This window comes from Neolewinella maritima (assembly GCF_923081025.1).
Classification (GTDB): Bacteria; Bacteroidota; Bacteroidia; order Chitinophagales; family Saprospiraceae; genus Neolewinella; species Neolewinella maritima.
In genome coordinates this window covers 57494-288179 of the sequence record NZ_CAKLPZ010000002.1, presented here as the reverse complement: position 1 = coordinate 288179, position 230686 = coordinate 57494, and the positions used below count along the sequence as shown (strand labels likewise).

At 61.7% G+C, this 230686-nt stretch carries 180 protein-coding genes and 3 pseudogenes (2 of these 183 cut by a window edge); 84 read left to right on the top strand and 99 right to left on the bottom strand.

The genetic code is table 11. The features are described 5' to 3' along the window. Nucleotides 1-301, top strand: partial view of an SDR family oxidoreductase gene (locus MJQ68_RS09555; protein WP_238750841.1) — the end only. Its footprint begins 713 nt before the window's first position; 301 of the gene's 1014 nt are visible here — the last part of the coding sequence; its start codon lies beyond the left edge, outside the window; the stop codon is at nt 299-301. A gap of 74 nt (nt 302-375) precedes the next feature. Here the strand turns inward: MJQ68_RS09555 and MJQ68_RS09550 are convergent, their stop codons facing one another. Together MJQ68_RS09550 and MJQ68_RS09545 are read right to left on the bottom strand one after the other, a co-directional pair. After that, on the bottom strand, nt 376-1218 hold the full coding sequence (locus MJQ68_RS09550) for a DUF2911 domain-containing protein (RefSeq protein WP_238750839.1): 843 nt from the start codon (nt 1216-1218) through the stop codon (nt 376-378). 60 nt (nt 1219-1278) lie between these two features. Continuing rightward, nucleotides 1279-2475 carry an ATP-grasp domain-containing protein gene (locus MJQ68_RS09545; protein WP_238750838.1) on the bottom strand — a complete coding sequence of 399 codons (1197 nt, stop codon included), beginning with the start codon at nt 2473-2475 and terminating at the stop codon, nt 1279-1281. A gap of 229 nt (nt 2476-2704) precedes the next feature. Between MJQ68_RS09545 and MJQ68_RS09540 the strand changes: the two genes are divergently transcribed. Further along, nucleotides 2705-3262 (top strand): thioredoxin family protein, encoded by a 558-nt coding sequence (locus tag MJQ68_RS09540; protein WP_238750837.1) that lies wholly within the window; start codon nt 2705-2707, stop codon nt 3260-3262. Nucleotides 3263-3278: 16 nt separating this feature from the next. On the opposite strand, the gene MJQ68_RS09535 is transcribed toward MJQ68_RS09540, so the two are convergent. The 9 genes from MJQ68_RS09535 to MJQ68_RS09495 form a co-directional block, all read right to left on the bottom strand. Then, complete coding sequence (locus tag MJQ68_RS09535) at nt 3279-3818, bottom strand: PepSY-associated TM helix domain-containing protein (protein ID WP_238750836.1); 540 nt, start codon at nt 3816-3818, stop codon at nt 3279-3281. 35 nt (nt 3819-3853) lie between these two features. Beyond that, entirely contained in the window at nt 3854-4957 is a 1104-nt protein-coding gene (locus MJQ68_RS09530) for a glycosyltransferase (RefSeq protein ID WP_238750835.1), read from the bottom strand. A gap of 6 nt (nt 4958-4963) precedes the next feature. Beyond that, on the bottom strand, nt 4964-5257 hold the full coding sequence (locus tag MJQ68_RS09525; RefSeq protein ID WP_238750833.1) for a GNAT family N-acetyltransferase: 294 nt from the start codon (nt 5255-5257) through the stop codon (nt 4964-4966). 54 nt (nt 5258-5311) lie between these two features. Then, nucleotides 5312-6796, bottom strand: a complete 1485-nt coding sequence (rpoN, locus tag MJQ68_RS09520) for an RNA polymerase factor sigma-54 (protein ID WP_238750832.1) — start codon at nt 6794-6796, stop codon at nt 5312-5314. Nucleotides 6797-6855: 59 nt separating this feature from the next. Continuing rightward, entirely contained in the window at nt 6856-8340 is a 1485-nt protein-coding gene (locus MJQ68_RS09515; RefSeq protein WP_238750831.1) for an amidohydrolase family protein, read from the bottom strand. 82 nt (nt 8341-8422) lie between these two features. After that, nucleotides 8423-8971: a 2'-5' RNA ligase family protein gene (locus MJQ68_RS09510; protein ID WP_238750830.1), complete on the bottom strand. Its 549-nt coding sequence runs from the start codon at nt 8969-8971 to the stop codon at nt 8423-8425. A gap of 47 nt (nt 8972-9018) precedes the next feature. Further along, nucleotides 9019-9591, bottom strand: a complete 573-nt coding sequence (locus MJQ68_RS09505) for a VanZ family protein (RefSeq protein ID WP_238750828.1) — start codon at nt 9589-9591, stop codon at nt 9019-9021. A 172-nt stretch (nt 9592-9763) separates the two neighbouring features. Then, a complete protein-coding gene (locus MJQ68_RS09500) occupies nt 9764-10822 on the bottom strand; it encodes a Fic family protein (RefSeq protein ID WP_238750827.1) in 1059 nt (352 codons plus the stop codon). Between the two features lie 191 nt (nt 10823-11013). Further along, entirely contained in the window at nt 11014-11835 is an 822-nt protein-coding gene (locus MJQ68_RS09495) for an FkbM family methyltransferase (RefSeq protein WP_238750826.1), read from the bottom strand. A 549-nt stretch (nt 11836-12384) separates the two neighbouring features. On the opposite strand from MJQ68_RS09495, the gene MJQ68_RS09490 reads away from it, so the two are divergent. Next, nucleotides 12385-14070, top strand: a complete 1686-nt coding sequence (locus MJQ68_RS09490) for a M3 family oligoendopeptidase (RefSeq protein WP_238750825.1) — start codon at nt 12385-12387, stop codon at nt 14068-14070. A gap of 110 nt (nt 14071-14180) precedes the next feature. After that, nucleotides 14181-15437, top strand: a pseudogene (locus tag MJQ68_RS09485) (MFS transporter); the annotation flags it as partial. A gap of 28 nt (nt 15438-15465) precedes the next feature. Here MJQ68_RS09485 and MJQ68_RS09480 read toward each other — a convergent pair. The 3 genes from MJQ68_RS09480 to MJQ68_RS09470 form a co-directional block, all read right to left on the bottom strand. After that, nucleotides 15466-15867 (bottom strand): helix-turn-helix transcriptional regulator, encoded by a 402-nt coding sequence (locus MJQ68_RS09480; RefSeq protein WP_238750824.1) that lies wholly within the window; start codon nt 15865-15867, stop codon nt 15466-15468. Nucleotides 15868-16049: 182 nt separating this feature from the next. After that, complete coding sequence (locus MJQ68_RS09475; protein WP_238750823.1) at nt 16050-17162, bottom strand: helix-turn-helix domain-containing protein; 1113 nt, start codon at nt 17160-17162, stop codon at nt 16050-16052. Between the two features lie 69 nt (nt 17163-17231). Then, the gene (locus tag MJQ68_RS09470) at nt 17232-19775 is read right to left on the bottom strand and encodes a TonB-dependent receptor (protein WP_238750822.1); all 2544 of its coding nucleotides are present in this window, start codon (nt 19773-19775) and stop codon (nt 17232-17234) included. 219 nt (nt 19776-19994) lie between these two features. Between MJQ68_RS09470 and MJQ68_RS09465 the strand changes: the two genes are divergently transcribed. The 3 genes from MJQ68_RS09465 to MJQ68_RS09455 are packed head-to-tail and all read left to right on the top strand — an operon-like array spanning nt 19995 to nt 24974. After that, nucleotides 19995-20789 carry a ParA family protein gene (locus MJQ68_RS09465; RefSeq protein ID WP_238750821.1) on the top strand — a complete coding sequence of 265 codons (795 nt, stop codon included), beginning with the start codon at nt 19995-19997 and terminating at the stop codon, nt 20787-20789. 57 nt (nt 20790-20846) lie between these two features. Then, on the top strand, nt 20847-21278 hold the full coding sequence (locus MJQ68_RS09460) for a hypothetical protein (protein ID WP_238750820.1): 432 nt from the start codon (nt 20847-20849) through the stop codon (nt 21276-21278). 60 nt (nt 21279-21338) lie between these two features. Continuing rightward, on the top strand, nt 21339-24974 hold the full coding sequence (locus MJQ68_RS09455) for a hypothetical protein (protein ID WP_238750818.1): 3636 nt from the start codon (nt 21339-21341) through the stop codon (nt 24972-24974). 151 nt (nt 24975-25125) lie between these two features. Here the strand turns inward: MJQ68_RS09455 and queA are convergent, their stop codons facing one another. Beyond that, nucleotides 25126-26190, bottom strand: a complete 1065-nt coding sequence (gene queA, locus MJQ68_RS09450; protein WP_238750817.1) for a tRNA preQ1(34) S-adenosylmethionine ribosyltransferase-isomerase QueA — start codon at nt 26188-26190, stop codon at nt 25126-25128. A 300-nt stretch (nt 26191-26490) separates the two neighbouring features. Between queA and MJQ68_RS09445 the strand changes: the two genes are divergently transcribed. Then, on the top strand, nt 26491-27741 hold the full coding sequence (locus MJQ68_RS09445) for an ABC transporter permease (RefSeq protein WP_238750816.1): 1251 nt from the start codon (nt 26491-26493) through the stop codon (nt 27739-27741). A 13-nt stretch (nt 27742-27754) separates the two neighbouring features. Here MJQ68_RS09445 and MJQ68_RS09440 read toward each other — a convergent pair whose 3' ends face one another. Further along, nucleotides 27755-28570, bottom strand: a complete 816-nt coding sequence (locus MJQ68_RS09440; protein WP_238750815.1) for a septal ring lytic transglycosylase RlpA family protein — start codon at nt 28568-28570, stop codon at nt 27755-27757. Nucleotides 28571-28718: 148 nt separating this feature from the next. Between MJQ68_RS09440 and MJQ68_RS09435 the strand changes: the two genes are divergently transcribed. The 5 genes from MJQ68_RS09435 to ypfJ all read left to right on the top strand — a co-directional run bounded on the left by MJQ68_RS09435 (nt 28719) and on the right by ypfJ (nt 32300). After that, nucleotides 28719-29312, top strand: a complete 594-nt coding sequence (locus tag MJQ68_RS09435; RefSeq protein ID WP_238750814.1) for an RNA polymerase sigma factor — start codon at nt 28719-28721, stop codon at nt 29310-29312. A gap of 5 nt (nt 29313-29317) precedes the next feature. Further along, a complete protein-coding gene (locus MJQ68_RS09430; RefSeq protein WP_238750813.1) occupies nt 29318-30085 on the top strand; it encodes a hypothetical protein in 768 nt (255 codons plus the stop codon). A 4-nt stretch (nt 30086-30089) separates the two neighbouring features. Continuing rightward, entirely contained in the window at nt 30090-30578 is a 489-nt protein-coding gene (gene folB / locus MJQ68_RS09425; RefSeq protein WP_238750812.1) for a dihydroneopterin aldolase, read from the top strand. 72 nt (nt 30579-30650) lie between these two features. Continuing rightward, nucleotides 30651-31373, top strand: coding sequence for a DUF4197 domain-containing protein (locus MJQ68_RS09420; protein WP_238750811.1), 723 nt, complete (start codon nt 30651-30653; stop codon nt 31371-31373). Between the two features lie 21 nt (nt 31374-31394). Beyond that, entirely contained in the window at nt 31395-32300 is a 906-nt protein-coding gene (ypfJ, locus tag MJQ68_RS09415; protein WP_238750810.1) for a KPN_02809 family neutral zinc metallopeptidase, read from the top strand. 3 nt (nt 32301-32303) lie between these two features. Here ypfJ and dusB read toward each other — a convergent pair whose 3' ends face one another. Next, nucleotides 32304-33293, bottom strand: coding sequence for a tRNA dihydrouridine synthase DusB (gene dusB / locus MJQ68_RS09410; RefSeq protein WP_238750809.1), 990 nt, complete (start codon nt 33291-33293; stop codon nt 32304-32306). A gap of 109 nt (nt 33294-33402) precedes the next feature. Between dusB and MJQ68_RS09405 the strand changes: the two genes are divergently transcribed. From MJQ68_RS09405 to MJQ68_RS09380, 6 genes are all read left to right on the top strand, one after another. Further along, a complete protein-coding gene (locus MJQ68_RS09405; RefSeq protein WP_238750807.1) occupies nt 33403-34458 on the top strand; it encodes a serine hydrolase domain-containing protein in 1056 nt (351 codons plus the stop codon). A gap of 78 nt (nt 34459-34536) precedes the next feature. After that, entirely contained in the window at nt 34537-35289 is a 753-nt protein-coding gene (locus MJQ68_RS09400) for an enoyl-CoA hydratase/isomerase family protein (protein ID WP_238750805.1), read from the top strand. Nucleotides 35290-35301: 12 nt separating this feature from the next. Further along, on the top strand, nt 35302-35997 hold the full coding sequence (locus tag MJQ68_RS09395) for an SIR2 family NAD-dependent protein deacylase (RefSeq protein ID WP_238750804.1): 696 nt from the start codon (nt 35302-35304) through the stop codon (nt 35995-35997). A gap of 29 nt (nt 35998-36026) precedes the next feature. Beyond that, complete coding sequence (purQ, locus tag MJQ68_RS09390) at nt 36027-36734, top strand: phosphoribosylformylglycinamidine synthase subunit PurQ (protein ID WP_238750803.1); 708 nt, start codon at nt 36027-36029, stop codon at nt 36732-36734. A gap of 205 nt (nt 36735-36939) precedes the next feature. After that, nucleotides 36940-37416: a T9SS type A sorting domain-containing protein gene (locus tag MJQ68_RS09385; RefSeq protein ID WP_238750802.1), complete on the top strand. Its 477-nt coding sequence runs from the start codon at nt 36940-36942 to the stop codon at nt 37414-37416. Nucleotides 37417-37446: 30 nt separating this feature from the next. After that, nucleotides 37447-39147 (top strand): tail fiber domain-containing protein, encoded by a 1701-nt coding sequence (locus MJQ68_RS09380; protein ID WP_238750801.1) that lies wholly within the window; start codon nt 37447-37449, stop codon nt 39145-39147. A 13-nt stretch (nt 39148-39160) separates the two neighbouring features. On the opposite strand, the gene MJQ68_RS09375 is transcribed toward MJQ68_RS09380, so the two are convergent. From MJQ68_RS09375 to lysS, 3 genes are all read right to left on the bottom strand, one after another. Then, a complete protein-coding gene (locus MJQ68_RS09375; RefSeq protein ID WP_238750800.1) occupies nt 39161-39763 on the bottom strand; it encodes an HAD family hydrolase in 603 nt (200 codons plus the stop codon). A 242-nt stretch (nt 39764-40005) separates the two neighbouring features. Continuing rightward, complete coding sequence (gene lgt, locus MJQ68_RS09370; RefSeq protein WP_238750799.1) at nt 40006-40806, bottom strand: prolipoprotein diacylglyceryl transferase; 801 nt, start codon at nt 40804-40806, stop codon at nt 40006-40008. 169 nt (nt 40807-40975) lie between these two features. Further along, nucleotides 40976-42499 (bottom strand): lysine--tRNA ligase, encoded by a 1524-nt coding sequence (gene lysS, locus MJQ68_RS09365; RefSeq protein WP_238750798.1) that lies wholly within the window; start codon nt 42497-42499, stop codon nt 40976-40978. A 195-nt stretch (nt 42500-42694) separates the two neighbouring features. Between lysS and MJQ68_RS09360 the strand changes: the two genes are divergently transcribed. Then, nucleotides 42695-43780 (top strand): serine hydrolase domain-containing protein, encoded by a 1086-nt coding sequence (locus MJQ68_RS09360; RefSeq protein WP_238750797.1) that lies wholly within the window; start codon nt 42695-42697, stop codon nt 43778-43780. Between the two features lie 99 nt (nt 43781-43879). On the opposite strand, the gene MJQ68_RS09355 is transcribed toward MJQ68_RS09360, so the two are convergent. Continuing rightward, entirely contained in the window at nt 43880-44167 is a 288-nt protein-coding gene (locus MJQ68_RS09355) for a Sec-independent protein translocase subunit TatA/TatB (RefSeq protein WP_238750795.1), read from the bottom strand. Nucleotides 44168-44305: 138 nt separating this feature from the next. On the opposite strand from MJQ68_RS09355, the gene MJQ68_RS09350 reads away from it, so the two are divergent. The 4 genes from MJQ68_RS09350 to MJQ68_RS09335 all read left to right on the top strand — a co-directional run bounded on the left by MJQ68_RS09350 (nt 44306) and on the right by MJQ68_RS09335 (nt 49522). Continuing rightward, nucleotides 44306-45142 carry a metallophosphoesterase gene (locus MJQ68_RS09350; RefSeq protein WP_238750793.1) on the top strand — a complete coding sequence of 279 codons (837 nt, stop codon included), beginning with the start codon at nt 44306-44308 and terminating at the stop codon, nt 45140-45142. 82 nt (nt 45143-45224) lie between these two features. Beyond that, nucleotides 45225-46595 (top strand): Gfo/Idh/MocA family protein, encoded by a 1371-nt coding sequence (locus tag MJQ68_RS09345; protein ID WP_238750792.1) that lies wholly within the window; start codon nt 45225-45227, stop codon nt 46593-46595. Between the two features lie 107 nt (nt 46596-46702). Then, nucleotides 46703-47131, top strand: a complete 429-nt coding sequence (locus MJQ68_RS09340) for a hypothetical protein (RefSeq protein WP_238750790.1) — start codon at nt 46703-46705, stop codon at nt 47129-47131. A gap of 96 nt (nt 47132-47227) precedes the next feature. Next, complete coding sequence (locus MJQ68_RS09335; protein ID WP_238750789.1) at nt 47228-49522, top strand: GH92 family glycosyl hydrolase; 2295 nt, start codon at nt 47228-47230, stop codon at nt 49520-49522. A gap of 48 nt (nt 49523-49570) precedes the next feature. Here the strand turns inward: MJQ68_RS09335 and MJQ68_RS09330 are convergent, their stop codons facing one another. Together MJQ68_RS09330 and MJQ68_RS09325 are read right to left on the bottom strand one after the other, a co-directional pair. Beyond that, on the bottom strand, nt 49571-50530 hold the full coding sequence (locus MJQ68_RS09330) for an isopenicillin N synthase family dioxygenase (RefSeq protein ID WP_238750788.1): 960 nt from the start codon (nt 50528-50530) through the stop codon (nt 49571-49573). A 41-nt stretch (nt 50531-50571) separates the two neighbouring features. Then, entirely contained in the window at nt 50572-51657 is a 1086-nt protein-coding gene (locus MJQ68_RS09325; RefSeq protein WP_238750787.1) for a gliding motility protein GldB-related protein, read from the bottom strand. A 61-nt stretch (nt 51658-51718) separates the two neighbouring features. Here MJQ68_RS09325 and MJQ68_RS09320 point away from each other — a divergent pair, with 61 nt between their 5' ends. The 3 genes and pseudogenes from MJQ68_RS09320 to MJQ68_RS09315 all read left to right on the top strand — a co-directional run bounded on the left by MJQ68_RS09320 (nt 51719) and on the right by MJQ68_RS09315 (nt 56988). After that, nucleotides 51719-52471 carry a porin family protein gene (locus tag MJQ68_RS09320; protein ID WP_238750786.1) on the top strand — a complete coding sequence of 251 codons (753 nt, stop codon included), beginning with the start codon at nt 51719-51721 and terminating at the stop codon, nt 52469-52471. Nucleotides 52472-52587: 116 nt separating this feature from the next. Next, nucleotides 52588-54213, top strand: a pseudogene (locus tag MJQ68_RS18020) (SprB repeat-containing protein); the annotation flags it as partial. A 354-nt stretch (nt 54214-54567) separates the two neighbouring features. After that, nucleotides 54568-56988: a T9SS type B sorting domain-containing protein gene (locus tag MJQ68_RS09315; RefSeq protein ID WP_238750785.1), complete on the top strand. Its 2421-nt coding sequence runs from the start codon at nt 54568-54570 to the stop codon at nt 56986-56988. A 1-nt stretch (nt 56989) separates the two neighbouring features. Here the strand turns inward: MJQ68_RS09315 and MJQ68_RS09310 are convergent, their stop codons facing one another. The 6 genes from MJQ68_RS09310 to MJQ68_RS09285 form a co-directional block, all read right to left on the bottom strand. Then, nucleotides 56990-57859, bottom strand: a complete 870-nt coding sequence (locus tag MJQ68_RS09310) for a hypothetical protein (RefSeq protein ID WP_238750784.1) — start codon at nt 57857-57859, stop codon at nt 56990-56992. A 117-nt stretch (nt 57860-57976) separates the two neighbouring features. Further along, on the bottom strand, nt 57977-60862 hold the full coding sequence (locus MJQ68_RS09305) for a replicative DNA helicase (RefSeq protein WP_238750783.1): 2886 nt from the start codon (nt 60860-60862) through the stop codon (nt 57977-57979). Nucleotides 60863-61045: 183 nt separating this feature from the next. Beyond that, a complete protein-coding gene (locus MJQ68_RS09300) occupies nt 61046-62248 on the bottom strand; it encodes a hypothetical protein (protein WP_238750782.1) in 1203 nt (400 codons plus the stop codon). Nucleotides 62249-62263: 15 nt separating this feature from the next. Beyond that, nucleotides 62264-62785: a DUF421 domain-containing protein gene (locus MJQ68_RS09295; protein ID WP_238750781.1), complete on the bottom strand. Its 522-nt coding sequence runs from the start codon at nt 62783-62785 to the stop codon at nt 62264-62266. A gap of 56 nt (nt 62786-62841) precedes the next feature. Continuing rightward, the gene (locus tag MJQ68_RS09290; RefSeq protein WP_238750780.1) at nt 62842-63204 is read right to left on the bottom strand and encodes a rhodanese-like domain-containing protein; all 363 of its coding nucleotides are present in this window, start codon (nt 63202-63204) and stop codon (nt 62842-62844) included. Further along, a complete protein-coding gene (locus MJQ68_RS09285; protein WP_238750778.1) occupies nt 63201-63554 on the bottom strand; it encodes a rhodanese-like domain-containing protein in 354 nt (117 codons plus the stop codon). Before MJQ68_RS09285 ends, MJQ68_RS09290 begins: the two co-directional genes overlap by 4 nt. 181 nt (nt 63555-63735) lie before the next feature. Here MJQ68_RS09285 and MJQ68_RS09280 point away from each other — a divergent pair, with 181 nt between their 5' ends. Continuing rightward, on the top strand, nt 63736-65037 hold the full coding sequence (locus MJQ68_RS09280) for a sensor histidine kinase (protein WP_238750777.1): 1302 nt from the start codon (nt 63736-63738) through the stop codon (nt 65035-65037). Continuing rightward, on the top strand, nt 65034-65747 hold the full coding sequence (locus MJQ68_RS09275; RefSeq protein ID WP_238750776.1) for a response regulator transcription factor: 714 nt from the start codon (nt 65034-65036) through the stop codon (nt 65745-65747). The genes MJQ68_RS09280 and MJQ68_RS09275 overlap by 4 nt, the downstream gene beginning before the upstream one ends. Here the strand turns inward: MJQ68_RS09275 and MJQ68_RS09270 are convergent, their stop codons facing one another. Next, complete coding sequence (locus MJQ68_RS09270; RefSeq protein ID WP_238750774.1) at nt 65748-66050, bottom strand: hypothetical protein; 303 nt, start codon at nt 66048-66050, stop codon at nt 65748-65750. It abuts the gene before it with no gap. A gap of 216 nt (nt 66051-66266) precedes the next feature. Between MJQ68_RS09270 and MJQ68_RS09265 the strand changes: the two genes are divergently transcribed. Beyond that, nucleotides 66267-68930, top strand: a complete 2664-nt coding sequence (locus tag MJQ68_RS09265; protein WP_238750773.1) for a choice-of-anchor L domain-containing protein — start codon at nt 66267-66269, stop codon at nt 68928-68930. Here MJQ68_RS09265 and MJQ68_RS09260 read toward each other — a convergent pair. Continuing rightward, a complete protein-coding gene (locus MJQ68_RS09260; protein ID WP_238750772.1) occupies nt 68908-70158 on the bottom strand; it encodes a M16 family metallopeptidase in 1251 nt (416 codons plus the stop codon). The two genes, MJQ68_RS09265 and MJQ68_RS09260, sit on opposite strands and share 23 nt — an antisense overlap. 38 nt (nt 70159-70196) lie before the next feature. Here MJQ68_RS09260 and MJQ68_RS09255 point away from each other — a divergent pair, with 38 nt between their 5' ends. Then, nucleotides 70197-70646 carry a hypothetical protein gene (locus MJQ68_RS09255; RefSeq protein ID WP_238750771.1) on the top strand — a complete coding sequence of 150 codons (450 nt, stop codon included), beginning with the start codon at nt 70197-70199 and terminating at the stop codon, nt 70644-70646. 11 nt (nt 70647-70657) lie between these two features. On the opposite strand, the gene MJQ68_RS09250 is transcribed toward MJQ68_RS09255, so the two are convergent. From MJQ68_RS09250 to trkA, 3 genes are read right to left on the bottom strand one after another with little or no spacing between them, the layout of a single operon-like run. Then, nucleotides 70658-71191: a hypothetical protein gene (locus MJQ68_RS09250; protein ID WP_238750770.1), complete on the bottom strand. Its 534-nt coding sequence runs from the start codon at nt 71189-71191 to the stop codon at nt 70658-70660. Between the two features lie 57 nt (nt 71192-71248). After that, nucleotides 71249-72721: a TrkH family potassium uptake protein gene (locus MJQ68_RS09245; RefSeq protein WP_406612898.1), complete on the bottom strand. Its 1473-nt coding sequence runs from the start codon at nt 72719-72721 to the stop codon at nt 71249-71251. A 14-nt stretch (nt 72722-72735) separates the two neighbouring features. Beyond that, nucleotides 72736-74076 (bottom strand): Trk system potassium transporter TrkA, encoded by a 1341-nt coding sequence (gene trkA, locus MJQ68_RS09240; protein WP_238750768.1) that lies wholly within the window; start codon nt 74074-74076, stop codon nt 72736-72738. Between the two features lie 137 nt (nt 74077-74213). On the opposite strand from trkA, the gene MJQ68_RS09235 reads away from it, so the two are divergent. Further along, nucleotides 74214-75431 (top strand): HD domain-containing protein, encoded by a 1218-nt coding sequence (locus MJQ68_RS09235; protein WP_238750767.1) that lies wholly within the window; start codon nt 74214-74216, stop codon nt 75429-75431. 17 nt (nt 75432-75448) lie between these two features. Here MJQ68_RS09235 and gltX read toward each other — a convergent pair whose 3' ends face one another. Further along, nucleotides 75449-76984 carry a glutamate--tRNA ligase gene (gene gltX / locus MJQ68_RS09230; protein WP_238750766.1) on the bottom strand — a complete coding sequence of 512 codons (1536 nt, stop codon included), beginning with the start codon at nt 76982-76984 and terminating at the stop codon, nt 75449-75451. A 167-nt stretch (nt 76985-77151) separates the two neighbouring features. Between gltX and MJQ68_RS09225 the strand changes: the two genes are divergently transcribed. Beyond that, nucleotides 77152-77823 (top strand): polysaccharide deacetylase family protein, encoded by a 672-nt coding sequence (locus tag MJQ68_RS09225; RefSeq protein WP_238750765.1) that lies wholly within the window; start codon nt 77152-77154, stop codon nt 77821-77823. Here MJQ68_RS09225 and MJQ68_RS09220 read toward each other — a convergent pair. The 3 genes from MJQ68_RS09220 to MJQ68_RS09210 all read right to left on the bottom strand — a co-directional run bounded on the left by MJQ68_RS09220 (nt 77820) and on the right by MJQ68_RS09210 (nt 82380). Beyond that, entirely contained in the window at nt 77820-79298 is a 1479-nt protein-coding gene (locus tag MJQ68_RS09220) for a tetratricopeptide repeat protein (RefSeq protein WP_238750764.1), read from the bottom strand. The genes MJQ68_RS09225 and MJQ68_RS09220 overlap by 4 nt on opposite strands. Continuing rightward, nucleotides 79291-79536, bottom strand: coding sequence for a 4a-hydroxytetrahydrobiopterin dehydratase (locus tag MJQ68_RS09215; protein WP_238750763.1), 246 nt, complete (start codon nt 79534-79536; stop codon nt 79291-79293). The genes MJQ68_RS09220 and MJQ68_RS09215 overlap by 8 nt, the downstream gene beginning before the upstream one ends. A gap of 66 nt (nt 79537-79602) precedes the next feature. Next, nucleotides 79603-82380: a DUF7619 domain-containing protein gene (locus tag MJQ68_RS09210; protein ID WP_238750762.1), complete on the bottom strand. Its 2778-nt coding sequence runs from the start codon at nt 82378-82380 to the stop codon at nt 79603-79605. A gap of 248 nt (nt 82381-82628) precedes the next feature. On the opposite strand from MJQ68_RS09210, the gene MJQ68_RS09205 reads away from it, so the two are divergent. Together MJQ68_RS09205 and MJQ68_RS09200 are read left to right on the top strand one after the other, a co-directional pair. Next, a complete protein-coding gene (locus MJQ68_RS09205) occupies nt 82629-85916 on the top strand; it encodes a VPS10 domain-containing protein (RefSeq protein WP_238750761.1) in 3288 nt (1095 codons plus the stop codon). A gap of 101 nt (nt 85917-86017) precedes the next feature. Beyond that, on the top strand, nt 86018-87229 hold the full coding sequence (locus tag MJQ68_RS09200; protein WP_238750760.1) for an MFS transporter: 1212 nt from the start codon (nt 86018-86020) through the stop codon (nt 87227-87229). Between the two features lie 9 nt (nt 87230-87238). Here MJQ68_RS09200 and MJQ68_RS09195 read toward each other — a convergent pair whose 3' ends face one another. Next, the gene (locus MJQ68_RS09195) at nt 87239-88336 is read right to left on the bottom strand and encodes a Fic family protein (protein ID WP_264758998.1); all 1098 of its coding nucleotides are present in this window, start codon (nt 88334-88336) and stop codon (nt 87239-87241) included. 150 nt (nt 88337-88486) lie between these two features. On the opposite strand from MJQ68_RS09195, the gene MJQ68_RS09190 reads away from it, so the two are divergent. The 10 genes from MJQ68_RS09190 (at nt 88487) to MJQ68_RS09145 (ending at nt 105885) form a co-directional block, all read left to right on the top strand. Beyond that, nucleotides 88487-90025: a M20/M25/M40 family metallo-hydrolase gene (locus tag MJQ68_RS09190; protein WP_238750758.1), complete on the top strand. Its 1539-nt coding sequence runs from the start codon at nt 88487-88489 to the stop codon at nt 90023-90025. A gap of 248 nt (nt 90026-90273) precedes the next feature. Continuing rightward, nucleotides 90274-93327, top strand: coding sequence for a SusC/RagA family TonB-linked outer membrane protein (locus tag MJQ68_RS09185; RefSeq protein ID WP_238750757.1), 3054 nt, complete (start codon nt 90274-90276; stop codon nt 93325-93327). A 12-nt stretch (nt 93328-93339) separates the two neighbouring features. Further along, the gene (locus tag MJQ68_RS09180; protein WP_238750756.1) at nt 93340-94944 is read left to right on the top strand and encodes a RagB/SusD family nutrient uptake outer membrane protein; all 1605 of its coding nucleotides are present in this window, start codon (nt 93340-93342) and stop codon (nt 94942-94944) included. A 399-nt stretch (nt 94945-95343) separates the two neighbouring features. After that, nucleotides 95344-98727, top strand: coding sequence for a glucoamylase family protein (locus MJQ68_RS09175; RefSeq protein WP_238750755.1), 3384 nt, complete (start codon nt 95344-95346; stop codon nt 98725-98727). A gap of 92 nt (nt 98728-98819) precedes the next feature. Beyond that, entirely contained in the window at nt 98820-101516 is a 2697-nt protein-coding gene (locus MJQ68_RS09170; RefSeq protein WP_238750754.1) for a two-component regulator propeller domain-containing protein, read from the top strand. A 49-nt stretch (nt 101517-101565) separates the two neighbouring features. Continuing rightward, the gene (locus MJQ68_RS09165) at nt 101566-102438 is read left to right on the top strand and encodes a S1/P1 nuclease (RefSeq protein ID WP_238750753.1); all 873 of its coding nucleotides are present in this window, start codon (nt 101566-101568) and stop codon (nt 102436-102438) included. A 131-nt stretch (nt 102439-102569) separates the two neighbouring features. Further along, nucleotides 102570-103436 carry a universal stress protein gene (locus MJQ68_RS09160; RefSeq protein ID WP_238750752.1) on the top strand — a complete coding sequence of 289 codons (867 nt, stop codon included), beginning with the start codon at nt 102570-102572 and terminating at the stop codon, nt 103434-103436. Nucleotides 103437-103440: 4 nt separating this feature from the next. Beyond that, a complete protein-coding gene (locus MJQ68_RS09155; RefSeq protein ID WP_238750750.1) occupies nt 103441-104250 on the top strand; it encodes a universal stress protein in 810 nt (269 codons plus the stop codon). A 12-nt stretch (nt 104251-104262) separates the two neighbouring features. Then, nucleotides 104263-105012, top strand: a complete 750-nt coding sequence (locus MJQ68_RS09150) for a hypothetical protein (RefSeq protein ID WP_238750749.1) — start codon at nt 104263-104265, stop codon at nt 105010-105012. Nucleotides 105013-105024: 12 nt separating this feature from the next. After that, entirely contained in the window at nt 105025-105885 is an 861-nt protein-coding gene (locus MJQ68_RS09145; protein ID WP_238750747.1) for a universal stress protein, read from the top strand. Between the two features lie 50 nt (nt 105886-105935). On the opposite strand, the gene MJQ68_RS09140 is transcribed toward MJQ68_RS09145, so the two are convergent. The 4 genes from MJQ68_RS09140 to MJQ68_RS09125 form a co-directional block, all read right to left on the bottom strand. Then, nucleotides 105936-108611: a cation-translocating P-type ATPase gene (locus MJQ68_RS09140; RefSeq protein WP_238750746.1), complete on the bottom strand. Its 2676-nt coding sequence runs from the start codon at nt 108609-108611 to the stop codon at nt 105936-105938. Between the two features lie 61 nt (nt 108612-108672). Then, nucleotides 108673-109242 carry a hypothetical protein gene (locus tag MJQ68_RS09135; RefSeq protein ID WP_238750745.1) on the bottom strand — a complete coding sequence of 190 codons (570 nt, stop codon included), beginning with the start codon at nt 109240-109242 and terminating at the stop codon, nt 108673-108675. Beyond that, a complete protein-coding gene (locus MJQ68_RS09130) occupies nt 109239-111614 on the bottom strand; it encodes a phosphoketolase family protein (protein ID WP_238750744.1) in 2376 nt (791 codons plus the stop codon). Before MJQ68_RS09130 ends, MJQ68_RS09135 begins: the two co-directional genes overlap by 4 nt. Nucleotides 111615-111619: 5 nt before the next feature. Beyond that, a complete protein-coding gene (locus MJQ68_RS09125; protein ID WP_238750743.1) occupies nt 111620-112528 on the bottom strand; it encodes a universal stress protein in 909 nt (302 codons plus the stop codon). Nucleotides 112529-112674: 146 nt separating this feature from the next. Here MJQ68_RS09125 and MJQ68_RS09120 point away from each other — a divergent pair, with 146 nt between their 5' ends. Both MJQ68_RS09120 and MJQ68_RS09115 read left to right on the top strand, forming a co-directional pair. Continuing rightward, nucleotides 112675-113583, top strand: a complete 909-nt coding sequence (locus MJQ68_RS09120) for a universal stress protein (protein WP_238750742.1) — start codon at nt 112675-112677, stop codon at nt 113581-113583. Beyond that, a complete protein-coding gene (locus MJQ68_RS09115) occupies nt 113580-114350 on the top strand; it encodes a hypothetical protein (RefSeq protein WP_238750741.1) in 771 nt (256 codons plus the stop codon). The genes MJQ68_RS09120 and MJQ68_RS09115 overlap by 4 nt, the downstream gene beginning before the upstream one ends. An 11-nt stretch (nt 114351-114361) precedes the next feature. Here the strand turns inward: MJQ68_RS09115 and MJQ68_RS09110 are convergent, their stop codons facing one another. The 3 genes from MJQ68_RS09110 to MJQ68_RS09100 all read right to left on the bottom strand — a co-directional run bounded on the left by MJQ68_RS09110 (nt 114362) and on the right by MJQ68_RS09100 (nt 118137). Further along, nucleotides 114362-115435 (bottom strand): response regulator, encoded by a 1074-nt coding sequence (locus MJQ68_RS09110; RefSeq protein ID WP_238750739.1) that lies wholly within the window; start codon nt 115433-115435, stop codon nt 114362-114364. A gap of 3 nt (nt 115436-115438) precedes the next feature. Beyond that, a complete protein-coding gene (locus MJQ68_RS09105) occupies nt 115439-116644 on the bottom strand; it encodes a PAS domain-containing sensor histidine kinase (protein ID WP_238750738.1) in 1206 nt (401 codons plus the stop codon). A gap of 248 nt (nt 116645-116892) precedes the next feature. Then, the gene (locus MJQ68_RS09100; RefSeq protein ID WP_238750737.1) at nt 116893-118137 is read right to left on the bottom strand and encodes an oxygen-independent coproporphyrinogen III oxidase; all 1245 of its coding nucleotides are present in this window, start codon (nt 118135-118137) and stop codon (nt 116893-116895) included. A gap of 137 nt (nt 118138-118274) precedes the next feature. Here MJQ68_RS09100 and MJQ68_RS09095 point away from each other — a divergent pair, with 137 nt between their 5' ends. Genes MJQ68_RS09095 through MJQ68_RS09085 form a run of 3 tightly spaced genes read left to right on the top strand, consistent with a single transcriptional unit; the run spans nt 118275 to nt 119804 of the window. Next, nucleotides 118275-118781, top strand: coding sequence for a universal stress protein (locus MJQ68_RS09095; RefSeq protein ID WP_238750736.1), 507 nt, complete (start codon nt 118275-118277; stop codon nt 118779-118781). Continuing rightward, complete coding sequence (locus MJQ68_RS09090) at nt 118781-119266, top strand: hypothetical protein (RefSeq protein ID WP_238750735.1); 486 nt, start codon at nt 118781-118783, stop codon at nt 119264-119266. Before MJQ68_RS09095 ends, MJQ68_RS09090 begins: the two co-directional genes overlap by 1 nt. 19 nt (nt 119267-119285) lie before the next feature. Continuing rightward, nucleotides 119286-119804 carry an AAA family ATPase gene (locus MJQ68_RS09085; protein WP_238750734.1) on the top strand — a complete coding sequence of 173 codons (519 nt, stop codon included), beginning with the start codon at nt 119286-119288 and terminating at the stop codon, nt 119802-119804. Between the two features lie 37 nt (nt 119805-119841). On the opposite strand, the gene MJQ68_RS09080 is transcribed toward MJQ68_RS09085, so the two are convergent. From MJQ68_RS09080 to MJQ68_RS09055, 6 genes are all read right to left on the bottom strand, one after another. Continuing rightward, nucleotides 119842-120603, bottom strand: a complete 762-nt coding sequence (locus MJQ68_RS09080; RefSeq protein WP_238750733.1) for an SDR family NAD(P)-dependent oxidoreductase — start codon at nt 120601-120603, stop codon at nt 119842-119844. 41 nt (nt 120604-120644) lie between these two features. Further along, on the bottom strand, nt 120645-121709 hold the full coding sequence (locus MJQ68_RS09075) for a phosphotransferase (RefSeq protein ID WP_238750732.1): 1065 nt from the start codon (nt 121707-121709) through the stop codon (nt 120645-120647). A 151-nt stretch (nt 121710-121860) separates the two neighbouring features. Then, on the bottom strand, nt 121861-122883 hold the full coding sequence (locus tag MJQ68_RS09070; RefSeq protein ID WP_238750731.1) for an MlaD family protein: 1023 nt from the start codon (nt 122881-122883) through the stop codon (nt 121861-121863). Next, nucleotides 122876-123655: an ABC transporter ATP-binding protein gene (locus MJQ68_RS09065; protein ID WP_238750730.1), complete on the bottom strand. Its 780-nt coding sequence runs from the start codon at nt 123653-123655 to the stop codon at nt 122876-122878. The genes MJQ68_RS09070 and MJQ68_RS09065 overlap by 8 nt, the downstream gene beginning before the upstream one ends. Then, a complete protein-coding gene (locus MJQ68_RS09060) occupies nt 123652-124425 on the bottom strand; it encodes an MlaE family ABC transporter permease (protein ID WP_238750729.1) in 774 nt (257 codons plus the stop codon). The genes MJQ68_RS09065 and MJQ68_RS09060 overlap by 4 nt, the downstream gene beginning before the upstream one ends. Nucleotides 124426-124464: 39 nt before the next feature. Continuing rightward, entirely contained in the window at nt 124465-125367 is a 903-nt protein-coding gene (locus MJQ68_RS09055; protein ID WP_238750728.1) for a universal stress protein, read from the bottom strand. Between the two features lie 67 nt (nt 125368-125434). On the opposite strand from MJQ68_RS09055, the gene MJQ68_RS09050 reads away from it, so the two are divergent. From MJQ68_RS09050 to MJQ68_RS09040, 3 genes are all read left to right on the top strand, one after another. After that, a complete protein-coding gene (locus tag MJQ68_RS09050; RefSeq protein ID WP_238750727.1) occupies nt 125435-127630 on the top strand; it encodes a heavy metal translocating P-type ATPase in 2196 nt (731 codons plus the stop codon). Between the two features lie 85 nt (nt 127631-127715). Continuing rightward, nucleotides 127716-128624, top strand: coding sequence for a universal stress protein (locus MJQ68_RS09045; protein WP_238750726.1), 909 nt, complete (start codon nt 127716-127718; stop codon nt 128622-128624). A 28-nt stretch (nt 128625-128652) separates the two neighbouring features. Beyond that, complete coding sequence (locus MJQ68_RS09040; protein ID WP_238750725.1) at nt 128653-129486, top strand: DUF6920 family protein; 834 nt, start codon at nt 128653-128655, stop codon at nt 129484-129486. Between the two features lie 18 nt (nt 129487-129504). Here MJQ68_RS09040 and MJQ68_RS09035 read toward each other — a convergent pair whose 3' ends face one another. Next, entirely contained in the window at nt 129505-131907 is a 2403-nt protein-coding gene (locus MJQ68_RS09035) for a TonB-dependent receptor domain-containing protein (RefSeq protein ID WP_238750724.1), read from the bottom strand. A gap of 212 nt (nt 131908-132119) precedes the next feature. On the opposite strand from MJQ68_RS09035, the gene MJQ68_RS09030 reads away from it, so the two are divergent. The 8 genes from MJQ68_RS09030 (at nt 132120) to MJQ68_RS08995 (ending at nt 147282) form a co-directional block, all read left to right on the top strand. Next, nucleotides 132120-133178, top strand: a complete 1059-nt coding sequence (locus MJQ68_RS09030; protein WP_238750723.1) for a sensor histidine kinase — start codon at nt 132120-132122, stop codon at nt 133176-133178. Then, nucleotides 133175-133903: a LytR/AlgR family response regulator transcription factor gene (locus tag MJQ68_RS09025; protein WP_238750722.1), complete on the top strand. Its 729-nt coding sequence runs from the start codon at nt 133175-133177 to the stop codon at nt 133901-133903. The genes MJQ68_RS09030 and MJQ68_RS09025 overlap by 4 nt, the downstream gene beginning before the upstream one ends. A gap of 72 nt (nt 133904-133975) precedes the next feature. Beyond that, nucleotides 133976-136642, top strand: a complete 2667-nt coding sequence (locus MJQ68_RS09020) for a triple tyrosine motif-containing protein (protein WP_238750720.1) — start codon at nt 133976-133978, stop codon at nt 136640-136642. Nucleotides 136643-136743: 101 nt separating this feature from the next. Next, nucleotides 136744-138621, top strand: coding sequence for a glucoamylase family protein (locus tag MJQ68_RS09015; RefSeq protein ID WP_238750719.1), 1878 nt, complete (start codon nt 136744-136746; stop codon nt 138619-138621). A 16-nt stretch (nt 138622-138637) separates the two neighbouring features. Continuing rightward, nucleotides 138638-141349, top strand: coding sequence for a T9SS type A sorting domain-containing protein (locus MJQ68_RS09010; protein ID WP_238750718.1), 2712 nt, complete (start codon nt 138638-138640; stop codon nt 141347-141349). A gap of 3 nt (nt 141350-141352) precedes the next feature. Further along, complete coding sequence (locus MJQ68_RS09005; protein ID WP_238750717.1) at nt 141353-142753, top strand: glucoamylase family protein; 1401 nt, start codon at nt 141353-141355, stop codon at nt 142751-142753. A 44-nt stretch (nt 142754-142797) separates the two neighbouring features. Further along, entirely contained in the window at nt 142798-145785 is a 2988-nt protein-coding gene (locus MJQ68_RS09000; RefSeq protein ID WP_238750715.1) for a SusC/RagA family TonB-linked outer membrane protein, read from the top strand. A gap of 39 nt (nt 145786-145824) precedes the next feature. Continuing rightward, on the top strand, nt 145825-147282 hold the full coding sequence (locus tag MJQ68_RS08995) for a RagB/SusD family nutrient uptake outer membrane protein (RefSeq protein ID WP_238750714.1): 1458 nt from the start codon (nt 145825-145827) through the stop codon (nt 147280-147282). Nucleotides 147283-147292: 10 nt separating this feature from the next. Here MJQ68_RS08995 and MJQ68_RS08990 read toward each other — a convergent pair whose 3' ends face one another. Both MJQ68_RS08990 and MJQ68_RS08985 read right to left on the bottom strand, forming a co-directional pair. Then, nucleotides 147293-147931, bottom strand: a complete 639-nt coding sequence (locus MJQ68_RS08990) for a LysE family transporter (RefSeq protein ID WP_238750713.1) — start codon at nt 147929-147931, stop codon at nt 147293-147295. A gap of 120 nt (nt 147932-148051) precedes the next feature. Continuing rightward, nucleotides 148052-149389: a M24 family metallopeptidase gene (locus MJQ68_RS08985; RefSeq protein WP_238750711.1), complete on the bottom strand. Its 1338-nt coding sequence runs from the start codon at nt 149387-149389 to the stop codon at nt 148052-148054. Nucleotides 149390-149501: 112 nt separating this feature from the next. On the opposite strand from MJQ68_RS08985, the gene MJQ68_RS08980 reads away from it, so the two are divergent. The 5 genes from MJQ68_RS08980 (at nt 149502) to hisF (ending at nt 155221) form a co-directional block, all read left to right on the top strand. Beyond that, nucleotides 149502-151199, top strand: coding sequence for a GMC oxidoreductase (locus tag MJQ68_RS08980; RefSeq protein WP_238750709.1), 1698 nt, complete (start codon nt 149502-149504; stop codon nt 151197-151199). After that, nucleotides 151199-151801, top strand: a complete 603-nt coding sequence (locus MJQ68_RS08975; RefSeq protein WP_238750708.1) for a gluconate 2-dehydrogenase subunit 3 family protein — start codon at nt 151199-151201, stop codon at nt 151799-151801. The genes MJQ68_RS08980 and MJQ68_RS08975 overlap by 1 nt, the downstream gene beginning before the upstream one ends. 67 nt (nt 151802-151868) lie before the next feature. Next, the gene (locus MJQ68_RS08970; RefSeq protein ID WP_238750707.1) at nt 151869-153026 is read left to right on the top strand and encodes an aldose epimerase family protein; all 1158 of its coding nucleotides are present in this window, start codon (nt 151869-151871) and stop codon (nt 153024-153026) included. A 27-nt stretch (nt 153027-153053) separates the two neighbouring features. Next, nucleotides 153054-154442, top strand: coding sequence for a sulfatase family protein (locus MJQ68_RS08965; protein WP_238750706.1), 1389 nt, complete (start codon nt 153054-153056; stop codon nt 154440-154442). 20 nt (nt 154443-154462) lie between these two features. Continuing rightward, nucleotides 154463-155221 (top strand): imidazole glycerol phosphate synthase subunit HisF, encoded by a 759-nt coding sequence (gene hisF, locus MJQ68_RS08960; RefSeq protein WP_238750705.1) that lies wholly within the window; start codon nt 154463-154465, stop codon nt 155219-155221. On the opposite strand, the gene MJQ68_RS08955 is transcribed toward hisF, so the two are convergent. Then, nucleotides 155218-155691, bottom strand: a complete 474-nt coding sequence (locus tag MJQ68_RS08955) for a hypothetical protein (RefSeq protein ID WP_238750704.1) — start codon at nt 155689-155691, stop codon at nt 155218-155220. The genes hisF and MJQ68_RS08955 overlap by 4 nt on opposite strands. 36 nt (nt 155692-155727) lie before the next feature. Here MJQ68_RS08955 and hisIE point away from each other — a divergent pair, with 36 nt between their 5' ends. From hisIE to MJQ68_RS08935, 4 genes are all read left to right on the top strand, one after another. After that, nucleotides 155728-156342, top strand: a complete 615-nt coding sequence (gene hisIE, locus MJQ68_RS08950) for a bifunctional phosphoribosyl-AMP cyclohydrolase/phosphoribosyl-ATP diphosphatase HisIE (protein ID WP_238750703.1) — start codon at nt 155728-155730, stop codon at nt 156340-156342. Between the two features lie 70 nt (nt 156343-156412). After that, nucleotides 156413-156862: a GatB/YqeY domain-containing protein gene (locus tag MJQ68_RS08945; RefSeq protein WP_238750702.1), complete on the top strand. Its 450-nt coding sequence runs from the start codon at nt 156413-156415 to the stop codon at nt 156860-156862. Nucleotides 156863-156924: 62 nt separating this feature from the next. Then, nucleotides 156925-158016, top strand: a complete 1092-nt coding sequence (locus tag MJQ68_RS08940; protein WP_238750701.1) for an LptF/LptG family permease — start codon at nt 156925-156927, stop codon at nt 158014-158016. Nucleotides 158017-158143: 127 nt separating this feature from the next. Continuing rightward, entirely contained in the window at nt 158144-158968 is an 825-nt protein-coding gene (locus MJQ68_RS08935; protein ID WP_238750700.1) for a prohibitin family protein, read from the top strand. Here MJQ68_RS08935 and MJQ68_RS08930 read toward each other — a convergent pair. The 17 genes from MJQ68_RS08930 to MJQ68_RS08850 form a co-directional block, all read right to left on the bottom strand. Then, a complete protein-coding gene (locus MJQ68_RS08930) occupies nt 158965-163020 on the bottom strand; it encodes a tetratricopeptide repeat protein (protein WP_238750699.1) in 4056 nt (1351 codons plus the stop codon). The genes MJQ68_RS08935 and MJQ68_RS08930 overlap by 4 nt on opposite strands. A 344-nt stretch (nt 163021-163364) precedes the next feature. Continuing rightward, a complete protein-coding gene (locus tag MJQ68_RS08925) occupies nt 163365-164150 on the bottom strand; it encodes a hypothetical protein (protein ID WP_238750698.1) in 786 nt (261 codons plus the stop codon). Between the two features lie 97 nt (nt 164151-164247). After that, nucleotides 164248-165252: a beta-ketoacyl-ACP synthase III gene (locus MJQ68_RS08920; RefSeq protein ID WP_238750697.1), complete on the bottom strand. Its 1005-nt coding sequence runs from the start codon at nt 165250-165252 to the stop codon at nt 164248-164250. A gap of 107 nt (nt 165253-165359) precedes the next feature. Then, on the bottom strand, nt 165360-166913 hold the full coding sequence (locus tag MJQ68_RS08915) for a sodium:solute symporter (protein WP_238750696.1): 1554 nt from the start codon (nt 166911-166913) through the stop codon (nt 165360-165362). Nucleotides 166914-167051: 138 nt separating this feature from the next. Continuing rightward, nucleotides 167052-167354 carry a thioredoxin gene (trxA, locus tag MJQ68_RS08910; RefSeq protein WP_238750695.1) on the bottom strand — a complete coding sequence of 101 codons (303 nt, stop codon included), beginning with the start codon at nt 167352-167354 and terminating at the stop codon, nt 167052-167054. A 133-nt stretch (nt 167355-167487) separates the two neighbouring features. Continuing rightward, on the bottom strand, nt 167488-169620 hold the full coding sequence (gene ligA / locus MJQ68_RS08905) for an NAD-dependent DNA ligase LigA (RefSeq protein ID WP_238750694.1): 2133 nt from the start codon (nt 169618-169620) through the stop codon (nt 167488-167490). A gap of 14 nt (nt 169621-169634) precedes the next feature. Next, on the bottom strand, nt 169635-171047 hold the full coding sequence (gene gldE, locus MJQ68_RS08900; protein ID WP_238750693.1) for a gliding motility-associated protein GldE: 1413 nt from the start codon (nt 171045-171047) through the stop codon (nt 169635-169637). Between the two features lie 78 nt (nt 171048-171125). Then, the gene (locus MJQ68_RS08895) at nt 171126-171524 is read right to left on the bottom strand and encodes a single-stranded DNA-binding protein (RefSeq protein ID WP_238750692.1); all 399 of its coding nucleotides are present in this window, start codon (nt 171522-171524) and stop codon (nt 171126-171128) included. Nucleotides 171525-171563: 39 nt separating this feature from the next. Next, the gene (gene mutY, locus MJQ68_RS08890) at nt 171564-172655 is read right to left on the bottom strand and encodes an A/G-specific adenine glycosylase (RefSeq protein WP_238750691.1); all 1092 of its coding nucleotides are present in this window, start codon (nt 172653-172655) and stop codon (nt 171564-171566) included. A 131-nt stretch (nt 172656-172786) separates the two neighbouring features. Then, on the bottom strand, nt 172787-173308 hold the full coding sequence (locus tag MJQ68_RS08885; protein ID WP_238751295.1) for an RNA polymerase sigma factor: 522 nt from the start codon (nt 173306-173308) through the stop codon (nt 172787-172789). Between the two features lie 290 nt (nt 173309-173598). Further along, nucleotides 173599-174849 carry a transcription termination factor NusA gene (gene nusA, locus MJQ68_RS08880; RefSeq protein ID WP_238751294.1) on the bottom strand — a complete coding sequence of 417 codons (1251 nt, stop codon included), beginning with the start codon at nt 174847-174849 and terminating at the stop codon, nt 173599-173601. Beyond that, a complete protein-coding gene (locus tag MJQ68_RS08875) occupies nt 174849-175325 on the bottom strand; it encodes an LSm family protein (RefSeq protein WP_238750690.1) in 477 nt (158 codons plus the stop codon). The genes nusA and MJQ68_RS08875 overlap by 1 nt, the downstream gene beginning before the upstream one ends. A 144-nt stretch (nt 175326-175469) precedes the next feature. Continuing rightward, complete coding sequence (locus MJQ68_RS08870; protein ID WP_238750689.1) at nt 175470-176840, bottom strand: fasciclin domain-containing protein; 1371 nt, start codon at nt 176838-176840, stop codon at nt 175470-175472. A 184-nt stretch (nt 176841-177024) separates the two neighbouring features. Further along, entirely contained in the window at nt 177025-178740 is a 1716-nt protein-coding gene (locus MJQ68_RS08865; protein ID WP_238750688.1) for a SulP family inorganic anion transporter, read from the bottom strand. Between the two features lie 6 nt (nt 178741-178746). Further along, the gene (locus MJQ68_RS08860) at nt 178747-180123 is read right to left on the bottom strand and encodes an MBL fold metallo-hydrolase (RefSeq protein ID WP_238750687.1); all 1377 of its coding nucleotides are present in this window, start codon (nt 180121-180123) and stop codon (nt 178747-178749) included. A gap of 76 nt (nt 180124-180199) precedes the next feature. Continuing rightward, a complete protein-coding gene (locus MJQ68_RS08855) occupies nt 180200-181729 on the bottom strand; it encodes a sulfatase family protein (protein WP_238750686.1) in 1530 nt (509 codons plus the stop codon). A 69-nt stretch (nt 181730-181798) separates the two neighbouring features. Beyond that, the gene (locus tag MJQ68_RS08850; protein WP_238750685.1) at nt 181799-182791 is read right to left on the bottom strand and encodes an AAA family ATPase; all 993 of its coding nucleotides are present in this window, start codon (nt 182789-182791) and stop codon (nt 181799-181801) included. A 111-nt stretch (nt 182792-182902) separates the two neighbouring features. On the opposite strand from MJQ68_RS08850, the gene thiL reads away from it, so the two are divergent. Next, the gene (gene thiL / locus MJQ68_RS08845) at nt 182903-183931 is read left to right on the top strand and encodes a thiamine-phosphate kinase (protein ID WP_238750684.1); all 1029 of its coding nucleotides are present in this window, start codon (nt 182903-182905) and stop codon (nt 183929-183931) included. A gap of 16 nt (nt 183932-183947) precedes the next feature. Here thiL and MJQ68_RS08840 read toward each other — a convergent pair whose 3' ends face one another. The 3 genes from MJQ68_RS08840 to MJQ68_RS08830 form a co-directional block, all read right to left on the bottom strand. Then, nucleotides 183948-184049 carry a YceI family protein gene (locus MJQ68_RS08840; protein ID WP_238750683.1) on the bottom strand — a complete coding sequence of 34 codons (102 nt, stop codon included), beginning with the start codon at nt 184047-184049 and terminating at the stop codon, nt 183948-183950. Then, a complete protein-coding gene (locus tag MJQ68_RS08835) occupies nt 184046-184483 on the bottom strand; it encodes a YceI family protein (RefSeq protein ID WP_238750682.1) in 438 nt (145 codons plus the stop codon). The genes MJQ68_RS08840 and MJQ68_RS08835 overlap by 4 nt, the downstream gene beginning before the upstream one ends. A gap of 69 nt (nt 184484-184552) precedes the next feature. Next, nucleotides 184553-185821 carry an adenylosuccinate synthase gene (locus tag MJQ68_RS08830; RefSeq protein WP_238750681.1) on the bottom strand — a complete coding sequence of 423 codons (1269 nt, stop codon included), beginning with the start codon at nt 185819-185821 and terminating at the stop codon, nt 184553-184555. A 130-nt stretch (nt 185822-185951) separates the two neighbouring features. Here MJQ68_RS08830 and MJQ68_RS08825 point away from each other — a divergent pair, with 130 nt between their 5' ends. Next, a complete protein-coding gene (locus tag MJQ68_RS08825) occupies nt 185952-186743 on the top strand; it encodes a DUF1206 domain-containing protein (RefSeq protein WP_238750680.1) in 792 nt (263 codons plus the stop codon). On the opposite strand, the gene MJQ68_RS08820 is transcribed toward MJQ68_RS08825, so the two are convergent. From MJQ68_RS08820 to infB, 3 genes are all read right to left on the bottom strand, one after another. Further along, nucleotides 186740-187285 (bottom strand): GNAT family N-acetyltransferase, encoded by a 546-nt coding sequence (locus MJQ68_RS08820; RefSeq protein WP_238750679.1) that lies wholly within the window; start codon nt 187283-187285, stop codon nt 186740-186742. The genes MJQ68_RS08825 and MJQ68_RS08820 overlap by 4 nt on opposite strands. A gap of 3 nt (nt 187286-187288) precedes the next feature. Further along, a complete protein-coding gene (locus tag MJQ68_RS08815) occupies nt 187289-187969 on the bottom strand; it encodes an SOS response-associated peptidase (RefSeq protein ID WP_238750678.1) in 681 nt (226 codons plus the stop codon). 83 nt (nt 187970-188052) lie between these two features. Then, on the bottom strand, nt 188053-190899 hold the full coding sequence (gene infB, locus MJQ68_RS08810) for a translation initiation factor IF-2 (protein WP_238750677.1): 2847 nt from the start codon (nt 190897-190899) through the stop codon (nt 188053-188055). 364 nt (nt 190900-191263) lie between these two features. Here infB and MJQ68_RS08805 point away from each other — a divergent pair, with 364 nt between their 5' ends. The 3 genes from MJQ68_RS08805 to MJQ68_RS08795 all read left to right on the top strand — a co-directional run bounded on the left by MJQ68_RS08805 (nt 191264) and on the right by MJQ68_RS08795 (nt 198374). Next, nucleotides 191264-194236, top strand: a complete 2973-nt coding sequence (locus tag MJQ68_RS08805; RefSeq protein WP_238750676.1) for an amidohydrolase family protein — start codon at nt 191264-191266, stop codon at nt 194234-194236. A 45-nt stretch (nt 194237-194281) separates the two neighbouring features. Beyond that, a complete protein-coding gene (locus MJQ68_RS08800; protein WP_238750675.1) occupies nt 194282-195574 on the top strand; it encodes an amidohydrolase family protein in 1293 nt (430 codons plus the stop codon). A 172-nt stretch (nt 195575-195746) separates the two neighbouring features. Beyond that, nucleotides 195747-198374: a DUF5686 and carboxypeptidase regulatory-like domain-containing protein gene (locus MJQ68_RS08795; RefSeq protein ID WP_238750674.1), complete on the top strand. Its 2628-nt coding sequence runs from the start codon at nt 195747-195749 to the stop codon at nt 198372-198374. Here the strand turns inward: MJQ68_RS08795 and hisH are convergent. Then, the gene (hisH, locus tag MJQ68_RS08790) at nt 198371-198961 is read right to left on the bottom strand and encodes an imidazole glycerol phosphate synthase subunit HisH (RefSeq protein WP_238750673.1); all 591 of its coding nucleotides are present in this window, start codon (nt 198959-198961) and stop codon (nt 198371-198373) included. The genes MJQ68_RS08795 and hisH overlap by 4 nt on opposite strands. Before the next feature lie 36 nt (nt 198962-198997). Then, nucleotides 198998-199375, bottom strand: coding sequence for a hypothetical protein (locus MJQ68_RS08785; RefSeq protein WP_238750672.1), 378 nt, complete (start codon nt 199373-199375; stop codon nt 198998-199000). A 143-nt stretch (nt 199376-199518) separates the two neighbouring features. Between MJQ68_RS08785 and MJQ68_RS08780 the strand changes: the two genes are divergently transcribed. Then, nucleotides 199519-199785, top strand: coding sequence for a DoxX family protein (locus MJQ68_RS08780; protein WP_238750671.1), 267 nt, complete (start codon nt 199519-199521; stop codon nt 199783-199785). On the opposite strand, the gene MJQ68_RS08775 is transcribed toward MJQ68_RS08780, so the two are convergent. The 6 genes and pseudogenes from MJQ68_RS08775 to MJQ68_RS08755 all read right to left on the bottom strand — a co-directional run bounded on the left by MJQ68_RS08775 (nt 199780) and on the right by MJQ68_RS08755 (nt 206382). Then, complete coding sequence (locus MJQ68_RS08775) at nt 199780-200157, bottom strand: DoxX family protein (protein WP_238750670.1); 378 nt, start codon at nt 200155-200157, stop codon at nt 199780-199782. The two genes, MJQ68_RS08780 and MJQ68_RS08775, sit on opposite strands and share 6 nt — an antisense overlap. Before the next feature lie 149 nt (nt 200158-200306). Further along, nucleotides 200307-202181: a glycoside hydrolase family 3 protein gene (locus MJQ68_RS08770; RefSeq protein ID WP_238750669.1), complete on the bottom strand. Its 1875-nt coding sequence runs from the start codon at nt 202179-202181 to the stop codon at nt 200307-200309. Nucleotides 202182-202228: 47 nt separating this feature from the next. Continuing rightward, nucleotides 202229-203725 (bottom strand): DUF1593 domain-containing protein, encoded by a 1497-nt coding sequence (locus MJQ68_RS08765; protein WP_238750668.1) that lies wholly within the window; start codon nt 203723-203725, stop codon nt 202229-202231. A gap of 279 nt (nt 203726-204004) precedes the next feature. Continuing rightward, nucleotides 204005-204445: a nuclear transport factor 2 family protein gene (locus MJQ68_RS18015; RefSeq protein ID WP_406612896.1), complete on the bottom strand. Its 441-nt coding sequence runs from the start codon at nt 204443-204445 to the stop codon at nt 204005-204007. 687 nt (nt 204446-205132) lie between these two features. Further along, nucleotides 205133-205336, bottom strand: a pseudogene (locus MJQ68_RS18010) (cupin domain-containing protein); the annotation flags it as partial. 233 nt (nt 205337-205569) lie between these two features. Further along, nucleotides 205570-206382 (bottom strand): hypothetical protein, encoded by an 813-nt coding sequence (locus tag MJQ68_RS08755; protein ID WP_238750666.1) that lies wholly within the window; start codon nt 206380-206382, stop codon nt 205570-205572. 147 nt (nt 206383-206529) lie between these two features. Between MJQ68_RS08755 and MJQ68_RS08750 the strand changes: the two genes are divergently transcribed. Beyond that, complete coding sequence (locus MJQ68_RS08750; protein ID WP_238750665.1) at nt 206530-207129, top strand: hypothetical protein; 600 nt, start codon at nt 206530-206532, stop codon at nt 207127-207129. Nucleotides 207130-207142: 13 nt separating this feature from the next. Here the strand turns inward: MJQ68_RS08750 and MJQ68_RS08745 are convergent, their stop codons facing one another. Both MJQ68_RS08745 and MJQ68_RS08740 read right to left on the bottom strand, forming a co-directional pair. Next, complete coding sequence (locus tag MJQ68_RS08745; protein ID WP_238750664.1) at nt 207143-207961, bottom strand: DUF4440 domain-containing protein; 819 nt, start codon at nt 207959-207961, stop codon at nt 207143-207145. 36 nt (nt 207962-207997) lie between these two features. Next, nucleotides 207998-209095 (bottom strand): alpha/beta hydrolase, encoded by a 1098-nt coding sequence (locus MJQ68_RS08740; RefSeq protein WP_238750663.1) that lies wholly within the window; start codon nt 209093-209095, stop codon nt 207998-208000. Between the two features lie 293 nt (nt 209096-209388). On the opposite strand from MJQ68_RS08740, the gene MJQ68_RS18005 reads away from it, so the two are divergent. Further along, nucleotides 209389-209637 carry an AAA family ATPase gene (locus tag MJQ68_RS18005; protein ID WP_406612771.1) on the top strand — a complete coding sequence of 83 codons (249 nt, stop codon included), beginning with the start codon at nt 209389-209391 and terminating at the stop codon, nt 209635-209637. A gap of 118 nt (nt 209638-209755) precedes the next feature. On the opposite strand, the gene MJQ68_RS08735 is transcribed toward MJQ68_RS18005, so the two are convergent. The 7 genes from MJQ68_RS08735 to MJQ68_RS08705 all read right to left on the bottom strand — a co-directional run bounded on the left by MJQ68_RS08735 (nt 209756) and on the right by MJQ68_RS08705 (nt 219308). Continuing rightward, nucleotides 209756-211924: a xanthine dehydrogenase family protein molybdopterin-binding subunit gene (locus MJQ68_RS08735; protein WP_238750662.1), complete on the bottom strand. Its 2169-nt coding sequence runs from the start codon at nt 211922-211924 to the stop codon at nt 209756-209758. Between the two features lie 74 nt (nt 211925-211998). Continuing rightward, nucleotides 211999-212991 (bottom strand): FAD binding domain-containing protein, encoded by a 993-nt coding sequence (locus tag MJQ68_RS08730; RefSeq protein WP_238750661.1) that lies wholly within the window; start codon nt 212989-212991, stop codon nt 211999-212001. A gap of 1 nt (nt 212992) precedes the next feature. Beyond that, nucleotides 212993-213799, bottom strand: a complete 807-nt coding sequence (locus tag MJQ68_RS08725) for a 2Fe-2S iron-sulfur cluster-binding protein (protein WP_238750660.1) — start codon at nt 213797-213799, stop codon at nt 212993-212995. 176 nt (nt 213800-213975) lie between these two features. Next, on the bottom strand, nt 213976-215022 hold the full coding sequence (locus tag MJQ68_RS08720; RefSeq protein WP_238750659.1) for a glutathione synthetase: 1047 nt from the start codon (nt 215020-215022) through the stop codon (nt 213976-213978). Nucleotides 215023-215068: 46 nt separating this feature from the next. Then, the gene (locus tag MJQ68_RS08715) at nt 215069-216919 is read right to left on the bottom strand and encodes a flavohemoglobin expression-modulating QEGLA motif protein (protein WP_238750658.1); all 1851 of its coding nucleotides are present in this window, start codon (nt 216917-216919) and stop codon (nt 215069-215071) included. A gap of 6 nt (nt 216920-216925) precedes the next feature. After that, nucleotides 216926-217732 (bottom strand): N-formylglutamate amidohydrolase, encoded by an 807-nt coding sequence (locus MJQ68_RS08710; RefSeq protein WP_238750657.1) that lies wholly within the window; start codon nt 217730-217732, stop codon nt 216926-216928. A 97-nt stretch (nt 217733-217829) separates the two neighbouring features. Then, a complete protein-coding gene (locus MJQ68_RS08705) occupies nt 217830-219308 on the bottom strand; it encodes a T9SS type A sorting domain-containing protein (RefSeq protein ID WP_238750656.1) in 1479 nt (492 codons plus the stop codon). 282 nt (nt 219309-219590) lie between these two features. On the opposite strand from MJQ68_RS08705, the gene MJQ68_RS08700 reads away from it, so the two are divergent. After that, complete coding sequence (locus MJQ68_RS08700; RefSeq protein ID WP_238750655.1) at nt 219591-220502, top strand: sugar phosphate isomerase/epimerase family protein; 912 nt, start codon at nt 219591-219593, stop codon at nt 220500-220502. 63 nt (nt 220503-220565) lie between these two features. After that, the gene (locus tag MJQ68_RS08695; protein ID WP_238750654.1) at nt 220566-221588 is read left to right on the top strand and encodes an alpha/beta hydrolase; all 1023 of its coding nucleotides are present in this window, start codon (nt 220566-220568) and stop codon (nt 221586-221588) included. On the opposite strand, the gene MJQ68_RS08690 is transcribed toward MJQ68_RS08695, so the two are convergent. Further along, on the bottom strand, nt 221589-223958 hold the full coding sequence (locus tag MJQ68_RS08690; RefSeq protein ID WP_238750653.1) for an outer membrane beta-barrel family protein: 2370 nt from the start codon (nt 223956-223958) through the stop codon (nt 221589-221591). Between the two features lie 165 nt (nt 223959-224123). Here MJQ68_RS08690 and MJQ68_RS08685 point away from each other — a divergent pair, with 165 nt between their 5' ends. Next, nucleotides 224124-225092: a DUF4198 domain-containing protein gene (locus MJQ68_RS08685; protein ID WP_238750652.1), complete on the top strand. Its 969-nt coding sequence runs from the start codon at nt 224124-224126 to the stop codon at nt 225090-225092. Then, nucleotides 225093-225773: a HupE/UreJ family protein gene (locus MJQ68_RS08680; RefSeq protein ID WP_238750651.1), complete on the top strand. Its 681-nt coding sequence runs from the start codon at nt 225093-225095 to the stop codon at nt 225771-225773. 169 nt (nt 225774-225942) lie between these two features. On the opposite strand, the gene MJQ68_RS08675 is transcribed toward MJQ68_RS08680, so the two are convergent. After that, a complete protein-coding gene (locus tag MJQ68_RS08675; protein ID WP_238750650.1) occupies nt 225943-226443 on the bottom strand; it encodes a hypothetical protein in 501 nt (166 codons plus the stop codon). 755 nt (nt 226444-227198) lie between these two features. On the opposite strand from MJQ68_RS08675, the gene MJQ68_RS08670 reads away from it, so the two are divergent. Then, on the top strand, nt 227199-228467 hold the full coding sequence (locus tag MJQ68_RS08670) for a parallel beta-helix domain-containing protein (RefSeq protein ID WP_238750649.1): 1269 nt from the start codon (nt 227199-227201) through the stop codon (nt 228465-228467). A gap of 8 nt (nt 228468-228475) precedes the next feature. Next, a complete protein-coding gene (locus MJQ68_RS08665; RefSeq protein ID WP_238750648.1) occupies nt 228476-229588 on the top strand; it encodes an SO2930 family diheme c-type cytochrome in 1113 nt (370 codons plus the stop codon). A 19-nt stretch (nt 229589-229607) separates the two neighbouring features. On the opposite strand, the gene mnmG is transcribed toward MJQ68_RS08665, so the two are convergent. Beyond that, nucleotides 229608-230686 carry the 3' portion of a tRNA uridine-5-carboxymethylaminomethyl(34) synthesis enzyme MnmG gene (gene mnmG / locus MJQ68_RS08660; RefSeq protein ID WP_238750647.1) on the bottom strand. 787 nt of this gene lie beyond the right edge of the window, so the window shows 1079 of its 1866 coding nt (coding positions 788-1866); the start codon falls outside the window, past its right edge; its stop codon occupies nt 229608-229610.

The following is a 230686-nucleotide window of genomic DNA, read 5'->3' as shown; positions in this document are numbered from 1 at the left end:
GGGTCTGCCCGCCGTACAGACCATCATCGGCAGCAAGCTATTCCCCGGCCTGATGGACGTATTTCTCGGTAAGACGGCCGTCAGCGGCCAGAAGACCGATCAGCCGGCTACCCACGGTAAGGATTACCTCTTCGAGGCCGTACCCGGCGATCATGGCAGCCACGGTGACTTCGACGATAAAGCCAAGTCTAGCGGCATCGTCGTGAAGGGATCGACCGTACGCGCGCTGTCGCACGCCCTGGTGTTCGGCACCGTGATCGCCCTGACCAGTGTGATCACCAGTTCGCTGATGCGCCGCTAGGCTCCGACTACCAATAGCAAGGGCGCGGTGGATCATTCCACCGCGCCCTTTTGCGTTTGAGTAGCTCAGCTACCCTACTTCATCCACTCTTCGAGGGACTTCTCATTCATGCGTACGTAGTCCATGTTGCCGGCCTCCTGGGCTAGTTCCATAGACTTCTTGGCTGCTTCGATGGCCTCGTCGGTGCGACCCAGCGCATCCAGGATGAGGGCCTCGCGGCGGACCATCCAGAAGCGGGCATCGCCCATGCTGTTGGCCTTCTGGATGTACTCCAGGGCCTTCTCGTTGTCCTGCCCCGACTCGTTCAGGAAGGTAGCGGCCTGGAAGTAGTCGTTGGCGCTGGGACCGGCCATGACGCGCTCGATCGAGGCCATGACGTCTTCCTTGGCGTTGCTCATGATGGGGAGTACGACCATGGTCTCGCCCCAGGCCATGACCATGTCGGCACCGTCCATGCTGTAGTTCATAAGCTCGATGGTGAAGGTCTCTACCTCCATATCGGCCTCCATGGGCTCGGCGGTGACGGTGACGGCGGGCGTCTTCTCGACGTAGCTGGTCCAGTTGCTGGACTCGTAGGGGAAGAACATCACTTCCCACTGCTCCTCACCGGGCTTGCTGAGGATAGCGTAGCTGCCGGCGGGTACTTCCTGGCCCGCTACGCGGACGGCGGCGCTAAAGGTGATTTTGGTAGCCTGGTTGGCGCCCGTACGCCAGATCTCGCCGTAGGGGACCAGTCCGTCTTCGGCAAAGAGCTCGCGGCCCTTCATGCCGGGGCGGCTGTACTCCAGCATCACGTCGGTGAGGCCTACGGTGGTTTCCATCTTCACGGTGGGGGATGGCGGGGGAGAGCTGATCTGGGCCTGAGCCAGGGTGGTGCACAGGGCCAGACAGAGGGTAAATAGCATGCTACGGATCATAGTCTTGTTGGTTGGTTAGCCCACAAAGGTACGCCCGCCGGGGGCAGCGATGGCTATACCTTAGTGCGCCGACTTAGCGGGGGCCGGGGCCGAGGCGTGGAAGTCCCGCCCGATCCGTCCGGCGTAGTCGTCGAGGAGCTCTACGATCCGCTCGGTAGACTCCGAGGCTACGATGAGGCCGATATGCTGCGGCTTGTCCATACGCCAGACGATCTCGGCGTCCGTGAACGAGGAGGTATCCGGACGCGCGAAGCGCGACAGGCTCACCACGATACCCGACTGATCGTAGCGCCGCGTAGGCAGTTGGTACTTGCTGCCCGTAGCCATGGCGGTCTCCAGCTTAGCCCATTCCGCCCACAGGCTGATGCCGGTAGCCGCCTCCACCATCTCGGCCAGGTTCGCCCCGCCTACCCGGCTGGAGGTTTCCAGGAAGACGAAGCCGTCGGCCGTCTTGATGAACTCCGTATGCGAGGCACTGAACTGCATCCCGAAGACGTGCATCACGCTCTCCGTCATTCGCCGCAAGGTCACCGCGTCGGGGTCGTTGTAGGGTACGCTGACCGAGCGGAAGATGCCGCCCCCGTGGGCCACCTCGAAGGGCGTACTCAGGTAGCGCGACACCTGGCAGAAAACCACCTCACCGTCCACCGAGATCGCATCCACGTGGTACACCGCCCCGGGCCGGAACTGCTCGACCAGGTAGTCCTTGCGCCGCTCGCCGAGGCCGTGGATCGTGTCCCAGAGCTCCTGGGCCGAGTGCACCTTAGAGATCCCGGTGGCACTGGCCTCCCCGCGCGGCTTCACCAGACAGGGGTATTCGATCCGGTTGGCGAACTCGGTGACGGCCACATCATTGAACAGACTGGAAAACTGCGGCACGGCAATCCCGTGGTCCCGCGCCTGGATCCGCATTGCCAGCTTGTCGCGGAAGTAGCGCGCCGTGGTCTGGCCCATACCCGGTAGGCGGAATTCCTCCCGCAGGTAGGCGGCCTTCTCTACGTCGAAGTCGTCCATGGCTACGATGCGGTCGATCTGCCGCGACTGCATCATCCAGGCCATCCCCTTGCCGATATTGGCCAGGTTGGCGGCCGTATTGCTATCGTCTTCCAGGTAGAAGAACTCATCGACCGCCTCCCGCGGCCAAGCCTCGTGCTCCAGGCGTTTGGCGGTCAGCAGGTACACCGTGTTACCGGCCGCCTTACAGGCACGCAGAAAGGGCATACCCTTGAAGTAGCAGGAGATACAGAGGAAGGTCATGGGGGGTGAAGGGGTTAGGGGGTTAAGGTTGGAAGGGGGTTAAGGGGTTAAGGTTGGAAGGAGTAAAGGGGTTAAGGCGGATATTACGTAAATTAGGTAGGCGCAACAAGCTACGTAATAAGCCCTAAGTTGCTCCCACAAAAATGAACTTCCACTCCCTCACCCCCTTACGAGCGAAGCGAGCAATCCCCACTACCCTAACCCCCTAACCCCTTACTCCCCTCCCCCCATGGCACTAACAGAATCCACGATGGTCGACATCGGCACCCAGGCCCCCGACTTCAACCTGCTCGATACGCTGTCCGGCTTCAAGCTCTCGTACAAGGAGGTAAGGGGCGAGAACGGCACGCTGGTCCTGTTCATCTGCAACCACTGCCCCTACGTGATCCACACCATCGATGCGCTGGTCGACGTAGCTAATGAGTACGAGCCGAAGGGCATCTGTACGGTAGCTATCAGCAGCAACGACGTGGTCAACTACCCCGTCGACAGCCCCGACAATATGGAGGCCTTTGCCCTGAATAATCTGTTCACCTTTCCCTACCTGTACGACGAGACCCAGGAAGTAGCCCGCGCCTACGCCGCCGCCTGCACCCCCGATATCTACCTCTTCGACGCCAACGACAAACTCTACTACCGCGGCCGGCTCGACGATAGTCGCCCCAACTCCGGCAAGCAGGTAACCGGCCATGACCTACGCGCCGCCATGGACCTGCTGCTACAGGGCAAATCCAGTCCGGAGCCGCAGTACCCCAGCGCGGGCTGTGGGATCAAGTGGAAGAAGTAGCACTACAACTCCCCCCTTACCCCCTCCGCATCCGCTTAGGACCGTACCACAGCCAGAAGCCCGATACCGTGAAGACCACCGTAGCCAGGCCCATCACCGTAGAGTAGATCAGTTTGAAGGTATCGCCGAGGATGGAGCCGTCGTGGATGCTTTCGATGAGGTCCGCCCGGCGGGCACCGATACTGAGCACCCGGCCGGTGGCGCCGTCTAGCTGTACTTCCTGTAAGTGGTCGTCGAAGAGAAACTTGACCGAGCCCCTGGCCGGCCGGTAGTCGATGCGGTCGATCTGCGTGGAGTAGGTAGCGCCCAGGGAATCCCGGAGTGCCGATTGCGCGCGCACCAGTAGCTGATCCGTGGGGAGCCAGGCGGCGAGCTCGGTGTCGCTGCCCCGTCCGGTAGGCGGCATGAGGTAGTCGCTGTCCTTCTTCCAGCCCAGCAGGACGCTGGTGATGCCCACCACGAAGAAGAAAACGAACAGACTGATGCCCGACCAGCGGTGGATCCGCCGCGTACGCCGGAGTACTTTCGCCTGCCGCTGCCGTCGGGTCTTTGCCATGCTGCAAAGAAACGGCGCATTGCCCTATACCACTGCTACCACCTCCGGTTGGGAAGGAAGGTCGCCAAGAGGAGGAATACGGAGAAGGGTGCCAGCAGTGCATCCGCCAGCAGGATCCTCGCCCCCTGCGCTACGTCCATCGCACCAGCGGACGCGCCCAGGAAATGGGAGACGGGAGACTGGCGGAAGGCGTACAGTACTGCCGTAGCCCGCAGCGCGTACGCCAGCAGTGCCCCGCCCGCCGCCGGCGTGAACAGCAGCAGGAAGCCGCAGAGGAAGAACAGCCCGTGACTAGCCGCCAGAGTCATAAGCAGCAGCTGGTGGCGCAGACGGTATACCCGGCCCACCGACTGATGCCGCAATTTTTGACGGAGGTACGCCCGCCAGGACACGGTGGGCTCGGAGTACGTCCAGGCCTCCGGCCGGGTGACGCGGGCGGTGAGGGAGGGCGTGGCGTGGGCATTGACCAGCAGGTCGTCATCGCCACCGAGGTGATCGGCGTGACCGCTGAAGCCGCCGGCACTGGTGAAGAAACTGCGGTAGTAGGCCAGGTTGCGGCCCACGCCCATATAGGGATGGCCGAGCCGCGCCAGCCCCTGGTACTGCAGGGCGGTATGGGTAGCTTCGAAGCGCTGCCAGAAGGCTAGTGTACCCGGCCGGTAGCGGTAGGGGGAGCAGCCCAGCACGAGCTGATCGCCGCGGGTGAGGGGAGCCACCATGTACCGTAGCCACTGGTCGGTGGCGGGGGTGCAGTCGGCGTCGGTCAGGACAAGAAGCTCGTGGCTAGCGGCCTCAATACCGGCGGTCAGGGCGTCCTTCTTGCCTGGGCGGGTGGGCCCCGGCTGGAGGAGGCGGAGCCGGGGGAAGCGGTTCTGCAGGTAGCGCACGATGGCTACGGAGGCATCGGTAGACTGATCGTCGACGGCGACCAGCTCGAAATTCGGATAGTTCTGGCTCAGGATGCCGCGCAGGCTAGCCTCCAGGTGGGTGGCCTCGTTGCGGAAGCAGACGATGACCGAGACCGGCGGAAAGTCAATGGGGCCCGGTAGAGCGGGGTCCGGAGCGAGTGCGCGGCGGTACACCCACCCCCAGAGCAGCAGCCGGGTAGCCGTGGCCAGGAGGAGCAGGGCGACCAGCACGGGGGCTTACGCTTCAGTGACCACCTCGTCCCACTCGGGGTGGCGCTGTACGTAGCTGGCCACGAAGGGGCAGGAGGGGATGGCCATGAGGCCGTTTTCGCGGGCGTACTGCAGGGCGGCTACGACCATGGAGGTACCGATGCCCTGTCCGGCTAGGTCTTCGGGCACTTCGGTATGCACCAGGTCGATCATGTCCTCGCCGCGCATCTGGTAGACGAGTTTGGAGGTCTGGGAGCCGTTGAGGACTTCAAATTGATGCTTCTCTTTATTGTTGACGACGGACTCGCTCGGATCGGACATGCGTACTTGCTTTGTAACGAGGCAATAGTACGCACTTTAAACCGGGATGTTTGCTCAGAGCTCCTTGCGCAGGCGGGCTACGGGCAGACCAAGCTGCTCGCGGTACTTCGCTACCGTGCGGCGGGCAATATCGTAGCCGGCCTCCTTGAGCGCGGTTTGCAGCTTGGAGTCGTTGAGGGGCTTGCGCTTGTCCTCGGCGGCGATGATCTCGCCCAAGGTCTTCTTGACCTGGGTAGTGCTCACCTCCTCGCCCTCCTCATTGGTCATGCCTTCGCTGAAGAAGCGGCGCAGGGAGTAGGTGCCGAAGTCGGTCTGCACGAACTTGGAGTTCACTACCCGGCTCACGGTACTGATGTCGAGCTCGGTGGGTCCGGCGATATCCTTGAGGATCATGGGCCGCAGCGTCTTCAGGTCGCCGGTGCGGAAGAAGCCCTCCTGGTAGCGCACGATGGCCCACATCACGCTGTACAGCGTCTGCTGCCGCTGCTGGATGGCCTCGATGAACCAGCTGGCCGAGTCGATATTCTGACGGATGAAGCCGGCGGCCTGCTTCTGGGCGGTGGTGAGCTTGCCGGATTCTTTCTGCTTGCGGCGGTATTCGGCCAGCTGCTGCTGGTAGTAGTCGTTAATCTTGAGGTCGGGCGCGTTGCGGGCGGTGAGGCTAAGCTTGAGCTCGTCGTCGACCACGGTGACCAGGAAGTCGGGCACCACGACGCGGGCCGCTCTGCCCCCGGCGCGACCGGTAAGGCCGGAGGCGGGCTTAGGGTTGAGTTTGAGGATCTCGCCGAGGGCGTCCCGCAGCTCGTCCTGGTCTACTTCCAGCCGCTCCTGCAGCTTATCGTAGTGCTTCTTGCTGAACAGCTCGAAGTGATCGCGGATCACGGTCTGGGCCAGTACCAGGTCGGCAAAGGTGTGGTCGTCGATCAGCTCGCCGTCGTCGATCTTGCTGTTGAGCTGTAGCAGCAGGCACTCGCGCAGGTTGCGGGCGGCCAATCCGGGTGGCTCCAGCGATTGCACGATGCGCAGCACGTCCTTGATCTGTCGGGTGCTGACGTCGAGGTTGTAGTTGATCAGCAGGTCGTCGGCAATGGCCGAGGGCATGCGCTGCAGGTAGCCGTCGTCGTCGAGGTTACCGATGATCTGCAGGGAGATGGTGCGCTCCAGGGGGGACTCGAATTCCAGGTTCGCCAGCTGCCCCTCGAGGTACTCGAAGAAGGTGTTTTCGTCGGCCGTGTAGCTGCCGGGTGCGTCGTAGGTATCGTCGCCGCTGGATTGCTGGTAGTTCGTCGGGTCGTCGTCGATGTACTGCTGGAACAGCTCGTCCATTTCGAAGGGGTCGTCGCCGGCGGTGTCCACCTCCTGGGTATCGGTATCCGGGGCGGGCTCGGGGGCGGCTTCCTCCAGGGTGGGGTTGCGTTCCAGCTCCTCCTTCACCCGTTGTTCCAACTCGTACAGCGGCAGCTGCATCAGCTGCATGAGCTGAATCTGCCGGGGGCTGAGCTTCTGGAGCTGCGACTGTTTGAGAGATTGGCCTAACATGGGGGTGTAAGGTAGGTAATCGGCATAGAGTAGGGGGGCGCGCTCGCGGGTGCGGATGCTTAATTGCGGTTTAAGTTTGCTACCATACGCAGCATCCCGGCCAGTGCATCAGGGTCGTAGTACCGCCCGTTTGCAACCACCCCGTCGATCTCGTCGGAATTGCCGATGTCCTGCAGTGGATCGGCGCGTAGGATCACCAGATCGGCCCGGTAACCGGGCTCGATGCTACCACAGGCCTGCTGCATCATCTCACAGGGTAGTCGCGTACTACTCCGGATGATGTCAGGGGTGCGCATGCCCAGCCGGTGCATCAGTTGGAGCTCCTTGTGCAGGGTGAACCCCGGTACGGCGACCGGGATGTTGGCGTCGGTACCCGCCAGCAGCTTGACCCCATTTGCTACCAGGGACTTAAATACCAGTGCATGGAAATGAATGTAATCCTTCGTTCCCTGTATCCTTTCCTCCGTTTCTTCGGCGGTCTCGCCCGCGGGGAACCGGTAGGGGTTGACGGCTGGGTACCATCCAACGGCTCTCGAGGTCAGGACAGTCCCGCCCAGTAGCCCTGGATTCACATACGCTAGCTCTAGGTTCGACAGGGTCGAATCCAGCCGCACCTGCTGGTCGATAAAACTATGGGATAGCCAGAGCGTGGTGGTCACGTAGGTTCCGTCCCGATGCAGTTTTTTCGCTACCTGGTCGGCGGTGGCCTGTACGTACTCCTCCAGGCTCCCAGCCTGAGTAGGATTGCGTTCCTTTTCTCTGTCGTACGACCGGATGAGGAGTTTTACGATCTCCTCGATGTGAGCGATATCGTACTGACGATGGTTAAGGAAGTCAGCCAGGTATATTCCCAGCGGTATGTGACCGACTACCGGTATACGCTCGTCCCGTGCCGCTGCGAGTAGATGGACATACTCGGTGGAATCCAGCATACTACCGATCTTGACGAAGTCATATCCCCGCTCCTCAATGAAGTCAAAGAGTTCGTATGTCGGACTATAGTCATAGCTATTGATGTGGCCCTGGGACAGCCTGGTAAACAGCGCATTGAACGTTCCGTACGACTGCACCTTGTTGCTGCCGATCAGCATAGTCGGCCGGTTGACCGTGCTTTGCCGCCAGTCCAGGTGATCGGGGTTGCCCATCATCTCGCGGATACTGGTCACCCCCTGGGATAGGTACAGCAGCAGATCGTTTTTACTGCCCCATAGGTGGACGTGAGAATCGACAAAGCCCGGCAGTAAATACTTACCCGTTCCGTCGATCCGCTGGAAGTCCGCAGACGGTGGAGCGGTCGAGTCTACCGAGACGATCACCCCTTCCCTGATCCGCACGGTCTGATGGGGGATATAGCTACCGGAGTCTACCCGATAGACGGAGATATTGTCGATCTGTATAGCGTCGTCCACGAAGGAGACCTCCGCATCGGTGAATCTCGGAGTCAGCGCGCCGTACATCTTATCTAGCTCCCGGCCTGCCCAGAAGAATACGGCAACGAGTAGGACGCTGACTAGGAGAAACGCCCGGAGGAGGGTAGACTTCATCTGCTACTGTGTTGAGTCTGGACTGTCGCACTGGGGGACAAGGGTGCGCTGTGCAAGGGAATTAAGGTAAGAAATCGACGGGTCAGTGGCCGCTCTTACCGTCTCCTACGCGGACCCTTCGGTTGATGATCCACCCATTTCCTTCCCCCAGGTAGTAAAATAAGCCCAGTTCTCTGGCCTGAAAGGTGTAGCTCGGTTGGTATGGAGTTAGCAGGTCCCGTGCCTGCTGGAACCCTTCGCTAGTATCGAAGCCCGCGATGCTGGTGTGGAACTTTATGTTCGGTCCCTCGAATGCATGGGGGGACAGTCCGAACCTGGTCTTCACGTCCCGGAGGATCCCGTGGTGTAGGTCAAGGAGGGTCGGACTTTCCTTGACGTCGAGGAACAGGACCTTATCCCCGAACGACCCGAACCCGTTAAAGGCTAGCTCGAAGGGAGCTATGCGAGCGGCCAAATCCTCCAGGTAGCTGATGTGTCCTTCGATAGTATCTGTCTCGAAGGGTGACTTAATGGTGATATGGGGCGTCTGTCTGGCCAGCCGTACGCCCAGGGCCTGGTGCAGTTCCAATTGCACCGCCCGGACGAAGTTATGGACCGTGTGATCTAGTAGTATGGCGTATCCCAGGGTCATATCGAGCTATTTAGCTTGGGTGATGATCGGTCAGGCGGCCGCACTACTCACTTTGTGCTGGACCTACCGTATCGTCTGCGGGCCCACCCCAACACTAAGCTTGCGGTGATCGCCAGAAGTACCGCTAGTCCATTGAAAATTATGTCCTGCGGATCAAACACCCGGTTCGGCACGACAAGTTGCAGGCCCTCGTCCAGCAGTCCGACGAAGCAGGCCAGCACCGAGGCGAGTAGAGCGGGCTGGAGCGGCAACTTGCGCTGACTGGATCGCTCGAGCAGCGCCTTATGCAGAAAGATCGCCAGCACGCTGTACTCGATCAGGTGGCTGCGCTCCGGAGCGCCCAGGCGGAAGATTAGCATGACGTACACCGCGATAATGCCTAGCAGGATGGACAGTTCGACCCTGCCGGGTTTCGCGGTCAGTCCGTGCGCCAGCACCGCTGCCGTCACCAGGAGCAAACCAGACCCAAAGAAGATGGCCTGCACGTTCTGCTCCCTCAACTGACTGGCCAGCGGTCGTCCGATGAACAGCGTAGCGAAGATAGCTATCACTACGGCTGTGGTCCAGCCCCAGAGGCGCTTTTCCCGTATGGAGACGAATGGGGGGGTGGCGTGGCTCATAGGTAGGTTACCGAGACCGTTTCATAAAGTATATCAGGATAGATAGAAGGTACTGACTTTTTTACCTTGACGTATGCATAGTGAAAAATTATGGACTTGATGTAGCGGCCATGCCATGAGAAAATGAGCACAAAGCACGTTGCCGCAAGGGCACTAGTAGGTATTACTCACTTCATTGTATCGAGTAGTAAAGAGTAGCCTTACCCTGACCGACTTTCCTAACTACATTTTCTCTCCTCAGGTAGGCTATGTCTTTACGAAGAGTGTGTATCGATTCGTCGGGGAAGGCAACCGTCAAATCGACCATTTTAATCGGCTCGTTATTGTTGATATATTCCAGTACTGACGATTGCCGTTGGCTAAAGTATGACTTGCTGTTCCGAATTTCTTCAAATCTAGCCTCTAGTATGTCTATCGCCTCTCTCAGTGTTTTTAGAAAATAGAGAAGCCATTCACTGATATTTTCCTGGTCGCTGTATCTGTCCTTCTGGCATAGCATCAGAACCCGGTAATATTCCGCTTTGCGTTTTTCTATCTCCGTCTCCATCGAAGCATACTGCATAAAATCATACCCCTGCCGGAGGAGTAATAAGGTAGTCAACAGCCTCGATAGTCTACCGTTGCCATCTTGATAGGGGTGTATGGACAAGAACTCGTAAACAAAACTTCCAATCACTATCAAAGGATGATAGTCTTCGTTGCTGAGATGATCTACGGTCCAGGTGACGACGGTGTTCATCTCAGAAGCTACCCGTGCAGGTTCCGTCGTGTTAAAGATCACCTTCTGTCTTCCACCGGGATAATTTGCTACTACCTTGTTAGTTATCCGCTTGAATTGCCCGCGGTGGTACTCGTCTTTACTACTCGCCCGAAGAAGGGCCTTGTGTAAGTGATGTATATTATTAATGGTCAGATCGATGTCCCGGTAGGATGCTAGAATCAATTCCAGAACTTCATAATAACCAAAAACTTCCTGCTCTTCTCTTTCTTTGAGTCGACTCATCGAAATGTTCTGCAGCAGAGTTCTTACCTCATCGTTCGTCAGGGTAGATCCTTCTATCCTGGTTGATGAACCGATGCTAGCGATTGTAGCTATCTGTTTGAGTTCTTTCAGTAAAGTGGATTCACTGAGCGCTAGCCCCTGCCACTTACCCTTGAATGAATCGATGTAGGCAATATCCTTGATCAAGGTCTGAGATACCTTAAAACTAGCGCTTAGCTTGTTTTCCATGCTCCGACGTTTCTTGCGAAGTTAGCGCTCCTTTGATTGTTTTCCTAGTATCGTATTAGTAAATTACTAGAAAGAAGTACACATGGTTTTTCCTGGAATGGGTCGCGGCTTTATGACTTGCTCTACTTATCCGGGGTGACCCTATCGTGGATAGTATACAAAATTAATTCTGACCTATTCCCACTTCAAATTTAATTTCTCCTTATCCCAGAAATACTAGACCAATGATCATCATGTCGATACACCTCGAATCCCTGACAGGTAAGTATATCGATAAACTCTGACATATCATCTTCAATTGTATGAAACTCTATATTGATATTTTTAACTAACCTCATCCAGGATAGATCTTTGGCTCTGAGAATATCTACCTCGGTTCCTTCTATGTCAATTTTCACGTAATTAATAGTTGTTATATTATATTCCGAAATGACATCGTTGATCGATAGACTTTCTATTTTTACGTCTCCGCAATTATCCATAGGGTCCAAAATCACATAGCCGTCTTCTCTTCCAGATTTATTATAGCTCACAATGGAACTCCTATCGCTTATGGCTTTGTTGTGAATTGTTACATTCTCTAGTCCTCTAGTATTATAAATAGCAAGGTTATAATTATCCTGGTCCAGCTCAAATGCAATTATCTTTGCGTCAGGATACCAGTGCTTATACATTAATACACTAAACCCAATATTGGCACCAAAATCTAAAATAAGAGGAGCACTTCCGATATTGACCTGCGAGATTGGTTTATGAAATTGATCGTAAAATGTATATTTAAATACTTCACTGTCAATAGAGTTCTTCCGTAATTTTAGCTCGCGATTATATGTGTCCAAATTGAAAATTATATACTTGCCAAGTGATATAAATGGATATTTTATTTTTATGTAAGCCTCCAGTCCAACATGATTTATTAATCCACTTATTTTATTAGCTCTTTGGAAAGTTCCACCAAGATTCGCTAAAACAGGCACAACAATTTTTGAAAAAAATTTCCAGATCGTCATCATATAATGTATTAGGTGTTTGGCGAAATATAGAGGCTTACTGAATAATCCATGTTATGAATCGGAATTGTAATCCCACAATTGATTATTATTATCAGGCTAAATATATATAATATTGTTTCAATGCACTGCGTAGGTCCAACTTTGTTCAATATTTAGTTTCAACGTGTCGATTGCCGTAAACAGTGAGTCCGGTAGCCATTTCCTATATGGCGGGTACACCGATCTGTTGAACGAAGTCCGGTACGACATTTGCACCACGCACTACGTAAAATGTAGTTGCACATGACCCCCATTTGTCGAAACGCCTACCCCACACCGTACCCTGGAGGTAGCTTTCGTAGCACCGCCTAAAATAGTACGGCCGGATCCATATAGTCCTACTGATGGGACAGACTACGTGTGGCCCGAGGTAGTCCCTGCGGTATGCGCTCATGCAAATTGGATAGTCAACGATTCAATTTGCATATGCACCGCACCAGCGGCCCCGCCCCCCCACAAAACATCCCACCCCCCCGGCGTGTCCTACTCAGGCAACGCGATCTACCTCCTATGTCCCAACTGACCTTCCCTGATTTTGAATACGCCCGGCCCGACCTCGACCGGCTCGAAACCGCCTTTCACGCCGTGCTCGAAGCGCTCAAGACCGCCGATAGCCTGAATGATGCCAGCGCCGCCGTGGAGCAGATCGATAGCATCCGCGCTAGCGTGGCTACGGCCTATAATATCGGCTACATCCGCTACTCGATCGATACGCGGGATGAATTTTACCGGACCGAGAAGGACTGGTTCGACCAGCACCTGCCGCGGACCGAGCAGTGGCGGGTCGATTACTACCGCGCCCTGCTGGATAGTCCGCACCGGGAGGCGCTGGAGCAGCACTTTGGTAGTCAGTTGTTCGACTCGGCGAAGGTGAGCATCAATACCTTCCGGCCGGAGATCCTGGACGAGTTGCAGCAGGTCAATAAACTCAGCAGTGAATTTACTCAGCTACGGGGTGGGGCGGCCATTGAGCTCGACGGCACGACCTACAACCTCAGCAGCATCGCCCCCCTAGAGCAGGTGCCCGACCGCGACAAGCGCAAGAAAGCTAGTACCGCTAAATGGGACTGGTTCGCGCAGAACCGCCAGCGCTTCGAGGACGTGTACGGGGAAATGGTGACCCTACGCACCGAGATGGCCCGTAAGCTGGAGTACGACTCCTTCGTGGAGCTGGGCTATGCGAATATGAACCGTACGGACTACGGTCCGGCGGAGGTGGCCAACTTTCGCCGGCAGATCCAGGAGTTCATCGTGCCCATTGCGCAGAAGCTGTACGACAAGCAGCGCGAGCGCATCGGGGTAGACCGCCTGCGCTACTACGACCTGGGGTTCCGCTTTCCCGACGGCAACGCCAAGCCGCAGGGCGACCCGGCCGCGATCGTAGCTCACGCCGACAAGATGTACCGCGAGTTGAGCACCGAGACCGGTGAGTTTTTCCAGTACCTGCAGGACGCCAAGCTCATGGACCTGGAGGCCAAGGATGGCAAGGCCCCCGGCGGCTACTGCACCTTCATCAACGAGTACCAGGCCCCCTACATCTTTTCCAACTTCAACGGGACGAGCCACGACATCGACGTACTGACCCACGAGTTCGGTCACGCCTTCCAGGTGTACTCGAGCCGGGATCAGCGGCCCATGGAGTACAACTGGCCTACCTTCGACGCGGCCGAGATCCACTCCATGAGCATGGAGTTTTTCACCTACCCCTGGATGGAGGGCTTCTTCGGCCCCGATACCGAGAAGTACTACTTCAGTCACGTGGCCGGCGCCTTCCGCTTTCTGCCCTACGGCTGCGCGGTCGATGAGTTTCAGCACCGGGTGTACGACAACCCTACCCTCGACAACGACGGGCGCAACGCCATATGGAAGGAGATGGAGGCCAAGTACCTGCCCCACCTCGACTACTCCGACCACCCCCACCTGGCCGACGGTACCTTCTGGCAGAGCCAGGGCCACATCTTCTCGGTACCCTTCTACTACATCGACTACTGCCTGGCGCAGATCTGCGCCTTCCAGTTCTTCCTCCGCGACGAGCAGGACCACACCGGTGCCTGGGCCGACTACGTGAAGCTCTGCCGGGCCGGCGGCTCGAAGTCCTTCCTGCAGCTCGTCGAACTGGCCGGGCTCGAAAACCCCTTCGAGGACGGCGTCGTGGAGCGGATCGCTAACCGGATGCGGGAGCGGCTAGGGGTGTGATTCCTCGCTGATGACCCTTTTTCCTCTCCCCCAACCCCTCTCCAAGGGAGAGGGGAGGTTAGCCGCGGTAGTTACACAGACCAGTAGTTCTACTTACTCCCCCTCACAAAACGCCCACTACCATCAACCACCGGGGTCAGGACCAACAGCGGCAGGCGCATCTCCCCTCCCCACTGGGGAGGGGTTGGGGGAGAGGAATTCGCTTCCGCCTCTCCCTGCTTCTGTTCCTCCAGTTTGCCGTCTGGTCGAGCTGGCTCATCAATCTGGGCACCTACCTGCTGCAGTCGCTGGACTTCACTGGCCTGCAGGTAGGCATGATCTACGCCACCAATGCCGTGGCCGCTACCGTCACGCCGCCGCTGATGGGCTGGCTGGCGGATCGCCGCTTTCCCTCCGAGCGCCTCATGGGCGTGCTCAATACCGTGGGCGGCGGGGCGCTCATCGCCTGCTACTTCACCACCACCTTCCCCTGGTTCTACGGCTGGATGCTGCTGTTCAACCTGTGCTTCATTCCTACCTTCAGTCTCGCCGCGGCCATGTGCTTTCACCACCTGGAGCGGCCCGAGCGGGAGTATCCACGCATCCGCGTCTGGGGCACGGTGTCGTTCATGCTGGTGGGGGTGGCCCTGAGCGTGTTTCAGGTGGAGAATTCGCCACTGCCGATCCTGGCCGGCGGCATTACCTCTCTGCTGCTGGCGGCCTACTCCTTGTTGCTGCCGCATACGCCGCCACAGTCGGGCTTCGAGTGGTCGGCCTTCCGGGGGGAGGAGCTGCGCAAGGTATTCCGGCAGCGGGGCATGATCGTGCTGCTCATCGCGCTCATTGCCAGCTGCATCCCGTCGTCGTTCTACTACAGCTTCCTCAATCCTTTCCTCAACGAGGTAGGCTGGCCGGCCGCGGCGGCCAAGATGGCCGTGGGGCAGCTCTTCGAGATCGGGGTGGTGCTGGCCATGCCCTTCGTATTTCGCCGCTTCCGCTTTCGTAGCATCATCTTCTGGGGTCTCATGGCCTGGGGGCTGCGCTACTTCGCCTTTGCGGTGGGCCGGCCGGGGGAGCACGAGTGGCTACTCTACGCCGGTATTATCGTGCAGGGGGTGGCCTTCGCCTGGATCATCATCGCCGCCCAGATCTACATCGACAAGCGGGTACCCACGACGCTGCGCAATACGGCCCAGGGGCTGGTCTCCTTTGCCGATCTCGGGGTGGGCATCTTCCTGGGCAGTTGGATCGCCGGCGAGGTGGTCAGCGCGCATACGCTGCCATCGGGGGCGCACGACTGGTGGTCCATCTGGTTGGTGCCCGGGGTGGTGGGCGTGGTGGCGGCCGTCTTCTTCCTGCTGGCTTTCCCCAAGCGGGAGCAGCTGTAAGGTTCGGGCGGGGACGCAGGTGCGCTGTTTAGCCCTTCCGGTACGCTGCAGGACTCCTACCCTCTGACTGCTTAAAGGCGCGGTAGAAGGTGCCGCGGGAGTTGAAGCCGGCCAGGGTGGCGATGGCATCCACGCTCTGGCTGGCGTATTGGGGGTCGCGCAGCAGGCGCTTGGCTTCGCGCAGGCGGTAGTCGTTTACCAGGCCGTTGAAGTTGTGGTAGGACTGTTCACCGATCAGGCGGCTGAGGGTGCGGCAGCTGACGGACAGCCGGTCGGCGATCTCCTGCTGCATAAGTTGGGTGTCCAGGTAGGGGCGTTCACGCTCCATGAGCGTGATGAGTTGTTGCCAGCGGGTGGCGGCGGCGCTACGGTTAGCCTTGCCTCCGACGGACTCATTAAAGTGAATATCAGACTGAAAAACGGAAGACATACCAATAATTTGCTGTGTGCATGATTGCTAGGGCAAAGGTCTTGCATAGGTCACGACGGAACGTTCTGAAATCCGCCAAACGTAGTGAAAGGGCGGTGTTTAGGACAAATGTGGCGGGAATAGCTACACCTCACCGCTACTACACCATGCCCATCACCGGTATTTATGCTCAAATTTGGGATCTATCCATTCACCTCACCAGTAGTACGCCGCCGCCGGTAGGCCGCCGGACTGAGTTCGTGATCTTGTTTGAACGCCTTGTAGAAGGTGCCCTTGTGGTTAAAGCCTACCTCGGCCGCGATAGCGTCCATCGTGTAGTGATCGTAGCCCTCGTCGTTGAGTAGCTGACAGGCCGCCCGGACGCGAAACTCGTTGATGTAGCGGTTGAAGTGCTTACTGCTCTGGGAGCTGAGCACCCGGCTCAGGGTACGCTTGCTGCAGTGCAGGGCCTGCGCCAGATCGGCGATGGTCAGCACCGGACTCAGGTAGGCCCGCTGCTGCAGCAGGTAGTCGTTCATGCGTTGGAAGATCTCCGCGTAATCGGACGGCTCCCCGGCGGCCACCAGCGGCGCGTCCTTGCTATCCTGCTCGATGGGCTCACGCGCCGGGCGCAGCTGCTTCAGGCCATAGTAGCTCGCGTAGCTGATCGCGATCACGTTCGTCGCGGCCCCGAAGAGGATCCGCCAATCATCCGGCACCGGCAGGGGGCCGTAGCGGAACAGGGTGTAGAGCATCGCCTGGGCGAGGAGCCAGTACAACACGTTCCTGATCCACAGTACCTGCCGGTCCTTCAGGTTGGAGTAGTAGTTGAGCAAAAACTTGTTGTGCTTAGCCAGTAGCTGTACGGTCAGGTAGGTGTAGTACACCGCCGGCCCGATCGCCAGGATGGTGTAGACCCCCAGTATACCCTGGGTGGTCTCCACACTGAATAGTTCGCCCTGGGTTTTCAGCTCGATCACTACGGCGGTGCTGAATAGCACGAACTCCAGCAGGCCCGGCAGCAGGTGAATGCGGTCGCGCGACCACTTCAGCTTACCTACCAGCTGCAGGGTGTACAGGTACATCAGCGGCACCCGGAGGTACCAGAAGTAGAGGGGCAGGTAGTAGACCACGGGGTACTCCTCCCCAAACGGTAGCCGGATGAGGAGGTACGGAATGGCCCGCAGGCCCAGCGTGAGGATAAATAGCCCCAGCAGTGCCGTGGGGCGTGCGGGGCGGTGGGCAGCGTAAAGGATAATACCGAGCAGCAGTCCCTGAAATATTCCAAACGTGCTTACGAGGTCGGCAAATTTCATGAGTGACGAAGGAGCAATTCAGGAACGGCTCCAATATACCAAAACAAGCCGTTCCCGTGCCCGACCAGATTAGAATTCAACCTTCAGCCGCAAATTCACCCGCCGGCCCGTCAACCGGTTCGGCACGGCAAACTGCGACTCGAAGATCGTCTTGATGAAGGTGTTCCCCGCCTGGTTGGCCACGTTCATCAGGTTGAATACCTCCAGGCTCAGGTAGGTAGAGCGGGTGAAGCGTAGGGGAGAGGTGGCGCGGTTGCGCGAGGTCAGCCGGTCGTACAGCCGCCAGCTGAAGCCGATGTCGATGCGGTGGTAGGTGTTGAAGCGCAGCGTGTTGCGGTACACCGTGTTGTTGCCCTGAATGCCGAAGGGCAGCCCCCCGCCCACCGTCAGGTTCACGTGGGTGCGGAAGTTGGGGTTGTTGCGCAGGTAGTCCTGAAAGAACAGGGAAAGCTGGAACACCTGATCCGTGGGCCGTGGCACGTACTTGACCGAGTCGCTGAGCACCTCCCCCTCCGGCCCGCGGCCGGTCACCCGCTCGTGCTGTACCCCCGTGAGGGTCTCGCGGGCCCGCAACAGACTCAGGTTCAGCCAGCTGTCCGCCCCCGGCACGAACTCTCCGTTGAGGCGGAAGTCGAGTCCCGCCACGTAACCACTGGCATCGTTGAGTCCCGAGTACTGGATGCGCACGTTCTCGATCTCGTAGCTCACCAGGTCCCACAGCGATTTGTAGTAAGCCTCGGTGATGAGGCGGAACTTCTTGGGATTGCGCTTACCGTAGTAGAAGTCACTCGTCAGTCCCCCCACCAGGTGGAACGACTTCTGACTCCGTAGGTCCGTATTCACCGTGCCGTCCGGTGCCCGCAGTTCGCGGTAGAAGGGCTGCTGCTTGTACAGTCCGCCGGCCAGCTTGTAGGTGATGTCCTTGGTGCCGCCGAGCGGCTTATAGAGTAGCTGGGCGCGCGGACTGATGTCGATATCCCCGTTCAAGTCCCAGGCCACGGCCCGCACTCCGGCGCTGAGGCGGATGTCGGCCCGCCCGTCCTGCCGCCAGGTGTAGGTATCTTGGAAGAAGGCACTAAATCGGTTGCTACTTAGCTGGTTCTCGGTTTTGAGTACGCTGAACAGCCGCACCCCATCCTCGTCGAAGGGCAGGCTGTAGCCCGCCGAATCCAGCCGCTCCCACTCGTTGAGGTAGTCGTCGATGCGCTCGTGCTGGGCCTTCACGCTCCACTGCAGGAAGTGGGCCCGTGTAGTCACCGCATCGCCGCCGTTGAGCTCCAGCCCGCCGCGCAGCTCCGCGTTGTAGACCTGGATATCCAGGAAGTTGCGCACGTATTCCTGCTGCTCCCCTGCCCCGATGATATCGGTCACCTCCCCGAAGGTCTCCGAGCCCAGCCCGATGTCCAGGGAGCCCAGGGTGTAGCGGCCGCGAATCGAGATGCCTTCGTCCTCATCGCTGCGGAAGGCCGAGGTCATAAATTTCAGGAACAGGGGGTTAGCCGCCCGCTCCGGGATGTAGGTCAGCGAGAGCCCGCCCATCTGGGTCGCGAAGTCGTCCTGCTCCGCCCCCGTGTAGTTGGCGTTCAGTTGCAGGGTCTCGAAGAAGCCCCCGAAGGCCGTAGACCGCTGCAGCGGCGTGAAGTTGTACACGCTGCGGTTGTAGTTGCCCAGCACCCCCAGCTGGAGCGTCTGATTGAAGTCGTAGGTCACGTAAGCCTGCACGTCGTAGAAGTTGGGTTGGTACTCCCCCGAGGTCTCCAGCGTACCCAGGATGTAGCGGGTGGTCTTGTAGCGCACCCCGCCCAGGAAGCGCAGCCGCTGGTAGCTCGTGCGGCCCAGTTGCTTGCTGCCCTCTACGTGGGCCGATCCACCCAGCAGACTCGCATCCAGCGACGCCCGCAGACTGTCCGGCCGCTTGTACTTAATGTCCAGCACCGAGCTCAGCTTATCGCCGTAGCGTGCCTCGAAGCCCCCCGAGCTAAAGCTCAGGCTCCGCATCAGGTTGGGGTTGGCGAAGGTGAGTCCCTCCTGCTGCCCCTGCCGGATCAACTGCGGCCGGTAGATCTCGAAGTCGTTGACGTACACCAGGTTCTCGTCGTAGTTGCCGCCCCGCACGTTGTACTGGCTGGTCAGCTCCCCGCCCGCCCCGCTGCTCACGCCCAGCGCGATACTCGGCAGGATACTCTCCAGGTTGCCCGTCACGGAGGGCAGCAGCCGCAGCTGCGCCGGGTCTTCACGGATCATGCCCCCTTTCTCCACCTTACTCTCGCGCACGATCACCTCCAGCCCGCTCTCGATCGGGGCCAGGGCCACGTCGATCTGTTTACGTCCGCCGGCCGGCAATTCCTCCACCTTCACCTCCGTCAGTTGGTAGCCGATGCGGCTGAACACCAGCACGAAGGCCTCCCCGCTCGGCACCGTAGCCACATAGCGCCCGCTCTCGCCCGTCTCCACCGCACTACTGCTCCCCTTCACGTAGATCGTCGCAAAATCAACGGGCCGCTCACTCACCAGGTCCGTCACCCGTCCAGTCAGGGTAGCCGTCTCCACCTGGGCGCGTACGCCGGTGCAAAGCCACACCAGGAAGCAAAGAAGCAAAAGTCGTAACGGCATAAGTACTAGCAAGTGAAAAAGGGCAACGGTAAAGGTAGCCGCTTTCGTCTCCCCGCCCTGCCGCAGGCAGTCTACCCCCGAAGGGGTCTACCCAGCCGAAGGCGTCTAACGAGCCGCAGGCGTCTAACGAGCCGCAGGCGATCTACCAGCCGAAGGCGTCTAATAAGCCGCAGGCGATCTAATTTTTACCTACCTTCGCGCCTCCACCAAGCACCCCGCATGGCAACTGTAGTAAGCTTACTGAACCACAAAGGCGGCGTCGGAAAGACGACAAGCGCCATCAACATAGGAGCCGGCCTCGTAGAGCTCGGCCAGCGCGTCTTGCTGGTCGACCTCGACCCCCAGGCCAACCTGACCCTCAGCCTCGGCATTCCCCGCCAGTCCGTGACCATCTACGAGAGTATGATGGGCGAGTCGGACCTGGCGCCGTATGTCGTCAAGCCCGGCTTCGACGTAGTCACCTCCAGCCTCGACCTGTCGAGTGCCGAGATGGAACTGGTCAATGAGGCCGGTCGCGAATTCATCCTGCGCGAGCTCTTTGCCGGGGTAGACGAGGACTACGACTTCATCATCATCGACTGTCCGCCCAGCCTGGGCCTGCTCACCCTCAACGCGCTCACCAGCAGCCAGCAGGTGATCATCCCGCTGCAGACCGAGTTTCTCGCCATGCAGGGCCTGGCCAAGATCAAGCAGGTGATCCAGAAGGTGAAGCTGCGGCTCAATAAGGAGCTCCACATCAGCGGCGTACTGGCTACCATGTACGACCAGCGCAAGGTGCTCAACCGCGACGTAGTGGAAACGATCAAGAAGTACTTCGGCCCCCTCATCTTCGACACCTACATCCGCAACAACGTGTCGCTGGCCGAAGCCCCCTCCCAGGGCCAGGACATTTTCACTTACAGCCGGAGCAGCCACGGGGCTAAGGACTACCTTAAGGTCTGTAAGGAGATCATCGAGCGGACCGAACAGCCCGTGCACCTGCGGCCCCGCACCAAAAAAGACGTGCCCGCTTAAATCCCCCGCATCATTCTGCAGCTAGCCGAACCCCCCCTCGGCGCTACACGGACTACCATGGCCAAGAAACGCTTTACCGACAACCTTTCCGGACTCTTTGAGGACAACTACCTCATCGGCGACGACCCCCAGGCCGTCAACGAGGAAGTGGTCGAAGTGGACGTGCCCGTCAAGAGCAAAAAGGCGCAGAAAAAGCTGAGCAGCAAGAACTTCACCCAGGACCTCGACGTGTTCCTGGGCGACGATAAGCGCCGCACCGCCGCCCGCGCCCCCCGCCGCCGCCGCACCGGCCTGGATTACCTGATCCGCAGCACCGTAGCCGACGATCCCGACCGCGAGCCCGACGAGCCGGCCAAGCCCGACACCAAGCGCGTCACCCTGGTGTTCGTCAAGGATCACCTGCTCACGCTCAAGGAGCAGGCCAAGAGCCGCAAGATGTACCTCAAAGATGTCGTACAGGAGATGGTAGCGCAGTACCTGGAGAAGTAGCGTAACCTATCGAGGGGTTTATGGTTATCTTCCGACTGCACAATGCTTAAGTCGTTCTAGATGCGTACCCTCCTGCTGCTCCTTCTCGCCACTACCTGCGCCCTGCCCGGCCTGCTGCCGGCCCAGACGTCCCGCGTAGAGTTCGGCAAGAATCGCGTGCAGTACCACCGCGACTTCGACGAGTGGGAGAAGTATGAATCCGACAACTTCATCACCTACTGGTACGGCAACAACCAGGGTGTGGGCCAGGCCGTGGTGCAGATGGCCGAGTACGATTTCGCCTACATCCAGAAGATGCTCGAGAGCCGGATGAACGAAAAGGTGCAGCTGATCACCTACCGCGACATCACGGACGTGAAGCAGAGCAACATCGGCGCCGAGGAGGTCTTCGAGCTACGCGGCAACCAGTCGCTCAATGCCAACACCAGCTACATCTCGGGCACGGAGGCCAAGTTTTTGGGGAACAAGGCCTTTGTCTACTTCACGGGTGACCACAACGACCTGCGCCGACAGGTGCGCGAGGCCATGGCCAGCGTATACATCGAGCAGCTGCTGTACGGCTCCTCGGTGCAGGAAGTGGTGCAGAACGCCGTGCTGCTCAACCTCCCCGCCTGGTTCAAGCCCGGCCTGGTGGCCTACCTGGGCCAGGACTGGAACACCGAGCTCGACGACCAGCTGCGCGACCTGATGGCCAGCGGCGAGTACGAAGACTTCAACGAACTGGCCGCCGACTACCCCCGCCTGGCCGGCCACTCCTTCTGGTACTACATCGCCGAGAACCTGGGCAAGCCCACCGTATCGAACCTGCTGTACCTGACGCGCATCAACCGCTCGGTCGAAAACGGCTTCCTCTACGTGCTGGGCAGCAACTACGAGACCGTACTGTTCAACTGGCTCGACTTCTACCGCAACCGCTATAACGCCGACAGCCGCGGCCGCCGCGTACCGACGGAGGACGTGCTGTCGATCAAGAACAAGAAGCAGCTGCCCATCACCCAGGTCAAGGTGAGCCCCGATGGTAAGAAGATCGCCTACGTGCTTAACGAGATCGGCAAGTACAAGGTCTACCTTCAGGACATCGATACCGGCGAGCGGGAACTGCTGCTCAAGGGCGGACAGCGCAACCTTCTGCAGGCCACCGACTACGCATATCCCCTCATCGACTTCTCGCCCACCAACCAGGAAGTGGCGATCATGTACGAACACCGCGACCAGCCCAAGCTGCTGCTGTACGACCTGAACTCGGGAGAAAAGACCGTAGACATTCTCGGCATCCGCCTTGACCGGGTGCTCACCATGGCCTACGACTCCCCGAACACCTTCCTGATCTCGGCGATGGCCGATGGCTTCAGCGATATCTATACCTATTACCCCGCCTCCCGGCAGGCCGCCCGGATCACGAACGACTTCTACGACGACCTGGATGCCGTACCCGTGAACGTGATGGGGCGCCGCGGGGTGGTCTTTGCCAGTAACCGCCCGGATACCTCCCTGCTGGCCCGGAAACTGGACACCCTGCTGCCCATCGGTACCTACGACCTGTTCTACTACGACCTGGAGGGGAAGCCCGGCGAGCTGGTTCGCATCACCGATACCCCCCTAGCCGATGAGCGCGAGCCCGCCCCCATCGACGGCGACCACTTCAGCTACCTGAGTGATGCCAACGGCATCTACAACCGCTACCAGGCCCATCTGGAGACCTACCTGGACCACTACGAGCAGACGATCTACCTGGAGGACGGCACCGAGATCGTCCTGCACGGCGACTCCACCCTCGAAAAGCTCGATACGGCGCTGATCGACTCCATCGCGATCTACCCCGTCATTAAGGAACGGGCGGTCACGGAGGCTACCACCAACTATGGCACCAACATCCTTACCCTCGACGCCAGTGGTAAGCTGCCGATCGGAGTAGAGAGTTTTCTGGACAACGGCACGACCTACCTGCGCCGCTTCACCTTCGATACTACGGCTACAGTGGATCTGGCGCCTACGGTGTACCGGCAGTCCAGCTACCGGCAGGCGGGCCAGCGCGTGCCTCAGTTCACGACCACTACGACCCAGCCCGCCGACCGGGTGATGCGGCCCAACCTGACCAATCCGGAACAGGCTACGGACCAGGAAGGTCTGCTCTTTCAGACCCGCTTCACCGACCCGGCCACCGTGCCTTCGGTACCCGCTGAGGAGGAGCCTACGGCGGTAGAGGACCTGCTCGGCGTGCCCGCTACGGCAGACACGCCGCCGGCCCCCGCCGCGCCGGACAGTACCGGTACCCGTCCGCCCCTCACCATAGTGGGGGCACGTATCCCGGAGCGGGTACGACGGGCACAGCAGGGCAATAGCGGCAACGGCCAGGCCCGACCCGCCGTGCGCAGTGAGCGGCCGGCCCCTGAGCTCAATCGCATCTACCGCTTCCGGCCCGGACGGGTGACCGCCTACCGGAACACTTTCCGCGTCAACTACGTCAAGACCACCGCCGACAACGAGCCGCTGTTCAACGGGATGAATGCCTTTGCCGCTAACCCGGACGGCTATACCCGCCAGCCCGTTGGTATCCTGTTCAAGGGCAATATCGTGGACCTAATGGAGGACTACGTCATCGAAGGCGGTATCCGCGTACCTACCACCTTCAACGGCACGGAGTACTTCCTGACGGCCTCCGACGTGGAGCACCGCCTGGATAAGATCTACTCCGTCTACCGACGCAACCGCCGCGAGCAGCAGGGCATCTATCCCAACTCGACCATCCTCAATCAGGCCCGCATCGTCGAGGAGAATACCCTGATGGCCCAGTACGGCGTGCGCTACCCCCTCGATATCTTTCGTAGCCTGCGTGCTACCGCTACCCTGCGACGCGATCGCGTACAGACGGTAGCTACTTCCGAACCCGCCCTGCGCAGCGAGCCCCTGAGCACGGAGCGTATCGGCCTGCGGCTGGAGTATGTGTTCGACAACACCCTGCCCCTGAGCAAGAACCTCCTGATGGGTACACGCTACAAGGTGTACGCGGATGTATTCAAGAGCTTCAATATTTCCTTCGACGACGAGGTCGGCTCACAGTTCGAGCCCGGCGTGCTGGGTATCGTAGGCGTCGACGCGCGGCACTACGAGCGCATCCTCCGGCGCAGCATCATCGCCCTGCGGGTAGCGGGTGCGACTAACTTCGGTAAGCAGAAGATTCTCTACTACCTCGGCGGGGCGGACAACAGCATCGACCCCAACAACTTCAACCGCAGCATCCCCACCCCCACGACGGGCGACTTCGTCTTCCAGGACCTGGCTAACCCCCTGCGTGGTTTCGACGTCAACATCCGCAACGGTGCCACCTACGCTCTGGCTAATGCCGAGCTCCGCGTACCGGTCTTTACCTACCTGTTCAAGAACCTGCGCTCGGCCTTCCTGCGCGACTTCCAAGTCGTCTCCTTCTTCGACGTGGGCACCGCCTGGACCGGCAGCAGTCCCTTCGACGAAGACAACCCCGTCAACATCACCGAGTATCCCGACCAGAGTGCGGATGGCTACAGCCCGGTGCGCGTGCGCGTCCGCCGCTTCCGTGAGCCCATCGTATACGGCTACGGCGCCGGCGTGCGCACCACGCTATTCGGCTACTTCCTCCGCGCCGACTACGGCTGGGGCGTAGAGACCGGCAACCGGCAGAAGGGCAAGATCCATGTGTCGCTTGGACTTGATTTTTAGACCCCTTTGGGGGTAAGTCGCCTGTCGGCTGGTACGACCCCTTCGGGGAGTAGACCGCTGTCGCGGGTAGAGCCGTCAGCAATGGGCGGTAGCTCTACTCCCCGAAGGGGTCTACCCAGCGCGGCGTCGTCTACCCGGCGAAGCCGGTCTATTACACCACCAGCATAGCATCCCCATAAGCAAAGAACTTATACTTCTCCTTCTGGGCTACGGCGTAGGCTTCGAGGATGAGGTCGATGCCGCCGAAGGCGCAGGTGGTGATGAACAGGCTGCTCTTGGGGAGGTGGAAGTTGGTGAGCAGGTGATCGGGGATGTGGAAGTCGTAGGGGGGGAAGATGAACTTGTTGGTCCAGCCCTCGCTGGTGGCCAGGAGGCGCTCGGCGCTGACGCTGTTCTCTACGGCGCGCAGGGTAGTAGTACCTACTGCACAGACCAGGCCGCCGTCCTTTTTGGTGGCATTGACGGTATCTACGGCGGGCTGCTTGATCTGGAAGTACTCGGCGTCCATCTTGTGCTTGCTGAGGTCTTCTACCTCGATGTCGCGGAAGGTGCCCAGGCCGAGGTGCAGGGTGACTTCGGCCTTCTTGATGCCGGCCAGCTCCATGCGCATGAGCGTTTCGCGGCTGAAGTGGAGTCCGGCGGTGGGCGCGGCTACGGCACCTACTTCGGAGGCGAAGACGGTCTGGTAACGCTCGGCGTCGCGGGAGTCGGCCTCGCGCTCAAGTAGCTTGGGTAGGGGAGTGTTGCCCAGGGAGTGGAGCTCCTTAGTGAACTCGTCGTTGGGCCCGTCGTAGAGGAAGCGGATGGTGCGGCCACGGCTGGTGGTATTGTCCACGACTTCGGCGACCAGGCGGTTGTTGCCCCGCTTGTCATTGAAGTACAGCTTATTGCCGACGCGGATCTTGCGGGCGGGGTCTACGAGTACGTCCCACAGGCGGGCCTGGGCGTTGAGCTCGCGCAGCAGGAACACCTCGATGCGGGCCTGGGTCTTCTCCTTGAGGCCGTAGAGGCGGGCGGGAAAGACCTTCGTATTATTAAACACCAGGCTGTCGCCCTCGCTGTAGCGGTCCAGCAGGTCCGTAAACTGCTTGTGTTCGATCTCGCCCGTATCCCGGTGCACGATCATCAGGCGGCTATCGTCGCGGCGCTTGCTGGGCGTACGTGCGATCAGTTTGTCGTTGAGCTCAAACTTAAATTGTGATAGCTTAGTCCTCATCCCGGTTGCGTATTTTGTCGTGCTTTGTTGCGAAACAGCCGGCAAAAGTACGGAATTTTCTTCGTGCGAGTGGTCGGTGGGCGGGGACGCTGGTGCGATGTGTTCACCACAGAGGATGCGGAGGTACGTTCCAGACATGGAGGCGTCTTACCCGAGCCAAAGGCGAGGTCTACCCCCGGAGGGTCTACCAAGCGAATCGATCTACCCCCCGAAGGCGGTCTATATTCCCGTCATTCGTCGAAAACCCCGCACCCGCGCGCCGCCGCCCCCGTACCTTGCCATTCATTAATCCCGCACCGCATGATCCTTTCTAAAGTACTGGCTGAAAGCCTCCGGCAAGCCTGGCAGCAACTGACGGGCAACAAGCTGCGCACCTTTCTCTCCCTGCTCGGTATCTCGATCGGCATCTTTTGCATCATCGGGGTGCTCTCGGCCGTGCAGTCGCTGCAGGACAATGTGTCGGGTAGTCTGGCCAAGCTCGGCGACGACGTGGTGTACATCGATAAGTGGCCCTGGAAGGATAATAGCGACGACTGGTGGGAATACTTCCAGCGGCCCTATCCCGACCACGCCGACTACGAGGCCCTGAAGGAAAACCTGGCCACCGCCAGCATCGTCAGCTACTGGACCGTGCCCGGCTCCCGCACCATGAAGTACAACAATCAGGCCGTGGAGGGGGGCTACCTGTTCGTGACCACCTACGAGCTGGACCGCATCTTCAACGTAGAGATCAACCGCGGGCGCTACTGGTCTACGGCCGAGTACCGCAACGGCAGCGATAAGATCCTGCTGGGGGATATGCTGGCCTCGGAGCTGTTCGGGCCAATCAACCCCATCGGTAAGACCATCAAGATGGGCGGCCGCAAGTACGAAGTGATCGGCACCCTGGCCCCCTCGGGCGACGATCTGATCAACCCCCTCGACTTCGACGACGCCATCATGGTGACCTACAACAACGCCGCCCGCTTCATCAATCTGAAGAACCGCAACCAGTTCGGCGGCACGGTAGGGGTGAAGGCCAAGCCCGGCGTGGAGATGGAGCGGCTGCAGGACGACATCCGCGGCATCCTGCGCTCCAACCGTCAACTGCGGCCGCGGGAAGACGACAACTTCGCGCTCAACGAACTGAGCATGACGGCCGACGCACTGGGCAACTTCTTCGGGGTGCTCAACATCATCGGCTTCGTGATCGGGGGATTTTCGATCATCGTGGGCGCGATCAGCGTGGCGAACATCATGTTCGTAAGCGTAAAGGAGCGCACCAGCCTGATCGGAGTCAAGAAGGCCCTCGGGGCGCGGCAGTACGTGATCCTGGTCGAGTTCCTGACCGAGTCGATCATCCTGTGCATCATCGGCGGACTCATCGGACTGGTCATGGTCGTAGGCGTGACCTCCATCATCAATCAATTCCTGCCCGGCTTCCAGATCACGCTGAGCCTGATCTACGCCATCGCCGGCGTGCTGATCTCGGCCGTAGTGGGCATCCTGGCCGGCGTAGTGCCGGCGCTACTGGCCGCGCGGATGGATCCGGTGGAGGCCATGCGCAGCTAGTCGGCCAAGCCGTTTACTGTACGCGGCGCACCGAGGCGTCGCGGTAGCCGGCCTGTCGCACCTGGGCCTTGAGGGTTTCGGCCTCGTCCTGGAAGTAGTACTTGCCGGTAAAGACGCGGAAGATCTTGCCGACCTGGGCGGTCCAGACGTCGCCGAAGCCGAGCTCCACCAGGGTAGCGGCGAGGCGCTCGGCGTTGGCCTGCTTGCCGAAGGCACCGACCTGAACGCCGAAGAGCATGGCATCAGACGAAATTTTACGCGGGCGCTGGGGGGCTTTGGATACGCGGTCGACCTTCACTACGGGCGGGGTCGCGGGTGCGGTGGTCGTGGGGGGAGCGGGCTTGGGCGGTACCGGCACGGCTACTTGAGGCTGCTGGTCGGTGACGATCTCCGAGCCGACGTCGGCGGCATTCTGCTCCCGCTGGGCGCTGGCCCAGGCGGCGCGCTCGCAGGCCGGGCCGTCGGTGCCCAGGGAAACGACCCGTAGGCGCACCTGTGCTACGCCGCTGCGCAGCAGCCCGATCTTGCGGGCGGCGGCCTTGCTGAGGTCGATGATGCGATCCGGATGGTGGGGCCCACAGTCGTTGACCCGTACGTTCACCTTGGCTCCGCTGACCACGTTGGTGACTTCCAGGACGCTGTTGTAGGGGTACTCCTTGCTGGCGGCGGTGAGGGCGGCCTTATCGTAGGTCTCGCCCGTACTGGTGGGCAGGGTGTGGAAGCGGTCGGCGTAGTAGCTGGCCTGCCCCTCGGTGCGCTGGGCCAGGGCGGGGAGCGTGAGGAGGAGGAGAACGGCCAGGACGGTGAGCCGGTGCAGCGAGGACAGCATCTTGAGTGGTTTAGTGGGAAAGGTAGGAAGTTTTGGGGGCTTAAGGGACAGCGCACCGGCGGCCGCGGCTGCTGTAACACCCGGTGAAACGGGGTCATAAAGGAGCAAAGCCACTAAAATCGGCGATTAGCGTACTAAATCACTACATTTGGTTGAACACACTCTCACTCAATATCAGGCGATGCAGATGCTACTGGAGGACGCCGACCTCTTCGACGCCCTAAAGGATGGCCGCTACGAGCTCATCGACCAGGTGTACCTGCAACACCGTGAGGCATTCATCACCTACGCCCAGCGCCAGCTTCACGCCACGGAGGAGGACGCTACGGACTGCTTTCAGGATGCCGTCATCGCCTTTTATAAAAACATCGTGGGGGGGCGGCTCGTGGAGCTGACCTGTAGCATCCGCACCTACCTGTTCAGCATCGGCAAACGGCTGGTGTACCGCCGCAACCACCAGCGGCAGCGCGAACAACCCACCGACCACGAAGCCGGCATCAATCCGGCAGACGAGCTGGACTGGAGCCTCATCGATCGCTTCGAGAACGAGCACCAGCGCACGATCCTGCAGCAGGCCATGGCCAAACTCGGCGAGCCCTGCCGCGAGCTGTTAACCCTCTATTACTACCACCACTATCCCATCGAAAGTGTGATGAACGCCCTGGACCTCCCGTCCGCCGGCGCAACGCGTATCAAGAAAATGCGTTGTCTAAAGGAGCTCAAGAAGCTCGTCAAGCCCTAACCAAAATGAACACTGAAGACCAAGATCGTATCGAGGAGTACCTGCTCGGCCGGTCGCCCGATCCCGGGGCTTTCGAACGCGAGCTCCGGCAAAACCCCCAACTCCGCCAGGAAATGGAATCTACCCGCTTTGCCCTCGACGCCATCACGGCCGGTGAGGACCACGTCCTCAAGAACCGCCTGCGCAAGCTGGAGGACGGACTATCCACACGGACTCCCGTAGCCGATACCCAGACCGTAGCCAAGGTCGTGCCTATCGACCGCAAACGCCGCCGGCAGTGGGTACGCTACGCCGCCGCGGCGGCCGTCATACTCTTCCTGGCCGGCTACTTCATGCTGCGCCCGGCCCCCGGTGAGCGGATCGAGTATGCCCTGGACCAGATCACCCCCTACGACAACATCGCCTACTCGATCACCAAGGGCGGCACGGACGACGCCGACCCCCGCGCCGCGGCCTACACCGCCTACGAAGCCGGTGACTACGCCGCCGCCGAAGCGGCCTTCAACGCCCTGGAGGCCCCCGCCGCGCCGGAGCAGTTCTACCTCGCCCAGAGCCTGCTGGTCCAGCGCAAGTACGACGCCGCCCTGCCGCTGCTGGAGCGCCTGGCCACGACCCCCGACTTCAACCTGGCTCAGGAGTCTAGCTTCTACGCCGCCACAGCCCGCCTCGGACTGGGCCAGCCCGCCGAAGCCACCGGTACCCTGGAGACCATCGCGGCCGATCCCGCTCACCCCATGCAGGCCGAGGCCCGTAGCCTACTGCAAGCGTTGTAAGAATATGACCGCAAAAATCGGACTGGAAGACGTACGCTTCCACGCCCCCCACGGCTTCTACGACGAGGAGCAGCTGATGGGCAACGAGTTTAGTATCGACGTAGAGGTAGAAGCCGACGTAGCCCTGGCCGCCTCTACCGACGACCTGGCCGGTACGGTCAGCTACGCCACCATCTATTACCTGCTGCAGGCCGAGATGAAGAAGCCCACCCAGCTACTGGAAGCTCTGGCCTACCGGATTGGCAACCGGATCATGGAGCAGTTCGATGGCGTACAGAGCGTGCGGCTGAAACTGCGCAAACTGCACCCGCCGCTGGGGGGGCGCGTCGGCGCGGCGTACGTGGAGATCACCCTGGGTGGGGCGGGCGGCGGCGGCGGTGCATTCGGCGGCATGCAGGCCCAGCAGACCTTCGAGGACCCCACGGAGGAGGAGTACGCTGACGATGACGGCTTCGACGACGGGGGCGGTTTCGACTTCAGCCGCTTCGGCTAGCCTTAACGCTTCGGAGCAAACTAATGGTCCGGAAAGCGGCTTATAGTAAGGCATTTCGTCAAACTACCTCCTATGCTTCGTCTTTCCGGTCTACTGCTGCTATCCTTGCTCTTCGTAGGGTGCACCAGCCAGCAGATCAACCAAACCCTCCAGACCGTGCTCAACGGCGGACTCTCCTCCACCGAGATCGGCAACGGCCTGAAGGAAGCCCTCCGCATCGGAGCCCGCGACGGTGCCGAAGAGCTCGCCCGACCCGGCGGCTACTTCGATGACCTCACCTACCGCATCCTGCTCCCCGAGGAGGTACGCAAGGTGACCGACCGGCTGCAGGCCGTACCGGGCTTCGGAAACATCGAGGAGGTGATCCTGAAGAAGATCAACCAGGGCGCGGAGGATGCCGCCAGCAAGGCCGCTCCCATCTTCGTCAACGCTATTCGCAGTATGACCATCCAGGACGCCGTCGGTATCCTCAAGGGAGAGAACGACGCCGCCACCCAGTACCTGAACCGGACGACCGCCGAGGCCCTGACCGCCGAGTTTGCCCCGGTCATCAATACCAGTCTCGACAAGTACGACGCCAATAAGGTGTGGCTCGACGCCGCCACGGCTTACAACAACTTCCCCCTCACCCGCCAGAAGGTCGATACCGACCTGGGGGCCTACGTCACCCAGCAGGCCCTGAACGGCCTGTTCAAGAAAGTAGCCCTCAAGGAGCTCGACATCCGCCAGAATGTCTCGGCCCGCACCACGGACCTGCTCCGGCGCGTCTTTGCCCAGCAGGATCCCGGCGCATAACATCACCCAAACCAACATACCATGAAATTACAGGGACGTAGAACCAGCGGTAACATCGAAGACCGGCGCGGCCAGCGCGGCGGCGGCGGATTCAGTGGCGGCGGTGCCGGCAAATTCGGCATCGGCACCATCGTCATCATGGCGATCGTCTTCTTCATGGGCGGCAACCCCCTCGACTACATCGGGCTCGGTGGCGGCGGCGGCAACCCGGCCACTACCCGGACCACCCCGGCCGATCCCAATAACCTGCCCGGCGGCAATGTCCAGGAAGCCGGCTCCTACGCCAATATCGTGGGCGTCACGCTGGGCTCCACCGAAGAGGTGTGGAAGCAGCTGTTCCCCCAGCAGTACGGCCGCAACTACCAGCAGCCCGTGCTCGTGCTGTTCGACGGACAGAGCCAGTCGGGCTGTGGATTCGCCAGTGCGGCGACCGGTCCGTTCTACTGTCCGGCCGATAACAAGGTCTATATCGACCTCTCCTTCGCCGACCAGCTCCGGCAACGCTTCGGTGCACCGGGCGACTTTGCGCTGGCCTACGTGGTTGCCCACGAGGTCGGTCACCACATTCAGAATCAGCTGGGCTACAGCCAGATCGTGAGTAAAGCCCGCGGACGTAGCAGTAAGGAGGAGGCCAACGCGCTTTCCGTGCGCCTGGAGCTCCAGGCGGATTACCTCGCCGGCGTTTGGGCCAAGTATGCTAACCAGGAAGACCAATTACTCTCCCCCGGTGATATCGACGAGGCTATCGCGGCGGCTACGGCCATCGGTGACGATCGCCTGCAGATGGAAGCCCAGGGCTACGTCGTACCCGAAAGCTTTACCCACGGCACCTCGGAGCAGCGGGTGAAGTCCTTCACGGCGGGCTACCAGAGTGGCGATGCCAGTAAGGAGGCGCTGGACCGCTTTTTCTCGGCCCGCTCGCTGTAGTCGCTATACGGTTACACTCCCGTACACCTGCTCGATCTCCTGCAGCGTACCGTATAGCACGGCGGTATCGAACTCACTGACCAGCACCTTACGGTACTGCTTGATGTGGGGCAGGCCGCGGAAGTAGTTCGTATAGTGGCGGCGCATTTCCAGTATACCCAGCGTTTCGCCCTTCCAGGCGATGCTGCGCTCGAGGTGCTCCCGGGCGGCGGCTACGCGCTCCTCTACGGTGGGCGGGTCCAAGAGTTGTCCGGTCGCGAAGTAGTGCTTGATCTCGCGGAAGATCCAGGGGTAGCCGATGGCGGCCCGGCCCACCATGATGCCGTCCACGCCGTAGCGGTCGCGGTAGGCGGCGGCCTTTTCCGGCGAGTCGATATCGCCGTTGCCGAAAATGGGGATCTTGATGCGGGGGTTGTCCTTGATCTTACCGATCAGCGACCAGTCGGCCTCTCCCTTATACATCTGCTTGCGGGTACGGCCGTGGATGCTGAGGGCTTTAATGCCGACGTCCTGCAGCCGTTCGGCTACCTCCAGGATGTACTTGCTGTTGTCGTCCCAGCCCAGGCGGGTCTTCACCGTCACGGGTAGGGGGGTGCGGTCTACGATGGCCTTGGTGAGCGCGACCATCTTGGGGATGTCCTGCAGGATGCCCGCGCCGGCGCCCTTGCTGGTAACTTTCTTGACCGGGCAGCCGAAGTTGATGTCCAGTACCTCGGGCCGGGCTTCGGTGACGATATCGGCGGCCTGCACCATACTCTCCAGGTTGGCCCCGAAGATTTGGATGCCGATGGGCCGCTCGTAGTCGTAGATGTCTAGCTTCTCCACGCTCTTGGTCGCATCGCGGATCAGCCCCTCCACGCTGATGAACTCGGTGTACATCATGTCGCAGCCCTGCGCCTTGCACAGGGCCCGGAAGGGGGGATCGCTCACGTCCTCCATGGGGGCCAGGAGGAGGGGGAATTCACCCAGTTCGATGTCGGCTATCTTGACCATACGTGTGCAAGGTACACCTGAGGGAGGTGGTGGGTTGAACGTACGGGCGGCGGGGCGCAGGTGCCGGGCAAATGCACGAACTGTTGGCGTAGGAGGTACCTTTCGGCTAATGTCACCCGCCGGCCATCAGCATACCTTCGACGACCGCTGCGCCCGGCTCCGGGAACGCGTGGACCGCTGCCTGCATAGCTTTGATATTCCGGGCATTTCCCTGACCTGTTTCGACGGTGACCGCACGTGCTCCATTCACGCCGGATACCGGGAGGCCGGTACGACGGACCGAATAACCGATCAAACCATCTTTGCCGCCGCCTCCCTGGGCAAACCTATTCTGGCATATATTTTCCTGCGTTGTCTGGAGCAGGGTATGGTTGCACTGGACGTTCCCCTGGTCGAGTACGGTGATTACCCGGAGGTAAGACACCTGCCGGGTCATGAGCGGGTGACCGCGCGTATGGTGCTTTCCCATCAGTCGGGGCTTCCGAACAGCCAGAGCCACGAGCCCCTGCGCCTGTTTCAGCCACCGACGTCCGGCTTCAGGTATTCCGGCGAGGGATACCTATGGCTCCAATTCATACTACAGGGGCTCTTAGATGCACCGCTGGACGAGATCGCGCAGCAGTGGGTATTTACTCCCCTCGGGATGCAACGCAGCAGTTTTGTCTGGCAGACTGACGAAGACTATGCCCTGCCCCACGACCGCCTGATGAACGCGCAGCCAAAGCAGCAGTACCACCGTGCCTCAGCAGCCAATTCTCTGAGCACCACGAGCACCGACTACGCCAGGTTCCTACAGGAAATCATCGCGCCGCGCCACCTTTCGAAGGCGCTGGCCAGGGAGATGGTCCAACCACAGGTAGAAGTAGCCAGAGTAGGTCTCAGAAGGCACCGTGTGGGCTGGGGGCTGGGCTTTGGGTGGCAGTCCGCCGGCAAGCAGGGTGAGGAATCCTGGCACTGGGGGAATCTGGGGGGCGAGCGGTCATACCTCATCTTCTCCCCCACGGAAGCTAGGGGACTGGTATACTTCGCCAACAGTGCCAACGGGTTACTGTGCACCCGGCAATTTTCCGATATTTTCCTCGGCACCCCCCAGCCTGGATATACCTGGTATGGCTTCAACTGGCGGGGTAGGTATAAGCGGTGGCGGGCAAGATTGGGGGGCTAGGATCACCCCCCCTTCATGACTACCTGCGGTGGCGGCGGCTAGCCGTACCTTCACCCCCTTCATAATACGTCCCAGCCCATGACCGGTTCCATTTTCAGCGAGGTACGCCTCGGATTCGCCCGCATCGTTTTCTCCCATCCCAGCCACAACAGCATGCCCTCCGGTCTGCTGGCGCAGCTGGTCGAAGCGATCGATGCCGCCGCCGCCGACCCGAAGGTGCGGGCGCTTCTACTGCGTAGCGGTGGGGAAGGAACCTTCTGTGCCGGAGCAAACCTGGATGAGCTGCTATCTATCCAGGACGAAGAGAGTGGACGGAGTTTCTTCATGGGCTTCGCTAACGTCATCCTGGCCATGCGCCGCTGCCCCAAGCCGATCGTGGTAGCCGTACAGGGCAAGGCCATCGGTGGGGGCGTGGGGATCGCTGCGGCGGCCGACTACACCCTCGGCTGCCGGGGCGCGCAGGTGAAGCTGAGTGAGCTGGCGATCGCCATCGGCCCCTTCGTCATTCTGCCGGCCCTGATCCGTAAGCTGGGCGTGAGCGCAGCCAGCGAGCTCTGTCTGGATACCGAATGGCACAACGCCGAGTGGGCACGGGAGAAGAACCTCTACCAGCGCGTATACGCCGGCCCGGAGGAGCTTTTCCGGGAGGCCCGCCTGATGGCCAAGCGCTTTGCGGACTACAGCCCCGAGGCCGTCCGCCGACTCAAGCAAAGCCTCTGGGAAGGCACCGAGCACTGGCCCGAGGAGCTGGCGCGGCGGGCCGAGATCACCGGTCAGCTGGTGCTGCAGGACGAAGCCAAGGCCGCCCTGTCCAAGTTCAAATCACGTTAAGCACACGCAGCGATGAAGCACGTAGTCGTACTCTCCGGGGCCGGTATCAGTGCGGAGTCCGGACTGAAGACCTTCCGCGACAGCAACGGACTCTGGGAGGAGCACCGCGTAGAAGACGTAGCCACCCCCGAGGCCTTCGCCCGCAATCCGGAGCTGGTTCTGCGCTTCTACAACCTGCGCCGCGCCCAGCTCAAGACCGCTAAGCCCAATGTAGGCCACCGACTCGTCGCCGCGCTGGAGGAGGATTACCGCGTCACGGTCATCACCCAGAACGTAGACGATCTGCACGAGCGCGGTGGCTCTACCGAAGTGGTGCACCTGCACGGGGAGCTGACCAAGGTGCGGCCCGTCGATAGCACCGAGGGGGTGCGGTCGTGGGACGGTGACCTGCTACTCGGCGACCTAGACGACACTGGCACGCAGCTGCGGCCGCACATCGTCTGGTTCGGTGAAGACGTGCCGCTGATCGAGCAGGCCGCGCTGACCGTACAGACGGCCGATGCGGTAATCATCGTAGGTACGTCGCTACAGGTGTACCCGGCGGCCGGTTTGCTAGGCTTTGCACCGGCGCCCGCGCCCGTAGTGTACATCGATCCGGCGCCCAGCGTGGGCTATGAGTTGCGGGGACGCGAGCAGCTGCACGTGCTGGAAATGGGCGGTAGCGAGGGGATGGAGCGCGCGCGGGAGCTGCTGGCTCGCCTGCTGTAGCCTATCTTCGCGGCTCAATAATCTGGCGTATGAAATTCGGAGTAGTCGTTTTCCCGGGCAGCAATTGCGATGATGACATGGTGCACGTGCTCGGTACCGTCATGGGCCGCAAGGTGGTGAAGCTGTGGCATAAGAACGAGGACCTGGGCGGCCTGACCACCGACGACTGCATCATCGTACCGGGGGGATTCAGCTACGGCGATTACGTGCGGGCGGGGGCCGTGGCGCGCTTTTCGCCGATCATGGGCTCGGTCATCGACTTTGCGAACCGCGGGGGCTACGTCTTCGGCATCTGCAACGGCTTCCAGATCCTCTGTGAGGCCCACCTGCTACCGGGTGCGTTGCTGCGTAACCGCGATCAGAAATTTATCGCCAAGACCGTCTACCTGCGCGCCGAGACGGACAATGCGCCCCCGAATCGCCACCTCTCGCCCGGTCAGGTCCTGCGCATCCCCATCGCCCACGCTGAGGGGCGCTACTATGCGGATGACGAGACCATCTTCCAGCTCAATCAGAACGACCAGATCCTGTTCCGCTACTGCGACGGGGCCGGGGAGGTGAACCTGGACAGCAATTACAATGGCTCGGTCGGCAACATCGCCGGCATCTGCAATGCGGGCCGCAATGTGTTCGGTATGATGCCGCACCCGGAGCGGGCCAGCGAGTCGGTGCTGGGCAATGAGGATGGGCTGATCATCTTCCAGGGATTGGTGGAGGCGGTCAGCGTCGCTGAATAGGACCGCGACCCGGTTTTGGCTAGATGTAGTAACGCATTGTTCCTATGCGCCATAAAGGTGCGTGAGGAACTTACCCTACCGTTCGTGATCGGGTAGTACAACCAGTTGGTTTCCCCTTCTAGATCTCGCCGATACCGGCCGGGACGGACCGTGCTATGTCCTTACTCCATAGCCCCGTAGCGGGGCCCGCTAAACGTCAGTACCCATGCGCTCATTTTACCTACTCTGTATTTGCGCTTTCGGTCTGCCCGTAGCGGCCCAACACCTCGACCGCAGTGTGGTCGGTAGCGCGGGTAGCTTCGTGAGCGTTGCGGACGTTGGTGATCTGCACTTCACGGTGGGTGAACTTGCCGTAGCCCGCACCAGCGCCGGTATGGCCCTCGAACGCGGCTTCCATCACGGATTTACGGCGCTGAGCACTTCTGTATGGACGGCCGGGGACGTACAGCTCACCCTTAGCGTATACCCGAACCCTACCCCGGACCTGGCAACGCTATCCGGCAACTGGGAGGCGGGGGACCTACTCACCGTCTCCGACCTGCACGGCCGGCCCCTCCACCGACAAACCCTGCCCCCAGACCGCACTGGGGTACGCCTCGATGGGTACCCGGCGGGCGTTTATGTCCTGACCATTCACCGTCATGGCCGACCCATCGGCGGGCTGCGACTACTACGCCAGTAGGCGTAGATCACTTCCAGAATACCTAGCATCATGCAACAGCAAAACCTACTCAGTACACTCGTCTGCCTGCTTCTCCTGCTCCTGATAAGCCCGATGAATGCCCAGGCACCGGCCGGATTCAACTTCCAGGCAGTAGCCAGAGATGCCGGGGGAAACACCATGACCTCGGAAAGTATCGCCGTGCGCGTAAGTCTGCTAAGGGGCGGGGCCGCAGGGACAGTGGCCTACAGCGAGCGCCACGCGGTGTCTACCTCCGAACTAGGCGTATTCGACCTGCAGATCGGTAGTGGAACAGGACTAAGCGGAGATATGGGCGCCATCGACTGGGGTACGGACACCTACTACCTCAAGATTGAGCTCGACCCCGCCGGCGGCACCAACTACGTAGATATGGGGGCCACCCAGCTGCTCTCCGTCCCCTACGCCCTCTATGCCACTACCGCCGGCAACGGCGGCGGGGGGAGCGGTACGGACGATCAGACCCTCTCTCTGACCGGCACCACCCTGAAGATCGAGAACGGTAACAGCGTAGACCTGGCTACCGTACGGGACGGCGTGGACGATGCCGACCCCGACCCTACCAACGAACTGCAGACACTGAACCTGACGGGTACCACCCTTACCCTGAGTGATGCCAACAACGTAGACCTTTCCAGTTTGGCGGGCAGCAGTCCCTGGACGGAAGACGGTACCGATGTACACCGCGTCGCCGGCAGGATAGGCATCGGTACGGCGGAACCGGACGAGAGCTTCAAGCTCCATATCGCCGGCCATACCTTCCTCCAGACCAACCTGGGTGACCTACACTTCGGGTTCCCGAACAACGGCCATCGCTTCAAGATGTCGACCCGCAACCAGGGGGCTACCTTCCAGATCGGTTCTAAGCCGACCGGAAGCAATAGCTATACGCACCGCTTACGGATCGAGCAGAGCGGGGAGGTTAAGCTTGGCTCATTTGAAGGCAATACGGCCTGGTTGCATGTCCGCAATAACTCCACCGTATCCAAACCCCACCTCAAGCTTGAGGAGCAAGGGGACGATTTTGCCCGACTGGAGTTTACCAATACTACGTCGGACGCGCTCTGGCACATAGCCGGCTACGGGCGCGACGGTGGCAGCGGAGCGGCCGCCAGCAACCTGAACTTCTATTTCAGGAACAGCGAGGGTGCGGCCAACCGCATGACCGTCACCGGCGACGGGCAGGTAGGCATCAATACCGCTAACCCCGGTGCCCGGCTGTTCATCAATCAGGCCGGGCAGACCGTCGGATCGGGCCTCGCCTTCTCGGACGGGACGGCCAACCAGGACTGGCACGTAACGCACGGCTTCGGACTGCGGCTACACTACGGCAATTCGCTACGGGGGTTCTTCAGTGCCACCACCGGGGCCTACACCGTCGCCTCGGATGCCAGCCTGAAAACGGATGTTCAGGAAGTGACCGGCGTGCTCGACCGGGTAGCTAAGCTGCGGGTACGGTCGTACCGTTACAAAGCAGCCCCCGGGAAGACGCCTACCATCGGATTGGTGGCTCAGGAGACCATTCAGCACTTTCCGGAACTGGTCACCTACTCGGAGGCCGACGGGCTCTACGGCATCGACTACGCCGGCTTCGGCATCGTAGCCATCCGGGCCATTCAGGAACAGCAGGAAACGATCGACGCCCAGGCCCACCGCATAGGAGAGTTGGAGGCGCACCTGCAGCGCATTGAAGCCGTCCTGGCGCGCCGGTAGTCTGCGGTACGCTCTAAACGCCCCGCTTCGTCAATTCCTCCCGCAACTGCTCCGGGCTCTTGAAGTGGATCGTATCCAGCCCCTCCCGGCGGGCGGCCTCCACGTTACGCAGGCTATCGTCGATAAATACGCAGCCGGCATAGCCCTGCAGGTCGTAGGTATCGTGCAGCAGGCGGTAGATGGCGGGGTCGGGCTTCTGCAGTTTAACCTCACCGCTGACCATGATGTCCTCGAACAGCTCCAGAAAGTCGAAGGTCTCGCGGGCCCACGGGAAGAGCTCGTGCGACCAGTTGGTCAGCCCCAGCAGCCGGTACTTGCCGCTGGCGTGAAGCTCCCGGAGGATCTCCACCGTGCCTTCGATGGGGCCGGTGATGGTCTCGGTCCAGCGGTCGTAGTAGGTGCGGATGTGGGGCTCGAAATCGGGGTGGCGGGCGATCAGTTCGCGGGTGCCTTCGGCGATCGTACGGCCGGCGTCCTGCCGCTCGTTCCACTCCAGGGTGGCCACGTTTTGTAGAAAGTAGTCCACCTCTTCCTTTGTCTCGAACACTTGCTCGAACAAGGCCCGCGGCTGCCAGCCGATGAGTACGTTGCCTAGGTCGAAGATTATGGTTGTCAAGGGGGTTGTCAAGGGGTTAAGGGGTTGGGGAGTTAAGGGGTTAAGGCTGGTGTTGGAGGTGTTGGAGGTGTTGGAGGCGTTGGAGGCGTTGGAGGTGTTGGAGGCGTTGGAGGTGCTGTGGGTGCTAAGTGAGCGGGACCGCAGGTGCAAATAAGATAAGATATCCAAGCCAGCCCAGCCACCTTAACCCCTTAACCCCTTAACCCCTTCCAACCTTAACCCCTTGGCAACCTCTTCCAACCTTAACCCCTTGGCAACCCCTTACCCCTTGACAAGGCCATGAGGAGGAGTCCGCCGATCACGCACGGCACGCTTAGCCACTGTCCCGTGGTGAGCGCTTCGCCGAAGCCGCCCTGGTCGCTCTTGAAGTACTCCCACACAAAGCGGAAGCCGAAGATGAGCACGAACCAGAGTCCGGTGAGGAAGCCCGGTTTGTGGCGCGCATCGGTCTTCCAGTACAGGGCAATGAGGATGCTGAAAGTGAGCAGGTAGCTCAGGGATTCGTAGATCTGCACCGGGTGGCGGGGCACGTCGGCCAGACTGGCGGGCATAGCGTTGACGAACAGGAAGGCCCAGGGCGCATCGCTCGGCGTACCCACGATCTCGGAGTTCATCAGGTTGCCGAAGCGGATCATCGCACCGACCAGCGCGATGGGGGCGGCCACCTTATCGCTGATCCAGAAAAACGACTTCTTGCTTACGAACTTACTGAACAGCCACAGCGCCGTCACCACCCCGATCACCCCGCCGTGACTGGCCAGACCGCCCTCCCAAATCTTGAGGATATCGCCCGGATTTTGACTGTAGTAGTCCCACTGATAAAACAGAATATGCCCCAGCCGCGCCCCCAGGATGGTACCGCCAATGAGAAAGTAAAAGCAGTAATCCAGCCATTCCTCCGGCGCATTCTCCCGCAGGAACATCCGCCGCACCATCATAAACCCCAACAAGAAGCCCACCGCAAACATGATCCCATACCACCGCAGCGTGATCGGACCAATAGAAAAGATCTCAGGGGAAGCATCCCAGGTGATAAAAAGCATAGGAGGTAGTTCTGTAGTAGGGTAGTGCTATAGTTCGGTAGGCAGGCGGGATCGCAGGTGCAAGGTAAGCCCCCTACCCCCGAAGGGGTCTAACCCGCTGAAAGCGGTCTACCCCCAAAGGGGTCTAACGAGCCGAAGGCGATCTAACAAGCCGCAGGCGCCCTACGCCCTACCGCTCAGGTTTCATCTGCGGAAAGAACAGCACCTCCTGAATACTCTTCTGCCCCGTCAGCAGCATCACCAGGCGGTCGATACCGATACCGATACCGGCCGTGGGGGGCATGCCGTACTCCAGGGCACGCAGGAAGTCTTCGTCCATGGCCATGGCTTCGTCGTCGCCGCGCTGGGCGAGTTGGAGCTGCTCCTCGAAGCGGGCCCGCTGGTCGATGGGGTCGTTGAGCTCGGAGTAGGCATTGGCCAGTTCCTTGCCGTTGACGATCAGCTCGAAGCGCTCCACCAGACCTTCCTTGCTGCGGTGCTTCTTGGTGAGCGGCGACATCTCCACCGGGTAGTCGGTGATGAAGGTGGGCTGGATCAGCTGGGCCTCCACCCGTTCGCCGAATAGCTCGTCGATAAGCTTGCCGCGGCCCATGGTCTTGTCGACGTGCACGTCGAGCCGACCGGCGATGGCGCGTAGCTCGGTCTCGTCGGCCTCGCTGATGTCTTCGCCGGTGTACTCACGAATGGCATCGGCCATGGTAAGGCGGCGGTAGGGCCCCTTGAAATCGATGGTCTTGCCGTCTACCTCGACCGTGGTCTGTGCCTGTCCGTTGATGGCCCGTACGCTGTGCTCCAGCAGCTGCTCGCAGGTATCCATCATCCAGTTGTAGTCCTTGTAGGCTACGTAGAACTCGACCATGGTGAATTCCGGATTGTGCGTCCGGTCCATGCCCTCGTTGCGGAAGATCTTGGCGAACTCGTACACCCCGTCGAAGCCGCCGATGATGAGCCGCTTGAGGTACAGCTCGTTGGCGATGCGTAGGTACATCGGAACGTCGAGCGTATTGTGGTGGGTCTTGAAGGGCCGGGCCGAGGCACCGCCGTGAATGGCCTGCAGCACGGGCGTCTCTACCTCCATCAGGTCCAGATCGTCGAGAAACTGCCGCATGGCCGTGATGAGCTTACTCCGCTTGCGGAAGACCTCCTTCACCTTGGGGTTCACGGTCAGGTCCACGTAGCGCATGCGGTAGCGCAGCTCGGGATCCTTGAACTCATCGTGGACATTGCCCGCCTCGTCCTTCTTCGGACTGGGCAGCGGCCGCAGCGACTTACCCAGGAAGGTGAACTCCTTGACGTGCACGCTGATCTCGCCGGTGCGGGTCTTGAACACGAAGCCCTTGACGCCGATGAAGTCGCCCAGGTCGAGGTACTTTTTGAAGAGATCGTTGTACAGCGACTTATTCTCCCCGGGGGCGATGTCGTCGCGGCTCACGTAGAGCTGGATGCGGCCACTGCTGTCCTGTAAGTTGGCAAAGGCGGCCTTGCCCATGATGCGCTGGCTCATGATGCGCCCGGCCAGGGTGACATCCTGCAGGTTGGTCACCTTGCCCTCGCTATCCTCTTCCACCAGCGCCAGGATCTCGCTGGCCAGGTGGGTAACGGGAAAGGTGGCCGCCGGGAAGGGGTCGACGCCCAGGGCGCGGATCTTGGCGAGGTTGTCGCGGCGGGTGATCTCCTGGTCGGTAAGTTCCATGGGGTGTTGATTCGTGGCTTGGCTGCGCTGTACCCTTCGGTGGTCTAGCTGCGGCGCGTATATCGGCGGGCAAAGGTACGTCTAGCGTGGATAGCTGCAAGCGGATGCATGTCGCGACGACACGGCCGTTCGTCGAAATCCGCCACGGTCCCCTAGCTACCGGGGCACCCCCGCCCTATCTTGAAGAGAAATGCTATGCCACGACGCTTACTCGCTGTACTCCTCCTGCTACTATGGACAATGACTACGCACGGACAGTCAGATACGGTAACCAATGCACTGCAGTCCACCGCCCTGGACTCACAGCAGCTGCAACTGGTGCACGCGCTGGTCAGTCAGTACGCACCCGATGGAGAGGCCGCCATAGCCCTGCTCGACGGTGAGCACACCCATTACCTGGGGGCCCGCCGCGAGGCCGGCCGGGTAGTCACCGTAGACAATCATGACCGCGCCTTCGCCATCGGGTCGATCAGCAAGGTCTTTACCGCTACGCTGCTGGCAAATATGGTAGAAGACGGCCGGCTCCGTCTGACCGACCGGGTAGAGACCGCCTACGACTTTCCCTTTGCCGACAGCAGTTCCTTCACCTACCAGCAACTGGCCAACCACACGGCGGGGCTGCCGCGACTGCCGAGCAACATCGGCCTGACCTTCATCGACCCCTACCACGACTACACACCGGATAAGCTCGAAGCCTACTTGCGCAACGAGCTGACACTGGATGCGCAGGGGCAGAGCGCCTACTCCAACCTGGGGGCCGGCCTGCTCGCCTATACGCTGACGCACAAGCTGGATAGCACGACCTACGCAGCGGCCCTGCGGGAGTACATCTTCGACCCGCTGGGTATGGATCGCAGCTCCGACGGGCCGGACAGTACACGCGCCGATCTGGTGCAGGGGTATACGATAGACGGAAGTCAGCCCGCCTACTGGCATTTCACCGACGCCATGGCCGGGGCGGGCGGTATAGTGTCGACCCCGGCGGATATGGTCCGCTTCCTGCGCGCACAGTGTGATACGACGGATCGGATACTGGCCCTGACGCGTACGCCTACCGTCGAGTTACAGGGCCCACAGGCGGTGGGGCTGGGCTGGCAGATCTTACAGCCCGAGCCCGGCCGCACGGTCTACTGGCACAACGGGGCCGTGGGGGGCTACCGCGCCTTCGCGGCCGTAGATGTAGAGAACGCGCTCGGGGTAGTAGTACTGACCAACGTACTCCTGATGGGCCAGGAAGTAGACGCCACGGGCATGCAGCTGCTGCGCTCCCTGGGGAAATAGCAACGGCCCCGCTACGTGGTGTAGGGGGGCCGTTGCTAAAATAGTTCTCGTCTGCCGAGCCTTACGCAGTTTGGCTCGTCCGCCGAGGACTACTATAAACTAGTCATTATCGCGGGTAATAAAGGATTCCTCGCGCTGGCGGCGGGCCTCGCGTTCGCGGAGTTCACGCAGTTCGCGGGCGTCCTTTTCGCGTTGTTCTTCTTCGCGCATACCTTCCTTGAGCTCCTGCTCCAGGGAGCCCTTGGCGGTGTTGAACTCGCGGATGCCCTTGCCGATGCCACGCATGAGCTCGGGGATCTTCTTACCGCCGAACAGCAGCAAGATGGCGAAGAAGACCAGGATCATCTCCGGGCCAATGGCGTTGAGAAAAAGCAGCGTGGTAGTCATCGTTATCGTAATTATGCGGGTTACCAAAGATAGCGCAAGTTGATGGATAACGTCTGGTGCGGGGGGAAGTTGTTTGACCACACGCAGACGACTCCGGGTACCGTAGCGTTGGGGTAAGCGTAGCAACTAGTCCGTGAAATGAAGCTCAACCGCCGTGATTTTTTGAAAACCGGTGCCCTGGCCGCTCTGGGCCTCGGCATTTACACCTGGCAGGTAGAGCCCTACTGGCTCGAATTCGTACACAAGCGCATGCCCGTAGCCCAGCTTCCCCCCGCCCTGGAGGGGAAGACCCTGCTGCAGATCAGCGACATCCACGTCGGCAACCGCTTCGACCCGCGCTACCTGATCCGGTCGTTCCAGGAGGCGCAGGCGCTCGATCCGGATTTTGTCGTCTACACGGGCGACTACGTGAGCTACGAAGACGAGGAGCAGTTCGCTCAGCTTGCGGCGGTCCTGCAGCATACCGTACACGGCCGATTGGGCACTGTCGGCATCCTCGGCAACCACGATTACGGCAAGAACTGGGCCGAGCCCGCCGTAGCCACGCAGATCACCCAACTGCTACAGGACGCCGGCATCACCGTGCTGCGCAACGAACAGACCACCGCAGCGGGCCTCACCTTCATCGGGATGGACGATTACTACGGCACCAACTTTTTTCCCGAGCAGGTCATGCCGCAGCACGACCCCGACCAGCCGTCGGTACTGCTTTGCCACAATCCAGACGTCTGCGACCTGGACGTATGGCACGGCTACCGGGGGTGGATCCTGGCCGGCCATACCCACGGCGGACAGTGCAAACCCCCCTTCCTGAATCCCCCCGTCCTGCCCCTGGCCAACGAGCGGTACGCCGCCGGCGAGATCGACCTGTACGACGGCCGCACCCTCTACGTAAACCGCGCGCTGGGCTGCCTCTGGCCCCTTCGCTTCAACGTGCGGCCGGAGATCACGGTCTTCAAGCTGACCAGCGCGTAGCCCAGGCAGGGGGCGGGCACGCCGGTGCGGTGTAAATTAGCGGAAGGCAAACTCGCCGCTCCCGCTTAGTCCCCCCCCCACCATGCCCACCCCCACCCGCCGCCGTTTCCTTCGCCAGCTCTCCGCCGGTCTGCTCACTACCGCCCTGCTGGAGCAGACGTACGCTGAGACGTTGGCCGCCCCACAGTCTGCCTTCGGTCCCAACGACCGGATCAACCTGGTCTGTATCGGTTTGGGCATCCAGGGGCATAATGATATTCGCGCCGCCCTGCAGCATCCGGGTATCGAGCTGGTGGGGGTATGCGACCTCTATACCGGCCGCCTGGAACGGGCCCGGGAGGTGTACGGGGCCGAGCTGTTCGTCACCCGCGACTACCGGGAGCTGCTGAGCCGGCCAGACGTAGACGCCGTCATCGTAGCTACCCCCGACCACTGGCACGACACCATCACCATCGCGGCCCTGGACGCCGGCAAGCACGTGTACTGCGAAAAGCCCATGGTGCAGCAACTCGACGAGGGCCACGCGGTGCTCGAGGCCGAGCAGCGTAATCCGGGCGTACTCATCGTAGGCAGCCAGCGGGTGAGTTCCATCCTGACCGAGCAGGCCCGCGAGATTTACCGGCGGGGCGACCTCGGCCAGCTCGTCCTCGTAGAAACCTTCAACGACCGCTTCAGCGCCCTGGGCGCCTGGCAGTATTCCATTCCGCGCGATGCCTCCCCGGAGACGGTAGACTGGGACACCTTTCTCAAAGATACCGGCGACCGGCCCTTCGATGCCAAGCGCTTCTTTCGCTGGCGCAACTACCGCGACTACGGCACGGGGGTAGCCGGTGACCTGTTCGTGCACCTGTTCTCCGGTGCTCACCGTATCCTGGATTCTATGGGGCCGGAGCGGATATTTTCTACGGGCGGACTACGCTACTGGAACGACGGCCGAGATGTACCCGATGTCTTCATCGCCAGCTGCGACTACGGCAAGCAGGCTGGTCATCCGGCCTTTAATATGCAGCTGCGGGTCAATTTCGTCGACGGGGGTGGCGGCGGCTCCCGCATCCGCTTCGTGGGTACGGAGGGTAGCCTCGACGTGACCGACAGCGGCCTCACGCTACAGCGCAAAACCCTTTCCGACGCCCCCGGCTACGGCGGCTGGGATGCCTTCGGCACCTTCTCGGCGGCCGGCCAGGAGGAGTTCAAGACGTGGTACCAGGAGCAGTACCCCCCGACGCCCCCCGCGGTGGTCGGCCCCGATGAGTGGAACTACCGTACCCCGGAGGGCTACTCCGATCATGTGCACCACTTCGGCAACTGGTTCGAGGCCATCCGCGGCGGAGGTAAGGTGGTGCAGGACGGTGCCTTCGGCTTCCGCGCCGCGGCCCCCTCCCTGGCCGCCAACACCAGCTACTTCGAGCGGAAGATCGTGGAGTGGGACCCCGAGACGATGCAGGTAGTGTAGATCGGATGGGGCTCGGCAAAATGTTGTCCGGGCTGCACCAGGGTCCGAATGACAATCGTTTGAGCAGTAGTTTTTTTAGCTACCATCACATCACTGCATTCGACACTATGAAACACCTGCTGCTAGTACTCCTCCCCATGCTCCTCCTGACTACCTGCGACAAGGAGGTAGACAATCTCAGCGTAGACTCGCTCACGGCCGATTGGCAGCTCCAGGAGTTTTCCATCACCCGCGCTAGCTCCGGTCAGGAGATATTCAAGCGCGGTGACAAATACACCTGGCTACTGCTCGACGCCGACGGTACCTACGCGCGCAACTTCGTGACCGGTAGCTGGTCGCTGGACGGCAACACCATCAAGGTACAGCCCCTCCCAAATACAGGCGCTCGTGCGCTGGACTACGAGGTGCTTTCCGTATCGGACGAGCAACTGACTGTCCGCTACCTCACCACCGCGCAGGAATGCAACTGCGGGCTGGAAAGCGTGATACCGGGTAGCGAGCAGGCGTTCCGTACCGATCGCTTCCTCAAGCGATAGTAGGCAGTGCTGGGACGTGATCAGGTGACTGGGTATTCCGCCGTGTGGTATCTTCCTAGTCCTTCTTCACTTGCTCCGCACCTGCGGCCCCGGCCCATGTTAAGAACTGCCTACCTCCTTGCGCTCCTGTTGGCTCTTCCGCTGCTGCTGGCTGGCCAGCGCGAGCTGCTCGATACCATTGCCGAGCCCGTAGCCTACGCCGACCCGCTCATGGGGACCGACTCCGACTACCGGCTCTCGAACGGTAACGTGTACCCCGCCATCGCGCGGCCCTGGGGTATGAACTTTTGGACGCCGCAGACCGGTAAGATGGGCGACGGCTGGGCCTATACCTACGACGCCAACCAGATCCGCGGCTTCAAGCAGACGCACCAGCCCTCGCCCTGGATGAACGACTACGGGCAGTTTTCCCTTATGCCGGTGACGGGTACCCTGCGCTTTCTGGAGGACGAGCGGCAGAGCTGGTTTTCGCACAAGGCCGAAACCGTCACCCCCTATTGCTACAGCGTGTACCTGGCCGACCACGACGTGACTACGGAACTGACGCCCACCGAGCGCGCCGCCATGTTCCGCTTCACCTTTCCGGAGACGGACAGCAGCTACGTAGTGATCGACGCCTTTGATGAGGGATCGGGCCTGCAGGTGATCGCCGAACAGCGGAAAGTGGTAGGCTACACGAGCAAGAACAGCGGTGGGGTGCCGGAGAACTTCAAGAGCTACTTCGTGATCGTATTCGATAAGGAGTTCACCAGCACGCAGACTTTTCTGGACGCTACGCTCAGCGACTCGCTGCGCATCGAGGGCAACCACGCCGGCGCGGTACTACGGTTTCAGACGAAGAAGGGCGAACGGGTGCACGCCCGCGTGGCCAGCTCCTTCATCAGCCACGAGCAGGCGGCGCGCAACCTGGAGGAGCTGGGTGGGGACGACTTCGAGACCGTCAAAGCGGCCGGGCGAAGGGTATGGAACGAGGAACTCGGCCGGATCAAAGTTGAAGGCGGCACGCCCGCACAGTTCGGTACTTTCTACAGCTGCCTGTACCGCTCGCTGCTGTTTCCGCGCAAGTTCTACGAGTACGACGCCGACGGCCGGGTGGTACACTACAGCCCCTACAACGGCAAGGTGCTGCCGGGGTATCTGTTTACCGATACCGGCTTCTGGGATACCTTCCGCGCGCTCTTTCCCTTTCTCAACTTCATGTACCCCGAGCTGACCGGGCAGATGCAGGAAGGACTGGCCAACGCCTACCGGGAGAGCGGCTGGCTCCCCGAATGGGCCAGTCCCGGCCTGCGCAACGTGATGGTGGGCAACAACTCCGCCTCCGTCGTCGCCGAGGCTTACCTGAAGAGTGGAGCCGCCTATGACTACGACATCGATACCCTCTACGACGCCCTCGTGCACGGGGCGAACAATGCCGGTCCGCTCACCGCCGTGGGTCGGGCCGGGGCGGACTACTACACCGAGCTGGGCTACGTACCCTACGACGTCGGTATCAACGAGAGCGCCGCCCGCTCGCTGGAGTACGCCTACGACGACTTCGCCATCTACCAGCTGGCCAAACAGCTCGGTCGGCCGGCCGAAGAGGTGGAAACCTACCGCCAACGCAGCCTCAACTACCGCAAGCTCTTCGACCCCGCAACGGGCCTGATGCGGGGCAAGAACCGGGACGGCAGTTTTCAGCAGCCCTTTAACCCCTTCAAGTGGGGCGATGCCTTCACCGAGGGCAATAGCTGGCACTACAGCTGGTCGGTCTTCCACGATATGCAGGGGCTGATTGACCTGATGGGCGGGGAGGAGCGCTTTGTCGCTCAGCTCGACACGGTATTCGCCCTGCCGCCAATCTACGACGACAGCTACTACGGGCAGACGATCCACGAGATCCGCGAGATGCAGATCGCCGATATGGGACAGTACGCCCACGGCAATCAGCCCATCCAGCACATGGTCTATTTGTACAACTACGCCGGCCGGCCCTGGAAGACCCAGTACTGGGTACGCGAGGTCATGGACCGCATGTACCAGCCTACCCCCGACGGCTACTGCGGCGACGAGGACAACGGGCAGACCTCAGCCTGGTACGTCTTTTCGGCCCTGGGCTTCTACCCCGTCGCGCCGGCTACGGACCAGTACGTCCTGGGTGCCCCACTCTTTCAGCGGGTGACGATCGAGCTGGAGAACGGCAACACCCTCACCATCGCCGCGCCGGAGAACAGCGCGGAGAACCGCTACATTCAGCGCCTGACCTTCAACGGCGAGGTGCACGAGAAGAACTGGCTGAGCCACCGCGCCCTGCTGGAGGGCGGACTGTTGGAATTCGACATGGGACCGGAGCCGACGCGGGAGCGGGGGGTCGGACCGGAGGCGTATCCCTATTCGCTTTCCAGAGAATGAGAGGGAGCCTCGGCGGACGAGCGAGCTCGGCCGACGAGGCGGGCTGATCTATTTCTTCAACCCGATCTCCCGCAGCCGCTCGTCTAGGTACTCACCGGCCGTGATGGGGGCGTAGGCCTGTGGGCGCTCGGCCGTGACGGTGCTGGGCAGTACGTCTAGCTTCATGTCGGGCCGTGGGTGCAGGAAGAAGGGGATCGACAGCCGGGGCTTGTCCCACTCCGAGCGGGGCGGGTTGACGACGCGGTGGGTGGTCGACCGCAGGTAGTTGTTGGTGAGCCGCTGCAGCATGTCACCGACGTTGATGACGATCTCATCGTTTTCGGGTACGATCTCCTGCCACTCGCCGGCCGCGTTCTGTAGCTCTAGTCCGCCGGCGCTGGCCCCGACCAGCAGGGTGATCAGGTTGATGTCCTCGTGCTGCTCGGCGCGGATGGCACTCTTGGGCTCCTGCGTGATGGGCGGGTAGTGGATCGCCCGCAGGATGCTCATGCCATCGGAGGTTTGCTCCCCGAAGTACTGCTCGTCCAGGCCCAGGTACAGGGCGATGGCGCGCAGCAGGCTGTTGCCGGAGGCCTCGAAGGCGCGGTAGAGCTGCATACCCAGGTCCATGAAGGCGGGCACCTCCTCTACGTGGGGGTTCTTCTGGTACGCGCTATCGGAGGTGTCATTGAGCTCCTGACCAATCTGAAAAAACTCCTTGAGGTCGGCGACCTGCGACTGCTTGGCGTGCTCCTTGCCGAAGCTGGTGTAGCCCCGCTGGCCGGCCGCGCCCGCTACCTCATACTTCCGCTTGGTTTCTACCGGTAGGGCGAAGAATTTCTTGGCCGCAACGTAGAAGTCATCGATCAGATCCTTCGAAATACCGTGGCCCGTAACACCGACGAAGCCGATGTCGTGAAACGCCTCACCGAGTTGGTTAATAAATGCTTGGCGCTGCGTCTTATCGCCCTGCTCGAACTGGGAAAGATCGACGAGGGGAATGGTGCGGGGGGCGGTAGTAGAGGTCATGATGCGGACTTGTGAGATTGGAAAGGTATAACGGCTCAGCCTTACCGAGGTTTGTAGCGCGCGCGGCGCAGGATCTCCTGTCCATCCGTCATCGCCATCAGCTCGGGCAGGGTGACCTCCGGGTTCTGGGCCAGGAAGGAGGCCACGATCTGGCGACCGAGGTAGTTGACCGCGCCGCCGGGGCTCTCCTGCGGCATACCGGCGGAGTAGGGGGCCGGACCGGTGTACTTGCGGATCTTGCTCACGTCAGTACTGTACAGCTCGTCTTCCCGCTGCAGGTAGGCATAGATGGGCGTCTCGTTGTCCTCTAACCAGCCCATCTCGGCTTCGCTGACCTCGTACACCACGTGCCGCGGCGTACCCGGCAGGAGCTGCTCCAGCACATAGAGCTTCTTACCTTCGTAGAGCAGGTAGTCGATCATGCGGCCGGTGCGCGGCGGGGGGAAGCGGTCTTCGAGTAGCACCCGCAGCAGCTTGCCCGGGGCGTGGGCGGGGGTGTAGCTCTGCGCCAGGTAGTCGGAAAAGATGGGCTCGTTGGGGTCCACCTGCGTGTAGTCGAAGTCGGGACCGAGGAAGAAGTCCAGCCCGAGTGCCAGCTGCCCGTCGCCGTACAGGAAGGCGGCCAGTTCGAAGTGGGTGGCGTAGGTCACCAGGGTATCCGGCACGGGGGCCCGGGGGAAGTAGTAGCGGTAGTAGCGTAGCGCGGTGGCTAGTTCGTCTGCCACCTTTTGCACCTGCGCCCCTCCACCCGCTTCCCTCTCCCCGGCCCTCTCCAGGGGAGAGGGAGGAAAACGACCTTCTACCAGTGAGTCTACAAAGCGGGTGAGGGGGTAATCCAGGTAGGCACGCAGGACGCGCTGGCCCTCTGCGGCACTGAAGTCGCGGCGCCGCGCGGGTACCAGGTGGGTAAAGAAGGCATCGGTGAAGCTGCCGTACTGATCGTCTAATCGTGCCAGGGCGGCGGGCAGGTCGCTGGTATCGAGCGTGGCCAGGGCCCGGTCGAAGCGCAGCAGGGTGAGATCGACTGGAATAGCGCTGACGTCGGGCGGGGCGGGGCCGTCGTCGGTACAGCCGGTGCACAACAATATGAGGAGGGCAAGGCAGGTTAAGGGGATTACTTTCATCATACGTTAAACACGGGTCGAAGCGGCTCGTTTGGTAACGTCCACCGGACCCAAATAGTACTACATGAAAACCTACCTCCTCCTCCCCCTGGTCCTGCTGTGTTCCCTATCGGTTACCGCGCAGTACAACCCCATCCAGCTCGGCATTCAGCTCAGTCCCACCTTCAACTACATGAAGACGGACAACAACCTCATCGAGTCGGACGGCACCAAGCTGGGCCTCAAGCTGGGGCTGATCGCGGAGTACTACTTCCAGGAGAACTACAGCATCCATACGGGCATCAACTTCCACTTCGGGGCGGGGGGCGCGCTGCGCTACGACGATCAGTTCACCCAGGTCGATATCTGGCGCGAGCCGCTCAATGAGGTGCTCACCACCCAACCCACGCCGGCCCAGCTCACGGGCGGCAAGACCTACGATTACCGCCTGCAGTTCGTGGAGATCCCGCTGGGACTGACGCTGCGCACCCGCGAGTTTGGCTACATGCGCTACTTCGTGCAGCCGGCCTTCACGTTGGGCATCTCGGCCGGCTCGCGGGGCAGCATCGAGGGGGCCAGCTACATCGGCAGTGACGAAAATTTTGACATCGGTAGCGAGGTCAATGCGCTCAACCTCAGCTGGGGCATCGGCGGCGGCGTGGAGTACAGCGTGAGCACCCAGACCAGCCTGATCGGGGGCCTTGGCTTCCAGTCCGGCTTCCTGGACCTCACCACGGACAACGACACCCAGCTCACCCGCGCGGGCCGCGATCCGGGCGAAGACCAGAGCAAGGGCAAGCTCAACAGCATCGTCATCATGCTCGGCGTACTGTTTTAGGTAGGAGCCGGACACAATTCGTTTGGCGGGGCCGCCGGTGCAATGAAATAAGGCGCCGTAGCGTTCGTTTGGGGTTACCCCCCGGCCTTCGTGCGGGACACGCTTTCTACTACTGAATGGACACTTTTATGCACGCTTACTTTACGCCGATTCGTGGGCTGGTCTTGGGTTTTTTGGTGGTTTTTGGAGCTGGTGGGCTCTGGGGGCAGGGGGGTGTGCCATGTACAGCGGATGCTGGTGATATCGCAAATTTCTCCAATGTCCGGCTTCAGAATAGTAGTTTAGGAAACGTACCTCAGGGGGGTACAGCACCCTATTCATCTTCAGCCGATACTGTCTTCTTGTGTCTGGGGGATGAGTTTACGATCAACTTGGTGCCGGACAGTTGGAACCTTGAGTTCGATCCCGATCCAAATACGGACAATGGGATTGTGTACGCTATATACGAGGCAGTACCCGAGCGCGACGGCCCCACCTTCGACCAAGTAGATACTGATCCGTCTAATGTGCAACGCCCTCCTGCCAATGGTGAAATAAGCTACACACCTTCAACAGACTTCGCAAATGGAGACTACAGTCTGCGTGTGGAACACGTTGATCCCCCATTCGTAACCGAGACGTTTGCCAATTCAGCGGGTGATCCCCAACCTATAGTACTCTATGTGGCTCCTATTACAGTGAGTGGTGTTGATTCTACTGGTGCTGCGTTAACTGAAACCTACTTTGACAATAATGGGAATGAGATCAACGACTGCATCAACGTTTCTATAGATCAGGCAGTAGCTGTTGGATTTCTTAACCCGATTACAGCAGAACTGTCGTCCGGTAGCTGCACCGGTAGTTTTACTGTGTCAGGAGGAGTGAGTGAGTTACGCGGAACGGGTAATTATACTATCACTGTGACCGATCAGACCGGTAGTCCGGTAGATGTATTGGAATTAGGGTCAAAGGGGTATGGTCACGACGACGTAGTGAACTACGCCTTCGACACTCCGGGTACGTATACAGTGTCGATAGGAGACGAGATTTCTTGTGCGTTTACAGAGGACCTTATAGTCGATGAAGCATGTGAAATAGATACAGCCTTGAGTGCAGCGTTAGACTTCACTTTTGATCCGCAGCCCGTCACCTGTGCTGGAGACAATGATGGCGCCTTGGTAGTAAATATTACTGGGGGAGTGGCACCGTATACGATCACGTATCGCCGGACTAATCCTAACCCAACAGCAGCGGTAACTGAGAGCCGCAACAACGCTGATCCATATCGTATTCCTGAATTAGGAACTGGTCTCTATGAAGTTGTCGTTGAGGATGCTGTAGGTGATAAAAAAACAATCGGTTCTATTTTGATTGGAGAAGGAAACCCATTTTCTATTGATATAGAGAGTCTTCCCGCTTCTGACTGCTCTGAGAATGATCAGGCTACCCTTACAGTAATTATCATCGTGGAGGGTGACACACTTGAGAATCCTTCGAACAATGGGTACAACATACTTTGGGGCACAGGAAGCACTGAGGAAACTATCCTAGGTGATCCGAACCAAAACTATAATGTCGAAGTGACTAATAATACTTCGGGATGTACCAAGATAGATAGTGAAACAGCTGAACAGGCGAGCACATTCTTTATAGATAGTTTTCAAGCGGAACCAGCTACCTGTAGTGGATCTTTGGATGGTAAGATCACCGTAAGGGCTACAGGTGGCGTACCCGGGCCAGACACAGAAGAATATCGTTTTGAGTGGTCGGATGGAGTCATTCAACAAGGCAAAAATGTGGTACGTGCGACTCTGAACCCAGGATCCTACACTGTTGAAGTATTCGATAAGAGCGGTTGTTCCGACATAAGTAGTTTTCTTGTCGGCGCAGAAAAGACGTTAGTAGCAACCACAGACCCTACTATGGTCGAATGTTTTGGTGAATCTAACGGTACAATCGCCGTAACCGCAAGTACACAGGGTGCCCCGGAAAGTACTCCTTACAATGTCGCTCTTGTTACCTCAACTGGGGACACCCTAGTAGATTTCCGCGAGCCTTCATCAAATAATGGTAGGGCTGAGACATTCACGGAGCTTGCTGTAGGTACTTACGTAGTTGTGTTACGGGACAATGATCCACTGGGATGCGAAACTCGCGACACCGTCGAAGTCATTGAGCCGGCCGAGCTCGTACTGGAGCGCGTCGAGACTACCTCGCCGATCTGTCCGGAAGATCCGGAGGGGACGGCACTGATCGTGGTGTCGGGCGGAACCGGTCCCTACATCTACCAGATCATCAACGACAGTCTGCCTGCGCCCACCGAGTTGGACAGTCTGGCGACCTTTGATACGCTCCTGGTTGACACCAACGGGATCGAAGATCTACAGGCCAGCCCCTTCTACTTCGCCATCATCGACGATGCGAACGGCTGCGGACTGGACTCCCTACAGTTCGAGATCAAGCCCCGGCCGGCCCCCCGCGTGACGAACGCACTGTTCACGACCATCTCCTGCCCCGGTGACTCCGACGGACAGCTCAGCGCCATCGTAGAACCCCCACCCGGTGATTCGATCACCATCACGGACTTCGCCTGGTACCGCCTTACCGAGGACAACTCCCGTGGCGAACAGGTCGCCGTGGGCCGCACCACGGAACCCAACCTCACCGTAGGTGGGTACCTGCTCGAAGTCACGCTGTCCAACGACTGTGTCTGGCCCTTCCCGGGCTTTGTGGATAGTCCCGGTCTGGTGCAACTGGATTCGTCGGCCATCAGCAGTCCGACCTGCCTCGGCGATTCGGACGGGCGGATCGAGCTCTTCGCGGTCGGCGGCACACCTAATCCCGACGGAAGCTACAATTACGCCTGGTCTGATCTGACGGCTCCGCTAGATACCTCGGTCCGTGAAGGACTGGCAGCTGGTACCTACAGCGTGACCATCAGTGACGCAAACAACTGTCAGCCGGCCTTCGACACCACCTTCGTACTGGAAGATCCCGTAGGTATCGTAGGCGAATTTGCGGTAGTGGAGGATGTCAGCTGCCCTAGCGATACCAGCGCCGACGGGCGGGTTACCTTCCAGGCAGAGCTATCGGACGGTAGTTCGAGCACCTTCGATTTTTACTGGTCGACGGGCGATACCATCCTCAATACCGCTACGAGCAGTCAAAGCAATCTCCCCCGCGGCCCCATCTCCGTGACGGTCACGGACGGCATCTGCCCGCAGGTATTCGATACCATCATCGGAAGCCCCGACGAGTTTGCCTTTGAGGAGCTGGTCGAGGATGCCAGTTGTAATGGCCTGGCCGACGGCTCCGCCGAGATCCTGGTAACCGGTGGAACGCCCGGCTATACCTTCGCCTACGTCGACCGGCCGGAAACAGCCCCGCAACTGAGCAACGTGCCGGCTGGATTGTACCAGTTACTGGTCACCGATTCGGAGGGCTGTACGTCCGACACCTTCGCCTTCGTCATCGAGCAGCCCGACTCGCTGCTGCTGATCGTCGACCCCCTGCTGACCACGCCCCGCGTAACCTGCTTCGGTGATGAAGACGGTACGATCACCGTGCAGCTCGCCAGCACCAACAATAACCCCCTGGGTGATGATCCCTACACCTGGTCACCGGCCGTGAATGACGGCGCTACCGCTACCGACCTAGCACCGGGCACCTATAGCGTGACGGTCACCGATACGGAGGGCTGTCAGGATAGCCTGCGGTACACCATCTTCGAGCCGGACGTAATCACCTTCGTGGTCGATTCGATCACCGATCCGGTATGCTTCAACGATCCGGCGCAGATCGTACTCGATACGGCCTTCGGCGGGCAGGGCACCGATCTGCTGGACTACAACTTCACCATCAACGGCGACGGCTTCCTGACTCCCCTGGATCAGGCGGGCATCGGCTTCGGCGATAGCGTGGTGATCGCGGTGTTCGACTCCGTGGGCTGCTTCAGCGAACAGACCTTCCAGATCCAGCAGCCGGATGAGATCGTAATCGAGCTACCGGACCGCCTGGTCGTAGAGCTCGGCGACAGCCTGACCCAGCTCGACCCCCTGATCAGTCCCGGAAACCGCAACTACACCTACCAGTGGACGCCCCCCGACCAACTGTCGAACGACAGCATCCGCGATCCCTTCCTGTTCCCCCTGCGTAGCCAGGAGTACACCCTGGTAGTCACGGACGAAAATGACTGTCAGGCCATCGACGACATCTTCGTAGAGATCGACGCCAACCGGAATATATTCATCCCGAACGCCTTCAGCCCGAACCGCGACGGCCGCAACGACGACTTCCGTATCTACGCCTGTACCGGCGTGGCGGGCATTGCTCAGGTCAATATCTACAACCGCTGGGGCGGGCTCCTCTTCGAGCAGACGAATATTGCCGCTAACTGTCTGGACGGTACCCTACTCTGGGACGGTATGACCCCTGACGGACGGGAGGTAGACCCCGGCGTATACGTCTACACCATCGAGGTGGTATTCATCGATAATGTCAGCCTGCTGTACCGCGGGGACATTGCCGTGGTGCGCTAGCCTAGGCCTGGGCTTCATCGAGGCGGCGGGCCTGTCCGATCCAATCTTCTTCCCGAATGAGTTCGGCGACGTAGCCGATGCGGGCGGCGTAGGTATCGATGTCGGCATCTTCCCAGGCGGCGATCTGTGCGTAGCTGACGATTCCCGCCTCCCGCAGCTTGCGCTGATTGAAGGGACCGATGGATGAGATCTTGGTCAGGTCGTCTCCGGAGTCATCAACTGCCGGCTGGTCGGTAGCCTCTTCCGCAGGATCGTAGGGCTGGCCTATTTCGATCTGGTGGGTGGAGCGTCCGGTACGTATGGTCGTGGGCCGGGAGGCAGCGGCGTTCGACTGGGTCAGTTGGTCCAGCCGGCGTTCGAGGGACGTGATGCGATCGTCTAATTGATCTGGCTTCGCACCTGCGTCCCCGCCCGCGCTGCTGCCCTGTTGGAGTAGTTCGTTGCGGGTCTTGAGGCCGATCACCTGGTCATTGAGGTCTTCGATGGTGGTGGCGTAGCTCTGGTTGGTGGCGCGGAGCTGCTCATTGGAGGTGCGGGTCTCGGTGAGGCTGTGGTTCAGCTCCATGTTGCGGCGCTGGGCGGTCTGCAGCTGGACGAGCACCTCGTCTTTTTCGGTGGTGAGGGCGACCAGTTCGCGGGCGAGGGACTTCTGCTCTTCCTCGTTGGTCTGTAGGCGTTCCTGTAGCTGCACCTTTTCGCGCTGGATCAGCTCGACCTGTTTGCGCAAGGTGCTGACCCGCCGCCGGCCCAGGAGCCAGCCGATGCACAGGGCGATCGTGAACAGGATGAGTCCTACGATACTCCACCATAGTGCGATCTCGGGGGCGAGCTGGTTGAGGTAGGCGATGAATTCAGTAAGGGAGGTGTCCATGCCGGGCTAGGTGGGTGAGGCCGAGCAAGATAGGGTATGTTGCTATTGCACCTTGCCTTTTACGTTCCTCTCCCCCGGCCCCTCTCCATACGCTACGTGGCTCGCTCACTCCTGTAGCTAGAACGGGATATCGTCGTCGGTATTCATCTTACTGGGCAGGGTGCCGCCGCCGTAGGGCTGCTGGGGCTGGCTGCCACCGGTGATGGCACCGGAGGGCAGCAGATCGAAGTCGAGGTCTTCCAGGTCGCTGAAGCGGGCGAAGTCGCTCTCGAAGCGCAGGCGGATGTCGCGGGCCTCGCCGTGACGGTTCTTGCCTACGATAATCTCGGCTACGCCGGCCAGGCTGTTGCCCTGCTCGTCTTCAGTGATCTTGTAGTACTCGGGGCGGTAGAGGAACATGACCATGTCGGCGTCCTGCTCGATCGAGTTGTGGACGACAATGCCATCGGCTACGAAGTTGTGGGGGCCGGGCACGGTGAGGTCGAATACCTCTTCGGTAGCATCGGGAATAATGGAACCGATCTGATCCCAGTATACGTCGCTGGTAGAGAGCGTATTCAGATATAGTGAATCTACGGCGCTAGCTACGGTGCGGGCGCGATCGCGGCTCAAGTTGCTTTTGTATAGTGTAGATCCACAGTACTGTGTACCGATGGTGGCCTGCATTTCACGGGTAGTAACACCTAGTAGTTGCATCGATGGAATCACTTCGTCGTGCCATACCTCTTTGGGGATCACATCTCTATTTGTATTCGCAGTGCGGGTAGCCAGGTAGTCGACTATATCGGCAAGTGCAGAAGATTTGTACGCACCTACCGCGCCGACTTGGTCAATGAACCTCAGAAGGTCATGCTGTCCCGTCACAATTACGTGATACTGATCTCGACCTTTCAGCGCTTGATCTACGCATTTGATGCGGGCAGTAATTCCTACGTTCAACAATAGGTGTTGCACGTCCTTAGCTAGACGTTCGCTACTGGAAGCGTAGTAGACCGCTGGGTAAGGCTTCTTTCCACCTACCAGTTTAATGCATCCATCCGTAGCCCAGAGGTGACGAAGGAAGAGTGCAATTCGTGACTGACTCTGCTGAAACACGCGGTCAGGTACATGCTTCTCATGAGATCGCAGACCCCATACGCCTAAGGCTGCCAGCCACTCCGATACCGCACTACGCACACCATGAGTATGCTTCCGGTTAGAGCTCAGATAGACCTGAAACCATTTAGCACCGGTCTTCTTTGAACCTTCCTGCTTAGTTCTCGGGGTGACCTCGTCTCCGAAACACTTCACCGTGAGGGCAGATACTATATCAGCCAAATCGTTTTCCCGCGTAGTGTACTGGATAGCGTGTTTGGGCAGTGTGCAGCCATCCCCGATCAGATGACCGAGTAAAGCCAGTTCAGCTTCACTCATGACCTTAGTAGCTAAACCGGCGGGCAACGCTCGCGGCATAGCTATATGCTCACCATCCTTCAATTCATCCAGCCGCTTCCAACCCTTAATTGTGAGAAATTTATGGTTGGCGGTAGCCCGTATGCTGCGACCGAGCTTGGTGGTCAGCCGGTACGTCTGCTTGATACCGGTAGAGAAGGCGGAGGAGACCATTGCGGGCACTAAGCGGTAGTCATCGTCCGTGGCCCAGACCTGGAAGCCCCCCCGGGGGTAGCGCGCGACCAGTTCTTTGATGGCAACGCGCCGGCCGTCCTCTGCGAGGGTCACCAACGTATCACCGGTAAGACACCCCGACTCACGCAGGTCACTCAATTGAGGCCGTTTATCACCCCCTCTAGTCTCTACGGCACGGGAAAGCTGCGATAGCGCGATCACCGGTACTTCAAGTTCTTTGGCCAGGCCCTTGAGCGAGCGGCTGATGGCCGATACTTCCTGCTCGCGGTTGCCGCCTTTATTGCCTTCGCCGGCGCCGGACATCAGCTGCAGGTAGTCGATAATGACCATGCCGATGCCCTTTTCGAGCTTCAGGCGGCGGCACTTGGCGCGCAGCTCGAAGACGTTGATGCCGGGGGTATCGTCGATGTAGATGGGGGCTTCGCCGACGTGGGTCATGGCGTTGACCAGGCGCTCCCACTCGTCGTCGGTGAACTTGCCGTTGCGCATTTTCTGGCCGTTCACCTCGGCGTCCTGACTGAAAATGCGGCCGGCCAACTGGGCGGCGCTCATCTCCAAACTGAAGATGGCGACCGGGGTAGGCTTGTCGGCCTTGGCACCCAGGGCAGCGTTGCGGGCCATGGAGAGCACGAAACTGGTCTTACCCATGGCCGGACGGGCGGCTACGATGATGAGGTCGGAGCGCTGTAGGCCGGAGGTGAGGCGGTCCAGCTCGGTGAAACCGGTAGCTACGCCGGTGAGGCCGCCCTCGCGGGAGCGGAGGTCGGTAAGCTGCTCCAGGAGCTGATTGGCCAGACTGCCCATGTCGGCGACCTGCTTGCCCATATTCTCCTCCGTGATGGTGAAGATGTTGCTGCCGGCCTTGTCGAGCAGGTCGAGTACGTCGGTACTGTCCTCGTAGGCGTCCTTGATGATCTCGGCGCTGGTGCGGATGAGCTCGCGCTGGATGAACTTCTCGGTTACGATCCGCGCGTGGTACTCGATGTTGGCCGAGCTGGTCACCCGACTGGTGAGCTGGGCGAGGTAGCCGGCACCACCCACGACCTCGAGGGTCTCGTTCTTGCGCAGGTCTTCCACGACCATGAGCAGGTCGATGGGCTGACTGCGCTCGAACAGCCGCCGCATACTGCGGTAGATCTCCTGATGAGCCGGCTTGTAGAAGCTCTCCGGCTTGATGATGTCCAGCACCTTGGTCATCGCCTCCCGCTCGATCAGGATGGCCGATAGGATCGCCTCCTCCAGGTCCGGAGCCTGGGGGGGCAGCTTGCTGTACGACGGCAGGTTGGCCTCCTCCAGGCGGTTGCGGTTGGAGTAGGCCGCCACGGTACTACCGTTGCCACTGCCGCTGCGGCGGTCGTATTGTTTGTCCTTAGCCATCAGTTGTAAAGATAGGTCCTTTTCTAAACAAATTGTTGTGTAAAAGGCTGTGGAGAACGGCTTTTTTCTGTGGAAAACTTTGGGTTAAACACAGATTTCACAGATTACTTCACAGATTACTTCACGGATTTCAGCGCGGATTATCCGTGTCCAATCCGTGCCCATAATCCGTGCAATCCGTGTTTAACCGACCCCGTACTGCCCCAGAGGAACTGTACTCACATCCATCATAGCGAAGGGCTCCCAACTGCCATCCTCCACCAGGGCCTTGCGGTAGGCGACGTGGACGCGGTGGATGTCAGTGTTCATCTGCCGGCAGGTGTCGACCATGAGCTTGTTGTGGCCGCGGATGGTGGCCATATCGACGTGGCGGTAGGTGCGGCTGGTGTGGCGGTTGCCGCTCTGGAACATGGCGTCGACCATGAGGGGGTATACCCCCTGCCGCTGGTAGTCCTGCGCGATACCGAAAGCGATACCCTTGCAGTCGCGCGGCTGCTTTTGAAACTTGAGCCGGTAGAGGAATTTGGGGAGCCCCCGCCAGTCGAGCTTACCGTTCACGCCGCCGAGGAAGCAGTTGATGTCGGGGATCAGGCCGGCCAGTCCGATGGGTCGGCCTTCCTTGTTGTAGGCCAGACAGGTCAGGTGGGGGTCCATGATGGGCTTCATCTGCTGGAAGGTGGGGTAGATGTCCGCTCCCGTCAGCGGCCTGAAGTACGGCCAGTGATTGAAGGCGGCATTGTAGGCCTCGGCGAAGTCGTCCGCCCCCTGCTGCAGGTTGTTGGCGTCCAGCTGCTTGGTATACAGGCCGTAGCGCTCGCGTACCCGGGCGGCCAGCTTACCGAGCCGTTCGCCGGGGAACTCCGACACTACGCCCCGCATGGTCAGGCACTGCTCGTGGGGCACGTAGCCGCGCTGCTCCAGGTAGGCCTGGTAGTAGGGCGGATTGTAGGTCTCCTGGTAGATTGGCCGGTACCAGCCCCGGGTCAGCAGGCCCCAGAATTTGTCGCGTTCGCCGAAGTTGATCGGTCCGTCGATACACCGCATCCCGCGGCCGCGCAACCAGTCTTCGGCCGTTTGCAGGAGCAGATCGGCCACCGCGGGGCTGGCGATGCACTCGAAGAAGCCCATACCCCCCGCCGGCAGCGTCTGCTCCCGGTTGCGCTCCTCGTCGATGAAGGCGGCAATGCGGCCCACGGCGTGCCCGCCGCTTACCACTACCCACCGCCGCAGGTTATCGCCGGTGAAGGCCGCGTTCTTGTCGCTGAGGATGCCCTCGATGTCGCTGCGCAGGGGGTAGACGTACTGGGCGTTGCCGGCATAGACGACGTCCAGTACGCCGTGCCATTCCTTCCAATCCGTGTTTTCGCTGATGTGGTACTCGGCCATGCGGCAAAGGTAGCCTTAGCGCTCCACCCCTTCGAGTAGCACGTCCTGCAGCCTGGTATCATTGGAGTCATGGAGTACAGAGATATCGCCGGTCGTTTCCAGCACGACTGCCCGCACCTCCGAAAGTTGGATCACGTTGGCCTCCCGCAGCTTGGCGATGACGTCGGAGCGGCTGACGCCCGTTTTGCGCATATTGTCGATCAGGAACTCCGTCCCGTCCATCAGCAGGGTAGGGTTGTTTTCTGCCAGGTCCTCAAAGGCGTTGGAGGCGAACTTGAGCTTGGCGAACAGCTGCTGGAAGATCACGATGGACGCCAGGGCCACCACGCCCTGTAGCACCGAGGTAGACTTACTGATCACCACGCTAGCCAGGATCGAGCCGATCGCGATGGTGGTGGCGAAGTCGATGCTCGACATCTTGGCGAAGGTGCGCAGGCCGGCCAGCCGCACCAGCAGCAGCATGGCGGCAAAGATGATAAAAGCGGAGACCGCCGTTTGCAGCAGCGTAGCGCCGCTCGCGATGAACCAGTCAGACATGGGGAACTCGTTTAAACCCACAACCCACTTAGCCACCCGGTATGTTTCGTCGGGCCTCACTTCCACTGCAGATAGCCATCGGCCAGATTGTGCGCTTCGCGGAAGCCCATGCGGTCCATCAGGGCACAGGCCTGGCCGCTGCGGTTGCCACTGCGGCAGTACACGAGGTAGGTCGCGTCGCGGTCCAGGCTGTCAAGCCGCTCGGTAAAGTCGGCGGCATTGAAGTCCAGTTCCCGCGCGCCCTCGATCATGCCCCCGGCGGTCTCGGCGGGGGTGCGTACGTCCAGGATGACCACATTGCTATCGTTCATCCGTGCGCGGAATTCCTCCTGCGTCACGTCATAGGGCGTGGTCGCGGGTGCGGGGGACGTGCCGCAGGCGCAGACGATCAGGCACAGACTGTACAACAGCGGCTTCACCGGTCGTAGGCATTGATGCCACCGTCGAGGTGCACGAGCCGCGTGATGCCGGCGTTGCGCATCAGGGTACAGGCGCGGACGCTGCGGCGGCCGCTGCGGCAGTACACGAGGTAGGTCTGGTCGGGGTCCAGGGCGTCGAGCTGTTCCAGGAAGTCGGGCCCCAGGTAGTCCACGTTTATGGCCCCCTCCAGGTGGTAGCTGCCGTACTCTTCGGCCCGGCGCACATCGAGCAGGGTGCCGGGGGCGGCCGTGGCGCGCAGGCGGTCGAAGTCCGCCGGGCCGACGTTGGTCAGCTCCTGCTTCAGCAGTTGCCAGCGGGGGATGGGGCAGGCCGGGGGGGTGACGGACATGGGCGGCGGCGGGGATGGTGAGCCACAAAGATACGGGGCAGAGGTCGAGGCGTTGCACGCCGAGTGTATGCCAGCTGCGACTGAGATTGCTCGGCGTGCAACGCCTCGACCTTGCAAACGCCATGTTAATCTTCGGGCAGCATGCCGGCGTTCTGTGTTTGCTACCCGATCTTCGGCAGTCATGCACCACAACGTCATACGACGGGTCATCGTCCTGGGCCTGATTGCCATCCTCGGCATCATCGGGATGCAAACCTACTGGGTGGCTACGACCTGGAACCTGAACGATACCGAGTTCAGCCAGAAGGCGCAGCTGGCGCTCTACGGCGTGGCCCGGCAGCTGGCTGCGGAGAACGACGCCGACCTGCCGAAGCGCGACATCGTGCGGCAGCGCAGCAGCAACTACTTTATCGTCAATACGGAGAGCGAGATCAACGCCCAGCGGCTGGAGTACCTGATGCAGCAGGAGCTGCAGCGGCTGCACCTCGACGTAGACTTCGAGTACGCCATCTTCGACTGCTCCACCAACGAGATGGCCTACGGGGGCTACTGCACGGCCGAATCCCAGCAGCTACCCACCGATCCGGAGACCGGTAGCTACCTGCCGCCTGATGAGGGCCTGCTGTACTACTTCGGCGTCAAGTTCCCCACCCGCGTAGGCTACATCTGGCAGAAGATGCAGCTGGTAGTGTTTCTGTCGGTCATCCTGATCCTGACGGTCGCCTTCTTTGCCTATTCCCTGCTGGTGATCCTGCGGCAGCGGCGGCTGGCGACCATGCAGAAGGAGTTCATCGACAACATGACCCACGAGTTCAAGACCCCGCTGTCGACCATCCGCATCGCGGCCGGGGTGCTGGCGCGCGACCCGCACGTGGCGGGTGATGCCCGACTAAGCCGCTACGCCCAGCTCATCCACGCCCAGTACCAGCGGCTCAACGAGCAGGTGGAGAACGTGCTACAGATCGCTAGCACGGAGAAGGGCGGCTTCACCCTGCGGCGGGAGCGCATCGACCTGCAGGAGCTGCTGCCCCCCCTGCTCAGCAGCGCCCGCGCCCGCACTGAGGAGCGCGACGGCCACCTAAGCTGGCAGCTGCCGGACCGGGCCGTGCCCCTCTACGCCGACCCCCTGCACCTGACCAATATTCTGCACAGCCTGCTCGACAACGCCATCAAGTACGGTGGTACGCCGCCCCGTATCGCCATCACGGGCCACGTGGCCGACCGCCACCTGCACCTGTCCATCCACGACGACGGACCGGGCATCGCCGCGGAGCACCAGGAGCGGGTGTTCGAGAAGTTCTACCGGGTACCGACCGGGGACGTGCACGACGTAAAGGGATTCGGACTGGGCCTCTACTACGTGCGCCAGATCTGCCGGGCCCACGGGTGGAACATCCGGGTGGAGAGTGCGCCGGGCTACGGTACGGCCCTGCACCTGCGGCTCCCGCTCACTCCCGTACCCCAAGCCGCCGTACCCGCATGAGTGCCGCCCGCCTACTGTACGTGGAGGACGACGAGGGCCTCGGCTTCGTCACCCGCGATAACCTCGAACTGCACGGCTTTACCGTAGAGCACCTGAATGACGGTACCGCCGCCGCAGAGCGCATCCGGGAGGGGACCTCGGGGGTCGACCTATGCCTGCTGGACGTGATGCTACCGGGCGTGGACGGCTTCGAACTGGCGCGCCTGGTGCGGGAGCAGGATCGCGACATGCCCATCCTCTTCCTGACCGCGAAGAGCCTCGAGGAAGATCGTCTGCGGGGACTGCGCCTGGGGGCGGACGACTACATCACCAAGCCCTTCAGCGTGGAGGAGCTGATCCTGCGGATCGAGGTATTCCTGCGGCGCAGCCGGGTGCGGCCCGTAGCGGCGGCGGCTTTCGATCCGGGTCAGTTGGGTGCGTACCGCTTCGAGGTGCGGGAGCTGCGGCTGTCTCATCCGGACGAGGCTAGCCCGCGGCGGCTGACCCGTCGCGAGGCGGAGTTGCTGCAGCTGCTCAGTAGCCGGCGTGAGCAGGTGCTCGAACGGGCTACGATCCTGGAGCAGATCTGGGGCACCAACGACTACTTCCTGGGGCGTAGTCTGGATGTGTTCGTCAGTAGGCTGCGCAAGTACCTGCGGCGCGACGCGCGGGTCAGGATCGAGAACATCCACGGGGTGGGCTTTACGCTCACGATCGCGGCGGCGGACTGATCAGTTGCGGTACCACATCAGCAGGGCACCGAAGCAGGTGATGAGCAGCAGCAGTACGGTAGCCATGCGGATACTGCGCCGTAGGTAATTACCGAAATCGCGGATGGCCTGGGCCTGCTGCGGGTAGGCGGGTACGACCTCCTCTTCCATGCGCTGGCGGTTCAGGATCTGGGCGGCGGTGAAGTCTACATCGGTCTGCACCAGCACGCGGTAGGCGCGCAGCACTTTGGCCCGGAAGTAGAGATTGACGAACAGCATGGCCAGAAAAAGTGCCACGATAACGACAAAGAGGAAGATGTACATAGCGTATGGCGTGTGGCCTGAGCGGTTCGGGTGCTCCTGCCGAACAAGCCGCGAGGGCCCCGGGTTTCGAGGAGTGAACCTACTGTTATCGCAGGGCCGGCAATCCGTAAAGTGCAATATGTTCGTAGTTAGGGGGTTACCCCATAGGTACATCTTTGTGTATTTTACCACGGGGCTATGCTAGTTCGCCCTCCTTTTGGCCAATAATTCAGTGCTTTGTTAAGACCGTTCTTGTTCCTGGTAGCTTGGTGGGCCGTAGTGCCCCTGCTGGCGCAGTCGGAAGCGAGCGGGCTCACCCTGGACCCCGACTACAGCGCCGAACGACTGGTGACGGAGGTGTTTGCTACCGATCGCTGCAAGACGATCTTCAACGTCCAGGCGATCGGAGAAAATCAGGCGGGTATCGGCTACTTCGAGGGGCAGAGCGATATCGTCGGCTTCGAGCGGGGCATCATTCTATCCACCGGAAAAATCACGGATGCGGCGGGGCCGAATGATACCCGCGACAAAGGCACACGGCTTACCGGACCCACCAACGATCAGGACCTGGACCTGGTGGATAAGAACGGCGTCTTCGACCGCAGCGGGTTGGAGTTCGACTTCATCCCGTTAGAGTCGACCGTCACCTTTCGCTACGTCTTCGCTTCTGAAGAGTACTGTGAGTTCGTAGGGGCTAAGTTCAACGACATTTTTGGCTTCTTCATTAGCGGACCCGGCTACACCGGCACCTTTTCCAACAACGCGGTCAACGTGGCCCGCGTACCGGGCACCAGCTCTCCCGTTACCGTCAATAGTATCAACGACGAAAAAAACAAGCAGTTTTTTCTCGACAACACCCCGACACCCGGAGGCGCGGGAAGCTGCCGCGGCGCTACGGGCAACAGTCCCCGCATTCAGACCGTACAGTTCGACGGGCAGACCACGGTGCTTACCGCTACCCTGCGCGTACAGCCCTGCGCGACCTACCACATCCGGTTAGTGATCGCCGACATTGCCGATGACGAACTCGATTCCGCCGTCTTTCTGGAGGGGGGGAGCTTTGACTTAGGCGCCGGTGCCATCCTGGCGGGGCCGCAGGGTGCGCAGGAACCCCTGATCGTGTACGAAGGATGTGAACCTAGTACCCTGCGCATAAGCCGGCAGCCCGACTCTAAGCTGGACCGGGCACAGACCGTCACCTACCGCCTTGGCACCACCTCGGTCGCTAGTGATACGGCAGACTTCGATGCAGGTACTGGCCGCGTCGTGATCCCCGCCGGCCGCACGTTCGTCGATGTGCCCGTGCGGGCGTTGCCGGACAACGTCACCGAAGGAGACGAGGAAGCCTTCCTGCTGCTCGACCTGCCGTGCGCCTGCAATGTCGACTCCCTGCGCATCATCGTCCGCGAACCCACCGCACCGCGTATTGCTGAAGGGGAGCCGTTCCGCTACTGCCGGGGAGGAGGCTCGCGCCTGTCCGCCGAGATCGAGGGCGGCGTGCCTCCCTTCACCTACGACTGGAGCTTCGGAAGTACCTCCCCCAACCCCGAGATCAACGAATCGCTGCCCGATACCGTGACCCTACGCCTGACGGACGCCTGTGGATCGACCGTACAGTGGCGGGCGGCCACCGAGGAAACCGCTCCGCCTACGGTTGCCTTCCCCGCCCAGGACCTGACCGCCTGCTGGAACCAGTCGCAGGAGATTCTGGCCGACCTGCAGGGCAATGGCCCCTTCACGCTGAGCTACCTGATCGACGGGGAGCGGCAGCCCGACGTCCCACTGACCGCCGGGGAGGGCTGGCCCGTAGATCGCAGCGGTACCTATCAGATCATCACCGTAGCCGATCAAACATGTAGCAGCACCGTCGACGAACAACTGCGGGTAGACTTCTACAAGCCGGTACTCAATACATCCTACCAAGACCCCACGTGTTACCGGGCGGAGGACGGACAAATATCGGCCACCCACCTACCCACCATCGAGCCCTATGCGTACCGCCTGGATGGCGAGCCCGTCGTTGGTCCGCAAATAGGTAATCTGACGGAAGGCACCTACACGCTCACCGTCGCCGATGCACTGGGTTGCAGCGATACCAGTGTGGTGGTGCTGCTGGATCCGGAGTCGATCCGGCCGGTAGAGGTGGAGTGCGAGGACCTGCGCCGACCACCCCTCTCGCTGACGGCCCGGGGTGGGGTACTGCCCTACACCTACAGCACCGACGGAGAAACGTACCGGGGTGGGGAAGACTTTTGGCGTACCGTCACGGCCGGTGATTATTACCTGCTGCGCATTCGTGATGCCAGGGGCTGCGAGATCGAACAGCCGGAATTTTTTCTGCCCCGCGCCGCGGCCTTCCCGATCGTACTGCCCAGCTTCATCCCCCAGCAGGTGGGTGAGACCACCAAGGTCGAGCTCAACTATCGGGTGCCCCCCTCCCAACTGTTTTCCTACAGCTGGCAGCCCGCCGAGCTCTTCGACTGCCCTAGTTGCCCCAATCCTACCATCAGCGCGCCCTTTACGCAGGACGTGAATCTCATCATCAGAGATATCTACGGCTGTACCGATAGCCTCACGACTTACGTAGCCGTAGATGGCCGTAAGCCTATCTACGTACCTAATGTATTCTCTCCGGACGGGGACGGGAACAACGACTTCGTAGCCGTATTCGCGAACGCCGATCTCGTGCAGCGGATCGTCAGTTTCCAGATCTATACCCGCTGGGGCGAGCAGGTCTATTCCGACGGCGACTATCCGCCCAACAGTGCAAGCCGCGGCTGGAACGGACTACTCGGAGACCGCCCCGCCCTGCCGGGCACCTACCTGTGGGTAGCCCAGGTACAGCTCTACGACGGGCAGATCGTACGCGACGGAGGGTCTACGGTCTTGCTGGCGCGCTGAGGTATTCGAGTGCTACTCGCCGCTGGGGCACCAGGTACTTACGGGCTACCCGATTGAGCTCCGCTACGGTGAGGGACAGGTAGCTTTCCATCTCGGTATTGACCAGCTCCGGCTGCCCCAGGGCGGCGTAGAAGACCAGCTCATTGGCCCGGTTGCTGATGTTGGCCTCCCGGTAGTGGTTGCGCTGCTCCAGTTGATGGATGACCTTGGCCAGCTCCTCGTCTCCGATCCCCTGCTCCACCAGGGCGTCGATGGCGGTGAAGAGCGCCTGGCGGGCGTCCGCGTAGTCCACGTCTTCACTCGGGCGGGCCTCTACGATGATGCCGCCGTGCTCCAGATTGTCGTTGATGCCGGCACTCACCTCGGCGAACAGTTCCGTCTCCCGCACCAGCCGCCGGTACAGCCACGAGGAGCGGCCGCCACCCAGCAGGAAGCTCAGTACGTCCGTGGCGGGGAAGTCGGGGTGGAGCCGGTCCACGGTACGAAAGTGCAGGTACACCACCGGACTGGGTACCTCGCCGTACACCGTCAGCTGGCGGGGCGCGTCCTGCTCCGGCTCGGGCGCGATCACGGGCCGGGGCAGCTCGGGGTCGGAGCCGGGTATATCACCGAACCAGTGCGCGATACGCTCCCGGATCGTCAGCGGGTCGAAGCTACCGGCCAGGCACAGGATGGCGTTGTCCGGCCGGTAGTAGCGGGCGTAGAAGGCCTTGACCTCTGCCAGGGTGGTCTGCTGAATGTGGCTGATATCCTGCCCGATCACCGGCCAGCGGTAGGGGTGCTGGCGGTAGATCAGGGCATTGAAGTGGTGGTAGAGGTCACCGTAGGGCTGCTCCAGGCAGGTCTCGCGAAATTCCTCCACGACCACCCGTTTTTCATTGTCCAGCGACCGCTGGCTGAAGCGGAGCTGCCGCATGCGGTCGCTTTCCAGCCACAGGGCGGTCTCTACGTTCTCGGCCGGCAGCACGTCGTAATACAGCGTATGGTCGCTGCTGGTCACGGCATTGTTCTCGCCACCGGCCAGCTGCAGCGCGTCGTCGAAGTTGGGTACGTTCCTGGAGCCGGCGAACATCAGGTGCTCGAACAGGTGGGCGAAGCCCGTGCGGTGGGGTGGGTCGTTGCGGCTGCCCACCTTATAGAGCACGTTCACGGTGACTACGGTACGCTCCGGATCGTGGTGGAGTAGGACGGTGAGTCCGTTGTCCAGGGTATAATTCTCAAACTGCATACGCCAAACGCAACCGCCACCGCATCGGTATAGTTGCCATGCCCACCGCCCGCCTGCTTACCGGTCTGTTGTTGCCCCTGCTGTGGTGTTGCGGTCCCGTCTCCCACTCCCCCGTCTCCCCGCTCGACTACCTGGAGCTTCGCACCCCCGACGGCTGGTCGCTGCGCGTACACGGCGACGGCAGCGGCTCGCTTACCCACCGCCAGCACCCCCTCCACCACCTGGACTACCCCGCACGCACCTTCTCCACCCGTTTGTTTCCGGGGCGGGGCCGCAGGTGCCGGGCAGCGCCCACGGGATCCGCCTGCTACGCCCTAAGCTTCTACGCCGCCCGCGGAGACAGCACGCTGCACTGCGACTGCGTGACCGGTCAGGAGCCCCAGGCACTGATGCGCACCGCCATCACCCACATGCAGCTGGCCGTAGACGACGCCGGCAGCGAGCGCTCCTGCCGCATGCTGCGCCGTACCTGGCTGGCGGCTAATTAGTACTACCCATCCTACCACTCTATGCCGTAGTCCGCCTTGAGTTGCTGCACCCGCTGGTAGGGGATATTGGGTTCCAGTAAGTAAGAGCGGGAGCCCATGTAGTATTCGCGAAAGCGTACGCGCCGGGCGTAGAGCAGCTTGATGACTTGCTGGCACTGGGAGTGCGTCGACCGCAGATCGATCGTAGTGTCTATATCCGAACCGCACAGGCTGAGCCGCAGAAAGAAGGACCCTCCGGCCAGGTGGTTGTCGGGCCTGGGAAAACAGGTATAATCTAGGTGCAGCTCTGTAAGCTCGGCGTAGGTATACGTCTGCGTCTCGCCGGGCGGAGCTTGCACGATCGCGAGGCCATGATCCTCGAAGCGGAGCTGCCGCCGGTCCCGGGTCGGGCGCGGTTCCGAACTGCGCGACAGCGCATATAGCAGGTCGTGCAGCGGATTAGTGTAGGCCGCACCCCCCAGAAACTTCCACCACCTGATCTCCCCCAGCGGGTTGCGCTGCGGAGCGAGGGAAAAGTCAGCTGGTTTGTATTCGGTGAATGTCAACTTGCTAAGTCCTTTAATGGCCGTGCTTTGCACCTGCGCCCCCGCCCCCTGACGTGATCAGTTGAGGCGCCAGAAGTAGGGAGTGAAGAGGATGAGTACGGTGAAGATCTCCAGCCGGCCCACGATCATGACGAAGCTAAGGAATAGCTTGATCTCGGGACTGAGCCAGGCAAAATTGTCGGTCGGGCCCACGCCGCCGATGCCCGGCCCTACGTTGCCTAGGCTGGTGGCCATGGCCCCGACGGCGGTGATGAAGTCCAGCCCCAATATGCTCAGCACCACGCTACCCAGCACGAAGATCATGAGGTATAGCAGCAGGAAGTTGAAGATGTGGGTGATGATGCGGCCCGGTACGATCTGTCCGTTGAGCCGCAGGGGCACGATGGCCTGAGGGTGGATCAGCCGCTTAAACTCCAGGTAGCTATTCTTGAAGAACACGAGGTGGCGGATCAGCTTGATGCCGCCCGAGGTAGAGCCCGCGCAGGCCCCCAGGAACAGGAGCACGAAGCAGACCATGGTCAGGCTGTTGGCCCAGCTGGTGTAGTCGGCCGAGACGAAGCCCGTAGTGGTGATGAGGCTCACGATCTGGAACATGCTGTCGCGAAAGCACTGCTCCAGCGTATCCTCGGTGTGGTAGGATACCCGGGCGGTGAATATGGCCGTGAGCACGACGATCAGGCCCACGTAGGCCTTGAGCTCGCTGCTCCGCCAGACTTCCGACCAGCGCCGCTTGATGCCCAGGTAGAGCAGGGTGTAGTTCACGCCGGCCAGGAACATGAACAGGATGATGATGTACTGGATCGTAGGCGAAAAGGCTGCCGCCGAGGCGTTGCGCGTGCTGAATCCGCCGGTGGCCATGGTGGTCAGGGCATGGTTGATCGCCTCATACGGCGACAGGCCGGCGAAATACAGCAGGAAGCCTTCCAGTACGGTCAGGCCCACGTAGATGAACCAGAGGCGCTTGGCCGTCTCGCTGATGCGGGGGTGCAGCTTATCCGAGGTGGGCCCCGGCGCCTCAGCCGCAAAGAGCTCGATGCCCCCGATGCCGAGCAGGGGCAGGATGGCAACGGTGAGCACGATGATGCCCATGCCGCCGATCCACTGCGTGAGGCTGCGCCAGTAGAGCAGGCCGCGGGGCTGGATCTCGATATCCGTAAGGGTAGACGCCCCCGTGGTGGTGAGGCCCGATACCGTCTCGAACAGTGCATCCGGAACGCTGGGTAGCATGCCGCTGTAGAGGTAGGGCAGCATGCCGAAGACGGTCATAGCCACCCAGCTCAGGGCTACGATGAGGTAGCCCTCCCGCTTGTGGATGGAGAGCATGGCTACGCTGGCCGTACGTCCGTCTTTCTTGCGGTGGGAGATCAGCCAGAGCAGGCCGGCGGCTACGAGGGTGGTCACGCCGGCATAGAGCAGCGGCTGGGTGGGCTCGTCGTAGTAGGCACTGAAGGGTACGCCCGTCCACATCAGTACGCCGATGATGACCAGTAGTACGCTGACGACGCGCGCGATGGGCCGGTAGTTGATCAGTTCCCGCATACCGCTTAGCGGAACAACTCGTCGAGCCGCCGGATGGCCTGCGGCTTGGCGAATACGATGACGCGGTCGCCCAGCTGGAGCTGGGAGGACCCGTTGGGAATGATGGTCTCGTCACCCCGGATCACGCCGCCGATCAGGGCGGTATCCGGGAAGTGCAGCTCCTTGAGCGTTTTTTTGGTCAGGCGATTCGTCTTGGTGATGACGTACTCGATCACCTCGGCGTCCACGCCCTGTAGGGTGGTGATGGCCTCTACATTGCCCTTGCGCACGTAGCGGAAGATGTCGTTGGCGGCCAGTAGTTTCTTATTGATCAGGGTGTCTACGCCGATGTTCTGGCTGATGTGGACGTACTCCTTGTTCTCCACCTGCGCGATGGTCTTGTACACCCCGTGGTTGTGGGCGGTGAGGCAGGCGATGATGTTGGTCTCGCTATTTTCGGTCAGGGCCATGAAGGCGTCCATTTTCGACAGCCCCTCCTCCTCCAGCAGGTCGAAGTTGGTGAAGTCACCGTTGACCACCAGCACGTTGTCGAGCAGTTCGGTGATGTGCTGGCAGCGCTTCTTGTCGTTCTCTACGATGGTGACCTTGTAACCGTACTGCAGGCGGCGGGCCGTGGCGATGGCCAGGTCGGTGCCACCCATGATCATGGCGCTGGTCACGGTGCGGGGCTTCACCCCTACGAACTGCTCCACCAGCTTGGTGTCGCCGGGCCGGGCAATAAAGTAGATGTGGTCGTAGCGCTTGAGCTCGGTATTGCCGCGGGGGATGATCGTGTGGTGACCGCGCAGGATGGCGATGAGCTGCATCTCCTCGCGGTTATTGAGCCCCTCGATCTGGTTGAGCCTCTTGCCCGCCAGGGGGGAGTCGGAGGCCAGGGAGATGCCCACCAGCGAGAGCTTGCCGTGCTCGAATTCGAAGATGTCGGTAAAGGAGCACTTCTTGATCAGCCGCTCGATCTCCAGGGCGGCCAGCCGGCGGGGGCTGATGAGCTGGTCGATACCCAGGGAGCAGATCGTGGCCGTGCCCTCGCCCTCGAGGTATTCCTCGTTGTCCACCCGGGCGATCACGCGCGTGGCCCCCATCTTTTTACTCAGGATGGCGGCCATCATATTGGTCTGCTCACTGGTGGTGACGGCCAGCAGCAGGTCGGCGTTGCCCACCCGGGCCGACTGTAGGGTGGCGATGCTGGTGGCGTCGCCGCGCACGGTGAGCACGTCCAGGTGGGAGCCGGCGTAGTCGAGCACGTCCTGGTCGTTGTCGATCAGCACGATGTTCTGGTTTTCGGTGGCCAGCAGTTCCGCCAGGTGAAACCCTACGTCTCCGGCACCGGCAATGACGATGTTCATAATTGGCAATTGGGGTTCGACCGGCCGCAAAGGTCGGTATTACCCAACACATAAGAGGCCACCTCGGTCGCAGCTGCGGTGGATATACGCCGGGGCGAACAAATTAATCCCCCCGACCTTCCACCAGCACCACACCCATGGAGAAAAAACAGAAGATCCTCAACGATCCCGTCTACGGCTTCATCAGCATCCCGTACGGCATCCTGTTCGACCTGGTGGAGCACCCCTACTTCCAGCGCCTGCGCAACATCAAGCAGGTCAGCCTCACCCACTACGTCTACCCCGGTGCCCTGCACACTCGCTTCCACCACGCCCTGGGCGCCCTGCACCTCATGCAGCAGGCCGTAGCGAGCCTGCGGGCCAAGGGCGTAAAGATCAATAAGCGGGAGGCCGAGGCCGTCATGATCGCCATCCTGCTGCACGACATAGGCCACGGCCCCTTCTCCCATACCCTGGAGAACACCCTGATCGACGCCCACCACGAGGCGCTCAGTCTGCTGTTCATGCAGCGGCTCAACGAGGCGTTCGACGGCCGGCTGAAACTGGCCATCAAGGTCTTTCGGGGCAAGTACAAAAAGCACTTCCTGCACCAGCTCGTAAGCGGACAGCTCGATATGGACCGCCTCGACTACCTCAACCGCGACAGCTACTTCACCGGGGTGGCCGAGGGCGTGATCGGCTACGACCGCATCATCAAGATGCTCAACGTAGTGGACGACCGCCTCGTCGTAGAGCAGAAAGGTGTGTACAGCGTAGAGCGCTTCCTCACCAGCCGCCGCATCATGTACTGGCAGGTGTACCTGCACAAGACCGTGGTGGCCGCCGAGCAGATGCTGCGCCTGATCCTACGGCGGGCCCGGGCGCTGACCGCATCCGGTACCCCACTTTGGGCCCCGCCGTCCCTGGCCTACTTCCTCGAGCACCACATCGGCGGCGAAGACTTCCGCGCGCGCCGCGACGAGCTGCTCGACTGCTTTGCCGCCCTCGACGATACCGACATCAGCACCGCCGTCAAGACCTGGCAGCAGCACCCCGACCCCCTGCTCAGCTACCTGAGCCGCGGACTGGTCAACCGCCGGCTATTCCGCCTGGAATTCAGCGACGCCCCCTTCTCGCCGGACTACGTCGAGGATATACGGCAAAGCCTCGACGGACGTGCGGGCCTGCCGGCCACCGCCGCCGAGCACCTGATCATTCAGGGCAAGGAGACCAACAGCGCCTATACCCTCACTAAGGAGGAGATCATGGTCTGTACCAAAGAAGACGAGGTAGTGCCCATGTCGCAGGTCAGTGACTTCGGCATCACGCCGCGGGTGTTCACGAAGTACTTTTTGTGCTATCCTAAGCTGGGGTAGCCCGTCGTCCGCCGAGCTTACGATTTTAACTCGTCCATCGCATCGTACCCCGCACTGAGCCGCGCCAGCACTTCCTCCTGTCCCACGGTTTCCAGGATCGCGAAGGCATCGGGTCCGTTGGTCGTGCCGCTCACCGCTAGCCGGAGTACGGGCAGTACGGCTCCGAAGCCCAGCTCCTCGGCTTCCATGAAGGCCAGGGTAGCGGCCTTGATCGCGGGGGCCTGCCAGTCGTCTAGCTGCGCCAGCCGCTCGCGCAGCCGTTCGAAGGCCGGCCGCAGGGCGGGCTTCCACTTCTTGCGGGCCATCTTCTCGTCGGTCACGCCTACGCGCTCCACGAAGTAGCGGCCCTGGGTGTAGAATTCGGGTAGTACGTGCACCCGCTCCTTCAGCAGGTCCGCGATCCGGCCGGCCTGCTCCAGCGTGATCGACCGGCCGTGGGCGGCGTACTGCTCCTGCACCCGTGGGGCCAGCTCCTGCGCGCTACTGGCGATCAGGTACTGCTGATTGTACCACCTGGCCTTGTCGAAGTCGTACTGCGCGCCGCTCTTGTTGATACGGTCCAAGTCAAAGGCTTCGATGAGTTGGGGCAGACTAAAGACTTCCTGCTCCGTCCCCGGGTTCCAGCCCAGGAAGGCCAGGAAGTTGATGGTAGCCTCGGGGAGGAAGCCGGCCTCCCGGAAGCCGGACAGCTTTTCTTCGGCGTCTTCGGTCTTCCAGTCCAGGGGAAAAACCGGGATGCCCAATTGCTGTCCATCGCGCTTACTGAGCTTGCCCTTACCCGTGGGCTTGAGCAGCAGGGGCAGGTGGGCGAACTGCGGCATGGTCTTCTCCCAGCCAAAGGCCCGGTACAGCAGCACGTGCAGGGCCGTGCTGGGCAGCCACTCCTCGCCGCGGATCACGTGGCTGATCTCCATCAGGTGATCGTCCACTACGTTGGCTAGGTGGTAGGTAGGTAGTCCGTCGGCCTTCATCAGCACCTTGTCGTCTACCTCTTCGCTCTGGAAGGCTACGTCGCCGCGCACGATATCCTGGATGTGTACGGTGTGTCCGGGGTCTACCCGCAGGCGTACCACGTAGGGTGTGCCTGCTGCGAGCAGCTGCTCGGTTTCGACCTTGCTGAGGCTGAGGCTGTTGCGCATGCCCTCGCGGGTCATGGCATCGTAGCGGAAGTTGTGGTTGCCCGCCGCCTTTTCGGCTTCCCGCCGCTGATCGAGCTCGGCCTCGGTATCGAAAGCGTAGTAGGCCTGACCGGCATCCAGCAGGTGCTGGGTGTACTTGCGGTAGGTGTCCCGCCGCTCGCTCTGTCGGTACGGACCGTGCGCCCCACCCAGGTCGGGGCCCTCGTCCGGGCTGATCCCCGCCCACTGCAGGGCCTCTACGATGTAGTCCTCCGCGCCGGCGACGTAGCGTTTCTGGTCGGTATCCTCAATGCGGAGCACGAATACACCACCGCTCTTGCGGGCGAACAGGTAGTTGTACAGCGCCGTGCGCAACCCGCCGATATGTAGGGCTCCGGTGGGTGAGGGAGCGAAACGCACGCGGACGGTAGACATAGTAGTGTAATTGGGCGGACAGTCGCCGGTAAAATAATATTTGGGGAAGCAGCAGAAACAGGCGCAAAAACGTTTACTAAGTACCTGACAAACCGCCGCTGGTCCTGATGGCCGCAAAGGTAGTTCAGCCCCCCCAAAGTAGCTAGCCCCCCTATGAACACAGACACATGTACCTCATCAAAACACCCCGGGTAATTCAGAAGCTGTTCCCCACCTTCCACTGGCGCGCCGAGCACGCCACGGCACAGCCTACCCTTTACCTGACCTTCGATGACGGTCCCATCCCACAGCTCACGCCCTGGGTGCTCGAACAGCTCGCCCAGTACGATGCCAAGGCCACCTTTTTCTGTGTAGGAAACAACGTGCGGCGCTACTCCAGCGTCTTGCAGGCCGTCGTCGATGCCGGCCATACCGTAGGCAACCACACCATGCACCACCTCGATGGCTGGAAGACCGACAACGTCCCTTACTTCCACGACGTGCGCCACTGCGCCAAGCAGCTCAAGACCACCCTCTTCCGCCCCCCCTACGGCCGGCTCAAGCCCAGTCAGGCCCAGTTCCTGCAGCGCCACTACGAGATCGTGATGTGGGACGTACTCAGCGGTGACTTCGATCCCGAGCTCACGCCCGACGACTGCTTCGATAATGTGGTCAATAACGCCCGCCCCGGCAGCATCGTCGTGCTGCACGACAGCCTCAAGGCTGAGGAGAAGGTCCGCAACGTCCTGCCCCGTCTGCTGGCCCACTACCACAAGCTGGGCTACGTATTCGACCGGCTCACGCCCGAGCTACTCACCCAGCCCGCCGCCCTGAGCGACGTGCAACTCAAGACGGCCTAAGACGCCGAGGCCAATCGGTCTAGCCCCGCCTTGGCCAGCATGTGCAGGCCGGTGCGGTATTCGGCGGGCTCCAGGTCCAGACAGGTCTGAAAGTACTTCTTCGCCGCCACGGGATGCCCCCGCTTCTCTTCCACCAGCCCCGCCTGAAGGGCGGCATTGCAGGCATAGTAGGCCGGGTTCGCCCGGCCCAGCGCGATGGTGCGCGCGTAGAACGATAGGGCTCCGGTATACTCCTTCAGGCCCCCCAGCACCCGCCCGGTCCGGTAGTGGTGCTCCAGCTGCTCGTCCGTTGTCAGGTTATTTAGGGAGATAGCGTTCAGTTCCGTGCGCGCCCGATCGAAGTAGCCCCCGTCGAAGAGCAGACGGGCACGCAGCAGCCCCAGATGAGGCGACCGGTCACTGGCGGCTTCCCGGGCGGCACTCTCGTCTCCACCGGCCCGACTACCACCGCTGATCTCGGCCATAGCCCGGTGGTAGCCCGGCGCGTCACCCTCCAGGAGGTACGACCAGGCGATCTTCTGGATCGCCTCCTCCCGGAAGTGGCGGCCGGCATAGCGGAGCAGGAACGACTGAAAGTGCACCCGCGACTGTGCGTTCAGATCTCTCAATTTGGCCTGGCCGAGCAGGAAATCCAGGTAGGGGAAGTCCGCCGCCGTCCCACCCCGTCGCTGCCGTTCCAGTAGGCGGATCGCCTCGGCATTGCGGTTGCTGCGCATGGCCAGGGAGGCCAGCACGAAGCAGTGTAGCTTGTTGTTCGCCGGATCGAGCTGAAGTTGGCCTGCGGTGCGGTAGGCATGATCGGGCCGGTCAGCCAGATGCAGCTCCATGAAGGCGTACAGCACCTGGGTCTCTAGGTGGAAGGGACTATCCACATCGGCCAGCGCGCGCCGCAGTTCTTCCCGGCCCTGCGCGATACTGCCGCTGAGCGAGGAAAACAACTCTACCCCCCACTTGTACTGCGGCGGGATGGCCCCCACGGCAGCATGCAGCAGGCCTAGGTCCTTATAGGTCGGTAGGAAGTCGGGAAAAGCTTCCGCATTATCGCGAAGTTCCTTGTGCGCCCGGTTGAGGTGGCGAAAGGCCGCCAGGTGCCGCTCGAAGCGTAGGTCGATCAGGCTGCGGTGCAGCCTGACCTCGGCCAGGGCATAGCGGTGGTAGGGCGAGCTTTCGTCGCCCCGCTCCAGCCATTCGATGCGGCGGTCGAAGCGCTCGGCGAGCAGTCCGTCCAGGCTTTCATCACCCGTCAGGTAGAGCCGGAAGAAATCCACGTAGCTCTCCAGGTGGTAGGCTGCCAGATTGCGCGGCTCGGTCCGTTTAAGGCGGCTGATGCCGGCCTCGGCCAGGTCCAGCTCCAGGGTCATGACGTCGGTATACACCGCCCGGACTTCCGGACTGAGCACATAGCGGTATTCCACCGTACCCCCGACAGTCAGTGAGCTCCACAGGAGCGTGCAAAGCAGAAATACCTTACGCATAGCGCGCAAAGATATGGTCGATCCGCTCGGCGAGCTTTCGATCCTTATCCGTCACGGTATTGCCGGCGTCGTGGGTGGTCAGTCTGATCGTGACGTTGTTGTACACGTTCGACCAGTTGGGGTGGTGGTTGGCGGCCTCGGCGGCAAAGGCTACCTCGGTCATGAAGGCGAAGGCCTGCCGGAAGTCGGCAAACTGGAAGTCGTGGTGCAGGGCGTCGTCGGTGTGGGTCCAGGACATGTTAGGGCTTTAGCAGGTGTAACGGGGGGCGCGGCCGCAGGTGCGCAAGCTCGGCCCCCCGATTACCTAGTGGCCCCGCAGCACGATCCGCCGCTGCCCGGCCTCGCCGGTCGCAGGGTCCTCGACCCGCAGCAGGTACACGCCGGCGGGGTAGCGGTCTACCGCCAGTTGCAGTTCGCCGGTGAAGGAGGTGGTGAGCAGCTGGCGTCCGGTAGCATCCACCAGGGTAGCGCGCAGTGCGGCCGACTGCGAGTAGCGCAGCTGCAACCAGCGGCCCGCCGGGTTGGGGTATACCTCCAGGGTGCCGGAGAGTACCTGGATGGTGGATACGGTCTTTTCGATGATGCCATCGCAGTTCTCATCCACGTCGTTCTCGGGGATCTCCTTGGCGAAGGGGGAGATGCTGGCGTCGTTGTCGTCACAGTCTTCCCAGAAGTATACGCCGTCGTCGTCCTTGTCCAGATCGCTCACGATGGTGGATACGACCGTATTGGTGATCACGGGGCGGTTGAAGTCGAAGAAGATGCCGGCGGTGTTCTCGATGCGGGTCATCTCGGGCAGCTCCGCCATAGGCTGGATCTCGAAGACCACGAAACCCTGACTGGCGGCGGCATCCACTGAGGAGTCGACCAGCTCGATACCGGGGAAGTTGACGGTCAGCAGGCCCTGGTCGGATAGCTTCAGCTCGTAGGGGTGGCTGGCCTCGATGGGCCGCAGGGTAGTGCCGTCGAGGTGCTCGGAGAGCTGGTCCTCGATGCGTACCGCAAAGGCCGTATCGTTGCCCATGTTCTCGAAGCGGATGGTGTAGCGCAGGGTTTCGCCGGCCTGGGTGTAGTTGCTGTGGGTGCTATCGGCCCGGAAGGGGAAGACGGCCTTGTCGTTGGGGTCGACGGCACAGCGCAGGATGGTCTCGAAGTTCACCGTATCGGTCACCGCGATACCTTCCTGAAAACTGGCACCCGCGGTCCCGGCCAGGACAATAGTGTCGCCGGCGAAGTCCTCGCTGGGCATCTGCAGCTTCATGGCATTGTGGTACAGCTCACCGGGCTGCAGGGTGTCGAAGGTGAAGGTGATGGTGCTGTCAGTCAGCATGACCGAGTCGCGGTTGACGGATACGAAGCTTACGTTGTCCTGAAGTTTGACCGTAGCGGTGCCGGCCAGGGGCAGGCAGCCGTCGTTGCGCACCGTGATCCAGAAGGGGGCCTTGGTGTTGCAGCGCACCCGGCCGGCGCTGAAGTAGAGCGTCAGGTCGGCGGCACCGTCCTGCAGGGCGTAGCCGAAGTCGATCGCCTGGTGTGGATCGGTGGGTACGGTGACGGTGTAGCTATCCGCGGCGGTGGTGCGGACGTAGCAGTCGGGCTGGTAGGCCGTGACGGTGTAGGTCTCGCCATCGAGGACGGCCAGGGCGTAGTGCCCCGCCGAATCGGTGGTGAGGAAATTCTTTCCGTCGGTGCCTTCCACGGTGATCATCAGGTTGGCGATGCCGGTCTCATCGGTATCCTGTACGCCGTTGCCGTTCTCGTCCGTAAAGGCGGTACCGCTGAGGGTGCGCTGGTTGTCGATGGTGAGGTAGTGGAGCTGCTCGCCGCGCCCCGGGGCGATGGCGGCGAAGTAGAGCCGGTCGCCGAGGGAGGCCAGCGGTGGGTTGGGGCCCACGAGGTTGAAGTTGGCGGCTACCTCCTGCAGGTCGTCGTTGCGGGGGTCGTAGATGTAGACCGGCTGGTTGGTGGAGCTGAGGGCGACGTAGGCACCGAGGCGTACCGTCTGGGCGGGGCCGCTGGTGCTGGTGTTGGGCAGGGTGGCGGTAGAGCGGGTACCGGCGGTGGTGCCATCGGTGCGGGCCACGGTCCAGGCTCCGCCGCTGCTGAGCTGGTAGAAGAGCAGTTCGTCGTCGGTCAGTTGGAACAGGCGGGGATTGTCATTGTCTTCGGTGCCCAGGTCTGCTAGTAGGGCGGAGGAGCCATCGGCATAGTAATAGGCTAGTAGTGCTCCGTTCGTATCTACGCTGACCAGGGCGTCGGTGAGGGCCACGGACTGGTCGCGGAGGATTCCTCCGGGGATCTGGTCGCCGGTGCCGGTGGGCGTGAGGAAGTAGGTGTCGCCGTAGTAGTTACCCTGCTGCCGGTACCGCAGGAGGGTATAGTTACCCACCCGCTCGTAGTTGAGGTAGGCGGGGGAGGGGAAGGTGCCCAGATCGGTGACTACGGCGGTGCTGGCATTATAGCTGGCCGGACCTACGCCGCCGGCCTGGGGGCGGGTATAGTAGACCAGGTCGCCGTCGGCAACCATACTCTTGGTGACGGGGTAGTTGCTGTAGGTCACGGTATCGGCCACTACGATCGTGCTGGCCTCGGTGGCCAGGTCGGTCTCGATGAGCTGTACGATGTGGCTTCTGGTACTGCGGTCGTTGCGTTCGCGCACGGCGTAGAGCTTTTCGTTGGCCATGACGGGTGCGGTGTGGGTCCACTTCTCATCCTCCAGCAGGGGCAGTTCGAGCACCTCGGGGATGGGCACGATGGCGTTGACGACGATGTTGTAGCCCCGGTCGTTGCTGTCGCGGTAGTGGAAGTAGTAGAGGTTGCCGATGTGGCCCAGGGGCTCGATACCGTCGCGCAGGCCCACCCCGCCCTGGAAGCTGAAGGTGGACTCGGCCGAGCCGGTGGAGAGGTAGTTCACGTCGCCCTCGGTGCCCCAGTAGATGCGGCTGCCGATGGCGGAGAGTTCCAGAATGTCAGCGCCCTGTTTATCGGGGTTGACGTCGAGGTAATCGAGCTGGTAGGGAATAGTCTGCCCGGCGACAAAGAAGGGCAGTAGAAGGGTAAAACACAGGTGGTAAAGCTTCATCAATAGATGGGACTATAGGGATCTAGAAAGGGAGCCGTCTGGGGTCGATCGCGGTAAAAACCGCTTTTATCACCCGTACTTTTTGGCGTAGGGATAAAACGCTCTCCCGGGTGGATTATTGGGTTATTCTTCCGGACTTCCGACCCATGGGTAGTGGGATCCGCCCGACAGTAGGGGGAGGGATGCAGGCCCTGCCGACCGGATCGCTTTGCGAGACCTCCGTATCTTAGCCCCTTACCCCACCACGTATGCGTTACCTCGCCCCGCTTCTAGCTCTACTTTTTTGCACCTGCGGCCCCGCCCTGCTGCACGCCCAGCAAAACCTGGATAAAGATCACTGGAAGGCGCTGGCGCCGCGCCCCATCGGTCCGGCCGGTATGTCGGGTCGGGTGACGGGCATCGACGTGCACCCCGTGGATAAGGACAAAATCTACGTCGGCACCGCCTCGGGTGGCCTATGGATGAGCGAGAACGGGGGGACCAGCTTCCGGCCCCTGTTCGACGAGCAGAAGCACCTGTCGATCGGCGCGATAGCGGTGAGCGAGGCCAACCCCAGCATCGTCTGGGCCGGTACCGGCGAGGGCAACCCCCGCAACTCGGCCAACTACGGCGGCGGCATCTACCGCAGCCTCGACGGCGGCGAACACTGGGAGCTGATGGGCCTGGAGGACACGAAGGCCATCTACCGCATCCACCCCCACCCGACCGACCCGAATACGGTCTACGTCGGTGCCCTCGGCAATATGTGGGCCCCGAATCCCGAACGTGGGGTGTACCGCACCACCGATGGCGGCAAGAACTGGGACAAAGTGCTCTACATCGACCAGGGCACCGGTATTGCGGAACTGGTCATGGACCCCACCAACCCCAATAAGCTGATCGCCGCGACCTGGACCTTCGACCGCGACCCCGACTACTTCAATTCGGGCGGCCCCGGCTCGGGTATCTGGGTGACGACCGACGGCGGCGACAATTGGACACGCCGCACCGCAAAGGACGGACTGCCCAAGGGCAACCTCGGCCGTATCGGTCTGGCCATCGCCGCCAATAAGCCGAACATCGTCTACGCCCTGGTGGAAGAGACTGAAGACAACGGACTCTACAAGAGCACCGACGGCGGTAAGACCTTCAGTCTGGTGACCAAGAAGAACGTGGGCGACCGTCCCTTCTACTACGCCGAGATCTACGTCGACCCGCAGAACGAGAACCGGGTGTTTCACATCGCTACCTACGTGAGCCGCTCGGAAGATGGCGGCAATACCTTTAACGAGATCGCCAACTACGGCAACAACGTGCACCCCGACCACCACTCGTTCTGGATCGACCCGGAGAACCCCGACTACATCATCGACGGCAACGACGGCGGACTCAACATCAGCCACGACGGTGGCGATACCTGGCGTTTTGCCCAGAACCTGCCGGTGGGGCAGTTCTACCACATCGCCTACGACATGAGCTACCCCTACCTCGTAGGCGGCGGCATGCAGGACAACGGTAGCTGGGTCGGCCCCAGTCAGGGACTAAAATCCGGCGGTATCACGGATGCCGACTGGCAGGAGGTCTTTTTCGGCGACGGCTTCGACATGATCTTCAAGCCCGACGAGCCCGACGTGGTGTACGCGGCCAGTCAGGGCGGTTACCTCGGCACCGTGCACCGGCCTACGGGCAAGACGACCTTTATCCGGCCCGTGCACCCCGACGGGGAGTTCCTGCGCTTCAACTGGAACGCCCCGATCGCTCAGTCGCCCACGGATGCGAATACCATTTATATGGGCAGTCAGTACGTGCACAAGACCACGGACGGAGGCATGAACTGGGAGATCATCAGCCCCGACCTCACCACCAACGATACCAGTCTGCAGCGCTCGGCCATCAGCGGCGGCCTCACCATCGACGCCACCCAGGCCGAGAACCACACCACCCTGCTTACGATCGTGCCCGAGCGGATCGAGTACGCCCTGGGCGACAGCACCCTCTGGGTCGGTAGCGACGACGGGCGCCTGCACGTGACCCGCAACGGCGGCGGCAGCTGGACCGATCTCACCGCCCGCCTGCCCGGTATGACCCCCGGCAGCTGGATCGGCTACATCGAATCTTCACCGATCAATCCGGGCGAGGCCTTTATCGTGGTCAACGATTACCGCCGCGGCGATACCCGCCCGATGGTCTACCACACCAGCAACTACGGCGGCAGCTTCACCCAGATCGTGGATGAAGACAAGGTCAGCGGTCACGCCCAGGCCATCGTGCAGGACCCAGTGCAGGAGAACCTGCTCTTCCTGGGCACCGACCAGGGACTGTGGTATAGCCTCGACTACGGCGACAACTGGACGCGTTTCGACGCCGACTATCCCCACGTCTCCACCATCGACCTCAAGATTCACCCCCGCGAGCACGACCTGATTGTGGGCACCTTCGGGCGGGCGATCTACATCATGGACGATATCCGCCCCTTCCGGGAAATGGCCAAGCGCGGCCCGGAGATGCTGCAAGATTCCTTCGCCGTCTTCCCCGCCCCGAACGCGTACCAGTACGAAAGCCGCTCCTACCAGGGCACCCGCTTTTACGCCCAGGGGCAGTTTCAGGGTACGGACCGGCCCGATGGTGCCCTGCTCACCTACTGGGTGCGCCCCGGCGGCCCCGGCGAGGTATCGGACACCGTCGACCTTTCCCGCATGACCGAGTACACCATGATAGCCCCCGAGATCAAGGAGGATATCCCCGCCCGCGAGACGGGCAGCGTCGAGCAGGCCTATCGCACCCAGGACGATGAGATCGAGACCATCCCCGCCCCCAAAAACAAGGTGAAGGTTCAGGTCATCGACCTGCAGTCCGGCGACACCATCCGCACCTATACCGAAAAGCCCAAGTGGGGCATGAACCGCAGCGCCTGGAACATGCGTGCCGACGGCATGGAGATGCCCAGCCGCCGCGAGCGCAAGGAAGACGCCGACCTGCCCAGCGGTCTGCCCGTCGTACCCGGCACCTACCGCATCCTGATGACCTACGGAGATCATGTGGATTCAACCGTAGTGACCATCGCCGCCGACCCCCGCGACACCTTCCAGGGCAGCGGCCGCTACACCCAGCGCAATGCCCTGGCCGCCGAGCTGGAAACGGAGATCACCCGCGTGAAGACCGCCTTCGATCGCCTGCAGGACGCCCGCAAGAGCATCAAGCGGGTCGATGGCGTACTCACCGATGCCCCCGAGGCTACCAAAGACACCCTCACCAAGCGCGGCAAGGAGATCGTCAAGCAGATCGATCAGCTGGAGGAGATCCTTATGGACCCCGATGGACAGAAAGGCATCCAGCGCAACCCGACCAACCTGCAGTCCAAACTGTATGGTGCCCGCAGCTACATCAGTCAGGTCGAGGGCTCACCCAGCCAGATGGCGCAGTTGATGCTCCAGCAGTTCCGCGCCGGTGCGGACGACTTTGTCGCAGAGGTGGACACCTTCTTCGCCGAAGATTTCGCCGGCTACCAACAGGAAGTGGACGCAGCGGAGCTAGGGTTTTTCCAGGGGCTCGAGTGATAGCAAGGGGTTAGGGTGTAATGGGGTTAAGGCGGCCTTACCCTCATACTTCCTTAACCCCCTAACCCCTTATCCCCCTAACCCCTTGACCACCCCTCGCCTTGAACCCTCGCTACCTAGGCTTCGGCTTTCTCCACTTCTTCTTTTCGGCCATCGGGCAGACCTTCTTCATCAGCCTCTTCGTAGCGCAGATGACGACCTCCCTGGGCTGGGCGGAGACCACCTTTGCCGGGCTCTATTCTACGGTGACGCTGGTGGCAGCCTTCCTGCTCCCCCTGATCGGTAAGCAGATCGACCGCGGGCGGGTGCGCTACGTGAGTACGGCGGTGGGCGTGGCCCTGCTGCTCGGTACGGCCCTGCTGGCGTGGTCGCCGACCTTTGCGCTGGTGGCGGTGGGCCTGTTCATCGTGCGCTGCGGGGGGCAGGGCGTGCTGCCGCTCATCGGGTCTACGACCATCGGGCGCTACTTCGATGCGCGGCGGGGGCGGGCGCTGTCGCTCTCACTGATCGGACTTTCAGTGGCGGAGGTGATCCTACCGCCGCTGGTGACCTACGCGATCCTGGCCTACGGCTACGGGCTGGTATGGGCCCTGGCGGGTGGGGCGGTGCTGTTGCTGTTCCTGCCGGGGGTGTGGCTGCTGGTGCGGCGCTACGACGACTTTCAGCGCGCGGATACGGTCGCAGAGGCCCAGCTGCAGGCGGCGGGCGATACAGACGCGACGCAGGTAGCCAGTTGGTCGCGGACGCAGGTGCTGAAGGATCGCCGGTTTCGGCTCATTCTGCCGCTGGTACTCTTTATTCCCTTCGTGTTCACTGGGCTGGTCTTTAATCAGTCGGTGATCGCGGCCGAGCGGGGCTTTACCGCGGAGCTGATGGCCTACGGGCTGAGTACTTACGGGCTGGTGCGGGTGGTATTCTTGCTCTTTGGGGGGGATCTGATCGATCGGTTGGGTCCGGCTACGCTGCTGCGCTTTGCGCTGGTGCCTGCGGTGGTGGGGCTGTTGCTACTATTATTCGTTCCCTACGGCTGGGTGGTGCCGGTATTCTTCGGGCTATTCGGGGCCAGTGCGGGTACGGATGCAGTAATGATGCCGGCGTTGTGGGCGGAGCGCTACGGTCCCCGCTTTCTGGGGAGCATCAAGAGTACGGTGCGGCTGTTCGTGGTGGTGAGCTCGGCGGCGGCTCCGATCGTGTTCAGCTACGGTCTGCGCTGGGGCGTGGAGGCCTGGCTGGGGGTGCTGCTGGGGTACGGGGGCTGTTGCTTTGCGCTGGCCTGGGTGGAGTATGGGGTCGGGCGGCGGCCTGCGGCCTAGGGGGGGTGGTTAAGTGGATTGGGGGAGGAGGTAGTGGGTGCTGCGGCCAGAGCCGTGTCGGGTAAGGGCACCGATACTAGTCAGGTAGCGGAGGGCGCGGGCGGCGGTGGCCTGGGATACGCGATTGATGTACATGTATTTGCGGGTACTCATGCCTCCCTGGAAGCCGGCGGGGCCGGCGGCGAACAGCTTGTCGATGGCCTTGCGATGGTGGGGATCTAGCTGGGTAGCGAACTCATTGAAATAGGTCTGCTTATGGAGGGTGAAATCCACTAAGCTATCGGCATAGTCGATAGCTTCAAGGAGTACTTCACAGAAGTAATTGAGCCAGGAGGTGATGTCCAGCGTAGTTTGGGACGTGTTTAGTGCTACATAGTATGCCTTGCGCCGCGCTTCGATACTGTGAGATATACTGAAGGGAATGAACGTACCCAGTTGCTGTGATAGCATTTTCTCCAGGATCGCCCGACCGATACGTCCATTACCGTCCTCGAAGGGGTGGATGCTTTCGAAGTAGAGGTGCGCGATTCCAGCGCTGAGTACAGGGTGGATACCGGGGGGGTAGGTGCTATTACAGTACGCGATAAACCCTTCCATCTCTACCGCAACCCGATTGGCCGGAGGTGCGATGAAATGGATCACTTGCTTGTACTCGGGGCCGCTTACTATGCGCATGGGGGAGGTGCCCTGTCTGTAGTCACCCGTCACCTTAAGTGTAGTATCGTACCCAAGTAGCAGCTCGTGCCAGTACTTGAGGGCGGTCTCGGTGAGCGGCCTGGTAAACGTTTCCCGGTTCAGTACAATCTGCTGTCCGATCGCCCGCGCACGAAGGTCCTTAACTTGATTCGTTGCACTCCCGAGATTCAGGTTATTTAGTACGGAGGACATAAGATCCTGCCTGCTTAGAGTGTATCCTTCAATGCGTGAAGTAGTTGCAGCCTCCTCGACCAGCCTTTCAAGGAAGTAGGCATCATGATCCTTCGCTGGTAGCCCCTGAATACGCCCTAATAGTCGGTCTACTCTCTCCGTATACTGTCTGAGCTGCACTACGTAAGTATCCTGATCAAACTCAAACAGCGGCCACCTAGGATACTCCCAATTATACATAAGCTACTGCGGGTTAGTGTAATCGTGTCAAATGTAGTAAAATTGACACGATTAGCCCAGTATAATCGTGTCAGCCCCGGTGCCAGGGAGGTTTACCCTACCGCATTCCCGGACGGCCTATCTTCACTAGCCCACCCAGCCACTACCCCAATGACGCTACTTCAACGCTGCTTCGCTTACTTGCTCCTGTTGACCGTAGTGGGGAGTGTGCGGGCGCAACCCCTCCCCCGGGAGGAGATCGTCCGCCTTACCGACGCCGCCCTGCCTGCGGCCCTGGCCCAGCTGACTGAATTTCTGGCTATACCGAACGACGGCCACTACCCCGAGCAGGTGGAGGCTAATCTGGCCTGGTGTAAGGCTACCTTTTTGGATAAGGGCTTTGCCGTCACCCGCATCGCCACGCCCGGTATGCCACTGCTGTTTGCCGAGCGGCAGATCGATGCAGCCCTGCCCACGGTGCTGTTTTACCTGCAAATCGACGGTCAGCCCGTAGATACCGCCGCCTGGGATCAGCCTGATCCCTACCAAGTGGTGTATAAGCGCAAGGGGGCGGATGGTACGTATGCTACGGTCCCCACACCTATTCCGGCAGCAACCGGGATACCCTATGACCCGGAGCTGCGCCTGTTCGCGCGCTCGGCCTCGGATTCGAAGGGGCCGGCCGTAGCCTTCCTGACCGCTCTGGACGTACTGGCCGCGGAGGGATTAGCGCCCGCTTACAACGTGAAGGTGATCATGGACTTTCAGGAAGAGCTCGGTAGCGACGACCTGCCCGGGGCCGTAGCGGCGCAGCGGGAACTGTTCGAGGCGGACTTTCTGGTCATCCTGGACGGCACCCGCCACGTATCGAACGAGCCTACGCTGACCTTCGGAGCGCGGGGTATTGCTACGGTCACCCTGGAGGTGTTCGGACCCCGGACCGCCCTGCACAGCGGACAGTACGGTAACTTCGCGCCCAACCCGGTCTTCGCCGCGGCACGCTTACTGGCGGCGCTGAAGGACGAGCAGGGGCGGGTGATGATCCCCGGCTTTTACGATGGGGTGGAGCTGACCGCGGCCGATAAGCTAGAGATGAACCGGGTGCCGGAGACGCGGGAAGATATTCGCGTCATGGTGGGTATTGCTGAGAACGAGGCGTTGGGCGATACCTATCAGGAAGCGCTGCAGTATCCCAGTCTCAACGTACGCGGACTGGCGGCCGGCTGGGTAGGACAGGAAGTGCGCACGCTCATCCCCGATCGCGTGACCATCGAGATCGATATGCGGCTGGTACCGGAGACGCCCGGGGAGCGGCAGGTGGAGCTGCTGCGGCAGTTCATTGCCGGACAGGGCTACCACTTTGTAGATAGCGTGCCGACCGAGGAGGAGCGGCTGCGGTATCCAAAGCTGATCTCCTTCACGTCGAGTCTGGGCTCCGTACCCTTCCGCACCGCGCTGGGTACGCCCATCGATCGCTGGCTGACGGCGGCTATAAGCCACGCCCTGGGGAAGGAACCGGTCCGCATGCGCACCACCGGGGGCTCCCAGCCGCTGGGGCCGTTCGTAAACCGGCTGGGTCTGCCGGCGGTATCGCTGCGCATCCCCAATCCGGACAACAGCATCCACGCGCCGAACGAGAACCTGCGGCTGGGCAACTTCCGTGAGGGTATACTGGAATGTATCGGTGTATTAGTGACGCCGATACAGTAAGGCCGCGGTCGCAGGTGCGAAGGCGGCGCAACAACAGCTCGCAGCATAAATAGTGAAATACTTTCCCGAAGCGCCTCGCGCCCCGGTATCCCCCCGCACCCGCGACCCCGCCCAGAACCACTACAGCAACCGATTTAAATTTCTTATCCCCAAATTTTCATTTTATAGACCCAAAAGTATATATTACAAGTACCAGCGATCAAGCTAGTATATATTCCACTCAACTACCTAACCCAAATTTTACATCGATGGGCAATCTCGACAAACTTCCCACCGGGAGGCTATGGCTGCTACTGCTGTGTATATGCGGTAGCCTCACCCTACAGGCCCAGCGCACCGTGACCGGCCGGGTATTCGACCCCTCCATCGGTGAGACCCTTATCGGGGTGACCGTAAAGGTGAAGGATACATCCACGGGCACCGTCACGGATGCGGAAGGGAACTACAGCATCACCGTACCCGACGGACCGCAAACCTTGGTATTCAGTTCCATCGGCTACGGGACGCAGGAGGTACCGGTGGAAAACCAGACGGTCGTCGACGTAGATATGCTCACCGACGTGGAGTCGCTCTCCGAAGTAGTGGTCGTGGGCTACGGCACCCAGCGAAAATCGGACGTGACCGGGGCCATCGGTGTAGTGGGCTCCGAGGAGCTACTGAAGGCGCCCGTCACCAACGCGATCCAGGGCCTGCAGGGCCGGGTGGCCGGTGTGAACGTGTTCCTTAATTCCGGCGCGCCTACGGGGAGTCCGCGCGTGCTGATCCGCGGACTAGGCACCATCAACTCCAGCTCGGCCCCGCTCTACGTAGTGGACGGCGTGGTGATGGAGGACATTCAGTTTCTCAATCCCAACGACATCAAGAGTATCGAGATACTGAAGGACGCCTCAGCCACCGCGATCTACGGCTCGCGGGGCGCTAACGGGGTGATCCTGGTGACCAGCAGGCGTGGCCCCAACACCGAGGGAATTGTGCTGGGCTACGATGGCTACGTCTCGGCCGGCACCCTGCGCAAGAAGATGGACGTACTTAACGCCCGGGAGTGGCTCGAGGTGGTGCGTATCGGTATGGAGAACACCCCCAAGTACCGGGAGGGTAGCAATCCGGTCTTCACTACCGACGATCCCAACCTGTTCGACCAGAACGGTAACCCGCTGTACGATACCGACTGGCAGGAGGAGGCGACCCGCACGGCCGTCAGTCACAGCCACCAACTGTCGATCCAGCAGCGCACGGGTACGTCCTCCTACGGCGTATTCCTGAACTACACCGGCACGGAGGGCATCATGCTTAACAACTACCTCGATCGGCTGTACGGCAAGGTGGCCTACGAGGGTACGCCCAGGGACTGGTTCACCTTCGGCTTCAACATTCTGACCAACGTAACCAAAGAGAACAGCTTCGAGGAGGGCGGCGGCGGACAGCTGCCCCGGCGCACCATGATCGAGATGCCGCCCATCTTTCCGGTCCGCTTCCCCGACGGTAAATACGCCAACAGCAGCGACATCACCGACGCCTACAACCTGGAGGCCATGGCCAACCCCGTACACGTGCTGGAAACCCAGGACCGCCTGGCCAAGCGCACCCAGCTGTTCGGCAACGCCTACCTGGTGTTCCACCTGGCCGACGGACTGGACCTCCGTACCCAGTTCGGCTTCGATAAGCAGGACCGGCTGTTTCAGAACTACAGTCCGCCCGACCTGATCAATATCTCGTCCCCCCTGGGCTTCGCTGGCCAGAACCTGAACCGCTTCACCTACTGGCAGCAGGAAAATTACCTGAGCTACAACAAGCAACTGGGCCCCCACAGCATCAACGGCGTGGCCGGACTGAGCTGGCAGAAGCGGTCGGCCGACGGATTCGGGATCGGGGTGCAGGGCTTTGCGGACGACCTATTCCGCTTCAACCGTCTGCAGGCGGCCAGTCAGCCCGGCGCGCCCAGCTCGTTCTACGACGACTGGACGATAAACTCCTACTTCCTGCGCGGGGGCTACTCCTACAACGACCGCTACCTGCTCACGCTGACCGGGCGCGTGGACGGCTCGTCCCGCTTCGGTGCGAACAATCAGTACGGGGTGTTTCCCTCCATCGGGATCGGCTGGGTGGTATCCAACGAAGACTTCCTGGCGAATAACCCCGTGATTAATCAGCTCAAGCTGCGGTCGAGCTTCGGCATCACCGGTAATACGGAGATCGCTGCCTACCAGTCGCTGGCCACCCTCTCCTCAGGGACTACGCTGCTGAACGGGCAGCGGCAGACCAGCACCGTCATCAACCGCCTCGGCAACCCTGACCTGGAGTGGGAAAAAACGCAGCAGTTCGACATTGGCTTCAACCTGGCCCTGCTCAACTACCGGGTGAACCTGGAGATGGACTACTACTACAAGAAGACCACCGACCTGCTGCTGGGCCGTCCGATCCCGCAGACGACCGGCTTCAGCGGTATCCTGGACAACATCGGCGCGGTATCCAACCGCGGCGTGGAGGTGATGCTGAATACGACCAACATCGTCAACGACGCCTTCAGCTGGAACTCTACCCTGAACTTCAACTACAACAAGAACCGCATCGAGAAACTGGGGGAGAACGACGAGGACATCTTCCCCGGTCCGTACTGGGTGAGCGGCAGCCAGACCATCCTGCGGGTGGGGGAGTCCCTGAGCTCCTTCTGGGGGTATGAGCGGCTGGGCACCTGGGGCACGGACGAGGTGGAGCAGGCCGGCGAAGTGGGGGCGGTGCCCGGCGAGGCCAAGCGGTCGGAGGAACAGAAGATCCTGGGTAAGGGCCTGCCCGACTGGTCCGGCAGCTTCATCAACAACTTCAGTTACGGCAACTTCGACCTTACGGTAGACCTGCAGTTCGTGCTCGGCGTAGACATCATGCAGCAGTATTACCACAGCACCGAGGACCGCTCCGGTATCGCCAACGGTCTGCGTACCATCCTCACCGAGGGCTGGACGCCGCAGAACCAGAACACCATGGTACAGGAGATCCGCAACCAGGCCTACGCCGGGCAGAACAGCCAGGTCGACGACCACTGGATCGTCTCCGGCTCCTACCTGCGGGGCAACGCCTTCACGCTGGGCTACAACCTGCCGAGCATCACTACGGACCGCTTCGGACTGGGTAGTCTGCGCTTCTACGTCTCGGCCCAGAACCTCTTCGTGGTGCATGCGGACGAGTTCCAGGGCCTGGATCCGGAGGCCACCTCCTGGGGCGGTAACCAGTGGGGGCAAAATATCTTCTTCTTCCAGTACCCCCGCCCCCGCACCTTCACCCTGGGCCTCAACGTCAAACTCTAATCCGCGCACGCCATGCCTAATCCAACTACCTGTCTCGCGCTTCTTTTGCTGAGCCTTGCGGCCCTGTCCTGTAATGACTTCCTGGACGAAACGCCGCGGGACGAGATCAGCCTCAACCAGTTCTTCACCGAACCTGCGCACGCGCAAAACGCCGTCAACGCCCTGTACCGCGACGGTGCGCCGGCGATGTACATGAACGGCGGGGTGTACTCCGGCCGGCAGATCATGTACGAGGCCTACCTGTCGGGCTTTTTCGACAACGAGTACAAGGGGCAGGAGCCCTTCATCCAGTTTGCGCAGCAGCTCAGCGTGAACGCGATCAACTCCGACGGATTCCTGAACGGGCTGTGGTCGCAGATGTACCGCGCCATCGGCCGGGCCAACAATGCCATCAAATACATCCCCACTACCCCGGGTCTGTCGCAGGCCGAAAACGACCGTCTGCTCGGTGAGGCGCGCTTCTTCCGGGCCTGGGCCTACTTCACGCTGGTGCGTTACTTCGGCGACGTGCCGCTGATCGTGGAGCCCTACGAGTCGCTGAACGACATCTACCGCAGCCGCGACCCGGTCGCTGACGTGTATACCCAGATCGTGGCCGACCTGGACTTTGCCGTCAACGATGCGGGACTGGCCACCACCAATATGGTAGACAACGGCTACCGGGTCACCCGGGCCGCCGCGGCTACCCTGCTAGCCGACGTACAGCTGACCCGCAGCGGCTTTCCGGTGCAGAACGATAGTTACGCCGCCGCCGCTACCGCCGCCCGCCGGGTCATCAACGGGGGGAGCCACTCGCTGGCCGAGCACAGCTACACCGCCGGCGGCGAGCTAGACCTGGACAATAGTGCCTACAACAAGCTGCGCCGGCAGGAGGCGCTGACCACCGAGTTCATCTACCCCATCGAGTTTACGATCGGCATCAGTAATTCCGGCTACCCGGAGTACAGCTACCCCGTGCCGCTGACCCGGGGCACTACCAGCGACGGCGAGATCCAGTTCGTGATCAACAACGGGGCGTACCAGCCGCGCGATGAGTTCATCCGCGGCTACGACCCGGACGAGGACCTGCGCATTCAGAACCGCCAGTTTTTTCACTTCCAACTTACGGACGCGCAGGGCCAGGAGGTCGACTTCCAGTACACGCCCTACATCTGGCACGATGACGTGGCGGTATTCGAATCGGCCATCTCCGAGCTGGAGGTCAAGGCCTACGGCTACGCCGAGGTGCTCCTGATCGCCGCTGAGGCGATTGCTCGCTCTGAGGGTGTGACCGCCGAGGCCGTGGATTACCTCACCCAGGTCAGGAGCCGTGCGTACTACCGACAGTCGGCGGATGAGATCAGTGGCGCGCTGTCTGGCCTGTCGGTCGATGCCTTCGTCGAGGAGGTCTGGAAGGAGCGCTTCCGCGAGCTCGTCTTCGACTTCAAGCTGTGGTTCGACATGGTGCGCACGCGTACCTATCCGGAGACGAGCGCGGGTGGGGAGATCGACTTCGTGCCGCTCATAGGACACAAGAATACCTGGGGGCAGACCTTCGAGGCGAAGCACCTGCTGCTCCCCCTGCCGCAGCAGGAGTTGCAGCGCAACGCGGAGTTGGTGCAGAATGATGGGTACTGAGTGTAATGGATGTACCGGCCGGAGGAGCGGTTGAGCTTCACTGAATTCATCGCCTATGTAATTACGCATACCCGCGACCGGGAGGATGGGTGGGCCGGCGATGTCCCGCGCGGTAGATGCAAGAATCCGTCGGCTACCGCGAGTTGATCTACACTACTGTTTACGACCGCACGGACCGCGAAAGTGGACTGGCAAGCTGACCGGTACGACCCCCGGCAGCGGCCGATCGGTGGTGGGCTTTTCCATGGATAGCGTGCTGAAGGCCCTGTAATTGCTTGATATTCGGGTAGTGATGTGGTCGTGACGAGGTGAATTTCTTGGCATTCCGTAGCCGATCGACTCAACTTTGGGGGTATTGCGCAGCGTGCTGCCTTCCACATAAGATAAAGTCGATAACACATGTACAGTTTTCTACGCTACTCGTATCATACCCTACCGCTGCTGCTGCTGTTGCTGCTGGCCGGACAGACGCTCACCGCTCAGGTGAGACCGGTCAACGACCTGACCGCCGTCGGCTACGACCACCACATCGAGGTGCGGTGGAAAAAGGACGGCGTCGGAAATGCCGACAGCGTACGCGTCTACGGAGCAACGGATGGTGGTGCGTTCACCCTGCGAGGTACCGTAAGCAACCGGGGCTTTGATGCGGACCATCGGTTCGTAGACTTCCTGGGTGATTTTGGTATTACCGGCCGGTACTACGTCCAGACCATTACTAAAGGCGGGAAGACCGGTAAGCCTTCGCGCGTTGTGACGGCTACGACCCGGGAGATGAGTGATGAGGAACTGCTGACGATGGTGCAGGAGTACACCCTGCGGTACTTCACCGATTTTGCCGACCCGGCTTCCGGCCTAGCCCGGGAGCGCAACGTGCCGAGCCCAGTCACTACCGGCGGTACTGGTTTTGGAGTGATGGCAATGATTGTAGGCAGCGAGCGCGGCTTCATTACCCGGGAGGCTGCCTTTAAGCAAACCAATAAGATCGTCAATTTTTTAAAGAAGGCGCCTACCTTCAAGGGGGCTTTTTCTCACTGGTTAGATGGAGATACCGGTGCCGTCGTACCGTTCAGTCCGAAGGACGACGGTGGCGACCTGGTCGAAACCGCCTTCCTGATGCAGGGGCTACTGACGGCCCGGCAGTACTTCAATCGTCATACGAAAGAGGAGACGGAACTACGTGACAAGATTAACCGACTCTGGGAGGCCGTAGACTGGAACGGCTACCGCAAGCCCGGCGACGAAGGTGTATTGTACTGGCACTACTCCGATAATTTCGATTTTCAGATGGACCTGCCTCTGCGCGGCTTCAACGAGGCGCAGATCGTTTACATCCTGGCCGCCGCCGCACCTAACCCCGCTCACCGAATTCCCGCCGCTCTCTACCACAGCGGATGGGCCGATACCGCTAACGTCACCCCCGCACCGTACGAGACCGATGCCTGCTTTTATGGCATCCCCCTTCTAGTGGGCGAGGGCAAGGGTGGGCCGCTCTTCTTCAGCCACTACAGCTACTTAGGCTTCGACCCCCGCGGAAAACGCGATCGCTACGTCAATTACTTCGAGCGGAACACCAACCAGACCCTGATCAACTACCGCCACGCCCTCGATAACCCCTATGGCCACGAAGGCTATGGTACCGATGCCTGGGGACTGACCGCCAGCGACGACCCCCTGGTCGGCTACCTAGCCCATGCCCCGGACAGCGACTTTACCGATAACGGTACCCTTACGCCCACCGCCGCGCTGAGCAGTATACCCTATACCCCGGAGCAAAGTATGGCCGCGCTTAAGCACTTCTACCGGGATCTGGGGGAAGACCTCTGGGGCTCGTACGGCTTCTACGACGCCTTTAACCCCCGGGAGGATTGGTATGCTGACAGCTACCTCGCCATCGACCAGGGGCCCATTGTCGATATGATCGAAAACTACCGCAGCGGAATGCTCTGGGAACTGTTTATGTCCAGCCCGGAAATCGCTCCCGCCCTGGATGCGCTGGGCTTCGTACCCGATACCGATCCTACCCCCGTAACGAGCAGCCCCACCATGCTGGAAGACTTCGAAGGTGGTACCGCCGACCTGGCCTGGCAGGCATTCGATGGTAGCTATGGCGGGCCGGTGCTCAACCCCGACCGCGGTGGCGCTAACGCCAGCGAATGGGTCGGGGCCTACCAGAAGGGTGCGGGCACGGCCTATAGCCTTTTCCTGGCCCGGTCGCCGCAAGCCTTCGACCTGAGTACTAATAATCAGTTTTCCATCCAGGTAAATAGCAGCGTGCCCACGCGGCTGTTGATGAAGCTGGAGGGGGGAGGACAGTCCGTCGAGCGGAGTGTCAACCTCACCACCGGTGGCTGGCGGACCTACACCTTCGACTTCTTGGATGCAGCCTGTTATTCGGGGCTGACAGACGTCATCCTCTTCTTTGACCCGGGCGTAGCGGGCAGCAGCGATACCTACCTCTTCGATAACCTCATCTCTCGCCCAGCTGGTGAGTGCGCGGGTACTCCTGTAGACCCTACGTTTCTGGACGACTTCGAGTGCCAGCGCAACGCGATCTATACCATTGGAAGCGAATTTCTGGAGGTAGTTGGAAACCCGGACGCCACTGCTGGGTCCGGCAACCGAAGCTCTAAAGTTGGTGCCTTCGACGATCAGCCCGGTGCCTTCAATGCCCTGGTGATCGACCTGGGTAGACCCGTCGACCTCGCGGTCACTAACCAACTGTCGGTAGACCTCCGCGTACCCACATCCGGTACGGTGCTCTTCAAACTCGAAGGGGAGGCACCCGACGGAGAGCCACTGGCGCCCGTCGAGTTCTCGCGGGAAGTCTCGATCACTGACACCTGGCAGCGCTATACGGTAGATGTAAGCTCCGCCGCCGGGGTGGGGTATACGCGACTGGTGCTCTTCTTTGGAGCCGGTCAGGACAATGCGACCGTCGACACTTATCTCTTCGACAATTTGCGGTTTACCCAACCAGTCTATCAGGATGAGTGCGTCATCGATCTGGAGACTACCGAAGGCACACCGGTGTCCGGTGCCTACTTCGCCAACGGCTCATTTGACGGTACCGGCCTGGTTGTGGTTGCTAACCCGGCAAAGAATGCCGTCAACTCGAGCGATAACGTGGGCGTGTTCCAGGAGGCCGCCGAGGGGGCACAACCCTTCGCCGGCCTGGGGCTGGTACTAAACAAGCCCGTGACCGTCTCCGCCGATGACAAAACTGCCACGCTGGACGTGTGGATGCCGCAAGCCGGCACCGTCGTGCTGAAACTAGAAGGGGGAGACCGTGCACCCACCGCAACCGGCGATATTGCCGCTTCCTACACCACCCCGGGGACGTGGCAGCGATTGACGTTCGACCTCCGGCCCGCCGTTGTTGATATACAGTACCGGCGCGTCACCCTGATCCTGAACAGTACGGCGGTACCTACTACCGACCAGGTATCCTACTTTGACAACCTAGCGGTCGGTAGTAGTAGTTGCGGAGCTGCGTCAGCAGCCCGGCTCGCCCCCGCCGCTGCCCGGCCCGAGGTCGTAGCGGTGGAGGCATTGCGTGTCTATCCCAATCCCATAGGGCGTGAGCTAGTTATCGAATCGCCCATCGAGGCGGTCCGGTTCACTCTGGTTAATATGCTCGGTCAGCCCATCCAAGAGTTGAAGGTTGAGCAAGCAGGCGCAAAGATTCGCTGGGAATTGGAATCGCTGAAGGGAGGTGTTTACCTGCTTATTGCCCGGGATGGTGCCGACCAGATGGTCGGTCGAGCCACGGTAACCAAGCGGTAGGTGCGTTTGTGGGGGAGCCCGGGCAAACCGCCGATCAGGCTGTACCTTGGTTCCTCCATATGCTAGGTATGCGGCCTTGGTTTCTTCTTTTCATGCTTTCGATCACCTGCTATCCGATAGCGGCGCAAGATACCGGGGCGGCGGCGGCGTATAGTGCGCTCACCCCCCGCGTGCGGGGCTTTTCGGAGGTCGACTACGGAGGCGAGAACCAAAATTGGGACCTCACGCAGTCTCCCGACGGCGTTATGTACGTAGCCAATTCCGGGGGGGTGCTGCGGTTCGATGGCCTGAACTGGAGCATACATCAGCTTCCGGCCCGCCCTACCGTACGCACGGTGGCGTGGGCAGACGGCCGGCTCTACGTCGGTGGCTACGGAGAGTTTGGCTACTTCCCGCAGCGGGCGGGCCGGCTGGGTGCGTATGTTTCCCTGTCAGCCCGACTTCCCATCCGCGACCGCGGAGAGGAGATCTGGAACATCGTGCCGCTGGCGGATAGTACCGTGGCATTTCAATCCTTTTCTCACCTCTACTGGCTAGAGGGTGATAGCCTGCGTACCGAGCTACCCGGCAGTATCATGTTCGCCCACGGCGTGAACGACCGGCTGCTGCTACCCATCACCGGAAAGGGCATCGTGGAACGGTCGGCGAAGGGGCCGGGCACACTCCTACCCGGCAGCGATCCCAGTGGTCAGCCAATCGTCGGTCTGGCCGGCCCGGCGGATCATCTCCTGGTAGCTACGGAAGACCGCATTTATCGGTACCGTGACGGGGGGCTGCACCCGTGGTCGTCCGCGGCCGACAGCTTACTGACCGGCCAGCAGATCAACCGCCTGATCAGCTTGCGCGACGGAAGGGTGGCGGTGGGGACTATCGTTAACGGCGTCTACGTCTTCACCGCGGCGGGTGTCCTCAGTTACCAGCTCCGCTTCGGTAACGGACTGAGTAATAACACTGTACTCTCACTCTTCGAAGACCGTAGCGGCAACCTATGGGCGGGCCTTGACCGGGGCCTCGATCTAATCGCGCGGAGTGAGCCACTGCGCTTCTACCAGTCCGGAACCCACCCCATCGGGGCAGTCTACGCCGCGGCTCACTACGGGCCGTATATCTACCTCGGTACTAACCAGGGGCTCTATCGGTACGACTCCAAAGCAGCACGCTATTCCCTGGTTGCGGGTACCGCCGGTCAGGTTTGGGAACTTCGGCCGACCCCCTACGGGCTTCTGTGCGGTCATAACGACGGTACGTTCATGGTGGAAGGCGACCGGGCACGCAAGATTTCGGATCGATCGGGGGGCTGGCAGACGCTGTTCCTGCCAGGAGACAGTAGCCGTGTGCTACAGGCTACGTACACTGGACTGAGTCTGCTGGACCTCGACGGCAGGGACGCAGGTGCCGAAGTCCGTCTGGAAGGACTACTGGGGCCCATCCGATACATTGCCCTCACGGGGACGCGGGAGCTGCTGGCCCTGCACGGCGCACGGGGGGCGTTCCGGATCGCCCTATCCGATGACTGGCGCCGAATAAGCCATATCGATACGCTCTCTACCCCCGATCTGGTACGCCCTCAACTGGCGCGCTTCGGTGACACGCTACTGGTACAAACCGATGAGGGCGTATTTCACTATCTCGATGGCCGCCTAAACCGGCTTGTCACCTTCCGGGGCGTACCCTTACCGCCGACCACCTACGTACTACCAGGTGAGGTGGAGTGGTTCGTACTGAGACCGGACCGGATTACCGTATACCGGGGTAGGCAACAGTTGGCCGCTTACGCGCTACGTCTGCGGCGTAGCTATCCGTACCTGACGGTGGTCGACGATAGTACGTACCTCCTCGGACTCGAGGATGGGTTCGCCACTTACCGACCGGAGGCAGTAGCGGACCCATCCCTACCGATGTACCTCAGTGTGGAGACCGGGGACGGTCGAGACAGCGAAGGTGGTCGACTGGTGCTTCCGTACCGGGAAAACGACGTCCGGTTTGCCTATGCGCTACCGGCCCTGGACCGTGAGGTGCACTATCGATCCCGCCTGCTGGGCTTCAGCAACGAGTGGTCGGAATGGTCGGTTCTGGGGGTACGGGAGTTTACGAATATTCCCGAAGGAAACTACCGCTACGAAGTAGAAGCCGATTGGTACGCCGCCGTCGCTGCACTCGACCTGCGGGTGTTACCACCCTGGTACCGTACCAGCATCGCTTACCTGATCTACACCGTCCTGCTGCTGGGACTAATATACTTCCTCTACCGGGCACACCATGAGCGGCTGGCCCGGCAGGGCCGACACCTTGAGGTGGTGAGGCAGCGACAACTGCAGCGGCAGCGGATCGAAACCCAAAACGAACAACTGGAAGCGGATAACCGTCGCAAAAGCCGTGAATTGGCCAACACCACGCTGACCCTGGCTAAGAAAAATGAAATGCTGCTCAACCTGAAAGAAGAACTAACCGGGTCAGGAGGCGCACATGCCGCCGGGGGCAACCCGCAGAAGTTGCTGCGTCTCATTAATCGCAACCTTAATAATGAGGACGACTGGGCCATCTTCGAGTCTCATTTCAACGAAGTGCATGCGGAATTCCTCCAGCAACTCAGAGAGCTCCATCCCAATTTGCCCTCCGGTGATCTGCAGCTAGCGGCCTATCTGCGCATGGATCTGAGCTCCAAAGATATTGCCCCGCTCCTGCACATTTCGGTGCGCAGCGTAGAGAATAAACGCTACCGTCTGCGTAAGCGGATGGGTCTTGCGGGAAACGTAAATCTCAATCAATACCTTCAAACCCTGTGTTAGGGTTAAGTGGCGCGGGCCTCCGCTCCGCCGCCCGCCGTACCTTCGGTCCATGCGTATGCTTCCCGCCTCCCTTGTCCCCGTCCTTCTCCTATGTTTCCTGCCCCAGTGGCTATCCGCCTGGGGCGCTAACGGTCACCGAATCGTGGCCCATATCTGCTACGAAAACTTGAACGACGGGGCCCGCCAGCGGGTCGATGCGGCGCTGGGTGACAACTACCTCTCGCAGGTGAGCACCTGGCCGGACTACATCCGCGCGGAGTCGGGCTGGGACTTTACCCACCCCTGGCACTACATGACCGTACAGCCCGGCGAGACCGTCGCCGACGTAGCCCGCACTACCGCCGCGGACGACGAGATCAACGATATCCACGAGGCCATCACCTTCATGACCGACATCCTGAACGGACAGGCCGCGGCCCGCCAGCGTATGACGCAGCTGATGGAGGAACACCGGGTAGAGCCGCTGGCCGGCTCCCTGGACGCTACGGCCCTGGCCTTCCTCATCCACTTCGTAGCCGATGTGCATATGCCGCTACACGTGGGCAAGAACCGCGACCTGGGCGGTAACCGCATCACGGTACTCTACTTCGGCGACCGCTATAACCTGCACTCCGTCTGGGACACCCAGATCATCGAGCAGGAGCGGCTGAGCTTCACCGAGTTTGCCGCCTACGTGAGCATGCATACCCGCGGCCGGCAGGAGGAGTGGGCCGACGATGCACCCACGCAGTGGATGCAGGAGTCCGTCGACTACCGCGAGCTGATCTACAACACCCTCTACGACCGCACGGACCGCGAGAGCGGGCTACCGGATCTGGGCTATGATTACCAGCACGATTTCCTGCCCATCGTGGAGGAGCGGCTCGGTGCGGCCGGCTACCGGGCGGCGGCGCTGCTCAACCGGACGTTCGCGAGTAAGTAGGTAGGCAGTCGGGTGGAGACCGCAGGTGCGGTGGCACTAGCGGTGGTGTAGATCATGTATGCCCATGATGTAAGTCAGTATGACGGCTGGGTGCGAGCTCCACCTTTGTGGTGTCCTCCCAATCCACTGCAATGCGCAAGCTGCTCGTCCCCATTGATTTCTCGGTCACCTCCGCCGCCGCCCTGCGCTATGCGGTACAGTTGGCAGACGCCATCGAGTACCAACTCGAGGTCATTCACGTCTACGACGGCTTCAGCGAGACCGATCCACCAGTGATCGAGGGGCGGGGCAGCGTCACCGCCCAGCTCAGTGTACAGCGGCAGTTGGACGAGTTCGTGCGGTCCCACGTACCGGGATCCGCCGGGGTAGAAGGCCACGCATCCCAGATTGTAGGGGTGCACGCCATCATCGGCGCTCCGCCGCAAACGATCGTGCGCCTGAGCAAGGACACGGCGGTCGGGCTGATCGTCATGGGTGGGGTGGGTGCGAGTGCTCCGCCGGCCAGGCAGTTTACCTACGGCAGCGTGGCGCGTGCGGTAGCGCTGCGGGGTGAGGCCCCCGTACTGCTGATCCCCAAGGGCTACGGCGTGCCGGAGATACGCCGAATGGCCCTGGCCTTCGGTGAGCTGGCTCCCCTCAAACTGATCGCCCGGGAGGTAGAATTTCTCCGCCTGGCGCTCGGACTGTCCGTGCGCTTCGTGCACGTCAGGGACGACGATGCGCTGCGAGAGTCACACCTTAACGATGTACTCGAACGGGACAGAAAGGATACCGGCTTCCCCGACTATCCGGCTCCCCTGGACCTGCTGCGCCCCGGGGAACTGGTGGACGCGCTCTCCGAATACGTCGCCTCCCAGCAGGTGGATCTGCTGGTGCTAGGACGGCGGCAGCGCAGTTTCTTCGAGCGGCTGTTCGTAGGCTCGGAGGTGAGCCCCCTGCTGACCACCATACCCGTACCCCTACTCATCGTACCCATTGAGAACTACGCAAACTACTAGCACCATGCGCCACCTACTCGTACCTACTGACTTTAGCCAGGCCGCCGACAATGCGCTGGAATACGCCCGCCTGCTGGCTACGGAGTTCGACGCGGCCCTTACGCTGGCCTACATCCACGCCATGCCGATGGACCCCATGCGGATCGGTGAGATTAGTAGCGAACTGTACCAAGATGGTGAGGCGGCCATCGAGGAGCGGGCCAGCCGCCTGCGAGAGGGTGGTCTGGTAGTACACACCGACGTACAGCTCGGTATGCCGGCCAGCCGCCTGAAGCGCATCGTTTTCAAGCAGGGGATCGACCTGGTGGTGATGGGCTGTCAGGGAGAACACTACATGCCGGAGCAGATCTTCGGCAGCACGACGACCGAGCTGATGGACGAGGTGACCGTGCCTATCATTGCCGTACCCGCTACCTACACCCCCGCCTTTCCCCGGCACCTGATGTGGGCGGCCGACCGGCGGGCGCCGCAGCGCGCCGCTACCCTATACCCCCTCTTCGAGCTGGTCGATCACGCCACCACCGAGCTCAAGGTTTTTCATTACCAGGAGAAGAAAGAGTCTACCCTACCCAGTGCCAGGTTCAAGGAGCTGCTGGCCGAGGTACGCTACGACTATTTCTACCAGCTGGCGGATGGGGAGACGCCCGAGGGGGCGATCCGGGAGTTCGTCCGTATGACGGATGTGGACCTGGTGGCGCTGATCCACCGGCAGTCGACCTGGCTGAGCCGCATGATGATGCCCTCCTGTACCCGCAAGTCCGTGTACACCTCACCGGTGCCGGTGCTCATCCTCCAGGAGGCTCAAGCCCTATAATCTACCCCCCCTATGTTCTCCTTCCGCGTGCTCGTCCTGCTTACGGTCTTTCCAGTCTTCCTTCTGCTGCTGGGCTGTACCCCCGACCGACTACAGGATACCGCCCCGCTGGAACACCAGCTCCTAGTGGCCTGGGTAGCCCTGGAGCGCGGCGACCCGGACGTGCTGCGCGAGTACACGGCGGCCGCAGCGCGCAGCTACCAGCGGCTGCGGAGCAGCTACTCGTCTGCGGAACTAAGTCTGGCGGAACGTCAGGGGGTACGACTCATGAATCTCTGGATGCAGGGCCTGCAGCATGCCGTAGCTAACGGGGAGCCGTACCGCGCCCGTAGGCAGCTGCGCCAGCTACGCGATCAGCTCAGCGTGCTGCGGCCCGCCTACGGGGTCGATGACCCGGCCGATCTGCTCTACGCCTTCGACCGGCAGTGGGAGTGGGTAGAGGAGATCAGTCACGACCAGATGATGTGCTTGCTGGAATGGGATGAGTACCGAGATGCCTACCGCACCGCCTACCGGAGCTGGAGGCGCTTTCAGCAGCTGCCACCCGTATACGCCGAGCGTACCCTGCCGGGGCGGATGCGCAACAGCAACGCGGCCGAATACGCCGGTCTGCAGCTCAGCCGGTCCCTCGACGCCTTCGACGCCGCGCTACACGAGGCGGACCACCGCTACATGGCCGCGGCCAGCGAGGAGGTCCGTGACCACTTCATCCAGTACCTGAGCGTAGCCGTAGACTACCCCGTGGCTACGGTGAGCCTATAAATTAACCAACGCATGCAACGCATCATCGTCCCCGTAGACTTCTCGGATACCTCCGCCGCCGCCGTGCGGTTCGGCACCTACCTGGCCGAGACCATGAACCTAGACCTGAACATCGTGCACGTATTCGATACCATGCTGAGTACGTCACAGACCATCTCCAACCGGGTGCGGGAGCTGGAGAAAGAACGCATCGGCAAGCAGCTGACCGACTTCGCCCGCCGCAATGTAGAGCCGGTGCTATCCACCTTCCAGGGGCGGCTCGACCTGCTGCCGAACGTGAAGACCGCCGCCCTGGAGGGCGCGGCTGCGCAGACCATCCTCTGGGAAAGCACCAAGGAAGATGTAGCGCTCATCGTCATGGGAGGCGTAGGGGCCGGGGCGGGGCTGCACCCCCCGGGTATATTCGGGGGAGTGGCCCGCACGCTCGCGCTGCGCAGTGGCTGCCCCCTTATTCTCATCCCGAAGGAGTACGGCTACCCCCAAGTGGAACGTCTGGCTATTGCCTTCGACGGAGTAGACGATATTCGCCGGATGGCTGCCTTTAGTCGCCGTGTCATCAAAGCGCTGCACCCCGAAGTGCACTTCGTACACGTACGGGAGCAGGACCACCTCACGGAAGCGCGCCGGGACGACGAGTTTCTCGACCTGGCCTGCGGAGCCAACTTTCCCAGCTACACCTACAAATTCGATGCGCTGCCGCACGGCAAGGTCACCGAGGAGCTACTGGCCTATACGGAGCGCGAACGGATCAACCTGCTGGTGCTGGGGGGTGAGCGGCGTAGCTTCTTCGAACGGCTCTTCGAGGCCGGCCACCTGGCTCCGCTCGTCAAGCGGTGTACCGTTCCCATGCTGATCATCCCCTTCGATCGCTAGGCCCGGTAGCGGTGGTCGAGCAGTTGGTCAATCCGATCGGGGTGCGCGGGCTAGTTTGATCTGTCTGGGGTAGCTGCTGCAATTATTCGGCTGACTACCCGGATCAATAGTACGGGAAACGCGCCGATCCCTACCGCCAGAAGTAGCACCCGCCAGTCGAGTCCGCTTTCCAGCTGCATGGCCGTGCGGGTGACCGGGATCAGATAGGCCGCCAGGGTAAGTAGTAAGCAGAATACGACGGCCCCGCCCAGGTAGGGATTGCGCACGATGGGGTGGCGGAGCAGGTGCGCCCGTGGCCCGGGTAGAGACAGGACGTGCCACAGCTGCGCACTGAACAGGGCGTAAAACATCAGGTCGTTCTGCTCGGCCGGGGAGAGGGTGAATAAGCGCTGCCCGATCACTACACCTCCCAGTACGGAGCCGGCGATCGCCACGGCATACAGGGCCAGCGACCGCCACAGGGCGGGGGTCAGGATCGCCTCGCCCCGGGCCCGGGGGGGCTTTCGGAGCGCATCCGGGTCGCCCCGGGTGAAGCCCAGCGCCAGGGCGGGGAAGACATCCGTAAGTAGGTTCAGAAACAGGATCTGTACCGGCGCCAGCGGGCCGGCGAAGCCGAAGAGGAACGCGCCGCCCACTACCAGAAGCTCCCCCAGGTTGCAGCTCAGCAGGTAGACGGTGAAGAGCCGGATGTTGGCGAAGATGCCCCGCCCCTGCCGCACGGCCTCGATGACGTTGGCCAGGGAGTTATCCTGCAGGATCAGATCGGCCGCTGCCTTTGCCGCCTGCGACCCCCCTTCCCCCATCGCGATGCCGATGGCGGCCTTGCGCAGTGCCGGTGCATCGTTGACCCCGTCGCCGGCCATCGCTACGGTATAGCCCTGCTGCTGGTAGGCGTGGAGGATCTGTAGCTTCTGCGCCGGGCTCACGCGGGCAAAAATACTGGGCGCGAAGAGCGCGGCGGGCGCTGCCCGACTGCCGTCCCCCCGCAGTAAGTCCTCCACTTCGGTACCAGTCAGCACCGTCGCTGCGGAGTCGTATACCAGTCCGGTAGCCAGTGCGATACTCCGCGCCGTGGCCGCGTGATCTCCGGTAGCCATCACCAGCCGGATGCCGGCCGTGCGGAACTGCACGATCGCCTGCTTTACGTCTACCCGCGGTGGATCGTGTAGCCACAGCAGACCCAGCCAGGTCAGCTCCTGCGCCACCTCCGGCGTATCGTGCCGTCGGTAGGCCAGGGCTAGCGTTTTATGTCCGCGCTCCGCCCCCTTGGTGATCCGCGCCCGCCAGTAGGCGGGGTCGAGCACCTCCAGCTTGCCGTCAGTCCGCAGGCAGTCCGTGCACCGCTCGAGTACGGCCTCCGGTGCCCCCTTCATTCCGGTCAGGTAGGGGGGCAGTCCGTCGTCGGTCACCAGCCGGTGTACCGTGACCATGCGGCGGGTCTCGCTGGAGAAGGGTTGCTCCTGCACTAGTTCGGCCTCCGCCCGGGTAGCCGCTACCGCTACGCCTGCGGATTCGGCATACTGCAGCAGCGCCAGTTCCAGGGGGTCGCCCACCATGTGTTCCCCGTCGGCAACGGCCGTGTTGCAGCGTACGGCTACCTGCAGCAGTTGCCGTAGCCCGGGTGGTACGTGCTCCTGCCCGTTGCCCTGCTTCGGTCCACACTGAAGCACGGACTCGACCGTCAGCTTATTTTCCGTCAGGGTGCCCGTCTTGTCGATCACCAGTACCTGGGTCTCCCCCAGGGTCTCTACCGCCCGCAGCTCCTTGATGACGATCTTGTGCCGCGCCAGCCGCGCCATCCCGATGGCCAGTGTGATGGTGGCTACCACCGGCAGGCCTTCGGGGATCGCCGCTACGGCCAGGGCGATGGCGGTCTCCACTACCAGGTAGGTATCCATACCCCGGTAGGCACCCAGCCCGACCACTACGCCGGCCAGTGCCAGGGTGAGCCAGATGAGGCGGTGGGTGAGCGCGGCCAGTTTGCGCTCCAGCGGCGTGGTTTCTTCCGCTACGGTATCCATCAGGTGCAGGCCCCGGCCCAGCTCGGTCGCTATGCCCGTCTGCGTGACCAGTGCGGTACCGTAGCCCCGGGTGACGATCGTACCGGTGAAGAGCATATTGCGGCGGTCGGCCAGTGGGGTATCCCGGGGCAGGGGCTCGGTTCGTTTGGCTACCGTCCCACTCTCTCCGGTCAGGCTGCTTTCGTCTACTCCCAGGTTGGTGTGCGCTACCACCCGGGCATCCGCCGGCACCCGCTGCCCTGCCTCTACCCGGATCAGGTCGCCCGGCACCAGTTCCTCGGCCCGGCATTCCAGCAGTTGCTCCTGCCGGTACACGGTGGCCAGCGGATCTTCCAGTGCCTGCAGTCCGCGGATGGTCCGCCGGGCCTGGTAGTCCATGTAAAAGCCGATCAGTGCGTTCAGGAGTAGCACCACCAGGATGGCGTAGGCGTTGACCCGGTCGTGGTAGACAAAGGCCAGTAGCGCTCCTGCGGCCAATACGGCTACCAGGGGGCTCCAGAACTGCTGCAGGAGGAGCAGCCACCAGGCGGGGCCACTGCGCAGGGGTACCGTATTGGGCCCCACCCGGAGTAGGCGCTCCCGGGCCTCTGCCGCACTGAGCCCTTCCGGCACCGCGCTGCCCAGTAGCCTGGCTGCCTGGTCGACCGGGAGCTGGTAAGCGGTATCCGGATCGGTACCGGGGGTTAGTACGGAACGATTGTTCATGTGGCTAGGCTTACACGGGAGGGTGTAGTAGGTCGTACGGGGCGGGGCCGCGGGTGCCGGGTTATTTCGACTGTTGCCTTGCACCTGCGGCCGCGCCCTCCGGTGGAGTGGCCCACCAGAGTCGCCGGTCGACCCAGGTGACGATGTCCTCCAACTCGCCGGGCAGGGCGGAGTGGACGGAGGCCGAGGACAGACCGTCGTAATCCGGTACCCGCGCCGTGCCGGAGCCGGAGGTCGTGAGCAGGAACACCGAGTTGTCGCACTCGACGCTGCGGAGGAAGTCCGTCACCTCCGTGGGGGGTTCGCCGTACTGCCAGGTGTGCATGATCACGATGGCGTCGTAGGCGTAGCTGCCGTCGATCTCGAAGCATTTGTAGTCCGGCAGCTGGGTCACGTCGATGACGCGGATGTAGAGGGCCGCAGTGTCCAGGCGTTCAATGAGCTGGTGGGTGAGTACCCGTTTGTAAGGGCTCTCCTGGGTGGCTACGAGCAACCGTTTGTCGAGGCTGGCATCGTTGATCTCGTAGCCCTTTACTACGCCCATCGAGTAGGTATAATCGTACCAGATGGCCAGGATCACGGCCAGTGCGATGACGGAGGCGATCCAGTAGAGGTAGGTCGGGTATCTCATAAGGTGGTGGGTTGGGCAACGGAGGTCCAGCTCCAGTTGCGGATCTCGGGCATATCCACCCCGTGGGTGCGGATGTGCCGCCGGTGTTGGATGAGCTTTTCGGTCATGTGCAGGTCGAGTTCGTCGCCGGCTTCTCCCCGGTCCGGCAGGCGCTTCAGGGCGTTGCGGACCAGGTGGAAGCGGTCGATCTCGTTGAGCACCGTCATGTCGAAGGGGGTGGTGATGGTGCCTTCCTCCCGGTAGCCATGGACGTGCAAGTTAGCGTGGTTGGTCCGGCGGTAGCAGAGCCGGTGGATCAGAAAGGGATAGCCGTGGAAGGCGAAGATGATGGGCTTGTCGGTGGTAAAGAGGTCGTCGAACACATCGTCCGGCAGTCCGTGGGGGTGGACTGAGGGAGACTGTAGCTTCATCAGGTCTACGACATTGATGACCCGCACCTTCAGCTCGGGCAGGGCGGTGCGCAGGATGCTTACCGCCGCGAGGGTCTCCCGGGTGGGTACGTCGCCGCAGCAGGCCATGATCAGATCGGGCTCTACGTCGGGGGAGCAGCTGGCCCAGGGCCATACGCCGATGCCCCGGGCGCAGTGGTCGGCGGCCTGGTCGATCGTCAGCCACTGGGGGGCCTGGTACTTGCCGGCTACGACCACGTTGATGTAGTGCATACTGCGCTGGCAGTGGTCCCAGACGGAGAGCAGGCAGTTGGCATCCGGGGGCAGGTACACCCGTACTACCGAGGCTTTCTTGTTCACTACGTGATCGATGAAGCCCGGATCCTGGTGGGTGAAGCCGTTGTGGGCCTGCTGCCAGACGTGGGAGGCCAGCAGGTAGTTGAGCGAGGCGATGGGTGCGCGCCAGATCAGCTCGGCGGTGACCTTGAGCCACTTGGCATGCTGGCTCACCATCGAGTCTACGATGTGAATGAAGGCCTCGTAGCTGGTGAATAGTCCGTGACGGCCGGTGAGGAGGTAGCCCTCTAGCCAGCCCTGGCACTGGTGCTCGCTGAGCATCTCCACCACCCGGCCGTCGGGGGCTAGGTGCTCGTCGTGCATCTCCCGGCGCAGCATCCACTGTCGTTCGGTCACTTCGAACACCGGGCTCAGCCGGTTGGAAAGCAGCTCGTCGGGGGCGAAGATGCGGAAGTTGCGTGCTGCTTCGTTCTCCCGGACGATGTCGCGCAGAAACGCCCCCAGCACGTGGGTATCCGCCGCCCGTACGCCACCGGGGGTGGGTACGGCTACGCCGTACTCCCGGTAGTCGGGTATCCGCAGCGGTTTCAGGAGGCGACCCCCATTCGCGTGGGGGTTAGCGCTCATGCGGCGCGTGCCGGTAGGGGCCAGTTCGGCCAGTTCGGGCCGCAGTCGGCCGCTGCGGTCGAAGAGGTCCTGCGGTCGGTAGCTGCGCAGCCAGCCCTCCAGGTGCTCGAGCTGGTCATAGCGTGCGGGTTCTACCTGAATGGGCACCTGGTGGGCACGGAAACTGCCGGTAGACGGCTTACCATCCACCGTTACCGGGCCGGTCCAGCCCTTGGGGGTGCGCAGTACGATCATCGGCCAGGGTGGGCGGCTGGGGTCGTTGTGCGCGCGGGCGTACTGCTGGACGTCCCTTATCTGATGAATGACCAGGTCCAGGGTATCGGCCATTTTACGGTGCATGGTGTCCGGATCATGGCCCTCGACGAAGTAGGGCATGTACCCATAGCCCCGCAGCAGATCGTGGAGCTCCTGCTCGGAGATGCGGGCTAGCAGGGTCGGATTGGCAATCTTGTAGCCGTTGAGGTGGAGGATGGGCAGTACCGCGCCGTCCGTGATGGGGTTGAGGAATTTGTTGCCGTGCCAGGAGGTGGCCAGGGGGCCGGTCTCGGCCTCGCCGTCGCCGATCACGCAGGCTACGATCAGGTCGGGATTATCGAAGGCGGCACCGAAGGAGTGGCTGAGCGAATAGCCCAGTTCGCCCCCCTCGTGGATGGAGCCCGGGCACTCGGGGGAGACGTGGCTGGGGATGCCGCCGGGGTAGGAATACTGGGTGAAGAGCCGTCGGAGCCCCTCCTCGTCCTGCCCGATGGCGGGATACACCTCGGAGTAGGTACCCTCCAGGTAGGCGCAGGCTACCATGGCCTGCCCGCCGTGGCCCGGTCCGGATACGTACAGTACGTCGAGGTCGTGGGCCACGATGGCCCGGTTGAGGTGGGTGTAGATGAAGGTCTGTCCCGGTACCGTGCCCCAGTGGCCCAGTAGGGTGGGTTTGAGGTCGGTGGGGCGCAGGGGCCGGCGCAGCAGGGGGTTGTCGCGCAGGTACATCTGGCCTACGGAGAGGTAGTTGGCGGCGCGCCAGTAGGCGTCGACGGTAGCGAGTACTTGGGGGGTGCAGGGCATGGGGCTCAGGTGTTGTGTTGCTTGGTGGCGGAGGCCTCCGTGGGGTAGTCGGTGGCGACCAGGTCCCGGGCCGGGATGATGAGCAGTGGCAGGCGGGCGCGCTGTACGGCCTCTCCGGTATTGCTCCTGCGGAGGAGGCGCTCGAACCAGGGCCGGTCCGGGCGGTGCATCACCACCAGATCGCAGTGGCGCTCGGAGGCGAAGGCGAAAATGGCCCCGACGACATCCTCGGCCTTCCGGTTGGTGAAGCTGGCGCGCATACCGGTCTCGGGCCGGTCGAAGACGTCGCGCAGCAGGTCGACGTTGTAGTCCGTCACCTCCTGGTCGTCCGTACGGATGTGCAGAAATTCCAGTTTAGGCTGAAAGGGGCGCAGGGCCCGCAGCACCTTACCGGCCTGAAAGGTGCCGATGTCGTTGAGGTCGGTGGCAAAGCAGATGGACTCGATATCCTTGTACACCGTGCCGGGTGGGATGACCAGTACGGGGCAGGGGGCTCGGCTGGCGAGGTAGGAGGCGTTGGTGCCCAGGAAGTCGTCCCAGGCATCGTGGCGCCCCGCGGTGCCCATGACGATGAGTTGGTTATGTTCCTGCTCGACGTGGCGGCGGATGGCGAAGCGCAAATCACCCACCTTGACGTAGGTCGATACCCGGGGCACGTGACGCAGCGAGTCGTTGACCCGGGAGATGCCCTGCTGGAGAAAGGCATTAAGGTCACCCTGTGCTTCTTCGTGCAGTACGCTGGTGAGGGTATTGATGAAGGTGCCGTAGCCGGGGCTGGTCGTAGTGGGTGGAATGCTGTACATCAGGTCGATACTGGCGTCCAGGGCGTCGGCCAGGCGCAGGGCGTAGCAGTAGGCGGACAGGGCCACCTTGGAAAAGTCAGTGGGTACCAGGATGGAGGTGATGGTCTTCATGGACGGGATCGGTTGGTTGGTAGCCCAAAAGTGTGGGTCCGTCCTCCAGCCAGCGGTGATGCAGATCATGGTGGGAGTTGATCCTTTGCACCTGCGGCCGCGGCCCCTGAGCGCACCTTTGTAGGGTCACCAAAATCGTGTCTGCTATGTCCCGCATACTGATCCCTGTCGACTTTAGCTTAGCCTGTCATAATGCCTACCGCTTCGGCCTTCACCTGGCCGAGGAACTGACGCTCGATGTAGTGCTCACGCACTACTACAGCGGCTCCATCGATCCCCGGGGCACCCTGTACATCGGGGGGGACGGTACGATCCACGGCAGCCACCTCGAGCGGCTGCGGCAGTTTGCCTACGCTACGGCGGAAAGCCCCAGCTACCCTTCCGTAGAGCCGCCCTGTGGCGTGGAGGTCACCTATGAGGTGGAGGTGCGCATGAGCCCCGCGGCGGCCATCATCCAGCGGGCGCACCAGGCCGACATCAGTATGGTGGTCATGCCCCCCCGGAGTTCGGATGGCTTCCTGGGCAAGTGGCTCGGTAGTACGGCCACTACGGTCAGCGAAGCCTGCGACCGGCCCATCTACCTGGTGCCGCCCCACTGCCGCTACCGCCCCTTTCGCCATGTGGTGGTGGCAAACAACCACGCTACGGCCGACCCCTACCCCCTCTGGCAACTCGAGGGACTAGCCGAATACTACGCCTCGAAGGTGCACTTCGTGCACGTAGAAGTGCCGGACCGCGACCTGCCCCTACGGTTCGTCCCCTGGGAGCTGATGCACGAGCTTACGGAAGCTAAGCCCGGTGCCGACTATGCCTACGAAGTCGTCTCGGTGGAAGACAAGGACATTAGCCACGGCCTCCTGGACTACGCCGAGCGGATCGACGCCAACCTGATCGTGATCGTCAATCAGACCCGCAGCCGGTGGCAGGCCATCCTGCGCCGCACCCTCACCCAGGACCTGGCCCTGCGCAGCCGGTTTCCGCTACTCGTACTGCACAACTCTACCGCTGCGCAGGCCAAATCCACTACTCAGCAGACCGAAACACAGGCATCATGAAGCGTACGTTCCATCTCTTTCTCCTGGCCAGCCTCGGCGTACTGCTCGGCCTGCTCCCGGCCTGCACCCCCGATCAGGAAGAACGGGGCATAGCTGCCGAGCAGGCTTACGTAGACTTGCTCTACGCCCTGCAGCGGGACGATCAGGCCGGTAGCCTGGATAAGGTGAGGGCCCTCGACCACAGTATCCGACAACTGCGCAGGCAGTGGTACCGGCCGATGTCGGAGCAGGAGCTGGACGATATGCGCTACCACGTCGATCTGGCGGAGTGTGCCTATCAGGACGCCTATGCCTCGATCGAGGAAGGCGACCTGGACCAGGCCATGGTGCAGCTCGACCGGGCGGTGTACGAACTGGCGGCCGGCGACGCGGCCTCCCTGCACGAGCTTTACGTGGGGAGCATCCACGACTTCATCTCCGTATGGCTGGAGATCGACTACATCCTGCGCCACGAGGGCTGCCACTTCGACTGGCAGACCGTAGCCAACTGCGGGCGCGATGCCCGGGCGACCTGGCGGCAGGTGCGGGGTTACACGCCGGACGACTACCTGTACTACGACCGATTGGTGGATCCGCAGGCCTTCACCGCCGCACACATGGCACTGGACGCGGAGGTAGCGGCCTTCCACCGGACGCTGAAGTCGAGGGATAAGTGCCTGGTGCACGACCAGGGCAATGCGGTATCCGAGGCACTCTGGGGTCTACTGCTTCTGTTCGGCAGTCCGGAGCCACCCCCTCCGGCGGAGGAGGAGGGACATAACCTCTAGCGCCACCCTGCTTAGACCAGCAGACTACGCAGGGCGCTCGGGGCTACGATACGGATCAGCCGACCCTCCGTCTGCAGCAGCTGATCGCGCTTGAAGTCGGACAGGGCGCGGATCACGCTTTCCTTGGTGGAGCCCACCATCTGGGCGAGCTCTTCGCGGGATAGTACGATAGGCTCATCGCCGTATCGCTCGCTCAGGTCACAGAGCACCAGGGCGGTGCGGCGGCGGACACTGTCGTAGGCCTGGTTGACGAGGTGCTCGCTGTGGCGTACTACACGACCGGCCAGCACGTGCATGAGCGCCTCGGTGACGCTGCGGTCCGTATTGATGAGCGTAAGCAGACGCGCCGTAGGCAGCAGCACACACGTACAGCCTCCGGACGCCGCGGCCCGGGCGGTGTAGTGCAGGGGGCTGCGCTCCAGTACGGAGGGGATGCCGAAGAGCTCCCCGGGGCCGAGCTCGGCGATGATGTAGTCGCGGCCGTACTCGTGGGTTCGGCTCAGGTGGACGCGGCCCTCCGTCACGCGGTACACGCAGTGGGGATACTCCCCCTCCCGCACCAGGGTATCGCCGGCCCCGTAGGTGCGCTGAGTACCATATGTCGCAAAGGCCTCTTCCAGCTTACGCATACCGCGTTGGGGATCGCTGAGGTGGGGAGGGCTGGCGGCCGGGACGGACTCGGCGGCGGCCTCTGCGCTGCGCAGGGCGGCCTTTTTCAGTCGGGTGCGGACGACCTGCAGCAACTCATCCTTATAGAAGGGTTTGGTGATGTAGTCATCCGCTCCGAGGTTCATACCGCGGCGGACGTCCGCCGCCTCGGTGCGGGCGGTGATGAATACGAAGGGGATGGCAGCGGTGCGATCGTTCCCGGCCAGCAGGTTGAGCACGCCGAAGCCGTCGAGTTCGGGCATCATGATGTCACAGAGGATGATGTCCGGCAGGTGCTCGATGGCCAGCTTCGCCCCTTCCAGTCCATTAGCCGCGGTGCGGGTACGGTAGCCGTAGAGGTCGAGGATCTCCGCCAGGTTTTCCCGTACTTCCTGGTTGTCTTCGATGATTAGTACCGTAGCATGTCGATTGTCCATGGGTCAATTTGAGGAAGTGCGGGGTAGCTCGATCAGGAAGGTAGTGCCCTGGCCCAACGCACTGGTGAAGGAGACATGCCCCCCCAGCAGCTCGGCGTACTGTGCCACGATATTGAGGCCCAGACCGGTGCCCTGAATATTTTCTACATTATGCCCCCGGTAGAAGCGATCGAATACGCGAGACCGGTCTTCCTCCGCGACGCCGATACCGCGGTCGGTCACACTGATTTGTACGCTGGTGCCGAGCGTGCGACTCTGCAGGAGGATCTCGTCTTCGCCGGGAGAATACTTCGCTGCATTGGAAAGCAGGTTCGTCACGACATGCCGCAGTAGTTTGGGGTCCGTGATCAGCTGCGTATCGTCGTCTTCCACCAGGTCCAGCGTCACGTACTGACCGGGATAGAGCTGACCCTCGCTGTGCTCGATACAGGTAGATAGTAGGGCGCGTAGATCAATGCGGCGTAATTCGGGCACGATAGCGCCCTGCTCCAGGCGGCTCAGGGAAAGGAAGTCGTTGAGTACTTCGGTGAGTTGCTCTACGGCACTTTTGATGCGGTCCAGGTGGCGTGCGCGCTTATGCTGTTGGTCGGTTTCGGTATAGAGCTCGATGAGTTCGGCCGAGCTCAGGACGGTACTCAGGGGGGTCTTGAATTCATGGCTGGCCATGCTGAGAAAGCGGCTCTTCAGTTCGTTCAGTTGTCGCTCTTTATCGAGGGCTAGCTTGAGTTCGGCTTCCCGCTCATGTAGGGCGGCCGTGCGGTCCATCACCTTTTGCTCCAGGTTGCGGTTGAGGTCTTCGACGCGCTTGCGGGCCAGGTGGAACTCGCTCAGGTCGTGCAGGATGCCCGTATACAGGGTCCCTCCTTCCAGCTTGACCTCACTCACGGCTAGCCGCAGGGGGAACTCCCGGCCATCCTTACAGCGCCCGGTCACCTCCCGCCCGATACCGATGATGTGCGGCACCCGCGTCCGTTGGTAGCGCGCCAGGTACTCGTCGTGGTGCTTTCGGTCGTGCTCCGGCATCAGCATATTGACCTTCTGGCCCCGGAGCTCCCCGATCGTATACCCGAACAGCTCGCAGGCCGCCCGGTTGGCGGTTTCTATTACCCCCCGTTCCCCCATCGTGATGATACCGTCCGTGGCCATTTCGAAGAGTGCCCGTAACCGATGTTCGTCGTCTTCCTGGCTCATGGTATGTTGATTGATCAAGGGGTATAGGTGTACGCCCCAGAATAAGATAGGTAATATCATAAAAAACCCTCCGGCCAGGCGGTCGGAGGGCGTATATATTGCTCATAGTGAATTAGTATGCATAATGAATATATCCCCCCATTACGCAAGCCGCTCGGAGGGGGTGGGGTAAATGCGCATCATACAGACGGTGTTAGTATGCCCTCAAGGTCGGGCAGCCGCCCACCCCCCGGTATAACGTATCGCAGCGGCAGGCATGATATCCGTCAGTGCTGCTGAGCCCAGTAGTGGTCATCTAGCGGCAGACAGATGGTGTGCAGAAATGGCCGGCCCCGGGGCCCCACGTCTATCCGGTAGGGGGAGCGGCGCAGTAGTCCGTCTACGGCCATCTCGTTCCACAGGTCGGTAGCTCGTTCGACGGCCGCGCAGCGTAGTTCGGGTGCCCGCCACTGGGTATGGCCGCGGCACAGGAGGTTGAGGATGTGCCGGCGCACGATCTGCTCCTCGGCACTCAGGATGTGGCCCTTTGCGATCGGCAAGCGGCCGTCCTCCAGTACGGCGCGCTGGTAGGGGGCTACCCGGTGTTCGTTCTGTACGTAGGTATTCCCGCTGTCCCCGATGGCCGCACACCCCAGGGCGAGCGTCAGGGTGGCCCGTATACTGGTGTAGCCCATCACGCTGCGGTGCAGGGAGCCACCGCGACTGGCGTGGACCAGTGGGTCGTCAGCTAGCGCAAAGTGGTCAGCTCCGATCGCGTGGTAGCCCGCTTCCTCCAGTAGCCGGCGGCCGGTATGGCAGGGGTCACGCTGCGCCCGCCTACGGGGCAGCTCGGGTTCGGTACACTTACCGTGCCCGGAGCTAATCTGGACGATGCGATCGGGGCGCAAGTCGCAGATCCACCGCAGGGTATCTACGGCAAACCATGCGGGTGGACCGTATTCCAGCTCGTACACTACCGCGTAGCCCAGGGCACGGGCCGTTCGGGTCGTGCGTCCGACTGCGGTGGCCGATTGCTGCTGCTCGGCGGTCGGTACGGTCTGCGCAAAGAAATCCCGTACGCGGATGTGCATCCGTCCAAAACCGCGGCTGGCGAGGGTAGTGAGGTGTGCGGCGGTCGTACGACCGGGCTGTGCCTCGAAGCTGAAGCTCACCTCCCGCGCCAGATCTACGCGGGTCAGGATACCATCGATCAGGTGGAGCAGCGCGTCCGGGGAAGGAAAGGTAGGCGTGCCACCCCCCAGGTGTAGTTGCGTCAGGCGGGGCCGCAGGTGCAATGCCTTGCAGTATAGGTCCAGCTCGGATAGTACGGTGTGTGTGTAGGGGTGCACGGCTTCCCGATGCTGGTCGCAGGGTAGGTGGACACACAGCGCAGTATCGCGGCTACTTGCCATGCGGCGGTTCAGTGCAGCCAGCCACTGCACCGGGGTAGGCGCCCTGGCCTGCCAGTGCGGAATGCTGGGGTAGCTGGTATAGCGTGGTGCCGGACGATGGTACTGCTCGAGGGAAGTCAAGGGGAGGCGGCTTTGATCCAAAGATCATCCCAGTGGGTGGGCCCGGGGAATGATCCAGATCAGCGAGGGGGTTGATCCACGTCACGGCTCCGGTGGGTGCTCGATCCGAACTTTAGAGCAGACCAACCGATCATGCAGTGAAAAAAATCATCGTACCCGTCGACTTTTCTGCTGCTTCCGCCGCCACCCTGCGATTTGCCAACTACCTGGCCGGGGTCACCGGGCTCCAGCTCTCCGCCATTTTCGTGTACAACCCCATGGTGGTCAGCAACCGCCCGGACACCCCCGAAGAGCGGGTGGAGGAGCGCCGCGTGCTGGAGGAGCAGCTACGCCTGTTTGTGGATAAACACGTGCGCAACGATCCGACCGGGCCACCCGTAGAAGCGGTGGTGGGGGAGGGTATCCCCCCGGTCTACATCAAGTGGCGCACCCTGGACGAAGACGTAGTCCTCGTCGTGATGGCCGGCGTAGGGACCGGCGCCGGAGGGCACCTGGATCTCTTCGGCAGTATCGCTACGATGGTATCTCAGGAAGGGGGCTGCCCAGTCGTACTCATCCCGAGGGATTACGGCGAGCAACTGATGCGCGACACTACCGCCCTGTTCAGCAACCTGCATCGATCCGCCGAACAGCGCGCCGCCTGATGATCTACCCCTCCCGTCCATCCTATCTGAGTCCACATACGCTGACCAACTACGGGCTCGCCTTCCTGCTTACCGCGGCGGGTCTGCTGTTGTACCACGCCCTGGCCATACTTCCCCATCTGGAGGTAGACTACACCGCATCAGTGGCGTACTTCGATTCGTCCTTCTGGGGTCCGGTGGCGCCGCTGATGTACTACCTGGTGCTATTTCTGATGGGGGTGAGTCTCTTGCTGCGTACCCGCTACACCACCCTCGTGCTCTCCTTCTATACCCTGCTGCTCACCGAAGCATTCGTCCTCGTCTTTCTGGGCTGGACGGCGCTACCCTTCCCCCGCATACCCGCGCTGCTGCTGTTCGGCTGCACACTGGCAGCCCTGTACCTGCTATTTGTGCGGGGTATCAGTGGTCGACAGTTCGATCAGTTCATCGCCGGTGGGCTTGTCAGTGTACTGTTCAATCTGCTATTGTTGTGGTACCTGAGCTGATCACCAATATACCCAGTATATGAGTAAACGCAGCCACTCCAGCTCCGGACTAATCGTGGTGACCGGTCTGCCAGGAACGGGTAAATCCACCTTTGCCCGGGCCCTGGGGGAAGCTACCGGGGCCACACCGCTCAATACCGATATCATTCGCGGGGAGCTGGGGCTACGCGGGCAGTACGGCGAAGAGGAGAAGGAACGCGTGTATCGGGAGTTGGTCAGTCGTACGGAGCGTACCCTACGTCGCGGCCGGCCCGTGATCGTAGATGGCACGTTCTACCGGGAGAGATTCCGGAAGCCTTTCCGCACGCTGGCCAGGGCCCTGAACCGACCATTATACTGGATAGAGTTGCGGTGTGACCCGGCAGTGGTGAAGAAACGGATCAATACGCAGCGGCCGCACAGCGAGGCGGACTACTCGGTATACAAGGCAATTAAACAGGTATACGAGCCACTGCGGGATGCACACCTGACGCTGGACACGGACCGGCAGTCCCTGACAGAAATGCTGCAGGCGGCGCTGCGGCATGTAGCGCGATGACTATGTAACGGAGGCGAATCGGGCGATACGGTCAGCATTAGCCGGCGATCATACCTCCGTCGATGACGTGGGTGTCGCCGGTGATGTACTTGCTTGCATCCGAGGCCAGGAACAGTACCAGGTCGGCGATCTCGTCTGCCGCGGCGTAGCGGCTCAGGGGGATCTGTGCCTCGAACCCCTCCTTGGCGGCCTCCGGGCGATCGGCGCTCAGTTGACGTTCGATGTGCCGCATCATCTGCGTATCTACCGGGCCGGGATGTACGCTATTGACCCGGATACTGCGGTCGGCGTGCTCCAGCGCGGCTACCCGCATGATCCCTACCTCGGCGTGTTTGCTGGCTACGTAGGCACCCAGACCGGCGAACCCCCTGAGGCCAGCTACCGAGGAGGTGATGATCACGCTGCCTCCCGTATTCATACGGGGGAGCACGTGCTGACAGCCCAGCCAGACCCCCTTGATGTTGACCGCCACGATGCGGTCGAACGTATCTTCGGGATAGTCCACCAGGGGGCTCACGGTGCCTTCTATGCCCGCATTATTGAAGAATACATCGATGCCGCCAAAGGCAGCAAGGGTATCCTCCACGTAGCGTTTGACCTCACTGCTGCGGGATACGTCGGCCACGCAGTACCGCACGGCGTCGGAGGAAAGGTCCGTAGCGGCTTGCTTCAGTCGCTCGCCGTCGTTGTCTACGAGCATCACCCGGGCGCCCTCCCGTAAGAAGACTGCTGCGGTAGCGTATCCTATTCCGTTCGCGCCACCGGTGACGATGGCTACTTTATCGGTTAATTGGTTCATGGTCATTAGATTAGTTCTGGCCACGCTGGGCCTTGTGTAATTCAGTTGCTCATGGATGCCGGGCGCGTGCCGGCCAGTAGTGGATCGTGGGTCGGCACTGACTCCCGTAGTCTGCCGGCGTACTTCCGGTGCAGGTCCAGGTAGCGGTGTAGCCGTTCGGTCAGTTCTGCGGGAGCGTCTTTCGGTGAGTGGCTGATCTTGATGGCGGTCACCTTCAGGGCCACGTTCACGCGGTAGAACCGGTAAAAGCTAAAGATCAGCTCGTCCTCCTCGGCAGGTGCTGAAGCCGTTCCGCGTCGGTAGCTCGCGGCAAAACGCTCGGCAAGGTCCGTCCGTCCCCGGGCCTCCAGGTCTACGTACAGGAAAGCCACCTCGTCCAGCACGTCGATCCGGCGGAGGTCGTCGGCAAATTCCAGGCAGTCGAACAGGATCGGCCGGCCGTGCTCCAGAAATATGTTACCGGTGTGCAGATCACCGTGGCCGTCGACCGTGAACCCGTCCACGGCCCGCTGGTGAAAGCGGGCGTGGAAGGCCCGCAGGACCGAACGGGCCACGCTGATACCCGCACGTATCTCGTCCAAGCCCGTCGGTCCGATGAGGGGCTCCAGCCGGTCGGCGTACCTAAGGATGTCGGTCAGGCGATCCAGTACCTCGATGGGATTAAACAGTGCATCGGTGAGGACTACCCCGGCGTGAAAAGCCGCCAGGCGCTCCGCAATACGGTCTATATCCGCAGGGCTGACCGCATCCCGGTTCAGCAGGGCCTCCATTTCCCACCGCCGGTCGATTCGTCGCATGGCGACCGCGTAGTCCACGGACTGCGGGACCGGGGGGCCGAAGGTCAGGGCAGTAGAAAGGGTGGGGTTGACGCCTACTACCCGCCGATAGAGCTCGGGGGCCAGGCGTCGATTGAGTTGTAGTTCGCGCTCGCAGTAGTATTTGCGTTTGGCCGGCGTAGAGAAATCCAGGAAGGAGAAGCGGACGTTCTTTTTCATCTTATATACATCTTCGGGCAGCAGGAGCAGCCAGGAGATATGGGTTTCTACTACTTCGGCGTCCGCCAGGGTCGGGTGTTGCCGTAACCGGTCGATGTGTTGCTGGTCCATAGTGAGGTAGTCTACCTGTACCTAAAGGTGGGGATGGGGGGGTATCCCCGGTATGACGGAGATCAGTGGACCGGGAGATACTGGTCATGGTGCACCCAGGCTACCAGCCATATTTCGTTGCACCTGCGGCCCCGCCCCGGAAGGTGTAGGCCTATTCGGTATTCGAAGCTTTGCGGGCCTTTTTGGCCTGCCGCCGGAAGTATCCCCGAAAGAACCAGTTGTGTTGTAATGCCAGCATGTTGGTATCGAACTTCTCGGTGCCTGCCGCGAGGTTGGCCAGGACGGCACGGAGGTGATCCGCGGCCAGGGTATCGCCGGTCAGTGTGTTGACGAGACCATCTTCCGTAGCCAGCCGGTCCATCAGGTCTTCCAGGCTGCTAGCGGAGGCGTTCAGGCTTGCTGCAGTAAGGTGGAGGTCATCGACGATGGGGTCCGTGCGGACGCGCAGCAGGGTATCGAGCCGGTCACCCAGCTGCTCGACCTGCCCCTGCAGTCCGTCGTCCTGTAGGAGATAGCCGAGATTGCCCTCCCCGCGGCCGGCGGCTGCCAGCAGGCGATCGACCGTACGTGCTGACTGTTGGAGCGCCTGGGTAGTCTGCCGGACTTGTCGTGCGCTGCCCCGTAGGTCGGTAGCTAGTGTACTATCGTTGAGCAGGGCACTTACCGTGCCGGGGCCGGTGTTCATCTTTTCGCTGATGGCCAGCAGGTTGTCGGCAAGGGCGGCGAGGGTCAGGTTGGTCGCGCTCAGTGCGTCGAGCATACCGGCCAGTTCTTGTTTGGGCTGGCCCATGAGTATATCGCCGGCCGTGATGGGGGCAGCTTTTCCCGGACCCGGCTGCACCGTTACGATTCGGTTGCCGACCAGGCCATCGGTGGCGATGTCGATCAGGGCATCGCGGTGGAGGAACGTGCGGGCCGAGGCGTCCAGGCTCAATCCCACCCGCAGGGTCGTATCATCCTGAATGGTGATGGCATCCACCTCGCCGATCGCTACGCCGGCGAAGCGGACGGTATTGCCGACCTGTAGCCCCTGTACGTCCCTGAAGTCGACGTAGACGGGAAGGGTGCGTTTGAACAGATCGATGCCGTCGCTGATCCGGAGCAGGGCGTATATGAACAGCACGAGCGCCGCGGTAACGAAAATACCCAGCCGGAGTGACGTTGAATTAGTCATGGTAGGGGGAATTAGTGTCCTTGAAGAAGGCCCTGACGTGGGGATCCCGCGATCGGGCGAGGTCGCTGTAAGTTCCCTCCGCGTAGTTAATCCCATCGTGGAGAATGATGACCCGGTTAGCGATTACGCGTGCGCAGTCCATATCGTGGGTGATGATGAGGGAGGCCGTGCCGAGCTCTTGCTGTAGTTTGAGCATCAGCTGGATGATCTCATTGGCCGTAATGGGGTCGAGGCCGGTGGTGGGTTCGTCGTACAGGATGATCCTGGGCTTCAGGATGAGGGTACGGGCTAGCGCTACCCTACGCTTCATGCCGCCGGAGAGCTCTGCGGGCAGGAGATCGATCGCGTGCGCGAGGCCTACACTCTCCAGGGCGGTCTGGATCAGCGAATCTTCCGCTACGCCCTGGGCGCGCTCGGGGTGGCGGCGCAGGGGGAAGCGGAGGTTCTCCCGTACCGTCATCGAATCGTACAGCGCGCTGCCCTGAAACAGGAAGCCGACCTCGGTGCGCAGCCGGTCGAGCGAGGCACGATCCAGCTGGGTGACGGCCTGGCCCATGATCCGGATGTCGCCGCCGTCGGGCTCGATCAGGCGGATGAGGCATTTGATGAGCACTGACTTACCCGAGCCGGATCTACCCAGGATCACGAGGTTCTCGCCGGGAAGAAGGCGTAGGCTGAACCCCCGGAGTACCGCGTTGGTACCGAACGATTTGGTCAGGCTAGTGATCTCGATCAGGGGGGTGGTGTCGGTATGTTGCCGTGGGGTCTTCATATCTCGAAGAGTATATCCGCAGCCAGTACGGCGATAAAGTCGACCAGGAAGAGGAGCAGGCTGGAGATGACGACCGCCGAGTTGGCCGCCCGGCCGACGCCGGCCGTACCCTTGGCCGAATAGTAGCCTTTATAACAGCCCACTACCCCGATGACCAGACCGAAGAAGAAGGTCTTGACCGTAGCGGGGACCAGGTCGCCGATCGCCATTGCACCGAAGGCCCGGTTGAAGTACAGGGCCAAACTGACCTGCCCGCGGGTGGATTCGATGAAGTACGAGCCCAGTAGGCCCATGGCATCGGCGACCACCACCAGCAGGGGTAGCATCAGAATGCACGCCCACACCCGGGTGACGACCAGGAAGCGGAAGGGGTTAGTGCCCGATACTTCCATGGCGTCGATCTGTTCGGTGACCCGCATGGAGCCCAGTTCCGCCCCGATGCCCGAGCCGATCTTGCCGGCACAGATCAGGGCCGTGACCATGGGGCCGATCTCGCGCACGAACGCAATACCGACCATATCGGGCATATAGGCCACCGCGCCAAAGTCGATCATCGTAGGGCGTAGCTGTAGCGTAAGGACCAGACCCATGATGAAGCCGGTGGCCAGTACCAGGAACAGGGAACGGTAGCCGATCGCGTAACACTGCCGCAGGAGCTCCCGGCCCTCGAAGGGCCGGCTCAGGGCCGACTGAAAGAACCGGCCCGTGAAGGCGGATAACCTGCCGACCTCTTCCAGTGTGCCGGCGGTAGCTGAGCGAATGGCGTGCATGGAATGAGAGATGTGACCCGGTTTTCTTATGATGGGTAGTTACTCCTTCTCACTCGGCAGGGGAATCACCAGGACCGGTACGCCACTCACGTCGAGTAGGTGGCCTACTTCAGAGCGCACGAGCAACTGCGTAAACAGGTTGCGGGACTGCCGGCCCACCACCAGTAGGTCTATGTGGTGGTCTTTGGTGTAGTTGGTCAGCCGCTCGGTCAGATCGCCCTCGGGAAGAAAATCGAAGTCGACGGCGCGGTGGGGGAAGGTGTCGTGGAACATCGCCTTGATCAGGCTGAGCTCCACGTGCTCCTCCCGCCGCGTATCCTGAAACAGGACGTGGATCACGCTGACGTGGGGGTTGAACGCCTCCCGGAGCACGTCGAACCGCGTACTAAGCTCCATGAGGGTCTCGGTCTCGTCAAAGGCGATGGCGGCCTTGCGGATATCCGGCACTCCGGCAAGCTGGGGGATCAGCAGTACCGGGCAGGCCGCCTGTAGCGCTACCGAGCGGGCTACGCTACCGAAGACCGGCGTGACGCTGCTGGATAGTCCCGTGCCCACACCACCCATAACAATCATCGCTACATCCTCCCGCTGGCTCTGCAGCACCAGCTGGTGGATGGCGCTACCGACCACCTCGCGGGTCTTGATGGACTTGGCCGAGGTACCGGCGTGCACGTGTACGAACCTGTCGAGCATGTCCCTAACCCGGCCGCGTACACGGGCACTGCCCCGCCCGACGGTGAAGTCCGGATCACCGTCATAGCCATCGAATACGTGTATGGCTTCGAGGTCGTAACCGGTCAGGTCCGCCAGGTAGCAGCCAAAGCGCAGGGCGTCAGCCGAGGTGATGGAAAAATCAATGGGGACGATCAGTTTAGACATGGTCGTGCGGTTGGTTGGTCTAATTTCCTGCCCGGCGGGGCCGCAACGGGTGATGTAGATCATAGCCCGGTATGATTCCGTGCACTGATCCCAGGTCGTACGGGAGTCTACTTTTGCTGGCCTACACCGCATGGAAGCACTGCACGTACGAACGACCAATATTCGCCACCCCCGCGAGGCCCGCCGCGTCGAGCGGGCGCTGCGGGGCAGGGCCGGTATCGTATCGGTAGCCGCCGCCGCGCCGGGCGTACTGCGTCTGGAATGGGATGCGGAGCGGACCGACCGGGCCGCCGTCCTCGCCGATATCGGCAGACTGGGGCTGCGCGTGGTCGATGACCGGCGGGAGGCAGTGGCCGCCGAAGTCGTCGGTCCGCAGTTTCTGGGCGAAAACACCGAGCTGTACTTCGCGGCCTTTAGTGGTGGCTGCTGGGTGACGGCCCTGGTCCTGTCGTTCGTCTCCGGAGTCAGTCCCACTGTACCCTTACTGCTGTACATCGCGGCGGCGTTGTTCGGCGGCTTCTTTACCCTTCTCACCACGAGGCGGGACTTGCTGCGGGGCAAGTTGGAGATCGACTTTCTCATGCTCTTCGCGGCCGTCGGCGCGGCGGCCCTGGGCCGGTGGGGGGAAGGTGCCCTGCTGCTCTTCCTGTTCAGCCTCGGGCATGCACTGGAGCATTACGCGATGAAGCGGGCACGCAAGTCGATCGCCGCGCTGTCCGATCTGGCCCCCGCACGCGCGTTGGTCCGGCGGGCCGGGGAAGTGGTTGAAGTCCTCGTAGAGGAGTTGCAGCTAGGGGACACCGTCGTAGTAAGGCCCAACTCTACCATTGCGGCGGACGGCGTAGTAGTGCAGGGCTCGTCCGCCGTCAATCAGGCCCCGATCACCGGAGAGAGTGTACCCGTAGACAAGCGCCCCTACGACCGGCCGGCCCCGCCGGAAGCTATCGATAAGCTCCCGGCGGAACACCGCGTGTATGCCGGAACGATCAACGGGGCCGGTGCCCTGGAAGTGAACGTGCTGCGTAAAACGGAAGACAGTACCCTGAGCCGTCTGATCACCCTAGTGCGGGAAGCCGAGACGCAGAAATCACCGACCCAGCACCTGGCGGATGATTTCGAGAAGTACTACGTGCCGGCCGTACTGGCCGTAGTGCTGCTGCTGCTCGGGGCATTCCTCGTCCGGGAGGAAACGTTCCAGGAAAGTTTCTACCGGGCCATGTCCGTGCTCATCGCCGCATCGCCCTGCGCACTAGCCATCTCTACACCCAGCGCGGTACTGGCGGGCATCGCCCGGGCGGCCCGCCAGGGGGTACTGATCAAGGGGGGACGACCGCTGGAAGACCTCGGTGGCCTGAGCGCCGTAGCTTTTGATAAGACCGGGACGCTCACGGCGGGGCGCCCTACGCTCACGCATGCGGTCCCCTTCGAAGCTGCCACCGGGACACAACTGCTCCGGGCGGCCGTCGCGGTCGAAGCGCTGAGTGACCACCCCCTGGCCGCAGCGGTGGTGGCCGGGGGGGAGGAGCGGCTCGGCGACCTAGCCGTGCCTCCGGCCACGAACCTACAGGCGCTGACCGCCCGGGGGGTGCGGGCCAGCTGGGAAGGCACTACCGTACACATCGGCAACCGACGGCTCTGCGAGGAGCTGACCGGCACGGAGGTACCCGGGGCGATCGACCGGACCATGAGCGAGTTGGAAACCGGGGGCCATACCGCCATGATCGTACATCAGGGCTCCACCTACCTGGGCGTCATTGCGGTGATGGACGTAGCCCGGCCGGAGGCGGCCGCCACCCTGGCCGCGCTCAGGCGGCTGGGGGTCGAGCGGATGGTGATGCTGACCGGTGACAATCAGCGCGTCGCCGATGCCATTGCCGGCGAGCTCGGGCTTACGGATGCACTCGGCGGGCTGCTGCCGGAAGAGAAGGTCGCCGCCATCGACCGGCTGCGCGAGGAGGAGGGCCATGTGGCCATGATCGGCGACGGGGTGAACGATGCACCGGCCATGGCCAGAAGCACCGTCGGGATCGCCATGGGGGGCGCGGGATCTGCCGTTGCGCTGGAGACCGCCGACATTGCCCTGATGGCCGACAAGCTGGACAACCTGCCCTTTGCCATCGGTCTGAGTCGGATGGCCACGCGGGTGATCCGGCAGAATCTGGTGGTCAGCCTGGGTATGGTGGCGCTCCTGGTACCCCTCACCGTGCTGGGCATCGTAGCGATCGGGCCCGCCGTGGTGGGTCACGAGGGTTCTACGGTAGTCGTCGTACTCAACGCACTCCGCTTGCTGCGGTACGAGCATCCGTCAGCGGCTACGGACCACTGACGCAGATCATGCGCAGCGGTGACCCACTGCACCCGCGGCCCCGCCCCCTGCCACCACTTTTGTGCTATCACCAAGTAGCAGTACTATGTCACGAATCCTCATCCCGGTAGACTATAGCCTGGCCTGCCACAATGCCTACCGCTTCGGGCTGCAGCTGGCGCAGGAGCTGGAGCTGGACGTAGTGCTGACCCATTACTACAGTGGTGCCCTCGACCCCCGCACGAGTCTGCACGTGAGTGGTGACGGCACGATCTACGGCAACCACCTCGCCCGGCTGCGCCGGTTTGCCTACGCGACGGCTAAGGCACCGAGCTACCCGCCCGTCGATCTCCCGGAGGAGGTGGACCTTATGTACGAGGTAGCGGTGCGGATGAGCGCCTCGGCGGCCATTCTCGAGCGGGCCAGGGAGGAGGATATCAGCGTGGTCGTGATGGCCCCCCGCAGCTCGACGGCCCTGCTGGGCAAGTGGCTGGGGAGCACGGCCACTACGGTCAGCGAGGCCTGTGACCGGCCGGTATACATCGTGCCATCCCACTGCCGCTACGCCCCCTTCCGCCGCATGGTGGTCGCCAACAACCAGGATACGGCCGATCCCTATCCCCTCTGGCAATTGCAGGGGCTGGCGGAGTACTACGGGGCCAAGGTGCACTTCGTCCACGTACATACACCCGGTGCGGAGCAGCCCGTGCGCTTCGTGCCCTGGGACCTGATGGAAGCACTGATGGAGCGGGAGGTCGGGGTGAAGTATCCATTCAACGTGGTGACCGTGACGGATAGTGACATTTCTAACGGTCTCATCGCGTACGCCGAAGAGGTCGACGCCGACCTGATCGTGATCGTCAACCAGACCCGGACACGGTGGACCGCCCTGCTCCAACGCACCCTTACACAGGACCTGGTGGTGCGTAGTAGGTTCCCGGTACTGGTGCTGCACCGGAGCCCGGCGCCGCAGGCCGTGGCGCACGGGCAGGAGGGCCGGAGTCAGGCGTATTAGGTAGTCAGATAAAGTATACCACACGACCATGAGTAAGTATCTCCTCCTGTGCGGCATAGCGGCACTAGGCTACGGAGCCTACCGGTACCTGCGGGCGGACTTCCGGGCACAGAGCCACCGCGAGCAGGCTACCATGCTGAAGGACGAAGCGGACGCAAGGCCGATCGAATCCCCACGTGCAACCGACGATCTTCCGCCCATCGTGGTGAAGTGGCTACACCGCAGTGGAGCCCTGCAGGGGTACAGACCCGATCAGGTGCACCTGCGGCAGTCGCTATCCATGAAGCTCTCCCCCGGTCAGCAGCGGTGGTATCCCGCCCGGGCGGACCAGCTCGTGACCCTGCACCCCCCGGCCTTCCACTGGACGGTGCGGGTACGTATGCTACCGCTGGTGTACGTGCACGGCTATGACTCGTTCGTCCAGCAACGGGCCACTACCCAGATGCGGCTCTGGGACATTCTCCCCGTAGCCCGGGTGGATCCGGGACCGAAGGCCAACGAAGCGGCCCTGCAGCGTTACCTGGCCGAAGCCGTGTGGTATCCCCACATCGCCCTGGAACCTTACCTGCAGTGGGAGGCTCTGGACAGCCTACGCGCCCGCGCTACGATCAGTCTGCACGAACTGCGGGCCAGTGTTGATTTTCACTTTACCCAGGCGGGGGACGTAGCCAAGGTGAGCGCCCGGCGCTACCGGTCCGTAGCGCCGGAGACCCAGCGGACCGGCTGGGAAGTGACTATCGCGAAAACGGGGTGGCTGAGTGGTATCCGGGTACCGCTAAGGGCACACGTCACGTGGCTCGGGGAGACAGGCACACCGTGGACCTGGCTCGACGTAACGGTGACGTACCTACACTACCGGTGAGCGTGCGCTGTGCCCCCCTCACTCTATCCGCCCCTCTTCCTCCTCCACCCCCGACGTGCGCCGCCGCGCCTTTTCGACCGTATCGCTGCCGAACGAATAGCTCACGCTGAGGGTGACGTAGCGGGAGTCCCAGCCGCCACTGCCGGCGATGGAGAGCTCGCCGAAGCGGGTGGTGCCCTCCCAGGGGCTGGTGAACAGGATGTCGTTGGCGGCTAGGCGGACGTTCAGCTTATCGGACCAGAACTTGCGCTGCAGGGCCAGATTGAGGGAGCCCAGGCTGCGGGTCTGGTAGGTGCCGCCCCAGACGGAGGGGGAGCTGTACCACCCACTGACCTCCAGGGACACCGCGGCCGGTAGCCGAAAGGTCGTCTGAGCGTACAGGCTGAGCGTCTGCTGGTCCAGGGCGACGAAGCCGGGCTGGGTGGCCTCGTAGCGGCTGGTGTAGGCGTTCACGCTGAGGTAGCTGTTGGACCAGTCGGTCAGGCTAAAGGGATAGGATACGCCCAGGTTGAGCACGTGCTGGTTGGCGATGTTGCGCGTGGAGATGAAGTTGCGGTCCGGGCCCTCGGCCTCGGTGATCTGAGCGAAGAAATCGGTGATGCGGGTATAGCTGAGGGAGGTATTCAGCTTGTACTTATAGGTGTGAGTGAGTTTCAGCGTATTGGCGTACTGGGGTTGCAGGAAGGGATTGCCCCGGCGAAAGGATAGCTCGTCGATCTTGGACTCGAAGGGGTTCAGGGAGCTGTAGTTGGGCCGCGTGATGCGCCGGCCGTAGTTGAGGGCCAGCTGGTGGTTGCGGTCGGGGGCGTAGGTCAGGCCGCCACTGGGGAAGAAGTCGGTATAGTTGCGTTGTACGCGGTCGCTGGTGCTGCGCTGACTGCTGATGAGCTGACCGTCCGAAGCCGTGTGCTCTACCCGTAGGCCAGCCTGTAGCTTCACCTTACCGATGGCGGTGGCATAGTTCAGGTAGCCGGCGTTGATGTTTTCACGGTAGACGAAGCGGTTGCTGCGGCTATCGTCGCGGACCATCTCCTGCTGCAGGAAGCGGAAGAAGCCGAAGTTGTTGTCGGTGCGGACCAGGGAGAACTTGGCCCCGACGTCCAGGGTGCCCGTTCCCAGGGGGCGCTCGTAGCTGAACTTGGCTGCCGTCAGGTCTACCTGCACCGGGGTCTGCTGGGCCGTGATATTCTGCCGGAGCACCGTGGTCTCGCGGCCGTTGTAGTACACATTGGGCTGGAAGGTGTAGCCGTCGGAGCGGTAGCTGCCCGCGTCCAGATCTACGGTGAGACGGGTGCCGCTGCTGTCTTCGTAGACGTAATTCAGGTTGGCGGTCAGGTTGGTGGACTCGGAGTCGCCTTCGTTGTTGGCCACCAGCACGCTCGTCGGTACTTCATCGCCGAGGGGGCGGATGGGGGTGCGGGAGTCGCTGCTGAAGTCGCTGTCGTAGCGGTTCACGCTTACCGCTGCGCCGAAGGTGGACCGCTCCGTAGCGTACAGGTCATAGTTGAGGCGCACGTTATGGCTGTTGCGGTCGCTGTACGACAGGGTGCGGGCGTCGAACTCCGTGCCCCCCTGCTCGCGGCGCAGGAATAAGAAGCCACTGTTCTCGCCGTAGCGGCCCCCGTAGGAACCATACACGTTGCTTTTGGCGGTACGGTGGTTGAGGGTGAGTCCGGAGGTGTAGCGGCGGAAGTCGCCCTGGGTGACGCCGCCATTGAGGGTGCCGTTGGTGCCGAGGCGTTCGTCTTTTTTAAGCACGATGTTGATGATACCGGCGGTGCCGGCAGCATCGTACTTGGAGGAGGGTTGGGTGATGAGCTCGATGCTGGCGATGTCGGAGGCCTGCAGGCTCTCGAGGTAGGCCTGCAGGTCCGCACCGCGCAGGGGGGATTCCTTGCCGTTGAAGTAGAACTGTACGCCAGACTTGCCCTCCAGGATGATGCCGCCGGCATTGTCGACGATCACGCCCGGTGCCTTGCGCAGGAGCTCCCAGGCGGAGTTGCCCGCCGCGGCGATGGTCTTGTCGACGTTGAAGACGGTCTTGTCCGGCAGGACCTGTACGATGGGCTTCTGGGCCACCACGGTGGCTTCGGCCAGTACGGCCGCATCAGCCTGCAGGACGAGGGTGCCCAGGGATAGGTCGCGATCCTTAAGCTGTACCGGCTGACGGTAGGTCGTATAGCCCAGCGCGGAAACGGCCAGCTCGTACGTGCCGGTCGCGATGGTAGGGAAGGTGAACGCGCCCCCGTCGTCCGTCACGGCCACTTTAGTGATGACGGAATCGGCGTAAAGGATGACATTGGCAAAGGCGAGGGGACCGTCCTCCGCCGTAGCTACCGTGCCGGAGAGTGCGGCAGTTTGCGCCGATAGGGTGCTTATACTAATGAATACAATGAATAAGGGGTAGAATATATGACGCATACGGGGAGGGGGATTAAATGGTATATACCCAAAGTATGCCCCTGCAGCAGGCAGATCCAGCGATTCCCGTCGGGTGGTCCTATGATCCGCTGAGTGAACGGCGGGCCGTTCGGCGGGCTATGGGGCCGTTCGTCTGATTCACTGGCCGGGGCCCGGCTGACTTTAGTAGCTTTGGGACTTGCCAAGCTCCGCCCCTGCGCACGCGCCCTCCTATGTATACTACTAAAACATACTTCACCCGTAAGGAACTGCTGGGACTGCTGGCCTTTTACTTCGTATTCTCCCTGCTGTACCACGTGGTGCTGGAATACCTGAGTAGCCCCTATAGTGACGATACCTGGGCGGAGATACGCTCACCGCGGGATTACTGGTGGAATGCCGGCTTTCAGTATAGTCAGTATTTCGTGGCCTCGCTGCTGATCTGGTGGGTGGCGATCCGTGCGTTGCGGCGGCGGTCGCAGTGGCTACAGATCGCGGCGGTGATCGTACTGCTGCCCGCGGTGATCTACCTGGTGCGGGAATTTCGCTACCGCTACCTCGACTCCATCGGCCGCTGGCACCTGGACGGTACGAACGGCGTGTGGGACCTCTACATACCGGGGCTCGTGCTGCTGTTTCAGTTCGGCTGCTACTTCGCCTACGTGAATATGCGGGAAAATCAGCGCAAATTGAAGGTGGAGGGAGAGCTGCGGCAAGCCGCCCTGAAGAGCGAGCTGGCGGCGATCAAGGCGCAGCTCAATCCGCACTTCCTGTACAATGTATTCAATACGATCAATGCCAGTCTGCCGCCGGGCAGCGAGACGACGCGGGAAATGGTGTCGCGGCTCTCCGACCTGTTCCGCTACCAGCTGCGGGCCACGAAGGCGGACCTGGTGCCGCTGGCCGATGAGCTGCAGTTCGTAACTACCTACCTGGACCTGGAGCACGCGCGCTTCGGCGACCGCCTGCTGGTAGACATCAACGTAGCACCGGAGCTGCTGGACCGCAAAATACCCCCCATGCTCCTGCAGCCCCTGGTAGAAAACAGCATCAAGCACGGCCTGGCGTCGCTGCTGGAGGGCGGCCGCATCACGATCGACGTGTTTGCCCGGGGTGAGCGGCTGCACTTTCGCATCGCCGATACCGGGGTGGGGGCGGTGGATAAGCACGGCCTGATCGGCCGTGGGGTAGGTCTGACCAATACCAAAATGCGACTGGAGAAGATGTACGGCTCGGTGCTTGAAATACTGGACAATACCCCCCGCGGTCTCGTGATCCAGTTTGCGATATGAAAAAGGTGCTGCTCATCGACGACGAGGCTGCCGGGCGGCAACTGCTGCGGGAGTACCTGGCGGAATATCCGGACTTCGTGATCCTGGACGAAGCGAATAACGGCGTAGACGCTGTGCGGCTCTGCAATACCTACCACCCCGATCTGGTCTTCCTGGACGTGAAGATGCCGGGGCTGACCGGCTTCGAAGTGCTCACCCACCTGGCGGAGCTGCCGCGAGTCATCTTCTCCACGGCCTACGACCAGTACGCGATGGAAGCCTTCGAGGTACACGCGGTGGACTACCTGCTGAAGCCCTACACCCGCGAGCGGTTTAGCCGGGCGATGCGCAAGCTGAACTTCGAGCGGGACGAGAACACGGCCGCCCCCCTGGCCGAGAGCCTGCTGGCGGGCAGCGGTACCTACCCCGAGCGCATCCTGGTCAGTAAGGGCCGGAAACTGGTCCCCCTCACTACGGCCTGCATCATCTGGATCGCGGCGGACGGCGACTACTGCCGGCTGCACACCGCGGACGATGTGTACCACAGCAGCTACGGCATCTCGTCCATCGAGGAGAAGCTGGACCCTGCCACCTTCCTGCGGGTGCACCGCTCGAGTATCGTCAACATCAGTAAGATCCGCGAGGCCCACCGCTACGGCAAGAGCTACGATCTGGTGATGCTCAACGGGCAAACCGTGCGCGTCAGCCGCGGCTATATGGACCGGCTGCGCGACCTGACGTTTTGAGGCGGCGGCCGGGGCGGCGTATCTTACCCCCCTCCCTTCATAGTGTCGGTCATCGTGTTTCTCCTGGTATACGTGTTATTACTTGTTCCCGCTGTAGCCCTCCTCGGCCAGCAGGCCCCTGCTTTGCCCACCCAGCATCTTCTGCCGCGTGTAGTGCACTACGGTCCGCAGCAGTACGGGGCGGAGGCGCAGAACTGGGACGTCGCTCAGTCGCCCGAGGGACTACTCTACGTAGCCAACTCCGGAGGGGTACTGCAGTATGACGGGCAGAACTGGACGACCTATCAGCTACCGGGCCGGCCCATCGTGCGTGCAGCGGTCTACCACACGGACCGCCTTTACACGGGCGGCTACGGGGAATTTGGCTACTTCACCACCCGCGAGGGGCAGCTGCTGGATTACGTCTCCCTCTCCGACCGCGTAGAGACGGACGCCGAAGTGGAGGAGATCTGGAACATCGAATTGCTGGCCGATGGGACGGTCGTTTTCCAGAGCTTCACGGAGCTGTTCTACTACGCCGGGGATAGCCTGCGCAGGTTTGACCTGGGCGTTGCGCTCTACGCACACCCCCTGGGCGACAGTCTGCTGCTACCCGTCAACGAACTCGGCCTTATCGCCGTAGCCCCCGACCTGGCGTATACCCTGCTGCCGGGAGCCAAACCGCCCGGTGAGCTGATCATCGACATCACCGGTGACCGGGCCACTACCCTGATCGCTACCGCCAACAAGCTGTTGCGCTACGACTGGGCGGCGCAAAGCCTGAGTGAATGGTCTACCCAGGCTAGCCGCGCGCTAGACCGCCAGCAGGTAAATCGCGTGATCGAGCTGCAGGACGGTACCATAGCGGTAGGAACCATCCGCAACGGGCTCTACCTGTTCAGTCCTGCCGGGGAGTTGCTACGGCACCTCAGTCACGACAACGGGCTGAGCAACAACACCGTACTGAACCTCTTCGAGGACCAGCGCGGCGACCTCTGGGTAGCCCTCGAGCGCGGACTGGACGTAGTGATGCGCAGCGAACCCCTGCGCTACTACCGCCAGTCCAATCAGCCGATGGGCGGAGTGACGGCGGCCACCGCCTACGGAGATAATTTTTATGTGGGTACGAATCAGGGATTGTTCGTCCTGCTTCCGGGAGTGGATACCTTTCAGCTTATTCAGCAGGCGGCCAGGCAGGTCTGGGAGCTGATCCCTACGGACCGGGGCCTGCTCTGCGGGCACAACTGGGGTAGCGCACTGATCGACGGTGAGTCCGTCAACTGGCTTAGCAGACACTCGGGAACCTGGCAGAGCATCCCCGTGCCCCGTCAGCCCGACCGCCTGCTGCAGGCTACCTATACGGGCCTCTACCAGGTCGATCTGGCGAGTAACCAGGCCCCGCCGACGAGCAATATGCTGGGACTGAGCGAGGCCGTCCGTACGCTGATACCGACCGGTCCGCGTGATCTGCTCGCCCTGCACCCTTCGCGGGGCGCCTACCGGATCACCCTCACCGAAGACTGGTCTGGCGTCGTAGCGGTAGATACTATCCGTACCCCCGATCTCATCCGTCCCCTGGCCACCCACTTTGGAGATACCTTGCTGGTGCAAACGGAGGATACCTGCTACAACTATATCGACGGCACCTTCATGCCCCTGGCCGCCTTCCGGGGGGTAGCCCACCAAACCGGTCGGTATTTCCTGCCGGGGGCTGCGGGTAGCGCGGACTGGTTCGTAGCCGATCGAGATCGCCTGACCGCCTACCGGGGTAGCGAACTGATGATCTCCTATCCCATCAAGCTACACCGTCCCGATCCGCAGATCGTCGCCCTGGCGGACGGTACCTACCTCTTCGGACTGGAGGAGGGTTTCGCCCTGGGTGGGATAAAGCGGGCGGGGACGCAGGTGCCGGACCTACTAGTGCGGCGCGAAGACCACGACCACGGCATCTGCTTTCACTTTGCCCTGCCATTACTGGACCGTGCGGTGCAGTACCGGAGCCGGCTACTGGGCTTCGATGCGGAGTGGTCGGAGTGGACCGCTACGAGCCACCGAGACTTCACCAACCTGCCTCCGGGAGACTACCACTTCGAGGTGGAGGCCGACTGGTACGGGATAGCGGCCGGTCTACCCCTCACGATACCGACGCCCTGGTACCAGTCGGTATGGGCCTACATGGTATACCTGATGGCCCTGCTGGGATGTGCCTACCTGCTACTGCAACTGCACCAGCGCCGACTGCGGCAGCAGGCGGCCGATCTGGAAGCCAAGCGGGAAAAAGAGCTGGCCCAGGAGCGGATGCGTGCCCGCAACGAGCAGCTGGAGCGCGACATACACCAGAAGTCTAAGGAACTGGCCGACACTACCCTGACCCTGGCAAAAAAGAACGAGATGCTGCTGGGGCTGAAGGAAGACCTGGATCAGTTTGGCCGCCAGGGCGGCCTGGCCAAAAGCCCGGAGAAGATCCTGCACACCATCGACCGCAACCTCAACAACGAAGATGACTGGGCCATCTTCGAGTCGCACTTCACGGAGGTACACGCCGAATTCCTGGCCCGCCTGCGCAGGGCACACCCCAGGCTCACCACCGGAGAGCAGCAACTAGCGGCCTACCTACGCATGGATCTACCCAGCAAGGAGATCGCTCCGCTGCTGCGAATCTCAGTCCGCGGTATCGAGAACAAGCGCTACCGTCTGCGGAAGAAACTGGGACTGGAAAGCAACGATAGTCTGAACCAGTACCTACAGGGCCTGGCGTAGACCAGGACTTAAAAAGGGGGGAGTAAATTGTAGTTTGGTAGGGTAAAATAGTACATTGCTCTGGGATAACCGATAAGCGGCTAGCCCTTTTGATCCTGTACATGAACCCTTCCCTTGCCCTCCGCTCACTGCTCACCCTCTGCTGCACGCTCCCGTGCATACTATTCCTGCACGCCCAGGAAGCGGGCCCCGTGAGCGGGCTCACCGCCACGGGCTACGACCACCACGTGGAGCTGCGGTGGGATCAGGTGGTGGATCCCGCCGCCCGCAGCGTCCGCGTATTCGGTAGCCGGGGGGAGGCTGACTTCGCCCAACTGGGCACGGGCAGCCTGGCCGAGAACGGCTACATCGATTTTGTGGGCGACTTCGACGTCACGACGCGCTACTTCACTCGGGTGGTGACGCGGACGGGTGCGCTAGGTGCTCCGTCGGATACCGTGACGGCCCGCACGGAAGAGCTGAGCGACGAGGCCCTGCTGGATATGGTACAGGACTACACCCTGCGCTACTTCTACGACTTCGGCCACCCGGTGTCGGGCCTGGCCCGCGAGCGCAACACTACGTCCACGGTCACCTCCGGCGGGAGCGGCTTCGGGCTCATGGCGCTGATCGTGGGGGCCGAGCGGGGCTTTATCACCCAGGAGCAGGCCCTGGAGCGAACAACTAAAATGGTCGACTTTTTACTGACCGTACCGCGTTTTCAGGGGGCGTTTTCCCACTGGATGAACGGTGGTACGGGAGCGGTCATTCCCTTCAGTGCGCTGGATGACGGGGGGGACCTCGTCGAGACGGCCTTTCTGATCCAGGGTTTGCTGACCTCGCGGCAGTACTTTGCCGGGGATGCGGAGGCGGAAGTAGCCCTGCGCACCAACATAAACACCATCTGGAAGGCCGTGGACTGGAACTGGTACCGCAAGCAGACCGCCGAAGACGTGCTGTACTGGCACTGGTCGCCCACCAACGCGTTCGCCATCAACCTGCCGCTGCGCGGCTTCAACGAGGTTCAGATCACTTACATCCTGGCGGCGGCCGCCCCGGACGCTAGCCACCGCATCCCGGCCTCGCTCTACCACACCGGCTGGGCGGGCGACAACTACACCACCACCAACAGCTACTACGGTATCCCGCTACTAGTGGGCCGGGGCAAGGGCGGGCCGCTCTTCTTCACCCACTACAGCTACCTGGGCTTCGATCCGCGGGACAAGCGCGACCGCTACACGAACTACTTCGTGCGTAACACCAACCAGACCCTGATCAACTACGCGCACTGCGTAGAGAACCCCTATGACTACGCAGGCTATGGCCCGGAGGCCTGGGGGCTCACCGCTAGTGACGATCCGGACGGCTACAAGGCCCACGCGCCCGACAATCAGGAGACCGACAACGGCACCCTCACGCCTACCGCCGCCCTTAGCAGCATGCCCTACACCCCGGAAAAGAGCATGGCTGCCCTCAAGTACTTCTACCGCGAACGGGGCGACCGGATGTGGGGCCGCTTCGGCTTCTACGACGCCTACAATGAGGAGCGCAACTGGTACGCGGATAGCTACCTGGCCATCGATCAGGGCCCCATCGTGGTCATGATCGAGAACTACCGCAGCGGACTGCTGTGGGAGCTGTTCATGTCCAGCCCGGAGATCGCCCCGGCCCTGGACGCTATCGGCTTCGTGCGGGATTCCATGCCGACCACTTCGGTAGTCACTGCCCCGGACTTCCTGACCGCAGCACCCCGGCTGTACCCCAACCCAGCCTTCACGCACACGACGCTATCCATCGACCTGCGGGAGCCCGAGACGCTCTCCGTAGACCTGCTCGATGCACACGGCCGCGTGCTGGAGCAATTACTGGCCCCCACCGGCTTTGCGCGCGGAGCGCAGCGCATCCCCCTGCACCTGCGGCCCCGCCCCGCTGCCGGCCTGTACTACCTGCGGCTATCGAACGGGGAGACCTCGCGCGCGCTGCCCTTACACACTAACTAACCTTAACAACACGATCATGCAACGACTTCTACTCCTTATTCTCTGCTGTGCGGGCCTGGGCCTGTACGGACAAACCGTAGTGCTCGAAGACTTCGAGACCGACTCCGGTATCACCTGGGTAGCCGGCAACGGCACGTATAACGGGGTGGTGGACAATCCCCAGGACAGTATCGGCCCTAACCTGAGTCCCAACGTAGGCTCCTACACCAAAAGTGGCGAGCACGCCTTCAGCCTGTTTACGGGCACCTTTGCCGATTCGCTGGACCTGTCGACAAATAACCGCTTTACGATCCAGGTATACGCCGGGGCGGCCACCAGCTTCATCATGAAGCTGGATGGTAACGGGCCCAGCGTGGAGATGACCAAGAACATCCCCGTAGCCAACGCATGGCGCACCTATACCTTCGACTTCAGCAGCGTGGCCACTACGCTGCGGGCCGGACGGGTGATCCTGTTCTTCGATGACGGCGTGGAGGCGAGTGCCGATACCTACCTGTTCGATAACCTGACGGTGAGTCCGGCCGGGCCCTGCGCGGGTACCGTAGTGGACGCTAGCATCATCGACGACTTCGAGTGCCAGCGCAACGCGACCTACGGGGCGGGCTTCGATGACCTGGAGGTGATCGTGAATCCCGATAAGAGCGGCATCAATACCAGCGATAGCGTAGGACAGTACACGGACCAGAACGGACCCTTCGTAGCCCTGGTGGCCGAATACGACGACCAGCTGGACCTGAGCACCAACAGTCAGATCTGCATGAAGGTATGGGCCCCCGTGGCCGGCGAACTGCGCTTCAAGCTGGAGGGCAATTCCGCTCCCGTAGAGCTGGGCACCGAAATCTCCGAGGAGCAGACCGAGCAGTGGATCGAGGTGTGCCAGGACTTCAGCGCCGCCGCCGGAGGGGACTACCGTAAGATCGTGTTCTTCTTCAACATTGGTGAAGAGGACACCGAGGGCGACATCTACTACATCGATGATATTGTCCGTAAGCCCGCCCCGCCGGTAGAGGCCATCGAGGACTTCGAGGACGGTGCCAGCCTGAGCTGGGGACCCCTGAACGGCAATGCCGCCCTGAACGGCAGCTTCTCGGTCATCGCCAATCCGGACATGACGGGCAACACCAGCGCTAACGTAGGTAGCTACGTACGCGGTAGCGGCTCGCTGTCTACCCTCACGACCACCCTGCCGGCCGGTATCGACCTGACGGGTAACCCCCAGCTGAACCTGGACGTCTGGTCGCCCGACGCCAATACCACGATCATCATGCAGCTCGTCAGCGCCGGTGACGGACCCAAGAACGTAGAGGCCACCACGGGCGCGGCCTCCACCTGGACGACCCTGAGCTTCAACTTCGAGGAGTTTGAGGACGTGACCGACTTTGCCCAGATCAACCTCATCTTCGCGCCGAACACCACCGGCACCAGTACCTACTACTTTGACAACCTCGTGCAGGGGCAGAGTACCGTAGGCGCCTGTGTGGATGTAGAGCCCGACCCTAGTATTGTCGACGACTTCGAGTGCCAGCGCAATGCCACCTACGGCCTCGGCGCGGAGCTACTGACCGCCGTGGACAATCCGGACGCCGGTCCGGACTCCCCCAACCAGAGTACCCGCGTGGGTGAGTTCCAGGATCCCCCCGGTGCCTTCAACGCCCTGGTCATCGACTACGATTCGGTGGGGCTGGACCTGAGCCTGCGCAACCAGTTCTCGGCCACCGTCTGGGCCCCCGTGGAGGGCCAACTGCTCTTTAAGCTCGAAGGCGGTACCGGGGCGGATGTGGAGCGCTTCGTAGATATCGACACCACCAACGCCTGGTCGACCTATACCGTCGACTTTAGTGATGCGGTCGACGGCGGCTACACCCGCCTGGTACTCTTCTTCGGCGCCGGTACGGATAATGCTACGGCCAACACCTACTACATCGACGACATCCGGTTTACCCGGGCGGCTTACGTGAGCTCCTGCATCACCACCTTTGACAACGAGGATTACACGGTGAGCGACTGGCAGTACTTCGCCAACGGCGCCCTATCGGAGGCTGAATTCATGATCATCGATAATCCCGATACCACGGGCATCAACACCAGTGCTCGTGTGGGCGTGTTCGAAGAAGCGAATGATGGGGAGGAGTTCGCCGGTATGTTCGCCGACCTCGAAGCTCCGATCCAGTTATCGGCAACCAACAAGAACGTCACGATGAAGGTCTGGATGTCGGTGGCCGGCACGGTCGTCTTCAAGCTCGAAGCCGGGCGCGACGGGGCACCGGGTAGTGGTGACGTAGCCGCGGACTACACCACGCCCGGCGAGTGGCAGGAGCTCACCTTCAACATGAGCAGCCTGCCCGACGGAGCGGAGTACGACCGTATCACCCTGATCATGAACCGTACGGAGACGCCCGCCGAGAACCTCACCCACTACTTCGACGACATCGCCGTAGGCGGTGGAGACTGTGCCGACCTGGTCAGCCTATTCGCCCCCGTGACCATCGAGCGCCTGCGGGTATACCCCAACCCCATCAACGGCCAGCTCACGATCGAGAACCCACTCGAAGCCACCCGCTTCGTCCTCACCAATATGTTGGGCCAGCAGGTCGAGCAGCTCCAGGTACAGGGGGCGCGCACGCAGGTGCAGTGGGAGCTCGACGGCCTACCGACCGGTACCTACCTCCTCACCGCCCAGGACCGCAGCGGCCGGCTGATCGCCCGCTCGATGGTCGTCAAACGCTAGGCCATGCGCGCACTGGCTGTCCTGCTCCTCGCCCTGCTCACGACCTGTCAGTCACCCCCCGGGGGTGGCGGACGGGCCGTGAGCGACGGTGCGGGCGGTACAGTTACCGACACCACGGCCTTCAGCATAGACGAGCTGCAGCGCCGCACCTTCAACTACTTCTGGGAGACGGCCCTGCCCGGCAACTACCAGATCCCCGACCGCTGGCCTACGGAGAACTTCAGTAGCATCGCGGCTACGGGCTTCGGCCTCACCAGCTACCTGGTGGGAGTAGAACGCGGCTACGTGACCCGCGACGAAGCCGCCGAGCGTACCCTGCTGACCCTGGAACAGCTCTGGACCCTCCCGCAGGGCCCCGCGATGACCGGCGTGGCCGGCTACAAGGGTTTCTTCTACCACTTCCTGACCAATGACCAGGCCCTGCGCTTCAAGGAGGTGGAACTGTCTACCATCGATACCGGACTGCTCATGGCGGGCATCCTGTCGGCCCAGAGCTACTTCGATGCGGATACCGACCGCGAGCGACGCATTCGCGAGCTAGCCGACCAGCTCTACCGCCGCGTGGAGTGGGACTGGAGCCTGAACGACGAGGGCCGTATGAGCATGGGCTGGCGACCGGACCGCAAGTTCATCCCCGCCCAGTGGAAGGGCTACAACGAAGCCATGATCCTGCTGGTGCTGGGGCTGGGCTCTCCCACCCACCCGCTACCCGACGATGCCTGGCAGCGCTGGACGGACGGCTACGAATGGGCCGACTTCCAGGGCTACGAACACCTGAACTTCTCGCCGCTGTTCGGCCACCAGTACAGTCAGATGTACATCGACTTTCGGGGCATTCAGGACGACTACATGCGTGAGCACGACAGCGACTACTTCGAAAACAGTCGCCTGGCCACCCTGGCCAACCGCGCCTACTGCATTGACAACCCCGGCGAGTTCGCCGGCTACGGACCCCGGCAGTGGGGCCTGACGGCCTGCGATGGTCCGGGCGGCCTCGATACGGTCATCGACGGCCGGCCGCTCAAGTTCTTCGGCTACCGCGCCCGCGGTGCATCGGCCCGCCATGTCGTGGACGACGGTACGATCGCCCCCACGGCAGCCGGCGGCTCGGTGCCCTTCGCCCCCGAAGAGTGCCTGGCGGCCCTGGAGCATATGTGGACCACCCAGTACGACAGCCTGGTGGGTCGCTACGGCTTCCGCGATGCCTTCAACCCGACCTACACCTTCGACGGGCATACGGGCGGCTGGTACGATATCGACTACCTGGGCATCGACCAGGGCCCGATCCTGATCCAGCTCGAGAACCACCGCTCGGAGCTGGTGTGGAAGCTGATGGCCAAAAACCCCTACATCCGGCGCGGGCTGGAGCGGGCCGGCTTTACCGGCGGCTGGCTGGCTGACTAACCGCCCCGCCCTGCTCAGACTGCTATTCTACCAAATACTACCCCATGTATCGCGTACTTCATACCGCCTTTGCTTTTTTCTGGGGCCTTTGCTTAGTGGCCCAGACTACCATCACCGGTACGGTCACCGATGGCAGCGAGCCCCTGATCGGGGTGAGCGTACAGGCGATCGGCACGTCTTCCGGAACCATTACGGACTTCGACGGGAACTACTCGCTATCCGTGCCGGCCGGCAGTGACAGTCTGGCCTTTTCTTACCTGGGCTACCGGCCGCAGCGGGTCGCCATCGCGGGCCGTACGGTCATCGACGTCACCCTCGGGGAGGCCACCGAACTGCTGCAGGAGGTGGTCGTGATCGGCTACGGCGTGCAGCAGAAGGACGATCTGACCGGTGCCGTAGGGGTAGTGAGCTCGGAAGACCTTACGGACATTCCCACTCAGTCGCTGGGCCAGTCGCTACAGGGCAAGGTGGCGGGGCTGCAGATCATCCCCAGCTCCGGCGCGCCGGGGGCGGACGCCATCTTCCGTATCCGGGGCGTGGGCACGCTCAACAACGCCGATCCGCTCTTCGTGGTCGACGGGATGATCCTCAGCGACATCTCCTTCCTCAATCCGCAGGACGTAGCCAGCGTTTCGGTGCTCAAGGATGCCTCGGCCACGGCCATCTACGGGGCACGGGGCGCCAATGGGGTCATCATCATCACCACCAAGCAGGGCGGGGACGCAGGTGCCGGGCGGGTCACGCTCAACGTCTACGCCGGCTCCCAGGAGGTGGTGCGCACCATCGACCTGCTCAACGCCACGGAGTACGCCACCTTGATCAACGAGGCCGACGTGAACGAGGGCCGTGCGGCCCGCTTCGCCGACCCGGAGCAGTACGGGGAGGGCACCGACTGGCAGGACGTCATCTTCCGTACCGCGCCCATCTACAACGCTAACCTGTCCTTCACCGGCGGTGGCGAACGGGGCTCCTTCAACGTAAGTGCCAACTACTTCAAGCAGGACGGCATTATCGAGGGCAGCACCTTCGAGCGCTTCACTACCCGCCTGAACAACACCCGGCAGGTGAAGGACTGGCTCACCATCGGCAGCAACCTATCGCTCATCTTCAATACCGCCGACCGGATAGATGCCGGCGGCGTGATCGGCGGGGCTTACCGCTCCGACCCCATTACGCCGGTGCGCGACTCGCTGGGTAACTTCGGTAACACGGCCATTTTCGGTAGTACCGGCAACCCCGCCGCGACCATCTTCTACACCAACGACGAGCGCAGCGCCTACCGGGCCGTGGGTAATGCCTACGCTGACGTCCGCTTCCTGGAGCACTTCACCTTCCGCACCAACTTCGGGCTCGACTTCGACTACGACCGCGAGCGCCGCTTCACGCCCGTCTTTGAAGTAAGTACCATCCAACGCAACGAGGAGAGCGACTTCAGTAGCCGCACCTCCTACCGCCGTAACTGGCTCTGGGAGAACACCCTGAGCTACAATCAGGACTTCGGAGTACACGCCCTGGATGGGGTAGTGGGCGTCACCTACCAGGACAACTTCGGTGAGTTCATCCGCGGAGCCCGGCAGCGGCTCGTGGGCGAGGATCCTTCCTTCTTCTACCTCAATAGCGGCGACCCGACCACGGCCGTCAACAGCGGGGGCGTAGATGGAGGCGACTGGGGCCTGGTCTCCTACCTGGGCCGCGCTAACTACACCTACGACGGCCGCTACCTGCTCACGGTATCCGGCCGGGTGGACGGCTCCTCCCGCTTCGGGGAAAACTTCCGCTACGGCTTCTTTCCCTCCGTAGGCGTAGGCTGGAACGTATCGCGGGAGGCCTTCTGGCCCGACGGTAGCGCCGTGAGCCGGCTCAAACTGCGTGCCAGCTGGGGGCAGACCGGCAACGACCGCATCGGGGAGTACGCCTACGTACCGCGGGTATCGAGTACCGCGGGTGCTGTATTCGGCCGGGAGCCGGTACTGGTCGTAGGCTCTACCCTCACGGGACTGGCCAATCCCGACCTGCGCTGGGAAGAAACCACGCAGAGCGATATCGGCGTGGAGATCGGTCTGTTCGATGATCAGTTTGTACTAGAGGCTGACTACTACCGCAAGGTGACCGACGGAGTGCTCTACGCCGCGCCCATCCCGAATTACATCGGCGCCAATGCCCCGGTCCGGAACATCGGCGAGGTACTCAACCGCGGAGTGGACCTGAGCGCGAGCTATCGGCAGCGTACCCAGGCCTTCACGTACTCCCTCGGGGGCAACGTCAGCTTCGTCCACAACGAAGTGCTCAAGGTAGACGGGCGGGGCAGCGACCTCTTTGGGGGCGGCCTCGGCATCGGCGGTCAGCTGGGCACCAACTCCCGCGCGGGCTTCGCGGCGGGCACCTTCTATGGCTACGAGCTGGACGGTGTGTTTCAGAACGAGGAAGAGCTCACGCAGTTTGCCCAACTCGGCAGCCAGCAGGTCGGCGACCTGCGCTTCCGGGATCAGAACGGGGACGGCCGCATCACCGCCGCCGAAGACCGGGTGGCCCTGGGCTCGGCCATCCCCGATATGATCCTGGGGGTCAACGGCTCGGCGGCCTACCGCGGTTTCGAGTTCAGCTTCGACCTCACCGGTCAGTTCGGTAACGAGGTCATCAACGCCAAGAAGATGGCCCGCTTCGGCGCCTACAACTACGAGGTGGATGCGCTGAACCGCTTCACCGGGGAGGGTAGCAGCAACAGCGAGCCCCGGATCACGATCTCCGGACAGAACACCGAGACCCTCTCCTCCCGCTTTGTAGAGGACGGCTCGTACCTGCGCCTGCGCAACGTCACGCTGGGCTACCGCTTCGCTTCGGCCCTGACGGACCGGCTGCGGCTGCAGTCGCTGCGGCTGTACGTGTCGGGTACGAACCTGATCACCTCCCAGGACTACTCGGGCTACAACCCGGAGATCTACAACGGGACCGTATTCGACAACGGCATCGACCGCGGCACGGTCTACCCCATCGCCCGCACCATCACCGCCGGAATCGACGTATCTTTCTAATAACTCCCCCCCCCCCCCCACCGGGCAAGCCTATCTACCATGAAATCATTACTCAGCTACTTCGGTGTCGTGGTCCTCGTGCTGACCCTATCCTGTACCGACGTGATCGACCGCACGCCGCAGGGCGAATACACGCTGGAGAACTTCTTCCAGACCGAGGAGCAGGCCGTACAGTCCGTCAATGCCGTATACAATCAGCTGCGGCAGTGGCAGACGCACGTGTTCAGCTTCATCGGGATGACCGATATCGTTAGCGACGACTCCGATAAGGGCAGCACCCCCTCGGACGGCTTCTTCCTGCAGGAGATCGACGACTTCACCTATACGGCTACCAATGTGGGTCCCGCCACGGTATGGGAGGGCTACTACACCGGGGTGTTTCGCAGCAACCTGGCCATCGATCGCATTCCCGCCGTGCCCGAGATGGACGAAGCCCTCCGCAGCCGGCTGATCGGGGAAGCGCAGTTCCTGCGGGCCTATTTTTACTTTAATCTCGTGCGCTGGTTCGGTGACGTACCCCTGATCCTGGAGCCCTTTCCTACGGACTTCGAGATCCCCCGCACGGCCCGCGACGAAGTGTACGCCCAGATCGAGGCAGACCTGCGCGCCGCGGCCGATGTACTACCTGCTTCCTACAGCGGCGTCGACGTAGGCCGGGTCACTAGCGGCGCGGCTACGGCCATGCTCGCCAAGGTGACTCTGACCCGCCAGGACTTCCAGGCCGCCGCTGACCTGGCCCTGCAGGTGATCAATAGCGGACAGTATAGCCTACTGCCCAGCTACACCCAAATATTCACGCCGGAGGGGGAGAACAGTAGCGAGACCATCTTCGAAGTGCAGGCGGCTGCCTTCGAGATCGGCGGTGGCGGCTCCCAGTACAACGAGGTGCAGGGCGTACGCGGCACGCCTAACCTGGGCTGGGGGTTCAACCGGCCCAGCGACGACCTGGTCACCTCCTACGAAGCCGGCGACCCCCGCCGGGACGCGACCATCCTGTACGTCGGCGAAGTACTGCCCGACGGCTCCGCGATCGTGGAGGACAACCCCAACATCCAGGGCGAACGCTATAACCAAAAGGCCTTCGTACCCGACCACCCCGGCGGCAACGGTAACGGGCCGGGCAACATCCGCATACTCCGCTACGCCGATCTCTTGCTCATTGCCGCCGAGGCCCTGAACGAGATCGGTCAGTCCGAGCAGGCACTGGTCTACCTGAATCAGGTCCGCACCCGCGCCCGCGGTAACAACCCCAACGTACTGCCTGATGTGTCTACCACCGACCAGAGCGACCTACGCCAGGCCGTATACCGCGAGCGCCGCGCCGAGCTGGCCCTGGAGCAGCAGCGCTGGTTCGACCTGGTACGTACCGGCCGCGCGGCCGAGGTGATGCAGCCTCTGCGGCCTGAGTTCACCGCAAACAAGAATGAATTATTCCCCATCCCCCAGTCGGAGATCGACCTGAGCCAGGGTGCGTTGGAGCAGAATCCGGGGTATTAGAACTACAGAACTACCCCCCATACACCCGCCAGCCCTGCACGCCCGCCAGTACGCCGAATACCACTGCCACCACCAGGTGAATGTGCCGGGTGATGATGTGCGCGTGGGCATCGACCCATTCGGCGCTGCGGGCGTAGGCTCCGAGAATGAGCGCCGCACCGGCGACCGCGCCCGCCACGAAGCTGATCTTGGCGACTACGGCGGGGGAGAGGATGCCCTGGATCATGAGCCAGCTGCCGATGGCGAAGAAGTAGGGAATGGCCAGGAAGTTGACCAGGCTCACGCTCAGGCCCTGTACATAGGGGTGACGGATATCTTCCTCACCCGGCGCGGTCTCGTCCAGCTGCCCCTCGGAGCGCTTGCGGAGGTACTTGATGAGAAAGAACACTGCCAGGAAGATCAGCACCGGCACCGCCCACCAGCTGAGGAGCTCGACGATATCAGGCTTGCTGCGCAGGTAGTTGACGCCGACGATCGCTACCGAGGCCTGCACGAGGAAGACCGTCACGACCCCGCCGACGTACCAGTAACCCGCCCGCGGCCCGGCCCGTAGACTGGTGGCGGTCACCGATAGGTTGAGCATCCCCGGGGGGAGTACGGCGCCGGCAGCAGCCGCCACGCCGAGTAGTAAGGCGATGAGAAGATCCAAGCAGGACGGATTTAAAGGGAAGTAGCCATGCGATCGGTGGTCGAAAAACCAGCGTGGTACGGTGTACCAGAGCAAAGCTTACATCCCCTTGCTTGGTTCATCGCCGGGCTGTCCTAGCGCCTACTCAATGAGGTAGAGCGCGTGCTGCCGACCATCGATGTAGCGAAACTGCTGGCCGTCCCAGTAGCCGTCCTCCTCCATCATCATGCGGATGTCCTTGTCCCATTCAGGTAGGTGGACACGGGTGTTGAGCTCGATGCTGTAGGCGGTGTGGGGGTAGACGGGGTAGTCGCCGCGTACGGCTACGCCCTCCTGCTGGTCCCAGAGCCCGATGGTGGGGCCGGCCCCGTGGCCGTGGTAGCCGATGGGGTGGGTGTAGACGGTGGGCTGCAGACCTTCCTCCCGGCCCTGGGCCAGGGTGAGGGCCAGCAGTTCGTTGCCCGTGCGGCCGGTCTGGAAGTGGCCGGTCAGGATATCCATCACGCGCTTTCCTTTCCCGAAGGCGTCGCGCAGGTAGGCGGGGGCCTCCGTCTCGCCGGGCCGCAGCACGTAGGCATTGTGCTGGGTATCCGTATTGAGCCCGCAGTAGGTGATGCCGTAGTCGCAGTGCAGCAGGTCGCCGGGCTGAATCACCGTAGCCCCCGGCCGCTCGCTGAAGGCGTAAAGTTCCTGGTTTTCCGCCCGCTGCACATCTACCGTGGGGTGAAACCAGATACCCAGACCGAGGGCGCGGGCGCGTTCACGCAGGTGCCAGACGACCTCCTCCGTGGTGGTCACGCCCGGGATGATGGTGCGGTTGCTGAAGGCCTCGGCGATGATGTGGTGGGCCACTTGCATGACGTGGCGGTATACGGTCAGCTCGGCCGGGATGCGGGTCTCGAGCCAGCCGATGGCGAGTTCTTCGCCGCTCACGATGCGCTCAGCAAGGGGCTCGGGCAGGTAGGTCTGGAGTTGGGCGTAGTGCTCGGCGGTGAGGCCGTCGGCCAGTCCGAAGTCGGCACTGCGGTTCACGGCGATCTTGCGGGGCGCGCGGGATGCGATGAGGTCGGTAAGGGCCTGCCACTGATCGGGCTCGGCGTCCGGATCCCAGGCTTTTTTAAATACCTCGCCGACGTCGTAGCGGGCGCAGGCCAGGGTTTCCAGGGGCTGGCCGTCGCCGGGGTCGTACACGAGCAGCATGGTGGTGCGGCGGGCACCCATCCAGCTGCTGGGGAGCATGGTGGTGAGTACGGGATCCTCGTTGTACTCCCGGCTGATGAGTAGCCACATGTCGATACCCGCGCGGCGCATCAGGGCGGGCAGTACGGTGGTGGCGCGCTCCTGCAGCCAGGCGTCGTGAAGCTCGGCCTGCTGCTGTAGGCTCAGGATGGCGGGCGGGGGGCTGGACTGGCTGCTGGCGGCACGGGGCAGGCACAGCACGCAGACTAGGAGCAGACAGCAGGTAAGAAGGCGCGGCACGGTGGGGTGATTTACGGGCGGGGAAGGGATACGTAAAGCTAGTACGCAGCCAGTGTCTGCGGGAATCCGATGAGACCTTTATCTTAATGCCTTCCTCAACCCACCTGACCCTATGGCCAACTTCAACATCGATGCCGATAAATCCGTGACCTACGACGCGATCGTGGTCGGCTCCGGCATCTCCGGCGGCTGGGCGGCCAAGGAGCTCACCGAGAAGGGCCTGCGTACCCTGGTCCTGGAGCGCGGCCGCATCGTGGAGCACGTCAAGGACTACCCCACCATGAACCTGGACCCCTGGGACATGGACCTGCGCGGCGGCCTCACGCCCGAGGAACGCGACAAGCACTACAAGAGCATCCGCTCCGGCTTCATCGGTAAGGATACCGAGCACTTCCACGCCAACGATCGCGAAAACCCCTATACCGAGGTCAAACCCTTCCTCTGGATCCGCGCCCACCAGCTGGGCGGCCGCTCGATCCTGTGGGGCAAGCAGACCTACCGGCTCAGCGACCTCGACTTCGAGGCCAACGCCCGCGACGGGCACGGGGTGGACTGGCCCATCCGCTACCGCGACATCGCACCCTGGTACACCTACGTGGAGAAATTCGCCGGCATCAGTGGCGCGCCGCTGGGGCTGCCGCAGTTGCCCGACAGCCACTTCCTGCCCCCCATGGAAATGAACTGCGTGGAGAAACACGTAAAGGCCCGGCTGGAAAAGGAATTTGCCGGTCGCCACCTCATCATCGGCCGCTGCGCCCACCTGACCGTGCCGCACAACGGCCGCGGCAAGTGCCAGTACCGGAACCGCTGTAGCCGGGGCTGTCCGTACGGCGCCTACTTCAGCAGCAATGCCGCTACACTACCGGCCGCCCACGCGACGGGCAAGCTCACGATCCGGCCCTTCTCGATCGCCCAGTCGGTGCGCTACGACGATACCAAGGGTACGGCCACCGGCGTGCGCGTGATCGACTCGGAGACCGGCGAGACCGTAGACTACAAAGCCAAAGTGATCTTCCTGAACGCCTCGGCCCTCGGCAGTACGCAGATCATGCTCAACTCCACCTCGAAGCGCTTCGAGAACGGACTGGGTAACGACAGCGGCGAGCTCGGCCACAACCTGATGGATCACACCTACCGCATCGGCGCGGTGGGTACCGTGGATGGCTTCGAAGACAAGTACTACAGCGGCCGGCGGCCCAATGGTATCTACATTCCGCGCTACTGGAACGTGGATGAGCAGTCCCGGTCGGACAAATTCGTGCGCGGCTTCGGCTTCCAGGGCGGCGGCGGGCGCACCGGCAACAACAACCTGGAGGGCCACGGGGCGGACTATAAGGAAAAGCTGCTGCAGCCCGGCCCCTGGGAGTTCTTCATCACCGGCTTCGCCGAGTGCCTGCCCTATCATAGCAATAAGGTGACGCTCAATGACGCGGTGCGCGACAAGTGGGATCAGCCTACCCTGGCCATCGACGCAGAGTGGGGCGCCAACGAGCACGCCCTCAACGACCAGATCCAGGAAGATGCCGTAGAGATGCTCGAACGCGTAGGCCTGCGGGATATCGTGGGCTTCAACAACCGCCACGAGATGGGCTACGGCATCCACGAGATGGGCACCGCCCGCATGGGCCGCGACCCGAAGACCTCGGTGCTCAACGCCTTCAACCAGGTACACGCGGCCAGGAACGTCTTTGTCACCGACGGCGCCTGCATGACCTCCTCGAGCTGCGTCAACCCCTCCCTCACCTACATGGCCCTCACGGCCCGGGCGGCCGACCACGCCGTATCCGAGCTCAACAAACGCAACATCTGATGATGAACCGCAGAGCACTCCTCCGCCAGGCCAGCTGGCTGGCCGGCGCTACCCTCACTGCCCCGACCCTGGTGGGACTCCTTCAGTCCTGCGCCCGGGAAGACCCCCTGGACTGGGAGCCGCAGTACTTCACCCCGGACGAGGCCCGCTTCGTCACCGCCTACGTCGATACCCTGCTGCCGCGCACGGATACGCCCGGCGGACTCGATGTCAACGTACACGTATTCATCGACCGCGTGATGGGCGTGAACAGTCCCGCGGGCGATACCCCATCACCCATGCAGGCCGGTATCCTGGAATTCGACGACGGGGCCCGCACCAAGTACGGTAAGGCCTTTTACGAGTTGGACGAGAGCCAGCGGGGCGAGCTCTTCATCGCCGCTGAAAACCTGGCCCCCCGCTACCAGCCGCAGGTCTGGGGCACGGCCGTAGGTGAGCAACCCCCGGTGGGCTTTTACCGCTCGCTCAAGTCGATGGCGCAGTGGGCTTACCTCAGCTCCGAAACGATCGGCACCGAGGTGCTGAACTACGATCCGGTACCAGGGGCCTACAACGGGTGTATCCCGCTGGATAGCGTGGGGGGACGGTCGTGGAGCCTGTAGGCAGTACAGTAAGGTTTGGCCGTTATGCGGTAAGCTCAGTACATTCCTGTACCCCAAACGGACCGGAATGCACTACATCATTGTTCTACTTACTATCCTTCTGATCGGCTGTAGATCGGCACTCCCGACGGACGAAAATGTCTCTGCCGGTAGGGAGTCTGCTACCAGCCTCACCGTCGCGCAGCGGCCTTTCGGAGCTACCGAGGAAGGGCCGGTCACGGAGTATACCCTGACGAACGGGCAGGGCATGCAGGTGAGCGTTATCAACTACGGCGGTATCATCACCCAATTGTGGGTGCCCGACCGGCAGGGTGTAGTGGACGACGTTGTGCTGGGCTTCGACAGCATCGCCGGCTACCTGGGGGAGTACCCCTACTTCGGGGCACTTATCGGGCGCTACGGGAACCGGATCGCGGACGGTCGCTTTAGTCTCGACGGACAGACCTACACCCTAGCCACCAACAACGGACCCAATAGTCTGCATGGCGGACTGCGGGGATTCAACCGCAAGTACTGGACGGCCACCATACTACGGGAGGCCGATCGGGTGGGGGTATCCCTGACTGGCAGCAGCGCCGACGGCGAGGAAGGCTATCCCGGAAACCTCCAAGTGACCGTCACCTACTGGCTCAACAACGCTAACGAGCTCCTTCTGGAGTACCGCGCCGAGACGGATAAGGCTACCCCCGTCAACCTCACCAACCACTCCTACTTCAACCTGCGGGGGGCCGGCCGGGGAGACGTGCTCGGTCACGTGCTGCTGCTCGACGCTGACACCTTCACCCCCGTAGACAGTACCCTCATCCCCACCGGGGAGCTGCGCCCGGTAGCGGGTACGCCCTTCGACTTCACCACGCCCACGCCCATCGGAGCGCGCATCGACGCGGACAACGAGCAGATCGCATTCGGTGGCGGCTACGACCACAACTTCGTGCTGAACGATGCGGGCAGTGGGATGCGGCAGGTCGCTACGGTGTACGAGCCCACGAGCGGGCGCACGCTGGAGGTGGAGACCACCGAGCCGGGCGTACAGTTTTATACCGGCAACTTCCTCGACGGCACCAACATCGGCAAGGGCGGTACGGCCTACACCTACCGCAGCGGATTCTGCCTGGAGACCCAGCACTTCCCCGATTCGCCCAATCAGCCAGACTTCCCGTCGACGGTACTGCTACCGGGACAGGTGTACTCGACGCAGACGGTGTACCGCTTTGGGGTGCGGTGAATTGGCGGGGTGCCTTACTTTAAGTGCATGAATCAGTCGTGGTACCCCTGGCTCCTGGCCATTTTTCCGCTCCTCTCGGCCTGCACCTCTCCCCAGGACACCGCACCTGCGGCCCCGCCCCCTAACATCATCCACATCTTCGTAGACGACCTGGGCTACGGCGACCTGAGCTGTTTCGGGGCCACCGACATCGCTACGCCGCACATCGACCGGCTGGCCGCGGAGGGCATCAAGTTTACGGAGTTCTACTCGGCCTCCGCCGTCTGCTCGCCCTCGCGCGCCGCCCTGCTGACCGGTCGCTACCCCGTGCGTATGGGAATCAACCAGGTGTTCTTCCCGGAGAGCTTCACGGGCATGCCGCCGGAGGAGGTGACCATTGCCGAGCTACTCCGGCCCCTGGGCTACGCCACCGGTATGGTGGGCAAGTGGCACCTGGGGCACATGGAGCGCTACCTGCCGCTCAATCAGGGCTTCGATAGCTACTATGGCATGCCGTACAGCAACGATATGGAGAGCGCCGTGTACCTGAGCGGTAACGAAGTAGACTCCTTCGACGTCGACCAGCGCTATATGACGCGCACCTACACCGAGCGGGCGCTCGATTTTATCCGCGACCGGGCCGGGCAGCCGTTCTTCCTCTACCTGGCGCACAACATGCCGCACGTGCCGCTCTACGCGTCGCCGGACTTCGTGGGTAGCTCCGACCGGGGACTCTACGGCGACGTCGTGCAGGAGCTCGACTGGAGCGTAGGGCAGGTCCTGCGGGTGCTGGACTCGCTGCAACTGGCTGAGAATACCCTCGTCGTGTTCTCCAGCGACAACGGGCCGTGGCTTGTCATGGAGGATCATGGCGGGAGCGCGGGTGCGTTGCGGGAGGGTAAGCAGTACACCTTCGAGGGCGGCATGCGGGTACCTACCGTAGCGCGCTGGCCGGCACGGATCGCGGCGGGGCGGGTATACGAGGACCTGGCTACGCAGATGGACTGGATGCCCACCTTCGCCACTATCAGCGGAGCTACTCTGCCTCCGGACCGGCCCATCGACGGCTGCGACCTGACCGCCGTGCTGGAGGGCACGGGTGAGCGGGAAGACCGGGGGCTGCTCTACATCTACGCCAACGAGCTACGGGCCTACCGCCACGGCGACTACAAGGTGAAACTACCGTACGCAGGCTACGCCGGCTCACCCGGTATGAAGGCCGTGGCGGCCCACGATACGCTGCTGTATAACCTGAAGGACGACCCCGGCGAGCAGCACAACCTGCTGACTACCGAGCCGGAGCGGGCGCGGGCCTTGCTGGCGGAGATGCACAGGGAGTACGACGAGCTGCTGCCGCTGCCGGAGCAACTGGTAATCCGCGGTCGGGCCGATCGATCCCACTACGACTACCTGGCGGGCAAACGGGCTGCTGACTAGCGATTGCCTAGTTTTGCGGCATGCTAGCAAAGCGCATCATACCCTGTCTGGATATCAAGGACGGCCGTACCGTCAAGGGCGTCAATTTCGTGAACCTGCGCGATGCCGGCGACCCCGTAGAGCTGGGCGCCAAGTATAGTCTGGCCGGCGCCGACGAGCTGGTCTTTCTGGACATCACCGCCACCCACGAGCGCCGCAAGACGCTGGCTGATCTGGCCCGTGACATCGCCCGCCACCTCAATATCCCCTTCACGATCGGTGGCGGCATCAAGTCGTTGACGGACGTGGACGTGTTACTGGATGCCGGGGCGGACAAGGTGAGTATCAATTCCGCCGCCGTGCGCCGGCCGGAGCTGATCGATGAGCTGGCCTACGCCTTCGGTAATCAGTTCGTGGTGGTGGCCGTGGATGCGAAGTTTGTCGACGGCGACTGGTACGTACACCTCAACGGCGGCCGCATCAAGACGGCGCACAAGCTCTACGACTGGGTAGGGGAGGCGCAGGAGCGCGGCGCGGGCGAGATCCTGTTCACCAGTATGGACCACGATGGCACCAAGGCCGGCTTTGCGAACGCGGCCCTGGCACGGATGAGCGATCAGCTCAGCATACCCATCATTGCCAGCGGCGGGGCCGGGAACAAGGAGCACTTCGCCGAGGTATTCACCACGGGCAAGGCCGATGCCGGGCTGGCCGCCAGCATCTTTCACTTTGGGGAAGTAGGGATCGGGGAGCTGAAGACCTACCTATCCGGGGAGGGGATCGCGGTGCGGCCGGTCTAGAATGAGTCTGCAGCCGCTAGACCCCCACCGACGGCTATTCCGATGAAGGCAATAGCGGTGAACAGCAGTTGGATGATCGTGAAGATGCCGAATATCTTGAGCAGGCGACTCAGCGAAGCGAAGGCTTCCGCCATCGCGACGGTATCTCCACGGTCTACGGTGGCTACCGCCTTTGCGCCGAAATTGTACAGCAGGTAGGTGAGGTAAAAGAATAGTGCGAAGATGACTCCGTAGACGATGAGGATACCCGTCATCGCTCCGCCCACCGCTTCACCGCCACTACCGAGGGCCAGGGCTAGAAACGTGCCTCCGAATAGGACTAACAGAATTACCCCGATGCCAATCGAAACCATCGTGACAATACCCAGAAAGCGGGCCCACTTGCCGGCTTTGCGTAGGTTTGCGGCAGCCAGGCCATCGACGGTCAGGCCACTGCCGTAGCCACTGTCTAATGTAGTATCTCCGATCATATCTGTGAGGGGTGAGTGAGTGTACAAGATAAAGCAATGCAAATAACTGCCAGTAATACCACCGACCTGGACTTTAGCAAATCTCCCGACGGCCTACTCCCCGCCATCGTGCAGGATGCCCGTACCCGTGTCGTGCTCATGCAGGGCTACGTGAACCGGGAAGCCCTTGACCAAACCCTCGCCAGTAAGCAGGTCACGTTCTATAGCCGCAGCAAGCAGCGCCTCTGGACCAAGGGCGAAAGCTCCGGCAACGTACTGCGGCTCGTGCGCATCGACGCCGACTGCGATCGTGATGCTCTCCTCATTCAGGCCCACCCCACCGGCCCCGTCTGCCATACCGGCGCCGACACCTGCTGGGATGCCAAGAACGAGGGCGAATTTCTCGATCACCTCGAGCGTACCATCCAGGACCGCCGCGATCATCCCAGCGCGAGTAGCTACACGACCTCCCTGCTCCGGCGCGGCATCAATAAAGTGGCCCAGAAGGTAGGCGAGGAAGCCGTAGAGCTCGTCATTGAAGCCAAGGACGACGACAAGGACCTCTTTCTCGGCGAAGCCGCGGACCTGATGTACCATTACCTGGTCCTCCTGGCCGCGAAGGGCTATACCCTGGAAGAGGTGCGCGACGTACTCCGCAGCCGCCACCAGTAGCACCGGGCAACTATTCCCCCACCCCACGCCGTTTCCCTGTACTCCCTCACTCCTCAACCCCCCCTGCCCCTTGAGCCTACAAGAACGAATCACCGACGACCTGAAAACCGCCATGCGCAACAAGGACGAGGCCGGTAAGCGCAGCATTCGTGCCATCAAGCAGGCCATCCTCCTACAGCAGACCGACGGCAGCGGCACCACCCTCGACGAAGCCGGTGAGATCGCCCTACTCCAGAAGCTGGTCAAGAGTCGCCAGGAAAGTCTGGAGATCTACGAGCAGCAGGGCCGCGACGACCTCGCCCAGCCCGAGCGCGAGGAGATCGAAGTGATCAGCCGCTACCTGCCCGAGCCCCTCAGCGAAGAAAAGCTAGACGCCCTCATCAAGCAGGTCATCGCCGACACCGGAGCCACCTCCATGCGCGACATGGGCAAGGTCATGGGACAGGCCAACGCCAGAGCAGCCGGCCGGGCCGACGGCAAACAAATCGCCGCCACCGTCAAACGTCTCCTCAGCCAGTAGTATCTCCTACCCGCGCGAAGCGGTCTACCGAGCGAAGCGATCTAACCCGCCGAAGGCGACCTATGCTAAGTATTCTCGACAGGTACATCATCGGTAAGTTTCTCCGCACCTTCTTCTTTACGGTGCTGATCTTCTCGCTGGTGAGTATGATCATCGACTTCAGCGAGAAGATCGAGCGGTTCATCGAGTCGGGCATTCCTACACGCGTCATCGCACTGGAGTATTTTCCTACCTTCCTGCTGTTCATCCTGGGTTTTCTCTGGCCCATGCTGACGCTGATCGCCGTGATCTTCTTCACCGGCCGCATGGCCGACAATTCCGAGATCATCAGTATCCTCAATGCCGGAGTGAGCTTCTGGCGACTGATGCGGCCCTACCTGATCTCGGCGGGCTTTCTGTTCCTGCTCTACCTGGGGGGTATTCACTACTTCGTGCCCCTGGCCAACTCCCACCGGGCCATGATCGAGCGCGTCTGGTTCGGGCGGGGCCGCGACGAGGGCAAGACCACCAACGTACACTTTTTCGTAGCGCCGGATACTAAGGTCTACATGACCCACTTCAGCAAACGGGACAGCGCGGCCCGCAACTTCCGGATCGAACAGATCGTGGACAACCGGCTCGTCAGTCTCACCAAAGCGCGCACCGCCCGCTTCATCGACGGAGACCCCGCCCGCTGGCAACTCGACAACTACGAGACCCGCACCTTCGATGGCATGAGCGAAAGTCTGGTCGTAGGCACCCGCGAACCCCTCGACACCGTACTCAATCTGCGCCCGGAAGACTTTGTAGACTACCGCGAGCAACAATCCGCCCTCACCACCCCGGAGCTGCTTACGCAGATCCGTACGCAACGGCAGCGCGGTGCGGGCAATATCCGCAAGTACGAGGTCGAGCTGGCCCGCCGCACGGCCGAGCCCTTCACGATCTTTATCCTCACCCTGATCGGCCTGTCCGTAGCCGGCCGCAAGGTGCGCGGCGGTATGGGCATTCAGCTGGCCATCGGCATCTTCATGGGGGCCCTGTTCGTCTTTCTGAGCCGCTTTGCCTCCACCATCAGCGCGGGCACCGACCTGCCGGTGTACCTGGGCATGTGGATGCCCAATATTCTCTTCTTCGCCGCGGCGATGTACTTCGTCTCCCGGGCACAGCGGTAGGCCATCTACCCCCCGAAGGGGTCTACCCCCGACCGCGGTCTAAGTCACCGAAGGTGACCTATTTCCTCCCTAGCTTGTTACCTTATGGCGCGTTCAGTGCTTCGCCGAATGGGCTAAACCTACTATCATGAATCAGAAGAAATTAATGACCTGGGGCATCGTCGCCTTCTTCCTGCTTATCGTACTTACGATGGTCAGCAGCGCCACGTTTGTCACCATTGATTCTGGTGAGCGGGGCGTGCTGTTCCGCCGCTTCGCCGGGCTGGATAAGGAGACCATCTACCCCCCCGGCTTCCACGTGGTAGCCCCCTGGAACACGATGTACGTCTACGAAGTACGGGAGTCGCAACTAGAGGAAGAAATGGAAGTGCTATCCAGCAACGGCCTGAACATTAAGGTCGACGTGACCGCACGGATCCGACCCAACTTCGGGCAGGTCGCGCTGCTGCATGAGACTTTTGGCCGTGACTATATGGAACGACTCATCCGCCCCGAGGTACGCTCCAGCGTACGGCAGGTGATCGGCAAGTTCACCCCCGAAGAACTGTACTCTACCAAGCGTGACGAAGTACAGACCCTAATCACTGACGAACTGACGCGCACCCTGACCAACAACTACATTGACCTGCGCGCTATCCTAATCCGCGACATCGAGCTGCCCGACAAAGTGCGTACCGCCATCGAGGATAAACTGAAGGCCGAGCAATCCTCCCTCCAGTACGAGTACATCCTCACGCGCGAGAAGCAGGAGGCCGAGCGTCGCCTCATCGAAGCACAGGCGAAGGCAGACGCTAACCGCATCCTTGCGGCCAGCCTGTCGGAGAATATCCTGCGCGATAAGGGCATCGAAGCCACACTGGAACTGGCAAAATCGCCCAACAGTAAGGTCGTAGTAGTAGGTAACTCCGAGGGCGGCGGTCTGCCCCTTATCCTGGGCGGCGGCGGTAACTAGACCTCGGTCGGCCGCAGCATACTCAGGTAGTGGTTGTAGATGAACTTCGGCGTCTCCGCGTACAGGGTTTCGTAGAGGGCCAGGGCGCGTTCCCGGGCTTCCTGATCGGCCTCGCCACTGAGCTGGTAGCAGGTCAGATGGGCCTCGGCCTCCTGCTCGCGGGTAATGGTCTTGACCTTCAGGAGTTTCTGGATCACCCGCTGCGCACGGGGGTAATTCGCTGCATCGTAGGCGACCAGACAGCGGGCGTGCAGGAGTCGCGCACCGAAGAGCACATCCGGATTACCAAGGTCCTCGGCTAATTGTAGCGCTTCCTGCTCTACCGATTTTACTGCATCCAGCTGTCCGTCAGCGAGTAGTACCTGCCCCTTTTCGTAGAGGCTGGCACCCAGTACCAGTCGGTTATTGGTGGTACGGGCGATACCGATGGCCTGATCGTAATACTGAATGGACCGATCGTACTCGCCCTGCAGGTAGTAGATATCACCCAGGGTGTTAACGGCCTTAGCCACGCCCTTGCGGTAGCCCAGTTCACTACTGATCGACAGGCAGCGGTCCAGGTGGCCGATCGCCTTGGTGAATTTGCCCATGACGCTGTAGAGGTCGCCCAGTAAGCCCTCGGTGACCGCGATGCCCTGGCGGTCACCCAACTCGTAGCACATCTTGAGGTCCTGGGTGAAGAGGTCCAGGGCGGTTTCGTAGTTGCCCTGCCGCTCGTAGATGTTGCCCAGGCTACCCAGTCCGATGGCCTGCAGGCGGCGATCGCCTAGTTCGCGCGCCATTTTGAGTCCGATGCGGTGCTCTTCGAGTGACTCATCGTAGTCGCCGCTTTCAAAGTAGACGATGCCGAGATTCGTGTGGAGGGTGGCCAGCCCCATATTGTCGTTATTTGCCTCATGCCGGGGGATCTGCTCCTGGATGACGGAAATGGCTTCCTGGTACCGACCCAGGTTCATGTAGGTGAGACCGAGGTGAGAGATCGTGCTGGCCGAAGTGGTGGTGCCGGCCTGGCTCAGTCCACTCTCCAGGGAGCGGGTGTAGTAGGTGAGTGCCCGATCGTAGTGATTAGTCCGGAAGAACAGATTACCCATATTGCTATAGGCCTTCGCGATGCCGAACATATCGTCGACGGATTCGAATAGTCCGGCAGCCACCTTGAGGTAGTCCATAGCTAGTTCGTAATCCCCCTTCAGTGTATGCAGTTGGCCCAGTGCATTGTTCGTCCGGCCCAATAGCACCACGTCACGGCTCGACTTAGCGATCCGCTGGGCTTCTTCGTAGGCCAGCTCGGCCTCCTCCCAGCGGCCGACGATCTCGTAGACGCTGCCCTGCTGGAGGTGGATCTGTACGGTGGTGTCTTCCTGCGGCTGCTGACCCATCTTGGCGATCAGGCGGCGGTACAGCTCGAGGGCCTGCTGGTTCTGGTAGTTGGCCCGGGCGTAGCTGGCCGCTTTGCTCAGGTACTCGAGGGTCTTTTCCGTCTCCCCGCTCTGCTCGTAGTGGAAGGCCAGATCGACGTAGCGCTCTTCGATGTTTTCGGCGTACAGTTTTTCGATGGCCTGTGCGATCTGCCGGTGCAGCTGCTGCAGGCGGGTGGTCAGCTGCATACCGTAGACGGCCTCCCGCAGCAGACTGTGCCGGAAAATGTACCGTAGCTCGTTCACGGCACTCCAGATCTGTCCGCGTTCGGCTACTTCAATCTGCTGCTCCAGCAGCTTCATCACGTCGTCCGTCCCCTCGAAGTCGGTATCGGTACGCATGACCTCGGTGAGGATGGGGATATCGAACTCGCGACCGATCACCGCAGCGGCCTTCACGGTCTCGCGCACCATATCCGAGAGCCGGTCGATCCGGGCGGTCAGGATGGAGTTGATACTGGTCGATAGCTTGATGCTCTCGTCGCTCAGGTGCAGGAGTCCGTCTTCCTGCTTGTCCAGCAGCTCGTTCTCCCGGAAGTATTCCAGGATCTGCTCCAGGTAGAAGGGGTTGCTGTTCGTGGCCTTGAGGAGGGTTTCAAAGGTGCTCTCGGCTACCGGACCGCCCAGGGCGGCAGCGGCAAATTTCCGGACTGCTTCCGGACTAAGGGCCCCGATGTGAACATCGAGCGTAGCTACGGCCAGTTTTTCCTGTAGCGTGTCCCGGATGAGGTGGGGATAGTCACCATCGTCGTCCGGTCGTGCGGTGGCCAGGATGAGCAGCGGCAATTCCCCCATACGGCGCACCAGCTCCCGGATCACGGTCCGGCTGTCTTCATCGATCCAGTGTACGTCCTCCAGTTCCAGGACGGTAGGCTGTAGGGTAGCCTCGGCGATGATGAGGTTGACGATGGCATCGATCGTGTTCTGATACCTGCCCTGTGCGTCCAGGCGCGTCCACAGCGAATCGGGTTTTACGATCCCTAACTGCGCGGCGAGTACTGACTCGGTGCGCGCCAGCTCGGCAGCGAGCTCCGTAGCCGCCTCGCCCTTTTGCTGTCGCAGGCTGAGTTGTAGCCGATTGATGCGAAACTGGAAGCGGTGGCTGTTCTGCTCGCTCTTCAGGTCCATGCTCTGGCGGAAGACGCGTCGCAGCAGGTAGATGAAGGGGTTGAAGGGCTTACGCAGGATCTGGTCGCAGCTACCCAGCAACCAGTTGACCGCTCCCCGTTCCTTCAACTGATGGCGGAACTCGTAGGTCAGGCGGCTCTTGCCGATACCGGCTTCCCCCAGTACGTAGGCGATCCCGGCGGTTTCGTGCCGGAAGATGGGGGCGGCGAAGTCCAGTAAGTCACTGACCTCCTGATCCCGTCCGATGGGTTGCCCGCCGTAGGTCGGCTTGCCCAGTGATTGTTTACGCCCCTGCAGTGCGTAGGTCGGCTCGGGTTCCTGTATTCCCTTGTAGCGGATGTTGCCCTTCGGAAGGAAGCGAAACTGGGGGTTGCCCGCGATCTCCTGATCGACCAATACGACCCGCCATTCGGCCTCGGCCATCAGTCGGGCGGCCAGGTTGACCCGGTTGCCTACGCAGGCGTACTGGGCGCGCTCTTTGCCCCCTACGATGCCCGTGAAGGCCGTACCCACCGTCATACCCATCCGGTAGCTGAAGGGGCGCTTAGCCGCCGCGCCGAGGGTCTCGAGTTCCTGCTGTACGACGAGCGCGAATTCTACCGCCCGGGCAATGTTGTTCTCGTACGATACCGGCGCGCCGAAGAAGATCACCATCAGGGCGCCCTTATCTCCGTAGTCGACCTCCTTGAAGTAGCCACCGAAGTCGTGCACCTGATTCAGCACGACGGTCGCGAAGCGGTCCAGTTCGTCGTGCGACTGCACCCCCTCGAAGGAAAGGAAGCAGGATACTACCGTCCGGAATTCGCCCGTCTGATCGTACCGCACCACCTCCGGGGGTAGAAATTCAGTGGCCGCTTCGGTAGATATAGCCGGCAGCTCCAGGGGGTGTACCGTGCGGTCGCTGCCGCTGGTGATGTCTCCCAGGATCCGGTACGCACTGGCGTTGAGCTCTTCGGTATAGACCAGCCCGCCCTCGGTTAGGTTGTAGATGAACTGGTCGACGACGATCTCCTGCTCGCCCGCCAGGCTCTGGCACTTAGAGGCCGCGTCGATGGCCTCCCCCCGGAAGTAGAACGCTCGGAGGTCCTGCCCCACGATGCCGTAGCTCACCTTCCCCGCCCCGATGCCGGCCTTGATGCCGATCGTGAACTGCTCGCCGAACTGATTGCCCCGTTCGCGGAACAGCTGCCGCGCGCGCTCGGCCACGTTCAGCAGGTGCATGGCGTGGGTGCGGTCGAGGGTGAGGGGAAATACGGCCGTAAAGGCGTCGCCGGCAAAGTAAGGGATGAAGCCCCCCGAGGCATATACCAGGGCTACGAGGGGTTGGAAGATGTCGTTGAGGATCACCGAAAGCTGCTCGGCCCCCGTCAGGCCCTGCTGCATGAGGGTCTCGGTCAGGGGGGTGAATCCGCTCAGGTCAACGTTTAGGGTGAAGGCCTCTACCTGCCCGTGGAGATCGCCCGCCAGGAACTTCTGTTGAATAAAGGGGGGAATAAGGGGCTGCACGGGGCGGGGTTATACGGTGTGTTAAAGATACGGGCCCCAAATAAAACGGCCCCCCGCAGCAGCGGGTGACCGTCAGTTGTTGTTGTATGGCGGTGCGGGACTATAGGTAGCGCGAACCGTCCAGTAAGGCAGAAGTAAGACTGAGGCCGCCGCCCAGTGCGCAGGCAGCCATAAGTACGTAAAGAAGCGTCATGAGAAGGAGGGTGTTAAGAATGACGTTAAAAGGAGTGATATTCCGTACGTAAAGAAGTGGTATACAGTAAGTACGAGTGTAGGCCGTAGGCTGAGGCGCAATAAACGCCAATACCGATAGCTTTCCAAACCATAACGCCGTTTTTCTCGTCTTAGTCCCTCAACGGTAGTTCTACGCTCACCAGGGGCTGCTCTCCACTACTGGGCGCAGCCTCCCGACCGGTCATCCAGCGGTATACCCGCAACACCGGCATCTTGCCCTCCAGCCGAATGACCGAGAGCCCCCCCTGCTGCCGCGCCGAGACGATCTCCGGCGTCGATTGCCCCGCCGGACCACCGAAAATGTAGTAGGATTCCCCCTCCCCCAGGGCGGGTACATCCGAAAGATCCACCAGTGCCACCCCGGCCCCGGCCAGCAGGTGCACGTGCAGTATCCCGGTATCCACCGGCTGCTCGAACAACTGCATATCGTCCCAGCTGCCTACCGTCATCTGTATAGCCTCACGATTGCGACGCAACTCCAGCAGGTGACTGGCTTCGTCCTGGGCATGTATGGCCCGTTCCGTCACCAGTTCCCCCCGAATGTTCTCCTTGAGGCGGAAGAGGTACCCACTCAGGCCGATCAGCAGCAGGCAAATCGCGATCAGTGCGTAGCGCCAGAGGTTGAGGGAGTGATTGCGCTCCATCATGGCCGTGATCATCTCGTGGTCCAGGTCCAGAAAGTCCTCGGCGGTGCGGGGAGCGCGGCCGTCCAGCGGTGCGGCAATGTTGCGGGCATCGGCGTACGAGTTGAGTTCCTGGCGTAGCCGGGCAACCTCCTGTTCGAGGAAGGGGTCCTCCTCCATCAGGCGCTCTACCTCGGCCACACGCTCCGGGTCCAGCAACCCGAGCACGTATTGATCCAGTAGCCCACTACGCTTTAATTCCTCCCTACTCATATACTGAGGCAAACACATAAAGCCGTAGCCATGTGCGGGACGAAATGACGGCGGCCATCCATACCTGGTTTATACCTGGCGGGACAGGGGCGAAAGATCAGCTTTCGTCGCCGTCGTAGGCCCACTTCAGGTACAGGGCTCCCCAGGTGAATCCACCGCCGAAAGCCGTCAGGATCAGGTTGTCACCCCGCCGCAGCTGGGACTCGTAGTCCCACAGACAGAGCGGAAGGGTGCCCGCCGTAGTGTTGCCGTACTTGTGGATGTTGATCATCACCTTATCCAGCGGAAAGTCCGTCAGCTTGCTCACTGTCTGGATAATGCGGATGTTGGCCTGGTGGGGCACGAGCCAGTCTACGGTGTCTACGGTCAGGTCATTGCGCTTCATCACCTCCCCTACGACGTCCGACATCCCCCGTACCGCCGCCTTGAATACCGGCTGCCCGTTCTGACGTACGAAGTGCTCACGGGCCATGATGGTGTCTACCGTAGCGGGCTTGCGCGAGCCGCCGGCCACCAGGTAGAGGTACTCCTCCCCGCTGCCGTCGCCGTGGTGGCGGTAGTCCATGAAGCCGGTCCCGTCGGTGGTAGGCTCCAGCATTACCGCCCCGCAGCCGTCGCCGAAGATCACACAAGTGGTACGGTCCGTATAGTCGATGATCGACGACATCTTGTCCGCCCCCACCACGATCACCTTCTTGTGCTGTCCGGCTTCGATGAACTTAGCACCCACCGTAAGGGCGTACAGAAAGCCGCTACAGGCCGCACTCACGTCGAAGCCGAAGGCATTGTGGATCCCCGCCTTATAGGCCGCCACGTTGGCCGTGTCCGGGAAGATACTGTCGCCGGTCACGGTGGCACAGATGACGAGCTCCACGTCGTCCGCCTTCGTGTTCGTTTTCTTGAGCAGGCCGCGCAGGGCCTCGGCGACCATGACGGAGGTGCCCATATTGTCCCCCTTCAGAATGCGGCGTTCCTTAATGCCGGTGCGGCTGGTGATCCACTCGTCATTGGTGTCGACTATGGTGGCCAGCTCGGCATTGGTCAGGACGTAATCGGGCACGTAACCCTGTACACCCGTGATGGCGGCGCGAAGGTGGGACATAGACAATAGGGGGTATATCAGGCTTAATAAACGGCGAATGTACGGCGGGCCACCGCCAGCCACCAAGCCACAATACGTGAGTTTAACGGTCGCTAAGCGAATATTCGCTACAGCACTTCCTCGCTGCGCGCTACACTCAGCGCGATCAGCCCCAGGAAGGTCAGCAGCCCGTTGAAGGCCAGGATCAGAAAACCAAACTGGAAGCCTCCCAGCAGCACCGCCGAGTTGCGATCCACCAGGATAGACACGATGGGTGCCAGGATACACACCAACAACAGGGCGGGGACGCGGGTGCCCCCGATGATGATCGTCTCCCGGACCCGAAAGTTGGTCAGTAACCCGAAGGCGAATAGCCCCAGTAGCGGACCGTAGGTATAGCCCGCAGCCGTGAAGAGCCCGTTGATCACCGCCTGGTCGTTGATGACCCGAAAGGCCATGATGACGGCAAACAACAGCATGGAAAATCCACTGTGCACCAGCAGCCGTTGCCGTTTGTCAGACATCGCACCTGCGTCCCCGCCCCCTTCTCCGGATTCCGGTTTGGTGGCCTTATCCTGCATGCCCAGGAAGTCGACGCAGAAGGAGGTCGTAAGGGCCGTGAGTGCACTATCCGCACTGGAATAGGCCGCCGCCACGATGCCCAGTACGAAGAGAATGCCGGCCACGGGCGGCAGGTGCGTCAGGGCAATAGTGGGATACAGCAGATCGGAGGAGGCGGTAGCGGGCAGGCCCACCGTGGCGGAGTAGATGTACAGCAGTGCGCCCAGACTCAGGAAGAGGATGTTGGCGAAGAAGAGTACTACACTGAAGGCCAGCATGTTCTTCTGGGCATCGCGGTAGCTGGGCATGCTGAGGTTCTTCTGCATGAGGTCCTGGTCCAGACCGGTCATGACGATGGTGATCAGCGCACCGGCCAGAAACTGCTTGAAGAAGTTATTAGGGTCGCTCCAGCCGCCGTCGAAGTAGAACCACTGACTGTAATCGCTCTGGCGGATCAGGCGGGTCATGCCGCCCAGGTCGGTATTCAGCGCCTGACCGATGTAGTAGACGGTGAAGCCGGCAGCCAGCAGCATACAGACCGTCTGTAGCGTATCGGTGACGATGATGGTCTTGATGCCCCCCTTGAAGGTGTAGACCCAGATGAGCACGATGGTCGTGGCCACGGTAATCGAGAAGGGGATACCGATGGGGTCGGCTACGAAGTGCTGCAGCACGATCGCGACCAGAAACAGCCGGAAGGCCGAGCCGATGGTGCGCGAGAGTAGGAAGTAGAAGGCCCCGATCTTGTAGCCGTACCAGCCGATCCGCTCGTGCAGGTACTCGTAGATGCTGGTGAGCTGCATGCGGTAGTAGAGCGGCAGCAGCACCAGGGCGATGACCAGGTAGCCCAGCATATTGCCCATCACCACCTGCATGTAGCTGAAGGCCTGGTTGACGCCACCGGCGCCTACCGCGCCGGGTACGCTGATGAAGGTGACGCCGGACAGTGTAGAACCCACCATACCCACGGCCACGAGGGGCCAGGGCGACTTGCGGCCGGCCAGGAAGAAATCGACGTTCTCGCTTTCGCGCCGGCTGGTGAGGTAGGCGACCAGTACGAGCACCGCGAAGTAGACGGCTACGATGCCGAGAATGGCGTAGGGGGAAAGGGAAGCGTTCATGCGGTAAGTGCCGCAAGGTAATCCGCCCGGTACTAACCGTGGCGTAGGGGTTTATTCACCGCAGCGTACACGGAGGAACGCAGAGCAGCCTCTGCGTCGCTCTGCGACCTCTGCGGTGATCGTACTACCACGCAATAGTTAAGCCAGTTTGGCGAGCTCGTCCTTGAGGGTCTGGGGGCTCTGCACGCCGGCGGCACGAAACTTCAGCTCCCCCTGCTTAAAGATCATCGTGGTGGGCATGGACTGTACGCCGAGCTTCTCGGTGATCTCGGGATTGCGGTCTACGTCGATCTTGATCAGCCGCATGGCGTCGCCCATATCTTCCTTGAGCTGCTGCAGGATGGGGGAGTAGGCGTGGCAGGGGCCGCACCAGGTGGCGAAGAAGTCGATAAGCACGGGGGTATCTCCGTTGATGAGGTCCTGGAAGGAGGTCTTTGCCATGGCGTTTTTGTTATTAAACGCAGCCTCCCGGCTGCGGGGTTCGATGCAACCTCCGGTTGCGCTGGGAATACATCTTTAACCTCGCTACCGGAGGTAGCCGCGGACTTCGCAACCGGGAGGTTGCGTCAGACGACTAGACCAGCGCCAGATACTCCGCCTCCGTCAGCACCTGCACCGTGCCCAGGGCCGTAGCTTTCTTGAGCTTCGAGCCCGGCTTCTCGCCGACCACCAGGATATCGAGCTTTCCACTCACGGCCGATACGATCCGCGCACCCGCCGCCTTGGCCCGCTCCTGTGCCTCCTTACGACTGAGCTGCTGCAGGCTACCGGTAAAGAGGATGGTCTTGCCCACGAAGGGGCCCTCGGTGACCTCCGCGGCGGGGCGGTCTTCGTCCGTGGGCCGCACGTTGACACCGAGTGCCTCCAGCTCCCTCAGCTGGTCCAGGTGAAGGGGGTTGGCGAAGTAGGCAGTGACGTTGGTGGCGACGGTGGGGCCGATGTCCTTGATATTCAGGAACTGCTCCTCGGTCCAGTCGGCCAGGTCGAGCACGTGCCCGATGTGCTGGGCGACGAGCTGACTGGCCTTCTTGCCAAAGTGGTGGATGCTCAGGCCGTACAGCAGGCGCCAGAGGGGGTTCTGCTTGGCGGCATCGATGCTCCGGCGCAGATTTTCCGCCGAGCGCTCCCCGAAGCCTTCCAGCAGGGCGATCTTGTCGTAGGGGAGGCGGTACACATCCACGACGGTGTGCAGCCAGCCCAGGGCGTAGAACTGCTCGACGTAGCGCTGCCCCATGCCGTCGATATCCATGGCCGCTTTGGACACATGGAAGGTGATGCGTTGCAGGTTCTGCGCGCCGCAGACGCAGACGGGGCAGCGCCAGGCCGCCTCGCCCTCCTGCCGCACCAGGGGTACGGGCTCGCCGGTCTGATTGACGGGGCAGGTGATGGGCCAGACGATGGCTTGCTCGCTGCCGTCCCGCAGGTCGATCAGTGGCTTGACGATGTAGGGAATCACGTCGCCGGCCCGCTCCAGCAGCACCTTATCACCTAAGCGCAGGTCCTTTTCGCGGATGAAGTCTTCGTTGTGCAGGCTCACGCTGCTGATCATGACGCCGGCCAGGGCGACGGGCTCGGTCTTGGCCACCGGGGTGATGGTGCCGATCTTGCCTACCTGGTACTCTACGTTCAGCAGGGTGGTGGTAGCCTGACGGGCGGCGAACTTAAAGGCGATGGCCCAGCGCGGGTGGTGGCTGGTGTAGCCGGCCCGCTCCTGCAGCGCCAGGTCATCGACCTTGACGACCATGCCGTCGATCTCGTAGGGGTAGGCCTCGCGTTCCGTCTCCCACTTGGCGCAGAAGGCAGCGGCGGTAGCGATATCCGCAGCCTCCGTACGCTCGTAGCCGGTGGCGGGGACCTTGAAACCGAGCTCGGTGAGCACGTCCAACGCGTGGGTGTGGGTGCCCAGGGCCTGTACCGCGTCGTTGCCCTCCGCATCTGTACCGTAGCCGAAGCTGTAGATGAAGGCCTCCAGGTTGCGGTCGGCTACCTCGGTGGGCGACTTCATGCGCAGCCCCCCGGTCGCCGTATTGCGCGGATTGGCGTAGAGGGTAAGGCCGGCAGCGGCACGCTGCGCGTTCATCTCCTCGAAGCGGTCCTTGCGAATGATAACCTCCCCACGCAACTCCACCCGGTGCAGGCCGTAGCGGCTGAAGGCCGCCGAGAGGGGAACCGACCGGATGACGCGTGCATTGTGGGTGATCTCCTCCCCCAGCACGCCATTGCCCCGGGTGGCGGCGCGCACCAGTTGGTCATTCTCGTAGACCAGCGCGATCGATCCCCCGTCGAACTTGGGCTCTACCGCATAGGCCAGGGCCGCGTCTTCCTCCATATTGAGCATCCGCTTGACCTGTCGGTTAAATTCCGCCAGGTCTTCGGCATTGTAGCTGTTGCCCAGACTCAGCATGGGCACGAGATGGGGCACACTCTCGAAGTCGCCGGTCAGGTCGCTGCCCACCCGCTGACTGGGGCTGTCGGGCGTGATCAGGGCGGGGTGCGTGGCCTCCAGGGCTTCGAGTTGTTTGTAGAGCTGGTCGTAGTCGTAGTCGCTCAGTACCGGGTCGTTCTGCACGTAGTAGCGCCACTCGTGGTAGCGTAGCAGGGTGCGCAGTTCCGGCAGCTGCTCTTCGGGGGGCAGGGAGGTGGCGGCCCCGGCGAGGTACGCTTTGGAGCGGGTATAGTACTGGCGTTGTTGTTCCTGACCGTACATCGGCTACGTGGGGTTTAGGTGGATGGGTCGTCGTCGGATTCCGGCGGCTCGGGCAGCGTGATGAGGACCTCCTGAATGCGCCGCTTGTTGACCGACATGGCCTGGAAGCGGTAGCCCTCGTAGACGATCTCTTCGCCCACTTCGGGCAGGCGACCGAGGATCTCCAGCAGCAGACCCGCCAGCGACTCCGCCTCCCCCTTCACGGGCTCGAAGGTAGAGGTCGCCATGCGCAGCACCCGGTAGACGTCGTTGAGGAGCGTCTTGCCGTCAAAGACGAAGTTCAGCTCGTCGATACGCTGGAAGATGATCTCGTCGTCCTCATCGAACTCATCCTGAATGTCTCCGATCACTTCCTCCAGCACGTCCTCCAGGGTGACGATGCCCTCGGTGCCCCCGTACTCGTCGACTACGATAGCCATGTGGGTCTTCTCGGTCTGAAACTCCTTGAGCAGGTCGCTGATTTTCTTGTTTTCCGGTACGAACAGGATGTCTTCGCGCACCAGTCCCGTCCAGTTGAAGTCGGCCGGCTCGTGGCGGTGGCCCAGCAGGTCCTTGACGTACAGCAGGCCGATCACCTTGTCGAAGTCTTCCTCGAAGACCGGAATGCGGCTGTAGCTCGACTCGCGGATCACGGAGACCACCTCGGCGTAGCTCAGCTTATTGTCTACTGCGATCACGTCGCCGCGCGAGCGCATGATCTGCCGCACGGTCACGTTGTTGAACTTCACGATCCGCTTGAGGATGTCTACGTCCTGCCGCTGCGTTTCCTCTCCGCCCTCGTCGGAGTTGACGGTCAGGTCGATAGCTTCGTCAATGTCTTCCTGGCTGGCGGCCGCGGCGTCCATCGTATGGTTCTCCAGCATCCGCTCGATGAAGCCCGCGCCCTGCACCAGGCTGGACGAAATGGGGTAAAAGGCCCGCAGCATCAATCCTACGGGACGGGCCATCTGGGTAGCTAGTTGCACTTTATTGTAGCTCGCGTATACCTTCGGCGCCACCTCCCCGAAGAGCACCAGCAGAAAGGTCACGCCGATCACCGTGATGGCAAAGCCGATGGCTTCCCCCAGGCTATCCACCGCGAACCGGTTCATGAAGGCCAGACTCTCCTGGATGCGCAGCGCCCAGGCGACGAAGAGGCTGGTCGGAAAGATCTTGCTGAGGATGATCTCCGACACCAGTACGATGGCGATGTTGATGAAATTATTGGCGATCAGGATCGTAGCCAGTACCATGCGCGGCTTGTCGCGCAGCTCGTAGAGCATCTCCCGCGAGGGGTTATTGGACTGCTCCAGCTCCTCGTAGTCGTTGGCCGTCAGCGAGAAGAAGGCCACCTCGGAGCCCGATACCAGGCCGGACAGTAGCAGCAACACCGCGATGCCCAGAAAGCCCAACGCCAGCTCTACCCCATTGCTCATCAATAGTAGCACGGGCCAGCAGGATAAAAAAGGATCGGAGGGGTCCAACGAAATGGATTGGTGGAGGACAAAGATAGTTCCCCGACCGCACTAGAAGGGCAGATCTTCCTCGGCCGCCATCGGAGGGGTGTCCACCGAGCCGTCCTGGCCCGTATCCTGCTCGCGCTTTCCGTCCAGCAGGCGGAACATGGCACCCACTACTTCCGTGCTTTTGCGGGAGTTGCCGTCCTTATCCTCCCACTTCCGGTGCGTGAGTTTGCCTTCCAGGTACACCAGCGAGCCCTTGCGGCAGTACTTCTGCGCGCGCTCGGCCAGGTGCCGCCACACCACCACGTCGTGCCACTGCGTCTCCTCCTGCCACTGTCCGGCGCGGTCGCGGTAGTTCTCGGTCGTGGCCATCCGCAGGCGGGCTACCATGGTGCCGTTGGCCAGGGTACGGATTTCGGGGTCGGCGCCGAGTCGGCCGACCAGCGTTACGCGGTTTATCATCTGTAGTGGGGTTGAGGGGCAAAACTACATAGGTCCCGCTCAAAAGCCCAGCGTAAGGCTGGTATCCTCCAAAAAGCGGGTGATGATACGCGGCAGGGCGTAGCGCTCGAACTCAGCCCGCGGCACCACCAACATCCCACTGGGCGGGTACGCAGGTGCGGTGAGGTCCCCGACAGATAGCACGTGAAACACCGCCCCGATCGTCTGATGACTCAGTTGATGGCGGTAGACCCCACTCCGGCGCATGTGGCGCAGCGGGTCGGGTGCCAGGTCCGCCGGCCAGTTCGGGTGGGCCGTTAAGCGGGGCAGACTCAGGTCGATACGCTCCGCTTCCACCAGGGGGAACTGGTACAGCGACTGCCAGATGTCACCGGCCGGCCGCTGCTCCAGTAAGTAGCGCTCTTGCTCATCCTTGATCACCAGGTAGTGGAAGTAGCGGGTGCGTACCGCGGTTTTCCGTTTCTTCAGCGGCAGCGCGTACACCTTTTCTTCGGCTAGTGCGCGACAGGAGGTAGCTAGGGGACAGTGCGCACAGTCGGCCAGTTTGGGCGTGCAGACCAGCGCCCCGAAGTCCATGATCGCCTGATTGAAGCGGGCGGCCGGCGTATCCCCGAGGGCGCGTTCGGCCAGTTGCTGGAAGTGCTTCCTGCCGGGGCCGGTGGTCGTTGGGGTGGCATCGCCGGCGTAGCGGGCCAGTACCCGGAAGACGTTGCCATCCAGCACGGCGACCTGCCGGTCGAAGGCGAAGGAGGCGATGGCCGCCGCCGTGTAGGGGCCGATACCGGGAAGCGCCAGTAGACCCGCATAGGTATCAGGAAAGCGACCGTCGTGCTCGGCGGTGACGGTGCGGGCGGCCCGGAGCAGGTTACGGGCCCGGGAGTAGTACCCCAATCCTTCCCAGAGCTTCATGACGGCATCGTCCGGGGCGGCAGCCAGCTCACCTACGGTAGGATAGGCCGCTACGAAACGCTCGAAGTAGGGCCAGCCTTGCTCCACCCGCGTCTGCTGCAGGATGATCTCACTGAGCCAGATGCGGTAGGGGTCGGTGTTTTCCTTCCAGGGCATAGGCCGGCGGTCGGGGCGGTACCAGGCCAGTAGGCCCTCGCGAAAAGCTTGCCAGTCGTGCTCCATAGGTACTAAAAACAGGGACCCGCCGCAAAGGTGCAACGGGTCCCGAAAGGCTGGTTCTTGAGTTACTTACCTTCAGCTACACAAGAAGTACAGGTTGCTGAGAGGGACGATTAGGAAACACTATACACACACTATTTTTCGCGCAGCTTACCGTACTGACGGGCGATCTGCGCCTTGAGATCCTTACGGGCAAAGAAGATGCGGCTCTTCACCGTACCCAGTGGAAGCAGGAGATGGTCGGCGATCTCCTGGTACTTGAAGCCCTGATAGTGCATCAGGAAGGGGATACGGGTAGAGTCCTCCAGCTCGTCGATCATCTCGGTGAGTTCCTTGATCAGGATGTTGCTGTCGGCGGCATTTTCGATCGCGTGCGAACCTGAGTTGAGGTAGTACAGGTTATCGGTATTGTCCATGATGGTGTTGGCCTTCATCTTCTTCCGGTAGTTGTTGATGAAGATGTTCTTCATGATGGTGAAGAGCCAGGCCTTCAGGTTCGTGCCCTGACGAAACTTATCGCGGTTGGTCATGGCGCGAAATGCCGTTTCCTGGTACAGGTCTTTTGCGTCCTCAGAATTCTTGGTAAGGTTATACGCAAAGGAGTGTAGAAGAGTAGACTGCTTATCAAATTGGTGGAAAAAGTCGATCTGGGTCATCATAGCGTGTCGGCCGTAGCCTTTTGTTGAACCAAAATTACGGAAACGTTAGATAAGATGCAACCATCCAGGCCCCGTGCAGTGGTTGATTTACTCCATGCGATGGGGCTTTACAATATATAATATCTGTAATTTACTGATATTCAGTAAATTATAAATAAGTGCGCATGAATAGTCAGACATATTCTTTCAGAAATATTTGAAAGAAGACGGCGGGCCGACAACTGACAGTGGCCCACCCTTGCGAAAAGGTGGGCCACTGAGGGTAAAAAAAGAGGGACTGAAGCGTCCTATTCCTCGACGTAGCGCACGTCGTCGAATTCGGCGGCCAGGGTACGTAGTACGTTGATGATGGTCTCCTCCTCCAGGTCGGTACGGCGTACCAGATCCTCGGGGCTCATCTCGATCACGGAGCGGGCCGTGTCCAGTCCGATCCCCTTAAGGGCATCGATGACCCAGGACTCGATCTCGTCGCTGAACTCTTCCAGATCTACGTCGTCTACTTCGACCTCGTTGTTGCGGTATACATCGATCTCGAACTCCACCAAGCGGCTGGCGAGTTTGATGTTGGTACCTCCCTTGCCGATGGCCAGGCTGACCTGATCGGGCTCCAGGTAGACCTTGGCGCGGCGGTTCTCCAGATCGATGTCGATGTTGGACACCCGTGCGGGGGTCAGCGAGCGCTGGATGTAGAGGTTGGTGTTATTGGTGTAGGGGATCACGTCGATGTTCTCCTGATTGAGCTCGCGGACGATACCGTGGATACGCGAACCCTTCATGCCTACACAGGCACCTACGGGGTCGATCCGGTCGTCGTAGCTCTCTACGCTCACCTTGGCGCGCTCGCCGGGGATGCGCACGATGCCCTTGATGGTGATGAGGCCGTCTTCGATCTCGGGCACCTCCTGCTCCATGAGCTTGGCCAGGAAGCGCTCGTCAGTGCGGCTCACGATCACCACGGGGTTGTTGTTGCGCATCTCGACCTCCTTGATCACGCCGCGTACCATATCTCCCTTGCGGAAGTAGTCGCCGCGGATTGTCTCCATGCGGGGCATGACCAGTTCGCGGCCGTTGGCATCGTCGATCACGAGTACCTCGCGCTTCAGGATCTGCTGCACCTCGCAGAGCACCAGTTCGCCCACCCGCTCGGTGTAGCTGCGGTAGATCTCGTCCTTTTCGAGGTCCATAATGCGGCTGATCAGCGTCTGCCGGGCGGCCATAATGCTGCGGCGGCCGAAGTCCTTGAGGAACAGCTGCTCGTAGCACTCCTCCCCGATCTCGTAGTCTTCGTCGATGGCGATGGCCTCGGAAAAGGAGATCTGGGACAGCTCGTCGGTCACTTCGCCGTCGGGTACGATCATACGTACGCGCCACAGTTCGAGGTCTCCCTTATTGGCGTTGACGATGATGTCGAAATTCTCGTCGGTGGTGAATTTCTTTTTGATCAGGGTGCGGAACACGTCTTCGAGTACCCGCACCATGGTGGGGCTGTCGATGGCTTTGCCCGAGCTGAATTCCTTGAAGGTATCGACCAGGTTCATCATGACTTAAAGGATATTTTTACGATGGATTTTTTAATGGCGTCGTGGGCGAGCGTGATGTCCTCCACGACGGTTTTCTTGCGTTTGCCTTCCTTGATGCGCCGTTTGGCTTCCAGCACGATCTCGGTAGGGGTGGCTGCCTTGAGCTGGCCGGTGTAGGTCTCTCCGTCGGTGCTGGTCACTTCCAACGTACGCCCGATGTTCTTCAGGTACTGCCGGTAGAACTTGAGCGGACGGTCTACGCCGGGGCTACTCACGTTCAGCATATACTCCTCGCCGAGGGGCTTTTCCTCATCGAGGTAGCCTTCAAGGTAACGACTTATACGCTGACACTTACCGAAGGTCATCGCCGAGTCGCTGTCTACGAACACTTCGAGCCGCTTATTGGAGTGGGTGATGTCGACTACGAAGCAGTCGGCAAATTCCTCCTCCGTGGTGAAGTACGTATCCAGTAAATTAGTAATCGTTTCTTCCATGTTGCGACTGCACCGCGTTTAATTCATTCCTCCGTCCGGTTTGACTATGGGGGACACAAAAAAGAGGGAACCTCGCGATTCCCTCTCCTGCTTTTTACGGCCTTGTTTGGCAAAGATAACGCTTTGCTCCCGTATTGGTTGACCCTAGTTGTCCAGGTCGGGCAGTAGCACGCCGTCGATCAGGTGGATGACACCGTTGGTACCCTGAATATCGAAGGTGGTGAAATTTACCTGGGTGCTATCGGACGTGATGAGTACGGGGGGCAGGTCGTTGCCGTCGGCATCCTGGTTGATCACCACGTCGATGTCTTCCATACTAGCCGTGGTGATGGATCCTTCCTCTACATCTTCAGAGCGGTTGTTGGCACCTACGATGACGTGGTTGAGCAGCACTTCCCGGAGTTGATCCATATCGAGGGTAGCTACGGTGTCAGCGGCAGCGGTGAACGCGGCATTGACCGGAGCGAACACGGTATAGGGGCCATCGCCGTCCAGATCATCCACCTGGCCGGCTGCCGTCAGGGCAGCCTGCAGGGAATCCAGCATGCTGGTCTTCACCACGAAATCTACCACGCTCTGTGGCATAAGCACCATATCCACAGCGTGTATCACACCGTTAGTGGCGATCACGTCGGTAGCTACCACATTTGAGGATTGGTTGATCATGACGCTGTCACCGGCCGAGTTGATCAGCAGCGATAGGGGGGATTCGTCGGGACCTTCCGTGTTCAGCGTGGTCTGGAAGGACATGCCACCGGGGATGTCCGCAGCGAGAATGTTAGCACCAATTACGTGGTACAGCAGAATCTCACGCAACTCTTCCTCCGTGATCAGGTCGAGGTCACGGCCCAGGGCGGTGAATGCGGCGTCCGTAGGCGCGAATACGGTGTAGGCACCCGTGTCGGAGAGCACGTCGTCCAGCCCGGTACGCTCCAGGGCTGTGATCAGCGTAGTAAAACGACCGTCCAGTACGGCACCGTCTACGATGCTGGGGGGCATAAGCAGCATATCGATGGCGTAGATCGATCCGTTGACCGCCTGGATGCGATCTCCGGTTACGTTGGCCATGTCGTTGATGCGGATCGTGCTGCCGTCGTTGTCGAAGGTCAGGGGCAGGGCCGCACCGCCGGGGTTGCTGGTATTAAAGGAACTTTGGGTGGAGCGGCCACTGGCGATGTCGCCATCGCGGATCACGGTACCGGAAAGCACGTGGTAGGCGAGGATGTTGGTCAGCTCGGCATCGGAGAGCGCGGCCAGGTCCACACCGGCGGCTTGGAAGGCGGCATCCGTGGGGGCGAATACGGTGAATCTACCCGTAGCCTGATCCAGCCGACTGTCCAGCCCGGTACGCTGCAGCGCGGCAGCCAGGGTAGTGAAGTCAGCGCTTCCCTGTACAATGTCGGTAATGGACCCAATGACGGGATTGTTGGTCTGGTCCTCGTCGTCGTCGCAGGCGGAGAAACCCAGTACCATGACGCAGAGGAATAGCGTCAGAAGGTTAAAATGCTTAGTCATATGTAATGGTGTTTAAACTTTAAAAAGGGTATGCTAGCTGTATTAACAGCATTACAGACATATACCCCGATATTGAATGGGGTGTTTACATGCCGCACGGCTAACGCCTAGTAGTACACCTAAGTATACTAGCTAGACGGTGTTTTACCTTCATTGCGTTGGTCAGCCGACAAATATTCCAAATTCAGTCATGCTGCACGGCGGGCAGGTCCCAGTTTCGCCGCACATCCCGGTCCCGGTGGTAGCGGATCGCATCCTGAATGGACAGGAAATATCGCTCGACCCCCATGCGCTGCATCAGGCCGGCATGGAACAGCCGGTCGCGTACCGGACCGATCACCCCCGCCAGGTAGAACGCCAGCTCGCGACGCTCCAACTGATCGTACAATTGCTCCAGGGCATAAAGCCCCGTGGTGTCCAGGTCGTTGATGGTATGGGCATCGAGCAGGACGGCCTCCAACTGTTCGCCTCGCTCCTCGACCATCGCCAGAATGCGATCGCCAAAGTACTCCGCATTGCCGAAGTACAGCTCGGCGTCGAAGCGCACGATCAGCAGACTGGGGTCTACCTCCGCGTCCGTAAAACGGCTCACGTTGCGAAAGGCATTCGTGCCCGCCACCCGGCCCAACTCGGCCAGATGAGGCCTGGCCGCACGCATGAAGACAAAGACCAGTGATAGCACCACCCCTCCCGCGATACCATACTGTAGTCCGGCAAACAGGGTGAATCCGAAGGTGACCAGCAGCACGGCCAGTTCCCGCGGAGCCAGCCGCCCCAACCGCCGCATTTCCGCCAGGTCGAACAGCTTGCCCACCGAGAACACGATGACCGCCGCCAGCATCGGCAGCGGCAGGTAGTAGAACAGTGGGGTAAGGAACAACAGGACCAGCACGAGCAGCAGCACCGCCACCAGTCCACTGACCGGTCCGCGTCCGCCCCCCTCCTCCACGACGGCCGAGCGGCTGAAACTCGCCGAAGTAGGAATAGCCCCGAAAAAGCTTCCCAGGATCTTCGACACCCCCAGTGCGACGAGCTCCCGGTTGGGCTTGATGCGGTAGTACCCATGGCGGGTGGCGAAGGTGTTGCCGATCGACAGCGTCTCCACAAAGCTGATGAGAGCCAGGATCAGCGCGGTCGGCAGCAGCGCCAGAGCGGTGGACCAGTTCATCTCCGGTACGGCGAAACCGGGTAGCCCGGCCGGAATCGCCCCCACTACGGCAATACCCCCCACTCGGTCTAGCCGCAGCAGGTACACCAGCAGGGTAGCCGCCACGATACAGAATAGCAGGACCGGCGCGCGGGGCGTCCAACGCTTACCGGCCAGCAGCAGGAGCAGGGTGCCCAAGCCGAGGGCCGCCGTGGGCCACTGCCAGGTATTCAGGTGGCGTACTACCTCCACCACCGTATCGTAGAGGTAGGCCGTACGCGGCATGTCCAATCCCAGCAGCAATTTGATCTGGGAGGCTACGATCAGCACGGCCGCCGCCGAGACGAAGCCCGATAGCACCGGCCGGCTCAGCAGACTCACCAGCCCCCCCAGCCGTAGTACCCCAAAGAGCAGCTGGATCAGGCCGGTTAGCCCCGCCAGTAGTACGGCGTAGCCCAGGTATTCCGGCGTACCCACCTCGGCTACGCCCGCCAGTCCGTTCAGGCAGAGCAGACTCGCCAGTGCCGTAGGCCCTACCGAGACGTGCGGCGTACTCGCCAGCAGCGTATACACCAGCAGGGGGATCAGGGCGGCGTACAGTCCGTATACCGGTTCTACCCCCGCCAGAAGTCCGTAGGCCATAGCCTGGGGGATCAGGACGACGCCCAGCGTCAGACCCGCCACGGCGTCGCGGCGGATCCCCCCGCGACGATAGTCAGCGGGAAGGGGGAACCAGGAGTGAAGGAAGGACAAAGCCGGCTAGACGTCCACGGACTCGGTCGCCAAAATATCGGCCACCTTATCCTGTACATTGATCACCCGGTCGAAGCCCCGCGACTTCAGGATACTGCTGGCAATGGTGGAGCGGTAGCCACTGCCACAGTGCACGTAGTATTCCGTACCGGTATCGAGCTGCTTCATGGCGGCGGAGAAGTCGGCCAGGGGGAGGTTCAGCGAACGACGCAGGTGCCCCCCGGCAAACTCGCTGTCCTTGCGCACGTCGATGATGTGGGCATCCGCGGCGGGACGAAAGTTTGCCGCCCGTATTGTATCGATGGTATCTAGCTCACCCCCGTAGTCGCGCCAGGCTGCGATGCCACCATCAAGGTATCCCAGGGCGTTGTCGTAGCCGACGCGGCTTAGCCGTTCTACCGTCTCGGCTTCCCGACCGGGATCGGTCACCAGTAGAATAGGCTGCTGCAGGTCCGGAATCAGCTCGCCCACCCAGGGAGCAAAACTGCCGTCGATGCCGATAAATATGCTGTTGGGGATGAAGCCGCGCACGAAATCTTCCTTCGCCCGTACGTCCAGCACCAGCGCGGCCTCCCGGTTAGCGACTTCCTCGAACTGTTTGGGAGTGAGTGCTACGGCCCCCCGGTCCATGACCGTATCGAAGGACTCGTAGCCGGCCTTGTTCATGCGCACATTCTCGCTGAAGTAGGCCGGTGGGGGGAGCAGGCCCTCGGTGACCTCCCGAATAAACTCCTCGCGCGTCATATCCGCCCGCAGGGCGTAGTTCGTCGCTTTCTGATTACCGAGGGTATCGGTGGTTTCGCGGCTCATCTTCTTGCCGCAGGCCGAGCCGGCTCCGTGGGCGGGATAGACGATCACGTCGTCGGGCAGTACCATGATCCTGCGCCGCAGGCTGTCGTACAGCAGGCCGGCCAGGTCTTCCTTGGTCAGGGCACCCTTTTGCTGAGCCAGGTCCGGGCGGCCTACATCCCCGATGAAGAGCGTGTCGCCGCTAAAGATCGCCTTTGGAGTACCCTGCTCGTCGAGCAACAAATAGGTGGTACTCTCCAGGGTATGGCCGGGGGTGTGCAGGGCGCGGATGGTCACGTCGCCGAGCGAGAATTCCTCCCCGTCCGTAGCCTCGTACTTTTCGTAGTCCGTCTTTGCTCCGGGACCGTAGACGATCTGTGCACCGGTCTCCCGGGCCAGGTCGAGGTGGCCGCTCACGAAGTCAGCGTGGAAGTGGGTCTCGAAGATGTACTTCACCGTATCGCCGGCCTCGCGGGCACGCTGTAGGTAGGGTGCCGGACTCCGCAGGGGATCGATGACGGCGGCTTCCCCGGCGGACTCAATGTAGTACGCCCCCTGGGCCAGGCATCCGGTATAAATCTGCTCGATGGTCATACTGCTACTATTACATGATGGATCGTTCATATGAAGGTCTGAGGAGGGAAAATGGTTGGCCTTCTACCGGCGCAGCCTACTCACGGCATGCGCGTAGCGTAAAGTGGGTGTGGTCGGTGCTCGCAGCGTAGCGGTACGCCGCGATATAAGCGTCCCGATCGAAGGTGCGCCTTCCATAATCGGGTGTATACCGCACCCGGTCCCAAAACAGCGTGCGTGGCTCCGCGGCACGTGGATCGCCCGTCCGCTCCATCCACCGATCTACGCTGGCCGCTAGCTGCCGGCGGGCGGATGCGTAGGTCGCTGACTGTACAACATTAGTGACCTGCTCCGGGTCGCGCCGCAGGTCGTACAGCTCCTCTCCAGGGCGCTTGCCGAAAGCTAGCCGGTAATAGTCGGTGGTATCACCCGCTGGCCGGTCGCCGGCCAGCATGAGCATTTTCGTGATCGAATTATCTACATCGCCGTAGGCCCCTACACTGCGTACGGCTTCGGGATCGCCGGCCGGCCACCGCTCCGGAAAGTAATTACGGATGTAGAGGAAGCTGTCCGTGCGCACCGCCCGCATGGCGTAGCTGCCCGAGTCGGCCCGTACCTGGGCGTGGCGCTCCCGCTCGAGGAATACCCGCTCACTACCCACCGCAGCGGGGTCCGTCAACTGGTCGAGCAGGCCGGGTAGTTCCATTTCCCCGGGCACCTGCGTCCCCGCCGCCTGGAGAAACGTGGCGGCCAGCGCGGCCAGGTTGACGTAGGAATCACGCACCGTACCCGCCGGAATGCGGGCCGGCCAGTGGGTTACGAAGGGCATACGGGTGCCGGCGTCGTAGAGGTTCGCCTTGGCGCGGGGGAAGGGCATCCCGTTGTCACTGGTAACGATAATGAGGGTATTGTCGAGCTCGCCCCGGGCCCGCAGCAGGTCCACGATCTCCCCCACGTGCCGGTCGAAGCGCTCCACTTCGGCGTAGTAGTCGAGCAGGTCGTTGCGTACGCAGGGCAGGTCGGGAAAGAATGCCGGTACGCGCACGGAGTCTGCCTCCATCCCACTCCAGGCACCCAGGTTGGTGAGGTACTCGCGGTGCGGGTCCTGGCTGCCGAACCAATAGCAGAAGGGCTGGCCATCCGTCCGCTCCGCCAGCAGCTCGGTAAAGTCGGTGTACCGTTTTCCCGCCGGGTTGTGGGGCCAGCCGGTGCGCTGCCAGTCACCGGGGCCCCAGCCCTTCTGATCGTGCCCGACCAAGTAGCCGGCCTGCTCCAGTTGCGTGGTATAGGTCACTGCGTCGGCCGGAAATTCCGACCAGAGGTTACCGGCCTCGCCGTTCTGGTGGGGGTACCGTCCGGTCAGGATACTGGCCCGCGATGGGCTACAGCTCGGGCTGGCCGTATAGGCGTTGGTGAACAACATCCCACCCGCAGCCAGCCGGTCGAAGTTGGGGGTCTGTACTACCGGATCGCCGTACGCGCCGGCGTGGGGGTAGGACCAGTCGTCGGCCAGAAAGAGGATGATGTTGGGGACTGCCGCGCTTGCGTGCTGACTTGCCGGTGGACGCTGCTGGAGTCCGACGTACATCAGGAAGGGAAGTAGGAGGAGCAGTAGCGCGTACTTCATGCTCCTAAGTTACGCGCTACCGGTCGGCCGACGAAGCAAGCTGCGCGAGCGTCGGTGGACGACTTACCCCTACGGTACCTCCACCACGTTCAGCACCCGGCTGATGATGTCTTCCTGCTTGATGTTCTCGGCTTCGGCCTCGTAGGTGAGCCCGATGCGGTGCCGCAGCACGTCTTCGCAGACCGAGCGCACGTCTTCGGGCGTCACGTAGCCGCGTCGTTCGATAAAGGCCTGCGCCTTAGCGGCCAGGGCCAGGTTGATGCTGGCGCGGGGGCTGCCGCCGTAGTTGATGAGCGGCTTGAGGTCGCCCAGGCGGTAGGCCTCCGGCTCGCGGGTGGCGAAGACGATGTCGATGATGTAGCGCTCGATCTTGTCGTCCATGTAGATCTTGCGGACCGACTCGCGGGCGCGCATGATATCCGCCGTAGTGGCTACCGGATTGATCGTAGCGAAGCCCGCCCCGAGGTTGCGCTGGATGATCAGGCGCTCGTCTTCGCGGGTGGGGTAGCCGATATTGACCTTGAGCATGAAGCGGTCGGTCTGCGCCTCGGGCAGGGTGTAGGTACCCTCCTGATCGATGGGGTTCTGGGTGGCCAGTACCAGGAAGGGCTCCTCCAGTTTGAAGGTCTCGGTGCCGATCGTCACCTGCCGTTCCTGCATGGCTTCCAGCAGGGCGGACTGCACCTTAGCCGGCGCGCGGTTGATCTCGTCGGCCAGTACGAAGTTGGCAAACACCGGTCCCTTGCGTACGCTGAAGTCGTTCAGCGTCGGGTTGTAGATCATCGTGCCCACGATATCGGCCGGCAGCAGATCGGGCGTAAACTGGATGCGGCTGAACTCGGCGCTGATCGTCTGGCTCAGCGTCTTGATGGCCAGCGTTTTGGCCAGTCCGGGCAGGCCCTCCAGCAGGATGTGGCCGCGGCTCAGCAGGCCCAGCAGCAGGCGGTCGATCATATTTTCCTGACCCACGATCACCTTGGCGGTTTCCTGGCGGATACGCTGCACGACTTCGCTGTCTACGCGGATCTGTTGGTTGAGGGCTTCGATATCTACACTGGCCATTCGGGGGGGAGGTGTTACGTTGGGGCGGGCTCGCAGGTGCAAGGTAAGCAGCCGGACCGCGAAGGCCAACCCAATCCCACCTTAGCGGTTCTCCACTAGCAACTCCCCACTATGCAGCGTACTGACGTAAATACCCTAGGCGAATTCGGACTCATCGATCACCTCACGCAGGGCTTCACCAACCGGCAGCCGACCACGGTGCTCGGGGTAGGCGATGACGCGGCCATCATCGACGCCGGCGCCGAGCAGATCGTAGTGAGCACCGATATGCTGGTCGAGGGCATCCACTTCGACTTTGCCTATACGCCCCTGAAGCACCTGGGCTATAAGGCCGTCACCGTTAACCTGTCCGACATCGCGGCCATGAATGCCCGGCCCGAGCAGATCACCTTCAGCATCGCCCTGAGCAACCGCTTCTCCGTCGAGGCCCTGGACGAGCTCTACGCCGGCGTGCAGGCCGCCTGCAAGCAATATGGTGTGGACCTGGTCGGCGGCGACACCACCAGCTCCACCAAGGGACTGATCATCAGCGTCACGGCCATCGGGCGGGCACCGGCGGGGCGCATCACGCGGCGCAGCGGGGCCAAGGTGGGCGACCTGATCTGCATCACCGGCAACCTGGGCAGTGCCTACCTCGGCCTGCAGTTGCTGGAGCGCGAAAAGGCGGTCTTCAAGGATAATCCGGATATGCAGCCCGAAATGGGCGAATACGCCGCCTACCTGCTGCAGCGGCAGCTCCGCCCGGAGGCGCGCACCGATATGGTCGACCTGTTCGCCAAGGAAGGTATCGTACCCACCTCCATGATCGACATCAGCGACGGACTGGCCAGTGAGCTGTTCCACATCTGCAAGGCCAGCGGCGTAGGTGCCGTGATCGAGGAGAGCGGCGTACCGATCCACAACGATGCCCAACTGCAGGCCCTGGAGTTCAACCTGGACCCCATCACTACCGCACTTTCCGGCGGCGAAGACTACGAGCTGCTGTTCACCATTGACCCAAAGGACACGGAGAAGATCCGCTTCCTGCCGGATCTCTACATCTCCGGCGAGATCGTAGCCCGGGAGGACGGTATCAAGCTGCACACCAAGGGTGGTAACATCCACCCCATCCAGGCGCAGGGCTGGAAGCATTTCGAGTAGGGTCGCTGGCGAACGCTCATTTCCGGACTGGCACCGACAACTGTACGTCAAACTCCTCCCCCACGGTAAAGGCCAGCCAGGGCCCCTCGATGCCGAACGCCTCGCGGTTGATCGTCATACGCCCCGTGAACACCCCCCCTCGGCGGTTTCCGTAAGGGTGAACGGTAGCCGTACGGTCTTGCGCACGCCGTGCAGGGTCAGCTCCCCCTCGGCCACGTAGCCCGCCGCGTCGCGCATGAAATCAGTAGCTACAAAGCTGATGTACGGATACCGCTCCACGTCGAACCATTTTTCTCCACGGGCGTGGCGATCCTTCGTCGTGTTTCCGGTAGCGATGGTGGCCGACTCTAGCCGTACGTCCATTCGGGCGCTCGCCAGGTCATTCGGGTCGAAAACGATCGTGCCGCTCAGCCCCCTGAAGGTGCCCTCCGCCCCGCTGCCGTCGAAGCGAATGGAGTAGTCCTCCGTAATCGTGTAGTTGGCAGCCTGGTATAGCCCGAAGCCGGTGAGGAGTACAAACAAGGGGAGTAATAGGAGTGTACCTCGGTGCATGGAGACCTGTGGTTGGTTGGATATGTAACGCTACGGACCACTGCTTTGCTTAAGGGGTATCGTCTCGTGCTAGCGCACTACCAGTTCCTCCCGGTCCGGCCCGGTACTCACCATCGTTACCGGTGTGTCCAGCTTATCTTCCAGGTACTTCACGTAGTCCATACAGGCCTGCGGTAGTTCACGTTCTTTCTTTACGCCCGTCAGATCGCTATGCCAGCCGGTCAGGTCGGTGTACACGGCTTCGTAGTTCTCGTGCACCAGATCAAAGGGGAGCTCGCGGGAGGCATCACCATCAACCAGATAGCTGTCAGCGGCCCGGATGGTCTCGAATTTATTGAGCACGTCGACCTTCGTGACGACCAGCTGGGTCACGCCACTGAGCATGATGGTGTAGCGCAGTTGCACCAGATCGATCCAGCCGCAGCGGCGGGGCCGACCTGTGGTAGCGCCGAACTCCGCGCCTTCCTTGCGCAGAAATTCACCGGTTCCGTCCGTCAGTTCGGTAGGGAAGGGGCCGCCGCCCACGCGGGTGCAGTAAGCCTTGGTGATGCCGATGACCTCGCCGATCTGCTGGGGGGCTACCCCGAGTCCGGTGCAGACGCCCGCCGTGATGGTGTTGGACGAAGTCACGTAGGGGTAGGTGCCGAAGTCGATGTCTAGCATACTGCCCTGGGCGCCCTCGGCCAGTACCTTCTTACCCTGTTTTAACGCGTCGTTGATGTAGTACTCCCCATCTACGAAGGGCAGAGCGCGTAGTCGTTCCACGGCGGTGAACCAGGCCTTTTCCTCCTTGGCCAGATCAAACTCGATGTAGGGGTACAGCCCCACCAGCTGCAGGTGCTTTTCCTTCAGGCGGTCGTAGCGCTCCTGGAAGTCCGGAGCGGCCAGGTTGCCCACCCGCAGGCCGTTGCGGCCGGTCTTGTCCATATAGGTAGGTCCGATGCCCTTGAGGGTGGAGCCGATCTTGCGCTCCCCCTTGGCGTGTTCGCGTGCAGCATCGAGCAGGCGGTGAGTGGGCAGGATGATGTGGGCCTTGCGGGCTACGAAGAGCCGGTCCTGGTAGTCGATCCCGGCGGCGTCGAGCTCGTCGAGTTCCTTGCTTAGCGTGATGGGGTCGATGACCACGCCGTTGCCGATCAGGTTGAGCTGCTGCTGGCGGAAGATGCCGGAGGGGACGGTGTGGAGTACGAATTTCTTGCCGTCGAAGATGAGGGTATGCCCGGCATTGGGGCCGCCCTGAAAGCGGGCGATGATATCGTACTGCGGGGCCAGTACATCTACGATCTTTCCCTTGCCTTCATCGCCCCACTGGAGCCCTAAGAGTACATCAACGGCCATAGTCCATTCACTTTGCGGCGAAGGTAGGTCAATTTCACGGTGTGGCTGTCCGTGTACCCTTTGCACCCGCGTACGCGCCCGCTTCCGAACAATAGGTGTGTGTACGACCATATACCACAAAGCACGCACCATGGCACTGAGTAAGTCTACCGAGAATAAACTGTTTATCACTGGCTATACGGCCAAGGGCATCGTCTATAGCCTCATCGGCATATTCGCCATTGCGGGAGTGGTCGGGGGCGCGAGCGGCTCCAATAGCGGACCGAAGGCCGTGATCAAGTGGATCGGTACCAACCCCTTCGGCCAGGTGCTGCTCTTCCTGATCGGACTGGGCCTGCTGGCCTACTGTAGCTGGCGCTGGTATACGGCGGTGCAGGACAAAAAGAACGAGGGAAAGGATAAGGAGGGCATCGTGAAGCGCATCGCCTACGCGGTGAGCGGCACGGCCTACGGCGTGCTGAGCGCGCAGGCCTTCAAACTGGCCTTCGGAGGTGGCGGCGGTGGCGGCCAGGACAAGCAGGACATCATCGCGCAATTGCTCAGTAAAAGTTGGGGACCCTACGTAGTGGGTGCGATCGCGCTGATCATGGCCGGCGTGGCCATATTTCAGCTCTACCGCGCGGTAAAGGATAAGCACATGGACAGGATCGAGGGGCAGCAACTCAGCGAAGACCAGCGGGAGGTGTTCCAGCGTACCGGCGAGGTGGGCCTCACGGCGCGCTTCATCGTATATGGTGTTATTTCTTTCTCCCTGTTCAAGGCGGCGACCATGGACGACGCCAGCCAGTTTCGGGGCATCGGGGAGGCCCTGTCGTTCATCGAAGACCAGAGCTACGGCGCAGCCCTGCTGGTCATCGTAGGACTAGGCCTGCTGGCCTACGGCATCTTCATGTTCGTGCGCGCCCGCTACGAGCGGGTCTAGAGCGGACGCTCCATGCGCCAGTCCTCCATGAGGTAGCCTTCCCCGATGTCGGTATCGAACCGGCCGATCTTGGCAAACCCCAGGTAGCTATAGAAGTCTACCGCGCTGTTCTGGTAGTTGACATCCAGGCGGAGATGCTGCTGGCCGGCCCTGCGGGCGGCCCGGGCGACGTGGTCGATCAGCAAACGGCCGAAGCCCTGCCCCTGCGCACCCGGTAGCAGGTACAGCTTATGGATCTTGGTGATACCGGGAGCGTAGTCCAGCTCATGACTCACGTAGCCTACCGGACGGTAGCGCATGCCGGTCTGTCCGCTGTAGTCGTCGGTCGTACGGTCCGCATCCAGCAGCAGATCGAATACGTGTCCCTGCGCGAGTTGTGCGGTGAGTGCGGCGGGGCGGTACATGCGGTCGAGCATATAGGCGATCTGATCGGTAGAAAGAATACCCTTAAAGGTCTCGGGCCAGGTCAGGCGGGCGATCCGCTCGATGGCGGGCAGATCGGCCGGGGTAGCGCGTACGATGCGGGGAGCAGCACCTACCATGGTCTAAGCTGCTTCAGCGGCCTGGTGGAGTTCCGGACCGTTGTTGCGCACATTGCCCACCTTAGCCGATACAGCGTAGGTTCTGAGCGTACCGTCGGCCGGAGTCTGTAGTAGGGAAAGAATGTCCGGCAGCGCGGCGTCAGGGTTCAGCCACCGGCTCTGTCGCTCTTCATCCAGCAGCAGCATGGGCATGCGGTCGTGGATCGGGGCCATCTCCGCGTTCGGCGCACCGGTTATGACGGAGTAGGTGAAGACCGGCTCACTACCGTCCTTGGGGTTCCACTGCTCCCAGATGCCGGCCATGACTAAGAGGCGATCGTCGGCGGGTAAGATGCGGAAGGGTTGCTTGCCGCCGTCCCTGCGCTGCCACTCGTAAAAGCTGTCACCGATGACCAGGCAGCGGCGTTCGCGAATGGGCTTGCGGAAGCTCGGTTTATCCTCGATCCCTTCGCTGCGGGCGTTGATCATGCGGGCACCCACCTTGAGGTCCTTGGCCCAGAAGGGCACCAGACCCCAGCGGAAGGCCGACAGTCGGTCGGGCGCGGCATCCGTGATGACCAGGCCGTTCTGGGTGGGGGCCATGTTGTAGTTGGTCGGCAGGCCGGTCGGAGGAGTAGTGAGCTCCTTAGAGAACTGCTTCCTCAGCTTGGCTTCATCGATGACTACACTGTAGCGTCCGCACATGGGGTCAAGGGGTTAAGGGATGAGGGAGTAAGGGGGTTAAGGCTTTTAGTGCTTCTCCGTAACCCCTTCACTCCCTAACTCCTTTAGTTACTCTGCATCTTCTGCTTGATCTCGACGATCTCGTAGCCTTCGATCACGTCACCTTCTTTGATGTCGTTGAAGTTCTTGATGTTGAGACCACACTCCATGCCATTGCGTACTTCCTTGACGTCGTCCTTGAAGCGCTTGAGGCTGGCGAGCTCGCCGACCTGACCTTCCTTGAGGGGGAAGGCTACGATGCCGTCGCGGATCACGCGGATGAGGGTATTGCGGGTGATCTTGCCTTCTTCGACAAAACAACCGGCGATGGTACCCACCTTCGAGATCTTGAATACTTCGCGGACGGAGACCTGACAGGTCGTCTTCTCTTCCCGCGTCGGTTCCAGCATGCCTTCGATGGCGCTGCTGATCTCGTCGATGGCTTCGTAGATGATCGAGTAGGTGTTGATCTCGACACCTTCGCGCTCGGCCAGCTTACGGGCCGAAGAGCTCGGACGTACCTGGAAGCCGACGATGATGGCATCCGAGGCCGTAGCCAGCAGGATGTCGGAGTCGATGATCTGGCCGACGGCCTTGTGGATCACGTTTACCTGTACGGTCTCCTGCGAGAGCTTGATGAGCGAGTCAGAGAGGGCTTCTACCGATCCGTCCACATCGCCCTTCACGATCAGGTTGAGCTCCTTAAAGGTACCCAGTGCGAGGCGGCGCCCGATCTCGTCGAGCGAGACGCGCTTGGCGGCGCGGTTGGCCTGTTCGCGGCTGATCTGTGCGCGGCGGCTGGCGAGCTGACGGGCTTCCTGCTCGCTGGGCATCACCTTCATGATCTCACCGGCCTGGGGGGCACCGTCGAGTCCGAGCAGCAGCACCGGCGTACCGGGGCCTACTTCCTTGACCCGCTTATTGCGTTCGTTGAACATGGCGCGGACGCGGCCACTGGCCTCTCCCGCTACCAGGATGTCCTGCACGCGCAGCGTACCGTGCTGCACCAGAATCTTGGTGACGTAGCCACGGCCCTTCTCCAGCGAAGCTTCCAGTACGGTAGCTACGGCGGCGCGGTCGGGGTTGGCTTTGAGCTCGAGCATTTCGGCTTCGAGCAGCACTTTTTCGAGTAGTTCATCGATACCGGTACCGGCCAGCGCGCTGATCTCCTGCGACTGGTACTTACCGCCCCACTCCTCGACCTGATAGCCCATGCTGGCCAGTTCGGTCTTGATGCGGTCGGGGTTGGAGCCCGGGCGGTCGATCTTATTGATGGCGAAGATCATCGGTACACCGGCGGCTTCGGCATGACTGATTGCCTCCTTGGTCTGGGGCATCACGTTGTCGTCCGCGGCAATGATGATGATGGCGATGTCGGTGACCTTGGCACCCCGTGCACGCATGGCCGTAAAGGCCTCGTGACCCGGTGTATCCAGGAAGGTAATTTCCTTGCCGTTGGCCAGGGTCACTTCGTAGGCACCGATGTGCTGGGTGATGCCGCCGGCCTCTCCACCGATGACGTTGGTGTCGCGGATGCGGTCGAGCAGCGAGGTCTTACCGTGATCGACGTGGCCCATGACGGTCACGATCGGCGGGCGGGACTGCAGGTCTTCCGGAGCGTCGAAGAATTCTTCCTCGTCCTCCTCGGTCTCGTCTACGCTGATGAATTCTACCTCGTGGTCGAATTCTTCGGCGACCAGCTCGATGATCTCGGCGTCCAGGCGCTGGTTGATCGATACGATCACGCCGGCGTTCATACAGGCCGTGATGACCTCGCCGATACCGACGTCCATCATATTGGCCAGTTCCTGTGCCGTGACGAACTCCGTGAGCTGTAGCTTGTCGGTGGTCTGCTCGTCGAGCATCGCTTCCTGCTTTTCGCGGATGCGATCGCGGTTGTCCCGGCGCTGGCGCTGGCGTTTTTTCTTGCCACCGCCCTGCAGACGGGCCATAGTGGCCTTGATCTTGTCTTCGATATCCTTGGCGGATACCTCCTTGGGCTCGTCGTTGCGCCCGCCGGTGCGGCCGCGGTCGTTGCGTCCGCCACCGCTGCGGCTACCGCCGGTCTGAGGTGGTCCGGTGGTGATCTTTTTGCGCTTGCGCTTCTTGCGGCTATCGTCGGTCGTGCTGGCACCCCGTTTTTCGGGCTTCTTGATCTCGATCTTACCGAGCACCTTGAGTCCGCGGAGCTTAGGCTCGGCGGTGACGTGCATATCGGGCTTGTCGGTCGTAGCCTTTACCTCGGTAGTCGGAGGCTCCGCTGCGGCCTTCGCCGTGGCGGGCTCGGCGCTTGGCTTGGCGGACTGCGGGGCGGGCGCCTTGGGGGCAGCCGGCTCGGTCGGCGCGCGCTGTGCGGCGGGCTTCGGTGCGGGCGCTGGCTTCTTGGCGGCGGATTTTGCGGGCCGGCGCCTGGTGGCGTCCAGATCGATCTTACCCATCACCTTCAGGCCGGGTACGTCGCGGGTGGGCGGGGTGTCCGCTTCCTTTTCGGGCGCAGGCGCGGCAGGCGCTGCTGCGGGTTCCGTCTTAGCCGGGGTGGGTGTGGCGTCAGCCGGCGGGGTAGCCTTAGCTACCGGCTGAGCCGGGCGCTGCACGGGTGGCGGGGCCGGTACTCCGGTGGGGCGTGCCGGTGGGGGCGGGGCCGGGGTGGCACTGCGCACGACGGGGGGTGGGGGCGGTGGCGGCGGCGGTACGGGCGCCGCGGTGGGCCGGGTACCGAACTCCATCTTACTGGCCTTCTGCTTGTCGGAGATCGCCTTGGCGAATTCCTGGCGCAGGGCAGATTCCATCTCGCCGTTGACGGGCGCAGTGGGTTTGTTCTCAATGTCGAAGCCTCGTCCGCTCAGGTACTCGACCAGGGTCGAGGTGGCCACGTTCAATTCCTTCGCAACTTTGATTAGTCGTTTACTCATTCGATCTCTTAAGCACGCCATTACTTCACCGCGGGGTGCTGCCGCGGGGCCATTTAGAACTACCCTAAAGAGCCGGTTTTCCTCCTTCCGACCAGGTCGGATCAGCACGTCACGCTGGAGGACCACTTCCGGAACGCTATCCGAATGCGACGCAAAGATAAGCTATTTCAAAGGACACGCCGGCAGGTTACAGGCTTTGTTCCGTGTGTCGGTAAACGCCCTAGCCGTAGTATTGGTTGATAGACCTCCAAAGTCTGCCCCTTCGTCGCCCTTTCCCGCCCCGCCCCGCCCGGTCCAGTCTAATAAAATGCCGTAGTTTCCGGCCCTACCGTAACTACTGTCGGGCCCGCTCGACCCCCCCGTAATGATTCTACGTTTCCCCCTCCTTCTCGTACTCGCCCTGTGTATGGGCCAGCTCGTAGCCCAGACCACCTTCCCCTACAACGGCGTATTCGACCAGCGTAGTGGGCACTACGCCCTCACGGGGGCCACGGTGCACATCAGTCCGGAGCGAGTACTGGACAACGCCACGCTGGTCATCCGCAACGGCAAAGTAGTCTCCGTACAAGCCTCCGGGGCGCTGCCGCAGGGTGCGGTGGAAGTAGCGCTAACGGGCAAGCACATCTACCCCAGCTTTATCGAAGCCTACGGCACCTACGGGATGCCCGCCGTGGAGACCAGTCGCGGAAGCTGGAACTCCCCGCCCCAACTCGAATCGGAAACGGAGGGAGCCTACGCCTGGAACCAGGCCCTGCGCCCCGAGACGGACGCCGCCGCCCTGTTCACGGTAAATGAAAAGACCGCCAAGGCCCTGCGGGAAGCCGGCTTCGGTACCGTATCCACTCACCATTCAGACGGTATAAGCCGGGGCTCCGCCGCCGTGGTCACCCTGGCCGAAGACCGGGAGAACGAGGTGCTGCTCGAGCGCCGCGTGGCCCACCATCTATCCTTCGACAAGGGATCCTCCCAGCAGAATTACCCCAACTCCCGCATGGGTGCCATGGCCCTGCTGCGGCAGACCTACCTCGATGCCGACTGGTACGGCAAGCAGCGCCGCGACGAGACCAACCTGAGCCTGGACGCCTGGGCCGAGCTGCAGGAGCTCCCCCAGGTATTCGCCGTAGACGACTGGCAGGATGCCCTGCGCGCTGATCAGCTGGGCGATGAATTCGGCAAGCAGTACGTCATCAAGGGGGGCGGCGACGAGTACCAGCGCCTGGATGCCCTGAAGACCACCGGAGCCACCTTCATCCTCCCCCTCACCTTCCCCAAGACCTACGATGTCAGCGATCCCTACGCCGCCGACCTGATCTCCATCGCCCAACTCCGTCACTGGGAGCGCGCACCGGGCAACGTGGCCGCCGTAGCCGAAGCCGGCATCCCCTTCGTACTTACTGCCGACGGACTCGAAAAGCCCACCGACCTCCACGACGCCATGCGCAAGGCCGTCAAAGCCGGTGCAGACAGCAAGCTGGTCTTCGCCGCCCTCACTACCGGTCCGGCCGAGCTGCTCGGTATCGGCGATCGGGTAGGCACCCTGGAGGATGGTATGCTGGCTAACTTCATCGTCACTGACAAGGACCCCTTCGTAGAAAAAGCTACCATCTACCAGAACTGGGTGCAGGGTCACCCCTTCGAGCTCAAGCCCATTAAGAACGTGGAGCTAGCCAGTGGCTACACCATTGAGGTGGGGGATCAGACGTTCACCGCCGAGGTGAGCGGTGAGCCCGGCAGCCAGAAGATGAAGGTCACCACGGCCTCGGATACTACGGCCCGCGACGTGTCCTTTACCGAGAGCGGCGGCGTAGTCACCTTCCAGTTTCGCCCGGGGGAGGACGGAGGCTACTACCGCATCAACGCTACCCGGGTCGGAGACGGCTACACCGGCACCGGGCGCGGTCCGGACGGCGAAGCCGTAAGCTTCACCGCTACTCCACGGCAGACCACGGCCACTACAACGAAAGATTCGGCAGACAAGAAAGAAGAGTCACCCACCGAATACCGGGGTAAACTCACCTACCCGAACATCGCCTACGGCCTCACCGAGCTGCCCGAGACCGCGCGAATCCTGTTCCGCAACGCCACCGTCTGGACCGGCGAGGACGGTATCCTGCCAGAAACCGACGTGCTCATCACCAACGGCAAGATCAGCCAGGTGGGTAAGGGACTGGCCGACCGAGGCGCCACCGTAGTAGACGCCACGGGCATGCACCTCACCGCCGGCATCATCGACGAGCACAGCCATATCGCGCTGCTGGACGTCAACGAGAGTAGCGCATCCAGCACTGCGGAGGTACGCATGCAGGATGTAGTCGACGCCGTAGACGAAAACATCTACCGCCAACTGGCCGGCGGAGTGACGACCAGCCAGCTGCTCCACGGCTCGGCCAATCCCATCGGTGGACAGTCGGCGCTGGTCAAGCTTCGCTGGGGCGCCACGGCGCAGGAGATGCTCTTCCAGGGCGCCGATCCCTTCATCAAGTTTGCGCTGGGGGAGAACGTCAAGCAGTCCAACTGGGGTGACCGCAACCGCGTCCGCTACCCCCAGACCCGCATGGGCGTGGAGCAGATCTTCGAGAACTACTTCAGCCGGGCCAAGGAATACGGCCGGGCCACGGCAGCCGGAGAGGATATCCGCCGCGACCTCGAGTTGGAAACCCTCCTCGAAATCCTCAACGGCGAGCGCTTCATCACCTGCCACAGTTACCAGCAGGGGGAGATCAATATGCTCATGGAGCTGGCCGAGCGGCACGACTTCCGCGTCAATACCTTCACCCACATCCTCGAAGGCTATAAGGTGGCCGACAAGATGGCCGAGCACGGAGCGGCGGGCTCTACCTTCTCCGACTGGTGGGCCTACAAGTTCGAGGTCAACGAGGCCATCCCCTATAACGGCGCACTCATGCACGAGCAGGGGGTGCTCACTGGCTTCAACTCCGATGACGCCGAGATGGCCCGCCGCCTTAATCAGGAAGCAGGTAAGGCCGTACTCTTCGGTGGCGTGAGCGAGGAGGAGGCCTGGAAATTCGTCACCCTCAACCCCGCCAAGATGCTCCACATCGATGACCGGGTGGGCAGCATCGCGGCCGGCAAGGACGCCGACCTAGTCCTCTGGAACGATAACCCACTGAGCATCTACGCCCGCGCCGAACGCACCTACGTGGACGGCAAGGAGTACTTCAACCGGGAAGACAACGAAGCCCGTCGTGCGGAACTCGCCGCCGAACGCAACGCCCTGATCCAGGCCAGTCTGGACGATAAGAACAGCGGCGGCGATACCCAGAAACCCAACGGTAAGGCACGCCGCCTGCTGCACTGCGACTCCGTCAGCCACTAACACCAGTCCCTAACATCCGGCGTGCAACGCCTCGACCTATATACCATGTCACTTCGCTATTTACTTACCCCGCTGCTGCTCCTATTCTTTTGCACCTGCGTGCGCGCCCAGAACCCGACGCCGGCCCCGGTACAGGCTAGTCCGCTGGCCATCACGGGCGCTACGGTGCACGTGGGCGACGGCACGGTGATCGAAAACGCTACCCTGCTGATCAGCGACGGACGCATCGAGGCGGTCGGTAACGATCTGCCCCTGCCCGACGGCTACGACCGCGTGGATGCCAACGGCAAGGATATCTATCCCGGCCTGATCGCCCTCAACAGCCAGCTCGGCCTCACGGAGATCGGTGCGGTGCGCGCTACCAACGACCAGCGCGAAGTCGGCAGCTTCAACCCCAATGCCCGGGCGCTGATCGCCTTCAATACGGACTCGCAGGTCATCCCCACCGTGCGCAGCCGGGGCGTACTGCTGGCCCAGGCCAGTCCGGAAGGAACGCTGGTGGGCGGCCGCAGCGCCATCATGCAACTGGACGGCTGGAACTTCGAGGATGCCGCCGTGCGCGCTGACGACGGGGTGCACATCAACTGGCCCAACCGCAACTCCTACAACTGGCAGACGGGCGAGCTCAAGGCCAATGAAGACTACGCCGAGCAGGTCCGCGAGCTGGAATCCTTCCTGGAGCAAGCCGTCGGTTACTGTGGCCGCGCCGAGGGGGACGGCGGCAACCGCCTGCTCAAGCTGGAAGCCTTCTGTGAGGCGGTCAGCGGTACGGCGAATGCTTACCTGCACGCGGACGAGGCGCGCAACATCCAGTCGGGCGTACTGCTACTGAAGCGGATGGGCGCTAATCCCGTCATCGTGGGCGGGTACCAGGCGCACCTGGTGGCTGACTTCCTGAAGCGAGAGGATGTGCCCGTGATCCTGGGCAGTACCCAGGCGCTGCCGGCGGCGCAGGACGAGCCCATCGATCAGCCCTACCGCAACCCGGCCCTGCTGGCGGAGGCGGGGGTCGACTTCGCGATCAGCCACGAGGGCTACTGGCAGCAGCGCAACCTGCCCTTCGTGGCCGGACAGGCGGTGGCCTTCGGTCTGCCCTACGAAAAGGCCGTGGAGGCGGTGACCCTGGCGGCGGCGCGCATCGTGGGCATCGATGCGAATTATGGTAGCATTTCCACGGGAAAAAGCGCTACCTTTGTGATTGTCGATGGCGATTTGCTGGATATGCGCCACAGTATTGTGGAAAAAGCGTACATCGACGGTAGGGATATCGACCTGGATAACAAGCAGGCCGAACTCTACCGCAAGTTCAGTGAAAAATATAGCCGGCAGAGCCGGTAAGCATCTACCATTTTCCCAGCACGTTTAGGTTAGTGGCCCACTATGCTCCTCATGAGTTGGTGGGCCACGCCTCTTTTGGGGGGGATTGGTCCGCTATACCCCTACGTACTTCTAAAGGGGGCGGATGAGCCGCGGGCATGGCCTACATTCGTCGGGTAGCAATTCAGCAGCCATGATCCGTTTCTTCCTCCTTCTTTGTGTGTGCGTCACCGGCGCCAGCGCCACTGCTCAGGTACTGACCGGCCGCGTGACGGACGAGTCGACCGGAGAAGTACTCCCCTACGCCTCCATTTACGTGCAGCAGACGGGTACGGGAGCGACCACCAACATCGAGGGACGCTACGAACTGCCGCTACGGGCGGGGGATAATACGGTCATCTTTCAATTTCTCGGGTACCAGACGCAAGTCGTGCAGGTGAGCAGCCGCCGCGGCTCGCTCGATGTGCAGCTCCGTCCCGAGGCCCTGGACCTGCAGCAGGTCGAGGTGATCAGCGGAGACGAGGACCTGAGCTACAGCGTGATCCGCCGGGCGATTGCCAAGGCCGATTTTCACCGCAACCAGCTCAATAGCTACTCGGCCGACGTCTACCTGAAGGGCAAGGGCAAAGTGGACAAGATCCCCAAGCTGTTTCAGAAACTCGCGCCGAAGGAAGACCGGGAGGAGATCACCGAGATCATCGGCAAGAGCTTCACCAGCGAGACGACCAGCAAGATCACCTACACCCGGCCCAATACCTTTCGGGAAGAGATAATTAGCCGTTACGCCGTGGGCGAGGAAAACTTCTCGGTCAGTGGCTACGTGTTCTCCTCCTTCTACCAGCCCGAGGTGGCCGAGGTAGTGAGTCCGCTCTCGCCCCGCAGCTTTGCCTACTACAAATTCGCCCACGAGGGGGTGTTCGTGGATCAGGGCAAGCTGATCAACAAGATCCGGGTGATCCCCCGCAGCCCCGGCGAGGATGTGTTCGAAGGCTATGTGTACATCGTGCAGGACGACTGGTCGCTCCACAGCCTCGACCTGCGCACCTACCGGATGGGCTTCACCATCGACATCAAGATCAACTACAATGAGGTAGCCCCCCGGATCTGGCTGCCCACCACCACCGTGATCGAAGGCTTCGGGGGAATCATAGGTATAAAGATCAGCGCCAGCTACATCGCCTCGGCCAGCAACTACACCATCACGCTGAATCCTGACCTCGGCGGTTACGTAGAGGTGATCGACGAGAAGACCCAGCCGGAAGCCGCCGCGGCGACCCGCCGGGAGAACAGGGCGAGTGGCTACGAAAATACCCTGGAGGAGGGCGGCGAACTTACCCGTAAGGAGCTGCGCAAGCTGATGAAATCTTACGAAGCGGAGGAGCGCGAAGCCACCGGCGAGCCCGAGGTGGTCGGTAACTATACCTTCATCGACGACAGCGTACAGATGATCCGCGACTCCGCCGCCTGGGAGGCCATCCGGCCCATCCCCCTGACGGCAGAGGAGATCAGTGGTTACCGCTACCAGGACAGCGTAGCGCAGGTCGCACGACTCGACTCCATCGCCGAGGCCCGTGGGGAAGAGACCAGTAGCAGCAGCAAAAAGAAGAAGCGCAAACCGCTGCCCCGCTGGCTGCGCTTCGACGTAGATCCCGACTCGCAGTTCAACCCGGTGGAAGGCTATGCCGTGGGTACGCGGTTCACCAAATCGCTCCGGCGAGAAGTGCAGGAAGACACCAGCTCCTACCAGCAGAAATTCGGTGAGCTCAGTCTGCGCGCCCGCTACGGCTTCGCCTGGAAACGCGCCAGCTGGGAAGTAGGGTACAGCAACTGGACCAACGACCAGACTAAGGGCCGCTACTACCTGCGCGGGGGGCGCTACCTGCGGCAGTTCGACGACAGCCCGGCCATCGACCCTATCCTCAACAGCTTCACCAGCCTAATTTGGGGGGATAACTACATCCGCCTGTACGAGCGTGCCTACGCGACCGCAGGTTACCGCAAGCGCTTCAGCGACGCCTTCAAGCTCAGCGGCACCCTGACCTACGAAGACCGCCGCGCGGTCACCAACCAGACCAATCACCGCTGGGGTGGGCCGGACGAGTTCGCCTACGCCCCCAACGCCCCGGTGAACGCCGAGCGCGGCGTAGTCGACGACGTGCAGAACGCGGCCCTGGTGGAGATCCTGGCGGCCTACCGACCCGGACTCAAATACTACATCCGCAACGGCAAGAAGCGGGTCATCGACGGCTCCGCCCCCGTACTCGGGCTGGGGGTACAGGTGGGGCTGCCCTCCATCGGCAACAGCACGTCCGACTTCACGCGGATCGAGGGCAGCTACCGCCACCGCTTCGAGGCTGGCCGCAAGGGCGACGTGAACCTGCTGCTGCGCGCCGGTGCCTACCTGAGCAATACCTACGTCGACTTCCCTGACTTCAAGCACTTCGCGACTTCCGAGATCCTACTGACCCGCCTCGATCCCATCGGCAGCTACCGCCTATTACCCTATTATCTCAATAGTACGGGGGAGGAATACGGCGAGGCCTACATCCACTACCAGTTCCGCAAGCTACTGCTGACCAACATCCGCAAGCTGCACCTGATCGGGCTCAAGGAGGACCTGTTCGTCAATTACCTCTACACCCCCACCTCCGATCACTACACCGAGCTGGGCTACTCCCTGGACAACATCTTGCGGGTGTTCCGCCTGGAGTTCGTGACCAGCTTCCGCGACGGGGGCTACGAGGACTTCGGCGTCCGGCTGAGCTTCACTACCAGCTTCGGTAGCGAGGACAGTGAGGATACCGAGATCACGGACTTTTAGACCGCCAGAAAGTCGCGGATGATCCGCTCTCCCACCTGCGCCGACTTCTCGGGGTGGAATTGGGCGGCGTAGAAGTTATCGCGCTGCATCATGGCGGCAAAATCGGTGCCGCAGTAGGTGGTAGTGGCTACCGTATCCGGCCCCGCCTCCACGTAATAGCTGTGCACGTAGTAGCAGTAGCTACCGTCTACTTCGGGGCTGACCCAGTTGTGGTCTGGCCGCAGCTGCACGTCGTTCCAGCCCATGTGCGGCACCTTCTCCCCCGTCACCGGACGAAACTGCCGGACGCGCTCCGGGAACACGCCCAAACAGGGTACGTCGCCCTCCTCACTGTGGCTGCACAGCAGCTGCATCCCCACACATACGCCGAACACCGGCTGGGTGAGCGAGCGGATCACCTCACTCAGTCCCGTCTGGTTCAGGTGCGCCATGGTGGAGGCCGCCGCCCCAACACCGGGAAAAATTACCTTGTCCGCCGCACGAATTTTAGCGTGGTCGGCCGTAAGCTCGTGGGCCACCCCGATGCGTTCGAGGGCGTAGAGGACCGAGCGGATATTGCCGGCGTTGTAGTTGATGATGGCTACCATGGGGGGCAAAGGTAGGGCGGGGACGCGGGTGCGGGTTTACTTCCACCCCAACAAGGACGGCTTGCGGAGCAGCGTTCCTACATAGATCATCGCACCGATCGCAAGGGCCGGCAGTGGTACGTCGCCCAGGACGAGCTCTCCCACCAGGATGCCACCGACGTAGGAGCAGAAGAGGAAAAAACCGATGTTGCAGGTACGGGGTATCCAGTAGAGGACGACAACGGCTATCTCTACCAGACCGATGACGACCGCGTGATCGGCCAGGCCCAGCGTTTGCAGTAGGAGGTGAATATCGCCGGCCGGGAAGAATTTGGTGATGCCCGAAACAAGTACCCCCAGCGACGGCAGTAGGGAGAGTGTGTAGCCTAGCCAGCGCTGAGTACGACCGATGTTGTTTTCGTGTAGGGCAACCATTGTGATACTATTTTGATTAGAGCGGGGAAGCACAGGATAACTGAGCTCCTGAATCTTTCCCTATGGAGCTTCCAACCCTGGCCACTTTTTTCTCGGGGGTCTCTTTTATAGCGTTCGGCATCGCTTGCCATACCTCAGCCTACATGAAGCAGGAGTTCGTCCGCTATGGCTACGCCCGTCAGCGCCCCCTAGTCGGCTATCTCCAGGTACTGGGTGGCGTCGGACTGATCGCCGGCTATTATCTATCTCCTCCCCTGGCAACGGCCGCCGCCACTGGCCTGACCCTGATGATGGCCTACGGTTTCGGAGTGCGCCGGTACATTCGGGATACCCTGCTGCAGTCCATGCCCGCGCTGTTCTACGCCCTGCTCAACCTATACCTCGCAGTGCACTACGGTCAGCAACTATAGCGAAGCGCCGGGTACGAAGGCGATGACCAGGCAGAGCAGCAGAAATAGTGCCGCCGGGAAGGATTTGTACAGCGGGTCGCTGATCTTCAGGTGCATCAGTACCGAGCCGGCCAGCATGGCAGCCAGTCCGAGCGCGGCGTAGTACCGCAGGCCAGGTACCCAGATGGCTACGATCAGCCCTACCGCCAACACTACTTTAATGATACCGACAACGTAAACCGACCAGATCGGCAGTCCGTAGGCCTCGAACTCTTCAAATATGGTCGTTGCGTTCCCGCCCCGCCACTTGGTGTTCTTTTTAGGCTGTACGAGCCAGACGTTCAGTATGCTAAGTCCTACAATGAGCTGCAGGGCGATGATGAGGTAGTCCATACGGTTGATTACTGGCGGTAGTTGATTAGGCGATAGCCCGCCCTGGCCCAACGCATCGGGCTACAAACGGTTCTGCTTAGCGGTCAGCTGACTACAGCGCGCCGGTATCTTGGTCTGCAGTGCGTTGATCTGGTTGAATAAGTAGGGTATTAGTAGGTCAGGCCCTCCCCGTATCCGTACAGCGCATTTTCGCTATCGTGGGGCACATCCGTCAGCTGAGCCTCCACCGCCTCCATACTGGACGGCAGCTCGAAGGGCAGCTTACCCCGGGGGGCTACCCGACCGAACACTACCTCGCAGACCGAACGATCGCTAGCCCCATAGTTGCACAGCAGCGCACTGGCGGCCCCGGCAATTTCCGGAATGACGGCCGGCCGGTCCAGGTACAGGCTCACGATGGTCGGTACGGTGCGTTCCAGCTCCAGAATACGCTCCTTCTCCGCCCCCTTGAAGTCGAGGTCGCCGTGGTGAAACCCCTTAGCGAAGGGGTTATCCGTTTCCACCGGTACCCAGGGGGTATTGAGCCGGATGATGGCGAAGTCGGCTTCCTCGGGCGTGGCTACGACGGTCGCATACCCGGCCACTACCGCGCTGTCCATGTTCTCGACGTAGACCTTCAGACTTCCCTCGGCCAGGGGCAGGGCACCGTCTTCGTTTTTGAGCAGTGTCATGGAGGCTTGCTGGCTGAGCTGGCCCAGTCGCAGCGATGCGGTATCGGCAAACACACCGGCTATAGCGGCTTCGTCTACGAAAGGATCGTCGAACAGCCCGAGGGCGAACTTCACGCGGAGCAGCCGGCGTACAGACTCATCGATCCGCTCCTCGCTTAGCTTACCCTCCTCTACCAATTGCACCACCAGCTCCGGGCGATTCTCGCCACCGAACTGGTCACAGCCGGCCTCGATGATGCGCTGCACGCGGTCTACCTCACTCAGGTCCTCTACGCCCCAGGCCCGGGCGGGCCACACGACCGGTCCCATGCGGGTATCGCTGACCAGTCCCCAGTCGGTACACACGACCCCATCGTAGCCCATCTCTTCGCGCAGCAGGGTGGTGATGATGGCTTTGTTGTAGGCCATGGCGACGTTCTCCTCCGTCTGGTCGGTGGGCACGCCGTAGTAGGGCATCATGGCCGCCGTGCCCGCCTCGATGGCTGCCCGGAAGGGGATGAGGTGGTAGTCGAAGTTGTCGCCGGGGTAGATCTGCCCCTCCTGGAACTCGAAGTGGGGGTCCAGGCCGTTTTTCTGTGGCCCGCCGCCGGGAAAGTGCTTGGTCATGCAGGCTACGCTCTTGGCGCTGAGGCTATCGCCCTGCATACCCTGTAAGTAGGCTACCACCAGGCGGGCGGTCAGCTCGGCATCCTCCCCGAAGGCCCCGTTGATGCGCGGCCAGCGCGGCTCGGTGGCCAGGTCGACCTGGGGGTGGAGCGCCTCACGGATGCCCACGGCTACGTACTCACCGCGAATCACCTCAGCGGCCTGTTTCATAAAGTCGGCCTCACCGAGGGCGGCAAAGCCCAGCGTCTCACAGAACTGCGTAAAGCCGGTAGCCTCCATAGAGAAGATGTTCTCGCTGAAGTGATTGCGCGGGTCGGAGGCGATGGTCACGGGAATACCTAGCCGCGTCTCCCGGGCGGCGGTCTGCACACGATTGTACCAGGCGGCGAACACGGCCGGGTCGGCGGGTACGCTCCAGATATTGAAGTGATTCATCCGCCGCTCGGTGAGGTGCTCCAGGGCGGAGGGCATCATGGCCGCCGGACCGGTGATGCCTTCCTTACTCGTGGGGTCGCCGCTAAGGCTCACCCCCGTACCGTTGATGAACAGCATCCCGGCCTTTTCCTCCAGATTCATCTGGCCGAGGAGGTCGGTGACCCGCTCTTCAGTGGGCCGGGTAGCGTCCTCGTAGGGGTCCATGCGGCCGTTCTTGTTGAGGTCGGTGTAGTCGGCTTCGGTAGTGCTGATCTGTGCAAAGGCCAGCAGGATAAATACGGGAAGTCCGCAGAGAATGTATTTGATCGACATAGCGAGGGGTATACTAAAATGAACAGCAAAGTACGTCCGCAGGCCGGCTACGCTCCGGTAAGCACTACCCGCGTGTACCGCGTCAGGGGTACCGCGCCGCCGTCCGTTACCGATACGATGAAGTGGATGGTCTGCCCGGACTCCAGGTCGCGGGGCACGTCGACGCGCAGTTCGGGCCCATCCAGTATGATCATAGCTTCCCCCGGATAAGTATCGACTTCGCCGTACTGCCACCAGTGATAGTACAGCGCGTCGCCGTCCGGGTCAGTAGCTGTGGCCCGCAGGACGAGCTTCTCACCGGGCGTGACCGTCAGACGATCCTCCCCGTCGATACGCACGGAAGGCGGATGGTTAGCCGCCTCATAGGAATACACGCACCAGTCTGCCCGGGCGGCCAAGTCGCGCTGCAGCGCGGGTAGCCAGCGGACGAGCGCGTACTGCCGATCACTTCGCCCGCTATAGGAGTTGTAGTCGACTGCGTCCTCCCAGCGGCCGGCCACACTATCGGACCGCACGAGCCGCCCGCCCCAGCCGCCCCAGTCGGGATGCGCAAGCTGGTCCAGGCCCACGTCGACGAGGTGAAGAAAGGCCGGCGAATCCCCCTCGGAGATGAAGTCGTAGGGCCGAAAGCTGCCCCACTGTGCGCTGTCCAGGCGGGTCGAGTCGCCGTGGATGTGCTCGGGGTCGCCGGCCTGCTGCTTCCCGTCGCCGTAGCTGTAGTAGGCGGCCGTAAGCGGTCCGTGAGCCTCAACAACGTGCGTACGCATAAAGGACCCTTCCAGCCAGTGGCGCAATTCTTCCGGCACGACCTTTTTCCAGTTGTACGCCAGTGCACCGAACTGCCCGGTGTTGTAGAGCACGGGAATGTCGGCCCAGGTCCCAGCAATGTAGTCGCGGTAGGTCGCGTCCTGATCCATGATCAGGTAGAGCACCGCCTTGGCGCACACCCCACGGTATACCTCCGGCCAGGCCGGCGTGCCGGCGTAGCGATCCTCGATACTCTTCAGGGCACGGGCTATGGTGTTGGTGCCGCCCCAGGCCTGTAGGTACAGCTGGGTAGAATCGCCGTCCAGCAGTAAGTCGCGAATGAAGTCGGAGCCCTCCGTATCCTCCTCCATCTCCCCCTCGAAGGTGATGTTACCCACCTTGACGAGCGCCAGTAGGGAGTCCGGAGCGGGGTAGCCGTCGGCGTGGGTGGAAAGCACCGGGTAAACCTCCCCGTAGGCCGCGATCAGCTCCTGCATCCACTGCTCGCCGGGCCAGCGGAGTTCGCTGCGCTGGCCGTATAGCTCGCGGGTCATGTCCATGGCCGAAGTCATGGTCGTGCCCTGCCCATCTCCCTTGTAGTGCCACATCGAGCTGCTGTACACCAGCCCCTCGATTTGCATTTCGTTTGCGTAGAGTAGCAGGCGGACGAAGGAGTCCACATCATCGATCTCCCCGTCGGTGGTGATGACGGTGCGGGGTCTTTCCTGAGCGGCAAACTGCCCCCGGAGCGGGAACGTAAAGGCCAGTAACAAACACGCGATGTACAGGTAGTTCATAAGACGAGGCATTAGGGGCGGGGCCGTCCCGACGAAGTACGGGACTAGCTGACGCGTCGCCGGTGCAATGTTCTGGAAGGTAAGGCGCGTACACGTAGTTGCCCGTATACGGTGAAGCCATCGCTATTCTAGCGCTGGGAGGTGTGCTGTGCAGAGCAAGCGCAGCGATTTCCCGCACTGTTCTCCCCCCCTGATCGATACCAACCGCAACCGACTGACGCTATAGGGGCTACAGGCGGTAGTGTTTGCGGGATAACTTTTGGTGATTCTCGCCAAACCCTAGTGCTCGATCTCGTGGGTATCCCGTACGCTGCTGAAGGTCATGCCCAGCATTTGCCAACCCCCCTCCTGCTGCTGATAGACCTCCGTGACGGTAAACTCGTTGGATACCGTGTTGCCCCGTACCTCGGCCGTCAGCGTGATCCGGTTCCAGAGCATGACGGTGTTGCCGGATACCTCGACCACTACGTCGTGCACGTCGGCCTTGGCGTAGTGGATACTGCCACTTTCGATGATCTCGAGCTCGCGGGCCTTTCCCCAGCTCCCGCTCATGTGGACGAAGCGGGCCCCGTCGCCGAACAAGGCGGCCAGGGAGTCTACCTGCTTGTCTGCCATCCACTGCCACTTTTTCGCGGACAGCTCGGTGATCTCCCGCTCGACGTCGGACGCAAGCTCCCCCGTACCGGTAGTTGCAGTAGCGGCCTGCTGAATGGCAAGCAGTTGCGCCTCCGAAAGCGCCAAATTCCGCGCAATGCCCAGATGCCCCTGTAGCATCGGCTCCACCCCCTCCATGCTGGTCAGGGCGGCGATCACGGCCACCTCCCGGTCGCGGTAGCTAAGCACGTCGCGCTCGAAGAGGTCGGCAAAGAGGTGCTCCTTCAGGAAAACATCGATGACGGGGGCGAAGTCGCCATAGTCCGAGCGGCCCTCCATCGGCCGACCGATCAGCTCCTCCAGCACGGCCTTGCCCCGCGCGTACTTCGGCTGGTCGTAATCTGTCAGACTGGCTTCCGTTCCCACTGCATCGGTGATGCCGCGCTGCTCACGCTCCTCCACCACGGCCATCAACGTCCGCAAACCCTGGATGCTACGTGGAAAGCCCGTATAGGCATAGAGGTGCACGAGCACTTCTTTGCATTCGTTCACCGTGAGTCCGGCATCGAGGGCCTCCCCCAGGGCGGTCCGTAATTCTTCCATGCGGGCCCGCGTATTCAGGCTCGCGATGGTGGTAATGTGGTGGTAGCGGTCCTCCGGGCTCGCTTCGCTATCGGTTGCCGATGATTCCTGTGGATCGTCCGCCCGGTATTCCGCTTCCGTTACCGGTGCCCCCCAGATGACCCGCCCCCGGGGGTGCTCCTTGGTCATAGCTAGCTGTACGAACCACCGATCGGGAGCCGCCCCGTGCCAGTGTTCCACGTCGGGCGGGCACTGCACGGTTTGCCCCTTGTGCAGTACGCGGACCGGCGTGCCCCGCTCCTGGTAGTAGCCCGTGCCGTCGAGCACCAGCAGGGTCTGTCCGGCGGGGTGGTGGTGCCAGTTGCTGCGTACGCCCGGCGGGAAGGTGACATTGCCCACCGCTACGGGCTGCTCCGCGTCGTCGATCTGTAGCATCCGTTCCACCCAGACCGGGCCGCCGTCAAAGTTTTCGCTCTCCAGACGCTGCCCGGCGGGAAAGATGGTGTTGACGCTATCGGGCGGCAACTCCCGTGGCTGGGCAAGCAGATGGGCGGGGCCGCAGGTGCAGAGCACTCCGAAAAGGAGCAGGGTGAATGAGTAGGTATATCTTGGCATAGTAGTAATTTTTGTCTTTCGGAAGTTCATTGCACCCGCGGCCCCGGCGGAACTTACGGTAGCGCTTGCTGCGGCCTATAATCTACGAAGCGCCGGTTGAAGGTGTAGCGCAGGGAGATATTCCAGACCAGCACCCGCTCCGGCGCAATCTCGGTGCTAATCTTGTGGTTGAGGATGGATTCCAGGGCCAGCGGCACCCGCGCGTGTTGCACCCTAAGGGTAGCCGAGCCGTAGTAGCCCTGCAGGTCGTCGGTACGTAGGTAAAAGGCACTGGGAAAGGCCTGTAGCGACCAGTCGCCCACCCGGGCCAGGGGAGTTAGGGCGGCGTTGAGGGTAAGGAAGTGGGTGCGCTGTACGCCGTCGTCGAAACCCCAGCCGCTGAGGTAGTACAGGCCTAGGCTGAGCCGGTCGGTAAGCCGGTAGCTGGGCACTACTTCGGTAGCCAGGTAGCGCCGGGCCTCGATGACCTCCTCCGGCGTTCCGTCGGGCGTACGCTGCATATCCACGGTACGGAAGTTCATCGCCGGATGGGCACCGACGCGCAGGCTGAAGCGCCGGTCGCGCAGGACCCGATAGCGCCACCAGAAGAGCATGGACCAGGGCTTGCCCTCTAGTGAAAAGCGCAGATCGGGCTCGAAGGTCAGCCGTCCGCGGCCCACCGCCAGGTTGAAGATGAGCGCCGGCTTGTCGAGTGAGAAGGTGGGAATAATGGAGATGCCGTTTTGCGTCAGGGTAAGGGTGCCGGAGAAGCGGCTGACGGTGTCGGGGCGGACCGATTGCGCGCAGGCCACCGGACCAAGTAGCAGTAGCCACAGCAGCACGAACAGCGGGCCGGGGGCGCAGGGGTAAGGATGGATGCAACGCATTGGGCAAAGGTCGAGCGCAGGCAGGTCCGTAAGCATACCCCGGTTACGGGGGGAGCTACCTCAGTTACGGGAACGGGGCAGAACATCCGGCGACCGCGTAACGGCTACCAGTGGGAGGCCATGAAGGAACTGTAAACTACCCCGCCCATGGATGCTATCCTCCTCCGCCTGCTGCTGACCGCTACCTTCCTACTACTAGTCGCAAGTTGCGCCTCCGTAAATACCGGGGGAGATACCGAGGCGCCGATCCTGGAAGTACGCGCCCTGCACGGGCCGGGCGATACCAAGCTGTACCGCAGCTCCCGACCGGGGGTCGATATCGAGGGGCTGGGCTGCCCCGATGGCAAGTTTTCCGGGGCCTACATCACGGACCTATCGGCTGGGTATATGGACCTGAGCGTCACTTCCATCGACCCCGGCGGCACCCGCGCGCTCAATCTGGAGATCACCCCCGTACGGGTAGCCGATGTGGTAGACATCGAGTGCGTCACCTGCTTTGGGGAGGACCCCGGGATAGAAGTCAGCCAGACAGCACCCCTGGAGGTCACGGTGACGACCGACCTGGCCAGTATCACTCCGCGCAACCTGCACACCCTCACCTTCCGGGTCACGGGCCTCGACACCGTACTTACGATCAACGCCGAGGCCATCGACCTCAACGGCAACCGTGTCATATTCGTCGAGAACCCGAGCGGATTCTACGCGGCCGACATCCTCGACGACGGAGTATGCTCGATCGTACCCTGACCGGTGCCCGCGCCTACCGCTCCAGTAGCCGGGTAAACGACAGCGAGGCCAGCTTCCAGTCGCCGGCTACCTGGGTGTAGACCTCGGTGACCTCAAAGGGGTTGGTGACTTCGTTGCCGCCCACCACGGCCAGCAGCACGATGTTGCTCAGCACGATGCCGGTGTTGCCGATGACCTCTACGGACTCATCGCGTATGGTCGCCTGCTTGTAGTGGATTCCGCCGCTGCGGATCACCTCCACTTCGCGATCCTTGCCCCAGCTGCCACCCATGTGCACGAACTTGGCCTGGGGGTGAAAGAGCTCGGCGAGCCGGTCGGCGTCTTTATCGGCCATCCACTGCCACTTGTCGCGGGAGAGCTGCAGCAGTTCGGTACCTATAGACGACTGCGCGTCGATGGAGTCGTAGGCTTCCTGGCTTACGGCTTCCTTCCATTCGGTCGGGGCGTTGCCGGTGATGGCCAGGTACACGACCCCTTCATCTGGCGTAGCGCCGTGCCAGTGCTCCACGCCGGGGGTACACTTGACGATGTCACCCTTGCGCACCACCCGCACGGGCCGGTCGCGCTCCTGGTAGTAGCCGACGCCGTCGGTGATGACGAGCTGCTGGCCGGCGGGGTGCAGGTGCCAGTCGAGCTTTGCGCCGGGGGCGGAGGTGGCTACGGCGAGGTGGTAGTCAAAGTTACCCGTTGTATCGCTAGGCTGGTACAGCCAGATGTCACCGGTGTGGTGCGCGTTCCCGGGGGCCTTACTGCCGAGGGGGAAGGTGCCGGAGGTCTGGGCGGCGGCGGTAGTGACGAGGAGGCAGTAGAGGAGGGTGAGGTAGTTATTCATGGTTGGTTTGTTGTGGAGAAGGTAGTATAAGTGCGATCAATCGAGCCCCTTCTCGGATAGCCAGTCGCGCAGTAGTTGGGCCACCTCCCGGTTATTCAGGTCAGACATGGGGAAGTGGGTGTTGCCCCGTAGGCCAAGGTCGGGCAGCCGTACCAGGGTCGCGTCGCCGCCGTGGGCGTTGACGGTCTCGGTCCAGCGGCGGGCCATGGCTACTGCCGCTCGCCACTGTTCCTGACCAGGATTGGCTACCGGGGCATCCGGAATGTAGTCGCCGTAGTAGATAACGATGGGAATTTCGGTCAGCCGCAGGAAAGTATCCAGCGGCACCCCCCGTGCCCGCAGCGTACCGCCGACGTAATCGATGGAGTCGGGTACTTCGCCCTCCGGAAAGACAAAGTTGCTGCCGGGCTCGTAGGCGGCGATGCCCCGGATGTTGTCGTTTTCCAGGGCAGCAAGCCAGCCCTGCCCGCCGCTGTGGGAATGGGTCACCAGCACGGCGGGGCCGATGGTGTCCAACACGGCGGAGACGGCCGCTACGTTCACGTCAATATTTAGCGGGCCGGTATCCGGCGTGATCTGCCGGTAGAAGCGATCGAGGGCGGCGGGGTCACGGCTGAACTGGACGTCGGGGTAAAACTCCGTGCCCTCCCCGAGCCGAAAAATACCGAACCAAAGCTGATCATCGGTAGCCGCCGCGATGGTGGTGGGCTGGGTACTGCGTCCAGACAATCCCCGCCGCGGCTGATCGAGCAGGTAGACCGGGAACCCCTGGCGCAGGAAGAGGGTCTGGAAGCCCTCGCGGCCGTCCGGGGTGGTCTGCCAGGTGCGCATGGACTGTCCATACCCGTGCCAGAACACCAGGGGTAAAGGGCGGGCCTCTGCGGGCACCTGGTAAAAGACGGTGGCGTGATCGCCGTGCAGTGTTTGTCCGGCCGTAGATTGACTAGCGGGGTTGAAGGCACCGTCGGCGACGGGGTCGAAGGTGCCGGGGCTGGTCACGACGGTGCCCCCAGCGGTGAAGCTGCCCTGGCGCAAGAGGGGGATGGGCTCGGGGGTTGTCGTCGCTGTATCGTGCTGGGCGAGGCTGGCGGTGGTGATCAGTAGCAGGCACAGGAGAAGAAGGTAGTTGTACATAGACCGTTAGTACGTTGGAGGGCTACACAAAGGTCAGTGTTACTCATGGGGTGCAGGCTACCCCGGCTACGGGTAGGTGTACCCGGGTTACCGGTAGATGGTTCGGCACAAGAAACCAAGTAACTACTTCTCAGCAAGCTATAGGCTGACCCAGCTGATGGACAGCGTCCGATACGGTACCATTGAAGTAGCCACACGTGAAGATCCGAAGTCTTACGACAAGTTAACCCCTATTTTAGCCGAAAATACCGGCTAAATAACCCCTATTCTAGCCGAAATATATAGTTTGCAGCGTGGAAGAGCTAAAATTCCGATTTGCGGAACAATACCTGAATGATTGGCGACAACGTCCGACGCGCAGACCGCTACTCTTGCGTGGAGCCCGGCAAGTGGGTAAGTCGACGCTGGTACGCAAGCACGGAAGGTCATACGATCACTTCGTAGAACTCAACTTGGAGCTACCGGCGGATCGGGTCCTATTCGTGGCCCCGCCCCGTCCTACCCAAACTACCGAAGTGTCAACCCTAGGCATGGTTTGCTAGCCCCCCTTAGACAGCCGTACTATTCCCTCCCCTTGCCTTCTGACAAACCGCCGTGGCTCACTTTGGCGACCTGGTGAAAAGGGATACCGGTCGGTCGCCCCAGGAACACATCCACCCATTACACTACCCCAGGCTCCCGCTCCTTCATGATCACCGTCTCCGGCGTGATGGGCAGCTCCCGAAAGCGCTTACCCGTCGCATTGAAGATAGCATTAGCGATGGAGGCGGCCACGCTGGTGATGCCCAGCTCACCGATGCCCTTGACGCCCATAGCGTTGGCGATCTTGTCTTCTTCCGGTAGAAAGATGACCTCGATCTCAGCCATGTCCAGATTGACTGGCACGTGGTAATCGGCGAAGGAGCGGGTGATGAAGTTGCCGAAGTTGGGCTCCACCTTGGTGCGCTCCGCGATGGCCATACCGGCGCCCATGGTGAGGCCGCCGATGATCTGTCCGTAAGCCGTTTTGGGGTTGAGGATCTGACCGGCCGAGCCGACGTTCACCATCCGCTTGATGCGGAACATGCCGGTGTCCCTATCCACCCACACCTCGGCGAAGTTGGCGCCGAAGGAGTAGACGGAGTGCTGCTCGAATTCCTCGGTAGGCTCCGCCGTTCCCTCTGCTGTGTAGCGGGTGAGCTCGTTGTCGAGCAGGAGGCGTTCGATGCTAACGTCGGTAGCAGTTATCCCGGCCTTTTGCTTCAGCTGCTCGATGGCCTGCAGGCAGGCGGCGCGGGTACCGTTGGCGAAGGAGGCGGCCCCCCAGGATCCCCCGGAGCCGGGCGAATCGGGAAAGTCGGAGTCGCCGAGTTCTACCGTGATCCGTTCTACGGGGATACCGAGGTACTCGGCGGCGGTTTGAGCCACGATGGTATAGGTGCCGGTGCCGATGTCGGTAGCGCCGGTCTGGACGGTAGCGTAGACCTCCCCACCCGTCACTTCTAGCAGCACCCGGGCGGAGCTGGTCTTGTAGGGGGCGGCCCGGGCGGCGCCGGCCACGCCGTAGCCGACCAGCCAGTTGCCCTCCTCGCGGGAGTTGGGTTTAGCGGGCCGCTGATCCCAGCCGAACTTATCCGCGCCGATGCGCAGACACTCCGTCAGCAGGCGAGACGAAAAGGGCTTGCCGTTGCTGGGGTCGGTCTGGGTATCGTTGGCGATGCGGAAGTCTACCGGGTCCATGCCCAGTCTCCAAGCCATCTCGTCCATGGCGCACTCCAGGGCAAAGCTGCCGGTGGCCTCTCCGGGGGCCCGCATGGCGAAGGGCGTCTGGAGGTTGAGCGGCATCAGTCGGTGGGTGACCCGTGCGTTGGGCGAGGCGTAGAGCATCTTGGTGGGCGTGCCGCACTGCTCCTGGTACTGCTCGTAGGTGGAGGTATGGGACAGCGTCTCGTGCACCAGTGCGGTGAGGGTACCATCCTTCCTGGCCGCGATCCTGAACTTCTGTTCGTTGCGTTGCCGCAGCGTGGTGTTGGTAAACATCTGCGTGCGCGTCACCGTGAGCTGCACTGGGCGCTCGATCAGCTTGGCCGCCATGATGGCCAGCATGACGTGACGTTCGGTCTGCAGCTTGGAGCCGAAGCCGCCGCCGACGAAGGGTGCGATCACCCGCACGTCGCTTTCCGGAATGCGGAAGGTCTTGGCGATGGTGGTCACGGAATTCTCGACCATCTGCTGACTGGCGTAGACTTCGACCTTACCGTCCGTCCAGCTGGCGATCGCGCTGTGTAACTCCATCGGGTGGTGGTGCTCAATGGGAGTGATATAGGTCATTTCCAGCTGCTCGTCGGCCGATGCCAGACCACTGTCTACGTCACCGCGGGTGTAATCCGACGCTTCGTCCGGCACGTAGGCTTTGTACCGACCTGCCTCGAAGTCGGTCACCGCTGTTTCCTGAGCATAGTCTACCTGGATCAGGCGGCAGGCGTACTGGGCCTGCTCCAGGGTTTCGGCTACGACCAGACCGATGTATTGACCGTAGTAGTGTACCTCCGGACTCTGCAGTACGGCCATGGGCGAGCTGGTGCCGATGGCGGGCATTTCTTTATCGTGCCCCTGCAGATCGAGCGCGTTTTCGTGGGTGATGACCTTGATGACACCGGGCTGCGCCAGGGCTTCGGACGTGTCGATGGATACGATCTTACCCTTTGCGACGGTGCTGTTGATGCCCTGGGCGTATACCCGGTTCTTTACTGGAAACTCGGCGGCGTACTTCGCCATGCCCGTGACCTTCAGCCGGCCCTCTACGCGGCTGATGGCTGCACCCGTTCCGCTCGTTATCTGCTTTTTCATGACGTATGCTTCTTTCCCTCTCCCCCGGCCCCTCTCCATGGGAGAGGGGAGAAGGCACGGGTTATTGTAGAATGTTAGGCTTCTCGGTTATAGGCCTGGGTGAGGGCGCGTACGATGGCACGCTGCCCCATGGGCACCTTGTATTCGTTCTGGGAGAGGGTGCGGGCCTCCCGCATCTCTAGTTCGGCGGCCTGCTCGAAGTGCGCTGCCGTGGGTTCCTTACCGACCAGGTAGGCTTCCGCACGGCTAAGCTTCCAGGGCATGTGGGCTACGCGGCCCATAGCCAGCCCGGCCCTGGTGATGGTGCCGTTCTCAATCTGTAGGCCCGCGGCTACGGAGACCAGCGCGAAGGCGTAGCTCGACCGCTCACGGATCTTGAGGTAGTAGTAGTGATCCGCGAAGACCGGGGCGGGCAGGTGGATGGCCGTGATGAGCTCACCCGCTTCCAGATTGGTGTCTTTTTCAGGCTGATCGCCGGGTAGCCGGTAGAAGTCGGTGATGGACAGCGTCCGCGTGCCGCCCCCGGGCTGCTGTACCGTTACACTCGCATCGAGGGCAGCTAGTGCGGCGCTCATGTCGGAGGGATGGGTGGCCACGCAGTGCTCCGACCAGCCGAAGATGGCGTGGGTGGCATTCATACCGTTCAGGGCACCGCAGCCCGAGCCCGGCTCCCGCTTGTTGCAGGGCATGGAGGTCTCGTAGAAGTAGGGACAACGGGTGCGCTGCAGCAGGTTGCCGCCGTTGGTTGCCATGTTGCGGATCTGCGCGGTAGCCGCCGCTAGCATGGTCATGGACAGCAGCGGATAGTTCTTGCGGATCTCCGGGTGGTTGGCCGTAGCGGAATTGCTGAGCATGGCACCGATGGTGTAGCCGCCATCCGTATCACGGGTCACCTCCGCGTAGGGTAGGTCGGCGACTTCGATCACGTGGGTGGGGCGCTCCACGTCCTCCTTCATCAGGTCGAGCAGGTTGGTGCCGCCGCCAAGGTATTTCGCCTGGGGGTTGGTGGTGGCTGCCGCCAGGGCGTCCTCCCGGGTGGGGGCGGGTACGTAGGTGAATGGTCTCATCTTAGCTTTTTTTGGCGGCTTGCTGCAGTTGCTCCGCGGTGGCGAATGTCCAGTTGCCGGCGGCCCGCTCGCCGAACTGTACCTCCTGGATGGCCCGTACGATATTGTTGTAGGCTCCGCAGCGGCAGATGTTGCCGCTCATGCGCTCGCGGATCTCTTCTTCGGAGAGTTCCAGGTTCTTATTGATGTCCGTAACCTCTTCGGTCACGTAGCTGGCCTCTCCCCGCTTGGCTTCTTCCAGTAAGGCGACCGAAGAGCAGATCTGCCCCGGTGTGCAGTAGCCGCACTGAAAGCCGTCGTGCTTCAGGAAGGCGGCCTGCATGGGATGTAGCTCGCTGCCCGCGGCCAGTCCCTCTACAGTGGTGATCTCCTTGTCGCCGCAGGTAGCGGCCAGCGTGAGGCAGGATAGCTTGCGGGTACCGTCTATCATCACGGTGCAGGCACCGCACTGTCCCTGATTGCAGCCCTTCTTGGTGCCGGTCAGGGCGAGGTGTTCGCGCAGGGCATCGAGCAGGGTAGTGCGGGAGTCGACGGTCAGGGGATTCGTCGTACCGTTGACGCGCAGAACTACGTCGAGCTCGTTCAGTAGGCCCTCGGGCGGACGGGTCGGCAGTGCTGCCACGTCGGTGTCCGCGCCGCCACCAGCGAAGAGTGGCGAGGCTAGCAGGCTCAGGCTGGCGGCGGAGACCCCGGTCAGGAACTTCCGGCGCGACGCGCCAGTAAGGCCGAGTTGGGTAAGGATGCGCTCTTCGTCTTCGGTAAAGGTGCGCTCTGCGGGATCCGCCGGTGTTTGTTCGGGCTGCTTCATGGCTACGTTGATTGGTACACTACACTATGCATGGGACGGATGCGTGCGGGCAGTTGTTTAGCCCGGGTAGTTCGTGCAGGACATTTAAGTGGACATTCACCGCACCTGCGCGCCGCCGCCCTGGAGTGCATCCGTGAGAGGGTTCGTGGTGACCGGTGGGAAATGCTCGTCTGATCCTACATCGTCGCGATCATCCGGTTGGAGATGCGGGTGCCGTAGTTCTGCTTACATAGTATTTTGCGCTCCAGGGCCTCCACGACTGGTGTGGTGAAGTCGACGCCCTCCAGCAATCCGGCTCCGCGCAGGCCGCCGGGGCTTTCCAGATTGATCTCTAGGAGTCGGTCGCCGGCGATGTCGAGGCCGACGAGGAACATGCCGTCGGCGATCAGCTTGGGACGGATCATCTCGATCATCCGCAGCATGTCGGGAGTGATCTCGGCTTTCTTGGCCGAGCCTCCGGCGTGGAGGTTGTTACGGATATCGTCTCCGGCAGACATGCGGTGTACGGCGGCGTAGTGGCCGTCTACCATCAGGGGGCTGCCGTTCATGAGGAAGAGGCGAATATCCCCTTCCGCCGCGGCGGGCATGAACTCTTGGGCGATGACGTAACCCTGCTGGGCGATCACCTCGACGATCTGCTTGAGGTTTGGGTGGTCATCTTCCCGTACGACAAACACGTTCTTACCGCCGGAGCCCAGGAGGGGCTTAAGGATGATGTCGCTTCCTTCCTCTTCCGCGAAGCGCCGGATATCTTCGATGCGGCGGGTGATGATGGTGCGCGGCCGCACGCTCTTCGGAAACTGTTGGAGGTACATCTTATTGAGCGCATGGCTCAGCCCGAAGGGGTCGTTGACGACGATCGTATCCTGCTGGGTGGCTAACTGGCCGAACATCAGGGCGGCGCTGGAGGCCCAGGGGCGCTCGGCGGCGTCTTCGCCCGGGTCGTTGCGCAGGTAGATGAGGTCCAGCTCGTCGGTGTGCACCGGACGGGCGTTTTCCAGGTTGCCGTGCAGGGCCTCGTGGTATTCGTCGACGGTCGTGTAATCACCGGCAGGGGCAAAGTGACCGAGCCCGCCGACGCGACCGTCCCGCACGTAGTCGAGCCGGCCCACATCCAGGTAAAAGACCTCGTGCCCCCGCTGGTGAAGCCGCTGGGCCAGTACGGTGGTGGTGAATTTGGGCCCTTCGGTCTCTACACGATTAACGACGAATGCAAGTTTCATAAGAATGGATTAGGGGGGATGAAGGAAGGGTGTAGAAAAGCACGGGCTAGGCCGAAGGGAGTAAGTCGAATACGGTCATACCGGCCTGCAACTGCCTGAGTTTAGGATAGCCGGCGGCGCGGTCTTCCCGGTAGTAGCGGGGGATAAGCGGAGGAGGCCGTAGAATGCCCCGCTCCCGTAGCTCATCGAGCAGGGGCACGTAGTCGAGCCGCAGCTTACCGACGAAGAGCGGTTCGAGCGACCCGCCCCGCCGGAGATGGTCCAGCAGTTCTACGAGTCCGCGGAGATAAACGGCGTCCTTAGTGAAGCCACCGCCCCGGTAGATACGGGCCGTGGTGTAAAAGGCGCTACGTGCCGGCAGGCCGTGATGTTCGTGCAGGAGCCGAAAAGTATCGGCAAAGCCGTGCCCCCGCAGCATGTGGGCGATGCCGACCACCCGGGCGGCCAGCACCCGCATCCGCTCGACGGTCAGTCCGCCCACAAACCACTCGCTGAGCACAGCCAGCCCCTCCTGGAGGTCCTCGTAGCCCGGGGTACCCGAGTGCAGGAGCGTCAGGGGCTGCGCCCGCCCGTTCCAGTAGGTGAGTACGTGGGTGCCGATCTCGTGCTGCAGCAGGGCATCTACCCGCGCGCGGGGCACACTCAGGCGGTGACCGATGTGCATGACGCCCTGGGAGACCATCAGTCCGCTCATATCGTCGCGCACTACGGCGCGGGGGGCGGCCGTTGGGTACTGCGCGGTGAGGTAGCTGAACTCGCGCTGGCAGTCGGCCAGGAAGGTCTCGGCGCCAATGCGGTCCGCTTGGTGCTGCCCTCCACCCGAAGCAGCGGCCGGCGGCAGAGCGAGCAGGCGGTTGGCGATGTCCAGTAGATCATCCTCTACTCCCCCAAAGACCTGCATGCTGCCGTAGCGGAAGTTCGGGGTGCCGCGGTGGGCAAGCATATCGAGCATGCGCAGGCTTTCGTCGCGCTTGTCGCGCAGGATGAAGGCCAGGGTAGCGTCGTTGACGTGCTCGATAGGCAAGTTGAGCAGGTCGCGCTGGAGCGCCTCGGGGTCGACCGGCAGGAAGCGGTAGTGGAAAGTGGGCTCCGTGCGGTACCCCGACTGGGTGAACTCCTCGAAGGCTTCGTCGTCGTTCGTAGCGGTCACCAGCATCAGAAAGGGGAAGCTGGTCGAAATGTCGACCAGCCGGCGGTCGATGTCCCAGACCAGGTCGCTCACCCGGTGGTTGGCCAGCTGATGGAAGTGGCTGGCGTTGTAGGTGGTCTGCAGGCGCACGAAATCGAAGAAGGTGCGCCGCAGTGCGACGTGCAGCCGATCGCGCAGTTCCCGCAGCACGAGGGGGAAGGGCTGACCATCATCGCGCACGAAAAAGCCGTTGACCTCGATACCCAGCGAAAGGACGTCCTGGTGCTGCGGTGCGTTGGCGGCTATGAACGTGCTGACGTGGTCTGCTTCGGGGTGCTGCGTCACCGCTAGCACCGGCAGGTTCGTACGCCTACCCATCTCGCCCAAATTACCGAGTAAGGACTCGACGACGGCTGTCGGCGGGTCGGTCGGCGGATGTACGGTAATCCTCGGCTCCCGCTCATCTTCATTGATCCATAGCTCAAGCAGCAGTACGCCACCGAAGCGCTCCGCCAGGAAATCCGTAATGGCCTGCAGATACTCAGCGAATTCGGGGGCGGCACCACCGGGGGGCAGTACCACGTAGGCTGTCTCCTCCGCATGCAGGGCGAAGCGGCCGGGCGCCCCCCCGTAGCGGTAGATGGTCAGGAAGGGGACAGCCCGGGCAAAGTAGAGCTCCCCGCCGCCGGGCAAACTAAGGTGCAGGGGCTCGCCGCCCTCCAGCTGCGCCAGGGCGGCCTCGGTATCGTAGGTGGTGGTATCGGGCATGTAGGCTTAGCTGGATTGTCCCTGCTGTACACGCTGGCGTGCCGCAAGTACGGGATCGAAGGTGGAAGACAGCGCGCCCTGCAGGTCCTGCAGTACTGCCTGATCGAGCACATTGGTGTGCTCGTCCATGAAGACTTTCTTAAACTCTACGGAGAGTACACAGCTCACGTCCGGGAACCGATCATGGATCCAGAGATTGAAGTGGCCACCGTCGAACTTGACGTTTTCGCGTACGTCCAGCGGCTTGCCGTCGAGGGTAGCGCCCTTGCGCATGGTGGTCAGAAAGGTGTCTACCACCGGGGCCCACTTCTTGCGGTTCATGTTGCCGGTGCCGACGTTGACGACGGGGTTGGCCTCCGGGTCGGCCGGTTGGCGATCGTTGTCCTCCCGGCGGTGGTTGTAGGAGTGGATATCGTAGAGGACGAAGCTGCCGTAGCGCTCTACTACCCGCTCCAGAAACTGCCCGACCTCTCGGTAGAAGTCGTCGTAGCTCGCCAGTGAGCGTTCGATCATTGCGGCGTCGGGGCGCTCTTGCCAGACGGTGAGTCCCCAGGCGTCGGCGGGCTCTAGGTAGACGGCCCGTTCGCGGCTGCGGTTGAGGTCTACTTCAAAGCGGCTATAGTGGCCCACAACATGGGGCTCCCGCAGGCGGGCCCAGCTGGCGGTATGGGGATCTTCTTCGTACAGGCGCTCTTGCTTGCTCAATGCGAAGCGGCCGGTGAGCTCATCGCGTACGGTGCTTCCGTCGTGTACCGCCGTCAGGATCAGGGGGGCCGGTGCTCCGGTAAGGGTAAAGGCGGGTTGCTCGTTCATACCCGTCCAACCTCGTAGGCTGGCGGATGTTTGGTGGGCTGCCCCGGCAGTAGCACGGCCGTAGCGTGGGTGAGGTCCCGGGGATGTATGCCCTGGCCTACTGCTTAATAAATCGCCCCGCACTCACCACTGCAGACTTCACCGGTCGGATGAAGTACGTGCCGGCGGGCAGTCCGCTGACGTCCATCGTCAGGATGCCGGATCCCCCGCCCTGATGGTGCGATTGGGTCTTCCCGTTTGTATCGGTGATGATGAATGTAGGGGGCTGCACGGGTTTGAGCTGAGCCAGGTTGAGGTACAGTTGCCCATCCTGCACTAGTGTAGGATAAACGATCAATTGCCGATTCGCAGCGGATGTCCGCCCGTTCGACAGGTACTGCACCGGAGAAAAGCTGAAGGTACCGTCGTAGTCCACCTGCCGGATGCGGTAGTAGCTACCCTTGCCCGCCGAGCCGGCGTGGACGTAGGTATAGGTGATCGGCTCGGTAGACGTGCCGGCGCCGGGCAGGCGGGTCACGCTGTGCCACTGCCTGCCGTCCGTGCTTTGCTCTACGGAGAAGTAGGCATTGTCCGTTTCCCGCTGGGTGGTCCACTGCAGGCGATGGCCGCCGGCGGTAGCTACCACGCTGAATCCCGCGAACGTGACCGGCAGCGTACTCAGCAGCGCGGCATTGATGCAGTCCGTCCGGCAGTCGAACAGTTCGCAGCCACTCAAGCTACTACAGGAGGTGCAGCCGGTGCTGTTGGCGTCCAGGGCACCGATGTCCGAGGCGTTCTTGCCGCCCAGTACGCTGGTGGCGTTGCCCGAGTTAGCCGTTCCGCTGGCGATGTAGAGCGTGTTGGTGTTGGTATTCGAGGGAATACCGAGGTGGACCAGTGATACGGGAAAGGTGATGAAGGACGGCGTTGGGGTATTACAGCCCCCGCTGGAGGCGGCACAGGCTACCTGAGCATCGAGATTGGACACACACTGGCCACAGAGCGTCGAGGTGAAGGTGGTCGATCCATCGACGTCGTACACGCTCACTCCCTTCTTGCCGCCGGCGTTGGCAAACTGCACCTCGCGTTCGAAGCCCTGGTTACCGCAGGTGCTGTTGGCGTCGATGCCCGGCCCGTAGGTCATATCGCTATCGATCAGGAAGTTGTAGCCGAAGCTACCGTTGGGTGCCTTCGACAGGCGGAAGCGAAAGAGCATGAACTCATCCCCACTACTGGGCGTGCCGGGGGTAGGGTCGATGATGTTGTAGTAGGCAAAATCGCTGCCGTCGTCGTCGGTGATGAGATCGGCATTGCCACATACGGGGGTGACATCCCCGCTTACCTCACTAATGTCTATCAGTTTGACCCAGCCCGATACGCTGGCGTCGATCAGCTCGAAGGAGCCGGCTTCCGTGGTGCCATTGGTGAAGGGTGTGCCGGATTCCGTGATAAAACCATCTCCATCGGGGTCGAGGTACGCGTCATACACCGCGCTGGCGTGGGCATTGGTCACCGTTCCGGGTATGCACTGGGCGGTACTCAGCCCGGGTAGTAGACACAGGAGGGTAAGGGAGGAGGCAGCAGGTAGATAGGTCAATGAGCGCGTGTTGGTACAGGCGTAACGGCTCCCCCCGCTCAGTATTCCCCAAAATTATGTGTTAGACCACAATAAGATCGTTTAACTTGTTAGGCCTACTATCTCATAGCTTGACGGGGTGTGCGTATACACGATCGGGCGTAGAACGCCACGTAGGTCCGCTGGCGCACTACTCCCTCCCGGTTGCACACAGGCCAGGGCGGCTCGGTAGGGAAGGACAAGACTATTTGTTCCCGTCTACGCATCGACCGCTTGCAGCAAAAGGCTATCTTTCTGCCACTTATGGTACTACTCCGATCGCTCACCCTCCTGCTCCTCCTCTCACTTCTCGTCGCCTGCGGAAGTAATCGTACACCCCCCACATCGGATACCTCACCGCCCGAAACGGCTGCACAGACCACCGCCTCCTTCGGCGGCCTGGCCCTCTACACCCTGCGCGATACCCTGCCCATCGACCCCCGCGCCGTACTGCAGGAAGTAGCCGACGATGGCTACGCCTACGTAGAGGCCGCCGGCTGGAACGACGGTACCTTCTACGGTATGTCTCCCGCAGACTTCAAAGCCCTGCTCGACGAGGTAGGCCTCACCCCCATCAGCTCCCACCAGGGCGGCGCCACCGTCGAGAACCTGGACCAGATGATCGCTGACGTCAAGGCCGCCGGCTTCACCTACTTCGTCATCCCCGTACCGCCCATGGGTGCCTTCAGCTTCGACCCCAAGACCCGCACCCTGAGCATGAACCAAGATATGGAAACGGTCATGGCCAACATCAACATGATTGCCGCCAAGTGCGCGGCCGCAGGACTGCAGTGCCTCTACCACAACCACGACTTCGAGTTCCAGCCCGGTGAAGACGGCATCAAGCCTATCGACTACTTCATCGAAAACTCCAACCCCGACCACCTCAACTTCCAGATGGATCTCTACTGGGTCACCAAGGCCGGTGCCGACCCCCTAGCGTACTTCGCCAAGGCCCCCGGCCGCTGGAAGGGCTGGCACGTCAAGGACATGGACGCCCAGGGCCGCTTCGCCCCCGTCGGCACCGGTACCATCGACTTCGCCCGCATCCTGGCCGCCAGGGAGCAGGCCGGCATGGAGTTCTACCTGGTGGAGCAGGACCAGACCTTCAACGAAACCCCCATGGAAGCCATCTCCATCAGCCACGAGGGCCTGGAAACCATCGGCTTCGACTAGGGCCGCACCTGCCGACAATCCGCGCCGCGCCGCGAACCTACCTCTGCCATAATCCGCGGTTTCATGAGATTACTAAGCCTGCTGCTCATCACCTGCCTGCTGCACTGTCAGACCCCCGGCACCACTGCCACCGCACCCGCGTCCCCGCCCCACGAAGTGACCAAAGCCACTGATATATCCTGGGCCTCCCCCCGCGGCTTCGACCTGACGATGGACGTGTACACCCCGCAGACCGACCGCAAGTCCTACCCCGTGATCGTGATGTACCACGGCGGCGGCTGGCTGATCAACACCAAGAGCATCATGGACGAGCCGGCTGCCTACCTGGCCCGCCACGGGGAATACGTCGTCTGTAACGTCAACTACCGCCTGCTGGGCGACCTGGACAACAGCGTCACGATGGACGAGATCGTCGGCGATGCCTTCGGTGGCCTGCTGTGGGTGAAGGAGCACATCGCGGAATACGGTGGGGATCCCGACCGGATCATCGTCACTGGCGACAGCGCCGGCGGTCACCTGGCCGCCATGGTCGCTACCCAGGGACACCGGCTGTCGGCAACCGGCGAATTTGCCGCCCCCAACTACAGCTTCCGGCCCAGCTACCTGCCCGCTAGCGGTATTCCCGACGGCGGCGTGCAGGTACAGGCCGCTATCCTCAGCTACGGCGCGTTCGACCAACTGGGCTCGGCTCTGGGGGGCTTCGAAACGGCCGGCAATGTGTTCTGGCAGATGGGTGGTGCCGAGCCACGGGGTATCCTGGGCGATGACTACACCCCTACGGACGATGCGGAGCGCTACCGGATGGTATCCCCCCTGTACCTGATCGAGCCGGCCGCTACCCGCGACTACCCGCCGATGCTACTGACCGTGGGCTCCGAGGATGATCTGACCACGCCCGCCAGCATACGCACCTACATCGACAAACTGGAGGCCGCCGGCCACGATGACCTGCAGTACTGGGTGCACGAGGGCCGTCCCCACGCCTTCCTCGATTCGGGGAGAAACGAGTTTTTGGGCACGGAATTCACCCGCGATGCGGTGCCGGCCCTGGACTATATGCTTGCCTACCTCAACGAGCGGTTCTGACTACATCCGCCGCTGCTGGCCGCCGTACTGCATGGTCTCCCCCTTACCGAAACCGTAGCTGAAGCCCAGGGTGATGAAGCGGCCGCGCAACTGCCGGTTGTACTGGTACACATCCGCCCGGTCGATCACGCTTTCCTGGATGCGGGAGGCGAACAGGTCGCGCACGCTGAAGCTGACCGCGCCGCGCCCGTCGAACAGCCGCTTGCGCACGCCCAGGTCGGCAAACAGCTGGTCGCTCACTTCGGCCTGCACCGTCTGGAAGGCCGAGCGGTACTGCCCGGTCACCTCTAGATCGAAGTCGAGCGGCAGGTCGAACTTGGTGGTCACCTTGCCGCTGTACTGGTCGGCCGAAAAGTCGAAGGAGGTGCCCTCCAGCTCGCCCTGGCGGGCAAAGAAGTTGTAGTTGAGGTCGCCGGTGATGGTCATGAACTCGGCGGGGATAACCTTGGCGTTGAGCTCGATACCGGTGGACCGATTGGTACCGATGTTGAGCGGGGTGGTGATGCTGACGTTCTCCTCGAAGCGCGTGACCCGCTCCACCACGTCGGTCGTATAGCGGTGGTAGACGCCCAGGTTGAGGGAGGTCTCGCCTAATAGGAACACGCTGGTCAGCTCGTAGGAGTCCGTGTACTCGGGCTGCAGGTTGGGGTTGCCGACGCGCAGGTTGAAGTTGTTGCGGGGGTTGAAGAAGGGGTTGAGGTCCCAGAGCCGCGGCCGGAAGATGCGCCGCGAGTAGCCGGCCTGTACGGACACGCCCTCCGAGATCTTGTAGGAGGTATGGGCGCTGGGGAACAGGTTGGTGTAGGTCTGACTGTTGGCCTCGTTGGTGGTTTCCAGCAGGGTTTCCAGCTTGGTGCGCTCCGCGCGCAGGCCCACCTTAAGGCCCCACTGCTCGTATTCGTAGGCGCCGGTGCCGTAAAAGGCCAGTACGCGCTGGTCCCAGTTGAACACGTTGGTCAGGTCGGGATCGACGAGGAAGTCCAGCCCGTCGAAGTTACTCACCGAGAAGTCGTTATTGACGTCGTTGGTCACGTACTGGGTGCCGGTTTCGACGGTCACCCGCTCACTGACGGGCCGCACGTAGTCGATCTTGAAGGTGTTCTCCTGCTCTCCGAAATTAGTGCGGGTGCGCTGGCGGGCGTCGCGGTCCTCGCCCGATAGGGTCGTATTGGTGAATTCTGATGACTGGTCCTTAGAAAACAGGGTACCCAGGGCACTGACGAGCAGGTCGTGATCCTCGTGGTCCTCGAAGTCGCGTTTGTACGCCAGTTCGAACTGGTACTTGGGGTTGGTGGCTTCGGTGACCTCCTCGCGTCGCCAGGTCGACATGGCCTCGCCGCTGGCGTCCGTGAGCCGGAAGTTATTCAGCGAGGGCTGGTCCTCTACCTCGTAGGAGAAGTTGCCGGACAGCGTGATCACGTTGCGCGCATTGATGTGGTAGTCGGTGCCCAGCACGGCGTTGTAGTACAGCTCGTTGCGGTATTCGGTGCCTTCGCTGAAGACGGTCTGCCCGCTGAGCAGGTTCCGGTTCTCGGTCCGCTCCTCGTTGGGCAGTTCGCGGTAGCCCACGCCGAGCTGGCTGAACAGGTTGAACTTGTCCGTGCGCCGGTTGAGGCTCAGCCCTACGCTGTGGTTGTCGGGCGTGCCGGTGTTGACGCTGATGGCGCCGTTGAGCCCCTTGGCGTCCTCCTTCTTCAGTACGATATTGATGATGCCCGAGGTGCCCTCCGCATCGTACTTGGCCGACGGATTGGTGATTACCTCGATGGACTCGATCATATCGGCCGTGATCGTCCCCAGCAGATTACCCTGCTCGCTGGCGATGGCGGAGGGTTTGCCGTTGATGAGGATCTGCACCCCGCCACTGCCCCGCAGCTGTACCTGTCCTTCGATGGTCACGTTCACGGAGGGCACGTTATTGAGTACCTGCAGGGCGGAGGCCCCGGTGCTGCTCAGGTCCTTACCCACATTAAAGACCCGCTTATCCAGCTTGAATTCGGTCGTTGATTTTTCGGCCCGTACAGTAATCTCGTCCAGCGTCTGTCCGCGGGCGGTCAGTTCGATCACGCCCAGCTCGAGGGTTTTGCCGCTCAGGTCAAGCCCCTCCATCCGCCGCGTCTCGAAGCCGATGAAGCTGATATCGAGGTACACTCCGCCGGATTCCGTATCCAGGCTAAAGTAGCCGCTGGCGTCCGTCGTAGTGCCGCCGATACCGCTTCCGCTGGCCGCTTCCACCAGCAGTACGGTAGCAAACTCAATGGGCTGGCCCCCGCCCTGGTCCACCACCCGGCCACTGATGACGGTCTGGGCGCGTACGCAGGTGCACAGTAGTATGGTGAGGGCAAAGGTCAGTACAGCGGAGCGGAGCATGAGCGGCGGGCGATTTCAACAAAGCTACGGGCGGATCGCGTGCGCGTGGGGGGCGATCTACGGTCCGGGCGATCCATTCGACGGTTGGGGTGTAGTACCGCCAGTCAGAACCAAACCCGGCAGCCCGTCCGTAACTTTGGGACTACCTAAGCTCCCCCCACTTACATGAGACCATTTCTCTTCGTGCTTGTCGCCCTCGTCGTGCTCAGTAGCCACGATATGTACCTGCGGCTAGACAGCTACTTCCTCCCCCCCGACAGCGAGGCCACCATTCAGCTCTACAACGGCACCTTCGACCGCAGCGACAACACCATCGACCGGAGCCGGATGCAGGACGTAAGTCTGGTCGCTGGCGGCACCCGCACCCCCGTAGACAGCAGCCAGTGGCGGGAGGAAGGCGAGACCACCGTACTCGACTTCACGACCGGCGCGGCGGGTACTTATGTCGCAGGGGTTTCCACCCGTGCGCGCAGCATCGCCCTGGCCGCCGCTGACTTCAACGACTACCTCGAGCACGACGGAGTAGTAGACATGCTCGAAACCCGCCGCCGTACCGGTCAGCTGGAGCAGGACGCCGTAGAGCTATACAGCAAGCACGTCAAGACCATCTTCCAGGTCGGCGACCGCTGGACCGACGACTGGAGCACCCCGCTCCACTACCCCATCGAGTTCATCCCGCTGTCTAACCCGTACGATCTCCACGCCGGCGATTCGCTGCAGGTCGTACTACAGTTCCGCGATCAGCCCCTGTCCGATCAGTTGGTCCTGATCGGCAACGACCACGAACATAGCCACTCCCACGACGGCGATACCCACGCGCACGCCGGAGCGGAACTACGCACGGATGCCCGGGGTACGCTCACCATACCGATCGCCAGCGACGGCACCTGGCACCTGCGCACCATCCTGATGACCGAGTCGGAGCAGGAAGGCCTCACCCACGAATCTAACTGGGCCACCCTCACCTTCGCCGTCGATCATGGGCAGCCCCACAGCCACGCCGCCGGCGCGGAGCATGATCACGCGTATGGCCACGAGCACGAGCATACCTGGGGCATCCCCGGCTACGCTTACCTGCTGGGTAGCTTGGCGCTCCTGGGCGCACTATTCCTGTACTTCAACCGCCGGACGTAGGTGGGCGGCCCGACGCGGAGGCACTTACTCACGCTTTGCCTGCTACTTCCCCTCGGCTTACTTGCCCATGGCGTTACGGATGCCGATCAGGAGATACTCCGCAGCGGGGGCTTGCTGGCCTACATTCTGGTGGGAGCCAAGCACATGCTCACCGGCTACGACCACTTGCTGTTTCTGGCCGGCGTGATCTTCTATTTGAGTGGGCTGCGCGACATCGTGCGCTTCATCACCGTATTCACCCTGGGGCACAGCATCACCCTGATCGGTGCGACCTACCTCGGCATCACGGCCGACGAGCACCTGGTCGACGCCGTGATCGCCCTGAGCGTGCTCTATAAGGGCTTCGAGAACCTGGAGGGTTTCAAAAAGTGGTTCGGTGTATCCTCCCCCAATCTCCTGCTGATGGTCTTCGTCTTCGGACTTATCCACGGCTTCGGCCTGGCTACCCGGCTGCAGTCCTTCGAGATCGGCACATCGGGCTTCCTGGCTAAGATCATCAGCTTCAACGTTGGCGTCGAACTCGGGCAGGTGCTAGCGCTCATTCCGATCGTTTTCGTGATCACGCGCTGGAAGTCTAAGTCGAGCTATCCGGCCTTCTACCGAGCGGCGAACGTGTATTTGGTGATTGCCGGGGTGGGGCTGTTTGTGTATCAGCTGGTGGGGTATTTTGGAAATAGCTGACGCTATGCCCTGGGTAGCGTAATACTTATGAGGTAGGCAGACTTCCCGAATTACTTAGACAAGACTTCCCATTTTACTTAGTGTAAACTTCTCATTTTACTTAGCTGGGGGGTGGGGCTCTGTGCATAGCTTCTTCCGCCGGTGAGTTTGTGAAAGCACTTTATCCTACCTAAGAGTCCATGTCCGATACATTTCGTAAACGGTGTAAGACTTGCGTGAGCAGGTCTCTACTTTTACAGGTCAGTTTGAGATCAGGTATATCCGTGTAATCCACCGTTATATCGTACAGATTCGTCTCGTCTAGCGTATCCCCGGATAGTAGGTGGTATCTGTCCGCTGACTCACCGAACTTACAGACTGTGAAGATCGCATCGATCCACTGCTTTTCGATCAACAGGCCTTCAGTCACTTTGGTGGAGGGTATGCCCACCCCGCTAATCTCCTTGGCTAATGTATCGAACGCATGAAACTCCAGGTCATAAGCGCTGATCAGTAGTAGCTTATACGGGGCTAACTCTTTAATGGTATAGTAGATGTCTCTGGGGGTGACGTTGCCCTCGATGGTCAATCGGTATTGATCTCCAAAAGTGCTGAGCTGATGCCATTTAATATACATATTATAAATAGTTGCTTCGCTTTTTACTCTATTGCAATTGAGTGATGTGCTCATCTTCTTAAGTTTACAAAGGTTGCAGGATATATTGGTCCGTATCTCTGCTGGGTTCGTGTATCGATAATGAACCAACAGTCGTTACATGGGTCACCCTCGTGAACTAGCTCGTCACTAAAAATACCATCTCGCTTACCGTATTGAGAGACATACGACCGGATTGAAATTGTGTCTATAATGCCATTGGCTTTAGCGTATACAAAGGGTTCTTCTAAGATTATGTCCTTTACTCCAGATAACAGCGTCGATCGGATAACTACACCTACCCTATTTTCCTGGCCGATCACTAGCTGGTTGAGCGCCCCTCCTTCAAAGATGTAGAATACATCGTTCCCCAGGGGTTCTATGCTGTCCGACATACCTCCACAAGACCAAATACATATTGGTAATAAGACGTAAAATATATTTCATAGCTAATATTTAGTGTGCCGATTTGTAAAAAAATGCGTAGGGAGTGCATAGCCAGCCAATATGAAGCTAATTGTCATATCGAGCGGTCGAAAGTTATATAGAAGACTGCAGTTGCGGCTAGTCTGCTCGATCGCCACCGACATCAAGCTAAGCCGCAGTTCCCAGCCAAGATCAGTAGCTTAAACGCGGGGGTGGAGTGGATACCCATACATCGCGGGGCGGACTCCTTGGGGTAGCAGCTGCATGGGGCACTAAACCTAAGACACTGACCGATCAGGACAAAATCCGCCAGTTGGTCCGGTATCCAGCAGGGAAGCACGATCGAAATGCCCTATCTTAGGAGTATGCGCCGCCTCCCTCTCCTGCTCACCGCCGCCGCCCTGTTGGTCCTGGCTATCTGGTACTTCGCTGCCGATGGTCGGCCCGGTAGCTACGATCCGGTGCGCGACTACCAGGACCGGTCGGAGGAACTGCTTACTCAATTCATCCTGGCCGAGGACAGCAGCACGATCGAGCTGCCCGCCGGCCACTTCCTGCTGGACAAAAGTCTGAGCCTGGATGGACGTACCGCCGTGACCATCCGTGGCCAGGGCATCGACCAGACGGTACTCAGCTTCCAGGGGCAGACCGAAGGCGCCGAGGGGCTGCGCATCAGTAACAGCCGCGATATTGTACTGGAAGACTTCACCGTGGAGGACGCCGCCGGAGACAATATCAAAGTGATGGATACGGACGGTATCACCTTCCGCCGCGTGAAGGTGGCCTGGACCGGAGCGATCGACGATGAGAACGGAGCCTACGGGTTCTACCCCGTGCTCTGCACCAATGTCCTGATCGAGGACTGCGTAGCCATGGGGGCCTCCGACGCAGGCGTATATGTAGGGCAAAGCCAGGACGTAGTGGTGCGTGGCAACGAGGTGTACCAAAACGTAGCCGGCATCGAGAGTGAGAACAGCAGTCGCGTCCAGATCTACGATAACCATTGCTACGACAACACCGGCGGCATCCTCGTCTTCAATCTGCCGGGACTGACGCGCTACGGCAACGGGGTAGAGGTTTTCAACAACAAGGTGATCGATAACAACCGGCGCAATTTCGGCGTCAAGGGGTCCATCGTCAGCACGATCCCGGCGGGTACCGGCATGTTGGTACTGGCTACGAAGGATGTTGCCATTCACGGTAACCAGCTCCGCGACCACGGCACGCTACAGGTCGGTATCATCAGCTACGACCTGGTCGACGGTATGAACGGCGGGGAGCCGGCGACCGCCCTACCGGACGACAGCGGCCTACGCGCGGTGGAAACGAACTACCGCGACATCGCTGCCTACGATCCCTATCCCGCAAACATCCGGCTCTACAACAATACCTACTCGAACGACCGCTGGCTGCCTAAGCTCGGGTCAGACTTCGGTAAGCTCTTTCTCACCAAACTCGGGCCCAACATTCCCGATGTGGCTTATGATGGCATCTGGCCGGCAGACCGCGAGGCTCCACAGGCGGCGGTCTGTGTAGAAGAGGACGCCGACATCCTCTACGTCAATTTGGACGCCGGCAACGACTTTGCGGGCTGGACCACCACCCGCCCGGACGCATCCTGTCGCGTAAAATGACGGTGCCCATGCGTTACTGCCTGATCGTCCTCCTGCTGGCCACCGCGCTCATCGCCTGCGATACCTCCCCCGACGATGCTGACCACCGAGCCACGACCGTCCCCCTTGCCCCCGCTGCTCCCGAGCAGTGGGACCGTAGCGAAGAGGTAAGCACGCACGGGCTGGGCGAGGCCTGGCTCTCCGACTACGGCTTCTTTACCGGTCGGCCAGCCGACCTGCAGCCCGCCCCCGGCGTGATCCCCTATGAAGTGGGTGCGCCCCTCTTTTCCGACTACGCCGGCAAGGCCCGTTTCGTTTACCTTCCGGAGGGCACCCGGGCCACCTACCACCCCACCGAGGTCTTCGACTTTCCCGTAGGTACGGTACTGATCAAAAATTTCTACTACGATACCCACGCCGTGCCCGTGCTGGGCCGCCGCCTACTGGAAACCCGACTGCTGGTGCGTACGGCCACCGAGTGGCGGCCGCTCTCCTATGTCTGGGACGAGGCCCAAACCGATGCCCGCTTCACCGTACTCGGAGCCCGGCTTCCGGTCGATTTCGTAGATGTCGAGGGCACCCACCGCACCTTTGACTACGCCGTACCCGACCTCAACCAGTGCAAAAACTGCCACGCCTGGGAAGGAACGACCCGCCCCATCGGCCCCAGCGCCCGGCAGCTCAATACCTCGGTTGCCTACGCCGACGGCGGAACGGCCAACCAACTGGACTACTGGACGGCCCACGACCTCCTCACCGGTGCCCCGGCCCCTACCGCCCGCCCCGCCGGCCTCACCTATGCAGCGGAGACTACCGACACAGACCGGGCCGCCCGCGCCTACCTGGATGCCAATTGCGGTCACTGCCACCGCCCCGAAGGCTCGGCCAAAACGAGCGGACTGGACCTCACCGTCTTCAACACCGACGCCTACCGCCTCGGTATCGCCAAGCCCCCGGTCGCGGCGGGCCGGGCCAGTGGCAACCTGCGCCACAGCATCGTGCCCGGTCACCCGGAAGAGTCGATCTTGCTGTATCGCATGGCCTCGGCAGAGGTAGGCGTGGCTATGCCAGAACTAGGACGGCGACTGGTAGACGAACGCGGCGTGGAGCTAGTAGCAAGCTGGATCAGGGGGCTGGAATAACCAGCTCGGGCCAGGACCCCTACCGCCCCAAATGCACCAGCAACACACTCACATCCGCCGGACTCACCCCGCTAATGCGGCTAGCCTGGCCGATCGTCACCGGCTTGAGCTTGTTGAGTTTCTGTCTGGCCTCCTTGGACAGCGCCGTGAGCTGCTCGTAGTCGAAGCTGCGGCCCAGCTTGATGCCTTCCAGCCGGCTCATCTTCTCTACGGCCTGCCGCTCGCGCTCGATGTAGCCCTCGTACTTGAGGGTGACCTCGGCGAGATTGACCGTCTCGGCGTCGTAGGGAGATAGGAAGTCGCGGAGGACGGGTACGGTATCGGCCAGTCCCTCCAGCGTGACGCCGGGGCGGGCCAGGACGGTATCCAGTTTGACGCCCTGCTTGAGGGCGGCGGTGCCTACGGACTCCAGGTAGCCGTTGAGCTGATCTGGGGTGATGGAATGGGCCCGCAGTTCGGTAGCGATCGCGGCTACACCCTCGCGCTTGGCTTGCACCCGCGTACCGCGCCCGTCCATATTACGTACGCCGAGGGCTTGAGCCATGGGGGTGAGGCGGAGGTCGGCATCGTCCTGCCGCAGCAGGATGCGGTACTCGGCCCGACTGGTGAACATGCGGTAGGGCTCCTCGGTGCCCTTGTTGATGAGGTCGTCGATGAGCACGCCGATGTAGGCCTCGCTGCGCAGCAGTACGAAGGGGTCGCGCTCCTGCACCTTCAGGGCGGCGTTCATGCCGGCGATGAGGCCCTGGCAGCCGGCTTCTTCGTAACCGGTGGTGCCGTTGATCTGTCCGGCGAAGTAGAGGTTCTCGACCAGACGGGTCTCCAGGGTAGGACCGAGCTGGGTGGGCTGGAAGAAGTCGTACTCGATGGCATAGCCGGGGCGGAACATCTTCATGTTCTCGAAGCCGCGCACCTTGCGCAGCGCCTTGTACTGTACGTCTTCCGGGAGGCTAGAGCTGAAGCCATTCACGTAGATCTCGCAGGTATTGCGGCCCTCGGGCTCCACGAACAGCTGGTGCTGGTCGCGGCCGGCGAAGCGGTCGATCTTGTCCTCGATGCTGGGGCAGTAGCGCGGGCCCAGCCCCTGGATGCGGCCGT

Bases quoted from the DNA above. Each gene is read 5' to 3' on its own strand.
- MJQ68_RS09195 (WP_264758998.1), bottom strand. From the start codon at position 88,336: ATGTATAATTGGGAGTATCCTAGGTGGCCGCTGTTTGAGTTTGATCAG.
- MJQ68_RS09540 (WP_238750837.1), top strand. From the start codon at position 2,705: ATGGCACTAACAGAATCCACGATGGTCGACATCGGCACCCAGGCCCCC.
- MJQ68_RS08675 (WP_238750650.1), bottom strand. From the start codon at position 226,443: ATGAGCACATCACTCAATTGCAATAGAGTAAAAAGCGAAGCAACTATT.
- MJQ68_RS09495 (WP_238750826.1), bottom strand. From the start codon at position 11,835: ATGATGACGATCTGGAAATTTTTTTCAAAAATTGTTGTGCCTGTTTTA.
- mutY (WP_238750691.1), bottom strand. From the start codon at position 172,655: ATGGAGCACGACTGGCAAGCTTTTCGCGAGGGCCTACTGGCCTGGTAC.
- MJQ68_RS08840 (WP_238750683.1), bottom strand. From the start codon at position 184,049: ATGACGATCAACCGCGAGGCGTTCGGCATCGAGGGGCCCTGGCTGGCC.
- MJQ68_RS09235 (WP_238750767.1), top strand. From the start codon at position 74,214: ATGGAGAAAAAACAGAAGATCCTCAACGATCCCGTCTACGGCTTCATC.
- MJQ68_RS08885 (WP_238751295.1), bottom strand. From the start codon at position 173,308: ATGACCCAGATCGACTTTTTCCACCAATTTGATAAGCAGTCTACTCTT.
- MJQ68_RS09385 (WP_238750802.1), top strand. From the start codon at position 36,940: ATGCGCTCATTTTACCTACTCTGTATTTGCGCTTTCGGTCTGCCCGTA.
- MJQ68_RS09025 (WP_238750722.1), top strand. From the start codon at position 133,175: ATGAAAAAGGTGCTGCTCATCGACGACGAGGCTGCCGGGCGGCAACTG.
- MJQ68_RS08710 (WP_238750657.1), bottom strand. From the start codon at position 217,732: ATGAACGAGCAACCCGCCTTTACCCTTACCGGAGCACCGGCCCCCCTG.
- MJQ68_RS09285 (WP_238750778.1), bottom strand. From the start codon at position 63,554: ATGTCCGTCACCCCCCCGGCCTGCCCCATCCCCCGCTGGCAACTGCTG.
- MJQ68_RS08745 (WP_238750664.1), bottom strand. From the start codon at position 207,961: ATGAATAACTACCTCACCCTCCTCTACTGCCTCCTCGTCACTACCGCC.
- ligA (WP_238750694.1), bottom strand. From the start codon at position 169,620: ATGTACGGTCAGGAACAACAACGCCAGTACTATACCCGCTCCAAAGCG.
- MJQ68_RS09045 (WP_238750726.1), top strand. From the start codon at position 127,716: ATGTCACGAATCCTCATCCCGGTAGACTATAGCCTGGCCTGCCACAAT.
- MJQ68_RS09075 (WP_238750732.1), bottom strand. From the start codon at position 121,709: ATGGACCAGCAACACATCGACCGGTTACGGCAACACCCGACCCTGGCG.
- MJQ68_RS08980 (WP_238750709.1), top strand. From the start codon at position 149,502: ATGGCCAACTTCAACATCGATGCCGATAAATCCGTGACCTACGACGCG.
- MJQ68_RS08935 (WP_238750700.1), top strand. From the start codon at position 158,144: ATGAATCAGAAGAAATTAATGACCTGGGGCATCGTCGCCTTCTTCCTG.
- MJQ68_RS09480 (WP_238750824.1), bottom strand. From the start codon at position 15,867: ATGTCTTCCGTTTTTCAGTCTGATATTCACTTTAATGAGTCCGTCGGA.
- MJQ68_RS08815 (WP_238750678.1), bottom strand. From the start codon at position 187,969: ATGTGCGGACGCTACAGTGTAGTCATCGATGAAGCCAAGCTGAGGAAG.
- MJQ68_RS08665 (WP_238750648.1), top strand. From the start codon at position 228,476: ATGCGTTACTGCCTGATCGTCCTCCTGCTGGCCACCGCGCTCATCGCC.
- MJQ68_RS09500 (WP_238750827.1), bottom strand. From the start codon at position 10,822: ATGGAAAACAAGCTAAGCGCTAGTTTTAAGGTATCTCAGACCTTGATC.
- MJQ68_RS08830 (WP_238750681.1), bottom strand. From the start codon at position 185,821: ATGGCCGTTGATGTACTCTTAGGGCTCCAGTGGGGCGATGAAGGCAAG.
- MJQ68_RS09360 (WP_238750797.1), top strand. From the start codon at position 42,695: ATGCCACGACGCTTACTCGCTGTACTCCTCCTGCTACTATGGACAATG.
- MJQ68_RS08975 (WP_238750708.1), top strand. From the start codon at position 151,199: ATGATGAACCGCAGAGCACTCCTCCGCCAGGCCAGCTGGCTGGCCGGC.
- MJQ68_RS09455 (WP_238750818.1), top strand. From the start codon at position 21,339: ATGCGTACCCTCCTGCTGCTCCTTCTCGCCACTACCTGCGCCCTGCCC.
- trkA (WP_238750768.1), bottom strand. From the start codon at position 74,076: ATGAACATCGTCATTGCCGGTGCCGGAGACGTAGGGTTTCACCTGGCG.
- dusB (WP_238750809.1), bottom strand. From the start codon at position 33,293: ATGGTCAAGATAGCCGACATCGAACTGGGTGAATTCCCCCTCCTCCTG.
- MJQ68_RS09310 (WP_238750784.1), bottom strand. From the start codon at position 57,859: ATGGACACCTCCCTTACTGAATTCATCGCCTACCTCAACCAGCTCGCC.
- MJQ68_RS08795 (WP_238750674.1), top strand. From the start codon at position 195,747: ATGATCCGTTTCTTCCTCCTTCTTTGTGTGTGCGTCACCGGCGCCAGC.
- ypfJ (WP_238750810.1), top strand. From the start codon at position 31,395: ATGAAATTACAGGGACGTAGAACCAGCGGTAACATCGAAGACCGGCGC.
- MJQ68_RS08685 (WP_238750652.1), top strand. From the start codon at position 224,124: ATGAGACCATTTCTCTTCGTGCTTGTCGCCCTCGTCGTGCTCAGTAGC.
- nusA (WP_238751294.1), bottom strand. From the start codon at position 174,849: ATGAACCTGGTCGATACCTTCAAGGAATTCAGCTCGGGCAAAGCCATC.
- MJQ68_RS08670 (WP_238750649.1), top strand. From the start codon at position 227,199: ATGCGCCGCCTCCCTCTCCTGCTCACCGCCGCCGCCCTGTTGGTCCTG.
- MJQ68_RS09260 (WP_238750772.1), bottom strand. From the start codon at position 70,158: ATGCAGTTTGAGAATTATACCCTGGACAACGGACTCACCGTCCTACTC.
- MJQ68_RS08715 (WP_238750658.1), bottom strand. From the start codon at position 216,919: ATGCCCGATACCACCACCTACGATACCGAGGCCGCCCTGGCGCAGCTG.
- MJQ68_RS09330 (WP_238750788.1), bottom strand. From the start codon at position 50,530: ATGACCTCTACTACCGCCCCCCGCACCATTCCCCTCGTCGATCTTTCC.
- MJQ68_RS09080 (WP_238750733.1), bottom strand. From the start codon at position 120,603: ATGAACCAATTAACCGATAAAGTAGCCATCGTCACCGGTGGCGCGAAC.
- MJQ68_RS09335 (WP_238750789.1), top strand. From the start codon at position 47,228: ATGTTAAGAACTGCCTACCTCCTTGCGCTCCTGTTGGCTCTTCCGCTG.
- MJQ68_RS09035 (WP_238750724.1), bottom strand. From the start codon at position 131,907: ATGCGTCATATATTCTACCCCTTATTCATTGTATTCATTAGTATAAGC.
- MJQ68_RS09505 (WP_238750828.1), bottom strand. From the start codon at position 9,591: ATGAGCCACGCCACCCCCCCATTCGTCTCCATACGGGAAAAGCGCCTC.
- MJQ68_RS08725 (WP_238750660.1), bottom strand. From the start codon at position 213,799: ATGAAGCAGCCCGAACAAACACCGGCGGATCCCGCAGAGCGCACCTTT.
- MJQ68_RS09165 (WP_238750753.1), top strand. From the start codon at position 101,566: ATGCGTATGCTTCCCGCCTCCCTTGTCCCCGTCCTTCTCCTATGTTTC.
- MJQ68_RS09305 (WP_238750783.1), bottom strand. From the start codon at position 60,862: ATGGCTAAGGACAAACAATACGACCGCCGCAGCGGCAGTGGCAACGGT.
- MJQ68_RS08820 (WP_238750679.1), bottom strand. From the start codon at position 187,285: ATGGTAGGTGCTGCTCCCCGCATCGTACGCGCTACCCCGGCCGATCTG.
- MJQ68_RS09420 (WP_238750811.1), top strand. From the start codon at position 30,651: ATGCTTCGTCTTTCCGGTCTACTGCTGCTATCCTTGCTCTTCGTAGGG.
- MJQ68_RS09225 (WP_238750765.1), top strand. From the start codon at position 77,152: ATGTACCTCATCAAAACACCCCGGGTAATTCAGAAGCTGTTCCCCACC.
- MJQ68_RS09030 (WP_238750723.1), top strand. From the start codon at position 132,120: ATGTATACTACTAAAACATACTTCACCCGTAAGGAACTGCTGGGACTG.
- MJQ68_RS09180 (WP_238750756.1), top strand. From the start codon at position 93,340: ATGCCTAATCCAACTACCTGTCTCGCGCTTCTTTTGCTGAGCCTTGCG.
- MJQ68_RS08970 (WP_238750707.1), top strand. From the start codon at position 151,869: ATGCACTACATCATTGTTCTACTTACTATCCTTCTGATCGGCTGTAGA.
- purQ (WP_238750803.1), top strand. From the start codon at position 36,027: ATGAAATTCGGAGTAGTCGTTTTCCCGGGCAGCAATTGCGATGATGAC.
- MJQ68_RS08755 (WP_238750666.1), bottom strand. From the start codon at position 206,382: ATGCGTTGCATCCATCCTTACCCCTGCGCCCCCGGCCCGCTGTTCGTG.
- MJQ68_RS08690 (WP_238750653.1), bottom strand. From the start codon at position 223,958: ATGCTCCGCTCCGCTGTACTGACCTTTGCCCTCACCATACTACTGTGC.
- MJQ68_RS09325 (WP_238750787.1), bottom strand. From the start codon at position 51,657: ATGATGAAAGTAATCCCCTTAACCTGCCTTGCCCTCCTCATATTGTTG.
- MJQ68_RS09000 (WP_238750715.1), top strand. From the start codon at position 142,798: ATGTATCGCGTACTTCATACCGCCTTTGCTTTTTTCTGGGGCCTTTGC.
- MJQ68_RS08720 (WP_238750659.1), bottom strand. From the start codon at position 215,022: ATGAAACTTGCATTCGTCGTTAATCGTGTAGAGACCGAAGGGCCCAAA.
- MJQ68_RS08925 (WP_238750698.1), bottom strand. From the start codon at position 164,150: ATGAGTAGGGAGGAATTAAAGCGTAGTGGGCTACTGGATCAATACGTG.
- MJQ68_RS08875 (WP_238750690.1), bottom strand. From the start codon at position 175,325: ATGGAAGAAACGATTACTAATTTACTGGATACGTACTTCACCACGGAG.
- MJQ68_RS08805 (WP_238750676.1), top strand. From the start codon at position 191,264: ATGATTCTACGTTTCCCCCTCCTTCTCGTACTCGCCCTGTGTATGGGC.
- MJQ68_RS09130 (WP_238750744.1), bottom strand. From the start codon at position 111,614: ATGCCCTGCACCCCCCAAGTACTCGCTACCGTCGACGCCTACTGGCGC.
- folB (WP_238750812.1), top strand. From the start codon at position 30,090: ATGACCGCAAAAATCGGACTGGAAGACGTACGCTTCCACGCCCCCCAC.
- MJQ68_RS08835 (WP_238750682.1), bottom strand. From the start codon at position 184,483: ATGCACCGAGGTACACTCCTATTACTCCCCTTGTTTGTACTCCTCACC.
- trxA (WP_238750695.1), bottom strand. From the start codon at position 167,354: ATGGCAAAGACCTCCTTCCAGGACCTCATCAACGGAGATACCCCCGTG.
- MJQ68_RS09005 (WP_238750717.1), top strand. From the start codon at position 141,353: ATGCGCGCACTGGCTGTCCTGCTCCTCGCCCTGCTCACGACCTGTCAG.
- lgt (WP_238750799.1), bottom strand. From the start codon at position 40,806: ATGCTTTTTATCACCTGGGATGCTTCCCCTGAGATCTTTTCTATTGGT.
- MJQ68_RS08740 (WP_238750663.1), bottom strand. From the start codon at position 209,095: ATGTACAACTACCTTCTTCTCCTGTGCCTGCTACTGATCACCACCGCC.
- MJQ68_RS09015 (WP_238750719.1), top strand. From the start codon at position 136,744: ATGAACCCTTCCCTTGCCCTCCGCTCACTGCTCACCCTCTGCTGCACG.
- MJQ68_RS09010 (WP_238750718.1), top strand. From the start codon at position 138,638: ATGCAACGACTTCTACTCCTTATTCTCTGCTGTGCGGGCCTGGGCCTG.
- infB (WP_238750677.1), bottom strand. From the start codon at position 190,899: ATGAGTAAACGACTAATCAAAGTTGCGAAGGAATTGAACGTGGCCACC.
- MJQ68_RS08735 (WP_238750662.1), bottom strand. From the start codon at position 211,924: ATGAAAAAGCAGATAACGAGCGGAACGGGTGCAGCCATCAGCCGCGTA.
- MJQ68_RS09275 (WP_238750776.1), top strand. From the start codon at position 65,034: ATGAGTGCCGCCCGCCTACTGTACGTGGAGGACGACGAGGGCCTCGGC.
- MJQ68_RS09295 (WP_238750781.1), bottom strand. From the start codon at position 62,785: ATGTCTGACTGGTTCATCGCGAGCGGCGCTACGCTGCTGCAAACGGCG.
- MJQ68_RS08965 (WP_238750706.1), top strand. From the start codon at position 153,054: ATGAATCAGTCGTGGTACCCCTGGCTCCTGGCCATTTTTCCGCTCCTC.
- MJQ68_RS09185 (WP_238750757.1), top strand. From the start codon at position 90,274: ATGGGCAATCTCGACAAACTTCCCACCGGGAGGCTATGGCTGCTACTG.
- MJQ68_RS08860 (WP_238750687.1), bottom strand. From the start codon at position 180,123: ATGACCATCGAGCAGATTTATACCGGATGCCTGGCCCAGGGGGCGTAC.
- MJQ68_RS09060 (WP_238750729.1), bottom strand. From the start codon at position 124,425: ATGCACGCCATTCGCTCAGCTACCGCCGGCACACTGGAAGAGGTCGGC.
- MJQ68_RS09120 (WP_238750742.1), top strand. From the start codon at position 112,675: ATGTCCCGCATACTGATCCCTGTCGACTTTAGCTTAGCCTGTCATAAT.
- MJQ68_RS09320 (WP_238750786.1), top strand. From the start codon at position 51,719: ATGAAAACCTACCTCCTCCTCCCCCTGGTCCTGCTGTGTTCCCTATCG.
- MJQ68_RS09490 (WP_238750825.1), top strand. From the start codon at position 12,385: ATGTCCCAACTGACCTTCCCTGATTTTGAATACGCCCGGCCCGACCTC.
- MJQ68_RS09215 (WP_238750763.1), bottom strand. From the start codon at position 79,536: ATGTCCTGGACCCACACCGACGACGCCCTGCACCACGACTTCCAGTTT.
- MJQ68_RS08870 (WP_238750689.1), bottom strand. From the start codon at position 176,840: ATGACTAAGCATTTTAACCTTCTGACGCTATTCCTCTGCGTCATGGTA.
- thiL (WP_238750684.1), top strand. From the start codon at position 182,903: ATGCAGCGTACTGACGTAAATACCCTAGGCGAATTCGGACTCATCGAT.
- MJQ68_RS08780 (WP_238750671.1), top strand. From the start codon at position 199,519: ATGAAGCAGGAGTTCGTCCGCTATGGCTACGCCCGTCAGCGCCCCCTA.
- MJQ68_RS09440 (WP_238750815.1), bottom strand. From the start codon at position 28,570: ATGCTGTCCTCGCTGCACCGGCTCACCGTCCTGGCCGTTCTCCTCCTC.
- MJQ68_RS08940 (WP_238750701.1), top strand. From the start codon at position 156,925: ATGCTAAGTATTCTCGACAGGTACATCATCGGTAAGTTTCTCCGCACC.
- MJQ68_RS09205 (WP_238750761.1), top strand. From the start codon at position 82,629: ATGCGTTACCTCGCCCCGCTTCTAGCTCTACTTTTTTGCACCTGCGGC.
- MJQ68_RS09300 (WP_238750782.1), bottom strand. From the start codon at position 62,248: ATGGCCGAGTACCACATCAGCGAAAACACGGATTGGAAGGAATGGCAC.
- MJQ68_RS09150 (WP_238750749.1), top strand. From the start codon at position 104,263: ATGTTCTCCTTCCGCGTGCTCGTCCTGCTTACGGTCTTTCCAGTCTTC.
- MJQ68_RS08700 (WP_238750655.1), top strand. From the start codon at position 219,591: ATGGTACTACTCCGATCGCTCACCCTCCTGCTCCTCCTCTCACTTCTC.
- MJQ68_RS08775 (WP_238750670.1), bottom strand. From the start codon at position 200,157: ATGGACTACCTCATCATCGCCCTGCAGCTCATTGTAGGACTTAGCATA.
- MJQ68_RS09535 (WP_238750836.1), bottom strand. From the start codon at position 3,818: ATGGCAAAGACCCGACGGCAGCGGCAGGCGAAAGTACTCCGGCGTACG.
- MJQ68_RS09545 (WP_238750838.1), bottom strand. From the start codon at position 2,475: ATGACCTTCCTCTGTATCTCCTGCTACTTCAAGGGTATGCCCTTTCTG.
- MJQ68_RS09135 (WP_238750745.1), bottom strand. From the start codon at position 109,242: ATGAGATACCCGACCTACCTCTACTGGATCGCCTCCGTCATCGCACTG.
- MJQ68_RS09175 (WP_238750755.1), top strand. From the start codon at position 95,344: ATGTACAGTTTTCTACGCTACTCGTATCATACCCTACCGCTGCTGCTG.
- MJQ68_RS09115 (WP_238750741.1), top strand. From the start codon at position 113,580: ATGAAGCGTACGTTCCATCTCTTTCTCCTGGCCAGCCTCGGCGTACTG.
- MJQ68_RS09550 (WP_238750839.1), bottom strand. From the start codon at position 1,218: ATGATCCGTAGCATGCTATTTACCCTCTGTCTGGCCCTGTGCACCACC.
- MJQ68_RS08770 (WP_238750669.1), bottom strand. From the start codon at position 202,181: ATGTCGATCAAATACATTCTCTGCGGACTTCCCGTATTTATCCTGCTG.
- lysS (WP_238750798.1), bottom strand. From the start codon at position 42,499: ATGGAACTTACCGACCAGGAGATCACCCGCCGCGACAACCTCGCCAAG.
- MJQ68_RS09110 (WP_238750739.1), bottom strand. From the start codon at position 115,435: ATGGACAATCGACATGCTACGGTACTAATCATCGAAGACAACCAGGAA.
- MJQ68_RS09280 (WP_238750777.1), top strand. From the start codon at position 63,736: ATGCACCACAACGTCATACGACGGGTCATCGTCCTGGGCCTGATTGCC.
- MJQ68_RS09220 (WP_238750764.1), bottom strand. From the start codon at position 79,298: ATGCGTAAGGTATTTCTGCTTTGCACGCTCCTGTGGAGCTCACTGACT.
- MJQ68_RS09405 (WP_238750807.1), top strand. From the start codon at position 33,403: ATGTCACCCGCCGGCCATCAGCATACCTTCGACGACCGCTGCGCCCGG.
- MJQ68_RS08895 (WP_238750692.1), bottom strand. From the start codon at position 171,524: ATGATAAACCGCGTAACGCTGGTCGGCCGACTCGGCGCCGACCCCGAA.
- MJQ68_RS09160 (WP_238750752.1), top strand. From the start codon at position 102,570: ATGCGCAAGCTGCTCGTCCCCATTGATTTCTCGGTCACCTCCGCCGCC.
- MJQ68_RS09140 (WP_238750746.1), bottom strand. From the start codon at position 108,611: ATGAACAATCGTTCCGTACTAACCCCCGGTACCGATCCGGATACCGCT.
- MJQ68_RS09475 (WP_238750823.1), bottom strand. From the start codon at position 17,162: ATGAAATTTGCCGACCTCGTAAGCACGTTTGGAATATTTCAGGGACTG.
- MJQ68_RS09395 (WP_238750804.1), top strand. From the start codon at position 35,302: ATGAAGCACGTAGTCGTACTCTCCGGGGCCGGTATCAGTGCGGAGTCC.
- MJQ68_RS09145 (WP_238750747.1), top strand. From the start codon at position 105,025: ATGCAACGCATCATCGTCCCCGTAGACTTCTCGGATACCTCCGCCGCC.
- MJQ68_RS09515 (WP_238750831.1), bottom strand. From the start codon at position 8,340: ATGAAGTCTACCCTCCTCCGGGCGTTTCTCCTAGTCAGCGTCCTACTC.
- MJQ68_RS08785 (WP_238750672.1), bottom strand. From the start codon at position 199,375: ATGGTTGCCCTACACGAAAACAACATCGGTCGTACTCAGCGCTGGCTA.
- MJQ68_RS09070 (WP_238750731.1), bottom strand. From the start codon at position 122,883: ATGACTAATTCAACGTCACTCCGGCTGGGTATTTTCGTTACCGCGGCG.
- MJQ68_RS09460 (WP_238750820.1), top strand. From the start codon at position 20,847: ATGGCCAAGAAACGCTTTACCGACAACCTTTCCGGACTCTTTGAGGAC.
- MJQ68_RS09445 (WP_238750816.1), top strand. From the start codon at position 26,491: ATGATCCTTTCTAAAGTACTGGCTGAAAGCCTCCGGCAAGCCTGGCAG.
- MJQ68_RS09040 (WP_238750725.1), top strand. From the start codon at position 128,653: ATGAGTAAGTATCTCCTCCTGTGCGGCATAGCGGCACTAGGCTACGGA.
- hisF (WP_238750705.1), top strand. From the start codon at position 154,463: ATGCTAGCAAAGCGCATCATACCCTGTCTGGATATCAAGGACGGCCGT.
- rpoN (WP_238750832.1), bottom strand. From the start codon at position 6,796: ATGTTAGGCCAATCTCTCAAACAGTCGCAGCTCCAGAAGCTCAGCCCC.
- MJQ68_RS08995 (WP_238750714.1), top strand. From the start codon at position 145,825: ATGAAATCATTACTCAGCTACTTCGGTGTCGTGGTCCTCGTGCTGACC.
- MJQ68_RS09050 (WP_238750727.1), top strand. From the start codon at position 125,435: ATGGAAGCACTGCACGTACGAACGACCAATATTCGCCACCCCCGCGAG.
- MJQ68_RS09190 (WP_238750758.1), top strand. From the start codon at position 88,487: ATGACGCTACTTCAACGCTGCTTCGCTTACTTGCTCCTGTTGACCGTA.
- MJQ68_RS09350 (WP_238750793.1), top strand. From the start codon at position 44,306: ATGAAGCTCAACCGCCGTGATTTTTTGAAAACCGGTGCCCTGGCCGCT.
- MJQ68_RS08695 (WP_238750654.1), top strand. From the start codon at position 220,566: ATGAGATTACTAAGCCTGCTGCTCATCACCTGCCTGCTGCACTGTCAG.
- MJQ68_RS09090 (WP_238750735.1), top strand. From the start codon at position 118,781: ATGATCTACCCCTCCCGTCCATCCTATCTGAGTCCACATACGCTGACC.
- MJQ68_RS09470 (WP_238750822.1), bottom strand. From the start codon at position 19,775: ATGCCGTTACGACTTTTGCTTCTTTGCTTCCTGGTGTGGCTTTGCACC.
- MJQ68_RS08800 (WP_238750675.1), top strand. From the start codon at position 194,282: ATGTCACTTCGCTATTTACTTACCCCGCTGCTGCTCCTATTCTTTTGC.
- MJQ68_RS09340 (WP_238750790.1), top strand. From the start codon at position 46,703: ATGAAACACCTGCTGCTAGTACTCCTCCCCATGCTCCTCCTGACTACC.
- gltX (WP_238750766.1), bottom strand. From the start codon at position 76,984: ATGTCTACCGTCCGCGTGCGTTTCGCTCCCTCACCCACCGGAGCCCTA.
- MJQ68_RS08955 (WP_238750704.1), bottom strand. From the start codon at position 155,691: ATGATCGGAGATACTACATTAGACAGTGGCTACGGCAGTGGCCTGACC.
- MJQ68_RS09400 (WP_238750805.1), top strand. From the start codon at position 34,537: ATGACCGGTTCCATTTTCAGCGAGGTACGCCTCGGATTCGCCCGCATC.
- MJQ68_RS08915 (WP_238750696.1), bottom strand. From the start codon at position 166,913: ATGAACGCTTCCCTTTCCCCCTACGCCATTCTCGGCATCGTAGCCGTC.
- MJQ68_RS09380 (WP_238750801.1), top strand. From the start codon at position 37,447: ATGCAACAGCAAAACCTACTCAGTACACTCGTCTGCCTGCTTCTCCTG.
- MJQ68_RS08765 (WP_238750668.1), bottom strand. From the start codon at position 203,725: ATGAACTACCTGTACATCGCGTGTTTGTTACTGGCCTTTACGTTCCCG.
- MJQ68_RS09270 (WP_238750774.1), bottom strand. From the start codon at position 66,050: ATGTACATCTTCCTCTTTGTCGTTATCGTGGCACTTTTTCTGGCCATG.
- MJQ68_RS09125 (WP_238750743.1), bottom strand. From the start codon at position 112,528: ATGAAGACCATCACCTCCATCCTGGTACCCACTGACTTTTCCAAGGTG.
- queA (WP_238750817.1), bottom strand. From the start codon at position 26,190: ATGAGGACTAAGCTATCACAATTTAAGTTTGAGCTCAACGACAAACTG.
- MJQ68_RS09155 (WP_238750750.1), top strand. From the start codon at position 103,441: ATGCGCCACCTACTCGTACCTACTGACTTTAGCCAGGCCGCCGACAAT.
- MJQ68_RS08855 (WP_238750686.1), bottom strand. From the start codon at position 181,729: ATGAAGTACGCGCTACTGCTCCTCCTACTTCCCTTCCTGATGTACGTC.
- MJQ68_RS08750 (WP_238750665.1), top strand. From the start codon at position 206,530: ATGGATGCTATCCTCCTCCGCCTGCTGCTGACCGCTACCTTCCTACTA.
- MJQ68_RS08920 (WP_238750697.1), bottom strand. From the start codon at position 165,252: ATGTCCCACCTTCGCGCCGCCATCACGGGTGTACAGGGTTACGTGCCC.
- hisH (WP_238750673.1), bottom strand. From the start codon at position 198,961: ATGGTAGCCATCATCAACTACAACGCCGGCAATATCCGCTCGGTCCTC.
- MJQ68_RS09210 (WP_238750762.1), bottom strand. From the start codon at position 82,380: ATGAAGCTTTACCACCTGTGTTTTACCCTTCTACTGCCCTTCTTTGTC.
- hisIE (WP_238750703.1), top strand. From the start codon at position 155,728: ATGCAAATAACTGCCAGTAATACCACCGACCTGGACTTTAGCAAATCT.
- MJQ68_RS08825 (WP_238750680.1), top strand. From the start codon at position 185,952: ATGGCACTGAGTAAGTCTACCGAGAATAAACTGTTTATCACTGGCTAT.
- MJQ68_RS09055 (WP_238750728.1), bottom strand. From the start codon at position 125,367: ATGATCTACATCACCCGTTGCGGCCCCGCCGGGCAGGAAATTAGACCA.
- MJQ68_RS09525 (WP_238750833.1), bottom strand. From the start codon at position 5,257: ATGTCCGATCCGAGCGAGTCCGTCGTCAACAATAAAGAGAAGCATCAA.
- MJQ68_RS09065 (WP_238750730.1), bottom strand. From the start codon at position 123,655: ATGAAGACCCCACGGCAACATACCGACACCACCCCCCTGATCGAGATC.
- MJQ68_RS08730 (WP_238750661.1), bottom strand. From the start codon at position 212,991: ATGAGACCATTCACCTACGTACCCGCCCCCACCCGGGAGGACGCCCTG.
- MJQ68_RS08850 (WP_238750685.1), bottom strand. From the start codon at position 182,791: ATGGCCAGTGTAGATATCGAAGCCCTCAACCAACAGATCCGCGTAGAC.
- MJQ68_RS09510 (WP_238750830.1), bottom strand. From the start codon at position 8,971: ATGACCCTGGGATACGCCATACTACTAGATCACACGGTCCATAACTTC.
- MJQ68_RS09430 (WP_238750813.1), top strand. From the start codon at position 29,318: ATGAACACTGAAGACCAAGATCGTATCGAGGAGTACCTGCTCGGCCGG.
- MJQ68_RS09255 (WP_238750771.1), top strand. From the start codon at position 70,197: ATGCCCACCGCCCGCCTGCTTACCGGTCTGTTGTTGCCCCTGCTGTGG.
- MJQ68_RS09465 (WP_238750821.1), top strand. From the start codon at position 19,995: ATGGCAACTGTAGTAAGCTTACTGAACCACAAAGGCGGCGTCGGAAAG.
- MJQ68_RS09170 (WP_238750754.1), top strand. From the start codon at position 98,820: ATGCTTTCGATCACCTGCTATCCGATAGCGGCGCAAGATACCGGGGCG.
- MJQ68_RS09355 (WP_238750795.1), bottom strand. From the start codon at position 44,167: ATGACTACCACGCTGCTTTTTCTCAACGCCATTGGCCCGGAGATGATC.
- MJQ68_RS09085 (WP_238750734.1), top strand. From the start codon at position 119,286: ATGAGTAAACGCAGCCACTCCAGCTCCGGACTAATCGTGGTGACCGGT.
- MJQ68_RS09345 (WP_238750792.1), top strand. From the start codon at position 45,225: ATGCCCACCCCCACCCGCCGCCGTTTCCTTCGCCAGCTCTCCGCCGGT.